This window comes from Actinomadura violacea (assembly GCF_017573465.1).
Lineage (GTDB): Bacteria > Actinomycetota > Actinomycetes > Streptosporangiales > Streptosporangiaceae > Spirillospora > Spirillospora violacea.
In genome coordinates this window covers 1-224,150 of sequence record NZ_JAGEPF010000022.1, presented here as the reverse complement: position 1 = coordinate 224,150, position 224,150 = coordinate 1, and the positions used below count along the sequence as shown (strand labels likewise).

Here is a 224,150-nt window from a genome sequence, read left to right as displayed (position 1 = left end):
CGTCCTCGGCGCTGGTCACGTCGCACCGCACGCCGAACAGCCCCTCCGGGGGCTCCCCCGACCGGTAGGTGACGGCGACGGCGTCGCCCGCCGCGGCCAGCTCGCGGGCGATGGCCAGGCCGATGCCCCGGTTCCCCCCCGTCACGAGGACAGAGCGACTCATCACGACCCTCTCGTAGGCTGCTGTCGAATCCGCCGCCCGGGGCGCGGCCCGCGGTGCGCGCGCCGCTCCGCCGCCGGCGGGGCGCTCGCTCCCGGACCCGCCGTCCTGGGACGACACCGCATGACCCTAGCGGGGACCGCGCGGCAACAGGATGTGCCTTACCGACAAGATCCGCACCCCCGCTTTGTTCGCCCGGCCGCACGGGTGGGGCGGAAGCGATCTCCGGGGTAGGTTGCGAAAGGTGCATGACATCGATCCCGCCTTCACCGCGCTGCCGCTGCGCGCGCTGGCCGACGCGGCCCTCGCCCGGGCCCGGGAACTCGGCGCCGAGCACGCCGACTTCCGCCTCGAACGCATCCGCAGCCAGACCCTGCGGCTGCACGACGCCGCCCTCGAGACCGCGATGGACGCCGACGACCTCGGCCTGTCGGTCCGGGTCGTCAAGGACGGCACCTGGGGCTTCGCCGCCGGCATCGACCTCACCCCCGCCGGCGCCGCCCGCGTCGCCGAGCAGGCCGTCGAGGTCGCCGCCGTCGCCCGCGCCGTCAACCGCGAGCCCATCGAGCTGGCCCCCGAACCCGCGCACGGCGAGCGCACCTGGGTGTCGGCCTACGAGACCGACCCGTTCGACGTCCCGACCGCCGACAAGATCGCGCTGCTGGCGGACTGGAGCCGCGGGCTCCTCGCCGACCGCCGCGTCGACCACGTCGACGCGACCCTGCTGCAGGTCAAGGAGAACAAGTTCTTCGCCGACCTCGCCGGCACCGTCACCACCCAGCAGCGCGTCCGGCTGCACCCCGTCGTCGACGCCGTCGGGATCGCCGACGGGGTGTTCGACACGATGCGGACCCTCGCGCCGCCCGCCGGATACGGGTGGGAATGGCTGACCGGCGCCCACTGGGACTGGGACGGGGAGCTCGCCCGCATCCCCGAGCTGCTCGCCGAGAAGCTCGCCGCCCCCAGCGTCGAGGCCGGTGTCTACGACATCGTCGTCGACCCGTCCAACCTGTGGCTGACCATCCACGAGTCGATCGGGCACGCCACCGAGCTGGACCGCGCGCTCGGCTACGAGGCCGCCTACGCCGGCACCTCGTTCGCCACCCCCGACAAGCTCGGGAACCTGCAGTACGGCTCCAAGGTCATGAACATCACCGGCGACCGCACCACCGAGCACGGCCTCGCCACCATCGGCTACGACGACGAGGGCGTCGAGACCCAGAGGTTCGACATCGTCTCCGGCGGCCTGTTCACCGGTTACCAGACCGACCGCCGCATCGCCCGGCTCACCGGCGCCGACCGCTCCAACGGCTGCGCGTTCGCCGACGCCGCGTCCAGCATGCCGATCCAGCGGATGGCGAACGTGTCGCTGGCGCCCGCGCCGGACGGGCCGTCCACCGACGAGCTGATCTCCGGCGTCGAGCGCGGCATCTACATCGTCGGCGACAAGAGCTGGTCGATCGACATGCAGCGGTACAACTTCCAGTTCACCGGGCAGCGGTTCTACCGGATCGAGAACGGCCGGCTCGCCGGCCAGCTCCGCGACGTCGCCTACCAGGCCACCACCACCGACTTCTGGAACTCGATGGAGGCCGTCGGCGGCCCGCAGACCTACGTACTCGGCGGCGCGTTCAACTGCGGCAAGGGCCAGCCGGGGCAGGTCGCGCCGGTCAGCCACGGCTGCCCGTCCGCGCTGTTCCGCGGCGTCAACATCCTCAACACCCTGCAGGAGGCCGGCCAGTGAGCGACATCAGGCCGCAGGAGGCCGTGGAGCGGGCGCTCGCGCTGTCGCGGGCGGACGACTGCATCGTGATCGCCGACGAGTCCACCACCGCGAACCTGCGCTGGGCGGGCAACACCCTCACCACCAACGGCGTCACCCGGTCCAGCCGGCTCACCGTGATCGCGCTGCGCCGCACCGGCGACGGCGTCGCCGCCGGCGTCGTGTCCCGGTCGGCCGTCGGCGCCGGCGGCATCGAGGACCTGGTCCGCGCCGCCGAGGCCGACGCCGCCGGGAACGAGGCCGCCGAGGACGCCGCGCCGCTCATCGCCGACGGGCCCCCCGCCACCGGCTGGGACGACCCGCCCGCCGAGACCGGCATCGGCGTGTTCGAAGGCGTCGCGCCCGCGCTCGGCGAGGCGTTCGCCGCCGCCGAATCCGCCGCGAACCGCCTCTACGGCTTCGCCAACCACGCGCAGACCTCGACGTTCCTCGGCACCTCCGCCGGGCTGCGGCTCCGCCACGACCAGCCGACCGGGCTGCTGGAACTGAACGCCAAGGGCGCCGGCGGCTCCGCCTGGGCCGGCGTCGGCACCCGCGACTTCACCGACGTCGACGTCCCCGGCCTCGCCGCCGGGCTCGCCCGCCGGCTCGACTGGGGCTCCCGGCGCGTCGACCTGCCCGCCGGACGCTACGAGACGATCCTGCCGCCGTCCGCCGTCGCCGACCTGATGATCTACCTGTACTGGTCGGCGGGCGCCCAGGACGCCGCCGACGGCCGCACGGTCTTCAGCGCCCCCGGCGGCGGCACCCGCGTCGGCGAGAAGCTCGCGAGCCTGCCCGTCTCGCTGTCCAGCGACCCCGCCGCGCCCGGCCTGGAGTCCGCGCCGTTCCTCGTCGCGCACGCCTCCAGCCGCGAAGCCTCGCTGTTCGACAACGGCCTCGCGCTCGGCGCCACCGACTGGATCGCCGACGGCACCCTCACCTCGCTCGCGCAGACCCGGCACTCCGCCGAACGCACCGGGCTCCCGCTCACCCCGCCGATCGACAACCTGTCGATGACCGGCCCCGGCGGCGGCGCGACCCTCGAGGAGATGATCGCCCGCACCGAACGCGGACTGCTGCTGACCTGCCTCTGGTACATCCGCGAGGTCGACCCGCAGAGCCTGCTGCTGACCGGCCTCACCCGCGACGGCGTCTACCTCGTCGAGAACGGCGAGGTCGTCGGGGCCGTGAACAACTTCCGGTTCAACGAGAGCCCCGTCGACCTGCTGTCGCGGCTCACCGAGGCCGGCGCGACCGTCCCGACCCTGCCCCGCGAATGGTCGGACTACTTCACCCGCGCCGCCATGCCCGCACTACGGGTGGCCGACTTCAACATGTCAACAGTGTCTCAAGCGAGCTAGACACGGCCAGGGTCGTGGAGGCGAAGCCCCGTCGTCCTCCGGGGGTGTGGGGGCGGAGCCCCCGCCGGGGGCGTGGGGGCTGGCCCCCCGCCGGGGTGAGCGGTGCCTGGAGCGGAGTGCCAGCGGAGCGGAAGGTGCCGCTCACCCCGCAGCGGGGGGTGTGGGGGGTCGCCCCCCACACGCCTCAGCCGTCTTCCAGGCGGAAGCCGACCTTGAGGGTCACCTGGTAGTGGGCCACCTCGCCGTCCTCGATCTGGCCGCGGACCTCCTTCACCTCGAACCAGTCGAGGTGGCGCAGGGTCTGCGAGGCGCGCCTGATGCCGTTGCGGACGGCGGCCTCCACGGACTCCGGCGAGGTGCCCACGATCTCCGTCACCCGGTATGTGCGGTCCGTCATGTCCTGCCTCCCATGTCTTGACCGTCCTGCTGTCGCCTATCGGACTCCATGGGCTTACCGTGGAATGGTGAAGGTCAATCACCATCGGGGACCGGACGTCTACACGGTCACCGACGCTCCCCGCCCCATGTCCGAGGACATCGGCTACCGGCAGCGGCGCTACCTGTGGTCGATGGGTGTGCGGACGGTGTGCTTCATCGGGGCGGTCGTCAGCGTCGTGGCCGGGGCACCGGTGTGGCTCGCCGCGCTCCTGGTGGTCGGCGCGCTGTTCCTGCCGTACGTCGCGGTCATCTTCGCGAACGGCGGCCGGGAGCCGACCCCGTCGGCGCGCTTCGAGGACCACGAGGGCCCCGAACAGAAGCGGGTTTCCGGACAGCGACCGGAAATCCGGTCGTGACATTCTCTTGACTAACCGCGGGGGGTTTCGGTGTACGATTTGTACCGGCGCTCTGGTCCCCCGTCGGAGCGCCCGTGCCGGTGTTCCGGGCCCCCGTCGGAACACCGATGATGCGGCGCCGGGTGGGTTGCCCCCGTATCCACCCGGCGCCGCTTTTCATGTCTCATGGCCCTGGCGGGCCCTCCGCGATGCCCTTGCTTGACCCGTGCCGGCGGCGCGGGCACATCTGCGCGGATCCGCAAGTCCTGGCGCTGGCCTGCTCCGGCCACGGGCCGAAACCCCGCCGCCGCGAACTTTTCCGCCGCTGATCCGTGCGGATCGCCCGCCGGCCGATCCGAACCGGGTTCCGGTGCGTACTGCACCGTGGGTGAACGCCATCCCCGCGCCCGAGGGGAGGTCCCGTGGACCCGGGTTTTCTGCTGGACGGCCGGTACCGCATGGAGCGGCGCCTCGCCCGGCACGGCCGCGCGCAGGTGTGGCGCGGGCGCGACGAGCTGCTGGAGCGGCGCGTCGCGGTGACGCTGCTCGCCGTGCCGCGCGACGAGCGCGCTCGGATCAGGGACGCGACGCGGGCCGCGGCGTCGCCGGCGTTCCCTTGCGCGGCCACCACGTACGACTTCGGCGAGGCGGACGGCGGCGCGCTGATGTACGTCGTTGCGGAGTTCCTGACGGGCGAGACGCTCGCCCGCCGCCTGGCGCGTGCCGCACTGGGGCCTCAGGAGGCCGTGGAGGTCTGCGGGCGGGTGGCCGAGGCGCTCGCCGCCGTCCAGGCCCATGGGGCGGTGCACGGGGCGCTGACGGCCTCTCAGGTGTTCCTCACGGCGGACGGTGTGCGGCTTCTCGGGCTCGGGCCCGCCGGTGTGCTCGTCCGTGCCGGTGAGGGCGTTCCGCGAGCGGACGGGGATGCGGAGGCGCTGGGCAGGATCCTTGCCCAGTGCCTGACCGGGGATCCCGAGGTCTCCGTGGACGGGCTGCCGGATGGGGTGGCCGGGCTTGTCGCGCGCTGTCGGGATGGAGAGGGCGGGTCTGATCGTCCTTCGGCGGAGGAGGCGCGTCGCTTGTTCGCCGCGCCGCCAGATGGCCTGACGGAGGTCCTGCCGACAGAAGGCGGGCGGCCTCGGGCGCGGCGGACGGCGGTCATCGGTGGTGCCTGTGCGGTGGTGCTTGCGCTGGCGCTCCTGCCGTTGCTGATGACCCTCTCGTCGCTGCGGGACGCTCCGGCGGACGTGGCGGTGCCGTTGCCCAGCCGGTCGGCGGTGCGGGCGGCGAGCCGCTCGCCGGCCGTCCGGACGCCGGTTGCCTCGCCCGCGCGGGCGGGGGCGCGTGCGGTGGCGGTGAGCGCGCTGGCGCGGATGCGGCGCTCGATCGACGTCGGCATGGCGGCCGGCGAGGTCCGGCCGCGGTTCGGCACCGAGCTGGCGACCCTGGTCACCACGCTGCTGAACGAGGTGGACGGCGGCGCGCCCCTCGACCTCGGGCGGCGGATCGCTGAGCTGCGCTCGGCGCTGGCCGGGCGGGCCCCGGGGGACGTGGCGCCGGGCCGCGCGGCCGGGCTCGGCGCGCTGCTCGCCGAGGTCCCCGTGCCGTCGTGAGGCCGCTTCCAGGCCGGTACCGGCGAAACCCTTGACGGGCCGGACCGGCGAGACGAACATCACACCCGACCCTTGAGACACATCGTTCATCTGTCTCACGCTCCGCGAGGAGGCGAGTCATGGCACGGCGCGCCGCGGCCCGGTGCAGACGCCCGGGGAACGGAGGTCCGCGATGAGCGGCCACCACGACGACGACGTGCCCGACTGGGCGCCGCGGAGCCCGTCCGACTCGGGCGACTACCGGGTGCGCCGCGACTTCCTCGGCGCCTCGTATCCGGGCGGCGCGCCGCCGGCGCGGCGACCCGGGCGCGACCGGCCACGGCGGCCCGGAGGGGACCCGGCGTTCCTGCCCTCGCCTCCCCCGCCGCCGAGGCCGCCCGGGCCGGCGCACGCGGCCGCGAAGGGCCGCGCGCGCGGCGGGCACGGTGCGGCGCGCCTGCCGCGGCGCCGTTCGGGCATCCTGCTCGGGCCGCTCGCGGCGGCCGTGGGGCTGGTCGTGCTGTCGGGGTTCGGCGTGTACGCGTTCGCCTCGTCCCGCGGGTCCTGCTCCGGCGGTGACGCGGTGACGGTCTCGGTCGCGGCGGCGCCCGACGTCGAGCCGGCGGTGGTGAAGGCCGCGGGCCGGTTCAACGACGCGCGGCAGGAGATCGGCGGCCAGTGTGCGCGGGTGCGGGTGCGGGCCGCGGAACCGGCGGCGGTCGCGACGCTGCTGTCGGGCAAGGGCTCGGCGGGGGTGACCGAGCGGCCGGACGTGTGGATCCCCGACTCGTCGCTGTGGATCAGGCTGGTGCAGGGGTCCGGGGGGCCGCCGCAGGACCTGCCGTTCACGGGGCTCGGCGGGATCGCGTCCAGCCCGATCGTCGTGGCGATGCCGAAGGCGCTCGCCGCGCAGCTGAGGAACGCGGGCGTGCCGGAGCGGCCGTCCTGGCGCGACCTGCTCGAGGCGGCCGGGACGGCGGACGACCCGGGCGGCGGGACGGGCGGCGCGATCCCCGCGCATCTGCTGCGGCTCCAGGTGCCCGACCCCGACCGCAGCGCGACGGGCATGGGCACGCTGATGCTGGCCGGGACGCTGATGGGCGGCGCGCCGGACGGCGAGGCGGGGTTCACCGGCGTGGTGCGGACGATCCGGGAGGGCGTCGCGGCGTCGGTGAACGCCGAGTTCACCGCCTTCCGCGGCGGTGCGGAGCAGCCCTACCCCGTCGCGCTCGCCCCCGAGCGGGCCGTGTACGCCTACAACGCCGGGCACGCGGCGGATCCGGCCGTCGCGGTGTACCCGTCCGAGGGGTCGGTGTTCCTCGACTACCCCGTCACCGTCCTCACCGAGGACGCGGCGAAGGTGCGGGCCGGCAGGCTGCTGCAGAAAGCGCTCACATCGAAGGCGTCGCGCGCGGACATGTACAGGCTCGGCCTGCGGACGCCGGACGGCGCCGCGCCCGCGTCGTTCGGCGCGCGCGCAGGCGTGGACCCTCAGGTGCCGCACGCGCTGGCGGCGCCGTCGGCCTCCACGGTCGCGCAGACCATGCAGGCGTGGGCGCAGCTGTCGCTCAGCATCCGGATGCTGAGCATCATGGACATCTCCGGTTCGATGGCCGAGCCGGTCGCGCCGGGGGTGTCGCGGCTGCAGTCGACGATCCGCACCGCGCAGGGCGGCCTGTCGCTGCTGCCCGACGACAGCGAGCTCGGCCAGTGGGAGTTCTCCACCGACCTGCCGGGCGGCCGGGACTGGCGCGAGCTGGTGAGCGTCGGGCCGCTCGGCGAGCGGCTCGGCTCGTCCACCCGCCGGCAGCGGGTGCTGAGCGCGTTCGCGCAGATGCGGGTGAAGCAGCACGGCGACACCGGCCTGTACGACACGGTCCTGGCGGCGTTCGACGAGATGACCCGCACCTACAAGCCCGAGTTCGTCAACTCGGTCCTGCTGTGGACCGACGGCCGCGACGAGGACCCGGACGGCCCGACGCTGGACGAGGCGCTCGCCGAGCTGCGCCGCGCCTACGACCCGGAGCGGCCCGTGCAGATCAACATGCTCGGGTACGGCCCGGACGTCGACGTCAAGGACCTGCGGCTGCTGGCGCACGCGACGCACGGCGAGGTGTACGTCGCCGAGACGCCGGAGCAGATCCAGGGGATCTTCCTGAAGGCCGTGTCGCGGCGGGTCTGCGAGCCGTCCTGCTGAACTCAACGGAACGCTAGATTCCGTGAAGCCCGGCGCGGACCCGTTCCGGGCGGCTTCCCGTTTTCCCCGGCATTTGCTGCTAGAACGCGATTCGAGCTAAGTTAGCGTTCTGTTAGTTACGCAGCGAAAGGGGCCGAGCGTGCGCCGCACCCTGTTCAACGAGGACCACGAGGCGTTCCGGGAGACGATCCGGGACTTCATCCAGGCCGAGGTCGCTCCCGTCTACGAGGAGTGGGAGCAGGCCGGGCACCCGCCCCGCGACTTCTACAACAAGCTCGGCGAGCTGGGCGTGTTCGGCATCCAGGTGCCCGAGGAGTACGGCGGCGCCGGCGAGACCAGCTTCAAGTACCAGGCGGTGATCTCCGAGGAGTGCGCCAATGCCGGGGTGAGCTTCGGCGGCTACGGCGTGCACGTCAACCTCGTGCTGCCCTACCTGCTGAAGTACGCCTCCGAGGAGCAGAAGAAGCGCTGGCTGCCGGCGTTCATCAGCGGCGAGATGATGACCGCCATCGCGATGACCGAGCCGGGCACCGGCTCCGACCTGGCGGGCATGCAGACCACCGCCAAGCGCGACGGCGACCACTACATCCTGAACGGCGCCAAGACGTTCATCACCGGCGGCGTCCTCGCCGACCGGGTGCTGGTCGTGGCGCGCACCTCGCCCGCGACCCCGGAGAACCGCCGCGCCGGCCTGTCGATCCTGGTGGTGGACACCAAGAGCGAGGGCTACTCCGTCGGCCGCAAGCTGGAGAAGATCGGGCTGCGCAGCTCCGACACCGCCGAGCTGTCGTTCGTCGACGTGAAGGTGCCCGTCGAGGACCTGCTCGGCGAGGAGGGCGCGGGCTTCAGCTACCTGACCCACAACCTCGCCGAGGAGCGGCTCGGCATCGCCACCAGCTCCTACGCGTCCGCGGCCGCCGCCGTCGAGTTCGCCCGCAAGTACGTCCAGGAGCGCACGGTCTTCGGCAAGACGGTGTCGTCCTTCCAGAATACCAAGTTCGTCCTGGCCGAGTGCGCCACCGAGGTCGAGGCGGCCCGGTCCCTGGTCGACCGCTGCATCGAGGCCCTGGACGCCGGTGAGCTGACCCCGGCCGACGCCGCGGTCGCCAAGTTGTTCTGCACCGAGGTGCAGCAGCGCGTCGTGGACAAGTGCCTGCAGCTGCACGGCGGCTACGGCTACATCCTGGAGTACCCGATCGCGCGCCTGTACACCGACGCCCGGGTCACCCGGATCTACGGCGGCACCAGCGAGGTGCTGAAGACCATCATCGCCAAGGACATCCAGGTCTGACGCGTCCACGTTCGACGAGTCCAGGTTCGACGAAGGGCAGGGAGCACGCCATGACCGACACCAGGGTCGCCGTCGTCACCGGTTCCGCGCGGGGCATCGGCGCCGCCACGGCCGTCCGGCTCGCCCGCGAGGGCTTCGCCGTCGCGGTCTGCGACCTCGACGAGGCCGCCTGCGCGGGCACCGTGGAGACCATCGAGAAGAACGGCGGGAAGGCCCTCGCCGTCGGCGTGAACGTCGCCGACTCCGGGCAGGTCGCCGCGGCGGTCGCGCGGATCGCCGCCGAGCTCGGCCCGCCGGTGGTGCTGGTGAACAACGCCGGCATCACCCGCGACAACCTGCTGTTCAAGATGTCCGACGATGACTGGGACTCGGTCATCTCGGTGCACCTGCGCGGCTCGTTCCTGATGAGCCGCGCCGCGCAGGAGCACATGACCAAGGCCGGCTGGGGCCGCATCGTCAACCTGTCGTCGACGTCGGCGCTCGGCAACCGCGGGCAGGTGAACTACTCGGCGGCCAAGGCGGGCATGCAGGGCTTCACCAAGACCCTCGCGATCGAGCTCGGCAAGTTCGGCGTGACCGCCAACGCGATCGCGCCCGGCTTCATCGAGACCGAGATGACCGCGGCGACCGCCGAGCGCGTCGGCGTCGGCTTCGAGGACTTCAAGAACGCCGCCGCCAAGGAGATCCCGGTGCGCCGCGTGGGCCGTCCCGAGGACATCGCGGGCGTCGTGGCGTTCCTGGTCAGCGAGGACGCCTCGTTCGTGTCCGGCCAGGTGATCTACGTGGCGGGCGGCCCCAAAGCGTGATCGGCGACCGGAGCGGAGCCCCGGCGGAGCGGAGGGCGACGGTCGCGTCCGGGGGGTGCGGGGGGTCGTCCCCCCGCACGCGGCGGGCGTGACCGCTCCGCGGGCGGGGCGCCGGGACGAGCGGACCCGCGACCGGGACGCGACCGAGGAGTCGCTGCGGGCGGCGGCGATCGCGCTGCTGCGCCGCGGCGGCGTCCTCGCCGGCCTCAACCTGCGGCAGGTCGCCGATGAGGCCGGCGTCAACCGCGGGCTGGTGTACCAGTACTTCGGGTCGCGGCGGGCGCTGCTGCGCTCGGCGCTGTTCCACCGGTCCCGGCCGAACGCCGAGGACGCGGCGGGCGCCGCCGGGCTGCCGCTGCGCAAGCGGCTGTCGCGGCTGTTCTGGACGAGCCTGCGCAACCCCGAGCCGGTGCTGCTCGCGACGCTGCTGGTGCTGGACGGCGACGACCGCCCGCGGGTGCTGCTGAACCGCGGCGAGGGCCGCACGGACCTCGCCGCGGAGGCGGCGCGCGGCGAGCTGCCGGTCGAGGACGTGGAGGCCGTGCAGGCGGCGATCGCGTCGACGATCTACGGGTACACGCTGCTCCGCGAGCATCTGGCGCGGGAGATCGACGTGCCGGCGGAGGAGCTGGACGGGCGGATGGCGCGCTGCGTCGAGGCGATGTTCACTCGCCGCCCGTCCGACGGCCAGGAGCCCGGCCAGTAGGTCCGGGTCAGTAGGTCCGCGCCGCCGCGAGCGCCTCTTTCAGCGCGGCCGGGGCCCGCACGAGCGACGGGCCGTACCAGGTCAGGTACCGGCCGCTGACCAGCGCGACGTCGAGGCCGGGGAACGACTCGGGGCCGTCGCCGGCGGTGAAGCGGTACGGCTCGTCCGGCAGGACGGCCAGGTCGGCGCCGGACGCGTTCAGCTCGTCCAGCGCGATCTTCGGATACCGCTCGGGATGCCCGGCGTAGACGTTCGCCACGCCGAGGCGGGCCAGGACGTCGCCGGTGAAGGTGTCGCGGCCGACGGCCATCCACGGGCGCCGCCAGATCGGGATCACCGCGGCGCGCGGCGCGCCGGGCACCACGTCCGCCCAGGCTCGGGCCGCCTCGTCCAGCCACGCCGGAACGGGGACGCGGCACGCCTCGGCGAGCATCCGGCGCAGCGAGGCCAGGGCCTCGTCCACGGTGCGGATCTCCGTCATCCACACCGGGATCCCGGCGGCGCGCAGCGCCTCGACGTCGGCGGGGCGGTTCTCCTCGGTGTTGCCGAGGACGACGTCCGGCCGCAGCTCCGTGATCCGCTCCACGTCCGGGTTCTTCGTCCCGCGCACGCGCGGGACGTCGAGGCCCTCAGGGTGCGTGCACCAGTCCGTGGCACCGGCGAGCAGGCCGGGCGCGGTCACCGCGACCGTCTCGGTCAGCGACGGGACGATCGACACGACGCGGCGCACCCGCTCCGGGACGGGAACGGGCGCGCCGGTGTCGTCGATCGTCATACGTTGCGGCGGTACTGGCCGCCGACCTCGAAGAACGCGTCGGTGATCTGCTGGAGGCTGCACACCCGCGCCGCGTCCATCAGCACCGCGAACACGTTCCCGTCCGAGCGGGCGACCTCCTTCAGCGCGGCGAGCGCGGCCTCGGCGTCGGCGCGGTGCCCGTCCTGGAAGCCGTGGACCCGGTCGAGCTGGGAGCGCTTCTCGTCCTCGGTGGCGCGGGCCAGCTCGATCGTGTCCGGGGTGCCGTCGCCCGCGTCGGGGAGGCGGAAGGTGTTGACGCCGACGATCGGCAGCGAGCCGTCGTGCTTGCGCTGCTCGTACAGCATCGACTCGTCCTGGATGCGGCCGCGCTGGTAGCCGGTCTCCATCGCGCCGAGGACGCCGCCGCGCTCGCTGATCCGGTCGAACTCGGCGAGGACGGCCTCCTCCACCAGGTCGGTCAGCTCGTCGATGATGAACGAGCCCTGCAGCGGGTTCTCGTTCATCGCCAGCCCCCATTCGCGGTTGATGATGAGCTGGATCGCGAGGGCGCGGCGCACCGACTCGGCCGTGGGCGTGGTGACGGCCTCGTCATAGGCGTTGGTGTGCAGGCTGTTGCAGTTGTCGTAGATGGCGATGAGCGCCTGCAGCGTCGTGCGGATGTCGTTGAAGTGCATCTCCTGCGCGTGCAGGGAACGGCCGGACGTCTGCACGTGGTACTTGAGTTTCTGGCTGCGCTCGTTGGCGCCGTAGCGGTCCCGCATGGCGACGGCCCAGATGCGGCGGGCGACGCGTCCGAGCACGTTGTACTCGGGGTCCATGCCGTTGGAGAAGAAGAACGACAGGTTGGGCGCGAAGTCGTCGATGTCCATGCCGCGCGCCAGGTACGACTCGACGTAGGTGAACCCGTTGGCGAGCGTGAACGCGAGCTGGCTGATGGGGTTCGCGCCGGCCTCGGCGATGTGGTAGCCGGAGATCGACACCGAGTAGAAGTTGCGGACCTTGTTGGCGATGAACCATTCCTGGATGTCGCCCATCATCCGCAGCGAGAACTCGGTGGAGAAGATGCAGGTGTTCTGGCCCTGGTCCTCCTTGAGGATGTCGGCCTGCACCGTGCCGCGCACCGTCGACAGCACCCGCGCCCGGATCTGCACGGCCTCCTCGGCGGACGGCTCGCGCCCGTTCTCCTCGCGGAACGCGTCGACGCCCTGGTCGATGGCGGTGTTGAGGAAGAACGCCAGGATCGTCGGCGCCGGCCCGTTGATCGTCATCGACACCGACGTGGTCGGCGACGACAGGTCGAACCCGTCGTAGAGCGCCTTCATGTCGTCGAGCGTCGCGATCGAGACGCCGGACGTGCCGACCTTGCCGTACACGTCGGGACGCTCGTCGGGGTCGCGGCCGTACAGCGTGACCGAGTCGAACGCGGTCGACAGGCGGGTCGCGGGCTGGCCCTCCGAGAGCAGCTTGAAGCGCCGGTTCGTGCGGAACGGGTCGCCCTCCCCCGCGAACATGCGGGCCGGGTCCTCGTTGTCGCGCTTGAACGGGAAAACCCCGGCGGTGAACGGGAACCTGCCGGGCAGGTTCTCGGCCCGCAGGAAGCGCAGCAGCTCGCCGTGGTCGGTGTAGCGGGGCAGCGCGACGCGCGGGATGCGGCTGCCCGACAGCGACTCGCGGGTCAGCTTGGTGTGCAGTTCCTTGTCGCGGATCTTCACGACCTGCTCGTCGCCGGAGTACGACTCGACGACGGCGGGCCAGCCCGCGATCAGCTCGGCGTTCTCCGTGGCGACGTCGCTGCGCGCCTTCTCCAGCAGCCCCTCGACCTCGGACGCGTCGGTCAGCTCGGCGCGGACCTCGTCGAGTCGCTGCACCCGCCGGACGGCCTCGGCCTGCGCGGCGGTGTCGGCGTGGTAACCGCGGACGGTCTCGGCGATGCCGGACAGGTACCGGACCCGTCCCGGCGGGATGACCGTGGCCGCACCGGTGGAGACCTTGGTGGCGGCGTGCGGCAGCGCACCGTCCTCCAGGACCAGGCCGTGCTCGGCGAGCATCGGGCCGAGGTGCTGGTAGAGGGCGGTGACGCCGTCGTCGTTGAAGGTGGCGGCGCTGGTGCCGAACACCGGCATGTCCTCGGGCCGCTGCCCGAACGCCTCCCGGTTGCGCACCAGCTGCCGGGACACGTCGCGGCGGGCGTCCTCGGCGCCGCGCCGCTCGAACTTGTTGATCGCCACGACGTCCGCGAAGTCGAGCATGTCGATCTTCTCGAGCTGGGACGCGGCGCCGAACTCCGGCGTCATCACGTACAGCGAGACGTCGACCAGGGGGACGATCGCCGCGTCGCCCTGCCCGATCCCCGGCGTCTCCAGGATGATCAGGTCGAACCCCGCCGCCTTCACGGCGGTGAGGATGTCCTCGATGTTCTCGGGCAGCTCCCGGGCACCGCGGGTGGCGAGCGACCGGAAGAAGACGTGGTCCCCGTCCAGGGAGTTCATCCGGATGCGGTCGCCGAGCAGCGCGCCGCCGCCGCGGCGCCGCGTCGGGTCGACGGCCAGCACCGCGACGCGCAGCCGGTCGCGCTGGTCGACGCGCAGCCGCCGGACCAGCTCGTCGGTGAGGGACGACTTGCCGGAGCCGCCCGTGCCGGTGATACCGAGGACGGGGACGCGCCGGCCGGACGCGGCGCCGGTGAGGGCGGCGCGGTCGGCGTCGGCGAGCTTCCCGGCCTGCAGGCAGGTGATGGTGCGGGCGAGGGCGCGCCGGTCGCCGGCGATCACCGCGTCCGCCGGGACGGGCTCGTCGGCCAGGTCGACGTCGCAGTCCCGGACCAGCTCGTTGATCATGCCGGGCAGGCCGAGCCGCTGCCCGTCCTCCGGTGAGAAGATCCGCACGCCCGCGTCCGCCAGCCGCGCGATCTCCTCGTGCACGATCACGCCGCCACCGCCGCCGAACACCCGCACCTGCTCGGCGCCGGCCTCCTTGAGGCTGCGCGACAGGTACTCGAAGTACTCGACGTGCCCGCCCTGGTAGGAGCTGATCGCGACGCCCTGCGCGTCCTCCTCCAGCACGGCGTCGACGACCTCGCGGACGGACCGGTCGTGGCCGAGGTGCACCACCTCGGCGCCCTGCGACTGCAGGATCCGCCGCATGATGTTGATGGCCGCGTCGTGCCCGTCGAACAGCGCGGCCGCCGTCACGAAGCGCACCGGGTGCACCGGCTTGTGGAGCGGTCCGGTCACGTCCCCCACCTCAACCTTTGGACATCCAATATTTGGAAGTTAAAATAGTTTCCGTGCGCGACCAGGTCAAGACGCCCTACGGTGGGGCGGTGCCCGACACCCCCGACCCGATCTCCGAGGCCCACCGCCAGTGGAGCGCCCGCTGGCCCGAGCACGCCGACCGGATGGCGGCCGTGACCTCGGTGATGCGCGCGCAGCAGCTCCTGCTGAGCCGGATCGAGGCGGTGCTGAAGCCGCACGGCCTGACCTTCGCCGCCTACGAGGCGCTCCGGCTGCTCGCCTTCACCCGCACAGGGACGATGCCGATGGGCAAGATGGGCACCCGCCTCATGGTGCACCCCGCGTCGGTCACCAACGTCATCGGACGGCTGGAGCGGCGCGGGCTCGTCGGCCGCGCACCCTCCCCCGACGACCGCCGCGTCGTCCTCGCCACCATCACCCCGGCGGGCCGCGACCTCGCCGAGGAGGCCACCGCCGCGCTCAACGACGCCGCGTTCGGCATCGCCGCGCTGCCCGCCGAGCGCGCCGCCGAGATCACCGCCGCGTTGCGCGCCGTCCGCATTTCGGTGGGCGAACTGTCCGACGACCAGTAGGCCCGGCCCGCCTTGCCCGCCGCGTTCGGGCGGTGACACCGTGGGGACGATCACCGGTACCGGCATCGAGGGGGCGGACATGGCGGACGAGACGGTCTTCACCTACGGCGCGCCGCAGCTGAAGTTCGGCACGGGCGCGGCCGAGGAGATCGGCTACGACCTCGCGCAGTACGGCGCGCGGCGCGTCCTCGTGGTGACCGACCCGGGCGTCGCCGCCATCGGCGGGCCGCAGCGGGTCGCCGGCGCGATGAAGGCGTACGGGATCGAGGCGGCGGTGTTCGACCGCGTGCACGTCGAGCCGACGGACGCGAGCATGCGCGAGGCGGTCGAGTTCGCGCGGGAGACCGGCCCCTACGACGCGGTCGTCGCAGTGGGCGGCGGGTCGAGCATCGACACCGCCAAGGCGGTGAACCTGCTCACCACGAACGACGGCGACCTCGCCGAGTACCTGAACCCGCCGGTCGGCGCGGGCCGGGCGCCCGAGCGTCCGCTGCTGCCGCTCGTCGCCGTCCCGACCACGACGGGGACCGGCGCCGAGAGCACCACGGTCTGCGTCCTGGACGTCCTGGACCTGCGGGTCAAGACCGGCATCAGCCACCCGCGGATGCGGCCGACGCTCGCGGTCGTCGACCCCGACCTGATGGTGACGCAGCCGTCCGGGGTGACCGCGTCGTCCGGGATGGACATCGTGTGCCACGCGCTGGAGAGCTACACCGCCAAGCCGTTCGACGCCTACGAGCGCAAGCGGCCCGAGCAGCGCGTGCCGTACTGCGGCGCGAACCCGGTGTCGGACATGTGGTCCGAGCGGGCGCTCGGCCTGATCGCCCGGTCGTTCCGGGCGGCCGTGCGGGACGGCGGCGACCGGCAGGCCCGTGCCGACATGGCGCTGGCCGCGACGTTCGCGGGGCTCGGGTTCGGGAACGCGGGCGTGCACATCCCGCACGCCAACGCCTATCCGATCGCCGGGCAGGTCAAGGACTTCCGTCCCGACGGGTATCCGGACGGGGAGCCGATGGTGCCGCACGGGATGTCGGTGTCGCTGACCGCACCGGAGGCGTTCCGGTTCACCTTCCAGGCCCGTCCCGAGCGGCACGTCCGGGCGGCCGAGCTGCTCGCCCCGGAGATGGACCGCCCGGACGACCCGGCCGAGCACCTGCCGCGCGCGCTGCTGGGCCTGATGCGCGACATCGGCATCCCGGACGGGATCGCCGGCGTCGGGTACGGCGAGGCCGACATCCCCGGCCTGGTCGAGGGGACGATGCGGCAGCAGCGGCTGCTGGTGGCGTCGCCGCGCCCGGTCACCGAGGACGACGTCGCGGGCATCTTCCGGCGGTCGCTGCGGTCCTGGTGAGGCCGCTGCACACGCCCGCGGGCGGATTGCCGGATATGTACGCCGCAGTCGCCCCCACCGGCCGAATGGGCGGAACGATCCAATATGCTGCGGGTCACATCCGTTGTGTCGCAAGGAGGCGGTAATGGCGGATTCGCCGACGATGACGTACGGCGGGTACCTGCGGCTGGATCGGCTCCTGTCCTGCCAGGAGCCCGAGACCGACGCCCACGACGAGCTGCTGTTCGTGATCATCCATCAGGTCTACGAGCTGTGGTTCAAGCAGATCCTGCACGAGGCCGCGCTGCTGCAGCGCCGGCTGGAGGCGGGCGGCAGCGCGGGCGCCCTGCACACCGCGCGCCGGATCGCCAAGATCCTCAAGACGGTGGTCGGGCAGCTGGACGTGCTGGAGACGATGACGCCCCGGCAGTTCGCCGCGTTCCGGCACGCGCTCGGCACCTCCAGCGGGTTCCAGAGCGACCAGTTCCGCGAGATCGAGGCGGTGCTCGGCCGGCGCGGGTTCCCGGCGTCGGTGCTGCGCGGCGACGAGCGGCTGCGCGACGCGGTGTCCCGGCCGACCATGTTCGACTCGCTGCTGCGCTACCTGGCCGTGCAGGGCCATCCCGTCCCCCGCGAGGCGCTCGAACGCGACACCTCCCGGCCGTGGGAGCCGGACGCGGGCGTGCAGAAGGTGCTGCTGGCGGTCTACGCCGACGAGAACGGGCCCGCCGCCGAGGTCTGCGAGGCGCTCGTGGACGTGGACGAGGGCGTCCAGGAGTGGCGGTACCGGCACCTGAAGATGGTCGAGCGGACCATCGGCGCCAAGCTCGGCACGGGCGGGTCCGCCGGGGCGGATTACCTGCGGGCCACGCTGTTCGCGCCCGCGTTCCCCGACCTGTGGGAGGTCCGCTCGCAGACCGAGCAGCCGACCACCGGCGAGGAGAGCGGCCATGGCGGCTGAGCGGCGGGGCGAGCGGGTCGCGATCGTCGGCGCCGGCCTCGCGGGCTGCCTGCTGGCGGTGCTGCTCGGCCGGCGCGGCATCGAGGTGACGGTCTACGAGCGGCGCCCCGACCCGCGGATCGCGGGCGCCGAGCGGGGCCGCTCGATCAACCTGGCGATCTCCGCGCGCGGGCTCGCGGCGCTGGAGCAGGTGGGGCTGCGCGACCGGTCGCTGAAGCAGGCGCTGCCGATGCACGGCCGGATGGTGCACCCGCTCGGCAAGGAGCAGAACTTCCAGCCGTACAGCGCCGACGGCGAGCGCGCCATCAACTCCATCAGCCGGGCGCAGCTCAACGAGTCGCTGCTCGACACGGCCGAGGCCACACCCGGCGTGACGCTGCGCTTCTCCCAGCGCGTCACCGGCGTGGACGCGCAGGCCGGGGCGCTGCTGATGGAGGACGGCGGCACCGAGCCCGCCGACGTCGTCCTCGCCGGGGACGGCGCGTACAGCGCTGTGCGCCGGTCCCTCGACCTGAACGAGGACGCCGACTTCCTGGAGCACGGGTACAAGGAGCTGACCGTCCCGCCGCGCAACGGGGACTTCGCGCTCGACCCGGACGCGCTGCACATCTGGCCGCGCGGCACCTCGATGATGATCGCGCTGCCGAACCTGGACCGCTCGTTCACCTGCACGCTGTTCTGGCCGAAGTCCGACCTCGCCGCGCTGGACGCGCCGGAGAAGGTCACCGGCTACTTCGCCGAGCACTACCCTGACGTCGCGGGCCTGATCCCCGACCTGGTCGACGACTACGCGCGCAACCCGGTCGGGTCGCTGGTGACCGTCCGGTGCCGGCCGTGGACGCGGCGGGGCGAGGGCGCGATCGTCGCGCTGCTCGGCGACGCCGCGCACGCGATCGTCCCGTTCTTCGGGCAGGGCGCCAACTGCGCGTTCGAGGACTGCATCGAGATCGACCGGTGCCTCACCGAGACCGGCGGCGACTGGGCGCGCGCGCTGGCCCTCTACGAGGAGCGCCGCAAGCCCAACACCGACGCGATCGCCGAGATGGCGCTCGACAACTTCATCGAGATGCGCGACCGCGTGTCGTCCCCGGTCTACCGGGCCAAGCAGGCCGCGACGCACGCGCTGGAGCGGCGGCTCGCGGGCCGGTACGTCTCCCGGTACGAGCTGGTGTCGTTCTCGACGGTGCCGTACGCGCGGATCCCGGCCCGCATCCGGCGGCAGAACCTGGCGCTCGCGGGCGCGGCGTCAGCAGCCCTCGCGGGCCTGGCCCTGGTCCTGCGCGTCGCGCTGCGCAAGCGCCGCTGACCGGGCGCGGCGGCCGGCGAGCAGGTCGGCGACGGCCGCCGCCAGCGCCAGCACGACGAACACCAGGATGACGACCAGGCCGCGGCGGAACGCCCCGGCCCAGTCGCCGTGCGTGCCGGCGAGGGCGGAGAAGAACACCGACCCGACCGCGGCGATCCCCGTCGCGGTGCCGACCCGCTGCCCGGTCTGCAGCACGCCCGCCGCGCTGCCGCCCTGCGTGAAGTGGACCTCCGACAAGGTGATCGTCTGGTTCGGGGCGATGACGAGCCCGCTGCCGAGCCCGGCGAACAGCAGCGGCAGCGCGGTCGCGAACCCCACGCCCCGTCCCGGCTCCAGCTCGACCGCGACCCACGCGGCGGCCAGGCCCACCGTGACCGCGGCGAGCCCGGCGGCGACCAGCGGCCGCCCGTACCTGGCCACGATCCGCCCGCCCACGGCCGCGGCGACGCCCGACCCGACCGCGAACGGGGTGATGGCGAGGCCCGCCTCCAGCGCGCTGTAGGACAGCCCGTTCTGCAGGTACAGGGTGAAGATGAAGAAGATCGCGGTGAACCCCGCGAAGTACAGCAGTGCGATCGCCGACCCCAGCGCGTACGAGCGGAGCCGGAACAGCCCGAGGTCCACCATCGGCGTGCGGGCCCGCCGCTCCCACGCGACGAACGCCGCGATCAGCAGCGCGCCCGCGAGGACCAGCAGCCACTTCAGGTTCCCGTGCCACTGCTGCTGCTGGACGAGCGGGAGCAGCACGCACACCACGCCCGCGCCGAGCAGCAGCACGCCCGGCGGGTCGAGGCCCTGGTTCTCGCCGCGCACCGGCGCCGGCAGCAGCCGCCACGCCAGGAACAGCGCCGCCACCCCCACCGGGATGTTGACGTAGAACACCCAGCGCCAGCCCTCCGCGTGACCGGCGAGCGCGATGATGCCGCCGCCCAGCAGCGGCCCGGCGGCCGTCGCGATCCCGATCACCGCGCCGAGCGCGCCGAACGCCCGGCCGCGCTCGCCGCCCTGGAACAGCTGCTGGATGAGCCCCGCGACCTGCGGGTTGAGGATGCCGCCCGCGACGCCCTGGAGCAGCCGGGCCAGCACCAGCCAGGTCATGGTCGGCGCGATGCCGGCCAGTGCGCTGGACGCGGTGAACAGCGCGAGGCCCGTCATGAACACCGCGCGGCGGCTGCGCGCGTCGCCGAGCCGCCCGGCCGGCACGAGCACCAGCCCGAACGTCAGCGCGTACCCCGACAGGATCCACTGCAGGCCGGCCTCCGAGGCGTGCAGTCCCTGCTTGATCGACGGGAGCGCGACGTTGACGATGCTGACGTCCAGCAGCGTCATGAACGCGGCGACGAGGCAGACCGACAGCGCCCGCCAGGGTCGCTGCACCCCGCCCTCCTGGTCGGCCCCCGCCGTGGCCTCCGTCCGCACGAGCGATCTCCTTTCCGAAGATCACCGCGCCAAACCCGGCGCGCCGGGCGCAGCGGCCGCTGTGCCACAGTTGCGTGGTGACCGCTTCCCCACCGGGCTCCGGCCCCGACGAACTGCTGTGCTCCGCCAAGGGCTGCCGCGCCGCGGCGGTCTGGGCGCTGCGCTGGAACAACCCGAAGATCCACACCCCGGACCGGCGGAAGATCTGGCTCGCCTGCGACGAGCACCGCGAGAGCCTGTCGGCGTTCCTCGGCCGCCGCGACTTCCTCAAGGACGTCGTCCCGGTCGAGGACCGCGACGCCTGACACCCGTCCAGGCGTCAGGCCTCGTCGAGGACGGGTTCGCCGGGCTGCTCGGGCACCTCGCGCGCGTCCGCGGCCGGCTCGGCGCCCCAGGCCTCGGCGAGCTCGGTCAGCCGGGCGGCGGCGTCCCGGGCCGGGGCGCCGCGGCCGACGGCGAGGCCCAGCAGGTAGGCGGTGAGCGGCGCGCCCGGACGCGCCACCCCGTGCGCGACGTCGCGGGCCAGGTCGAGGACGAGGTCGCGGTCGATGTCGGCGCGCTCCAGGCCGAGCTCGCCGCAGACCGCGCTCATCCAGTCCTCAAGTACCGACATGGGCGTCCCCCTTCAACGCGTCGACGTACGCGATGCCCACTCTCGCACGGTCAAAGCACGTCCGGCCGGGCGAGGCCCTCGGCGCGGGCGAGATCTTCCGGAGTGTCGCAGTCGTACCAGGGCGGCCGCTCTCCCGCGGGCAGCGCGACCTTCGCGGGGTCGAGCGGGCCGAGGACGCCGCGCAGCGACGCCCCGGTGTAGGTCTCGAGCGCGCCGCGCAGGCGGGCGGTCCGCCAGCATCCGGCGAGCCACTGCTCGCGGCCGTCGCCGTCCACCAGCACGGCCCCGGCGCGGCCGGCCGCCGCGTCCAGCAGCGCGGCGACGTGGACGGGGCGCAGGAACGGCAGGTCGGCGGCCAGCAGCGCCGCCCAGGGCGCGCGCACCTCGGCCAGGCCGGCGCGCAGCGCGGGCACCGGCCCGGCGCCCGGCGGGTCCTCCCGGACCCGGACCGCGTCCGGCGGCACGTCCCGCGGCGGGCCCACGACGATCGTCCGGGACGCGCCGGACGCGGCGGCGGCGACCCACTCGACGAGGGCGCGGCCGCCGACCGGCGCGGCGGGCTTGTCGGCGCCGCCGAGCCGCCGGGCGCGCCCGCCCGCGAGCAGCACCGCGTCGAAGGGCACCTTGTTGAGCGGCACGGGGTCGAACGGCACGGGGCCGGACGGCACGGGGCCGGACGGCACGGGGCCGGACGGCACGGGGCCGGACGGCACGGGTCAGCCGCCGATGGCGGACATCGGCCGGGCGGGCTGCAGGAACGACGGGTCGTCGATGCCGTGCCCGGCCTTCTTGGCCCGCACCGCCGACCGCCACCGCTCGACGATCTCCTCGTCGGCGGCGCCCGCCCGCATCGCGTCGCGCAGGTTGGACTCCTCGGTCGCGAACAGGCAGTTGCGGACCTGGCCGTCCGCGGTCAGCCGGACCCGGTCGCAGGCGCCGCAGAACGGCCGGGTCACCGAGCCGATCACGCCGACCGTCTCGGGGCCGCCACCGACCACGAACGTCTCGGCGGGCGCGCTGCCGCGGTCGTGCGCGGCGTCCGGCGCCAGGTCGAACTCCGCCGACAGCCGCTCCAGGATCTCGTCCGCGGTGATCATGCCGTCGCGGGTCCAGCCGTGCTGGGCGTCCAGCGGCATCTGCTCGATGAACCGCAGCCGGTAGCCGTGCTCCAGGCAGAACCGCAGCAGCGCGGGGGCCTCCTGGTCGTTGATCCCCCGCATCAGCACCGCGTTGATCTTGACGGGATCCAGGCCCGCGGCCCGCGCCGCCTCCAGGCCCGCGAGGACGTCCTCGAACCGGTCGCGGTGCGCCAGCCGCTTGAACGTCGCGCGGTCGAGGGTGTCGAGGGAGACGTTCACCCGGTCCAGGCCGGCGTCGGCGAGCGGGCCCGCCAGGCGGCCGAGCCCGATCCCGTTGGTGGTCAGCGAGATCTCCGGGCGCGGCGCCAGCTCCGCCGTCCGCCGCACGATGTCCGGCAGTCCGCGCCGCAGCAGCGGCTCGCCGCCGGTGTAGCGGACCTCGGTGACGCCGAGCTCGCCGACCGCGAGCCCGACGAGCCGGACGACCTCGTCGTCGGTGAGCAGCTCCGGCTTCGGCAGCCAGTCCAGCCCCTCGGGCGGCATGCAGTACGAGCACCGCAGGTTGCACCGGTCGGTGAGCGAGACCCGCAGGTCCGTCGCGGTACGACCGAAGGTGTCGACCAGCACGGGCGCCCCTTCCTGCCGGGCGGACGGCGCGCGGGGCGGGCCGTCCGGGTTACGGTCGATCAGCCCAGCCTATTGCGGCGATCGCCGATTCGTCGCATCGCGGGCCGCGGGCTTGGCCGGATCGGATGCGGGAGGTACGGGTGACGACGGCACGGGAGTGGGAGTTCGCGGGCACGCGGGGCGCGGTCACGGCGCGGATCTGGTCGGACGGCGCCCCCCGCCGCATCGCGGTCCTGGCGCACGGTTACGGCGAGCATCTCGGACGCTACGACCACGTCGCGGACGCGCTGGTCCGGCACGGCGCGACCGTGTGCGGGCCCGACCACATGGGCCACGGCCGGTCGGCGGGCGAGCGGGTGCTCATCGAGGACTTCGAGGACGTCGTCGCCGACCTGCACACCGTCGTGGAGTCGGCCCGCGGCGACCATCCCGGCCTGCCCGTGGTGCTGATCGGGCACTCGATGGGCGGCCTCATCGCCGCCCGGTACGCGCAGGTCCACGGCGACGTTCTGACCGCGCTGGTGCTGTCCGGACCGGTCCTGGGCCGCTGGTTCGTCACCGAGGAGCTGCTCCCCCTCGACGAGATGCCGGACGAGCCCATCGACACCGCGACGCTCTCGCGGGACCCGGCCGTCGGCAAGGCCTACACCGAGGACCCGCTGGTCTGGCACGGCCCGTTCAAGAAGCCGACCGTCCGGGCGCTGGACGCCTGCATCCGGCGCGTCAACGAGCACGGCTCGCTCGGCGCGCTGCCCGTCCTCCACGTGCACGGCGACGACGACCGGCTCGTCCCGCTGGACGGCACCCTCGTCGGGATCGAGGCGATCCGCGGCGCCGACCTGACCCAGCGGATCTACCCCGGCGCGCGCCACGAGGTCTTCAACGAGACCAACCGCGACGAGGTCCTCGCCGAGGTCACCGCGTTCATCGACCGCGTGCTCGCCTGATCAGCGGCGCACCGGCGGGCGGCGGCGCGCCGCCGCCCGCCGCCGGCGGGCCGCCTCGTCCTCGGACCAGGTGATCTCGCCGTGCCGGTCCCAGACGAGCGGCCGCAGCTCCGCCGGGTCGCCGGGCGCGTCCGGGCGGGCGAGCACGTCGGCGCGGGCGCGGCGGGCGACGCTCACCCGCCGGCGGAAGTCGCGGAAGACCTGCACCTCCCCCACGGCGGACCGGCACTCCCCGCCGAGGTACTCGTAGTCCATGCCGCGGGGGTTGCCGGGGTCCAGCCGCCCCGCATGGACGGCCCAGTCCCGCGCCTCGGCGGGACCCGAGGGCAGCAGCACGACCAGGCCGTGCATCCGCTTCACCCGGCCCCGCTCGGGTTGGCGCGGATGCTCGCGGAACCAGCCCCGCTGGTCGGCGAGAGCGGCGTCGAGGCCGTGCGTCCGCCACCGGACCGTGCCGTCCGGCGGCCGCCGCAGCGGAAGCCGCCGCGCCAGCTCGCGGGCGGCCGCGGCGGTGAAGCAGGTGTGCCAGGACGGGACCAGGACGATCGGGTCCGCGGGGTCGGCGTCGAACGGCGTCGGCGTGAGGAACGGCCGGTCGATCACCAGCAGGGTGCCGGGCCGCGACTGGTACGCCAGGCCCCACAGCAGCCGCCCGAGGACGCGGGAGCCGTGCCGGTCCGACAGCACATGCCAGGTCTCGTGGAAGAAGTTGGTGCTGAAGCCCGCCTTCGTGCCCGGCCGCAGCCCGATGAGCGTGTGCTCCCGCCCGCCGAGCCGGACCGTGCGGCGGTGCAGCTTCATGCCGTCGCCCGCGCCGCGCGCGTTCGCCGGCCGCTGCACCGCCGCCACGTCCTCAGCCCTTCACGCAGACGAGCTGGCGCAGGTGCGCGACGACCTCGACGAGGTCGGACTGCGAGTCCATCACCGCTTCCAGGTCCTTGTAGGCGCCGGGGATCTCGTCGATGACGCCGCTGTCCTTGCGGCACTCGACCCCCTGCGTCTGCCGGACCAGGTCCTCGACGGTGAAGTTCTTGCGCGCCTTGTTCCGGCTCATCCTGCGGCCCGCGCCGTGCGAGGCGGAGTTGTACGCCGTCTCGTTGCCGAGGCCCCGCACGATGTAGGTGCCGGTCGCCATCGAGCCCGGGATGATGCCGAGGTCCCCGGCGCCCGCGCGGATCGCGCCCTTGCGGGTGACGAGCAGCTCCTCGCCGCCGTACTCCTCCTCCGCCACGTAGTTGTGGTGGCAGGAGATGACCTGGTTCCACCGGCAGAGCTTCTCGCCGAACCGCTGCGTCACGACGTTCTGCGCGAGCGCCATCATGACCGCGCGGTTGCGGCGCGCGTACTCCTGCGCCCAGAACAGGTCGTGCCGGTAGGCGTCCATCTTCGCGGTACCGCTGAGGAACACGGCGAGGTCGTTGTCCGGAAGATCCTGGTTGTGCGGGAGCTTGCGGGCGGCCTCGATGTGGTGCTCGGCGAGCACGTTGCCGATGTTGCGGGACCCGGAGTGCAGCACGAGCCAGATCGCGCCCTTGTCGTCCGCGCACAGCTCCAGGAAGTGGTTGCCGCCGCCGAGCGTGCCCATCTGCGAGCGCGCGCGGCCGAGGCCGGAGCGGACCGCCGGGTGCAGGTCCTCGAACTCCTTCCAGAAGTCGTACCAGCCGCGCTCCTTCAGGTTCGGCAGCGCGGACGGGTCGACGGCGCTCTTGTGCGAGCCGCGCCCGACCGGGATCGCCTTCTCCAGCCGGTGCCGGATGCCCGACAGGTCGTCCGGCATGTCCTCCACGGTGAGCGTGGACTTGGCGGCGGTCATCCCGCAGCCGATGTCGACGCCGACGGCGGCCGGGGACACCGCGTTCTTCATCGCGATGACCGAGCCGACGGTCGCGCCCTTGCCGTAGTGGACGTCGGGCATCACCGCGAGCCCCTCCACCCACGGCAGCGCGGACACGTTGCGGAGCTGGTCGAGGGCCTGGTCCTCGACGGTGTCGGGGTCGGTCCACATCCGGATGGGAACGCGGCCGCCCTTCAGAGTCTGGTACGGCATGCCTTCTCCTTGTCGACGGGATCCGAACCGTGATCTATGACGCCAGAGCCGCCCGCCGCGGTTCAACAGGTTTTCCCGCCGTGCCCGGGTTCATCCCGGCCCGATCGGCGGCGCCGTCAGCGGCGCCGCTCGGTGAGGCCGAGCCCGTCCAGGTGCTCCAGCAGCGCGACCGCGACGCGGCGGCTGGTGGACAGCGCGTCGCCGGCCTGCCGCGGGGTGAACGGCTGCGGCAGCGCCGACAGGATCCGCAGCGCCTCGCGGTCGGCGCCGGGCAGCAGGACGACGCCGTCGCGCAGCCGCAGCACCGCGCCCGCGTGCTCGGCGGCGGCGAGCGCGCCGCCGGTGAGGCCGAGTTCGGCAAGGCGCTCCTCGGCGGGCGCCTCGAACGGCGCGCTCGCGAGGTCGGCGCGGAGCCGCTCGATGGCGGCCTCCAGCCCGGGAGGCATCGCCGGACGCTCCGGGGGGCGCGCGGCGGCCCCGTCCGCCCCCGTGCTCTGCGCCGCAGCAGGTTCCCGACCCGGGTCCGCCGCCGCATCCGCGGGGGCGGCCGGGCTCGGGGACGGGGGCTCGGCTGCGACGGGAGGTGTGTCCGGGTTCGAGGGCGCGGCGGCCTGGGCCGCCGCCGTCCGGGCGGCGGCGTTCGCGGGCGGGGCGGGCTCGGGGGCGTGGACGCGGCCGCCGTCCAGCCGCAAGGGCGGGCGGACGAGGGCGGCGGCGAGGTGGCGGGCGGGAAGGCCGAGCCGAAGCCGGGCGGTCTCCAGCGGGATGCCCGGCGCGTCCGGGGTCGCGGCGGCGTGCCGGGCGGCCTCCTCGGCGAGCCGCCCGTGCAGGGTCTCCCAGTGGTCCGGGTCGGCGAGCCAGCCGCCGTCGAGGGCGACGGCGCCGTCCGGCGGCGCGCAGCCCATCAGGCCCAGCTCGGACGCGCGGAGCACGCCGTGCCGGCGCAGCACCAGCGCGCCGTCGGGCCGGTCGGGCCAGCTCGCCAGCTCGCGGGCGCGGGCCGGGCCGGCGTCGCGCCGCACCAGGGTCGGCGGCCGGACGTCCAGCACGCTGACGCCGGCGATGGCGCGCCGCTCGGGGTCGCGCAGCAGCGCGGTGTCGCCGATGTGCAGGGCCAGCCGGGCGTTGAGGGTGAGGCGGGCGGTGTCGGGGCCGAGGGGGCGCAGCCGCACGGGGACGGCGGCGGCGCCGATGTGCAGGGTCATCCGGCGCGCCAGCCGGCCGGACGCCTCGCCGAACCGGGTCCGCACGTCCACGCAGGTGGTGAGGGACCAGCGGTCGGGGGTGACCAGGGCCATGCCCGCGCCGACGCGTCCGGCGTCGCGCAGCGTGAGCACGACGCGGGAGACGCCGGTGGCGCTCTCGCGGGGGCCGCCGGTGCTGCCGATCGTGCGCACGCGGACGCGGCGGCCCGCGGGCATGAGCAGCAGCTCGTCGCCGACGGCGATCGTCCCGGCGGCGAGGGTGCCGGTGACGACGCTCTGCCGTCCGGCGGTGAAGGCGTGCTCCAGCCACAGCCGCACCGGCGCGCCGGGGTCGGGCACGGGCAGCCGCCCGGCGAGCCGGTCGAGGGCGGCGGCCAGCTCGTCCAGCCCGGCGCCGGTGACGGTGCTGACGGCGACGGCCTCGACGCCGCGCAGGGCGGTCCCGGCGAGCCGGTCGCGGGCCTGGCGGAGCGCGAGCCTGGGGTCGGCGGCGTCGGCGCGGGTCACGGCGAGCACGCCGGCGCGGACGCCGAGCGCGGCGAGCGCGTCCAGGTGCTCCTGCGACTGCGGCATCCAGCCCTCGTCCGCGGCGACGGTGAACAGCACCGCGGGGACGGCCCCCGCGCCCGCGAGCATCGCCGGGACGGACCGCTCGTCGCCGGGGACGTCCACGAAGGCCAGCCGGCGGCCGGACGGCAGCTCCGTCCAGGCGCCGGGTTCCTCGGGTTCCATGCCGGTGAGGGCGCGCACGAGGGCGGACTTGCCGTGCCCGTGGTGGCCGGCGGTGGCGAAGACCTGCATCAGCGCCCTTCCGGGGTCGCGGCGCGCGGGGCCGCGGGGAAGGGGGCCGGCACGGCGGGCGCGCCGGCGGGGGCGGCATTGCGGGGGTTTTGCAGACGTAGGTCCACGGAAGGCAACCCTAAGGACGCCGGGGCCCGGAGCGAAACCCGATCGGGCCCACACCCCCTGATCATAAATCTCACTAACTTCGCGTAAACCTCACCCGGTGATGAATCGTCCTGCTCGCGGCGCGGTTACTCGGCGGGACGGGCGTCGCAGCGCGCGAGGTGGTCCGAGTGCGCGCGGAAGTCGTCGACCATCCGGTGGACCAGGACGGCCAGCTGCGCCCGCTCCTGCGGCGACCACCCGGCGAGCGCGTCGGCCATCCACTGGCGGCCCGCGGCGCGGACCCGCTCGACGGCCTCCAGGCCGGCGTCGGTGATCCGGACGCGCTGGGCGCGGCCGTCGTCGGGGTCGGGCACCCGCTCGACGTAGCCGGCCCGCTCGAGCCGCTGCACCTGGCGGGTGACGTGCGGCGCCTCCACCGCCAGCCGGACGGCCAGCTCCCCCGGCCGCAGCGGGTCGGGCGCGTCCGCGAGCGCGCCGAGCAGCGGCACGGCGGCCCGGTCGACGGGGACGCCGGCCTCGGCGACCGTCCGGTCGTGCTGCTTGGCGCGGGTGAGCATGTGGGCGACGCGGCTGATCGCGCGCTCGATCTCCACGATGTCGGGCGGCGCCGCGGCGCCGGTCTGCGGGAGGGCGGCGGACGGCGGCGGGGTGGACATGTGATCCATTGTACGATGCATTTACTTAACTTAAGTAAGTACAGTGTCCGAGCACGCCCGGGCTCCCACCGACCGGGACCGTTCCCCCAGGAGGCTTCATGACCGGCGCCCCGACGGCGGCCGCCGCCACGACCCGGCGGCAGGCCGCCGGCCCCCCGCGCACCGGCCTCACCCTCTTCGCGCTCGCGATCGCGGGCATGGTCGTGTCCGTGCAGCAGACCCTCGTGATCCCGCTGCTGCCCGAGCTGATGACCCGCTTCCACGTCTCGGTGACCGCGGTGACCTGGGTGTTCACCGCCTCGCTGCTGGCGGGCGCGGTCGCCACCCCGCTGCTGTCGCGGTTCGGCGACATGTACGGCAAGAAGAAGATGATCCTGCTCGTCCTGGTGCTGCTGCTCATCGGCTCGGTGATCTGCGCGGTGTCCGGGTCGCTCGGCGTGCTCATCGTCGGCCGCACCCTGCAGGGTGTGTCGTCGGCGATGATCCCGCTGGCCATCGGGATGATCCGGGACACCTTCCCGCGCGAGCGGATCACCACCGCGATCGGCATCGTCAGCGCCACGATGGGCGTCGGTGGCAGCGCCGGCATGATCGTCACCGGCCTGATCGCCGACCGCACCACCAGCCACCACCCGGTGTTCTGGATCACCGCCGCGCTCGCCGCGGCCGGGCTCGTGCTCGTCGCCGTCACCGCGCACGACACCGGCGCCCGCGCCGGCGGCCGTCCCGACCTCGCCGGCGCGCTCCTGCTGGCCGGCTGGCTGGTCTGCCTGCTGCTGGCGATCAGCGAGGGCAACGACTGGGGCTGGACGTCCGGCGGGGTGATCGCCCTGTTCGCCGCCGCCGTGCTGCTGTGCGGGCTGTGGGTCGTGATCGAGCAGCGGGTGCGCGAACCGCTGGTGCGGCTGAGCCTGCTGGTCGGGCCGAAGTCGCTGTCGGCGAACCTGTCCTCGACGCTGCTCGGCTTCGCGATGTTCGCCGCGTTCACGCTGATCTCCGGCTTCGTCCAGTCGCCGTCCGACAAGGTCGGGTACGGGCTGGGCGGATCGGTGCTGGACGTCGGCCTCTACATGCTGCCCAGCACCGTCACGATGCTCGTCGCGTCCGCGATGTCGGGCAACATCGCCCGCCGCATCGGCCCCGCCTACACGCTCGCGGTCGGCTCGGTCTTCGCCGGGCTCAGCTACACCTGGCTGGCCGTGTCGAACTCGCACGGCTACGACATGCTGGCGTTCAGCGCGATCCAGGGCATCGGCTTCGGCGTCGCCTACGCCGCGCTCGGCACCCTCGCCGTCCAGCACGTCCCGATGGACCAGAGCGGCATCGCCAGCGGCATCAACTCCCTCGTCCGCACCACCGGCGGCAGCGTCGCGGGCGCCGTCACCGCCTCGATCCTGGCGGGGAAGGTCATCGCCGGGACGCAGGTGCCGACGCTCGGCGCGTACGAGCTGTGCTTCTGGATCGTCGCGGCCGGCGCCGTCCTGGCCGCCGCGGTCGCCGTCGTGCACGGCGTCCGGCACCCGCACGAGCGCCCGGAGTGACCCGGGCCGCGCGGCGGCGGTGACGCTCCGCGACCGGGAGGTGGCGGCGCGGGGCCTTGACGAAAGGCACCCGCGCCGTGCCCTATAGGGGTGCGCCCCGAAACGCGGATCGGGGCGGGGCCACCGCCACCGGGAGGACGAAATGGGCGCCTACGCGGCCGCGTACGAACGCAGCATCGCCGATCCGACCCGGTTCTGGGGGCTGGCGGCGCGGGACGTGCGCTGGCTCGTCCCGCCCGACCGGGTGCTGGACGACGGCGCCCCGCCGTTCTACCGCTGGTTCACCGGCGGCGAGCTGAACACCTGCGACAACGCCCTCGACCGGCACGTCGACGAGGGCCGCGGCGACCAGGCCGCGCTGATCTACGACAGCCCCGTCACCGGGACGGTCCGCACCTACACCTACCGGGAGCTGACCGATCTCGTCGCGCGGTTCGCCGGGGCGCTGCGCGCACAGGGCGTCGAGCGCGGCGACAGGGTGGTCATCTACCTGCCGATGATCCCCGAGGCCGTGATCGCGATGCTGGCGTGCGCGCGGCTCGGCGCCGTGCACTCGGTGGTGTTCGGCGGGTTCGCGGCGCGGGAGCTGGCCGTCCGGATCGACGACGCCCGGCCGAAGGCGGTCGTGTCGGCGTCCTGCGGGATCGAGGGCGGCCGGATCGTCGCCTACAAGCCGCTGCTCGACCAGGCGCTCGAGCTGGCCAAGCACAAGGTCGAGCGGTGCGTGATCCGGCAGCGCGAGCAGCTGCACGCCGACCTCGTCCGGCCGCGCGACGTGGAGTGGGACGAGGCGGTCGAGGCCGCCCGTCCCGTCGAGTGCGTGCCGGTCGCCGCCACCGACCCGCTGTACATCCTCTACACCTCCGGCACGACCGGGCGGCCGAAGGGCGTCGTCCGCGACAACGGCGGCCACGCGGTGGCGTTGCGCTGGTCGATGGAGAACGTGTTCGGCGTGGGTCCCGGCGACGTGTTCTGGGCCGCGTCCGACGTGGGCTGGGTCGTCGGGCACTCCTACATCGTGTACGCGCCGCTGCTCACCGGCTGCACGACCGTCCTGTACGAGGGCAAGCCGGTCGGGACGCCGGACGCGGGCGCGTTCTGGCGCGTCGCCGCGCAGCACCGCGTCAAGGTGCTGTTCGCCGCGCCCACCGCGATCCGGGCCGTCAAGAAGGAGGACCCGGACGGCGCGCTGCTCGCCGGGCACGACCTGTCCGCGCTCGACACGCTGTTCCTCGCCGGGGAGCGGCTCGACCCCGACACCTACCACTGGGCGTCGCGGGTGCTGGAGCGGCCCGTCATCGACCACTGGTGGCAGACCGAGACGGGCTGGCCGATCGTGGCGAACCTGCGCGGCCTGGAGCCGATGCCGGTCAAGCCGGGGTCGCCGTCGGTGCCGGTGCCCGGCTACGACGTGCAGGTCCTCGGCCCGGACGGCGCGGCCGTCCCGCCCGGCACCGACGGCGACATCGCGATCCGGCTGCCGCTGCCGCCCGGCACGCTGCCGACGCTGTGGCAGGACGACGAGCGGTTCGTCGAGTCGTACCTGACCCGCCATCCCGGCCACTACCTGACCGGCGACGGCGGGCACGTGGACGAGGACGGCTACGTGTGGGTGATGGGCCGCACCGACGACGTGATCAACGTGGCCGGGCACCGGCTGTCCACCGGAACGATGGAGGAGGTCATCGCCGCGCACCCGGCGGTGGCCGAGTGCGCGGTCATCGGCGTCGAGGACGCGCTGAAGGGCCAGGTCCCGCGCGGGTTCGTCGTGCTGAAGAGCGGCGCCGCGGCCGACCCGGGCGAGCTCGCCGCGGAGCTGGTGCGGATGGTGCGCGAGCAGGTCGGGCCGGTCGCCGCGCTGAAGCGGGTCGAGGTCGTCGCGGCGCTGCCGAAGACCCGGTCCGGCAAGATCCTGCGCGGGGTGATGCGGGGCATCGCCGACGGCAAGGACGTGACGGTGCCGTCCACGATCGAGGACACCGGCGTGCTGGACGAGCTGCGGCCCGTCCTGCGCCCGCCCGCGCCCTGACGCCCGCCGGGCGACCCGGCTAGCGGTGGCTCCTCGGCGGCCACAGCGCGGCGACCAGGAGCACGCCCACGGCGGCGATGCCGATCTGGAAGATCGTCTCCCAGAAGTTCCAGCCGGACGTGCGCAGCCCGACCATCGCGCTCAGCCCCGTCCCGGCGAAGGCGGCGACGACGCCGACCGCGACCGTCACCCAGCCCGGCATGCTCTGCCGGCCCGGCACGATCAGCCGGCCGAGCGCCCCGACCACGGCGCCCAGCACGATGGCGGAGACGATCCCCCCGATGGTCACGCCCGCTCCCCTACCCCGATATCCCGGCGGCTAGCGGACGAGGAGGTGGTGGCGGCCGAGCGGGGCCAGCTCGCCGATCACCGGGGCGCCGGGGATCTCGCCGGCCACCAGCAGCCCGCCGGAGGTCTGCGCGTCGGCGAGCAGCAGCCGCTCCTCCTCGGCGATCCGGCGGAACTCGGTGCGCGGGGAGACCCAGGCGAGGTTGCGGCGGGTGCCGCCCGGCACGAAGCCGTCGCGGACGGCCGCGCGCGCCCCGTCCAGGTACGGGACGGCGGCGGCGTCCACGATCGCGGTGACGCCGCTGGCGCGGGCCAGCTTGTAGAGGTGGCCGAGGAGCCCGAAGCCGGACACGTCGGTCGCGCAGACGGCGCCGCGCTCCAGCGCGGCGACGCCCGCCGCCGCGTTCAGCGTCGTCATCGTCTCGACGGCCTCGCCGAACACCTCGCCGGTCGCCTTGTGGCGGGCGTTGAGGACGCCGAGGCCGAGCGGCTTGGACAGCGAGAGCGGGACGCCCGCGCGCCCGGCGTCCAGCCGCAGCAGCCGGTCGGGGTCGGCGAGGCCGGTCACCGCCAGGCCGTACTTGGGCTCGGGGTCGTCGATGCTGTGGCCGCCGGCGATCGGGCAGCCGGCCAGCTCGGCCACGTGCCGGCCGCCGCGCAGCACCTCGCGGGCCAGCTCGGCGGGCAGCGCGTCGCGGGGCCAGCCGAGCAGGTTCAGCGCCATGACCGGCTCGCCGCCGACGGCGTACACGTCCGACAGGGCGTTGGCGGCGGCGATCCGCCCCCAGTCGTAGGCGTCGTCGACGACGGGGGTGAAGAAGTCGGCGGTGGACACCACCGCGCGGCCGCCCGCGACGCGCAGCACGGCCGCGTCGTCGCCGTCCGCGCCGCCGATCACCAGGGGTTCGCCGCCGCCGGTCAGGCCGGCCACGACGTTCTCCAGCTCCCCGGGCGGGATCTTGCACGCGCCGCCGCCGCCGTGCGCGTACTGGGTGAGGCGGGCTGCTCGGGCGAGACGGTTCACCAGGAGATTTAACGCACAACTACCACAAATGATCAACAAACGGACGGTACGGGTCCGGTCACCCAGGGATCGCCGCCGCCCCCGACCAGCGCGAAATCGCGGAAGGGGTTGTCCGAACCATGTTCGGCATGGTGCGATCCTGTTCTGCAAGTCATCACTTACTCAAGGGGCGACATATGGGGATCCAGGAGCAGCGGGACGAGCTGGACCGGGCCGTCGCGGGGCAGACGGTCTGCACCAGCCTCGCCGCGACCGCCGCCGAGCACGGCGGCAGGCCGGCCTACTCCGACCGGGTCGACGGGCAGTGGCGGACGCTGACCTGGGCCGACACGCGGACCCGGGCCCTGGAGGCCGCCGCCGGGTTCGCCGCCCTCGGACTCGAGCCGGGCGACGTCGTCGCGCTGATGATGCCCAACCGGTCCGAGCACGTGCTCGCCGACCTCGGCGCCGTGCACGCCGGCGGGGTCCCGACCACCGTGTACGCCACCCTCGCGCCCGACCAGGTCGCCTACGTGGCGGGCCACTGCGAGGCCAAGTACGCGGTGCTGGACGGCGCCGACCAGCTCGCCCGCTGGCAGCCCGTCCTGGACCGGCTCCCCCACCTGCGCCGGATCATCGTGGTGGACGCCGCCGCCTGCCCCGACGGCGACGACCGGTACCTCAGCTGGGACACCTTCTCCGCGCTCGGCCGCGGCGAGCTGGCCGCCGACCCCGCCGCGGTCGACCGCCGCTGGCAGGCCGTGAAGCCGGAGGACACCGTCACCCTGCTCTACACCTCCGGCACCACCGGCGACCCCAAGGGCGTCCTCATCACCCACTCGATGGTGCTGCACGAGGCCGCCATGGTGCAGCGCAGCTCGGTGCTGCCCGACCACCCGTCCGGCGTCTCCTACCTGCCGTTCGCGCACATCGCCGACCGCGTCCTCAGCTACTACCTGCCGGTCCGGCTCGCCGCGCACGTGCACTTCTGCCCGGACCCCGCGCAGCTGACCTCGGTGCTGGCCGAGGTGCGGCCGCACTCGTTCTTCGGCGTCCCGCGCGTCTGGGAGAAGATCATGGCGGGCATCCAGGCGGTGCTGTCGGCCGAGCAGGACCCGGCGAAGAAGGCCGCCGTCGCCGGCGCCCTGGACGCCGGCCGCGCGTACGTGTCCGGCCAGGAGTTCGGCAACACGCTCACCCCCGAGGCCACCGCCGCGTTCGAGGCCGCCGACGCCGCCGTCCTCACCCCGATGCGGGCGCTGCTCGGCCTGGACCGCGTCCGGCAGGCCTCCAGCGCCGCCGCGCCGCTGCCGGTCGAGGTCGCCCGGTTCTTCGCCGGCCTCGGCCTGAAGATCTTCGACGCCTACGGGATGACCGAGACCACCGGCGCGATCACCGCCAACCTCGCCGACTCCTTCAAGCTCGGCACCGTCGGCCGCCCGTTCGACGGCGTGGAGCTGACGCTCGCCGAGGACGGCGAGATCCTGGTGCGCGGCGCGACCTGCACCCCCGGCTACCTGAACCGGCCCGAGGCGACCGCCGACCTGATCGACGCCGACGGGTGGGTGCGCACCGGGGACGTCGGCCGTCTCGACGAGGACGGCTTCCTCACCGTCGTCGACCGCAAGAAGGAGCTGATCATCACCGCCGGCGGCGAGAACATCGCCCCGTCGATGATCGAGAACCACCTCAAGGAGCACCCGCTGGTCGGCCAGGCGCTCGCGTTCGGCGACCGCCGCCCCTACGTCGTCGCGCTCATCACCCTGGACGGCGAGGTCGCCCCGGTCTGGGCCGCCGCGCACGGAGTCGAGACCACCGACCTCGCCGCGCTCGCCGAGCACCCGCTCGTGCTGGAGGAGGTGGGGAAGGCCGTCGAGGACGCCAACGCCCGGCTCGCCCGCGTCCAGCAGGTCAAGAAGTGGCGGCTGCTGCCCGCGGAGTGGACGGCCGAGAGCGAGGAGCTGACCCCCACCCTGAAGCTGCGGCGGCGCGTCGTGCACGGCAAGTACGCCGAGGCCCTCGACGCCCTCTACGCGGGGTGATCGACTAGGATCGCGGCGGAGGCGCGCGAGCGCCTGGTGGCCTCCGCGGTCTTCAAAACCGTTGGTCCCGAGGATCTCGGGACGGCGGGTTCGATTCCCGTGCGCCTCCGCGAGCACGCCCGGGGCCGCCGGCCGAGCCGTTGCGCCGGCGGCCCGCGGGCGTCACGGCCGGGCCGCGCTCCCGCGGGGGCGGCACCGGGGGCGAGGGCGCGGCGCGCGACGTACCGTGGAGGTATGAGGCGGCGGAAGCTCGCTTACGGGATCATGATGGGGACGTGCCTCACCTTCATCGTCCTCGCCTGGACGGTCGTCCGGCTGTACTCGACGAACGCCGCGATCGGCATGTCGGTGTTCGCGGTGATGATCCCGCCGTTCGCCGCGATGGTCGCCAACTGGAACATCGACCGGCGCGACTGAGGCCGTCCGGGCCCGTGCGAAGGCGGCGGCGCGAGCACCGGGGGCGGGCGTGAGCTGGCCGGACGTCCCCGCGGTGCTGGACCTCGTGGGCATCTTCGTGTTCGCGGTGTCCGGGGCGCTCGCCGCCGTCCGCAAGCGGCTGGACGTCGTCGGCATGGTGGTGCTCGCGGAGATCACCGCGCTCGGCGGCGGGATCCTGCGGGACCTGCTGATCGGCGCGGTCCCGCCGGCCGCGTTCACCAGCCTCGGCTACGTGCTGGTGCCGCTGGCGGCCTCGGCGCTGGTGTTCTTCTGGCATCCGCAGGTGACGCGGCTGCTGCCGGCGGTGCTGCTGTTCGACGCGGCGGGCCTCGGGCTGTTCTGCGCGACCGGCACGGTGAAGGCGCTGGACCACGGCCTGTCGCCGCTGCACTCGGTGCTGCTCGGCGTGGTCACCGCGGTCGGCGGCGGCATCCTGCGCGACATGCTGAGCGGGCAGATCCCCTCGGTGCTGTACGACCGGCAGCTGTACGCGCTGCCGGCGATGCTCGGCGCCGCCGTCACCGCGGCCGCCTCGTCCGCGGGGCTGCACGGCGGCGGCGTGACCGCCGGCGCCGCGGTGCTGGCCTTCGCCCTGCGCGCGCTGGCGATGCGTTACGGCTGGCGGGCACCCCGCCCCCGCGGGGTGCCCGACTAACCGCGGCCGGAAGGGCTAGGAGGCGGGCTTCATGCTGAAGTGGACCTCGCTCCCCTTGACGGAGGTGACGGTGACGGTGAGCCTGTGGCTGCCGCCCTTGCCGTCGCGGACGGTGCAGTCGAGCGTGGCGCCGACCTTGCCCTTGAGGTCGTCCGGGCAGGACGCCTTCGCCGGGCCGAGGCCGGCCGCCTGGTACATCGGGCCGAACCGGTCGTCGATCTGCTTCTCCACCGTGCCGGAGCCGACGGTCTTGCCCACCTCGCAGCCCGCGGCGGCGAGCGCGAGCCCGCCGAGCAGGACGGGCACGGCCAGGAACTTGCGCATGGTGCTTCTCCCCGTGTCGCGGCGCCCGGGTCCCCGTGGGGCGCCGTCCGCAGGTATGCTCCGCCGCCGCGCGACCCGGCCGCCAGGGCACGCCGTCCTGCCCGTCAAAGGACGCAGAACGGGACAGATCACTCCGAACTTTTTCGTTACGCGGGGATAACCGGGGTACCGTTCGGGTCATGGGGCGGATCACCGTGCGCAAGCCGGTCCTGCGGCTGAGCACCGGCGGCGCGGCGGGCCGCCGGCCCGACACCCTCGCGGTCGAGGAGCCGCTGGAGATCCGGGTGGCGGGCAAGCCGCTGACGATCACCATGCGCACCCCGGGGCACGACTTCGACCTCGTCGCCGGGTTCCTGGCGGCCGAGGGCGTCATCCGCGGCGCGGCCGATCTCACCGCCATGCGCTACTGCGCCGACACCCAGGAGCAGAACACCCTGGACGTGGCGCTGGCGCCCGGGGTGGCGCCGCCCGACGACGCGATGACGCGGGCCTTCACCACGACGAGCGCGTGCGGGGTGTGCGGGAAGTCGAGCATCGAGGCGCTGCGGGCCGACCGGCCGTACGACGTGGCGGCCGACCCCGTCCGGCTCACCCCGCGGGTGCTGGCCGCGCTGCCGGACCGGCTGCGCGGCGCGCAGCGCGTCTTCGACCGGACGGGCGGCCTGCACGCCGCGGGCCTGTTCGACGCCGACGGCGAACTCCTCGCGGTCCGCGAGGACGTGGGGCGGCACAACGCGGTCGACAAGGTCGTCGGATGGGCCGTGCGGCAGGACCTGCCCCCGCTCACCGGTAAGATCCTGATGGTCAGCGGACGCGCCTCGTTCGAGCTGACGCAGAAGGCGATGACCGCGGGGATCCCCGTCCTCGCGGCGGTGTCGGCGCCGTCCTCGCTGGCGGTGGAGCTGGCCGAGGACGCCGGGATGACGCTGGTCGGGTTCCTGCGCGGGGACACCATGAACGTCTACACGGGCACAGAGCGTATCCGGATCTGACGCCCGGGTCGTTTGTCATCTCGGGCCGAAAACCAATCGGTAACTTGTTGGCCCGCCCTCAAGACACCGGGCCCGGCACAGGGGTTGACTGCTCCCCCTATGCAATGACGCGCGCGTGCACCCACGCCGCGTCCGGCCCCGGGCGCGCGAAGCGGAGGATCACGGAATGACGAGGCCCCTCACAGGCGGCGGAGCGGCGTCCGGCATCGACGAGCGCCATCCCCCGATCAAGCCTCGGCGGGTCTCCTTCGACTGGTCGTCCACTCCGCTGCACTGGGTCCCCGGCGACCCGCTCGCGACCCACATCATCAACTCCTTCCACATCGTCTTGCCCGAAGGCGAGAAATGGTTCATCCAGTGCGTGAAGGACGCGCGGCCGCACATCCGCGACGAGCGGCTGCTGGAGGAGATCAAGGGGTTCATCGGCCAGGAGATGGTGCACGCCCGCTCGCACCAGGGCGTGCTGGACCAGATCCTGGAGACCGCCGGGATCGACGTCTCGAAGATCACTGACGCGGCGGCCAAGGGCAACGCCGAGCGGCCCGCGCAGATGGCGGCGCTGAAGGAGCGGAACCGGCGGGCCTGGCGCCGCCGGCTGCGGTTCGAGCTGGCCGCGGTCGCCTCGATCGAGCACTACACCGCCGTCCTCGGCCAGTGGATCATGGACAACGACCGGCTGGAGAAGGCCGGGGTCGACCCGACGATGCTGGACCTGCTGCGCTGGCACGGCGCCGAGGAGGTCGAGCACCGGTCGGTGGTGTTCGACGTCTACAAGGCGATGGGCGGGCGCTACCCGACCCGCGTGGCGGCGTGGGTGGTGTCCCTGTTCTTCCTGTACTGGGCGCTGATCGGCGGGTCGCTGTACCTGATGAAGCAGGACCCGACGGTGACGAAGCGGATCACGCCGCTGCGGCTCGTGCGCTCGTACCGCCGGTCCGTCCGCAAGGGGCACGTGCCCGGCATCTTCAAGCTGCTGCTCGGCGAGGCGCCCGTCTACCTCAGGCCGAACCACCACCCGTCCAAGGTCTGCTCGACGCCGCGCGCGCTGGAGTACCTGCGGAAGTCCCCCGCCGCGCAGGCCGCGGGCTACGACCCGTACTAGACCGCGTCCGACATCGCGACCGGAGGCTCCCCGGAGACCTCCCCCGAGGGCCCGTACCGCCGCGCCGTACGGGTCCTCGCGCGCGTCCGGGTGGCGAGCGTCACCCGCGCCCCCCTTGACCGCGGTTCGGGTCCGGCGGTTAATTAACACCGTGTCCAATAATGTGACGCTCGCCCGCACCCATGATCAAGCGGAGCTGGAGCGATTCCGCGACGTCCAGCGGCTGTGCTACCAGTGCGCCGACGAGGTCGCCGCCACCCTCGAACCCGGCGTGACCGAGCGCGAGGCGTGCCGCCGCATGCGCCGCTGGCTGCGGGCGCACGGCGTGGACGACTGGCTGCACACCCCGTTCGCCTGGTTCGGCGACCGGTCGGCCTTCCGCGGCTTCAAGGTCCCCACCCAGTTCCTCCCCAGTGCCGCGCGCCTGGAGGAGGGCATGCCCTACATCCTCGACATGGCGCCCGTACGCGACGGCTACTCCGCCGACATCGGCTACGGCGGCGTCCTCGGCGAGAACCGCATCTGGGAGCGGCTCGACGCCGACCTCGCCGAGTACCGCACGCTGATCCTGCGCCTCGTCCGCGAACGCCGCACCTTCGCCGACATCTACGCCGAGGTCGACGCGCTGATCGAGCGGCAGGGCTACCAGAACCGGCACGCCAAGTACCCCGGACGGGTCATCGGCCACCAGGTCGGGATCATCGGCGGCATCCTTCCCAAGCGCGTCGGATTCCCGTTCGGTGTACGGTTCCTGCAGACGATCGGCCGCGAACTGGTCAAGGAGCGCCTCGAAGGGCGCTCCCCCCTCTGGAACGGGGCCGCGCAGTCCCAGCACCCCCCGACGCCCGGGCTGTGGGCGGTGGAACCGCACATCGGGTTCCGCGGCGTCGGCGTGAAGTTCGAGGAGATCCTGGTGGTCACCGAGGACGACGCGTACTGGCTCGACGACGACCTGCCCCACGTGCACCGGTGGGCACGACGGGAGGCGCAATGACGCAGGCCACCACTACCGGAGCCGCCCCGGGCGCCGCCCCCGCGGCACCGGTGACCCGCCGCCGCGTCCGCGGCGACGGCGTCGACCTCGCCGTCTACGAGCAGGGCGACCGCTCCCGGCCGACCGTCCTGCTGATGCACGGCTACCCCGACACCCACGCGGTGTGGGACGAGGTCGCCGCGCGGCTCGCCGGCCGCTACCACGTCGTCCGCTACGACGTGCGCGGCGCGGGCGCCTCGTCGCGCCCGTTCGGCCGCAAGCGCTACACCTTCGACTACCTCATGTCGGACATGCGCGCGGTGCTGGACGCCACCGCCCCCGAGCGCAAGGTGCACCTCGTCGGGCACGACTGGGGCTCGATCCAGTCGTGGGAGGCGGCCTGCACCATGCCGGAGCGGTTCGCCTCGTTCACCTCCATCTCCGGTCCGTGCCTGGACCACGTCGCGCACTGGACGCGCCGCAACCTCGCCCGCCCGACCCCGGCGAACCTCAAGCGCGCCGCCGGGCAGGGTGTCCGGTCCTGGTACATCTACTTCTTCCAGACGCCCGTCCTGCCCGAGCTGATGTGGCTCGCCGGGCTGTCCAGGCCGTTCAGCCGCGCCCTGGAGCTCGGCGAGGGCGTCCCCCCGCGCGACGGCCACCCGGCGCGGACGATGGCGCGGGACGGCGCGTCCGGCGTCGGCCTGTACCGGGCGAACATGGTGCAGCGGCTGCGCCGCCCCCGCGACCGCCGCACCGACGTCCCGACGCAGGTCATCGTCCCGACCAAGGACCTGTTCGTGTCGCCGCACCTCGTCGGCGGCCTGGGCGGCCGGGTGCCGCACCTGTCCCTGCGCCCGATCGCCGCGGGCCACTGGGCGCCGCGCAGCCACCCCGACGTCATCGCCCGCTGGATCGGCGAGCACATCACCGGCGTCCAGGGCGGCGCGCTCACCGCCGCCGAGTCCCGCGCGCTCAAGCGCGCCCGCGTCGGCCGCGACCGCCGCGCCTTCGACGGCTCGCTCGTCGTGGTCACCGGCGCCGGCAGCGGCATCGGCCGCGCCACCGCGCTCGCGTTCGCCGAGCGCGGCGCCGAGGTCGTCGCCGCCGACCTCGACCTCGCCACCGCGCAGCGCACCGCCGAACTCGCCGGCCTCGTCGGCCCGGCCGGGCACCCGTACCAGGTGGACGTGTCCGACGCCGCCGCGATGGAGGACTTCGCCAAGTCCGTCCTGCACGACCACGGCGTCCCGGACGTGGTGGTGAACAACGCCGGGATCGGCATGGCCGGCTCGTTCCTCGACCACACGGTCGGCGACTGGGACGCGGTCCTCGGCGTGAACCTGTGGGGCGTCGTGCACGGGTCGCGACTGTTCGCCGCGCAGATGGTGGAGCGCGGGCAGGGCGGCCACATCGTCAACACCTCCTCCGCCGCCGCGTTCACCCCGTCCCGGACGCTGCCCGCCTACGCCACCAGCAAGGCCGCCGTGCTGATGCTGTCGGAGTGCCTGCGCGCCGAGCTGAAGGGCAAGGGCATCGGCGTCACCGCGATCTGCCCCGGCATCGTCAACACCAACATCACCAAGACGTCCCGGTTCGTGGGGCGCGGCACGGAGGAGCAGGCGCGCAGCCAGGAGCGGGCCGCGCGGGCGTACGCGCTGCGCGGCTTCGGGCCGGAGGGCGTCGCCGAGCGGATCGTCGCCGCGGTCCGCGACGACCGGGCGGTCGTGCCGGTCACCCCGGAGGCGCGGCTGAGCTACCTCACGTCCCGCGTGTCGCCGCGCGTGATGCGGCTGCTGGCCCGCTTCAACGCGGGCTAGGCCGCCCGGCCGCGGGTAGGACGCCCGCACACGCCCTAGGGTGATCACCGGGAGGCGGTGCGGGATGGCGGACGCCGTGGTCGTCGGCGCGGGACCCAACGGGCTCGTCGCGGCCAACATGCTGGCCGACGCGGGCTGGGACGTCCTGGTCCTGGAGGCGCAGCCCGAGCCGGGCGGCGCGGTGCGCAGCGACCGGGGCGTCCACCCCGAGTACGTCAGCGACCTGTGCAGCGCGTTCTACCCGCTCGGCGTCGCGTCGCCGGTGATGCGGGCGCTCGGCCTGGAGCGGCACGGGCTGCGCTGGAAGCACGCTCCGGCGGTCCTGGCCCACCCGCTGCCGGACGGGCGCAGCGCCGTGCTGGAGCGCGACCCGGACGCGACCGCCGCGAGCCTCGACGCGCTCGGCGCGGGCGACGGCGACGCCTGGCTGCGGCTGTGGGGCCTGTGGGAGGAGATGGGGGACGAGGTGCTGCGCGCCCTGTTCACCCCGTTCCCGCCGGTCAGGGCCGCGCTGCCGCTCGCCGCGGCGGCGCGCCGGGCGGGCGGGCTGCGCGTCCTGCGCTCGCTGCTGGCGCCCGTCCGGACGTTCGGCGAGCAGGAGTTCGCCGGGCCCGGCGGGCCGCTGCTGCTCGCCGGGTCGGCGCTGCACACCGACATGTTCCCCGAGACGACCGGCGGCTCGGTGTTCGGCTGGCTGCTCGCCATGATCGGCCAGCGGCACGGCTGGCCGGTGCCGGAGGGCGGCGCGAGTGAGCTCACCGCCGCGCTGGTCCGGCGGCTGGAGGCGCGCGGCGGGACGGTCCGCTGCGGCACGCCCGTCGCGTCGGTGATCGTGCGGAACGGGCGCGCGCTCGGCGTGCGGACCGAGGCCGGCGAACCGGTACGGGCCGCGAAAGCGGTGCTCGCCGACGTCTCGGCGCCCGCGCTCTACGGCGGGCTCGTCGCCTGGTCCGACCTGCCCGGCTCGCTGCGCGCGGACATGCGCCGCTTCACCTGGGACCACGCCACCTTCAAGGTCGACTGGGCCCTCTCCGGGCCGATCCCCTGGGCCTCCCCGGACGCGGCGCGCGCCGGGACCGTCCACCTGTCCCCCGGCCTGGACGCCATGACCGACTACAGCGGCCGGATCGCCACCGGGCGCGTGCCGTCCGAGCCGTTCGCGCTGCTCGGCCAGATGACGACCGCCGACCCGTCCCGCTCCCCCGCCGGCACCGAGTCGGTGTGGGCGTACACGCACGTCCCGCACCGGGTGAAGGGCGACGCCGGGCCCGACGGCATCACCGGCGCCTGGGACGAGCGCGAGCAGGACGCCATGGCCCGCCGCGTCGAGGACGTGATCGAGCGCTTCGCGCCCGGCTTCCGCGACCGCGTCGCCGCACGCCGGATCACCGCCCCGCCCGCGTTCACCGAGCACAACGCCAACCTGCCCGGCGGCGCCCTGAACGGCGGCACCGCGATGATCCACCAGCAGCTGGTGTTCCGGCCCGTCCCGGGCCTCGGCCGTGCCGAGACGCCCGTCGCCGGGCTCTACCTGGCGTCGTCGTCCGCGCACCCGGGCGGCGGCGTGCACGGCGCCTGCGGGGCGAACGCCGCCCGCGCCGCCCTCGCCCACGCCTCGCCCGCGGGCCGACTCCTCACCCCGGCCCTCCGCTCCCTGACCACCCTCCTCGCCCCCTGAGCCACGTTCACTTGCGGCGTGTCGGCCTTAAAACCGCCTCCATAAGGCCGACACGCCGCAAGTCAACGAAGCCACCCCACACCCCCGGCAAGAGCCGTCTGACCGCCGCCTTCCGCTCCAGGCGGCGGTCAGACGTGCTCGGTCAGGTTCAGGCCCGTCTCGGGCTCGAAGAGGTGGATCGAGGCCGGGTCGTACTCCAGGTCGAGCGGACGGCCCTCGCGCGCCTCGGACCGCGGGTCCAGGCGCGCGACGATCTGCGCGTGCCGGTGGCCCGGGGAATGGCCCTGGAACGCGTCCGCGAGGTGCTCGGAGTCGACCACCGTGCCCGGCTCCAGGTCGATGTAGGCGAACTTCTCCGCGCCGAGCGACTCCAGGATCTCGACGCGCCCGCCGAAGGTGAGCTCGCCGGCGTCCTGCTCGCGGCGGCGGTCGAGGCTCGCGTCCGCGAACGCCTCCGGCCGCACCCCCATCACGACCCGGTCCGGCGAGTGGTGCGCCGACAGCGCCCGCCGCATCCGGTCCGACAGCGGGATCTCGCCGAGCACCGAGTGCAGCGCGCCCCCCGAGACGTCGGCGGGCAGGAAGTTCATCGACGGCGAGCCGATGAACCCGGCGACGAACAGGTTGTGCGGATGGTCGTACAGCTCCTCCGGCGTGCCGACCTGCTGGACGATCCCGCGCCGCATCAGCACGATCCGGTCGCCGAGCGTCATCGCCTCGGTCTGGTCGTGCGTGACGTACACGGTGGTGGTGCCGAGCTGGTTCTGCAGCCGCGAGATCATCGTGCGCATCTGCACCCGCAGCTTGGCGTCCAGGTTGGACAGCGGCTCGTCCATCAGGAACGCCTTGGGGTTGCGGACGATGGCGCGGCCCATCGCCACCCGCTGGCGCTGCCCGCCCGACAGGTGCGCGGGCCGCCGGTCCAGGAACGGCTCGATCGCCAGGATCCGCGCCGCCTCCTCGATCTTGGCGTTGGCCTCCGCCTTGCCCATCCGGGCGAGCCGCAGCGGGAAGCCGATGTTCTCCCGGACGGTCATGTGCGGGTACAGCGCGTACGACTGGAACACCATCGCGATGTCGCGGTCGCGCGGCGCCCGGTCGTTGACGCGCCGGCCGTCGATGAGCAGCTCGCCCTCGCTGATGTCCTCCAGCCCGGCGATCATGTTCAGGGTGGTGGACTTCCCGCAGCCGGACGGGCCGACCAGGATGATGAACTCCCGGTCGGCGATCGACAGGTCCAGGTCCTGCACCGCGGTGGTGCCGTCGGGGTAGCGCTTGGTGACCCCGGACAGAACGATCTCAGCCATCGAGCCGCCTCATCCCTTCACCGCGCCGGACGTCAGCCCGGCGACGATCCGGCGCTGGAACACCAGCACGAACACCACGATCGGCACCGTGATGACGATGGCGGCCGCGGCGATCGACCCGGTCGGGTTCTCGAACTGCGACGACCCGGTGAAGAACGAGATCGTCGCCGGCGCGGTCCGGGCCCGGCTGGAGGACGTCAGCGAGATGGAGAACAGGAAGTCGTTCCAGCACAGGATGAACGCCAGGATCGCGGTCGTCACCACGCCGGGCGTGGCGAGCGGGACGATGACCCGCCGGAACGCCTGGAACGGGGTGGCGCCGTCCATCTTGGCGGCCTTCTCCAGGTCCCATGGGATCTCCTTGAAGAACGTCGACAGCGTGTAGATGGTCAGCGGCAGCGCGAACGTGATGTACGGCAGGATCAGGCCCGGCCAGGTGTCGAACAGCCCGAGCGTCCGCTCGATCTCGAACAGCGGCGTGACCAGCGAGATCTGCGGGAACATCGCGATCAGCAGGGACAGCCCGAGCACCAGCGGCTTGCCGGGGAAGTCCAGCCGGGCCACCGCGTACGCGGCCATGGTGCCGATCGCGATCGCGACCAGGGTCGAGACGATCCCGATGCCGATCGAGTTGCCGAGCCCGCGCACGAAGTCCGCGTTGTCGAAGATGCCGCGGTAGTTGCGCAGGGTCCACTTGGTCGGGAGGAACGCGCCGTTGGACAGGGCGGCCGGGTCCTTGAACGACAGCGACGCGATCCACGCCACCGGGACCAGCGCGTACAGCACGACCAGCAGGTTGACCAGGCTCCAGCGGGTGATCCCGCCTGCGGTGCGGTCCATCAGCGCCTCCCCGCGTCGGGGGTGCTCGTGCCGAGCACCTTGACGAACACGAACGCGATCAGGGCGACGGCCAGGAAGATCAGCACCGACATGGTGGAGCCGATGCCGAGGTTCAGGCCGCCGATCAGGTTGTGGTAGGCGATCAGCGACACCGAGCTGGTGTTCTGCGCGCCGTTGGTGAGCACGAAGATGTCGTCGAAGATCCGGAAGGCGTCCAGCGTGCGGAACAGCAGCGCGGCCAGGATCGCCGGCTTCATCAGCGGCAGCGTGATCTTGGTGAAGCGCTGCCAGGCGGTGGCGCCGTCGGTGGACGCGGCCTTCAGCGTGTCCTCGGGCACCAGCGCCAGCCCCGCCATCAGCAGCAGCGCCATGAACGGGGTCGTCTTCCAGATCTCCGCGAGGATGATGATCCCGATGGCCGGGAAGTGGTCGGTGAGCGGCGCCGCCCCCGCCGGCAGCAGCCGCGCGAGGAACCCGGTCCCGGGCGTCCAGGCGTACTTCCAGCCGTAGGCGGCGGCGACGGTGACGATCCCGTACGGGATGAGCACCACGGCGCGCACCAGGCCGCGGCCGACGATCGTCCGGTACATCACCAGCGCGATCACCATGCCGAGGACCAGCTCCACCGCGACGCTGACGACCGTGACGAGCACCGTGACGGCGAACGCGTTCCACCAGAACGAGCTGCCCAGCACCGTCGTGTAGTTGTCCACCCCGATCCACGCCTTGCGGGCGGGGAAGCGCAGGTCGAAGCGCTGCAGCGACAGCAGCACCGAGTAGACGATGGGCCACCCGGTGACCGCCAGCATCACCACGGCGGCGGGCGCGCACAGCATCCACCCGAGCCGCCGCTCGGACCTGCGGTTGGCGCTCGGCACGGCCGCCGCCCGGCCCGGGACCGGGATGGCCTCCGCGCTGCTGACCTCCTCGTTCAAGGAAGCACCCCCTTGCTCTGCAACGCGTCCTCGATGAGGCCCCGCAGCGAGCGCAGCGTGCGGGGCGGGTCGATGGACTTCGGCGGCGACAGCCGCACCGCCGACACCGTCGACACGTTCTGGTAGGTGGGGGTCATGGGACGGGCGGCGGCGGTCTTCAGGGAGTCGAGGATCGCCTGCCGCATCGGGTACGCCTTCGCCATGCCGGGCGCCCAGTACACCGACTCGACGGCCGGCGGGAGCCCGTCCTGGATCGCGGCGGTGCGCTGGCTCTCCGGGTCGCGCAGGCACAGCGCCGCCTGGAACGCGGCGTCGGGCTTGGCGGAGTAGCGGCTGACGGCGAAGTTCGCCCCGCCGAGCGGCGCGCGGCCCGGCCCGGTGATGCCGGGGTAGGGCGCCCACTTGAACTTCTTCAGCAGCTTGGGCTGGAGCGTGGCCATCGACGCGTACACGAACGGCCAGTTGATCTCGTAGGCGCCGCGCCCGGACTCGACCGCCAGGCGCGCGTCGTCCTCCTTGGTGTTGGAGATCGACGGGTCGGCGGCCTTGGACCGGGCGAACCGCCGCATCGTCCGCAGCGCGGTCAGCGCGGACGGCCCGAGCTCGACCCGCCGGCCGTCGGGGCTGAGGATCCGCCCGCCGGCGGACGCGACGAGGCTGTTGAACCAGACGACGAGCCCCTCGAACTGCGCGCCGGTGACCTCCCCGTAGTGCGGCTTCCCCTCGGCCGCCAGCCGTTCCGACGCCTGGATCAGCCCGGCCCAGGTGGACGGCGGGTCGGGCATCAGGTCCGAGCGGTACCAGAGCAGCTGGACGTTGGTGTTGTACGGCGCCGCATAGAGCCTGCCCTGCCAGGTCGCGGTGGACAGCGGGCCCGGCAGGGTGCCCTTGCTGGCCTCCTGCGCGTACCGGCCGGTCCATTCGCGGATCCAGCCGGCCTCGGCGAGCTCCGCCGTCCAGGTCACGTCGAGACCGAGGACGTCCAGCCCGGAGTCGCGGGCCGCCAGCCGCCGGACCAGCTGCTCGCGCTGGTCGTCGGCGCCGCGCGGCAGCGTGTTGACGACGATCCGGTACCGGCCGTGCGCCTCCCGGTTGCACCGGCCGGCGATCGCGCCGATGCTCTCCTGCGGCGCGTTGTAGAGGTTCACGACACGGGTGCCCGACGCGCCCGACGCGCAGGCCGCCGCCAGGCCCGCGGTCAGTACGGCCGTCAGCGCCGCCATCGCGCGGCGCCCGGCGGGCGCGCCCGCCGGGGACAGTGCCCGCCCCATCGGCAGCGCGCTCGTCACAAGCTGTGCTCGACGTCGACGAGGCTGCTGGTGCGGGGGTCGAGCAGCCCGAGCCGGATGAGGTCGTCGCCGGCCGCCGCGTGGATCAGCCACTGGCCGAGCACCCGCGCCCGCGCCGACGCCGACGGGACCGTCACCAGGTGGTATCCGCGGGTGACGGCCTGCGCGACGATGCCGGTCAGCTCCACCCCGAAGGGCCGCGCGACCGCCTGCACGCCGCCGAGGTCGACGACGAGGCCGAGGTCCTTGTGCCGGTACTCGCGGGGCTCGTGGCCGAGCAGCGAGGCGGCGATGTTGTGCGCGGCGACGCGGGCCTGCCGGGTCGCGTGCTGGGCCGTCGGCGGGCACATCGCGTCGCCGCCCCGCACCAGGTCGGGGACGGCGGCCGCGTCGCCGACCGCGTACACCTCGGGGAAGCCCTCGAGCCGCAGGTCGGCGCCGACCCGGACCCGGCCGCGGTCGGTCGGCAGGTTCAGCGTGGAGATCACCGGGCTGGGGGTGACGCCGGCCGTCCAGATCGCGGTGCGGCACGGCAGCGTCGTCCCGTCGGTCAGGTGCGCCTGATGCGGTTCCAGCCGCTCCAGGGTGGTGCCGAGCCGGATGTCGACGCCGCGGCGGCTGAGCAGCCGCATCGCCTCCCGGCCGAGCCGCTCGCCGAGCTCCGGCAGCAGCTTCGGCGCGATGTCGATCAGCGTCCAAGTGAGCAGCGCCGGATCCAGCCGCGGGAAGCGGCGCAGCGCCTTGGTGGTGAGCAGCTGCAGGTTCGCGCAGGTCTCCACGCCGGAGTAGCCGCCGCCGACGACCAGGAACCCCAGCCGCGCGGCCCGCTCCGCCGGGTCCATGCTCGCGTTCGCCAGCTCCAGCTGGGCGATCACGTGGTCGCGCAGGTAGACCGCCTCGGCGAGGTTCTTCAGGCCGTGCGCGTGCTCCCTCAGGCCGGCGATGTCGAAGGTGCGGGTGATGCTGCCCGCCGCGAGGACGAGCCGGTCGTAGTGCACCGTCACCTTCGTCCCGTCGATCTTCTCGACGTCGACGGTCCGCTCGTGCAGGTCCGCGCCGCGCACCTTGCCCGGCAGCAGCTGGGTGCGGTCCAGCAGCCGGTGCAGCGGCCCGGCGATGGCGCGCGGGTCCAGCACGCCGCCCGCCACCTGCGGCAGCAGCGGCTGGTAGAGCGTGTAGCCGAACGGCGCGACCATCACGATCTCGGCCTTGGCGGGCCGGAGCAGGCGCTCCAGTGTGCGGGCGGTGTTGTAGCCGGCGAAGCCGGCGCCCATGATCACAATTCGCGGTACGGGCACGGCGGGCTCCCTGGTCACCTCGGGACGGCGTTCACTGAGTGATCAAGAGACCACATTACGTGACCGGAGATCCACTTCCACGGACCGGGGTCGGGTGAACACGACCTGTCAGGACGCGCCGGGCATCCCCCGGCGCGCCGCCGCGCCGCCGCCGATCCGGAAATGATGTACCGTGCCGGGGTTTTCCCGGACGCCGAACCGTGCGACCTTGTCAGGACAGACAGCCCCCCGGCGGACGCCCGCCACGGGTCCGAGACCGGCACCGGAGCGTGAGCCATGCGGATTCGCGAGATCCTGCGCAGGAAGGGAGCCGCGGTGGCGACGGTGACGCCCGACGCCACCGTGCGCCGGCTGCTCGCCGTCCTCGCCGAGCACAACATCGGGGCGGCGGTGGTGTCGCCGGACGGCGCGTCCATCGCCGGCATCGTCACCGAACGCGACGTCGTGCGGCGCATGCACGAGCGCGGCGCGGCGCTGCTCGACGCGCCCGTCGCCGAGATCATGACGGCGCAGGTGCGCACCTGCGCCCCCGCCGACGACGTCGAGGACCTGCGCCGCACCATGACCGAGAACCGGTTCCGGCACGTCCCCGTCCTGGAGGACGGGCGCCTCGCCGGCATCGTCAGCATCGGCGACGTCGTCAAGAGCGCCATCGACGAGCTGGAGAGCGAGCGCGAGCACCTCGTCGACTACATCCAGCGCGCGCCGTGACGGCCGCCTGATCAGACCGCCACCTGATCAGACCGCCACCTGATCAGACCACCACCTGATCAGACCACCACCTGATCAGACCACCGCCTGATCAGACGTAGGCGGGCAGCGGCCGCGGCGCCGGGGCCGCCTGCACGTCGCGGTAGGCGAGCGCGAGCCGCTCCACCGCGTCGCGCAGCGTGTCCGGCGGCAGGACGTAGGGCAGCCGGACGTAGTCCTCCAGGACGCCGTCCACCCCGAACACCGGGCCCGCGACGACCCGCACGCCGAGCCGCTCGGCGGTCTCGGCGAGCACGGTGGCGACGGGCGCGCCGAGCCGCGCCCACAGCGACATGCCGCCGCCCGGCAGGCGGAACTCCCAGCCCGGCAGCGTCTCGCGCAGCGCGGCGGCGAGCGCGTCCCGGTTGCGCAGCAGGGTCGCGGCGCGCTCGGCCCGCACGTCCTCGATCCGCAGCAGCAGCTCCCGGACGATCAGCTGGTCCAGCACGGGGCTGGCCATGTCGAACGGCTCGCGGGCCAGCACCAGCCGGCGGGCGAGCGGCCCGGTGGTGCGGATCCAGCCGATGCGCAGCCCGCCCCACATCAGCTTGGACGCCGACCCGATGGTGGCGACGCGCCCGCCGGTGTCGTAGGCGGCGACCGGCGGCATGCGCGGCGCGTCCGGGTCGTGCGCGAGGTCGGCGAACGTCTCGTCGGCGACGACGAAGGCGTCCACGCGGCGCGCCGCGTCGACCAGCGCGGCCCGGTCGTCGGCCGGCATCAGCCGGCCGGTCGGGTTGTGGAAGTCGGCGATCGTGTACGCCATCCGGACCGCGGCCTGCCGCATGCTGCCCGCGATCAGCTCCATGTCCCAGCCCTCGTTCACCCCGACGGGGACGAGCCGGGCGCCGCGCCGCCGCAGCGCGCCGAGCGCGTGCGGGTAGGTCGGGCGCTCCACCATGACCGGGTCGCCCGGCTCGACGAGCGTCTGCGTGAGCAGCGTGAACGCGTGCTGCGCGCCGGTCGTGACGACGATCTGGTCGGGGCGGGTCGGCACGCCGCGCGCCTCGTACCCCGCCGCGATCACCTCGCGCAGCCCGGCCAGCCCGGCGGGCTCGTAGCCGGGCCCGCCGCTGTAGCGGGGCAGCTCCTCGACCGCGGCGGCGACCGCCTCGCCGAAGATCTCCGGGGCCCCGGGCGTGGCGCAGCCGAGGTCGATGAACGCCGGGTCGTCGGGCACCGGGTGCGCCTTCCCGAAGCGCGCGCCGGGCGCCGGCTCGGCGGACGACATGCGGACCGGCGGCAGCGCCGTCCAGCTGCCCGCGCCCTGCCGGCTCTCGATGTAGCCCTCCTCGCGCAGCCGGTCGTAGGCGGCGGTGACCGTGGTGCGGCTGACGCCGAGCGCGGCGGCGAGGTCGCGTTCGGCCGGCAGCCGGGTTCGCAGCGCGAGCCGGCCGTCCAGCACGAGGGTGCGGACGGCGCGGGCGAGCGCGGCGTACACGGGCCGCTCGCGCGGGACGTCGCCGAGGAGCCGGGCCAGTTGGGTGCCGCTGACGTAACGCATGCTCACACAGACCACTTTCGCATATTGGCCCTATCATTACCAGGCCACTGCTCTGCAGGATAGGGCAGAAAGCGGACATGATTTCAACTTGGAGCAAGAAATGGCCTTGATGGCGCGGCGCCTCGTGCAGCTCTATGCGGGATTGGCCTTGTACGGCCTGGGGATCGCGCTGCAGGTGTCCTCCCGGCTCGGAAACGACCCGTGGGACGTGTTCCACCAGGGCCTGTCCCGCCGGTTCGGCCTGTCCATCGGCATGTGGATCATCATCGCCGGGGCGGTGGTGATGCTCGCCTGGATCCCGCTGCGGCAGCGGCCCGGCCTCGGCACCATCAGCAACGTCGTGCTCGTCGGCGCGTTCGCCGACCTGTTCCTGTGGCTGCTGCCGAGCCCGGACGCGCTCGCGGCCCGCTGGACGTTCCTGGCCCTCGGCGTGCTGGTCGGCGGGTTCGCGACCGGCTGCTACATCGGCGCCGGCCTCGGCCCCGGCCCCCGCGACGGCCTGATGACGGGCCTGGCCGCGCGCGGCCACTCGATCCGGGTCGTGCGCACCGGCATCGAGCTGAGCGTCCTCGCGGTCGGCTGGCTGCTCGGCGGCACGGTCGGCATCGGGACGGTCGTGTACGCCGTGGCGATCGGCCCCCTCTCACACGTCTTCCTGCCGGCCCTGCAGATCAAGACCCCGCAGACCCCGGCCCCCACCGAGACCCCGGAACCGATCGCCGCCTGACCGGGGCGGGGGTGTGGGGGCGGAGGCCCCAACGGGGGGCGCGGGGGGCTGGCCCCCAGCCGGGGTGAGCGGCACCCGCAGCGGAGCGCCAGCGAAGCGAAGGGTGCCGCTCACCCCGCCGCGGGGGGTGTGGGGGGTCGTCCCCCCACAATGAGACGCACGACCTGCTCGGCGAGCGCGGTCAGGAGCGGCGCGGCCTCGGCCTTGAGCGCGTCGAGCGTGCGGGGCCCGTCGGCGATGCTGAAGGCGGCGGTGAGACCGAGGCCGTGCAGCTCGTCCAGCGGGCCGGTGACGCCGCCGGCGAGCGCGACGGCGGGGATCGCGCGGTCCCTGGCGAGGGCGGCGACGGCGGAGACGACCTTCCCGCCGGCGCTCTGGCCGTCCACCCGGCCCTCGCCGGTGATCACGAGGTCTGCGCCTTCCAGCGCGTCGTGCAGGCCGACGGCGGCGGCCACGAGCGCCGCGCCGCCGGACGGCTCCGCGCCGAGCAGGCCGACCAGGCCGCCGCAGGTGCCGCCCGCGGCGCCGGCGCCGGGCAGGTCGTGGACGCGGACGCCGAAGGTCGCGTCGAGCACGTCGGCGAACCGGGTGAGCGCCGCGTCCAGCTCGCGGACCTGCGCGGGGCCGGCGCCCTTCTGCGGCCCGAACACCGCCGCCGCGCCCTCGGGCCCGACGAGCGGGTTGGTCACGTCGCAGGCGACCCGGAACCGGGCGGCGCGCACCGCGTCCGGGACGCCCGAGTCGTCGATCGCGGCGAGGCGCGCCAGCGCGGCGCCGCCGGGCGGCAGTTCCGCGCCTTCGGCGTCCAGGAAGCGGACGCCGAGCGCGCGCAGCAGCCCGGTGCCGCCGTCGGTGCTCGCGCTGCCACCGATGCAGACCAGCACGTCCCGCGCGCCGCGGCGGACCGCGTCGGCGATCAGCTCGCCGGTGCCCGCGGTGCCGGCGCCGAGCGGGTCGGGCGCGTCCTCGACCAGCGGCAGCCCGGACGCGGCGGCCAGCTCCACGACGGCGGAGCGGCCGTCGCCCGACAGCGCGTAGGCGGCCTTCACGGGACGGCCCACCGGGTCGGTCGCGGCGACCTCGATCAGGTCGCCGCCGCGCGCCGCGACGAAGCAGTCGAGGGTGCCCTCGCCGCCGTCGGCCATCGGCACGCGGAGCACCTCGGCGCCCGGCACGGCGCGCCGCGTCCCGGCCTCCACCGCGGCGCACACCTGCGCCGCGGACAGGCTGCCCTTGAACGAGTCGGGGGCGATGACGATCTTCACGCTCAGTACTCCGCGGTCGAGGTCGCCAGCACGGAGGTGAACTCGCGCGGCAGGACGAGCGAGTCGCCCTCGTAACGGGTCTCCAGGTAGGTCAGCTCGCCGCCCCGCCACCAGTACAGGTGCGGGCTGAGCGACCCCGGCCCCTCCTCGTAGGCGCGGTGCGCCTGCGCCTGCAGCTCGTTCGCGGCGGCCACGGCGGCGCGGTAGCGGGCCCGCGGGTGGACCTCCGACATCCGCAGCGCGTGCGCGACGATCAGGCTGCGGTTCGGGGCGATGACCAGCGCGCCGTGCGGGCCGATCGGCAGGTACTCCTCCAGCCACGCCAGGTGGGTGACGGCGTAGAACGTCCAGCCGTGCAGCACCGACACCCGGACGCCGCCGAGGTCCTGCTCGTCGAGCTGGAGCGGTCCGTCGGCGCGGACGTTGGCGCGGCCCAGCATGAACAGCGCGTCGCCGGACACCGGCCAGCCGTTCATCTCGTCGGTGGTGACGGTCCGGACGGTGGTGGGGGTGTCGACCACGACCGCCTCGATCAGCCCGGGCGCGAACGGCCGGGCCGCGAGCACGCCGTTGTCGGCCTCGGCCGGGTAGATCCGGGTGCGCAGCAGGTGCTGGGCGAGGTCGAAGTCGCTGAGGTCGAGGGGCTCCTCGATCGCGGTGACGATCGTGGTGACGTGGTCGGACACCAGCGCCGGCCAGTCGTCGCGCGGCACCATCCGGGCCAGCTGCCGCAGGTCGCGCATGCTGACGTGCAGCCGGTTGGCGCCCTCCAGCAGCATCACCTCGCCGGGCGCGCGGCGGCAGGCGTAGCCGAGGCTCTCGGCCACCAGTACCAGCAGCGAGTCGAGTGTTCCGTCGTCCCAGGGGTCGGGACGGGCGTGCCGGCCGCTCATCGCACACCTCCCGGCGCTTCCAGGGTCAGTACGCCGCCGTCCGGCCCGGGGTTCAGATCGCCGCCCGTTCCGGTCGCGTCGAGCACGGCGGGGGCGCCGAGCTCGAGCGTGGCCTGCCGGCGGCCGTGCCCGGCGGGCAGCCCGGCGAGGACGGGGACGCCGAGCGGCCCGAGCCGCGCGGCGAACACGGCGTCCAGCTCGGCGGGGTCGCCGGAGCGTTCCCACGAGCCGAGCGCGACGCCCGCCGCGCCGTCGAGCCAGCCCGACTGGAGCAGCTGGACGAGCATCCGGTCGATCCGGTACGGCGCCTCCGTGACGTCCTCCAGGAAAACGATGCGGCCCTTCGCGGGCGGCGGGGCGTACGGGGTGCCGAGCAGTGCGGTGATCAGGCTGAGGGTACCGCCGGTGAGCGGGCCCTCGGCTCGTGCGGTGCGCAGCGCGTGCGTGCCGTGCAGCGCCGCGGGGCCGCCGAACAGCGCGGTGCGCAGGCCGTCGAGGGTGGCGGCGAGGTCGGCGTCCGGGCCGGGGGCGCCGAGGTCGGCGATCAGGCCGGCGGGCATCGGGCCGAACGCGGTGGTGACGCCGAGCCGCGCGCCGAACGCCGCGTGCAGCGCGGTGATGTCGCTGGAGCCGTGCAGGATCTTCGGGGCGGCGGTCGCCTCCGCCGCGGCCGCGAGAGCGTTCCAGTCGAGGTGGTCGAGGACGCGGGTCGCGCCGTAGCCGCCGCGGGCGCAGATCACCGCGCGGACGCGCGGGTCGCACCAGGCGGCCTGCAGGTCGGCGGCGCGGTCGGCGTCGGCGCCGGCGAGGCGGTGCCAGTCGTCGCGGACGGCTCCCGGGGCGCCGAGGTTGACTCGGTCGAGGGCGTGCTTGCCGACCACGACGTCAAGACCGAGGTCGCGCAGCACCGCGCAGCCCGCCTCGAGCCGCGCGGGCTCGGCGGGGCCGCTGGGCGCGACGACCGCGACCCGGTCGCCCGGCCGCAACCGCCCGTACCTGCGGGTCTCCCCCGGTGCCGGCCGTTCGCCGGGCACGCCTGCGGCGGGCGCGTCGGACGGCCCCTCGACCCCCTCCGCGCGGGCGCCCCCGCTCTTCAACCCGATCCCTCCTCGCACCGCAACGGATAGAGCTTGTCAGGATCCGGCCGCCAGCGGAAGGGGCGCCCGGTCACGACCCGCCAACAGATCATCGCCCGGTGCCGAGGGCGAGGCGGGCCAGCCGCGGCAGCGCCTCCCCGATCGGCGTGCGCAGCACCGCGTCCGCGACCCCATCGTAGGGCGTCGGCTCCGCGTTCATGATCACCAGCCGGGCGCCGTGCTCGATCGCCTCCAGGCAGAGCCCGGCGGCGGGCTGGACGGTCAGCGAGGTGCCGACGGCCAGGAACAGCTCGCAGGAGCGCGCCGCCGTGATCGCCGCGTCGAGCACGTCCTGCTCCAGCGGCTGCCCGAACGAGATCGTCGCGGACTTCTGGATGCCGCCGCACTCGGCGCAGAGCGGGTCGTCCTCGCCCGCGTCGACCCGGGCGAGGACCTCGGGCATCGGCGTGCGCAGCCCGCAGGACAGGCACACCGCGTCGCGCATGGTGCCGTGGATCTCGATCACCGTGCCGGCGCCGGACCCGGCCCGCTGGTGCAGTCCGTCGATGTTCTGGGTGATCAGCGCGCGGATCCGGCCGGCCCGCTCCAGCTCGACGAGGGCGGCGTGCGCGGCGTTCGGCTCGGCGTGCCAGGCCGGGTGGTCGCGGCGGGCCCGCCAGGAGCGGCGCCGCACCTGCGGGTCGGCGATGTAGGCGCCGATCGTGGACATGGCCTCGGCGGAGGGGTCCTTGGTCCAGACGCCCTGCGGGCCGCGGAAGTCGGGGATGCCGCTGTCGGTGGAGATCCCGGCGCCGGTGAGGACGGTGATCGACTCCGCCTCCGGCAGCAGCCGGGCGAGCGTGAGGGGTGCGTCCATTCCTCAAGATTAGGGGCCGAACGACCCGGCCGCGTCCGGGTTCCGGCCGGCCGCTACGGTGCGTCACGGCCCGACCGGCTCTCAAAAGGTGACAAACTTGGCCGCGTATGAGGTCGACGCCGCACATCCTGGTGATCAACGGCACCAAGGTCCACCGCCCGGTCTTCATTCTGGGCGCGCCGCACTCGGGTGCCGATCTCCTCGCGCGCGCCGTCAAGCGGTCCGCCGGGTTCCACCTCACCACCGGCCGGCCCGGCGTGCTGCGCGTGGTCTACGCGTTCGCGCGGCGGCCCGCCATCGCGACCGAGCGCGGCGCGGGCGCGGCCCGGGTGATCCGGGACGCCTACGCCGAGGCCTGGCAGATCTCCGCGCGGGCCTGCGCGGAGTGCCCGGACGAGTGCCGGGAGCTGGCCGGGCTGCCGCCGCGGCCCGCGGTGCTGCGCGACCGGCCGGTGCACGAGGGCGACATCGAGGGCCCGTGCGTGCCGCCGGGCGGCATCGCCCGGTACGCCGACGCGTCCCCCGACCTGATCTACAGCGCGGACGTGCTGCTGGACGCCTTCCCCGACGCCCAGCTCGTCCAGCTGATCCGGGACGGCCGGGACGCGGTCGCCGACATGCTCGCCGACGACCGGTGCCTGGCGTGGTTCAAGCCGGGGCTGGCCAACCTCGACACGGTGTTCCCGAACCCGTTCCTCGGGGTCGAGGACCACACCGACCGCAACCGCTGGCCGCGCGCGGCCGCGGCCGTCAAGTGCGCGCTGCGCTGGCGCGGCTCGGTGCGCCTCAGCGCGCGGCTGCGGCAGCAGGTCCCCGAGGAGCAGCTGCTCACCGTCCGCTACGAGGACCTGGTCGCCCGGCCGCGCCGGGTCGCCGCCGACGTGTCGCGGTACCTGGACGCGGACCTGTCGAAGACGACGCTGTCCGGGCTCGTCCGGGCCGGGGCGCGCGGCCGGGCGGACGCCGACGGGGCCGGCCACGGCGTCGGCGCCTGGCGGGACCGCCTCACGCCGCGCCAGCTCGCGCAGGTCGAGAAGGTCGCGGGGACGGAGCTGGCGCGGCTCGGCTACCGGCTCAGCACCGACGCCTAGCGGCCTCCGGCTACTCGGCGCCGAGCGGTTCGGTCGCCCGCTCCTCGTCCTTCTGGTGGGAGAACTGGGTGCGGTACAGCTCGGCGTACAGCCCGCCCTCCAGCAGCAGCTCCTCGTGCCGGCCGCGCTCGGCGACGCGGCCGTCCTCGATCACCAGGATCTGGTCGGCCTCCCGGATCGTGGACAGCCGGTGCGCGATCACCAGCGAGGTCCGGCCGGCGAGCGCCGTCCGCAGCGCCTCCTGGACGGCGGCCTCGGACTCGGAGTCCAGGTGCGCGGTCGCCTCGTCCAGCACCACCACCGACGGGGCCTTCAGCAGCAGCCGCGCGATCGCCAGCCGCTGCTTCTCGCCGCCCGACAGCCGGTAGCCGCGGTCCCCGACGACGGTGTCCAGGCCCTCCGGCATGCCCGCGACCAGCCCGCCGATCTGCGCCGCCTCCAGCGCCGCGAGGATCTGCTCGTCGGTGGCGTCCGGGCTGGCGTAGCGCATGTTCTCGCGGATCGTGTCGTGGAACAGGTGCGCGTCCTGGCTGACCACGCCGACCTCGGCGCGCAGCGAGTCGAGGGTGACGTCGCGGACGTCGGCGCCGCCGATCCGCACCGCGCCGTCCGACACGTCGTACAGCCGCGACACCAGGTGCGTGATCGTCGACTTGCCGGCGCCGGACGGCCCGACCAGCGCGACGAGCTGCCCGGGCTCGGCGGTGAAGTCGACGTCGTGCAGCACCTCCTTGCCGGGTGCGTGGTCGGCGCGGGCGATCGACTCCAGCGACGCGAGCGACACCTCGTCCGCCGACGGGTAGGCGAACCGGACGTGCTCGAACCGGATCGCCGGGGCGCCCCGCCGGGCGGCCGCGTCGCCGTTGGACTTGGCGAGGTCCACCACGCCGGCCTCGCGGGCGTCGGCCAGCGTCCGGGCGCCCTCGCGGTCGCGGATCAGCGGCTTGAGGTCGAGCACCTCGAAGACCCGGTCGAAGCTGACGAGCGCGGTCATCACGTCCACGTGGACGTTCGACAGCGCGGTGAGCGGACCGTACATCCGGGTGAGCAGGGTGGCGAGCGCGACGAGCGTGCCGAGCTGGAAGTTGCCGTCGACGACCAGGTAGCCGCCGACGCCGTAGACCATCGCGGTGGCGAGCGCGGCGACGAGCGTGAGGCCGGTGAAGAACACCCGCCCGTACATCGCGGAGACGACCCCGATGTCGCGGACCCGCGCCGCGCGCCCGGAGAAGTTCTCCTCCTCCTCGGCGGGACGTCCGTAGAGCTTGGCCAGCATGGCGCCCGCGACGTTGAACCGCTCGGTCATCAGCGAGCTCATCTCGGCGTCCAGCACCATCTGCTCGCGGCTGATCCGCGACAGCCGCTTGCCCACCCACTTGGCCGGCAGGATGAACACCGGGAGCAGCAGCAGGGCGATCAGCGTCACCTGCCAGGACAGGATCATCATCGTGATCAGCACGAGGATCAGGCTGATCACGTTGGAGACCACCGACGACAGCGTCGTGGTGAGCGCCCGCTGCGCGCCGATGACGTCGTTGTTGAGCCGGCTGACCAGCGACCCGGTCTGCGCCCGCATGAAGAACGCGACGGGCTGGCGCTGGACGTGCCCGAACACCTGGCTGCGCAGGTCGTAGATCAGACCCTCGCCGATGCGCGCGGAGTACCAGCGCTGCGCGAGCCCGAGCAGCGCGTCCATCAGGGCGAGCGCGGCCACCACGACCGCGAGCCAGATCACGACGTCCTGCCGGTGGTGCAGGATGCCGCGGTCGATGATCGACTTCAGCAGCAGCGGGTTGGCGACGACGACCACCGCGGCCAGCGCGTTCAGCCCGAGGAAAAGGACCAGGTCACGGGTGTAGGGCCGGGCGTAGCCCGCGATCCGCTTGATCGTGCCGGGCTTGAGCCGCTGCTGGGTGACCGATTCGTCGCGCCGGAACGAGGCCATCACCTGCCAGCCGTTGCCCGGCATTCCCGGCATGCCCACTACTGCCTCCGAGGGGTCGCCGCGCGCCCGGCGGGAGCGAGGGCGCGCTGGAACGTAATCAAGTAAGCATCTCAGTATCCGGCCGGGACAACGCGCGCCCGCCCGCCGGGCTTCCCGGCTCCGCTCACGGCGTAACGGCTCTGGACTTCGCGGGCGAAGCGGTGGTTAATGTGATCAACAACTTCAGGCTCTCACCCCCCAGGAGCCCCTGTGCCACAGCGCTCACCACAGCGCACGCGCATGCGATCGCCACGAGCGGTCGCCGGTGCCGTCGCCCTGACCGCCGCCGCGCTGCTCGCCACCGCCCCGCCCGCCGCCGCGCGATCCGCGCCGGCGCCGCGGCCGCACGGGCCTGCCGTCGCGCACGGCGAGACGCAGCCGGTGTTCTCCCGCGCCGACGCGGTCACCCAGACCGTGAACATCGAGACGACCGCCGACAGCGACCACGACGGCGTCCGCGACCGCGTACAGCTGCGGATCATGCGGCCGAAGGAGACCGACACCGCCGGCCTCAAGGTCCCGACGATCATGGAGCCGAGCCCGTACTGGGCCGGCATCAACGACGTCCCGAACCATCCGGTGGACATCGGCGACGCGCAGGCCCGCGCGCTGAGCACCACCAAGCGGAACCTCGCCGAGATGTTCCCCGGCTACTACGACAACTACTTCCTGCCGCGCGGGTACGCCGTCGCCGACCTCGACAGCATCGGCACGGGCGGCTCCACCGGCTGCCCGACGTCCGGGGACCGCAGCGAGCAGGCGGGCGCCAAGGCCGCCGTCGACTGGCTGAACGGCCGCGCCCGCGGCTGGGCGCCCGACGGCACGCCCGTCAAGGCCGGCTGGTCCACCGGCAACGTCGGGATGATCGGCCAGTCCTACGACGGGACGCTGCCGAACATGGCCGCCGCGTCCGGCGTCCAGGGGCTGAAGGCCATCGTCCCGATCGCCGGGATCACCAGCTGGTACGACTACTACCGCGCGGGCGGCGGCGTCGTCGCGCCCGGCGGCTACCAGGGCGAGGACCTGGACGTGCTGGCGAAGGCCGTGCTGACCCGGAAGAACCCCGAGGTCTGCAAGAAGGTCATCGACGGCATCGAGGCGACCCAGGACCGCGAGACCGGCGACTACGGCAAGGTCTGGGCCGAGCGGGACTACGTCGGGCAGGCGCGGAACGTGCACGCGGCCGTCATGGTCGTGCACGGTCTCAACGACTGGAACGTCAAGCTCAAGAACTCCGTGCAGTGGTGGAACGCCCTGAAGAAGGCCGGCGTGCCGCGCAAGCTGTGGCTGCACCAGGGCAACCACTCGACGCCGTTCCGCTGGCGCGTGGAGGAATGGCTGCGGCAGACGCTGCACTGGTTCGACCGCTACCTCTACGGCATCCGCAACGGCATCGAGAACGAGCCGCGCGTCGACATCGAGCACGCCGACGGGACGTGGGAGACGGCGAAGGACTGGCCGGTGCCCGGCACGCGCACCGTCCCCGTCCACCTGGACGCGGGCACGTCGGGTCAGCCCGGCACGCTCGACCTGCGGGCGGGGCGCGGCGCGACGCAGGCGTTCACCGACGAGGGCAAGACCCGCACCGCCGAGGACCTGCTCGCGAACGAGGGGCAGGCGGACCCGAACCGGCTCGCCTACCTCACCGGGACGCTGAGCCGGCCGGTCCGGATCGACGGCACGCCATCGGTCTCGGTGCGCGCGTCGCTGGACGGCCGCTCGCCCTACCTGACGGCGCTGCTCGTCGACTACGGCACCGACAGCCGACCGACCGGTGCCCGCGTCGACACCGGGCAGAAGGTCTGCTATGGCCAGAGTGTCCCCGGTGACGAGGGCTGCACCACCCGGCAGGCACTCGCCATGCAGACCGCCCCTTACAAGATCATCACAAGGGGCTGGCTGGACGCCCGGAACCGGCACAGCTTCAGCCGCACCGACCCGATCGCGCCGGGACGCACCTACGGGTTCCGCTGGGACCTGCAGCCGACCGACTACACCGTCAAGGCCGGGCACCGGCTCGGCGTGATCCTGCTGTCCACCGACCACGACTACACGCTGCGCTACCCCGCCGGCACCGAGGTGACGATGCGGACCGGCGTCAGCCGCGTCGACCTGCCGCTCGCCCGCGGCGGCCGCGAGGCCCTCGGCTAGACCGAACCGCGTTCACTTGCGGCGAGTCGTCCTCATGCGCCCTGCGATGAGGCCGACTCGCCGCAAGTCAACGATGACGCCTGCCGGATGCGTGCACGAGAGGCGTAAGGGTCACTTGCCGAAGAGGTCGCGGAGGCGGCCGGTCTGCTCGCGGCGCTCCGCGGCGCACTGCTCCTCAAGGGTGTTCTCGGCGGCCTCCCACAGCAGCCGCTTGGTCGCCACGGCGGCGCCGGGGTTCACCGCCAGCAGGGACGCCACCAGCTCCTCGATCGCGGCGTCCAGGCCGTCGCGCGGCACGACGATCTCGGCGAGGCCGAGCCGGGCCGCCTCCTCGGCGTGCACGGTCCGGGCCGTCAGGCACAGCTCCAGGGCGCGCCCGATCCCGACGATCTCCACCAGCGGCTTGGTGCCGGTGAGGTCGGGGACGAGCCCGAGCGCGGGCTCCTTCATGCAGAACTTGACGTCGTCGGCGGCGACGCGGATGTCGCAGGCCAGCGCCAGCTGGAACCCGCCGCCGATCGCGTGCCCGTGCACCGCCGCGACGGTGACGATGTCGGGGCGCCGCAGCCAGGTGTACCCCTCCTGCAGCTCGGCGATGAAACGGTCGGTCGCCGCGGCGTCCGAGCCGTCGGCGAAGCCCTCGCCGCCCTCGCCGGAGAACATCGACAGGTCGATGCCCGCCGAGAACGAGGGGCCGGCGCCGCGCAGCACGACCACCCGCACGCCCGCGGGCAGGGACCGGCCGATCTCGGCCAGCCCGCGCCAGGTGGCGAACGTCATGGCGTTGCGCCGCTCCGGCCGGTTCAGCGTGACGGTCGCGACCGCACCATCGACCTCCCACCGCAGCCCGGCCTCGGCCAGCTCCCCGCCGGCCGTCGCGGTGGCCGTCTCCGGCCCCGCCCCGGCGTTCGCGTCCGCCATCGACGTCTCCCCTCCCGATGAGCGCGGCGGGCCCGCCCCGCCGTCCACGGGGCGGAACCCGTCCTGCCCGCCGCCGCGACCGAACCCTACTCGGTGGGCCGCGGCGGCGGATCAGGCGGTGCGCTCATCCGGGGGCAGTCGTCCGTCCGGGACCTGCGTCCTTTCGGGACCCGCGTCCGTTCTGGACGTTCGTCCGATCAGGACTTCTTGCCCCGGGTCGCGCCGCCGCGACCGCGCAGGTTGACTCCCGACTCGGTCAGGATCCGGTGGATGAAGCCGTACGAGCGGCCGGTGGCGGCTGCCAGGGCGCGGATGCTCTCGCCGGAGTCGTACCTCTTCTTGAGGTCCGCCGCCAGCTTGTCGCGCTCGGCACCGGTCACGCGGGTGCCCTTCTTGAGGGTCTCGGCCACGAGTACCTCCCGTAGTGATGTGGTGACCGCTGCGTTATCCCCCGCCATGATCAGTCATTCCCGCGCGTTCGGCTACCCACTCGGCCAGAAAAGATCTGCGGAAGGCACCCTGCAGGTCACGCAAGTGCCACCAGATCGGCAAACTCGTCACTCCAGATGTCTTCGACACCATCGGGCAGCAAAATCACTCTTTCCGGCCGCAGCGCGTCCACCGCACCCTCATCGTGGGTCACCAGGACGATGGCCCCGGCGAAGGTGCGCAGCGCCCCGAGGATCTCCTCACGGCTGGCCGGGTCGAGGTTGTTGGTGGGCTCGTCGAGCAGCAGGACGTTGGCGCTGGAGACCACCAGCATCGCCAGTGCCAGCCGGGTCTTCTCGCCGCCCGACAGCACGCCCGCGGGCTTGTCGACGTCGTCGCCGGAGAACAGGAACGAGCCCAGGATCTTGCGGACCTCGACCGGCGCGAGGCCCGGCGCGGCCGTCTGCATGTTCTCCAGCACCGACCGCTTCACGTCGAGCGTCTCGTGCTCCTGCGCGTAGTAGCCGATCCGCAGGCCGTGACCGGCCACGACCGCGCCGGTGTCGGCCTTGTCGACCCCCGCCAGCATGCGCAGGAGGGTGGTCTTTCCCGCGCCGTTCAGGCCCAGCACGACGACCCGGCTGCCCCGGTCGATGGCCAGATCCACGTCGGTGAAAATCTCCAAAGATCCGTACGATTTCGACAAACCTTCGGCGGTAAGGGGGGTTTTGCCACAAGGTGCCGGGTCCGGGAAGCGAATTTTGGCCACCTTGTCGGCCTGCCGCTCCCCCTCGACGCCGGCGAGCAGCTGCCGGGCCCGCCGGTCCATCTGCTGCGCCGCCTTGGCCTTGGTCGCCTTCGCGCGCATCTTGTCGGCCTGCGACAGCAGCGCCGACGCCTGCCGCTGCGCGTTCGCCGTCTCGCGCTTGCGCCGCCGCTCGTCGGTCTCGCGCTGGTCCAGGTACTTCTTCCAGCCGACGTTGTAGATGTCGATCACGCTGCGGTTGGCGTCCAGGTGGAAGACCCGGTTCACCACCACGCCGAGCAGGTCGACGTCGTGGCTGATCACGACCAGGCCGCCCTGGTGCGACTTCAGGAAGTCGCGCAGCCAGACGATCGAGTCGGCGTCCAGGTGGTTGGTCGGCTCGTCCAGCAGCAGCGTGTCGGCGCCGGAGAACAGGATGCGGGCCAGCTCCACGCGGCGCCGCTGCCCGCCCGACAGGGTGCCGAGCGGCTGCCCCAGCACCCGGTCGGGCAGCCCGAGGCTGGAGGCGATCGAGGCGGCCTCGGCCTCGGCGGAGTACCCGCCGAGCACGTGCAGCCGCTCCTCCAGCCGCCCGTACCGGCGGACGGCCTTGTCGCGCTCCTCGCCGGTCGCGGTGGCCATCGCCTCCTCGGCGGCGCGCAGCTTGCGGACGACCTCGTCCAGCCCGCGCGCCGACAGGATGCGGTCGCGGGCCAGCTCCTCGAGATCGACGCCGCGGGGGTCCTGCGGGAGGTAGCCGATGGTGCCCGACGACGTGACGCCGCCCTGCGCGGGGATCGACTCCCCGGCCAGCACCTTGGTGAGGGTGGTCTTGCCGGCGCCGTTGCGGCCGACGAGGCCCACCCGGTCGCCGGGGTTGACCCGGAACGAGGCGGACTCGATCAGCAGCCGGGACCCGGCGCGCAGTTCGATGTCTTTCGCGATGATCACAGTGACAGGGCTCCCCTGACGGACGGCTCGATGGACAGGCGCACGAAACAGCGCGCCGCGCGGTCCATCCGACCGGGGCGCGCTGGGCGGCCTGTCAGCTCGGGAGCGAAACCATCATCACAGTGTACGTGACACGCGGCCCGTTCCCGGCCATGCCGATCCCGTCCGGGCCGATGTGTGAACGCCGCGCCGCGGGCCAGGATGGGAGTACGGCGAGCGGCGCAGGACGCCGGGGCCGGACGGCTCCGGCACGAAGGAGTGTGAGTCGGATGACCCAGGTCACGGGCAACCTGCCCGACGGGACGCCGAACTGGCTCGACATCGGCGTCCCCGACATCGACCGGGCGAGGACGTTCTACGGGGCGCTCTTCGGCTGGGGGTTCGAGGACGCGGGGCCGGAGGCGGGCCACTACAACATGTGCAAGCTGCGCGACGTGCCGGTCGCCGGGATGATGCAGAACCCCGAGGAGGCGCCGGACGAGTACTGGTGGACGGTCTACTTCGCCGCGGACGACTGCGACGGGCTCGCCAAGCGCGCCGCCGACGCGGGCGGCTCGATCGTCATGCCGCCCATGGACGTGATGACCGTCGGCCGCATGGCGATCGTGAAGGACCCGCAGGGCGGCCAGTTCGGGCTGTGGCAGGGGCAGGACCACCCCGGTTCGGGGATCGTGAACGAGCCGGGCTCGTTCGTCTGGAACGAGCTCGTCACGCCCGATTCCACCGCGGCGGGCGACTTCTACCAGGCGGTCTTCGGGTACGAGCTCGAGCCGATGCAGGGCGACATGGACTACACCGTGCTGCGCCGCGCCTCCGACGGCCGCTACATCGGCGGCATCCTCGGCGGGGCCGAGCTGGTGCTCGGCAACGGCCGGGCGGCCGTGCCCACGTGGACGACCTACTTCGCGGTCGAGGACGCCGACGAGGCGGTCCGGACGGTCACCTCGAGCGGCGGGGTGGTCGACTCGGGGCCGGCCGACAGCCCGTACGGCCGGTCCGCGGCGGTGCGGGACCCGTTCGGCGTCCCGTTCCACGTGATGAAGCCCGCGCCCGGCCAGGGATGACCCGCGCGGGGGCCCGGGCCGCCCCGGGCCCCCGCGCCGGCCCCGCCGCTCCGGTCAGCCCTGCCGCTCCGGTCAGCCCTGCCGTTCGGGTCAGCCCTGCCGTTCCGAGGACAGCCGCCGGCTGATCGTCTGCTGCAGCCGCTGCAGGCCCGACGTGCCGACCATGCCGATCTGGCCCTCGAGGTCGCGCAGCAGCACGTCCTCGTTCATCACGGCCTCCGACGACTGCATCAGCACGGTGCCCTGCCCGGTGAAGTCGAACTGGTGCTCCTCCCCCGACGACCCGCCGATCCCGAAGACCATCCGGGCGGCGCCGAACGCGCCGCGCATGTAGGAGTGGTCGTAGTGGTGGCAGGGCGAGGGGCAGTCCGCCCAGCCGAGCAGCGCCTGCGGGTCGACCCGGATCGGCGGCTCGACGAAGTGCACCGCCCCGTTGGAGGCGGCCACGAACCGGCCCGTCCCGATCAGCGTCAGGAACCCGGGGATGATCGACTGCTTGAGCTCCAGGCCCGGCTCGAACGCCAGCAGGTTCCCGGCCCGGACGGTGAGGTTGCCGTCGTCGAGGTCGAAGGAGTTCACGTCGAACCCCCGGTCGGCGAGGAGGAGCTTGCCGCGCCCCTGCGCGACGATCCAGTCCTGGGCGTACAGCGGCGAGTTGAAGGTGCGCGCGACGAGCGCGTCCAGCGGCCCGGACGACAGCGCCTCGAACCTGACCTGCCCGTAGTAGGCGATCATCTTGCCCTTCTGCGCGAACCACTGCCCGTCGAGGTCCACGCTGAAGGCATAGGGGTTGACGTTGTCGTTGGCCGGGAGGGTGGCCGCGTTCCAGGTCCGCGTGCCGAAGCTGCTCACGGTCAGATCTTCCTCTCGCTGGCCTGGACGTAGACGACGCCGGAGCCGCTCAGCTCGAGCTGGAAGCCCTCGCCGGAGCCGCGCCCGATGAGCTCGCGCAGGCCCACCGCCGTGGTGAGCCTGTTCTGCACCTGGCCGCGGTGGGCCACGTACGCCTGGGGGTCGACGTGGACGGGGTGCTGCGGGCCGATCGGCAGTTCCATGACGCCGCCGTGCGACAGCAGGCCGCACGAGCCCTTCCCGGTGAGGGTGGTGGTGAACAGGCCCTGCCCGGTGACCGCGCCGCGCACGATCCCGCGCACGCCGCCCTGCTCGCCCATGAACATGGTCCCGACCTGCAGGGACGCGTCGTGGACGAGGAGCCGGTCGGCCTCCACGAACAGTGTGTCGCCGCCGCTCAGGTCGACGACGGACACGTGCAGCCCGGCGTGCCCGAACATGACCTCGCCCTGCCCGGTGACGTGCATCATCGCGCTGCGCTCGCCCGCGACGGCGCGTCCGATGGCGCCGCCGATGCTCTGCCCGGCCGTGGTGGACGGCGCGAACGCCACCGACCCGGTGTAGGCGAGCATCGCGCCGCGCCTGCTGTAGACCTCCGCCCCGGGCGCGACGGGCACCTGGAGCATCTTGGAGGTGATCTTCTGATATCCCGGCATCAGATCTCCAGAATTCCGCCGCGCTCGGCCGGCTGGACGTAGACCAGGCCGTGCCCCTGGTAGCGGAACTGGACGCTCTCGCCCGAGCCCTGGCCGATGACGGTGCGCCAGTTGACGTCGGTGACGACGTCCTGGCGCAGCTGCCCGTGGTGGCCGACGTAGGCGTGCGGGTCGACCGACAGCGGCGTCTCCGGCGTCACCTCCAGCGCGATCGCCGGGCCGTCGGACACGATCGCGACCGTGCCGTGGCCCTCCACCTTGGTCGTGGCGAGGCCCTGGCCGGCGCCCATGCCGCGCAGGCCGATGAACTGCACGCCGGTGCGCAGCCCGCCCTCCAGCGCCAGGAGGCTCTCCGACTCCACGAACAGGGTGTCGCCGGTCAGCTGGACGAGCGTCACCTCCGCGGCCTCGCTCGCCAGGTACACGGTGCCCTCGCCGGTGACCTCCATCAGCGTCATTCCCTCGCCGGCGATCTTGCGCTTGAGCGCGCCGCGCAGCCCCTCTCCCCCGGTCATCCCCTCCCGTTTGAACGCCATCCGCCCCTCGTAGGCGACCATGGCGCCGTTCAGCGCCCTGATCGTCTCGCCGGCGAGATCGACGGCCAGCATCTTCGAGCCGTTCAGTCGAAATTGCGCCACGATGCGAGAAGATACCGGCCGGAACCCCCCGCGGTCCCGGCGTCGGCGCGGACCGGCCGGGGCCGTCCGCGCTCATCGCGGCCGGACCGGCGCGTTGCCGGTCCCGCGCGTGCGCCGATCGGAGAGGATGTGCTCATGTGGATCGCTCCCGAACGCCGCAGCCTCAGCCGGTGGGCCGTACCGGGGCTCGTCCTCGGCGCCGGGCTGGTGGTCGGTGCCGTGCTGGCCGCCGACGGACGCGACGGCACCGCCCTCATCGCGCTCGCCGCCCTCGCCGGGTACGCCGGCTACCTGGCCTTCCGGCGCAACGAGCCCGCGCTGCCGCTCAGCGAGGGCTTCGGCTCCGGCCACCGGGCCCGCACCCACCTGCGGGCCGCCGCGATGACCGGCGACGTGCTGACGGTCGCCGTGATCGGCGGGCTCGTGGTGCAGGCGCTGCGCGGCGGCGACATCACCGCCTACGTCTGGCTGGCCGCCGTCGCCGGGGTCACCTACGCGCTGTCGGCGATGGTCGGCGGCCGCGGCCTGTGACGGCCCGCCCCGGCACCCCGCCGGGGTCAAGATCCACACCGCGACCTGCGCGAATAGTGCGTTAACTTCTCCTGACAAGTGCGGTTCCGGGCGCTTCGGGGCGGCATGATGCCGCTGTGTCTGCCACAGATGTGCTGGTCCCGGCGAGGGCGGTGTTCCACCCGGTCGTCGACCTGAGCACGGGGACCGTCGTCGCCGTGGAGGCGCACGCGGGCCCGGCCGCCGCGTCCGGGCTCCCGCCGCGCGTCGACCCGGTGTCGGAGGACCTGCGGCGCGCCGCCGACGCGGCCCGCGCGGCGGCCGGCCTCCGCACGCCGCTGCCGCTGCAGATCTGCCTGCGCGCCGAGACCCTCGCCTTCGGCGACCCGGTGCTGGCCGAGCTGCACCAGGGCTTCACCGAGGCCGGGCGCCGCCCGCAGGAGGTCATCATCTGCGTCACCGGCGGCTTCCCGCCGGCGCAGCGGGAGCCGGTCACCGCCGCGCTGTCCGGGCTGCGCCGGGCCGGGTACCCGGTCGGGCTCGGCGGCGTCGGCGCCGCGCACGCCCCCCTCGACCTGCTCGCGGACGGCGCGTCCTACCTGCTCAAGCTCGATCCCGCGCTGGCCCGGCGGGCGCCGGCCGAGCCGCGCCGCTCGGCACTGGTCGCGAGCCTGGTCGAGCTGGCGCACCGGCTGGAGACCCACGTGCTGGCGCCCGGTCTGCAGACCGGCGACCAGGTGCTGCACCTGCGCGAACTCGGGGTGCGGCTGGTCCAGGGACCGGCGCTGGCGCCGCCGGAGTGGCGGCCCGGGATGCCGGTCACCGTCCCCGTCGCGGCGCACGGCGCCCCGGGCCCCCGCGAGCGCCTCGACCTCGGCCCCCGCGTGTCGGAGTTCACGCTCCCCGGCGCCACGATGCCGCACACCGCGACCGCCGACGAGGTGCTGGACGCGCTGAACGCCGAGACCGGGCTCACCAGCATCGTCCTGGTCGACGAGCGGCAGCGGCCGCGCGCCACCGTGGACCGGACCCGCTTCCTGCTGCGGCTGTCGGGCGCCTACGGGCACGCGCTGCACGCCCACCGGCCCGCCGCCCGGCTGGCCGACCAGCCCCGCCCGGTCCCCCGCACGGTGCCGGCCGTGGCGGCGCTGCGCGCCGCGGGCCGGGAGGAGGACCGCGTGTACGACGACCTGGTCGTGGTCGACGAGCTGGGCCGCTACCTGGGGATCGTCCGCGTCGCCGACCTGATCCGCGGCCTGGCGCCCTGACCCCGGACGCTCTGACCCCGGGCGCCGCCGCGCGGCGGCCTCAGCCCGCGCTCAGACCGCCGCTGCCCGGCCCGGGCGCGTCCGGCGCCGCACCGTCCCCGGACGGGCCCGGGAGGCCCGCGGCGGCCAGCTCCTGCGCGAGGATGGCGGCCTGGACCCGGCTGCGCAGTCCCAGCTTCGCCAGGATGCGGCTGACGTGCGTCTTCGTGGTCGTCTCCGCCATCGACAGGCGCACCGCGATCTCCCCGTTCGACAGCCCCTCGCCGAGGCAGCCGAGCACCTCCCGCTCCCGCGGCGTCAGCTCCGCCACCGCGGCCGGGTCCGGCGGCACCGGCTCCGGCCGGGCCGCGAACGCGCCGATCAGCCGGCGGGTCACCTGCGGCGCGATGATCCCGTTCCCGGCCGCCACCGTCCGGACCGCCTCCACCAGCCGGTCGGCGTCCACGTCCTTCAGCAGGAACCCGGCGGCGCCCGCCCGCAGCGCCCCGAACACGTACTCGTCCAGGTCGAACGTGGTCAGCACCAGCACGTCCGCGAACGCGGCGATCTGCCGGGTCGCGCTGATCCCGTCCAGCCGCGGCATCCGCACGTCCATCAGCACCACGTCCGGGCGCAGCTCCCGGGCCAGCTCGACGGCCCGCTCCCCGTCGGCCGCCTCGCCGACCACCCGCACGTCCGGCGCCGCGCCGAGGATCAGCACCAGCCCGGCGCGCACCGCCGCCTGGTCGTCGGCCACCAGCACCTCGATCACAGGGCCGCCTCCCCGTCGCGGGCGGGCTCGCCGTCCAGCGGCAGCTCCGCATGGACCAGCCAGCGGCCGCCCTCCGGGCCGGCGGAGAACTCCCCGCCGAGGATCGCCGCCCGCTCCCGCATCCCGACCAGCCCGCTGCCCGACCCCGGCAGGCCCGCGCCGTCCCCGAGCGGGCTGAGCACGTCGATCACCACCCGTCCGCGCGCGTACCCGACCGACACCTCGGCGCGCCCCGGCCCGGCGTGCTTGAGCGCATTGGTCAGCGACTCCTGGACGATCCGGTAGGCGGCCAGCTCGACCGGCGCCGGCAGCTCCGGCAGCCCGCCGGCGGGCCGCAGCCGCGCCGTCAGGTCGGGGCGGGCGGTCCGCTCGACGAGCCGGCCGAGGTCGGCCAGCCGCGGCGCCTGCGCCGGGTCGGCGCCCTCGGCCCCGCCGTCGCGCAGCAGCCCGATCATCCGCCGCATCTCCGCCAGCCCCTGCACGCTGTTCTCCCGGATCACCGTCATCGCCCGGTCCAGGCCCTCCCGGTCCAGGTCCCGGACCTTCAGCACGGCCGAGGAGTGCAGCGCGACGGCGCTCAGATGGTTGGCGATCACGTCGTGCAGCTCGCGCGCCATCCGGGCGCGCTCGGCGCCGACGGCGGCGCGGCGGTCCATCTCGGCGAGCCGCGCCACCTGCCGGGCGCGCTGCCGCTCGGCCTCGGCCCGGGACCGGTGCTCCCGCACGAGCATCGCGGTCAGCACCGGCGTCACCCACACCGTGCCGGCGAGCGCGCCCGCGACCACGCCCACCGCCAGGTCGCGGGCCAGCACGCCGGCCACGGCCAGGACCGCGACGGTCGTGGTGAGGGTCGCGCCGAGCAGCCACTCCGCCGTCCGCTTGGGCCGCCCGTACAGGCTCGCCGCGTACAGCGCGTCCCCGTAGATCATCGCGGTGGCGATCGACGGGCCGAACGCCACGTCGAGGAGGTTGAACGGGGTGGAGACCGCCAGCGCGGTGCGCGGCGCCGTGCGGCGCAGCAGCATCGCCCCGCACAGCCCGGCGAGGGGCAGCAGCCGGAGCCCGCCGGGCCGCCAGTGGTCGCTCCAGGTGCTGTACCCGTGCGCCGCGAGCAGCACCAGCCCGGCCGCCATCGCCGCGGCGGCGATGAGCGCGTCCTGGGGCGTGGTGAGCCGGCGGAGTCGGGAAGGCACGGTCCCATCTCAGCATCCCGCCGCGACCGCCGCGTCCGTCTCGCTGAGGGCGGCGCGTACATCCTTCGTAGGACCCGGAGAACCTCATCGGCGACGACGCCTCGCCCTCCGGCGTCCGCGACCATCGAAATGAGGGCAACCTGAGGGGGGAACGCAGCGTGCGGACAGTCGGAGTCATCGTCGCCGCGGTCGGCTTCCTGTCGGTCGCGTACCACTACACGGGCGGCGGGAACATAGAGCTGATGGAGTGGTCGGAGGGGCACCAGCCGCTCGCGGGCATGGGGATCGGGGTCACCGGGCTGCTCGTCGCCGGGGCGGGCGCGGTCTTCTCCCGGGGGCGGTGACGCCGTGCTCGTCGTCGTCATCGCCGCCTGCGAGGTCGGCTTCTGGGTCGTCCTCGCGGCGGGCCTGGTCGCCCGCTACCCGCTGCGGATGCGCAGGACAGGCGCGGTGCTGCTGCTGGGCGTGCCGGTCGTCGACCTGGTGCTCCTCGTCACCACGGTCGTCGATCTGCGCGGCGGCGCGACCGCCGGGTTCGCCCACGGGCTCGCCGCGGCCTACCTCGGCTACTCGATCGCGTTCGGGCACAGCATGGTCCGCTGGGCCGACGAGCGGTTCGCGCACCGCTTCGCCGGAGGGCCGCCGCCCCGGGGCAAGCCTCGGTACGGCTGGGCGCGCGCCCGCTACGAGTGGGTGGAGTTCGGCAAGGCCGCGCTCGCCACGGCGATCGGCTGCGGCCTGCTGCTGATGATGATCGCGCTGGTCGGCGACCACGACCGCACTGTCGCCCTGACCGGCTGGACGGCCCGGCTCGGGCTCGTCCTCGCGGTCTGGTCGCTGTGGCCGATCACCCACACGCTCTGGCCGTCCAGGCCGAAGAAGGGCGCGGCTAGCCCTCCGCCCGCAGAGCGCGCGCGGCCAAGGTGACGATCGGCAGATCGAACTCGCCCTCGGCGGTCTCCGGCGTCCCGCGCAGGAACCCGACGATGCGCTCGGTCACCGCCGCCCGCTCGGCCTCGTCGAGCACGAGCATGTGCGAGTGCGTCCCGATCGTCGCCGCCATCGACTCGGCCGTGCGGCGCTGCGCGTGCGGGAACTCCGCCCGCTCGAACACCGGGAACCACCGGGTCCCGGGCAGGTCCTTCGGCTGCCAGCGCCGGAACGACACGGTGCTGCGGGAGACCCGCTTCAGCTTCGCGACCCACGGGACCCGGTCGTCGTCGGTGTTCCACAGGCCCGCGAGCACCCCGCCCGCGGCCAGCACCCGGTGGATCTCCGGCAGCGCCCGGTCCAGGTCGAACCAGTGCATCGCCTGCCCGACCAGCACCGCGTCGACCGCCGCGTCCGGCAGCGGGATCGCCTCCGCGCCGCCTTCCAGCGCCCGCACGCCCGGCACCTCGCGGCGCAGCTCGGCCAGCATCGCCGCGTCGGGCTCCACGGCGACGAGCCCGGCGGCGTCGACGCCGTTGCGCAGCAGCACCTGCGTCAGCTTGCCCGTGCCCGCGGCCAGGTCCAGCACCCGCAGCGGACCGCGCCCCGCCACCGGCTCCAGCGCCCACCGCACCGCGGCGCCGGGATAGTCCGGCCGCTCCCGCGCGTACGCCGCCGCGCTCCCGCCGAACGACGCGGCCCGCCGCGCCACCAGCTCCGGATCACTGTCAGGAAAGGCGTCCTTCACATCGCCCCACCCTAGGGCCCCCCGCGTTCCGGACGCGCGAAAGGCCGCGGCCCGGGTGGGGACGCGGCCTCGCGGCGGTGCGGGTCAGACGTTGAAGCCGAGGGCGCGCAGCTGGTCGCGGCCGTCTTCGGTGATCTTGTCCGGGCCCCACGGCGGCAGCCAGACCCAGTTGATCTTGACGTCCTTGACCAGGCCCTCCAGCGCGCTGTGCGCCTGGTCCTCGATCACGTCCGTGAGCGGGCAGGCGGCGCTGGTGAGGGTCATGTCCAGGGTGACGACCTCGTCGGCCAGGTTCACCCCGTACACCAGGCCGAGGTCGACCACGTTGATGCCGAGCTCGGGGTCGACGACGTCCCTCAGCGCCTCGAGGATCTCCTCGTCCGGGACGGTGCCGGCCGCCGCGGCGGTCGCGGGGGTCGCCGGGGTCTCCTCCGGTGCGGTCTCGCTCATGATGCCTCTCCGAGTGCGCGGGCGGTCGCGTCCTTCCACGCCATCCAGGCGAGCAGGGCGCACTTGATCCTGGCGGGGTACTTCGACACCCCGGCGAAGGCGACGGCGTCCTCGAGGACGTCCTCGTCCGGCTCGGTGTCCTGGCCGCGCGACTGCATCAGCGCCAGGAACTCCTCGCCGACCGCCATCGCCTCCTTCACCGACTTGCCGATGATGAGGTCGGACATCACCGACGCGCTGGCCTGGCTGATCGAGCAGCCCATGGCGTCGTAGGAGACGTCCGCCACGGTGGCGTCCTGGCCGTCGCCCTCCAGATGGACGCGGAGGGTGACCTCGTCGCCGCAGGTCGGGTTGACGTGGTGCGCCTCGCCCTCGTACGGCTCCCGCAGCCCCTTGTGATGGGGGTTGCGGTAATGGTCCAGGATGACCTCCTGGTACATCGCCTCCAGCTGCATGGCGTCCTTTCCAAGCCTTTCTCGCTACAACCGGGCCGCGGCGCCGGCTGTTCCTGCGGCCGTCACGACACGGTGCCGAAGAACTTCTGCGCGTGCCGCACCCCGTCGGCGAGCGCGTCCACGTCCGCCGGGGTGTTGTAGAGGTAGAACGTCGCCCGGGTGGTCGCCGGGATGGCGAAGCGGCGGCAGATCGGCCACGCGCAGTGGTGCCCGACCCGCACCTCGACGCCGAGGTCGTCCAGGACCTGCCCGACGTCGTGGGGGTGGATGTCCTCGACGGTGAACGACACCGCGCCGCCGCGCGCCTCGGTGGTGCCCGGGCCGATGATCCGGACGCCGGGGATCTCGCCGAGCAGCTCCAGCGAGCGGGCGACCAGCGCCTCCTCGTGGGCGTGCACGCGGTCCATGCCGATCTCGGCGAGGTAGTCGCAGGCCTCGCCGAGCCCGATGGCCTGCGCGGTCATCGGGACGCCGGCCTCGAACCGCTGCGGCGGCGGCATGAACGTGGTCGCCTCCATGCGGACGACCTCGATCATGGATCCGCCGGTGATGAACGGCGGCATCGCCTCGAGCAGCTCCGTCCGGCCCCACAGCACGCCGATGCCGGTCGGGCCGCACATCTTGTGCCCGGAGAAGGCCAGGAAGTCGGCGCCGAGCTCGGCGACGTCGACCGGCTGGTGCGGGACCGACTGCGCGCCGTCCAGCAGGACGAGCGCGCCGACGGCGTGCGCCCGGTCGGCGATCTTCTTGATCGGCGGGACCGTTCCGAGGACGTTCGACTGGTGCGTCAGCGCGACGATCTTGGTGCGCTCGTTGACCAGCCCGTCGAGGTCCTCCAGGTCGAGGCGGCCCTCGTCGGTGATGCCGAACCAGCGCAGCGTCGCGCCCGTGCGCTGGCAGAGCTGCTGCCACGGGACGAGGTTGGCGTGGTGCTCCATCTCCGAGACGACGATCTCGTCACCGGGGCCGACCTTGAACCGCTCGGCCTCGGGGCCGGCGGTCGCGGCGTTGCTCATCGCGTACGCCACGAGGTTGATGGCCTCGGTGGCGTTCTTGGTGAACACGATCTCGCCGGGCGTCGCGCCGATGAACCGGGCGATCGACGCGCGGGCGTTCTCGTACGCCTCGGTCGCCTCCTCGGCGAGCAGGTGCGCGCCGCGGTGCGGGGCCGCGTTGTGCCGCTCGTAGAACTCGCGCTCGGCGTCCAGCACCCGCGTCGGCTTCTGCGACGTCGCGCCCGAGTCGAGGTACACCAGCGGGCGCCCGCCGCGGACGGTGCGCTGCAGCAGCGGGAAGTCCTTCTTCAGCTCCTCGGGAAGCAGCGCCCCCTCGGACAGAAGCGTCATGCCGTCGCCTCCGCCTTCACGTACTTCTCGTAGCCCTCGTTCTCGAGCTGGTCGGCCAGCTCCGGGCCGCCCTCGGCGACGACGCGGCCGGCGGCGAACACGTGCACGAAGTCCGGCTTCACGTACCGCAGGATCCGCGTGTAGTGCGTGATCAGCAGGACGCCGGTCTCGCCCGCGGCGGAGAACCGGTTGACGCCCTCGGAGACGACCTTCAGCGCGTCCACGTCCAGGCCGGAGTCGGTCTCGTCCAGCACGGCGACCTTCGGCTTGAGCATCTCCAGCTGGAGGATCTCGTGCCGCTTCTTCTCGCCGCCGGAGAAGCCCTCGTTCAGGCTGCGCTGCGCGAACGCCGGGTCGATGGACAGCTCGTCCATCGCCTGCTTCATCTCCTTGGAGAACTCGCGCAGCTTCGGCGCCTGCCCGCGCACCGCGGTGACCGCCGAGCGCAGGAAGTTCGACACCGAGACGCCCGGCACCTCGACCGGGTACTGCATCGCCAGGAACAGCCCGGCGCGGGCGCGCTCGTCGACCGTCATCGCGAGCACGTCCTCGCCGTCCAGCGTCACGGTGCCGGACGTCACCGCGTACTTGGGGTGACCGGCGATCGCGTAGGCGAGGGTGGACTTGCCGGAGCCGTTCGGCCCCATCAGCGCGTGGGTCTCGCCGGCCTTGACGGTCAGGTCGACCCCGCGCAGGATCTCCTTCGTCCCGTCGGAGCCGTCGGAGACGGAGACGTGGAGGTCGCGGATCTCAAGCGTGGCCATGATGGTTGTCGTTCCTCAATCGTCGGAGCCGAGCGAGACGTAGACGTCGCCGTCCTCGACCTTGACCTTGTAGGTGGCGACCGGCTGCGTGGCCGGCGGGTTGGTGGGCTTGCCGGTGCGCAGGTCGAAGCAGGACCCGTGCAGCCAGCACTCGATCGTGCCGTTGTAGATCTCGCCCTCGGACAGCGAGACCTCGGCGTGCGAGCAGATGTCGTTGACGGCGTACACCTCGCCGCCGGTGCGCGCCAGCGCCACCGGCGTGTCGCCGATCTCGACGCCGAGCGCCCCGTCGTCGGGGATCTCCTCGAGCGCGCACACCTTCACGTAGCTCATCGCTCGTCCGCCCGGACGTCCAGCTCGGCCTCGATCGCCTCGGCGACCTTCTCACGCACCTCCGCGACCTCGATCCGCTCGATCAGCTGGCCGAGGTAGCCGCGCACCACCATGCGGCGCGCCTCGTCGAAGGTGATGCCGCGCGCCTGCAGGTAGAACAGGTGCTCGTCGTCGAGCCGCCCGGACGCCGAGGCGTGCCCGGCGCCGGCGACCTCGCCGGTGAGGATCTCCAGGTTCGGCACCGAGTCGACCCGCGTCCCGTCGGTCAGCACGAGGTTGCGGTTCAGCTCGTAGGTGTCGGTGCCCTCCGCCTCCGCGCGGATGATCACGTCGCCGATCCACACGGCGTGCGCGTCCTGGTCCTGCAGCGCGCCGCGGTAGTCGACGCGGCTGCGGCAGTTCGGCACGGTGTGGTCGATCAGCAGCCGGTGCTCCAGGTGCTGGCCGCCGTCGACGAAGTACACCCCGTACAGCTCGGCGTCGCCGCCGGGCCCGTCGTAGGCGACGGACGGGGAGATCCGCACCAGGTCGCCGCCGAGCGAGACGTTGTGCGAGACGAACCGGGCGTCGCGCCCCAGCTTCGCGTGCTGGTGCGAGACGTGCACGCTGTCGTCCGCCCAGTCCTGCAGGCTGATCACCGAGAGGCGGGCGCCGTCGCCGACGACGAACTCGACGTTGTCGGCGTAGGTCGCCGAGCCGCGGTGCGCGAGCACCACGGTCGCCTCGGCGAACGGCTCCAGGATCACGGTGGTGTGCCCGTAGGCGGCGGCCGACGCGTCCTCGCCGCGCAGCCGGACGACGGTCGGCGCCGAGGCGACGACCTCCTTCGGCACGGTGACGACGGTGGCCTGCGTGAACGACGTCCACGCCTGGGCGCTGACCCGGTCGGCGGGCACGTAGGCCTTGCCGAGCCGGGCGTCGTCGCGGCCGACGGTCTCCACGCGCACCTCGGGCGCCGCCTCGACCTCGGCGATGACCTTGCCGTTCGCCTCGGCGGTGCCGTTGTGCAGGCCGCGCAGCCGGCGCAGCGGGGTGAACCGCCACTCCTCCTCGCGGCCGGTGGGCACGTCGAAGTCGCCCACCTCGTACGATGCCTTCTCGTGCAGGGTCGAGAGCGGCTTTCCGGTCTCCAGCCCCATCAGCCGACTGCCCCTTCCATCTGCAGCTCGATGAGCCGGTTCAGCTCGAGGGCGTACTCCATCGGCAGCTCGCGCGCGATCGGCTCGACGAACCCGCGCACGATCATCGCCATGGCCTCGTCCTCGGTCATGCCGCGGCTCATGAGGTAGAACAGCTGGTCCTCCGACACCTTGGAGACGGTGGCCTCGTGGCCCATCTCCACGTCGTCCTCGCGGACGTCGACGTAGGGGTAGGTGTCGGACCGGCTGATCTGGTCGACCAGCAGCGCGTCGCACTTGACGGTGGACTTGCTGTGCTCGGCGCCCTCCTGGATCTGCACCAGCCCGCGGTAGGACGTGCGGCCGCCGCCGCGCGCCACCGACTTGGAGATGATGCTGCTGGAGGTGTTCGGCGCGGCGTGCACCATCTTGGCGCCGGCGTCCTGGTGCTGGTCCTCGCCGGCGAACGCGATCGACAGGGTCTCGCCCTTGGCGTGCTCGCCGAGCAGGTAGATCGCCGGGTACTTCATGGTGACCTTGGAGCCGATGTTGCCGTCGACCCACTCCATGGTGGCGCCCTCGTAGGCGACGGCGCGCTTGGTCACCAGGTTGTAGACGTTGTTCGACCAGTTCTGGATGGTCGTGTAGCGGACGCGGGCGTCCTTCTTCACGACGATCTCGACGACGGCGGAGTGCAGCGAGTCCGACTTGTAGATCGGCGCGGTGCAGCCCTCGACGTAGTGGACGTAGGAGCCCTCGTCGGCGATGATCAGCGTCCGCTCGAACTGGCCCATGTTCTCGGTGTTGATCCGGAAGTAGGCCTGCAGCGGGATCTCCACGTGCACGCCCGGCGGCACGTAGATGAACGAGCCGCCCGACCACACGGCGGTGTTGAGCGCGGCGAACTTGTTGTCGCCGACCGGGATCACGGAGCCGAAGTACTCCTGGAAGATCTCCGGGTGCTCGCGCAGGCCGGTGTCGGTGTCGACGAAGATGACGCCCTTCTCCTCAAGGTCCTCGCGGATCTTGTGGTAGACGACCTCCGACTCGTACTGGGCCGCGACGCCGGCGATGAGGCGCTGCTTCTCCGCCTCGGGGATGCCGAGCTTGTCGTAGGTGTTCTTGATGTCCTCGGGGAGTTCCTCCCAGGACGCCGCCTGCTTCTCGGTGGAGCGGACGAAGTACTTGATGTTCTCGAAGTCGATGGCCGACAGGTCCGAGCCCCAGGTGGGCATCGGCTTCTTGTCGAACAGCCGCAGCCCCTTGAGGCGCAGGTCGAGCATCCAGTCCGGCTCGTTCTTCTTGCCCGAGATGTCGCGGACGACGTCCTCGTTCAGGCCGCGCCGCGCCGAGGCCCCGGCCTCGTCGGAGTCGGCCCAGCCGAACTTGTACCTGTCGAGCCCCTCCAGCTCGGGGTGGGCTGTAGTCATAGGGACGTCCTCCCGGACTCCTCGTCGGTCAGTGTGTGTTCGGGGGAGCTCTCCCCCGCGTCCCCGCCAGGGGCGACGCTCGCGGCGGGACCGTCCGCCCGCTCGGTCCCGCACAGGGAGCGCGAGCTGACGTGGGTGGTGCAGATCCCGTCGCCGTGGGCGATGGTGGCCAGCCGCTGGACGGGGGTGCCCAGCAGCCGGCTGAACGCCTCGGTCTCGGCCTCGCACAGCTGCGGGAACTCCGCCGCCACGTGCGCGACCGGGCAGTGGTGCTGGCACAGCTGCTCGCCGGCGCCCTGCGGCGCCTTGGCGGCGGCGGCCGCGTAGCCGTCGCCGGACAGCGCCTCGGCGAGCGTGCGGACCCGCTGCTGCGGCGGCGCGTCCTGCACGACGGGCCGGTAGCGCCGTTCGAGGTCGGCGATCTGCCGGCGGGCGAACTCGGCGACCGCGTGGTCGCCGGCCGTCTCGGCCAGGAACCGCAGCGCGCTGCTCGCCAGGTCGTCGTAGGCGTGCACGAACGCGTTGCGCCCCGCGTCGGTGATCGCGAACCACTTGGCGGGCCGGCCGCGGCCGCGGCGGGTCTGCGGCGTGCGCGCCTTGCGGATCTCGATCATGCCCTCGGCCAGCAGCGCGTCCAGGTGCCGGCGGACCGCGGCGGGCGTGAGGCCCATGCGCTCGCCCAGCGTGGACGCCGTGACCGGGCCGTGCTCGAGGATCAGCCGGGCCACCCGGGCGCGGGTGTCGCGCTCGGTGTGGGAGCCGGCAGGCGGCATGCCGGAAGGGCGCACGGGTGCGCTCTCCGGGGTCGCCTGATCCTCGCTCACGTTTTTCACAACATCAGTGTGCCGTAATTACTTCCCTCGAAACACCGGAACGAGAATGTTCTGGCTCACGCAGGTTAGCCTTACCTAACCTGGGCGTTCTCGGTCTGCGAAACCGCCCGCGCCCCGCGCGGCAGGACCAGCACCGGGCACGGCGCCGCACGGACGATCTTGCCGGAGCCCTCGCCGAGGAACACCTTGCGCAGCGGGCCGTCGTGGCTGGACGCGCAGGCCAGCAGCTCCCCCGGCAGCATATCGACGGCGGCCAGCGCCTTGGCCGTCCCCGTCCCGGCCACCGCCTCGGTCCGGACCGCCAGGCCGTCGCCCGCGGCGGCGAGCCGCCCGGCGGCGTGCGCGAGGTCCCGCTCGGCCCGGTCCAGCTGCCGCGCCATGACGTCGTCGGCGTTGCGGAACCGGGCGGCGAGCCCCGGCGGCCTGAGGACGAGCGTCACCAGCCGGACCGGCAGCGCCAGCGCCCGGGCGGCCCGCGCGGCCGCCTCCAGCGGGCCGTCGGTGTCCGGCCGCCTCCAGTACGCCACGGTGAGCCGCTCGAACTGGTCGGGGGCGCGGGCCGCGTACCCGCGCGGCGCCAGCAGCACCGGCACCGGAGAGCCGTGCAGGAGCTGGTCGGCGGTGCTGCCGATCGCGACGCGCCCGCGCCGGCCGCGCGGCGCCGAGCCGATCACGATCACGTCCGCGCCGGTCTCGGCGGCCACCTCGATCAGCCCGCGCCCGCTGCCCCGGTGCGCGTGCACCCGCAGGTCCAGGCGCCGCTCCGCGACGTTCAGCTCCGCCAGCCGCCCGGCGGCCCGCTCCAGTGCGTCCCCCGCCCGGTCCTTCAGGTAGCCGACCCATTCGGCGTCGACCGAGCCGGGCCCCCGCGCGGGCCAGGCGGGCGGATGCACGTTCGCGACGGTCAGCCGCACGTCCGCCACGGTGCGCGGCGCCGTCACCCCCCGCAGGACCAGTGCGGCGAGCGCCAGCGCGTCGTCGCCCCGCTCGTCCGGCGAGTATCCGGCCAGGACGCGCGCGACCCGCGGCTCCCGTCCGCCCGCCTCGCTCATCGCGGCTCCTCCCCCGGACCGCCGGGCGGCTCGGCCGCCAGGTGCGAATGGCGGCGCCCGTACAGGAAGTAGGCGAGGAGCCCGACCAGGGTCCACAGCGCGAACACGATCCAGGTCACGCTGCCCAGCCCGACCATCAGGTACACGCAGAGCGCGACGCCGATCAGCGGGGTCAGCGGATAGAACGGCGTGCGGAAGCTGCGCGGCAGTTCCGGCCTGGTGCGGCGCAGCACGATGACGCCCACACTCACCAGCGCGAACGCGAACAGCGTGCCGATGCTCGTGGCGTCGACCAGCCGGCCCAGCGGGACGACGGCGGCGAGGACGCCGATGAACGCCGCGACGATGACGGTGTTGGCCACCGGCACCGCCCGGCCCGGGCTCACCCGCTGGAACACGTGCGGGACGAGGCCGTCCCGCGACATCGCGAACAGGATGCGGGTCTGCCCGTACATGACCGTGAGGACGACGCTGGCGATGGCGACCACCGCCCCGAGGGACAGGATCATCGACGGCCAGGCCCGCCCGGTCGCCCGGTCCAGCACCAGGGCCAGCGACGCCTCCGAGCCGCTCAGCGAGAACCGCGTCCAGTGCATCGCGCCGACGGCGGCGAGCCCGACCAGCACGTACACCGCCGTCACGATCGCCAGCGACAGCACGATCGCCAGGGGCAGGTCCCGGCGCGGGTTGCGGGCCTCCTCGCCGGCCGTGGACGCGGCGTCGAACCCGATGTAGGAGAAGAACACCTTGGACCCGGCCGCGCTGATCCCCGCCCAGCCCATCGGCGCGAACGGCCGCAGGTTCCCCGAGCGGAACGCGGTGAACGCGACGGCGCAGAAGAACAGCAGCACCGCGATCTTCAGGAACACCATGACCGTGTTGGCACGAGCGCTCTCGGACGTGCCGCGCAGCAGCAGGAGCGCCGCGATCACCACCACGACGACGGCGGGCACGTTGACGAGCCCGCCGGACCCCGGCGGGTTGCTGATCGCGGCGGGCATCGTGCCGCCGACCGCCTTGTCGAAGAACTCGTTGAGGTAGGAGCCCCAGCCGACCGCGACGGCCGACACCGAGACCGCGTACTCCAGCAGCAGGCACCACCCGCACACCCACGCCACCAGCTCGCCGAGCGTCGCGTAGGCGTAGGAGTACGAGGAGCCCGACACCGGGATCGTCCCGGCCAGCTCGGCGTAGGACAGCGCGGAGAACAGCGCCGTGACCGCCGCGAGCACGAACGACAGCACCACCGCCGGACCCGCCAGCGGCACCGCCTCCCCCAGCACGACGAAGATCCCGGTGCCGAGCGTGGCGCCCACGCTGAACAGGGTGAGCTGGAGCAGGCTCATCGAGCGCTTCAGCTCGCCGCCCTCGCCGTGCCCGCCCTCGGCGACGATCCGGTCGACCGGCTTGGTCCGCAGCAGCGTCCGCGCGAACGACCGGCCGCCCGCCCCGGCCGTCACCGAGCGCTCCGGCACCCGCACGGCGGCGCGTTCGAAGCCCGACGCGGCGGCGCGCTCAAAGGCCCGCTCCCACGGCGCTCACAGCGTGCTCGCCAGCGGCCAGGTCGCGTTCGGCGTCACGATCGTGCCGGCGGTGCCCGCGAGGATCTCGACGCACTCGTCCAGCAGCCCGATCGCGGCCATGTCGCCGGTCCGCTCCACGAACCCGGTGACGGCGGCGACCTTCGGGCCCATCGACCCGTCCGGGAACGCCTCGCCGCGCAGCTCGAACGGGGTGGTGTGGGTGATCGCCTCCTCCCGGCCGGTCCCGTAGCCGCGCATGACGTTCGGGACGTCGGTCAGGATCAGCAGCGCGTCCGCGTCCAGCGTCTCGGCCAGCACCGACGCGGTGCAGTCCTTGTCGATCACCGCCTCGACGCCCTCCAGCCGGCCGACGTCGTTACGGAACACCGGGATGCCGCCGCCGCCCGCGCACACCACGACCGTTCCGGCCCGCACCAGCTCCCGGATCAGCCGCGTCTCGATCACCCGCTGCGGCTTCGGCGAGGGCACCACGCGGCGCCAGCGGTCCCCGTCCGGGCGGACCGTCCAGCCGTACTCGGCGGCCAGCCGCTCCGCCTCCTCGCGCTCGTACACCTGCCCGACGAACTTGGTCGGGTTCTGGAACGCCGGGTCGACCGCGGACACCAGGGTCTGGTTGACCATCGCCATCACCTGGCGGCCGGGCAGCGCGTTCTGCAGCGCCTGCAGCAGCCAGTACCCGATCATCCCCTGCGTCTCGGCGCCGATCGTGTCCAGCGGGTAGGGCCGGGTCAGCCGGGCGTCGTTCTGGCTCTCCAAAGCCAGCACCCCGACCTGCGGGCCGTTGCCGTGCGTGACGATCAGCTCGTGCTTCTCGGCGAGCGGCGCGAGCGCCCGGACGGCCCGGTCAACGTTCGCCCGCTGGAGCTCCGCGTCGGGCGTCTCACCGCGCTTGACCAGCGCGTTCCCACCGAGCGCGACGACGACGCGCATGTCCCCCCTCCCCCCGCGGCCCCGGTGCGACCGCTCAGCCGAGCGTCGCGACCAGCACGGCCTTGATCGTGTGCATCCGGTTCTCGGCCTCGTCGAACACGATCGAGGCGTCCGACTCGAACACCTCCTCGGTGACCTCCAGCGCCTCCAGGCCGCTCCTGCGGTGGATCTCCTCCCCGACCGCGGGCTCCCGGTTGTGGAAGGCGGGCAGGCAGTGCATGAACCTCGCGTCCGGGTTGCCCGTCGCGCGCATGACCTCCGCGTTCACCTGGTAGGGCCGCAGCAGCGCGATGCGCTCGTCCCAGACCTCGGCGGGCTCGCCCATCGACACCCACACGTCGGTGAGGACGAAGTCGGCGCCGCGCACCCCCTGCGCCACGTCCTCGGTGATGGTGATCTCCGCGCCGGTCCGCGCGGCGACCGCGTTGGCGGGCTTGACGACCGTCTCCTCGTCAGGCCACAGCGCCCTCGGCGCGACGATCCGGACGTCCATGCCCAGCAGCGCCCCCGCGGCCACGTACGAGTGCCCCATGTTGTTGCGGGCGTCGCCCAGGTAGGCGTAGGTGACGTCGTGCAGGGGCTTGTCGCTGTGCTCGCGCATGGTGAGCATGTCGGCGAGCATCTGCGTCGGATGCCACTCGTCGGTCAGCCCGTTCCACACCGGGACGCCCGCGTACTCGGCCAGCTCCTCCACGTACCGCTGCCGGGAGCCCCGGTACTCGATGCCGTCGAACATCCGGCCCAGCACGCGGGCGGTGTCCTTCATCGACTCCTTGTGCCCGATCTGGGACCCGGACGGGTCCAGGTAGGTCGTGTGGGCGCCCTGGTCGTGCGCGGCGACCTCGAACGCGCAGCGCGTCCGGGTCGAGGTCTTCTCGAAGATCAGCGCGATGTTGCGGCCCTCCAGGCGGCGCCGCTCGGTCCCGCTGTACTTGGCGGCCTTCAGCTCCGCCGCCAGGTCGATGAGGAAGCCGAACTCCTTCGGGTCGAGGTCCAGCTCGCGGATGAAGCTGCGCCCGCGCAGGTTGTAGGCCATCGGTCCCCGGTCTCCCGTTCGGCATGCCGTCAGGCCACCGGCCCGCCCCCGGTGACAGGCCGAGAGCTTCCCTCCGCCCCGGGAGGCGAAACCAGACCCGGCCGGGGCCCGCCGACCGCGCTCCGCGCTTTTACCCGGCCTTCACCCGCCGCACCGGCGGCACCCGGCGCGGAGCCCTCGGGGAGCGGACCTAAACTCAATGCCATGACAACCCCCGGAGACGGCGCCGTCGAGCTGCACGCGCTCGTCAAGCGCTATGGCACGGCGACGGCCGTGGACGGCCTGTCGTTCGGCGCCGCCCGGGGCGCCGTCACCGCCCTGCTCGGCCCCAACGGCGCGGGCAAGACCACCACGATCGAGATCTGCGAGGGATTCCGCCGCGCCGACGCGGGCACCGTCCGCGTCCTCGGCCTGGACCCGGCCGCCGACGCGCGGGCGCTCAAGCCCCGCGTCGGGGTGATGCCGCAGTCCGGCGGCGTGCCCGGCACCGCCAAGGGCGGCGAGTTCCTGCGGCTGGTCGCCTCGTTCCACGCCACGCCGCTCGACCCGGCGGCGCTGCTGGAGCGGCTCGGCCTCACCGAGCACGCCCGCACCCCGTTCCGCCGCATGTCGGGCGGCCAGCAGCAGCGGCTGTCGCTCGCGGTCGCCGTGGTCGGACGGCCGGAGCTGGTCTTCCTCGACGAGCCCACCACCGGCCTCGACCCGCAGGCGCGCCACGCCACCTGGGAGCTCATCGAGGAGCTGCGCACCGCCGGCGTCTCCGTCGTGCTCACCACGCACAACATGGAGGAGGCCGAGCGGCTCGCCGACCGGGTCGTGATCGTCGACCACGGCAAGGTCGTGGCCGAGGGCAGCCCCCCGGAGCTGACCGGCGCCGAGCGGCAGCTGCGCTTCCGCGCCCGGCCCGGCCTCGGGCTGGAGGAGCTGCTGTCGGCGCTGCCCGCCGGCAGCGCCGCCAAGGAGTCGCCCGCCGGGCACTACCTGATCGAGGCCGACGTCCGGCCCGAGCTGCTCGCCACCGTCACCGCCTGGTGCGCCTCGCACGGCGTGATGACCGAGGACCTGCGGATCGAGCGCCGCACGCTGGAGGACGTCTTCCTCGAACTGACCGGACGGGAGCTGCGCTCATGACCACCACACCGGCGGCGACGCCCGCGGCCGCGCCGGCCGCGCTGGACCTGTCGCCCGCGCCGGGCGCCGTCCCGCTGCCACGGATGATCATGTCGCAGGCGGGCTACGAGTTCCGGGCCGTGGTGCGCAACGGCGAGCAGCTGCTGCTCACCCTGATCATCCCGGTGGTGCTGCTGACGCTGTTCAGCGCCACCTCGCTGCTGGACCTCGGCTCCGGCCGCCGCGTCGACTTCCTCGCCCCCGGCATCCTCGCGCTCGCGGTGATGTCCACGGCGTTCACCGGGCAGGCGATCGGCACCGGCTTCGAGCGCCGCTACGGCGTGCTCAAGCGGCTCGGCGCCACGCCGCTGCCGCGCGGCGGGCTGATCGCCGCCAAGACCCTGTCGGTGGTCGCGGTCGAGATCCTGCAGGCGGTCGTGGTGTGCGCGGTCGCGCTGGCGCTCGGCTGGCACCCGCACGGCGACCCCGTGTCGGTGATCGTCCTGCTGCTGCTCGGCACCGCCGCGTTCAGCGGGTTCGGGCTGCTGATGGCCGGGACGCTGCGCGCCGAGGCCACCCTCGCCGCCGCGAACCTGGTCTACATCCTGCTGCTGGCCGTCGGCGGCGTGGTGTTCCCGCTCGACAAGTTCCCGGGCGCCGTCCGGGACGTGCTGGAGCTGCTGCCGATCTCGGCGCTCGCCGACGGGCTGCGCCAGGTGCTGCAGCACGGCGCGGCGTTCCCCGGCAAGCCGCTGCTGGTCCTCGCGGTGTGGGCCGCCGCCGGTCTCGCCCTCGCCGCCCGCTTCTTCCGCTGGGAGTGATCGTTGGCACTCGCTGATGCGCCCGGTTCCGTCGGCGGCGCGACCCGGGCGCCCGGCCGCGCCCGGCCGCTCTCGCTCGGGTCGGTGCCGCCGCCCGCCATGATCCTGCTCGGCATCGTGTCCGTGCAGGTCGGCGCGGGCCTGGCCAAGCACCTGTTCGAGCGGCTGCCGCCGACGTCGGTGGTGTCGATCCGGCTGCTGGCGTCCGCGCTGGTGCTGGGCTTCCTCGCCCGCAAGGGGTTGCGCACGATCGTCCGGGACCACTCCTGGACGAGCCTGGCCGTCGTCGCCGGCTACGGCATCGCGCTGGCCGCCATGAACTTCGCGTTCTACCAGGCGCTGTCGCGGATCCCCCTCGGTGTGGCGGTGACCATCGAGTTCCTCGGGCCGCTGTCGGTCGCGATCGTCGGCTCCCGGCGCCCGCGGGACCTGCTGTGGGTCGCGCTGGCGGGCGCGGGCGTGGTGATGCTCGCCCGCGGCGGCGGCGACGTCAACCTCGCCGGGATCGCGTTCGCGCTGGTCGCCGCGATCGGCTGGGCCTGCTACATCCTGCTCACCGCCGCCACCGGCCGGCGGTTCCCCGGCACCACCGGCCTCGCCCTCGCCAGCATCATCGGCACCGTGGTCATGCTGCCCGGCGGCATCGCCGCCGGCGGCGGCGCCGTGTTCGACCCGTGGCTGCTGCTGATCGGCCTCGGCGTCGGCCTGCTGTCGTCGGTCATCCCCTACTCGCTGGAGCTGGAGGCGCTGCGGCGGGTGCCCGCCCAGGTGTTCGGCATCCTGATGAGCCTGGAGCCCGCCGTCGCCGCGCTGGTGGGGGTGCTCGTCCTCGGCGAGGTCCTCTCCGGACGGCAGTGGATCGCGATCGGCTGCGTCATCGTCGCCTGCGCGGGCGCCACGCGCAGCCGGAAGAACCCGCCGGAGGCGCCCGAGGCGTGACGCCCGCGCCCCGGCGGCCGCCCGGACGAATCGGATCCGCCGCGGCGGGGCATGGGCAGGACGAGCGCGCCGGGCGGGCGGGCATGGCAGGATCGGTGGAAGGATCACCGCAGGAGCACCCGAGCAGCACCACCCCAGCAGAGAGGAGCCGCCGTGACCGGCCGGACCGATGACCAGGGACTGCCGCCGGAGTTCTTCGAGGCGGGGCCCGCGTCGTTCGTCGACTTCCTGCGCCAGCACTCGCCCGACCTGCTGCCCGTCAACCGGGTGCCGGACGCCGGGACCGTCCCCGCGCTGCCGCACGGCACCACCGTGCTGGCGCTGACGATCCCGGGCGGCGTCATGATGGCGGGCGACCGCCGCGCCACCCAGGGCAACCGGATCGCCTACCGGGAGCTGGACAAGGTCCAGCGCGCCGACGAGTACTCCGCGGTGGCGTTCGCCGGGACCGTCGGGCTCGCCCTGGAGATGGTCCGGCTGTTCCAGGTGGAGCTGGAGCACTACGAGAAGATGGAGACGGTCCCGCTGTCGCTGCCGGGCAAGGCCCGCCGGCTCGGCGCCGTCATCCAGGCCAACCTCGCCCAGGCCCTCCAGGGCCTCGCGGTCGTCCCGCTGTTCGCCGGGTACGACCCCGACGCCGACGACGCCCGGATCTACACCTACGACATCACCGGCGCCCCGCAGCTCGCCCGCGACTACCACGCGGACGGCTCCGGCTCCCCCTACGCGCTGGGCGCGCTGAAGAAGCTGTACCGGCCCGACCTGTCGGTCGAGGACGCGGCGACGGTGTGCGTCCAGGCCCTGTACGACGCGGCCGACGACGACACCGCCACCGGCGGGCCCGACCCGTCCCGGCGGATCTACCCGACGGTCGCGGCCGTCACCGCGGACGGCTACCGGCAGCTGCCCGAGGAGGAGGTCTCCGCGATCGCCGCCGAGGTGCTGGAGGGCCGGATGCGCCACCCGAACGGCCCGGTCGCGCCGCTGCGCTGACCGGCTCGGTGACGGCGGCGGGGGCCGCGGCGCCGGACCGGCGCCGCGGCCCCCGCCGATCTCCGGGGAACCCGGGGCGATCTCCGGAAACGTCGTACCCGGCTCCTAGACTCGGCGTATGGCACGCGCGAACGATGAGGCCGCCGCCCTCATCCAGGAACTGGCCGACCTGCTCTCCATCACCGGCGGCGACGCCTTCAAGATCCGGGCGTACGAGAAGGCCGCACGGGCGATCGCGGGCCACCCCGACGACATCTCCGGGCTCGACCTGGCCGGGCTGCGCAAGATCCCGACGGTCGGCGACGCGATCGCCAAGAAGGTCCTCGACTACACCACCACCGGCACGATCCGGCAGGTCGAGGAGCTGCGCGCGCAGATCCCGGCGGGCGTCCGCGCCCTCACCGCGATCCCGACGCTCGGCCCGAAGAAGGCCCTGGCCGTCTACGAGGAGCTCGGCATCTCCTCGGTCGACGAGCTGGCCGAGGCCATCGAGGCGGGCCGGCTGCGCGGGCTGAAGGGCTTCGGCGCCAAGACCGAGGAGAACATCCTGCGCGGCATCGAGCTGATGCGCAGCTCCGGCGAGCGGGTCCTGGTGGACGCCGCGGCGGGCGTCGCCGACGAGATCGTCGCGGCGCTGTCGGCGCTGCCGCAGGTCGAGCGGTGCGCGCACGCCGGGTCGCTGCGCCGGATGCGCGAGACGATCGGCGACGTCGACGTGCTCGCCGCGTCCACCGACCCGCATCCGATCATGGAGGCGTTCGTCGCGCTGCCGATCGTCGCGGAGGTGGTCGTCGGCGGCGACAAGAAGACCTCGATCCGCACCGACCGGGGCCTGCAGGTCGACCTGCGGGTCGTCCCGCCGGAGGCGTGGGGCGCGGCGATGCAGTACTTCACCGGCTCGCAGGCGCACAACATCCGCACCCGCGAGATCGCGGTGAAGGCGGGGCTGAAGCTGTCGGAGTACGGCCTGTTCGACGCCGACTCCGGCGACCTGATCGTGTCCAGGACCGAGGACGAGGTCTACGACCGGCTCGGCCTGCCCTGGATCCATCCGGCGCTCCGCGAGGACACCGGGGAGATCGAGGCGGCGCTGAAGGGCGAGCTGCCCGCCCTGGTCACCGTCGAGGACCTGCGCGGCGACCTGCACAGCCACACCGACCTCACCGACGGCATCGCGTCCCTGGAGGACATGGTCGCCGCAGCCGCCGACCGGGGCCTGGAGTACTACGCGATCACCGACCACGCGCCGAACCTGTTCATGCAGCGCATGACGGACGAGAAGATGCTCGCCCAGCGCGAGCGGGTCCGCGAGCTGCAGAAGCAGTACCCGAACCTGGTGCTGCTGCACGGCACCGAGCTGAACATCGACCCCGACGGCGAGGTCGACTGGGACGCCGATTTCCTCGCGGAGTTCGACGTGTGCGTGGCGTCCGTCCACTCGCACTTCACGCAGGACGAGGCGGACATGACGCGGCGGCTCGTCCGGGCGTGCGAGAACCCGCACGTCCACGTGATCGGGCATCCGACGGCGCGCAGCATCGGCCGCCGCCCGCCGGTGAACGCCGACTGGGACGAGGTGTTCCGCGCCGCGGCCCGCACCGGCACGGCGATGGAGATCGACTCGTTCCCCGACCGGCTCGACCTGCCCGCCGACCTGATCCGCCGCGCCAAGCGGTTCGGCGTGCGGTTCTCCATCGACACCGACGCGCACTCGATAGGGCACCACCGCAACATCCGCTACGGGGTCGGGACGGCCCAGCGGGGCTGGCTGACGCCCGACGACGTGATCAACACCTGGCCGCTGGACCGCCTGCGCGCGTTCCTCGGCAAGGGCTGAGCGGGGCGCGCGCCCGCCGGGGCGGCTCAGGCGGGCTGCGGGGCCTCGGCGGGACGCGCCGCCACCGTGCGCGGCTGCGCGTCCGGCATGGGGCCGCGGTCGCGGAGCGCGAAGAACAGCCGGAACGCCGCGATCCACATCAGCACCGCGCCGAGCATGTGCAGCAGCACGAGCCCGGCCGGGACGCCGAGGAAGTACTGCGTGTAGCCGACGGCGCCCTGCGCGACGATCAGCGCGATCAGCTCCCACGCGCGGCGCTTGGCGGCGGCGGGGCCGCCGGTGCGGTACAGCGCGATGGTGACGGCGATCGTGAACGCGATCGTGACCCAGGCGAGCTCGCCGTGGACGCGCGCCACGTCCTCGATGTTGAAGCCGTACCGGTGCGACTTGGCGTCGCCCGCGTGCGGGCCGGTGCCGGTGACGACGGTGCCCGCGACGAGCACGGCCGCCGCGGCGACCAGCAGCAGCGCGCCGAGCCGGCGCGTCCAGGCGCCGGCGAGGGGCCGGGCCGGGGCGTCGCCCTCGCCCGCGCGCACCCACAGCGCCACGCAGAACACCAGCAGCGCCGGCGAGACCAGGAAGTGCGCCGACACCGCGGCCGGGTTCAGGTCGGTGAGCACCACGATGCCGCCGATGACGGCCTGCGCGACGACGCTCATCGGCTGGGCGAGCGACCACCAGACCAGGTCGCGGCGGCGCGGGACGAGGCGCAGCGCGGCGACGAACACCAGCACGCCGATCGCCAGCACCACGAAGGTGATCAGCCGGTTGCCGAACTCGACCGCCATGTTGAACGCGTGGTGGTCGGCGTTGTGGGTGGGGACGAGGCTGTCGCCCGAGCAGCGCGGCCACTCCGGGCAGCCGAGCCCCGACTCGGTGAGCCGGACGAGGCCGCCGCTGACCACGATCACCACGTTGCCGATGACGCCGAGCAGCGCCAGCAGCCGCACCGACCCGGGGGTGGGGTGCCAGACGGCGTCCCGGGCACGGATCAGCGGGTTCGTCGACGACTTTCGCTCAGCCACCCGTCAATCGTATGGCCGCCGTCCCGTGCCCCCGACGCACCCCCCGGTTACCGCGTGTACGGGCCGGGCGGGGGCGGCGGCAGGAAGCCGGACGGGCCCTGCGGCGCCCACGGCGGCGTCCCGGCGAGCGCCGGCCCGCCGCGCTGGGGCGTCCGCAGGAAGGCCTGCCGCGCCAGCGACATCAGCCCGAGGAGGGAGTCGCGGCGGGCCGCGAACCAGTGCGGCTCGGCGTTGCCGCGGTCGACGCGCTTGTGCAGCAGCGCCAGCTCGGTGGCGGCGAGCTGGTAGTCGACCATCGCGCGGGCGGCGGGCGGCCCGCCGACGGACTTGGCCCAGCGGCGGGCGGCGCGCCGCGACGGGATGGAGCGCAGCATCCGCACGTCCTGCGGGGTCACCAGGCCGGTGCCGGAGTACATCGGCAGGTACGCCTCGATGCGGCGGACGGTGTGCCGCCGCTCGACGGAGACGATGACGATCAGCGTGACCAGGACGCCGAAGTCGAGGAGGTACACGATGCCGAGGCCGCCGAGCCCGAAGGTCGTCGCGCCGTTCCACAGGCCGTGCAGGATCATCGCGCCGAGCAGCCCCAGGGCGGGCGCGAGGATCTGGCCGCGCCGGTGGGTGGCGGCGTAGGCGATGCCGAGGCCGGTCATCGAGGTGAACAGCGGGTGGCTGAGGGGCGCGATCAGGCCGCGCAGGATGAACACCGTCTGGAGCTGCTGGGCGCCGCCGTCGTCGAAGGCCCGCATGTAGTAGGTGATGTTCTCCATCATCGCGAAGCCGAGGCCGACCATGGCGGCGTAGATGATGCCGTCGGCGAAGCCGTCGATCTCGTTGCGGCGGAACCACAGCATGCCGATCAGCACGGCGCCCTTCAGCGACTCCTCGATGACGGGCGCGCCGAAGGTGGCGCTGACGAAGTGCCCCTTGGTCTCGCCGAAGATCGGGACGGTGACGTACAGCAGGCCGAGGGTGTTGAGGACCAGCGCGCCGAGGACGGCGACGCCCGCGCCCCACATGAACGCGAAGACGAGGGCGCGCGGCGGCTCGGGCTCCAGCCGGTCGAGGGTGAGGGCGAGCGCCACCAGCGCCGGGATCGGCAGGATCGCCAGGACGACCCCGACCCAGAACCCGGCGCCGCCCGACAGCACGTCGGCGGCGAGCGCGAGCACCACGCACAGCGATGAGACGGTCAGCCCGACGATCAGGCCGACCGGGGGCCGGCCGGGGATCCGGCCTTCGAGAACGGCCTTGGGGTCCACGCGCGCCATGACGTGAGCGTAACCGGTCCGCGCAGGTCCCCGGAGGGTCCGGCGCGTCCGGCGGGGCTCAGTGCAGGAGCGGGTCGACCGCGACGGCGGTGAACAGCAGCGCCAGGTACACGTTCGATAGGTGGAAGAAGCGCATCGGCCGCAGGTGCACGCCGGTCACGCCCGCGCGGACGGCCTTCAGCAGCCGGTGCCCCTCGCCGAGGAAGACCAGGCCGAGGACGACGGCGACGGCCCCGTACACCGGGCCCATGCCCGCGACGGGCCACAGCGCGAGCGAGCACGCGACGGTGGCGTAGCTGTAGACGAGGCTCTCGGTGATGACGCGGCGCTCGGTCGCGACGACCGGCAGCATCGGCACCTTGGCCACCGCGTAGTCCTCGCGGTAGCGCATCGCGAGCGTCCAGGTGTGCGGCGGCGTCCACAGGAACACGACGCCGAACAGCACGAACGGCGTCCAGGCGAGGCCGTTGGTGATCGCCGTCCAGCCGATGAGGACGGGCATGCAGCCGGCGATGCCGCCCCACACCACGTTCTGCGACGTCCGCCGCTTGAGCAGCAGCGAGTAGACGAAGACGTAGAACAGGATCGCGAACAGCGACCCGGCGGCCGACAGCGGGTTGACGGTGAAGAAGAACCCGGCCGTGGACACCAGCGCCAGCGTGATCCCGAACACCAGCGCGCGGGCCGGGGTGACCTGCGCGCGGGCCAGCGGGCGGCGCCGGGTGCGGCGCATCTTGACGTCGATGTCGCGGTCGATGTAGCAGTTGATCGCGTTCGCGGCGCCGGCGGACATCGCCCCGAAGGAGAAGGTCAGCAGCACCGTCGACAGCGGCGGCACGCCGCGCTGGGCGAGGAACATCACCGGGATCGTGGTGATCAAGAGCAGCTCGATCACGCGCGGCTTGGTGAGCGCCACGTAGGCGCGCACGCTGGCGCCGATCGACCGGCCGGCCGTCTCGGCCACCGGCTCCGGCGCGGCGGGCGCCCCCGGCGACCGCTCGTCGAGCGGCTCGTCGAGCTCGACCCCGCGCTTGTTACTGAGCACCGTCACAATCGGGTCCACGTCCAACTAGGCATGAGGAAATCGCGTACCACCTCGGCGGCGCCCCCGCGATCCGGGCCGGCCTCGGTCGAGTGCAACTTCGGCTTGGTGATCCTGCTTGGTCCGACTACCGCGGCCGCCCGTCGTCGGCCGCGCAATCACTGTAGTCCGACCCCTGCCAGGGGCGTGCACCGGGGCACCGGACGCGCCGGAGCCCGTGCGCAGGACCCATTCCCGGGGCCGTCCCCCGGGCGCGGGGGCGCAAACCCGTTCCCCCCTCGGTATCCCCCGCGCGGGGGGTTAGCCCGCGAACCGATCGGGCAAGGGTGCAGGGAAGCGGCGCGGGCCTGGCGCGGGCGGCGGCGGCGTTTCGCCGTGTTCGCGCTCTCGCCTGCGGCGGCCCGCCCGCGCGATAGGCTCGCCGAGGGCGCGGCATGATCTTCGCGAGGCCACGGAAGGTGGCCGCAAGGGGGCCCGAGGGAAGACGGACGGCGCCGCCGGACGTTGCGGCAACAGGGGGCCGCGGCACGTGCGCCGGTCATGCCGCGCGGCGGCACATCGCTAATGAACTCTGTACGACAGCGGTTCGAGAGGAGCCTGGCGTTCCGTGAGCAGGGACAGCAGCACGTTTGAATGGTCCGACCTGGACAAGCGGGCGGTGGACGTCATCCGCGCCCTCGCCATGGACGCGGTCGAGGAGGCGGGCTCCGGCCACCCCGGTACGGCCATGAGCCTTGCGCCGGCCGCCTACCTTCTGTTCCAGCGGTTCCTTCGGCACGACCCGACGGACCCGGACTGGGCCGGCCGGGACAGGTTCGTCCTGTCCTGCGGGCACTCCAGCCTGACCCTTTACATCCAGCTCTACCTTTCGGGCTACCCGCTGACGCTGGACGACCTGAAGTCGCTGCGCAAGTGGGGCAGCCTCACCCCGGGCCACCCCGAGCACGGGCACACCGCGGGCGTGGAGACCACCACCGGGCCGCTGGGCCAGGGCATCGCGAACGCGGTGGGGATGGCGATGGCCGCCCGCCGCGAGCGCGGCCTGTTCGACCCGGACGCGCCGGCGGGCGAGTCCCCCTTCGACCACACCATCTGGGCGTTCGCGTCCGACGGCGACATCGAGGAGGGCATCAGCCACGAGGCGAGCGCCCTGGCGGGCCACCAGCGGCTCGGCAACCTGATCCTGATGTACGACGACAACCACATCTCGATCGAGGACGACACCGCGATCGCGCTGTCGGAGGACGTGCGGGCCCGCTACGAGGCGTACGGCTGGGACGTCCACCACGTCGACTGGACCGTCAACGGCGACTACGAGGAGAACGTGGCCGCGCTGGCGGAGGCGTTCGCGGCGGCCAAGGCCGAGACGGCCCGGCCCTCGTTCATCGCGCTGCGCACGATCATCGGCTGGCCGGCGCCGAACAAGAAGAACACCGGCAAGATCCACGGTTCGGCGATCGGCGCCGACGAGGTCGCCGCGACCAAGCGGATCCTCGGCCTGGACCCGGCCGAGTCGTTCCTCGTCCCCGACGAGGTGCTGGCGCACGCCCGCGAGGTCTGCGACCGGGGCCGGGCGCAGCACGAGCGCTGGGAGAAGGCGTACCAGGCGTGGCGGTCGGCGAACCCCGAGCGCGCCGCCGAGTTCGACCGGATCGGCGCGCGCCGGCTGCCGGCCGGCTGGGAGACGAGCCTGCCGGAGTTCGCCGCCGGCAAGGACCTGGCGACGCGCGCGGCGTCCGGCGAGGTGCTGACGGCGCTGGCGCCGGTGCTGCCGGAGCTGTGGGGCGGGTCGGCCGACCTCGCCGAGAGCAACAACACCACGATGAAGGGCCAGCCGTCCTTCATCCCCGAGGAGTTCCAGACCAAGGAGTTCCCCGGCGACCGGTACGGCCGGACGCTGCACTTCGGCGTCCGCGAGCACGCGATGGGCGCGATCTGCAACGGCATCGCGCTGCACGGCGGCACCCGCCCGTACGCGGGCACGTTCCTGATCTTCAGCGACTACATGCGGCCGGCGGTCCGGCTCGCGGCGCTGATGAGGCTGCCGGTCACCTACGTGTGGACGCACGACTCCATCGGCCTCGGCGAGGACGGCCCGACGCACCAGCCGGTCGAGCACCTGTGGGCGCTGCGGGCGATCCCCGGGCTGGACGTGGTGCGCCCCGCGGACGCCAACGAGACGGCGGTCGCGTGGCGGACCGTGCTGGAGCACGGCGACCGCCCGGCGGGCCTCGCGCTGAGCCGCCAGAAGCTGCCGACGCTGGAGCGCGACGGCGCGATCGCCTCCGCCGACGGCGTCGCCAAGGGCGGCTACGTGCTGGTGGACGCCGAGGGCGGCCACCCCGAGGTGATCATCATCGCGACCGGCAGCGAGGTGCAGCTCGCGCTGGAGGCGCGGGAGACACTGCAGGCCGAGGGCACCCCGACCCGGGTCGTGTCGATGCCGTGCGTGGAGTGGTTCGAGGAGCAGACCGACGCCTACAAGCAGCAGGTGCTGCCGCCGGGCGTGCGCGCGCGCGTGTCGGTGGAGGCCGGGATCGCGCTCGGCTGGCGCGCGTTCATCGGCGACTGCGGCGTCCCGGTGAGCCTGGAGCACTTCGGCGCGTCCGCCGACTACAAGACGCTGTTCGAGCAGTTCGGCATCACCGCCGAGCGGATCGTGGCGGCGGCGAAGGCCAGCCTGATCAGGTCCGCGGCGCCGGGCGCCGGGCGCGGCGAGACCACCGGCAACTAGGCCGGCGGCCCGGTCCGCCCCCGGCGGACCGGGCCGGCGCGGCCGACCCCCCCGCGGAACTCGACGACGAGGAGAAAGCGATGAGTGACATCCTGAAGGCGCTCTCGGACGAGGGCGTGTCGATCTGGCTGGACGACATCAGCCGGGAGCGGCTGCGCACCGGGAACCTGGAGCAGCTGGTCAAGGACAAGCACGTCGTCGGCGTCACCTCCAACCCGACGATCTTCGCCAAGGCGCTGAGCAAGGGCAGCGCCTACGACGAGCAGGTCCGCGACCTGGCGGTGCGCGGCGTGGACGTCGAGGAGGCGTCCCGCGCGATCACCACCTACGACATCCGCTGGGGCTGCGACGTGCTGCGCCCCGTCTACGACCGGACCGACGGCCTGGACGGCCGGGTGTCGATCGAGGTCGACCCGCGGCTGGCCCGCGAGACCGAGAAGACGGTGGCCGAGGCGCGCGCGCTGTGGTGGATGGTGGACCGGCCGAACCTGTTCATCAAGATCCCGGCGACCGAGGAGGGCCTGCCGGCGATCGCCCAGACGCTGGCGCAGGGCATCAGCGTGAACGTGACGCTGATCTTCTCGCTGGAGCGCTACGGCAAGGTGATCGACGCGTTCTTCGAGGGCCTGGAGAAGGCCCGGGCGAACGGGCACGACCTGTCGAAGATCGCGTCGGTGGCGTCGTTCTTCGTCAGCCGGGTCGACACCGAGATCGACAAGCGGCTCGACAAGGTCGGCTCGGACGAGGCCAAGGCCCTGCGGTCCAAGGCCGGCCTGGCGAACGCGCGGCTGGCGTACGCGCTGTACGAGGAGAATTTCGGCACCGACCGGTGGAAGGCGCTGAAGGACGCGGGCGCCCGCCCGCAGCGTCCGCTGTGGGCCTCGACCGGCGTGAAGGACCCGGACCTGGCCGACACCCTGTACGTGGACGAGCTGGTGGCCCCCGGCACGGTCAACACCATGCCGGAGGCGACGCTGGTGGCGGAGGCCGACCACGGGCAGCTGCGCGGCGACACCGTCCGGGGCGCCTATGACGACGCCCGCGCGCACATGGCGGCGCTCAAGGACGCGGGCGTCGACTACGACGACGTCGTGCGGGTCCTCGAGGAGGAGGGCGTCGAGAAGTTCGAGGCGTCCTGGAAGGAGCTGCTCGGCTCCATCGAGGGCGAGCTGAAGGACAAGAGCGCGTGACGTCGGTGGTGACCGCCGGGGGGATCTCGGTCACCATCCGCGGCGCCGTCGTCGACGAGAGCGAGACGGTCCTGGACCGTCTCGCCTCCGACGGCGTGCCGAGCTCGCTGACGTCCCGCAACGCCAAGCTGTGGGGCCCGGACGCGGCCCCGCTGGCCGCCCGCCGGCTGGGCTGGCTGGGCCTGCCGGAGACCTCGCGGTCCCTGCCGGCCCGGCTCGCCGGACCGGCGGAGGGGTTCCGCGACGCGGGCCTGGACCGGATCGTGGTGGTGGGCGCGGGCGGGTCCGCGATCGCCGCCGAGACGATCCACCGGACGGCGGCCCGCAGGGGGCCCGGCGCCGAGATGGTCGTCCTGGACTCCACCGACCCGCACGAGGTCTCCGGCGTCCTGGCCGACGGCCTCGACCGGACCCTCGTGGTCGTCGCGGGCGACGGCGTCGAGGCGCAGTCGCTGCGGCGCGTGTTCGGGAAGGCGTTCGCCGAGGCGGGGCTGGGCCGGGCGGAGCTGGCCCGCCGCTTCGTCGTGGTGGCCGGGCCCGGGTCGGAGCCGGAGCGCGCCGCCCGCGAGGTCGGCCACCACTTCGTGGAGGCCGAGACCGACGTCGACGGCCGGTTCGGGGCGCTCGGCTCCGCGGCGCTGGTGCCCGCGGCGCTCGCGGGCGTGGACGTCCTCGCCCTGCTGGACGAGGCTGAGCGGTTCGCGGGGGTGCTGCGCCAGCCCTACGACAACCCGGCGCTGGCGCTCGGCGCCGCGCTCGGCTCGTCGGCGCTCGGCGGCCGCGACAAGCTCGTCATCGCCGACCACGGCTCCGGCCTGCACGGCTTCGCCGGCTGGGCGGAGCAGCTGGTGGCGGGCGCGCTCGGCAAGGACGGCCGGGGGCTGCTGCCCGTCGTGGTGGAGGGCGTGGAGTCCCCCGGCTTCGAGCTGACCGGCGACCTGCGGCGGGTGATCCTCGGCCGCCGCCCGGACGAGCCGGGCCCGGGCCGCGAGGCGGGCGCGAGCGTGGCGGGCCCGCTCGGCGCGCAGTTCCTGCTGTGGGAGTACGCGGTGGCGGTGGCCGCCCGGGTGATGGGCGTCGACCCGTTCGCCGAGCCGGACGTCGGCGAGTCGCGGGAGGCGACGGCGGCGCTGCTGCGCTCGGAGGAGGGCGCGGCGCCGACGGTCGTGCGGCGGCCGCCCGCGCTGGTGTCGGACGCGGTGGAGGTGCACGCGCCCGAGGAGTCGCTGCGCGGCGCGAAGACGCTCGCGGAGGCGCTGGAGGCGTTCCTTGAGGGCGTCCCGGACCGCGGCTACCTCGCCGTCCTGGCCTATCTGGACCGTTCCGGGGACGCGGCGGCCGCCGGGCTGCGGCCGCTGCTGGCGGCCCGGGGCGCCGGGCTGCGCCGCCATCCGGCGCCGGTCACGTTCGGCTGGGGCCCGCGGTACCTGCACGCGACCGGCCAGTACCACAAGGGCGGGCCGCGCAACGGCACGTTCCTGCAGGTCACGGGCGCGGTGACCGACGACGTCCCGGTGCCCGGACGGCCCTTCACGCTCGGCGAGCTGCAGCTGGCGCAGGCGTTCGGCGACCAGCGGGTGCTGCGCTCGCTCGGCCGTCCGGCGTTCCGGCTCCATCTGCGCGACCGCGCCGAGGGCGTCGCGCAGCTGATCGACGCGCTCGGCTGATCTTCCGCGTCCGGTTCGGCAACCGGAGGCAGAAGATCGATGGAGATGGTCGCGGATGCCCTTTCTCTCCTGAAACGATAGGGGGCAGGAGGGAAGCGTGTCCGGATTCGACGTACTGACGCGCGGCGACGTGCTCGACTCGGCGCTGCAGGCGAGGGACTACCTCGTCGGCTGCGGCGTTCCGGGCGCGCTCGCCGCGAAGGACCCGCGGCTGTGGGGGCGGCGCGCGGTCGACCACAGCAGGCTGGGCTGGCTCGACCTGCCGTTCGCCTCGCGCGGGCTGCTCAAGCAGGTGGACGGGATGGTCGCCGAGGCGCGCTACTCCGGCCTGGACCACATCGTGCTGATCGGGGTGGGCGCGGAGAGCCTCGCCGCCCAGGCGATCATGGAGGCGCACGCGCCCGCCCTCGCCGGCGGGGGCGGCGCGCCGCCCGGCCCGGCGGGCGGGCTGACCGTGCTGGACGGCAGTGACACCGCCGCGCTGGCGTTCGCGCTCGAGCGGCTGGACCGGACGCTGGTCGTGCTGGCCAGCAAGGCGGGCGTGTCGCTGGAGGGCGACGCCTACCGGCGGATCTTCGCGGGCGCGTTCCGCGAGCGGGGCCTGTCCGAGCGCGAGATCGCGGGCCGCTTCCTGGTGATCACCGACCACGGCAGCCCGCTGCACGACTTCGCCCGCCAGTGCGGCTACCGGATCGGGCTCACCGACCCGTACCTGCCCGGGCACTTCGGCGCGCTGTCGGCGTACGGGCTCGTCCCGGCGGTGCTGGCGGGCGCCGACGCGGGGCGGCTGCTGGAGGAGGCGGCGTCGCTGGTGCCGTCGCTGGCCAAGGACGAGGACAACCCGGGGCTGCTGCTCGGCGCCGTCCTCGGCGGCTGCGCCCAGCAGGGGCCGGGCGGCGTCACCCGCGACAAGGTGGTGCTGCGCGAGCCCGGCGGGCCCGGGGCGCTCAGCGCCTGGATCGCGCAGCTGCTGGCGGTCGGCACCGGCAAGCGGGGCCGCGGCGTGCTGGCGTTCGAGCCGCCGGGCGGCAAGGGCGGCTTCCCCGACCTGCACGGGGTGTCGATCAATCCGCGGTCGGCGGCGCAGGAGGAGGCCGACACCTCGGTGTGGGCGCCGCTCGGCGCGCAGTTCGTGCTCTGGGAGTACGCGACGGCCGTCGCCGGGTGGCTGCTCGGCGTCAACCCGTTCGAGGCGGGCAGCGCGGCCGCCCAGGAGGCCGAGGACGACGCGGCGACGCTGCTGCGCTCGGCGGGCCCGGGGCCGCTGCCCACCGGGCGGCCGGTGTACGTCGAGGACGACATCGAGGTGCACGCCGACTTCGCGTGGCCGTCCGGCGCCGACCTCGGGACGGTGCTCGGGGGGCTGATCGCCTCGGTGCCCGCCGACGGCTACCTGTCGGTGCTGACGTACCTGTCGGGCGACTTCTCGGGCCGCTACCTGGCGCCGTCGCTGTCGCGCGCCGCCGGGCGGCCGGTCGTGTACGGGCCGGGCCCGGCGTACCCGCACGCCACCGGGCCGATCCACAAGGACGGGCCGGGCAACGGCGCGTTCCTGGTGATCACGGGCGATCCGGCGCCGGGCGACACGCTCGCGGCGCATCCGGTGCCCGGGCGGCCGTACGGGCTGGCGAAGCTGCAGCTGGCGCGCGCGCTGGGCGAGGTCCGGGCGCTGCGGCAGCGGCGGCTGCCGGTGGTGCGGCTGCACCTGCGCAACCCGGTGGAGGGCGCGGGCCGGCTGATCGAGGCCGTTCGGGCGGTGGCGGGGGCGGGTCCGCGGCCGTGAGCTTCACCGCCGTCGTCTCGGGGGAGACGGCCATCACCGCTCGGGGGCCGGTCAGGGAGGCCGCCGAGCGGGTGCTCGGGCGCCTGTGGATCGACCAGGTCCCGGTGCGGCTCGCCTCGGAGGACCCGGCGCTGTGGCCGTCGGCCGCGACGGCCGCGGTGGAGGGCCGGCCGCTGTGCTGGCCCGGCCAGCCGGGGCCCGGGCGGGCCGCTTTGGACCGTGCCGGGGAGCTGCTGGCGGACGCGCGCGCGGCCGGGCTGACCGAGGTGGCGCTGCTCGGGCGCGGAGCCGCGGCGCGCGCGGCGGAGCTGATCGCCCGTGCGTGCGCCCCCGGTCCCCGGCGGCCGGCGGACGCCGGCGCCCCGCCGCTGACCGTCCTGGACGGCCCGGAGCCCGGGCCGGTGCTGCGGATCGGCGACGACCCGGACCGGCTGGCCCGTACGGCGGTCGTCGTCACCGGCGACGACCCCGGAACCGAGGCGCTGCGGCGGGTGTTCCTCGGGATGCTCGCCGACGCGGGCCTGTCCCCCGCCGAGATCGCGCGGCGGGTGGTGACGGTGGCCGCGCCGGGGACCGTCCCGGCGAAGCTGGCGGCGGAGGCCGGCCATCCGCTGGTCGAGGCGCCCGCGCCGACCGCGTTCGGCGCCCTGTCCCCCTACGCGCTGGTGCCGGCGGCCTTCGCCGGCGCCGACCCGTCGCTCCTGCTGGACGAGGCGACCCGGGTGCTGCCGGCGCTGACCCGTCCGGAGAACAACCCCGGGCTGGTGCTCGGCGCGATCCTCGGCGGCGCGGCGCGCGCCGGGCGCCGCACGGTCGTGCTGGGCGGCTACTCCGCGGCGCTGCCGGGGCTGGCGGACTGGGCGGCGCAGCTGCTCACCGAGGCGTCCGGCGGCCGGATCCTGCCGGTGGTGCAGGGCGGCGGGCTGCCGGTGGCGCCCGGCGACGACCTGTTCCTGCTGACGCTGGACGGCCGTCCGCACCAGGACGACGCGACCGTGAGCGGCCCGGCCGCCGGGCAGCTCGTGGTGTGGGAGTACGCCGCGGCCGTCGCCGCCTACCTGCTGGACCGCGACCCGATGGCGACGCCGGGCCGCGCCGCCCCGCTGACGGTGGACGACGGGACGGGCGACCCGGTCCTGTCGGACGGCGATCCGGGCCGGTCCGTCGAGGTGCACACCGCCGACCCGGCGTTCGCCGGCGCGCCGGACCTGGGCGCGCTGCTGGCGGCGCTGACCGCCGCGGTCGGCCCGGACGAGCATCTCGCGCTGGTCGCCTATCTCGACCCGGACGAGGCGGGCGGGCAGGGCGCGCAGATCCGCCGGCTGGCGGCGCTGCTGGCCGCCCGCTGCCGCCGCCCGGTCACCGTCGGCTGGGGCGCCCGGCGCCCCGCGGGCGGAAACGATCGGCCGGACGCGGGCGTATACCTGCAGGTGACGGGGAACGCCGACCGCGACGTCCCGGTCCCCGGCCGGCACCACCGGCTCGGCATGCTCCAGCTCGCGCGGGCGCTCGGCGACGCCCGCGCCGCGCGCTCGGACGGCCGCCCGGTCGTCCGGCTGCACCTGCAGAACCGCTGGGCGGGCCTCGCCCGGCTGCTCGACTCCGCCAGGGGCGGGTAGGGCTCCGCCACCGCGGCTCTCCGGGGAAGACGGCCCGGAAAGGGCGATGGCGCCGCCCGGAAGAGGCAAGACTGTCAAGTACACGGGGCCGACACACAGGATGCGTGGTCTGATCGGATGCGAGTACAAGTGAGGGTAGGCAAGGTGCGAGAAGAGGGGGCCGCAACGTGACCGACGCAGCCAATCCGCTCCGGGACCCGCGCGACAAGCGCCTGCCGCGGGTGGCCGGGCCGTGCGTGCTCGTGCTGTTCGGCGTGACCGGGGACCTGTCGCGCAAGAAGCTGCTCCCGGCGATCTACGACCTGGCGAACCGGGGGCTGCTGCCGCCGGGCTTCTCGCTGGTCGGTTTCGCCCGCCGCGACTGGGAGAACGAGGACTTCCGGCAGATCGCCTACGAGTCGGTGAAGGCGCACGCGCGGACCCCGTTCCGCGAGGACGTGTGGACCCACCTGTCGGAGGGCATGCACTTCGTCCCGGGCGAGTTCAGCGATCCGGGCGCCTTCGACGCGCTGTCGATGGCGGTCAAGGAGCTGGACGAGAGCCGCGGGACCGGCGGCAACTACGCCTTCTACCTGTCGATCCCGCCGAAGTTCTTCCCGCAGGTGGTGGAGCAGCTGCAGCGCAGCGGCCTCGCCGACCGCAAGGAGGGCGCCTGGCGGCGGGTGGTGATCGAGAAGCCGTTCGGCCGGGACCTGAAGACGGCCGTGGAGCTGAACGACACGGTGCACCGCGTCTTCCCCGAGGAGTCGATCTTCCGGATCGACCACTACCTCGGCAAGGAGACGGTGCAGAACATCCTGGCGCTGCGGTTCGCCAACACGATGTTCGAGCCGCTGTGGAACCGCTCGTACGTCGACCACGTGCAGATCACGATGGCCGAGGACATCGGCATCGGCGGCCGGGCGGGCTACTACGACGGGATCGGCGCGGCCCGCGACGTCATCCAGAACCACCTGCTGCAGCTGCTGGCGCTGACGGCGATGGAGGAGCCGACGTCGTTCAGCGCGCAGGCCGTCCGGCTCGAGAAGGCGAAGATCCTCTCGTCGGTGCGGGTGCCGGGCGACCTGACGACCTCGACCGCGCGCGGGCAGTACGCGTCGGGCTGGCAGGGCGGCGTGAGCGTCAAGGGGTACCTGGAGGAGGACGGCATCCCCGCCGACTCCCGTACCGAGACGTACGCGGCGGTCAAGCTGGAGATCGACAACCGCCGCTGGGCGGGCGTCCCGTTCTACCTGCGCACCGGCAAGCGGCTGAGCCGCCGGGTGACGGAGGTGGCGATGGTGTTCCAGCAGGCGCCGCACCTGCCGTTCTCGCACACCGACACCGAGGAGCTCGGGCAGAACGCGCTGGTGATGCGGGTGCAGCCGGACGAGGGCATCACCGTCCGGTTCGGCTCCAAGGTGCCGGGCACCTCGATGGAGATCCGCGACGTGAACATGGACTTCGCCTACGGCGAGTCGTTCACCGAGGCGTCCCCGGAGGCCTACGAGCGGCTGCTGCTGGACGTGCTGATCGGCGACCCGCCGCTGTTCCCGCGGCAGGAGGAGGTCGAGCTGTCCTGGCGGATCCTCGACCCGATCGAGGAGTACTGGGCGAGCCGCGGCGGCCTCGACCAGTACACGTCGGGCGGCTACGGGCCCGACAGCGCCGACGAGCTGATGGCGCGCGACGGCCGCGCCTGGAGGAGGCTCTGATGAACATCGACCTCACCGGCACCACGACGCGCAAGATCCAGGACGCGCTGACGCAGTCGCGGCACCTGATGGGCGGCCCCGCGGTCGGCATGGTGCTGACGCTGATCATCGTGACGGACGAGTCGGCGCAGTACGACGCGGTCCGCGCGGCGACGGAGGCGGCCCGCGAGCACCCGTGCCGGGTGCTGACGGTGATCTCCCGCGACCCGCGCGGCAACTCCTCGCGGCTGGACGCCGAGATCCGGATGGGCGAGACCGGCCCGGGCGAGACGGTGCTGCTGCGGATGTACGGGCCGCTCGCCGAGCACGCCGACTCGGTGGTGGTGCCGCTGCTGATGCCCGACACGCCGGTGGTGATCTGGTGGCCGGGCGGCAAGGTGCCGAAGTCGCCGGCCAAGAGCGGGCTCGGCAAGCTCGCGACGCGGCGGATCACCGACGCCTACGCGGCCCGCGACCGGCTCGGCACGCTCGCCCAGCTGGCCGGGAACTACAGCCCGGGCGACACCGACTTCACCTGGACGCGGCTGACGGCGTGGCGGTCGCTGCTGGCCGCGGCGCTCGACCAGGACCACGACGAGATCGTCTCCGGCGAGGTGATGGCGGAGCCGGACAGCCCGAGCGCGGAGCTGCTGGCGGCGTGGCTGTCGATCCGGCTCGGCGTCGCGGTGGAGCGGACGGTGTCGGAGGGCCCCGGCATCACCGGGGTGCGGCTGACGACGACCGGCGGCGACATCGTGATCCACCGGCCGGACGGCCGGGTCGCGACGCTGTGCCGCCCCGGCCAGCCGGACCGGCAGGTGGCGCTGATGCGCCGGCCGATGTCGGAGCTGCTCGCCGAGGAGCTGCGGCGGCTGGACCCCGACGAGGTGTACCGGGAGGCGGCGGCCCGCTTCGCCAAGGACCTGGCGGGCGGGACGTCGGACGAGGGCACCGCGAGCGAGCCGCTGTCGGGCACGCAGGAGGCCGCGACGACGAGGAAGGCGGAGAAGGAGGCCGAGAAGGAGGGGCTGCCCGCCGCTCCCGAGTCCTCCGCGGGGAAGCAGCCGGCGTCGAAGCCGTCCGGCGGGAAGAAGCCGGCGCGCGGCAAGTCGTCGGGGGACGCGTGACCCGCCCGGCGGTCCTGGTCCACCGCGACCAGGACCTGCTGGCCAAGGCGGCCGCGGCGCGGCTGGTGACGCGGATCGCGGACGCGCAGGCCGCGCGCGGTTCGGCGTCGGTGGTGCTGACCGGCGGCGGCGTCGGCACGGCGGTGCTGGCGGCGCTGGCCGCGGCCGAGGCCCGCGACGCGGTCGACTGGCGCCGGCTGGACGTGTGGTGGGGCGACGAGCGGTTCCTGCCGTCCGGCGACCCCGAGCGCAACGAGACCGGCGCGCGCGCGGCGCTGCTGGACCATGTGGACCTCGATCCGGCACGGGTGCATCCGATGCCGGCGTCGGACGGCCCGGACGGCGACGACCCGGAGGCGGCCGCCGAGCGGTACGCCGCCGAGCTGCGCGCGGCCGCCCGTCCCGAGGACCGGGGCCCGGTGCCGTCGTTCGACGTGCTGATGCTCGGCGTCGGCCCGGACGCGCACGTGGCGTCGCTTTTCCCGGAGATGCCGGCGACGCGCGACGAGCGGCCGGTGGTGGCGGTGCACGGCGCGCCGAAGCCGCCGCCGACCCGCCTGTCGCTGACGTTCCCGTCGCTGTGCGCCGCGCACGAGGTGTGGGTGCTGGCGGCCGGCGGGTCGAAGGCGGAGGCGGTGCGGCTCGGGCTGTCGGAGGCCGGGCCGGTGCAGGTGCCGTGCGCGGGCGCGCGGGGCCGGCAGGCCACGCTGTTCCTGCTGGACCGGGCCGCCGCCGCGGAGCTTCCCCCCGGGAGCTGAGCCGGCCGCCTCCCGTGAGGCGTTGATCTCATCGGGTCGGTGCCGCGCGGCGTGGATCGCCGCGCGGCACCGGCCTTCACGGCTTGATGGGACCATTGCCCACCTAGGAGAAAGCAGGGACGATCCCCCGCACACGCATGCCTCGCCGCGGGCTGCGCATAACCTGGCCATGAGGTTCCGCGTGTCGAGCGTGAGGAGTTCGGTGATGCGCAAGGGTCGGGCCGGGACGGCGGGTGCGGCGATCATCGGGGCTCTGGCGATCACCGTCGCCGGGTGCTCCTCCGGCGGCGGGGGCGGCAAGGGCGGCGGCGGTTCGGGCGGCGGCAAGGCCGAGGACGCCGCGAAGCTCGCCATCAGCCCGGCGACCGGCACCAAGCAGGTCGCACCGGACCAGCCCGTCCTGGTGAAGGCCGACAAGGGCAAGCTGACGGGCGTCACCCTCACCTACGGCAAGAACCAGAAGGCGGAGGGCAAGCTCGCGCCCGACGGTAGCTCGTGGCGGTCGTCGTGGACGCTGCGGCCGTCCACCACGTACACGGTCACCGCGCAGGGCACCGGCGACGGCGGCAAGCAGGTCACGGCGACCTCGACGTTCACGACGCTGACGCCCGCGAAGAAGCTGGAGAGCGGCATGTCGCCGCTGGACGGCGAGACGGTCGGGGTGGGGATGCCGGTGCAGCTGCTGCTGTCCAGGCCGGTGACCACCAAGGCCGGCAAGCAGGCCGTGGAGAAGGCGCTGGAGGTCCGGATGTCGACGCCCGTGCAGGGCGCCTGGTCGTGGATCAACGACAAGGAGGTCGACTTCCGCCCCCGCGACTACTGGCCGTCCGGGGAGAAGGTGAAGGTCGTCGCGCACCTCGCCGGGCTGAAGGCGGGCGAGGGCCTCTACGGCATGAAGGACCGGTCGCTGAGCTTCACCGTCGGCGCGAAGCACATCACCACGATCAGCGACGGCACGCACCGCGCCAAGGTCACCGAGAACGGCAGGCTGGTGCGGACGATGAAGGTCAGCCTCGGCAAGCCGGGCCACGACAGCTACAGCGGCACGATGATCGCGCAGGAGAAGCGGGCGCACATCATCATGGACTCGGCGACGACCGGCGACCCCGGCGAGTACAAGATCCCGACGAACTGGAACGTGCGGCTGACCTACAGCGGGACGTTCGTGCACTCGGCGCCGTGGTCGACGGGCTCGCAGGGCGTGGCCGACGTCAGCCACGGCTGCGTGAACGCCTCCCCGACCGACGCGAAGTGGTTCTTCAACTTCACCAACCGGGGCGACATCGTCAAGGTGACGGGGACGTCGCGCAAGCTGCAGTTCGGCAACGGGCCGACACCGTGGGCGAAGTCGTGGAGCGAGTGGCTGCAGGGCAGCGCGCTCGGCGCGCCCGTCACCGGCGCCCCGCTGAACTGACCGGCCGCACCGCGGCGCCGCGCCCGGGGTGCCCTCCGGGGTGCCCCGGGAGGCGCGCTGGCAGACTGGGGCCATGCAGAAGCTCTCGCTTGACGCGCAGGTACGGGACCACCTCAAGCGGGCCGCGGCGGCGGCCACGGGACGCAGCGCCGAGACCGTCTACGGCGGCCACGAGCACGTCCTGCGGCAGACGCTGATCGCCCTGACGTCCGGGACGTCGCTGACCGAGCACGAGAGCCCCGGGGAGGCGACGCTGCACGTCCTGCACGGGCGGGTGCGGCTGACCAGCGGCGACGACGCCTGGGACGGGATGTCCGGCGACATGCTGATCATCCCGCCGGCCCGGCACGCCCTGGAGGCGCTTGAGGACGCCGCGGTGCTGCTGACCGTCGCCAAGCACTGACGGCGCGGCGCGGCGGCCCGCCGGGTCAGCCGGCGGCGAGGACGGCGACGCCGAGGGCGATCAGTAGGGCGACCTTCAGGCCCTCCAGCGCCACGTAGTACAGGTGGCCGCGGGAGCGGGGCTGGTCGTCCTCGCCGGCGAGCACCCGGTCCGAGCGCTTGTTCAGCCGCGGCCGGACGACGCCGAACTGCACCGCGAGCAGCACCACCGCGACGGCGGTGAGGACGATGACCGCCACCGGCGGGCTCCCGGCCGCGACGGCGACGATCACCGCGACGGCCAGCACGGTCTCGACGAGGTTCAGGGCGCGGAACACGATGCGGCCGATGCCGAGCCCGATCGGGATCGTCACGCCCGGCGCGCGGAACTTCAGCGGCGCCTCCAGGAACGAGATCCCGAGCACCATCCCCAGCCACAGGAAGGTCAGCGCGCCTGCCGTGGCGGCCGCGGTCGAGTTCATGGTCGTCATCGCCTTTCGGAGGGTCGGTCTTCGCGGCCTCGGCGGCCGGGGGTCAGGTGCGGCGGCACCGGTCAGGTGCGGCGCAGGCGGGCGAGGCAGGCGGCGGGCTCGGCGAACGGCTCGAGCCCCTCGGCCTCGACCGGCGCGTCCAGCTCGGCCAGCGCGCCCCGCATGATGCCGAGGTGCACGTCGCAGACCAGCGGCCCGTACTCCTCGGCCAGCTCCAGGAACGGGCAGTGCCGCAGCCGGACGACGTCGCCGTCGGCGTCGGGCGCGAAGTCGAGGTCGGCGAGCAGGGCGGTGAGGCGCGCCACCGCGTCGCCGGCGCTCGTCCGGGTGAACGGCGGCGGCCGGTCGACCAGGAAGCGGCCCCATTCGCGGCCGGCGCTCTCGGCCTCGCGGCGCGCGTCCGGGCCGGCCGCGGCGAGCCGGCTGAGCAGGATCTGCGCCAGCAGCCGGTAGCCGCGCGAGCCGCCGCGGTCCATGCCGGGCCGGGCCGTGTAGACGGTGCGGGGGCGGCCGGGGCCGGACGGGCGCTCCAGGGTCCGCTCGGCCGCGCCGTCGGCGACCAGGGCGTCCAGGTGGAAGCGGGCGGTGTTGGGGTGGACGGCGAGCCGCTCGGCGACGTCGGCGACGCCGAGCGGGGCGCCGGCGCCGCGCAGGGCGTCCAGCACCTCGCCGCGGCGGTGGCGTTCGGGGGCCATGGCCCTCATCCTTCCCCCGGCCGCGGCAGCGCCGCGATCAGGGGGTGGTCGCGGTCGAGCGCGCCGAGCTTCGCCGCGCCGCCGGGCGAGCCGAGGTCGTCGAAGAACTCGGCGTTGGCGGCGGTGTAGGCGGTCCAGCGGTCCGGGACGTCGTCCTCGTAGTAGATCGCCTCGACGGGGCACACCGGCTCGCAGGCGCCGCAGTCGACGCACTCGTCCGGGTGGATGTAGAGCGAGCGGGCGCCCTCGTAGATGCAGTCGACCGGGCATTCGTCGACGCAGGCCCGGTCCTTGACGTCCACGCACGGCTCGGCGATCACGTAGGTCACGGCGTGCCCCCTCCAGGGTTTTTACAAATAGTACATGTAATAATCAGAGCAACAGAGAGGGGCACCCATGTCCGACGTGTTCATCCAGGCCACCGAGACCGACCCGGCCGTCCGCGCGGCCGCCGAGGTGCGCGGCGTCCACCGCCGGCTGCTCGACCGGCTCACCGCGCTCGCCGAGCACGAGCCCGGCCAGGACCACACGGTCCTGGCCGGGTTCCTCGACGGCGAGCTGCGCCGCCACCTCGCCGCCGTCGACGAGGCGCTGTACGCGCCCGCGTCCGGCGCGCCCGAGACGCGGCTGCTCGTCCGGGCGCTGCGCGCCACCGCCGCCGAGATCGAGGCGCTGGCCGGCGCGGTCGCCTCGGCCGCCGACCCGGCGCGCGCCGCCCGCGACCTCGCGGCCGTCATCGCCGTGCACGTCACCGTGGAGGAGACGGTGCTGCTCCCGGCGCTGGCCGCGCTGCCCGGCGCCGACCTCGGCCTGCTCGCGGGCGACCTGAGCACGCTGCTGGACGGCGGGCGGCTGGAGCGCCCGGACGAGATCGACGTCCGCGAGATCCCGCGCGGGCAGCGGCACCCCCGGATCTTCGCCCGGTACGCGCGGCTCGCGCCCGGCGAGTCGTTCACGCTGGTCAACAACCACGACCCGAAGCACCTGCGGCGCGAGTTCGGGCTGGCGCACCCGGCCGCGTTCACCTGGGACCACGTCGAGTCCGGGCCGGAGCTGTGGCGGGTGCGCATCGGCCGGCCCGCCTCCTGACGGCCCCGGTCACCGCTCCGGAGGGCAGGTGAGGTCGCCCGCGGGCAGCCGTCCGGTCAGCAGGTAGCCGTTCACCTGGCGGGTCATGCAGTCGTTGCGGTATCCGCGCTGGTAGGGGGCGTGGACGTCGGCGCCCGTCAAGGTGATCATGCGGGAGCCGCGCAGCAGGCCGTGCAGGGCGCGGTTCGCCGCGTAGACCGTCCGGGTGTCGCCCGTCGCCGCCACCATCAGCGCGGGCACCCGCCCGCCGACCTTCGTGAGGGGTTCGCGCGGCCCGGTCGGCCAGAAGGCGCACGGGTTGATGCCCTGGGTGAGCGGCCCGAAGACGGGGCTGGCCGCACGGTCCCGCTGGACGGCGCGCCAGTACGACTCCGGGTCGCGCCGGGCCGCGGCGTCCCCGCAGATGATCGCGCTCTGGCCGCTGCCGTAGAGCGACTCGTCACCGCCGGTCAGGAACGCCAGCTCCTCGTCCAGGTCCTTGGTCGGCCGGGCGGGCCGCCCCGCGGCCGCCTCGCCGAACACGCGCACGGACTCGGCGAGGACGGCCCGTGCCGAGTCCTCGTCGTCGCCGAGGTAGTCGAACAGGACGACCGGGGCGAGGGAGTCGTCCACGCGGTAGCGGCCGATCTCCAGGGGCGAGCGAGCGGACGCCTTGACGATCTCCCGGACCTCGGCCAGGACCTTCGCCCCCGTGTCGCCGAGGCCGTACTCCGCGTCGCGCTTCGCCGCCCACGCGGCCCAGTTCGCGAGGGCGCGGTCGTTGGCGCTCTCGGTGCCCGCGAGCAGGGACGGCCCCCACCGGGTGGGATCGACGGAGCTGTCCAGGACGGTCCGGTCCAGGCGGCCGGGGAACATCGTCGCGTAGACCGCACCGAGGTAGGTGCCGTAGGACGCGCCGTTGTAGGAGATCTTCCGTTCGCCGAGCGCCCCCCGGACGACGTCCATGTCGCGGGCGATGTTGCGGGTGCTGATGTGGGGCAGCACGGACCCGTTCGTCCGGGCGCACCGTGCGGCCAGGTCCCGGGCGAACCGCACCGACCGCTGGAACGAGCGCCGGGTCTCCCCCGCCGACCTGATCCAGGTGGCGCTCGGCCAGCCGCAGTCCACCGGCGCGCTGCGGCCGAGCGAGCGCGGGTCCATGCCGATCAGGTCGTAGCGCGGGCCGGCCTCGCCCATGATCCCGCGCATGTACGGCGGCATGTCGATGGCGGGGCCCGGGCCGCCGCCGTTGAGCACCATCGCGCCGATCCGGTGCGCCCGGTCCGACGCGGCGAGCCGGGAGATCGCGATCTTGATGGTGCGGCCGTCCGGACGGGCGTAGTCGAGCGGGACGGTCACGTCCGCGCAGCGGGCGCCCGCCTCGTCGAGGCCCCGCCCCACCTCGTCGTCCGGGCCGAGCGTGCACTTCTTCCAGTCGAGGTGCTGGGAGTAGAACCGGGCGAGGCCGCCGTCCGCGGCCGCGTTCGGCGCGGCGCCCGCCGTCGCCGGCGCGGCCAGCGCGGCCGTTGCCGCGAGTCCCGCCGCGGCCGTGCCGAGGATCCTGCTCGGGGTCATGGCTTCTCCGTCCCGCGAGGGTCGCACAGGCCGGTCTCGACGAGGTTCAGCTCGTCGTCGAAGGCGGCCTGCGTGGTCGGGTTCTCGTTGAAGGCGATGGTCACGCGGCGGCCGCCGGGGGCGACGCCCGCGAGGGTGGTGAAGCCGTCGATGTCGCCGGCGTGGCCCCACCAGGTGCCGCCGCAGCGCAGCGGGGTGCCGATCAGCCCGAGCCCGTAGGCGGCGCCCGGCCAGAGGCCGTCGGGGCCGGTGGAGACGGCCTGCTCCATCTCGGCGAGCGTCCCGGCGGGCAGCAGCCGCCCGCCGAGCAGCGCGCCGAAGAACGCGTTCACGTCGCGCGGGGTGGAGATCAGGGCGCCGCCGGCCCAGCCGACCGAGATGTTCATGTCGGTGCGGTCGGCCCAGCGAACCGTCCCGTCCCGCTCGACGCGCTCGTAGCCGCGCGGGTGCGCGCCCCGGATCCCGGTCTCGTCACCGGGCCAGTACGTGTCGCGCAGGCCCAGCGGCCGGATGATCCGCCGCTCGACCTCGTCCTCCAGACGGTGCCCGGTGACCTTCTCCACGATCAGGCCCGCGACGACGTAGTTGGTCGTCGAGTAGTGCCAGCCCTTGCCGGGATCGGGGAGCCGCAGCGCCCTCCGCACGAGCTGCTCGGGCTCGAAGTGCTCGAACCGGAACTCGTCGGTGCTCTTGAAGGAGTCCATGTGGTCGGGCAGGCCGCTGGTGTGCCGCAGCAGGCTCCGGACGGTGATGGTCCGGCCGTCGTAGCCGTTCGCGTCGATCAGCCCGGGCAGGTAGCGAGCGACCGGCGCGTCCAGCGACACCCGTCCCTGCGCGGCCAACTGCAGGACGGTCACGGCGGTGAACGACTTGGTGATGCTGCCGACACGCACGCGGGGGTTCGCCTGCATCGGCAGTCCGGTGCGCCGGTCGGCCACGCCGCTCGCGGCCGTCCACGTCCCGCAGCGCGGATCGTCGATCCGGACGGCGGCCCCGGTGAGCCCGTCCACGTCCGTGATGCGGTGCAGTGCGCCGCGGGTGGCGGAGTGGTCGCCGCAGCCGGGCGGCGCGAAGGCGTGTGCGGGCGGCGGGAAAGCCGCGGCCCCGGTGATCGCGGCGCCGGCCGCGATCACCGCCGCGGCCCGGCGGACGGCCCGCCGCCGCCTCGGTTCTCGTGTGGTCATGTATCTCGACGCTAGGCGCGCGCGGGCCCGGGCACAGTGACGCGATCACCCCGGTTCGACGTCGTGCAGGCTGGCACGGCCATGGTGGGGACAGCCCCACGTTCCGCGTGCCGTGCAGGGGCGATCATGCGTGCGCGGCCCACGCCCGCACGGCCGTCGACCAAAGTCGATGGCAGCGCCGACCCTGGGCCGCTTCGGGGCGGGTGCGGGGTCGCTAGCGTTGGCGGCATGGATCCCGCCGGCCCCTCCCCCACGTCCGGCCCGTCCCGCCTCGGCGACCGGCTCGGCCTGCGGCGCTCGTGGCGGGACTGGCTCGGCGACCTCGGCGTCACCGCCGGCGCGGTGGTGCTCGGCCTGCTCATGCTGCAGACGACCGTGAGCGAGGGGGCGGCGAGCCCGGACGTCTCCGTCCCGCGCGACCTCGCGATCGGCGCCGCGAGCTGGGTCGTGCTGCTTCTGTGGGGCCGCAGGCGCCCCGTCGGCGTCGCGGTGCTGATGATGTTCGCGCAGCTCACGGCGTCCACGGTGCTCGGCACCGGGGCCGTCGCGGTGTTCGCGGTGGCCAGGCTGCGGCCCTGGCGGACGACCGCGGCGGTCGCGGTGGCGAACATGCTGGTGATCGTCGCCGAGTTCCGGATCGGGACGGCCTCGGAGAACGACTTCCGGGAGGGCGTGCTCGTCTTCGGCCTGCTCTACCTGGTGCTGGTCACCAGCGGGCTGCTCGTCCGGTCGCGGCGGCAGCTGATCGACTCGCTGCGGGAGCGGGCCCGCGCCGCCGAGGAGGGGCAGCGGCTGCGGGTGGAGGAGGCGCGGCTGCTGGAGCGCGAGCGGATCGCGCGGGAGATGCACGACGTCCTCGCGCACCGCATCTCGCTGCTGGCGGTGCACGCGGGGGCGCTGGAGTTCCGGCCGGACGCGCCCGAGGACCAGCGCGCCGCCGCCGGGATCATCCGGCAGAGCGCCTACGAGGCGATGGAGGACCTGCGCGAGGTGATCGGGGTGCTGCGCGGCGACCCCGGCGGCGCGGAGGCCGACCGCCCGCAGCCCGCGCTGACCGACGTGCCGGACCTGGTGCGCGAGTCGTCCGCCGCCGGCGCCGAGGTGGTCCTGGACGACCGGGTGCCCGATCCGGCGGCCGTCCCGGTGCGGGTGGGGCGGCACGCGTACCGGATCGTCCAGGAGGGGCTGACCAACGCCCGCAAGCACGCGCCGGGCGCGCGGGTCCGGGTGACGCTCGACGCGCCCGGCGGGACGGTGCTCGGCATCGAGATCGAGAACCCGATCCCGCCGGGGCCGCCGGCCGCCGCGCTGCCCGGCGCCGGGGCCGGGCTCGTGGGGCTCGGCGAGCGGGTGGCGCTGCTCGGCGGGACGCTGGAGCACGGCCGGACCGAGGACGGCCGGTTCCGGCTGCGCGCCCGCCTCCCCCTTCCCGGCTGAACCGCCGCCCGGCCGCGGCGCCCGGCGCGTTCACGCAGGTGGCGGGCGGGACGCATGGCGCCGGGAGTTGCGGGCATGGCCGTGGACATGGCTTCTGACTCCGCACAACCCGTCCTGGAGGAACTCGACCGGCAGGAGTGCCTGCGGCTCATCGCGCCCGGCGGCATCGGCCGGATCGCGTTCGAGGACGGCGAGGGGCCGACGGTGGTCCCGGTGAACTACGCCGTCGACGGCGAGTCGGTGGTGTTCCGCACGTCCCTGGAGGGCCGGCTGAGCCGGAGCCTGCTGACCGCCGTGCCGGGCGGGCAGGTGCGGGCCGCGTTCGAGGTCGACGCGTTCCAGGACGACACGCACGAGGGGTGGAGCGTGCTGGTGCGCGGCGGCGCCCATCCGCTGGAGGGCGAGGAGCGCGAGCGCGCCGTCCGGGTCGACCCGTGGCCGGGGGGCGAGCGCGAGGCGTGGTTCAGCCTGACGGCGATGGAGGTCAGCGGCCGCCGGCTCCGGCAGGGGTAGGCGCGGCCCGCGGCCCCTAGGGTTGGGGGATGGACGCACCTCCCATCCGCGTGCTGATCGTGGACGACGACGCGCTCGTCCGGTCGGGCCTGTCGATGATGCTCGCGGGCGCCGGCGACCTGGAGGTCGTCGCGGACGTCGCGGACGGCGCGGAGGCGGTGCCCGCGGTCAACGCGCACCACCCGGACGTGGTGCTGATGGACATCCGGATGCCGCGGCTGGACGGCCTCGCCGCGACCGAGCTGCTGCGCGCGCGCCGCGACCCGCCGGAGATCATCCTGCTGACGACGTTCGACACCGACGACCACATCCTGCGCGCGATGCGGGCGGGCGCGAGCGGGTTCCTGCTGAAGCACACCCCGCCGCCGGAGATCATCCAGGCGATCCGGCAGGTCGCGGCCGGTGAGCCGATGCTGTCGCCGGCGGTGCTGCGCCGGATGATGTCGTTCGTCGCCGACGCCGGCGCGGACCCGCGCAAGGCCCGCGCCCGCGCGCTGCTGGAGCGGCTCAGCGAGGGCGAGCGGGCCGTCGCGGTGCGGGTCGGGCAGGGCAAGACCAACAGCGAGATCGGCCGGGAGCTGTCGCTGAGCGTCGCGACGGTGAAGGCGTACGTGTCGCGGCTGCTGACGAAGCTTGAGCTGAACAACCGGGTGCAGGTCGCGCTGCTGGTCAACGACGCCGACCTCGGCGGGTGAGCGCGGGCGACTTAGGTCGCGGCGGCGGGCGACCGAAGTCGCCGCGCCGCCGACGTCCGGCGGACGCGGACGGGGCGCCGGTCCGGCGAGCCTGGTTCCATGATCGATGTCGACCGACTGACGAAACGGTACGGGGACGTCGCGGCGGTGCGGGACGTCACGTTCCGCTGCGAGCCGGGCACCGTGACCGGATTCCTGGGCCCGAACGGGGCCGGCAAGTCCACGACCATGCGGATGATCTGCGGGCTGACGCCGCCGTCCTCGGGTTCGGCGACGGTGCGGGGCGTCCCGTACCGGCGGATCGCGAACCCGGGGCGCCATGTGGGCGTGCTCCTCGATCCGGCCGCCCAGCATGCCGGCCGCACCGGCCGCGAGGTGCTGGCGCTGACCGCGCAGGTCACCGGCATGCCGAAGGAGCGCGCCGGCGAGCTGCTGGCCCTGGTGGGCCTGTCGGAGAAGGCGGCGGGGCGGCGCGTCGGCGGGTACTCGCTCGGCATGCGCCAGCGGCTCGGCCTCGCGCAGGCGCTGGTCGGCGACCCGGCCGTGCTGATCCTGGACGAGCCCGCCAACGGCCTGGACCCGGAGGGGATCCACTGGATGCGCGGGCTGCTGCGCGGGTTCGCCGACCGGGGCGGGACGGTGCTGCTGTCGTCGCACCTGCTGCTGGAGGTCGAGGCGGTCGCGGACCGCTTCGTGGTGATCGCGGGCGGGCGGGTCGCGGCGCGCGGCACCAAGCAGGAGCTGCTGGCGGCGCCCGACCGGACCGTCGTGCGCGCCTTGGACCCGGGCCGGCTGGAGGAGGCTTTGGCCGCCGCCGGCCTGCGGTACTCGGCCCGTGCGGAGGGCGGGCTGGCCGTGGAGGCCGGCGCCGAGGTGGTGGGGCGTGCCGCGGCGTCGTCCGGGGCCGTCCTGCTGGAGCTGCGGGCGTCCGGCGGCGGACTGGAGGAGCTGTTCCTGTCCTTGACCGCCGACGCGGCCGCCCCGGCGCCCGCACCTGAGGGGGCGCTGCGATGACCGCGGTCCTCACGGCGCCACCGCGCCCGACGCTGGGGCGGCTGACCGCCGTCGAGCTGCGCAAGATGGTCGACACGCGTGCCGGGCGCTGGCTGCTGGTGCTGATCGCGCTCAGCGCGGTGGCGATGATGCCGGTCGTCCTCTACGCGGCGCCCGCCGACGAGCAGTCCCTCGGCCAGTTGTTCGCCGCCTCGCAGATCGGGGTGTCGCTCCTGCTGCCCGTCCTCGGGATCATGTCGGTGACGTCGGAGTGGTCGCAGCGCACGGCGCTGGCGACGTTCACGCTGGTCCCGGAGCGGAGCCGGATCCTGACCGCCAAGCTGCTCGGCGGGGCGTGCCTGGCGGGGGCGTTCGTCGCGGCGGGGATCGCGGTCGGGTTCCTCGGCCGGGTGGCGGGCGCGGCGCTCGGCCGCTCCACGGGGTCCTGGTCGTTGCCACTGCCGGTCGCCGGCACCATGCTGCTCTTCGCGGTGATCATGGTGTCGATGGGCGTGGCGTTCGGGATGCTGTTCATGAACCCGCCGCTGGCCATCGTGCTCTACTTCCTGCTGCCGACGCTGTGGACGACGCTCGGGCAGATGGTGCCGCGGCTGGAGGGCCCGGCCCGCTGGCTGGACACGAACCGGGCCCTCGACACGCTCACCGATCCGGGGGTCACCGCGACGGAGTGGGCGCGGATCGCGACCTCCCTCGCCGTCTGGCTGCTGGTCCCGCTGGCGGCCGGGACGGTCCGGCTCGTCCGGCGGGAGGTGAAGTAGTCACTCGCGGGGGCCGAGCGGGACGTTCTTGAGCAGCACCGCCGCCGCCAGGCCGGCCGCCAGCAGCGGCAGGCCGGTGAGGAACAGGTCGGAGAACGCCTGCGCGAAAGCCTCGGCGACGCCGTGCCGGACCGGCCCGGGGAGGGTGTCGAGCACCTCGGGCCGGACGGCGTCGCCGAACGCGGGCACGCTCCCGGCCGGGACGCGCCGTCCGATCTCCTCGGCGAAGCGGCTGGAGACGATGCCGCCGAACACCGCCATCCCGGCGGCGGTGCCGAGCATCCGGGACGCGAACACGCCGGAGCCGGCCGCGCCGAGGTCGCGCTTCGGCGCCGCGTTCTGCGCGATCAGCATGACGACCTGCTGCGACAGCCCCGCGCCGAAGCCGAGGACGGTCATGTAGAGGCCCGCAGTGACGAGCCCCGTGTGCACGTCCATGGTGGCGAGGAGGGCGACGCCGACCGCACTGATCGCCATGCTGGCGGCGGGCAGCCGGTGGTAGCGGCCGGTCCGCGCGATGTACCGCCCGGCGCCCATGGACGCGGCGAGCAGCCCGATCATCATCGGCAGGAGCAGGAGTCCGGACTCGGTGGCGCCGGCTCCCCCGACGACCTGGAAGAACATCGGCAGGTAGGTGGCGAGCCCGAAACCGGTCGCCCCGCCCACCGCGGCGACGGCGCACGCGACGGCGAACGACCGGTCGCGGAACAGCCGCGGCGGGATGATCGCCTCGGCGGCGCGGCGCTCCACGAGCACCCACGCGGCGAACAGCACGGCCGACCCGGCGGCGAGCGCGAGGATCTCCGGCGAGCGCCACCCGTACCGGGTCCCGGCCCAGCTGGTCAGGAGGGTGAAGCAGGTGACCGCGGCGCCGAGCAGGACGATGCCCGCGTAGTCGATCCGGGGGCGCCGGTCCGGCTTCGGCAGCCGCAGGAAGGCCAGGGTGAGCGCGGTGGCGGCAAGCCCCAGCGGCATGTTGACGTAGAACACCCAGCGCCAGGACGCATGGTCGGTGAGGAACCCGCCGGCCAGCGGGCCCCCGATGCTGGACACGGCGAACGTCAGCGCCGAGTAGCCCTGGTAGCGGGCCCGCTCGCGCGGCTCGAACAGCTCCCCCGTCACCGCGAACATCGAGCTCATCAGGCAGCCGGCTGCCGCGCCCTGGACGGCCCGGAACGCGATCAGCGCGTCCATCGACGGCGCCGCCCCGCACGCCGCCGAGCCCGCCAGGAACCCGATCAGCCCGGTGAGCAGGACCGGCCGGCGGCCGAACAGGTCCCCGAGCCGTCCGGACAGCGGGACGGTGACGCTGGTGGCCAGGACGTAGGCGGTGGAGACCCAGGCGAGCCGGTCCAGCCCGCCGAGGTCGCCGACGATCGTCGGCAGCGCGGTGCCGAGGACCGTCGCGTCCAGCGAGGACATCAGCCCGGCGAGCATGAGCCCGCCGAACACCAGGACGCGGTGCCGGTGGGTCATCTTCGCCGGCGCGTCGCGCGTGATCGTCATGTGCACTCCTCATTCATATGCTTAACGCATCTAGATGCTAGACACACATATATGAGCGACGCAACCGGACTAGACTGGCGGCATGACCGACGAGGCACTGGACGCCGTCGAGCGGAACATGGTCAAGCTGCGCCGCGGCATGTCCCGCCAGCGGCTCGGCAGGGCGGCGGTCCGGGACCACAACCTCCCCGTCGACGTGCAGGTCCTGCACGTCGTGGACGTCGTCGACGAGGGCCCGGACGGCCCCGGCCAGGAGATGAGCGTCGGCCTGGTCGCCACCCGCCTCGGCGTCGACGCCTCGCGCGGCAGCCGGATCGTCGCGGAGGCCGTCAAGTCCGGGTACGTCCGCCGCGTCGCGTCCCAGGAGGACGGCCGCCGCATCCACCTGGAGCTGACCCCGGCGGGCCGGTCCGTCGTCGAGGCCACCCGGCGCACCCGCCAGGAGCACTTCGCCAAGGCCATGGGCGACTGGAGCGGCGCCGAGCGCGCCGAGTTCGCCCGCCTCCTCGCCCGGTTCGTCGACGCCTACGAGGGCTGACCGTGAAACGGTGATTTGGCCGCTTCATGACCTTCCTGGAAGCGGGCCGCTACCGTGCGTGGCTAGTGTCGGGAGTATGAGCGGGGGCACCGACCTGGACAGGATCGTCGACGCCGCGACCCGGCTGTTCGCCGAGCTCGGGTTCGACGGCACCTCCGCGCGCCTGATCGCCGACGCGGCCGGCGTCGACCCGGCCACCGTCGACCGCCTGACCGGCGGCAAGACCGAGCTGTACCGCGAGGTGATGCGGCGGGCCACCGACGCCGACAGGGCGGCGATCAGCGGCGCGGCCGAGGGCTTCGCCCCCACCCGCGAGGGCGTCGAGCGGCTGGTGGACCAGTACGTCGACTTCTACGCCGCGCACCCCGAGTACCTCGGGCTGTGGCTGCACCGCCGGACAGGCGACGCCGCCGACACCGGCGACCTGGAGGAGCAGTACCTCCGGCCGCGGCTCGGCGGGATCGTCGAGGCGCTGCGCGAGGCGGTCCCGGAGGACGTCGACCTCGACCTGACGATCTGGACGATCCCCTGGGTCATCTTCGGGTTCCTCAGCCAGCGGGCGCTCGGCACGGGCCCGGACGGCGAGCCCGCCACCGACGGCCCGTACCGGAGGGTCTCACCGGAGGAGCTGGAGCGCTTCCGCGGCTACCTGCACACGCTCCTCGAGCGGATGCTCGTCCTGCCCGGCGAGGGCGGCTGAGCCGCGAAGGCCGTCCCGCGTCCCGGAGTCAGCCGACCCGCCGCCTGAGCACCTCCAGGGCCCATTCGCCCCACCGCTCGTTCTCGCGCTCGAACGCAAGGCCGCGCATCAGCGTCAGGTAGGGTCCGACGCGCTCGGCGTCCGCGAGGAACTCCTCCTCGCTGCGGCCGTCCAACAGCCGCGCACGCAGCCGCTCGAACCGGGCGATCTTCGCCCGCGCCCACTCCACCCGTTCCCCGACGGCGGCCCGCACGCCGTCGGCATCCCCCGCGTCGACGGCCTGGACCATGACCATCATCTCGTCGCGGATCGCGCCCGGGCGCGGCGGCCCGGCGGTGAACTCGCGCAGCTCCCGCCGGCCCGCCTCGGTCAGCGAGAACAGCCGCTTGTTCGGCCGCCGCTCCTGCTCGACGACCCGCGCCTCGACCAGGCCGTCCTCGCGCATCCGGTCGAGCTCCCGGTAGAGCTGCTGCGGGGTGGCCATCCAGAAGTTGGCCACCGACGCGTCGAACCCCTTGGCCAGGTCGTACCCGGACGCCTCGCCCTCCAGCAGCGCGGCCATCACCGCGTGACGCAACGACATGCCCCGACGATAACGCGCGGTTGATTACTCAAATCATTGACCATCCACGGTTGTGACGAGGGACACCTGCGCGGCCCGCTTCAGCAGGTACGGCACCATCAGCCGGTGGATCGGCGCCACCACCGCCCACAGCACCCGTCCCGATCCCCGCCGGTACGACACCGACGTCGCCCAGTGCGCGGCCCCGCCGTCGAGCCGCAGGGTGAGCCGGGCGGTCATCAGCGCCGATTCGAGCCGCAACCGGACGGCATCGTGCTCGCGTTCCACGACCGTCCAGCCCAGCACGTGGTCGGGCGACGGGCGCGGCCCGAGCCGCAGGCCCAGGACGGCCCGCCAGCCCACCAGCAGGAAGGCCCGCACGGGCGCGGGAGCCCTCTCGAACACCTCCCGCATCCACGCCTCGGCCGACCGCCCGTCCCCGCGCCCGACGGGGACGGTGAACGCGTCGCCGTAGTCGCCGTCCTCCGCCACCACGCACCTCCGGGGGCACACACGATCATCACCCCCCGTTCTACCGTCCGCTCCGGGCCGCGCGCATCCGGGGGCGATCAGCGGGTGGCGGTGACGGCGACGGTCGCGTAGGGCATGGTGAAGGTCCCGCCCAGTGCGTCGATGGCGGCGCCGACGCCGTCCAGCACCTCGGCGACCTGCTCAGCGGGGAGCCGCGTCAGCGTGCCCTGGGTGGGCATCTGGTCCAGCCACTCGTCGCGGGTGTAGGTGTGCTCCCACTCGAACCGCCACTCCTCGGGGGCGGTGAACCCGCCGGCCTCGGCGATCCCGGCGGCGGCCATGTCCAGGATCGGCCGGTACGCCTCCTGCCCCTCCCGCGCCGCCTGGACGTTGAACGGCGAGTCGGGCGCGACGCGCCGGTAGACCTCGGCGAACGCCTCGACGATCTCGGGCGGGAGCTCCGGCGCGTGCCAGAACACGGCGAGCCGGCCGCCGGGGCGCAGCAGCCGGGCCGCCTTCGCGGCGCCGGCGACGGGATCGACCCAGTGCCAGGCGGTCGCGGCGACGACGGCGTCGAACGTCCGGCCGGCCGGGTCCCAGTCCTCGATCGTCGCGACCTCGGTCTCGACGCCGGTGCGCCGCGCGAAGGCCGCCATCCGCGCGTCGGGCTCCACGCCGAGGACCCGGCAGCCGGCCGCCTGGAGCTGCCGGGCCGCGATGCCGGTGCCGCACCCGGCGTCGAGGACGTCGCGGCCGGGGCTGCCGGCGACGATCCGCTCGATCAGGGCGTCGGGGTAGCGGGGGCGGGTGCGGTCGTAGCGCTCGGTGTCGGCGCCGAACGACTCGGCCAGCCGCCGGTGCCGGTGAGGGGCGGGAGGCGGGGGCTCGGAAGGTATAGTGGTCATGTGCCCACTTTAAATGGGCGACCGCCCACTACGTCAAGGAGGAGTGCGCTGTGCCGACCGGGGTGGCCCTGCGGGACGCGCGGCAGCAGCTGTTCGACGCCGCCGAGCGCGTGCTGCTGCGCGACGGGCCGAACGCGCTGACCAGCCGCGCCGTCACGACCGAGGCCGGATGCGCCAAGGGCGTCCTGCACCGGCACTTCACCGACTTCGACGCCTTCCTCGCCGAACTCGTCGAGGACCGCATCGCCCGGGTCGAGGCGCAGCAGGCCGCCCTGTGCGCCGCCGCCGGGACCGGGACCGTCACCGGCAACCTCGCCGACGCCCTGACCGGCGTGTTCGAGACGGTCGCGGTGGCCATCGTCGCGCTCATCACCTCGCGGGACGAGCTGCGCGCGAAGCTGCGCGCGACGAGGCCCACCGGCGTCCCGCTGGCCACCGAGGCGGTCCACATGATCGCGGCCTACCTCGCCGCCGAACGCGACCTCGGCCGCATCGCCGCGGACGCCGACATCGACACCCTCGCACCCATGCTGATCGGCGGCGGGCACCTGCTGTTCGCCGACCGGACCGGCCCCCGCCCGGACGCCGACGCCGTCCGCCGCGTCGTCACCACGACCATGGCGGGGGCCGTCCGCGAACCATGAGTCACCGGCCCGCCGCGCCAGCCACGGCCCCGCGTCCACGCCATGACCTCGCTCAGGCGTCGTACGCCCCGCGCTTGACCTCGGTGAGGAACGTCCGCCACTCCCCCGCACCGAACGTCAGCACAGGCCCCGACGGATCCTTAGAATCCCGCGCCAGAACTCCCCGCGCCATCTCACCGACCTCGACACATTCGGTCCCTTGACCAGAGCTGTGGCTGCTGGTCCGCCAACATACGGTGGAGAGATCCAGTTCACTCATATCTCGGACACTATCCGCTCGATGAACCTCTGGGAGTCGTCCGCGGGAAGAGCGATCTCGCAGAGACGTTCGAACGCCTCCTTGTAATGGTCGACGTCCGCCGGTTCGTCCACGTACCAACTGCGTGTCAGGCTATGGACCGTCACCACCTCCAGCAGGGCCTCGGGACCGATCCCCAGGATGGTGAATGCGCCGTCACCTCCCGGATGAGCACCGGCGGAGAATGGAAGGACTTGCAGGTTGATATGCGGGCGCTCGCCCATGACCATCAGCCTGCGCAGCTGGCGCCGCATGACAGTGGCGCCGCCCATGACCTGACGCAACGCCGGCTCACCGAGCACGAGCGACATGATTGGCGGGCGCGCCTGACCGTGCAGCCGCTGGCGGCTGATCCTGAAGCTGACCTCCGTCTCGATATCCCGTGAACTGCGGAGCGCGCTGCCCGAGTCGGCGATGACCGCGCGGGCGTAGTCCTCCTCCTGGAAGAGACCGTGCACCAGAAGAGGCTGGAACATGCGAACGCTGGACGCGTCGGCCTCAAGGGACGCGAAGTCGACGACTCCCGGCTCCAGGCGCTCCTCGAAGTCGTGCCACCAGCCGTCCTGGCGGCCCTGGGCGGCGAGGGAGAGGAGCCGGCTGCGGACGAGGTCGTCCGTGACGCCGTAAACGTCCAGAATGTGTTTGAGGTCGCGGGGGCGAATGGCGCGGTGGCCGTTCTCGTAAGCGCTGAGCGATGCCTGCGAGCGGTCGAGGAGCCGGCACGCGGCCCGCTGGGTCAGGCCGAGTCCTTCGCGGAACATGCGCAGCGAGTCGCCGATCTTCTGACGGCGGTAGGTCTGCCGGTCGTATCCCATGACCCGCACGTTGTCACACTGCGTGCATGATCGCCTCTCTCCAGAGAGAAGTTAGAAATATTCGTTCTTCGCACGTTCACCTTCTCTATGGGCGGCCCTACGAATACCTCTCATCTACCGGAAGCGTGTTGTTGAGATGGCAGGTCGGCATGACTCTTGCGGGTGTCGAAGAGAAGGAGGAAGCGATGGCATCCGGCAAGGCTCGATATGTATGGGCGGGCATAGGGAACGGTATGGAGCTTCTGGGGGCGCTCACGCTTCCCGGGGTTGACCGTTCCGTCCCTTATGCTCGGCTTTTTCTGCGGGACACGCTGGTTCCCGGGCACATCTCCCCCGGGTCGGAATTGCTCGCGGACATGGCGCTGGTGGTGGACGAGCTGGCGGCCAACGGCATCCGGCACACCGCGTCCGGGAAGGGCGGCAAGATCACGATCGCGCTGTGGGCGGGACGCGGGGTGCTGCGCGCCGAGGTGACCGACGACGGTGCGGACGGCGCGCGGCCGGTGGTGCGGACCGATCCAGGTGGTGAGAGCGGGCGCGGCCTGCACATCGTCGCCGCGCTCGCGAAGGCGTGGGGGCACCGCCCCGACGGCCCCGGCACCACCGTCTGGGCCGACTTCCCGGCCGTCCGCCCGGCGTAGGGCTCAGCGGGTGATGCGGTGGCTCCAGTCGACCCGTTCCGCGGACGTCGGTTCGCGTCCGTGCGCGGCGATCTCGCGCAGCCTCGCGGCCGTCGGTTTCTGCGGTCCGGCGTCCAACGCCTCGGCGAGCGCCCGGACGTCGTCCGGCTTCAGCGGACGGCCGTCCTCGCCTCTGAACACGTAGCGCACCCGGTCGCCGGTCAGGGCGTCCCGCGAGGTCAGCACGCCGAAGGACGGTTCTCCACGCATGACGGTGGTGGAGCCGAGCCGGGCCTCGGTCGCGGCCGCGAGGTCGCATTCGTGCACGCCCGACCGGTCTTCGATGCGGCGGACCGTCCCCTGGAGCCATGCCCTTTGCGGGAGGCTGTCGCGTCGGCGCCGCAGAGCAAAGACCAGCAGCGCGGCCCAAGGCGGCCAGACGAGCAGCGCCTCCCATCGCAGGCCGAGCGTGCCTGCGGCGCAGGCCACGCCGAGGAGGAGCAGGAACAGCCCGATGCCCAGATCGTTGAGCGCCTTGCCGGGGCCGGTGTCAGCGGCGCCCTGCGCCGCGCGGCCCAGTTCGCGTTCGTCAGGCACGCCTCAGTGTCGCGCGCCGGGATCGCGCCGGGCTAGGGCCAGGTCGTGCGCGCTTTGAGCCATTCGAGGGCGGCGAGGCCCTGGGCGGTCTGGAAGGCGCGGAGGGTGGGGAGGCCGGGCGGCGGGGGCCGGCGGCCATGCCCGATGAGGAAGCCGGACCAGGCGACAAGGGCGGCCGTCACCGCGTCCCCGTCGGCGTGGCGGGCGGCCGGGTGGGCGGCGAAGAGGTCCTCGCAGGGCGGGCCGCCCTGCATGCGGACGCTGGGGAGGAAGAGCAGCAGGTCGAACCACGGGGCCGCCCTGCACGCCCACGGCCAGTCGACGACGACCACGCGGTCAGGGGTGAGGAGGAGGTTGTCGGCGCGCAGGTCGGCGTGGGCGAGGGTGGTGCCCGTGGCGGCGGCGGACCAGGCCGGCTCGGCCGCGGCGAGGCGCGGGAGGTGCTCCGCCGCCCACGGGTCGAGGCCCGCCAGGTCGTCGTCGCCGCGGCGGTGGGCGGCGAGAAGGTGCCGCCAGCCGTGGAACTCGTCCGCGAAGCGCTCCTCGGCCGACGGCGCCGGGAGGGGCGAAGGCGTCAGGGTCCGGGACAGGTCGGCGACGGCGTCCAGGACGCGGTCCAGTTCGTCCGGCGCCCACGGCTGGGCGGGCGGCTTGCCGTCGACGTCCTCGAACAGCAGGACGACCCAGCCGTCGCGGTCGAACGAGCCGAGGAAGGCCGGGGTGGGCGCGTCGTCCGGGAGGGCGGCGGCGATGGCGGCTTCGGCGCGGTGGATGGCGGGGCTTTCGGGGTTCGGCTCCGGGCCGACCGCCTTCACGAACGCGCGGCGGCCGTCGGCGAGGCGGAGGCGGGCGGCGACGCCCGGGGAGAATCCGCCGGGCTGCGTCGCGGCCTCCGCCACGTCGCCGCCGAGTTCCTTCTCGACGTCCGCGCGCAGTGCGGCGGGGATCGCGTCCCAAGGCAGGCGACGGCCGGTCGCGGGTGGTGTCATCCGATCATGCTGGCGATGGTGCCCGGACCGGCGCAACGGGATTTGCCTCCGTCGGACGGAGACCGGCGCGCTGATCCCGGGCGGCGGGCGCGGATCGCCGCCGCCCGGTCGCGGTCAGGCGTTCGGCGGCAGTGCGGTGCCGGCGCCGCGGCGGCGGACGGACACCGTCTCGGCGCGGCGGTGCTCGGGCATGCTGGGCGTCTCGGTGCCCTCCACCTCGAACCCGAGGTCCTCGATCATCTCCAGGTCGGCCTTGCCCGCCTGGCCCTCGCTGGTCAGGTAGTCGCCCAGGAAGATCGAGTTGACGATCTCCAGGGCGAGCGGCTGCAGGCTGCGCAGGTGGATCTCGCGGCCGCCGGCGAGCCGGACCTCGACGTCGGGGTTGACGAACCGGACCATCGCGAGGATGCGCAGGCAGCGCTGCGGGGTGAGCGCCCACCGCTCGGCGAGCGGCGTCCCGTCGAAGGGGATCAGGAAGTTGACGGGGACCGAGTCGACGTCCAGGTCGCGGAGCGCGAACGCGACGTCGACGAGGTCCTCATCGGTCTCGCCCATCCCGGCGATGAGGCCGGAGCACGGGGACAGGCCGGCGTCCTTGGACTTGCGGACGGTGTCCTGCCGGTCGCTGAAGTCGTGGGTGGTGCAGATGTCGCCGTACACGCCCTCGGAGGTGTTGAGGTTGTGGTTGTAGGCGTGGGCGCCGGCCTCGGCGAGCCGCTCGCCCTGGCCGTCGCGGAGCAGGCCGAGGCAGGCGCAGATCTCCACGTCGCCGCGCTCCTTGATCGCGGCGATGGTGTCGGCGACCCGGTCGACGTCGCGGTCGGTGGGGCCGCGGCCGCTGGCGACCAGGCAGACGCGCTTGGCGCCCGCCGCCATCCCGGCCGCGGCGGCGTCGGCGGCCTCCTCGGGCTTCAGCCAGGTGTACTTGAGCACGTCGGCCTGCGAGCCGAGCCGCTGCGAGCAGTACGAGCAGTCCTCGGGGCACAGCCCGGACTTGAGGTTGACCAGGTAGTTCAGCTTGACCCGGCGGCCGAACCAGTGCCGGCGGACGCGGCCCGCGGCGGCCACCACGTCGAGGATGTCGTCGTCGGACGTCGCCAGCACCGCCAGCGCCTCGTCCCGCGTCGGCGGCTCGCGCCGCAGTCCCTTGCCGGCCAGGGTCTCGAGAAGGCTCATGGCAGACGATCCTTGCAGAAGGGGCCCGGGGTGTTGATGACCAGGGCCGACAAACCGGACCGATCAGGTTTTGTACCGCAGTACCGAGCACAGCGCGTCCAGCGCGGCGGTATAGCCGGACTGGAGCGGGGTGCTGTACCCGACGACGAGGCCGCGCGGGCGCCCGTCCGGCCGCTGCCAGAACTCGCCGAGGGGCTGCAGGGCGAGGCCGCGCGCCGCCGCCCGCGCCATGACCTCGTCCTCGCCGGGGCCGTCGTCGGGGAGAAGGAGGAGCGCATGCAGGCCGGCGGCGACGCCCAGCACCCGGACGTGCGGCGCCCGCCGCCGCAGCGCCTCGACCAGTGCGTCCCGGCGGCGCCGGTAGCGCAACCGGGCGGCGCGGACGTGCCGGTCGTAGGCGTGGCCGGTGATCAGGTCGGCGAGGACGAGCTGCCCGAGCGACGGGGTGTGCGCGTCGGCGAGGCGCTTGGCCTCGGCGACCGGCTCGACCAGGGCGGAGGGCAGCACCATCCAGCCGAGCCGCAGTGCCGGGGCCAGCGTCTTGGACGCGGTGCCGGCGTAGACGACGTGGCCCGGCGCGGTGCCCTGCAGGGAGCCGACGGGCAGGCGGTCGTAGCGGAACTCGCCGTCGTAGTCGTCCTCGACGACGAGCCCGCCGGTTTCGCGCGCCCACGCGGTCGCGGCGCGGCGGCGGGTGGGGGCGAGGGTGGCGCCGGCCGGGTACTGGTGCGCGGGGGTGAGCACCATCGCGCCGGCCTCGGGGGGCAGGTCGGTGCGGGCGCCGAGGTCGTCCACCGGCAGCGGGACGACCCCGAGTCCGGCGCGGGCGACGATCATGCGGTGGTAGGGGTGGCCGGGCTCCTCCATCGCGATCGCGGACGTCCCGGCGTCGGCGAGGACCCGGGCGAGCAGCCCGAGCCCCTGCGCGTACCCGGACGTGATCACGATCCGCTCGGGGTCGGCGTCGACGCCCCGGACGCGCCGCAGGTAGTCGGCGAGCGCGGCGCGCAGTTCGGGGCGTCCGCGCGGGTCGCCGAGCGCGTGCGCCTCCGGGCCGGCCGAGGTCAGCACGCGGCGCGTCGAGCGAAGCCAGGCCGAGGCGGGGAAGGTGCCGAGGTCGGGGCGGCCGGGACGCAGGTCGTGCGCGGACTCCGTCCCGGCGGGCGCCCACGAACCGGCCCACGCGGGACCGCCGGACGGGCCGGGCGCGGGCGTCCCGGGCGGCTCCGGCTCGGCGGGACGGACCTCGGCGACCCGGGTCGCGGCGCCCTGCCGGGCCGTCAGGTAGCCCTCGGCGACCAGCTGGTCGTAGGCGGCCGTCACGGTGCCGCGCGCCACCCCGAGCTGGGCGGCGAGGGCGCGCGTCGAGGGGACGGCCGCGCCCGGCGCGAGGCGACCGGTCCGGATCGCGTCGCGGAGGGCGCGTTCGAGGGCGTCGCGGCGCCCGCCGGACGGGTCGGGCTCCAGGTGCAGGTCGACCCCGGAACTGGTCCAGTCTTTCGCCATGGAACTGGATCTTAATGTCGGTCCGGTCGCCGTCTAGGTTCGCGGCATGCTCACTTTCGCGCAGCTCAGCGACATCCATCTCGACGGCGGGGAGCGCGCCGGCGAGCGCGCCCGCCGCGTCATGCGCCATCTGGACGCCCTGCCGCTCGACGCCGTCCTCGTCACCGGGGACATCGCCGACCACGGCGCGCCCGCCGAGTACGAGGAGGCCCGGGAGGTCCTGCAGTCACCGCACCCGGTGCTGACCTGCCCCGGCAACCACGACAGGCGCGAGCCGTTCCGGAAGGCGCTGCTCGGCGAGGAGCCGTCCGGGGAGCCGGTCGACCGGGTGCACGAGGTCGGCGGCGCGGTCTTCGCCATGTGCGACTCGTCCGTCCCGGGCGAGGACCACGGGTTCCTCTCCGACGAGACGCTCGGCTGGCTGGACGGCGTGCTCGGCGACCGTCCCGAAGCCCCGGCGTTCGTGTGCTTCCACCATCCGCCGGTGACGCTCGGCGTCCCGTACGTGGACGGGATCCGGCTGTTCGGCGAGGACCGGCTCGCCGCCGTGCTCGCCCGGCACCCGCAGGTGGTGGCCGTGCTGTGCGGGCACGCGCACACGGCGGCGGCCACCACGTTCGCTGGACGGCCGCTGCTGGTTGCGCCCGGCGTCGTGTCCACGATCCGGCTCCCCGGGCAGGGCGGCGCCGTCGCCGACTACGAGGCGCCGCCCGGCGTCGCGTTCCACACGCTGGACGACGAGCGGCGCCTCACGACCCACTACCGGCCGGTCACCGGTGGGTCGTCCACGTCCGCGTGATCTCCTCGGCGGCGTCGCGGACGAGCGCCCGGTACCGCTCCACCGCCTCCGGCGTGAAGCGGTGCCGGGGGCCGCAGACGCTGATCGAGCCGTGCACCTCGCCGTCCGGGCCGAACAGCGGCGCGGCGACCGACCCGGCGTCGGCCTGCCGCTCCCCCAGCGAGACGCCGACGCCCTCGCGGGCCGTCTCGGCGAGCTGGACGCGCAGCGCCGCCTCGTCGGTGACGGTCCCCGGCGTCAGCGCGGCGAGCGGCCGCGCCAGCAGCGCCTCGCGGCGCTCCTCGGGCAGGAAGGCGAGGATCACCTTGCCCGAGGAGCCCGCGTGCAGCGGGAACCGGCGGCCGACCTCGACGGTCATCTTCACCTCGTGCGGGCTCTCGAACTGGTCGAGGTAGACCCGCTCGTCGGCGACCAGCCCGGACAGCGTCGTCGTCTCGCCGGTCTCGTCGCGCAGCCGGCGCAGCACCGGCGCGGCGGCGTTGCGGACGTTGAACCGGCGCAGCGCGCTGACGCCGAGCGCGACGGCGGCGGGCCCGAGCCGGTACCCGCCGGGGTCGGCCTCCAGCATCTCCCGCGACACCAGCGACCGCAGGATGCGGTGCACGACGGCCTTGGAGATGCCGAGCTCCCGGCTGATCGCGCTGACACCGAGGTACTGCGGCCCCCCGGCGAACAGCAGCAGCACGTCGGCGACCCGGCCGGCCACCTCGGTGCCGGACGACTGCCGCTCTTCGGTCTGGTTGGTCACCCGATGATCCTAGGGAGCCGTCAGCGGCCGCGGCGCAGGTACTTGCCGACCGGGTCGCCGAGCACCTTCCCGCCGGAGTACACGTGGTTGCCGCGCACGAACGTGTCGGTGACGCGCGCCGTCATCGGGAAGCCCTCGAACGGGGTGTACTCCTGCGTGGACTCGGAGTCGGCGGCGCGGACCGTCCAGGACACGTCCGGGTCGATCAGCGCGATGTCGGCGTCGTAGCCCTCGGCGATGGTGCCCTTGGTGAGCAGGCCGTAGCGGCGGGCCGGGTTCCACGAGGTCAGCTGCGCGACGCGCTGCAGCGGCAGGCCGCGCTTGATGCCCTCGCCGACGAGGCCGGGCAGCAGGTACTCGGCGCCGCCGAACCCGGACTTGGCGAGGAAGATGTCGTCGCGGTCGGCGCCGAACTTCATCTCGTCGCGGCAGCAGGCGTGGTCGCTGACGACCCAGTCGACCTCGCCAGCCAGGACGTGCCGCCACAGCGCCTCGACGTCCTCGCGGTCGCGCAGCGGCGGGTTGACCTTGCCGCCCAGGCCGTGCGCGGTGTCGACGTCAGCGAGCAGGTGCCCGATGGTGACCTCGCGGCGGAAGTCGATGTGCGGGAACGCCGACGCCATCGTCAGCGCCGCCGACAGCGCCTTCTCCGACGACAGGTGCAGCAGGTTGATGTTGGGCAGGCCGGTCTCGTGCGCCAGGTAGGACGCGATGGTGACGGCGAGACCCTCCGAGTGCGGCGGGCGCGAGGCGCTGTAGGCGCGCAGGCCGGTGAGCTTGCCCTCCTTCTCGACCATCTTCGTGTACGCCGTCATGATCTCGGCGGTCTCGCAGTGCAGCGACAGCGAGATGTGGTCGGCGTAGTCCGACAGCTGCTCGCGGGCCTTCTGGATGCCGCGCATGACGAACTCGAAGTGCGCGATGTCGTACCGCTCGTCCGGCGGCGTCATCAGGAACTCGCTCTGGCTGGTGGAGCGGCCGTGCAGCCCGTGGCTGCCGTAGAACATGAAGATCTTGAACGAGGTGACGCCGTGCTCCTCGACGAGGTACGGGATCTCGTCGATGTGCTCGGCCATCATCGGCGCCAGGTGGAACGCGTAGTCGACGTAGGCGTTGCCGTTCGCGGCGCTCAGCACCTCGGGGAAGAACTCCCGGTACGGGCCGCCCTTGTTCAGGTAGTACTGCCCGGTGCGCATGTAGGTCAGTGACGTGGTGACGCCGCCCTGCGCGCTCGCGCGGCTCTCCGAACGGGTGTCGGTCGCAAGCTCGTTGTAGATGCCCCAATGCTGGTGCGCGTCCACCACGCCGGGGAACGCCAGCTTGCCGCCGCCGTCGACCACCTTCGCGGCGTCGTCATCGGGGAGGTCGGGCGCAAGGCGGACGATGGTGCCGTCGTTCACGGCGATGTCGAGGCGCTCGGGCTCGGCGCCCTCGGGGGCGTCGGGACGGACCACCCGCACGTTCTTCAGCAGCAGCTCGGTCGTGGCCAATTCATCTCTCCTCAGTGTGTCGTGGGGCGGTCGGCGTTCGAAATGGTCACGGGGTCGGGCGGCGGCGGGCGACGTCGCCGGCCGCGAGGTAGGCGAGCCCGAAGGCGGGCAGCAGGCCGTTGCCGGGCAGGTAGCCGTCGGCGCCGTGGCCGGAGATCCCGGCGGCGGCGCCGCCCGCCGCGTACAGGCCCGGAATGGGGCGGTCGTCGTGGTCGACGACGGCGGCGTCCTCGTTGACGATCAGCCCGCCCTGGGTGTGGAACAGCGCCGGGACGACCCGGACGGCCGCGTACGGCGCGGCGAGCGGGCGCTCCCAGTTGGTGCGGCCGTGCTCGTCGGCGCGCTCGCCGCGCGCGGTGGCCGCGGAGGTCTCCAGCTCGGCGGCGAGGGCGCCCGCGGGCAGCCCGGTCGCCTTGGCGAGCCCGTCGGCGTCGTCGGCCCACACCAGCACGCCGGACTCGACGGTGTCGCGGAAGTCCTTGAACGGCTCGCACTGCTGGAAGACCGTCTCGTCCAGCACGATCCAGCCGGTCGCGCCGGGCCGGGCGGCCAGCTCGGCGGCGTACTCGGAGTAGCCGCGGGTCTCGTCGCCGAACCGGCGGCCCTCCAGATTCACCATGATCGCGCCGTGGATGATCGTGGCCCAGCCGACCAGGGTGCCCGCGCCCGCCGCGACGGCGCCGTGGCCCTGGTAGGCGTCGAGGTAGCCGGTGGCGGCGCCGAGACCGCCGCCGATCCGCAGCGCGTCCCCGAGGGACTGGTCGCTGCCCTGGTACAGAGCGTCGGCGATCTCCGGGAGGTGGCGGCGGACGAGGTCGCCGTCCGCGCCGAACCCGTTGGTGGCCAGCAGCACGGCCCGTGTCGGGATCTCCTCCTGCGTCCCGTCGGGGTACTGGACGACGGCCGCGCGGACGGCGCCGTCCTCGCCCGTCGTCACGTTGGTGAGCTTCGCCGGGACGAGCAGATCGATGTTCGGATGCGCGCGGGCGCGGCGGGCCAGGTGGTCGATCACGCTGGAGCCGTGCCGCCCCGGAACGGAGTGGCACCGCGTGACGGAGTGGCCCGGATAGTTGAAGTCGGTGACCAGGTCGAGCGGCAGTTCCACCGAGTCGGCGAGCCATTCGACCAGCGGCGCGCTGACCTGCGCGAGCGTGCGGGCGAGCCGGGCGTCGGCCTTGCCTTTGGTCTTGGCCGTGATGTCGTCGACGAACCGCTCGGGCGAGTCGTCCACGCCCTGCTCGGCCTGCCAGCGCGAGCCCGCGCCGGGGAACATCGCCGTGGACATCGAGGTGTTGTTGCCGCGCCGGAAGTGCTCGCTGGACTCCACGACGACCACGCTGAGGCCCAGTTCGGCGGCGCGCAGCGCCCCGGCGAGGCCGCCGCCGGCGCCCGCCACGACGAGATCGATGTCGCTCAAGACGCCCTCCCGGCGACGAGGACCTGCAGTGCGAGGGCGGTCGGGTCGACGACCTCCGCCGCGAACCGGCCCTCCTCGACGTCCACTGCGGAGCAGCCGTTGATCACGGCGGCGGCGCCCCGCGCGGCGAGCGCGCCGACCGCCTCGCCCAGCGCGGCGTTCCACGTCTCGCCTTCGGCGACGGCGTCGAAGGGCAGTTCCAGCACGGCGATCCCGGCGACGTGGGCGTCCAGCCCGTAGGCCTTGAGGCGGCGGCCCAGCTCCGCGCCGATCGCCTCGTTCCGCACCACGGCACCGAAACGGACATTCTTCGCAGCAAGCGCCATGCTACTCAGCCTCAGCAGCCCGTTGACCGGAACGCGCTGGTCAGACGGCCCGTCCGGGACGGCGGGGTCCAGCACGCAGTCGGGGAACAGGACGTCCCAGCCGTCGCCCGCGGCGGCCAGGGCCGCGGCGACCTCGCGCTCGGAGACCCGGATCGACTCCTCGTCGTCCAGCGATCCCGGGGCGCCGGGGCCGACGTCGCGCAGCTCGATGGTCAGGCCGGCGGGGGCGAGCCGGTCGTAGCGGGCCTGCCGCCGCGCGATCTCCTCGGGCGGCAGGTGGATCGGCGTCACGGACAAAGCACGCATCAACTCGGCTCCTTCTCAGCGGTGTCGTCGTCGGCCAGCCCGCGCAGGGCGGCGCCGACGCGGGGCAGGGCGGGCAGGTCGCGGGCGACCGCGGCGGCGCGGCCGACCAGGGCGGCGTGGCCCGGCAGCCACGCCGTCAGCATCCGGACCACGTCCTGCTCGGTCAGCGGCTCGTGGTCGGCGTCGCCGACCGGGTTCGGCTGCTCGCGGGTGAGGGACGTGCCGTCGTCCAGCTCGACCGTGACGCGGGCGGCGCGCTCGGCGGGCAGCCGCGCGGTCAGGTCGTCGGCCGCCACCAGGCGGACGCGGCGGGCGAGGGCCCGCAGCGCCGGGTCGCCGAGCCGGGCGGCGTCGGAGGCGCGCGGCCCGACCTCGCCGTCCAGCAGCGCGGCCGCGACGGCGAACGGGGTGGAGAACATCGCCGACAGCCGGTTGTCCCATTGGGGCGACCCGAGCCCGGCGCCGAGCGCGTGCGTCTCGACCAGGATCCCGGTGACGCGGGACGGGTCGAGGCCCTCGCGCAACGCGAGCACCGCGTCGGCGGCCGGGTGGGTGAACGAGCAGGACGCGTGGCGCTTGAAGTAGCCGCGCGTGATGTCCCAGCGCTCGCCGAGGCCGTCCGTCAGCTCGGCGGGGTCGAACCCGCCGAGGAGGTCACCGAGGGAGCCGGCGGCCGTGCCGGTGTTGCGGGCGAGCCCGGCGGCGGCCATCCGCGCCGCGACCAGGCCGGACATGTTGGACGCGCCCATCCACGCGTCCCGCACCGGGTTCCCGTCCGTCGCGGACGAGAAGTGCCCGGCGATCGGCATCCCGGCGCCCGTGTCGATCGCGGCGGCGGTGGCCTCCGGGCCGAGCCGCAGCAGCCGCGCGCACCCGGCGGCGGCGCCCGCGACGCCCCAGCTTCCGTGCGGGTGCGCGCCCGGCCGCAGCGACGTCGCGCGCCCGAACCGGGACGCGACCTCGTAGGCGGCCAGCAGCGCCGCGGCCGTGTCCGCGCCGGTGGCGTCGAGCCCGGCCGCCAGCGCGAGCACGGCCGGGAACCCGTGCGCCGCCGGATGGCCCTTGGCGTACTTGTTGCCCTCGTCCAGCTCCAGCGAGACCAGCGCCATCGCGTTCAGCCAGGCGGCGGCGTCGACCGTGACGGTCCGGCCCGCGCCGATCAGCGGGGCCGGGCCGTCCGGGGCGTTCCACGCCGCCCGGAGCGCCGCCTGCTCGTCCAGCGCCGCGCCGAGCGCGGTCACCCCGAAGACGTCCAGCAGGACGAGCGAGAGCCGGTCGAGCACCGGCCCTGGCGCCTTCGCGGCGTCCAGGCCAGCGGCCCACTCCCCCAGCCGCGCCGTCGCGTCCTTCACTTCCTCGTTCACAACCCCAGGTACGCCTTCCTGACGTCGGCGGATCCGGCCAGCTCGGCGCCCGTCCCGTGCAGCACGGCCGAGCCGCTCTCCAGCACGTAGGCGCGGTCGGCGATGCCGAGCGCCTGCTTGGCGTTCTGCTCGACGAGCAGCACCGCCACCCCCGAGTCGCGGATCGCCTTGACGGCATCGAGCACGGCCCAGGTGAGCTTGGGCGACAGGCCGGTGGACGGTTCGTCCAGCATCAGCAGCTTCGGCCGGGCCATCAGCGCGCGGCCGATCGCGAGCATCTGCTGCTGCCCGCCGGAGAACGTCTGCGCGATCGAGGCGCGGCGCTCGGCGAGGACGGGGAACAGCGCGAACACCTCGCGCATGTCCTTGTCGATCTCCGCGGCGGGACGCGTCCAGGCGCCCATCCGCAGGTTCTCCTCGACGGTGAGCGTGCCGAACAGCGCCCGGTCCTCCGGAACGTGGACGAGGCCGTCGCGGACGAGCTGGTCGGGGCGCCGGCCCGCGGTGGACTCGCCGCCGAACTCGATCGTCCCGGACGTCGCGCGCAGCTGCCCGCAGACGGCCCGCAGCGTCGTCGTCTTGCCCGCGCCGTTCGCGCCGACGAGCGCGACGATCTCGCCCGCGCCGACCTCCAGGTCGATCTCGTGCAGGATCTGCATCCGGCCGTAGCCGGCGCAGAGCTTGTCAATCCTCAGCATCGCCGGGCTCCTCTCCGAGGTAGGCCTCGATCACGCGCGGGTCGGAGGTGACCTGCTCGGCGGAGCCGGTGGCCAGCACCTGCCCCTGGTCGAGGACGAGCACCCGGTCCGACAGCCGCATGACGGCGGCCATGATGTGCTCGATGAACAGCAGCGTCGTGCCGTCCTCCTCGCGCAGCGCGGCGAGCAGGTCCAGCACGGGTTCGCGCTCGGCGGGGACGAGCCCGGCGAGCACCTCGTCCAGCAGCAGCACCTTGGGCCGCATCGCCAGGGCGCGCGCCAGTTCGAGGCGCTTGAGCCCGGCGGTCGGCAGCTCGGTCGCGGGCCGGTGCGCCCACGGCCCGAGCCCGACGCGCTCCACCACGTCCATCGCCTCGCCGCGCAGCTTGCGCAGCGGCTGCCGGCGGTGCTGGGCGGCCAGGCCGACGTTCTCCAGGACGCTCATGCTCCCGAACGGGCGCATCAGCTGGAACGTGCGGACCATGCCGGCGCGCGCGATCCGGTGCGGCGCCGCGCCGGTGACGTCCTTGCGGCCGAACACGACCCGGCCGGAGTCGGGCGCGATCGCGCCGCTGATCACGTTGAACAGGGTGGTCTTCCCGGCGCCGTTCGGGCCGATGATCCCGAGGATCTCCCCCGGCTCCACCTCGAACCCGACCTCCGACAGGGCGCGCAGGCCCCGGAAGTCCTTGCCGACGCCGTCGACGTCCAGCAGCTTCACCGCCGCCACCTCGCTTGGATCGTGCCGACGATGCCCTTCGGCAGCACCCGGACGATGAGGATCAGCAGCACCGCGTAGAGCGCGACGTCCAGGCCGCTGCGGCCCTGCAGGAAGTTCAGGAAGTCCGGCGGCGTGCGCAGCAGCGTCGCCGTCAGGTCCGACAGCGACCCGAGGATGATCGCGCCGACGACCGGGCCCCAGACCGTGCCGATCCCGCCGATCACCACGGTCGCGATCGCCTGGATCGACACCGAGGAGCCGAACGCCAGGTCCGGGTTCACGAACAGGTAGTACTGCGTGTAGAAGGCGCCGGCGACCGCGGTGATCGCCGCCGACAGCGCGACCGTGGCCAGCTTGTAGCGCATCACGGGGGTGCCGAGCGCGGCGGCCGCGACCTCGTCGTCGCGGATCGCGGTGACGTAGCGCCCCGTCCGCGAGTGCAGGAACAGGATGCTGACCAGCGCGGCGATCCCGGCGAGCGCGAGCGCCACCCAGAAGTAGGCGGGCGAGTCCGCGGCGAACTGGATCTTCCACAGCGAGGAGCCCTGGATCAGCGGGACGCTGAACCCGACGGCCTTGTTGGTGAAGTCGCTGGTGGTGGCGACGAGCCGGAGCATCTCGGCGAACGCGAACGTCGCGAGCGCGAAGTAGGCGCCGCGCAGCCTGTAGCGGAACGCGAAGTAGCTGATCACCACGGCGACGACGGCGGCGACCGCCATTCCGGCGAGCATCCCGATCCACGGCGACACGTTGTGCTTCACCAGCAGGTACGCGCTGGTGTAGGCGCCGAGGCCGAAGAACGCGGCGTGCCCGAAGCTGAACATGCCGCCGAAGCCGCTCATCACGTTCCAGCCGATCGCCATCAGCAGGAAGATCAGGATGCGGACCGCGACCGCGCCCATCGCGGGCGGCAGCACCAGCGGCAGCGGGATCGCGACGACGAGCAGCACCGCGAGGACGGCGAGCTGCCGGTTCTGCGGGCGCAGCGGCGGCGCCTTGGCGGGCCGGACCGCGCCGCCCGCCTCCCGCCCGCCGGCGATGGTGAGGCCGCTCATGACTTCCTCCCGAACAGGCCCTCGGGCCGCAGGAACAGCACGACCAGGAACACGACGAACACCCCGAGCAGCGAGCTCTGCCCGCCCATGTAGATGGTGGTGAGCTGCTCGACCAGCCCGATCAGCAGGCCGCCGACCAGCGCGCCCGCGACGTTGCCCATGCCGCCGAGCACCACCACCACGAACGCGGTGATGTTGAACTGGTCGCCGAGCGTCGGCGTGACGGTGACCAGCGGCGCGGCCAGCACGGCGGCGGCGCCGGCGCAGGCCGTCCCGATCGCGAACGTGAGCGTGTGGACGCGGCGGACGTTCACGCCGACCAGCTCCGCGCCCTGCCCGTTCGCGGCGACCGCGCGGATCGCGGTGCCGAACCGGGTGCGGCGCAGCAGGTAGAACAGCACGGCGCCGATCAGGATCGCGCCGCCGAACGCGTACAGCCGGCCGCCGGTCACCACCGCGCCGAACAGCGAGAACTGGAAGTCGCCGGGCAGCGCGACGGTCTTGGGCTCGGCGCCGAAGAACATCAGCAGGCCGTTCTCCAGCAGCAGCGACAGCCCGAGGGTGATCAGCAGCTGGTTCTCCAGCGTCGCGCCGCCCGAGCCGCTGAGCAGGCCGCGGTGCACGACCGCGCCGATGAGGAACAGCGCGGGCACCGCGATGACGAGGGTGAGGTAGGGGTGCAGGCCCGTGCCCTGCACGACCCCGAACGAGATGAACATCGCGACGGCGAGCAGGGCTCCGTGCGCGAAGTTGACGATGTCCAGCACGCCGAAGATCAGCGTGAGGCCCATCGCGATGAGCCCGTAGAGGCCGCCGGTCAGCAGGCCGGTCACCACCGACTGCCAGACGACCAGGCCGCTGCCGGACCGGAGCAGCGCGGCCACGATGGCGATCGCGACCAGGCCGCCGGTCAGGGCGGCGCGCTTGAGGAGGGGGCCGCTCAGGGCGGCCGCGCGGAAGTTCGCAGTTATGTCGCTCATGGCCGCCACGTCACCGAGTAGTTGGGCTGGGATTCGGCCTTGTCCTGGGGATAGACCTGCTTGATCTGCCCGTTCTGCACCTGCATCAGGACGGGCAGCGCGTTCTTGTTGTCGCCGTTGGCCGCGAACGCGATCGGCCCGGTGCCGACGGTCAGCGGCCGCACCTGCGACGCGGCGATCGCGGCGCGGACCTTCTTCGGGTCGGTGCTCGCCGCCCGCTCCACGCCCTGCGCGATCACCTGGACGGCGTCGTAGGCGAGGACGGCGCCGGTCCGCATCGGCGCGCCGTACCGCTTCTGGTACTCGGCGCGCAGCTTCACCGTCTCCGGGTTCTTGGCGTCGTAGTGGTAGTTGGTGCTGAAGTAGCGTTCACCGAGCGCGCCGACGTCGCTGACGAACTTCGGCTGGTCGAACGCGCCGTCCGACACGCCCCACACCGCGTTGAGGTTCGGCTTGACCGCGTTGATCGCCTTGGCGGCGAGCAGCCCGTCGCGGTAGTAGCCGGCGACGGCGAGCACGTCCGCGCCGGACGCCTTCACCTGCGTGATCTGCGCGGTGAGGTCGGACGCGGTGACGGCGTCGTAGCTGATGTTCGGGCCGACCTGGATGCCGAGCTTCTTGGCCGCCTTCGCGAACGCCTCGGCGGCGCCGGCGCCGAAGTCGGTCTGCTCGTGCAGGAACGCCACCTTCTTGACGGGCTTGCCCGCCTTCTCGGAGACCTCCTTGAGGTAGCGGGCCGCCGCGCCCGCGATCGCCGCGCTGCCGGGCTGCACGCGGAACGCGTACTTGTAGCCGTGCGCGAAGATCGCGTCCGACGCGGTCACGTCCATGACGAACGGGACGCGGTTGCGTTCGGCGACCACGGCCACGTTCGTGCTGACCGCGCTCTGGTAGGTGCCGACGAGGCCGACCGATCCCTCGGAGATGAGGCGCTGGGCCTCGCTCTGGCCGACCTCCGCCTTGCCCTGGGTGTCGCCGGTCTCCAGCTTCACCTTGCGGCCGCCGAGGGACGTGATGCCGCCGGCGGCGTTGATCGCGTCGACCGCCATCTGCGCGCCGCGCCGCATCTGCTGGCCGTCGACCGCGTTCGCGCCGCTGACCGGGTGCAGGGCGCCGATCCTCACGGGGCCGCTGTCGCGGCCCGCCGCGGCCCCGGCGGCGCCGGAGGGCGCCGAGCCGCCGCAGCCGGCGGTGGCGGCCAGCAGGGCCGCGCACGCGCCGAGCCCGGCGACGAGCTTTCGAGCCGACATTCACCTCTCCTGCCTGCCCGGCGCCACCCATTCGGCGCTCGTTCCGCTTAGAGGAACACCGGGCCACTGATGCGTCATCGTGGCATCCATCACGTGACCTGGTCAATATCTAGGCATAACTTGACGAAACTCGACAGCCGGTGCCAACTTGAAGACATCCGGCGCCCGCGCGGCGCCGAACCTTGGCCTGAATCTTGTTCCGCTAAGAGAAACGATCAGAACCGAAGGCGGTACCGCCCATGCCCGACGCCCTGTCCGGAGTCCGCGTGCTCGACGCGGCCACCCTGTTCGCCGGGCCGCTGGCGGCCACGCTGCTCGCCGACTTCGGGGCCGAGGTGATCAAGATCGAGCACCCGAAGGGCGACCCGGTGCGCAGCCACGGCGCGCGCCGCGACGGCGTCGGGCTGTGGTGGAAGATGCTCGGCCGCAACAAGAAGGCGGTCACCCTCTACCTCGGCTCACCCGAGGGCCAGGAGGTCTTCCGCCGGCTCGCCGCCGACGCCGACGTGGTGATCGAGAACTTCCGGCCCGGCACACTGGAGCGCTGGGGCCTCGGCTACGACGAGCTGAAGAAGATCAACCCCCGGCTGGTGCTGGCCCGGGTCACCGGGTTCGGGCAGACCGGCCCGTACTCGCGGCGGCCCGGCTTCGGCACGCTCGCCGAGGCGATGAGCGGGTTCGCCGCGATCACCGGCGAGCCGGACGGGCCGCCGACCCTGCCGCCGTTCGGCCTCGCCGACGGGATCGCCGCGCTGACCACCGCGTTCGCGGTGATGACGGCGCTGCGCGCGCGGGAGGCGACCGGCGAGGGCCAGGTCGTCGACCTGGCGATCATCGAGCCGATCCTGACGCTGCTCGGCCCGCAGATCATCACCTACGACCAGCTCGGCGAGCTGCAGGCCCGCACCGGCAACCGGTCGCACAACAACGCGCCGCGCAACACCTACCGGACCCGCGACGGCGGCTGGGTCGCGATCTCCACCAGCGCCCAGTCCATCGCCGAGCGGGTGATGCGGCTGGTCGGCCGCCCCGGCTACATCGACGAGCCGTGGTTCGCCACCGGCGCCGAGCGCGCCGAGCACGCCGACGAGCTGGACGAGGCCGTCGGCTCGTGGATCGCTCAGCGCGACCGCGACGAGGTCGTGAAGGCGTTCGAGGAGGCCGAGGCCGCCGTCGCGCCGATCTACACCGCCGCCGACGTGATGACCGACCCGCAGTTCGAGGCGCTCGGCACCATCGCCACCGTCCCCGACGACGAACTCGGCCCGGTGAAGATGCAGAACGTGCTGTTCCGGCTGTCGCAGACGCCCGGGCGCATCGACTCGGCCGGGCCGCCGCTCGGCGCGCACACCGCCGAGATCCTCGGCCGGTACGGGGTGGGCGAGGCGGAGCTGGCCGAGCTGCGCGCCAAGGGGGTCGTGAAATGACCGAGCCGGAGCATCCGCACCGGACCTGGCTGTACGTCCCCGGCGACCGTCCCGACCGCATCGGCAAGGCCCTGGACTCCGGTGCGGACGCCGTCATCCTCGACCTCGAGGACGCCGTCGCCCCGGACGCGAAGGAGACCGCGCGCCGCACCGTCGCCTCCGCCCTGGCGGAAGGGCGGCCCGCCTACGTGCGGATCAACGCGCCCGGCACGCCGGACGGCACCGCCGACATCGGGCTGCTGGCGTCCGCGCCCGGCGCGCTCGCCGGGGTCCGCATCCCCAAGTGCGAGGACCCGGCCGCGCTGCGCCGCGTCGCCGACGCGCTCGGCGTGCCGGTGTTCCCCGTCCTGGAATCAGCGCTCGGCATCGAGAACGCCCTGGCCCTCGCGACCGCGCACCCGCTTGTCGCCGGGATCTCGCTCGGCGAGGCTGACCTGTCCGCGGACCTGCGGGTGACCGGCGGCGACGCGCTCGCGTGGCCGCGCTCGCGGGTGGTCGTCGCGGCCCGCGCCGCTCGGCTGCCGTCCCCGCCGCAGAGCGTCTGGACCGCCGTCCGCGACCTGGACGGCCTGCGCGCCGACACCGCCGCCGCGCACCGCGCCGGGTTCTTCGGCCGGTCGGTGATCCACCCCGCGCAGATCCCTGTCGTCCACGAGGCGTGCGCGCCCGACCCCGGCGACGTCGCCTGGGCGCGCGGCCTCATGGACCAGCTCACCGAGCGCGACGGCACGGCCGGTGCCGCCGCGTGGATCGACTCCGCCGGCCGGTTCGTGGACAAGGCGGTCGTCGAGCGCGCCTCCTGGATCCTCGCCGTCGCCGCGTCCGCCCACCGCACCGCATCGCAGAAGGAAGGCTCCCCCTCATGACCACCCAGGACCCGCTGCTCGCGGCGGTCGCCCGCGGCGTCCGGCTGATCGAGCTCGGCCACCCGTTCTTCACCGGCATGCCCTGCTCCCCGAACCACCCCGGCTTCCGGATGACGCTGATCCGCCGGCACGGCGACATGCGGCGCCCGGACGGCGGCTCGGCCGCCAACGAGATCATCGTGACCGGCGGGCACGTCGGCACCCACATCGACGCGCTCTCGCACGTCAGCCACGACGGCGAACTGCACGGCGGGATCGACGCCGAGGAGGCGCAGCGCGGCGGGGCGTTCACCAGCCACGGCGCCGAGAACCTGCCCGGGCTGCTGCGCCGCGGCGTCCTGCTGGACGTCGCCGCCGTGCACGGCGTCGCGACGCTGCCGCCCGGCTACGGGGTGACCGCCGAGGACCTGGACCTCGCCGCCAAGCGGGCCGGGACCGAGCCCGGCGAGGGCGACGTCGCGCTGATCCGCACCGGCTGGTCCCGCAACTTCGGTGACACCACCGCCTACCTGGGCAAGGAGACGGGCGTGCCCGGCGCGACCCAGGACGCCGCCCGCTGGCTCGCCGACCGGAGGATCGTCGCGACCGGCGCCGACACCACCGCCTACGAGCAGATCCCGGCGGGCGCCGGGCACGCGGTGCTGCCCGTCCACCGGATCCTGCTGGTCGAGTCGGGGATCTTCATCATGGAGCACCTGAACCTGGAGGCGCTCGCCGAGGCCGGGCTGCACGAGTTCGCGTTCGTGCTGGCGCCGCTGCGGATCCAGGGCGGCACCGGCTCCCCCGTCCGCCCGCTCGCGGCGGTGTCGGCATGACCGCGCCCACCCCGGTGCAGCGGTTCGCCGCGCTCGCCGCCGGCGCAAGGGCGGACGGGCTGCCCGCCGACCTGCGCGCCGACGCCGCGCGGCGCGTCCTGGACGCCCTCGGCAACAGCCTCGGCGCGACCGGCGAGGCGCCGGCCCGCGCGGTCGGCGACCTGGTCGCCGAATGGGGCGGCGCGGGGCGCGCCACCGCGATCGGCACCGGCGCCCGCCTCCCCGAGCCCAGCGCCGCCCTGCTCAACGGCACCCTCGCGCACTCGCTCGACTTCGACGACACGCACCTGCCGTCGGTGCTGCACCCGTCCGCATCGGTAGTGCCCGCCGCGCTCGCGGCCGCCGAGGCGCGCGGTGCGACGGGCGCGGCGCTGCTGGACGCGGTCGGCGTCGGCGTGGAGATCACCGTCCGGCTCGGCATGGCCGGCTACGACCGGGAGCTGGGCAACTCGGTGTTCTTCGAGCGCGGCCAGCACGCCACCGCGATCTGCGGCGCCGTCGGGGCGGCGGCCGCCGCCGCGATGCTGTCGGGCCTGGACGCGGCCGGCATCGCCGACGCGATGGGCATCGCCGCCAGCATGGGCTCGGGGATCCTGGAGGCCAACCGGACCGGCGGGACCGTCAAGCGGATCCACTGCGGCTGGGCCGCGCACGCCGCCGTCACCGCCGCCGGTCTCGCCCGCACCGGCATCACCGGCCCGCCGACCGTGTTCGAGGGACGGTTCGGGTTCCTGCAGGCGTGGTGCGGCGACCAGGTCGACCTCGGCGCGCTCACCGACCGGCTCGGCGAGCACTGGGAACTGCCCGGGATCTTCTTCAAGCCGTACCCGTGCAACCACTTCACCCATGCGGGCATCGACGCCGCGCTCCGCCTGCGCGCGCGGGGTCTCGACCCGTCCGGCATCGAGGGCATCGAGCTGGGCGCGCCGACGGCCGTGCTGCGGACGATCGGCGAGCCCCGCGAGGACAAGATCCGTCCGAAGTCTGGGTACCACGCCGCGTTCTCCGGCCCGTACACGGTCGCGGCGGCGCTGCTGGGCGGCGGCGGGCTCGGCGTCTTCCACGAGGACTTCACCGACGAGGCCGCCGCCGACCCGGAGCGGCTCGCGCTGGCCGCGAAGGTCCGGTGCGTGCCGGACGCCCGCTGCGACGAGATCTTCCCGCACCAGTTCCCGGCCGTCCTGCGCGTCACGACCCGGGACGGCGCCGTAATGGAGGAGCGGGTGGACGCCAACCGCGGCGGCCCGGGCAACCCGCTGTCGGCCGACGAGCTGGCGACCAAGTTCCGCCTCAACGCCACCCGCCGCGTCACCCCGGGCCAGGCCGACCGCATCACCGACCTGACCTACTCCCTCGCCGACGTCGAGGACCTGAGCGCCCTCACCGCCCTCCTCGCCTGACCCGGACGTCAGGTGTGCTCCATGACGAAGGTCGCGGTGGTGCCGGGGGCGAGGGCGCGGAAGACGTGCGGGGCGTCGCCCGGATAGGCGACGTAGTCACCGGGCCCGAGTTCGACGGGGTCGTCGGCCGGGCCCGCGAGCGCCCGGCCCGCGCCGATGACCACGTGCTCGGTCGTGCCCGGCATGTGCGGGTCGGACAGGTGCGGCTCCCCCGGCTCCGCCGCGACGCGGTAGACGTCGCGGCGGGCGTTCGGCGGGCAGGACGCCAGCAGCGTCGCCGTGTAGTCCGCCTGCTCTGACCGCGTGGCGGGCCCTTCACCTGCGCGGACGACCCGCACGCCCGCCCGCGGCGGGTCGACCAGCCGGCTGAACGGGACGTCGAGGGCCGCGCCGAGCGCCCACAGCGTCTCCACGCTCGGGTTGCCGGTGCCCGCCTCCAGCTGCGACAGCGTCGATTTCGCGAGGCCGGCTCGGCGGGCCAGCTCGGTCTGGGTGATCCCGGCGCGGGCGCGCTCGCGCCGGATCGAGGCGGCGATCAGCGCGATCAGGTCCAGGTTCCCCACGTGTTCACTCCAGAAGTCCGGGCGTTCAGTTTGACGAACGCCCCTGCGTTTGTTCATTGTAATGGACAGACGTTCGCCACATCGGACTGGAGCGATCATGGAGCATCTCGGCATCCTCGCCCACAGCGCGGAGGGCGCCGCGCTGTGCTTCCGCGCCTTCTGCCAGGAGGGCTTCCGCGAGCTGGGCCCCGACGACCACCCCGACGTCACGCTCGACCTGATCGCGCTCGCGCGCAGCATGCCGTCCTGGGACGCGGGCGACCACGACGCCGTCCGCGCGATCCTCGCCGAGAGCGTCCGGCGGCTCGCCGCGGCGGGCGCGGACTTCTTCGCCTGCCCCGACAACACCGCCCACATGGCCCTGGAACGCCCGGGCGCCGATCTGGCGCTCCCCGGCCTGCACATCGCGCAGGTCGTCGCCGACCAGGCCGCCCGCGACGGGCGCCGCCGCGTCGGCGTCCTCGGCACCCGCTACACCATGGACGGCCCCGTCTATCCGCGCGAACTCGGTGCCCGCGGCATCGAGGCCGAGGTGCCGGACGCCGCCGACCGCGCCCGCGTCCACGAGATCATCTTCGGTGAGCTGGTGAACGGCGTGATCACCGACGAGTCGCGCCGTGCGTACGTGCGGATCATCGAGCGGCTCGCCGAGCGCGGCTGCGACGCGGTCGCGCTGGTCTGCACCGAGATCCCGCTGCTGGTCACGCCGGAGGCGTCGCCGCTGCCGACGCTGGACTCGACGCGCCTGCTCGCCCGCGCCGCGTTCGAGGTCGCGGCGGGCCGCCGTCCGATGCCGTCCTGGCGCGGCGGACACTTCGACGAGCGGTGAAACGATCCGCCCCTAGATTCGGGGCATGGCGAACACCGACCTGGTCATCTCCCGGCACGCCGACGTACGCGCCGTCCTCGCCGACGAGCGTTTCGCCGTCCCGGTGGCGGAAGGCGGCGCGCGGGCGGGGACGCTGGCCTGGCTGCGCGGGGCCGTCTGCCGGTTCAGCGAGGGCGCGGCGCACGACCGGCGGCTGAGCGTCGTCGTGAGGTCCCTGGACGAGGCCGACCCCGCCTTCCTGCGGCGGCGGGCGGGCGAACGGGTCCTCGCCGGGGAGGCGCCGGACCTCGCGCCGATCTCCGCCCTCGGCGAGGCGCTCGGCGTCACCGACCTGGACGCGCTGGCCGGCGCGGTGCCCGCCGCCGCGTCCGGCTACCTGACCGGGAACGGGCGGGACGGGGCGGACGCGGCCGTCGCGACGCTCGCCCGGCTCCTCGGACCCGGACCGGACGAGGAGGTCGCCAACCGGATCGCCGTCTACATGCAGGCGTACGAGGCCACCGCCGGGCTCGTCCGCAAGGCGCTCCCGGCGTCGCGTCGGCCCGAGGCGCGGGGCTTCCCGATCGAGGCCGTCATCGCCGAGACGCTCCGCTTCGACCCGCCCGTCCCGGCCATGCGCCGGGTCGCCCGCGAGGCCGCGGCCGTCGGGGACCACGAGATCGCCGCGGGCGCCACCGTGACCCTCGACCTGCGGGCGGCCAACCGGGACCCGGCGGTGTTCGCCGGACCGGACCGTTTCGATCCCGCCCGCCGGGAACCCCGGCATCTGACCTTCGGGGCCGGCCGGCGGCCCTGCCCGGGCGCGGACCAGGCGGTTCGGCTCGCGGCCGGCGTGGTCGAGGCCCTCAACGAACTGGAGTCCGTCCGATGAACCGTCCGCAGACGTTCCGGGACCTGCACCACGGCGACGGCCCGCTGCTCCTGCCCAACGCGTGGGACTTCGCGAGCGGCGCGGCGCTGGCGAAGGCGGGGTTCCCCGCGGTCGGGACGACCAGCCTCGGCGTGGCCGCCGCGGCCGGGAAACCCGACGCGACCGGCGACACCCGGGACGAGACCCTCGCGCTGGCGCGGAGCCTGGCGCGGCTGCCGGTCCCCGTCACGGTCGACATCGAGGGCGGCTTCTCCACGAGGGTCGCCGACGTCGCCGAACTCGCGACCGAGGTGGCCTCGTACGGGATCGCCGGCGTCAACCTGGAGGACGGCCGCTCCGACGGGACGCTCGCCCCGCTCGACCACCAGACCACGGTCATCGCGGCGGTGAAGCGCGCCGCGCCGCAGGTGTTCCTGAACGCCCGCACCGACACGTTCTGGCTGGCCGACGGCGAACCCGACATGGACGAGACGCTGCGCCGGGTCCGGGCGTTCGCCGAGGCGGGCGCGGACGGCGTGTTCGTCCCCGGGATCGCCGCCGAAGAGCACGTCCGCGCCGTCGTCGAGGCCGTCGCCCTCCCGCTGAACGTGCTGTTCATGCCTGGGAAGACCGACGTCGGACGGCTCGCCGAGCTGGGCGTCCGCCGGGTGAGCACGGGCTCGCTGCTCTTCCGCAAGGCACTCCACGCCGCGACGACCGCCGCCCTGGAATTCGCGGGCGCCGACGCGAACGCCCCTGCCCCCTCCTACACGGACATCCAAACTCTCATCTCCCCGCCCCGGCCACGTTGACTTGCGGCGTGTCGGCCTCTGGAGCGTTCCCCTAAGGCCGACACGCCGCAAGTCAACGTAGAGGGGTCAGTGGCCGGTGATCGCGTCGGCGAGGCGGGCCAGGGCGGACGTGCGCGGCGAGGAGGTCGCGGACTCGCGGGCGTCGGCCGCCCGGTACAGCGCGTACATCGCGTGGACGCCGAGCCAGCGCAGCGGCTCGGGCTCCCAGCGGCGGACGCGCCGGCCCACCCACGGCAGCGCGGTCAGCTCGGTGTCCTCGCGCAGGACGAGGTCGCGCAGCGTCCGCCCGGCGAGGTTCGCGGTGGCGACGCCGTGGCCGGTGTAGCCGCCGGCGTGACCGAGGCCGGACGCGTGGTCGACCACGACGGTCGAGCACCAGTCGCGGGGCACGCCGAGGACGCCCGACCAGGCGTGCGCGACGCGGCCGTGCTCGGCGGCGGCCGGGAACATCGCGGCGAGCATCGACCACAGTTCCGCGACGGTCGCGGGCTGCGTCCGGCCGCCGTCGTCCACCCGGGACCCGTAGCGGTACGGCCGGCCGCGGCCGCCGAACGCGATGCGGTCGTCGGCGGTCCGCTGCGCGTACATGTAGTAGTGCGCGAGGTCGCCGAGCAGCTCGCGGCCGTCCCAGCCGATCGCGTCCCACACCGCGTCCGGCAGCGGCGTCGTGACGATCATCGAGCTGTTCATCGGCAGCCAGTCGCGGTGGTGGCCGCGGACCGCGGCGGTGAACCCCTCGGTCGCGCGCAGCACGTGCCCGGCGGTGACCGTCCCGTACGGGGTGACGGCGGCGGCCGGGGCGGTGCCGCGCCGCGGGTCGATCCGCACCACCGGCGTCCGCTCGTAGACGTCCACGCCGAGGCTGCGGACCGCCGCCGCCAGGCCCCGGACGAGCTTCGCGGGCTGGACGCGGGCGCAGTGCGGGCTCCACGCGGCGGCGGTCGCGCCCGTGACGCGCAGCCGCTCGTCGCGTTCGGCGGCGGGCAGCGGGACGAGGTCGTCCTCGGTCCAGCCCCAGTCGCGGGAGTCGGCGACCATCGCGGCGAGCCGGGCCCGCTGCGCGGGGTTGCGGGCGACGTGCAGCACGCCGCTCTTGACCAGGTCGGCGTCGATGCCCTCGGCGGCGGCGACGCGGACCACCTCGTCGACGGCGCCGAACATCGCGTGCTGCAGCGCGACCGCGGCGGGGCGCCCGTGCCGGGCGGCGTAGCGCTCCCGCGATCCGGCGATCTCCCCGAGCACCCATCCGCCGTTGCGGCCGGACGCGCCGAACCCGGCGAACTCGCGCTCCAGCACGACGATGACGAGGTCGGGGCGGGCGCGCTTGAGGTAGTAGGCCGTCCAGAGCCCGGTGTAGCCGGCGCCGACGACGCAGACGTCGGCGGCGCGCGGGCCGGGCAGGCGCGGGCCCGGTTCGGGGCGGCCGGTCCCCCGGTACCAGTGGGAGACGCCGCCGTTGGCGAAGCCGGGCGCCAGCGGCGCCGGCCCGGACGAGGAACTCATCCGCCCATACTGCTGTATTCGACAGTCCGAAGGGTAGAGGGCGACGGATTCTAGGGTACGGCGTCGATCCCACGACGGGATCCGAGCCATCCGGACCGGTCGGCGGCATAGTAGGACGCGCCGTCGGGACCGTCCGCGCCGCGCCGCCACGGCCGCATCCCGAGGCTCGCGGCGACCTCGGCGGACACCGCGCTGTCCGGGTCGAACTCGGCGGTGACGCGGCGCAGCCCGACCACCCCGAACGCGTAGTCCAGCACCGCGCGGGACGCCTCGGCCGCCAGCCCCTGCCCCCACCGGTCCGGTTCGAGGCTGTAGAGGATCTCCACGTCCACTCCCCGGTCGAACGGGCCCTCGTGACCGCGCAGCCCCGCCACGCCGATCAGCGGCCCGCTCTGGCGCGGCTCCGCCGCGAGCCGCCGGCCCAGCGGCCGCAGGGCCCACAGCCCGTAGCCCTCGGTGGCGAAGTCCCGCTCGCTGGTCTCGATGATCTCGGTGACCTGGACGGGCGAGATCGACGCGCCGTCGAACAGGTGCCGGCGGACGACCGGGCCCGTCCAGTGCGTCAGCAGCGCGTGGTGGTCGCTCATGCCGATCGGGTGCAGGGCGAGCCGTCGGGTGAGCAGCGCCTCGGTCATCGCGGGCCTCACCCGGCGGACGCCCGGCCACCGCCGGGCTCCGGCCACGACGGGGCGGGCTCCGGCCACGACGTCGTGGGCTCCGGCCAGCACGGGGCGGGCTCGCCGTCGGGCACGCCGACCCGGAACACCCGCAGCTGCGTCGCGAGCGCGGCGTAGTAGCCGACGAGCGTGACGAGCTCGACGAGGGCGGGCCGGCCGAGCGTCGCGACGGCCTCGGTGTAGACGGCGTCGGCCAGGTCGTTCTCGGCGGCCAGCTGCCGGGCGGCCTCGTGGACGAGGCGTTCGCGGGCGTCGCCGAGCATCGGGGCGCGGCCCTCGCGCAGCGCGTCCAGCTCGTCCTCGGACAGGCCGGCGCGGCGGCCGAGCCGCTCGTGCGCGTACCACTCGTAGTCCGAGCGCAGGTGCGCCGCCACGACCAGGGTCGCGATCTCCCGCTCGCGCTTGGTGAACGCGGTGCGGAACCGCAGCGCGGCGCCGAGGTCCTGCAGCGGCATGCCGACGGCCGGGCTGTACAGCATCGCGTTGAACGGGCCGAGCAGCCGGCCATGGCCGTCCATGAACCCGAACGGACCGCCGCGGCCGTCCGCGCGGGGGCCGCCGGTCAGGGCCTCGTACACGGCCCGCTGCTCGTCGCCGAGCGAGCCGGGGGACAGCAGCGGCAGGCGGGCCGCGAGCGGCCCGTGCCGGGGTAGGTCGTCGACGTGCTCACCGCTCACGGGGTCGATCACTCACCGCACGCTAGGCGGTCGTGCCGGGCGTCTCAAGCCCTCGTCCGCAATGTGAAACCGCGCGCTCACGGTGACGTAGCGCCCGCGTAACAGCGGCGGCCCACAGTGGAGGCGTCCGCACCGGACACGGATCGCACGCGACCCGGGCCGGCGGCCCGTGAAGGGAACGTTCCATGCCGTTGCTCCGCATCCGCACCGAGATCGAGGACCGGCCGGGCCGGCTGGCCCTGCTCACCGCCGCGCTGGCCGGGCGCGGCGCCAACATCCTCGCCCTGTCCGTCCAGATGGACGCCGGCGGCGTCGTCGACGAGTTCCTCGTGGACGTCCCCGGCCGCGGCGCCGGGCCGCGCGAGCTGGCCGAGACGCTCGCCGCCGCGGGCGGCGCGCGCACGGCCGTCCGCCCGGCGCGGCCGCACGAGCTGGTGGACGAGCCGACGCGTGCGCTGGTGCTGGCGTCCCGGCTGCGCGCCGAGCCGCACGCCGTGCCCGAGGTGCTCGCCGAGCTGCTGCGCGCCGACGAGGCCGGATGGGCCGCGCCGCCGGACGGGCCGCCGGCCGGCGGCGAGGACGACGGGTGCGTCCTGACCGTCCCGCTGGGCCGCGGCCGGGCGGTCCGGCTCCGCCGGTACGGCCTGCCGTTCACCGCGACGGAGGCGGCGCGCGCCGACGCCCTCGTCCGCGCGGCGCTGCCCGCCGAGCCGCCGCGCCCGGCGTCGCGCCGGCTGCCGCTGCGCGACGGCACGCACGTGACCGTCCGGCCGATCGAGAGGCGCGACGCGGGCGCGGTCCGCGAGCTGCACGAGCGGTGCTCGCTGGACAGCCGCCGGATGCGCTACTTCAGCCCCAAGCCGTACCCGCCGCCGCGGGCGATCGAGCGGTTCTGCGACCCGGCGCACGGCCTGACGCTCGTCGCCGAGGGGCCGGACGGGTCACTGCTCGCGCTCGCGCACCTGATCCACGTGCTCGATCCCGGCGTCGCCGAACTCGCGTTCCTGGTCGAGGACGCCTGGCAGGGTCGGGGACTCGGCCGGGCGCTCGCCGAGCTGCTGCTGGCGCTGGCCCGCGAGCGCGGCCTGGTGGAGCTGCGCGCGACCGCGCTGAGCGAGAACGTCCGGATGCGGCGGCTGCTGACCTCGCTCGGCGGCCGGACGCGGCGCACCGACGAGCCGTCCATCGTGGAGATCAGGCTGCGCGCGGACGGCCGCCCGGCGTCCGGTGCGCTGGCAGGATGGCGGGGTGACCGGCATCTATGACGACCCCTGGGCCTACGAGCTGGCCTGCTCGTTCCGCGATGTGAGCGCCGAGGCCGGGGCGCTGCTCGGCTGGTGCGCCGAGCATCGCCCGGACGCGGCGGGCCCGGTCCGGACGGTGCTGGAGCTGGCCGCCGGGCCCGCCGAGCACGCCCGCGAGCTGGCCGGCCGCGGCCTCGCCGCGACCGCGCTCGACCTGAACCCGGCGATGTGCGCGTACGCGGCGCGCGAGGCCGGGCGCGCCGGCGTCGCGGTCGAGGTCGTCGAGGACGACATGACGGCCTTCGACCTCGGGCGCCGGTTCGACCTGGTGCTGACCATGCTGGACTCCACGTCCCACCTGATGACGCTGGACGCGTTCGTCGCGCACCTGCGCCGCGTCGCCGCGCACCTGGCGCCCGGCGGCCTGTACGTGGTCGAGATGTCGCATCCGCGCGACCGGCTGTCGGACGACCCCAGCGTCAGCACCGGGTGGACGGTCGACCGCGACGGCGTGCACGCCACCGTCCGGTGGGGCGAGCCCACCGACCTGCTCGACCCGGTCACCCAGATCGCCGACGACCACGTGACGATGACGATCGAGGCGGACGGCGCGACCCGCGTGATCGAGGACGTCGTCCCCTACCGGTTCTGGACCGCGACCGAGCTGGACGCGGCGATCCGGCTCGCCGGCGGGCTGGACGTCGCCGCCCGGTACGGCGACTTCGGGACCGGTGCGGACGCGGTCGCCCTCACCGATCCCGAAGCCTGGCGCATGATCACGATCCTGCGCACGCCGTCCTGATCGGCGCGCCGCGATCAGGGGGTGGGCGCCCAGCCCGGCATCGGGTAGCCGGCCAGCATGTCGCGGACCTCGCCCGCGACCCGCTCCACGACCGCCTCGTCCTGCTTGGCGGCCGCCTGCACGACCTCGTCGATCCAGGCCGCGACCTGCGGCATCCGCGCCTCGTCCAGGCCGCGGGTGGTGATCGCGCCGGTGCCGAGCCGCAGCCCCGACGGGTCGAACGGCTTGCGCGGGTCGAACGGGACCGCGTTGTAGTTCAGCTCGATGCCGGCGCGGTCGAGGGCCTGCGCGGCGGGCTTGCCCGCGACGCCCTTGTTCGTCAGGTCGATGAGGATCAGGTGGTTGTCGGTGCCGCCGGAGATCAGGTCGTAGCCGCGGTCCAGCAGCGCCGCCGCGAGCGCCTTGGCGTTCGCGACGACCTGGTGGGCGTAGCGGGAGAAGTCCGGCGCCGCGGCCTCCTTCAGCGCGACGGCGATCGCGGCGGTGGTGTGGTTGTGCGGGCCGCCCTGCAGGCCGGGGAAGACGGCCTTGTCGACCGCCTTCGCGTGCTCGGCCGTCGACATGATCATCGCGCCGCGCGGGCCGCGCAGCGTCTTGTGCGTGGTCGTGGTGATCACGTCGGCGTGGCCCATCGGGGACGGGTGCGCGCCGCCCGCGACCAGGCCCGCGATGTGCGCGATGTCGGCGGCCAGCACCGCCCCGACCTCGCGGGCGATCTCGGCGAACGCCGGGAAGTCGATGGTGCGGGGCACCGCCGTCCCGCCGCACCAGATCAGCTTCGGCCGCTCCTTCAGCGCCAGGTCGCGGACCTCGTCCATGTCGACGCGCCCGGTGTCGGCGCGCACCTCGTACCGGACGGGCGTGAACCACCGGCCGGTCGCCGACACCGACCAGCCGTGCGTCAGGTGCCCGCCCATCGGCAGCGACAGGCCCATCACCGGGTCGCCGGGGTCGAGGAACGCCATGTAGACGGCGAGGTTGGCGGGCGAGCCGGAGTACGGCTGGACGTTGGCGTGCTCGGCGCCGAACAGCTCCCGGGCCCGCGCGATCGCCGCGAGCTCGATCGGGTCGACGTTCTGCTGGCCCTCGTAGTACCGCTTGCCGGCGTACCCCTCGGAGTACTTGTTGGTCAGGACGGAACCGGTGGCCTCCAGGACCGCCGGCGACACGTAGTTCTCCGAGGCGATCAGCCGGATCTTCTCGAACTGGCGGCGGGCCTCCGCCTCGACCAGCCCGGCGATCTCGGGGTCCGCGGCCTGCAGATGGGGGACGGCGGGCTCATGCACGACTACCTCCGCGCTGCTCGCGCCGGAGCGCGCTGCGGGCGCCCCGGCGAAGGGGACCCGTACACCCAGGCGCGCGGTGTGCGGATTGGTTTCGCTCCCCGGTGGTCGTCTCCACCTTGACTGCGCCAGTCGCGTTCGCGCCATCATAGCGAGCCGCCTCCCGCTCCCGCCGGGCCCGGCGCGTCCGGGGTGCCCGTGCCGGAACCGATACCACCGCCAGGCCGCCGAGCAACAGCACCGCACCGGCGGCGACCCGTCCCGACATCCGCTCCCCCAGGACCGCGACGGCCAGCACGGCGGCCACCAGCGGCTCGGCGAGGCTCAGCGTCCCGGCCGTCGCGGCGCTCACCCGGTTCAGGCCCGTGACGAAGAACATGTACGCGGCGGCGGTCGCGGCGATCCCGAGCCAGGCCACCAGCGCCGCCGACCGGGGCTCGGCGAGCGCCGGCAGGTCCGCGAGCGTCCAGGGCAGCAGCACCGACCCGCCCGCCAGCAGCGTCACCGACACCGCCGCCGCCATCCCCATGCTCCCGCCGGCAGGCGCGCTGCGGCCGGTCAGGACCTTGGCGGACACCGTGTAGACGCCGAAGCACGTCCCGGCGACCAGGCTGAGCGCGACACCGAGCAGGTCGACGTGCACGTCCGGGCCCGGCGCCGCCAGCAGCGCGACCCCGCCGATCGCGCAGGCGGTGCCCGCCCACCAGCGCCCGCTCAGCCGCGTCCGGAGCACCAGCCGCTCGCACAGCCCCGTCGAGACGGGGGCGAGCCCGAACACGACGGCCGTCGCGACCGCGGCGCCCGTCCGGCCGACCGCGCTGAAGAACGACGCCTGGAAGATCCCGGTGGCGGCGGACGCGGCGGCCACCGGCGGCCACGTCCGCCGCGACAGCGCCCGGAACGCCCCCGGGTCCGCAGCGAGCACCAGCGCGGCGAGGATCACCCCGCCGGACAGGATCCGGGCCCCGCCCACGGCCACCGGGTTCGCCCCGGAACCGGCCAGCACCTGCGCCGGTCCCACGGTCCCCCACAGGACGCCGGCGGCCAGCACGAGCAGCACGCTGGAGGGGTTGTTTCGTCGCTCCATGCGCCCAAAGCTAGGCAGGACTGCGGCGATGGACGCGTTCAGCCGTCGTTCGTTCGGATCTCAGCTCACGCCCCGGCGGTTCTTCGGTTCCGGGGCCGTGAACGCCGCCTCAGGCGTACGGCGTTCGCTTCTCCGCGCCGTCGGCCACCGAAAGTTCGCCCTGCTCCTTGGGCTGGACGTAGTCGTAGACCACGAGGGTGCGGACGTCCACGAACTCCTTGCGGCGGGCCAGCCGGTCGAGCACGAAATCCCGCAGGTACGTGGTGCTCGGCACCGCCACATGGACGAACAGGTCCTCGTTGCCCGTCACGACGAAGACACCGACGGCCTCAGGCATCGCGGCCATGCTGTCGCGCGCCGACTCGATCGCCTCCCGCGACTGCGGCCTGATCCGGATCGAGATCAGCGCCTGCACGCCCCGGCCGAGCCGCTCGTAGTCGACCGCCGCGTGGAAGCCGGTGATGACGCCGCGCGAGCGCAGCGCCCGCGTCCGCTCCAGGGCCGTCGACGGGGCGATCCCCACCGCCTCGGCCAGCTCCCGGTTGGTCTGCCGGCCGTCCCGCTGCAACCTCCGCAGGATCGCCTGGTCGACCGCGTCCATGGGGTCCCCCTCCCGAACTCGCCGCCGCGTCCCGAACTCCCGCGCGGAAGATGCGCCGCAGCACGTCACCTCCCGAAGAATATTCGGCCACTGCCGGTGAACGCCAACGCGGGACGGGAGTGACCGGTGATTTCGCCGATGCCCGCGATGCGGCAGGGCGCCGACAATGGGCGGCCCACACCGGCGGCGCGGGCCGCCGGCACGGCGAGGCGAGGTCAGCGTGAGCGGGGCGCATCGGGAAAAGGGACGGCGCCGCCGGACACGGCGCGCGCGCCGCGTCGCGGCGGTCGTGTGCATGGCGATCGCGGCGGTGCTCGGCACGTCGGTGTACGCGCTGTCGGCGATCACCGCGTGCTCCGGCGGCGTCACGACGCTCGACGCGGCCGTCGCGCCGGAGCTGGCGCCCGCCGTCTCATCGGTCGCCGGGACCTTCAACGGCGCGGACCACCGCGCGGGCGGGAAATGCGTCCGCGTTACCGTGCGGGCGGCGGGCCCGGCGGGCGTGGCGGCGCTGCTGTCCGGGCAGATCCCCGCGGGCGCGGGCGTGCGCCGTCCGGACGTGTGGGTGCCCGACTCCACCCTGTGGCTGCGGCTGCTGGCCGAACCCCCGCGCACGGTCGGCGGGCCCCTGGCGCGCACGCCCCTCGTCGCCGCCGTCCCGCGGTCCCTTGCCGCCGCGGCACCCGGTACCTGGAAGGACGTCCTGGACGCGGCGGAGCCGGATGAGCGGCGCTCCCGGGCCGTCCGGCTCACCCTCGCCGACCCGTCCCGGACCGGCGCCGGGCTCGCGTCGCTGCTGATCGCGCGGGAACGGGAGGGCGACGCGTCGTTCGCGGCGTTCGCGCGGTCGGTGCGGGAGAGCACCGCCCCGGACGTGCCCCGCGAGTTCGGCGCGGCGGCCGCGGCGCGTCCCACGCCCGTCCTGGCCGTCCCCGAGCAGGCGGTGTGGGAGCACAACCGGAAGGACCCGGCGGCGGCCGTCCAGGCCGTCTACCCGCGCGACGGGACCCTGTCCCTGGACTATCCGTTCACGATCGTCGGCGACCGGCCCGGCGCCCGTCAGTTCGAGCGGGCCCTGCGCGGCGGCGAAGCCCTTGACCGCTTCGAGGCGGCCGGGTTCCGCGATCCCGGTCGCCGGGCACCGGCCGCCTTCGCCCGGACGGCCGGACTGTCCGCGGCGGCGCCCGCAGTCCTCGCTGAACCCGACCCCGCGCTCGTCCGCCGGACGGCGCAGGAATGGGCGCGGCTGACGCTCGGCTCGCGGATGCTGTCGGTGCTCGACGTCTCCGGGTCGATGGCGCGGCAGGTGCCCGGCACCCGGCTGACCCGCCTGCAGGCGATCGCGCAGGCGTCCCAGGAGGGCCTCGCCCTGCAGCCCGACGACACCGAACTCGGCCAATGGATCTTCTCGACCCGGCTGGACGGCGACCGCGACTGGCGGCAGACCGTCCCCATGGGCCCGCTCGGCGGGCGGATCGGGTCCGTCACGCGGCGGCAGCGCATCCTCAGCGCGCTGGCGGCGCTGCGCCCGAAGCCGGACGGCGCGACCGGCCTGTACGACACCGTCCTCGCCGCCGTCCGGTACATGCGCCGCACCTACCGCCCCGAGATGGTCAACACGGTCCTCGTGTTCACCGACGGCCGCGACGAGGACCCCGGCGGCCCCACCCTGGACCGCACCGTCGCCGCGCTGCGCGCCGGGCGCGAGGAGACCCGCCCGGTCCAGATCATCGTGATCGGCTTCGGTCCGGACGTCGACACCGCCGAGCTGCGGCGGCTCGCGGACGCCACCGGGGGCAGCGTCTACACCGCCCGCGCCCCGCAGGACATCCTGCGGATCTTCGGCGAGGCCACCGCCCGCCGCCTCTGCGCCCCGTCCTGCTGAAGCCGCTCAGGCCGGCCCGGGACGCCGGGCGGCGAGGCCGTCGAGCAGGCAGTCCAGCCCGAAGGCGAAGCGGCGCTCGCACTCGCGCTCGACGTCGACGTCCCCGGCGGCGGCCATCCGCCGGCCGAGCAGCGGATGGTCCCGGGCCACCCGCCGCATGTACTCGGCGGTCTCCTCCGCCCACTCCGCCGTACCGGCACCCGTGCGCTCGAGCGCGGCGCGCCAGGACGTCTCGGCGGCCACGGCGCCGAGGACGTGGTCGTTGACGGCGGCGAGCGCCGCGTCCAGGTCGGCGTCGGCGAAGCCCGCGCCGGCCAGGACCGCCAGCCCGGCCTCGCTGAGGGCGAGCGCGTTCGGTCCGAGGTTCGGGCGGCCCGCCAGGTCCGACAGGACCCACGGGTGCCGCAGCAGCATCGCCCGGTTCGCCGCGGCGAGCGCCGCGAGCGCCTCCCGCCACCCGTCGCGGGGTCCGGTCCCGGCCTCGGCCAGGACCTCGCCGAGCACCTCGTCGAGGGCGAGCTCCAGCAGCTCGTCCTTGGTGGTGACGTACCAGTAGAGCGAGCCGGCGGTCACCCCGAGCTCGGCCGCGATCCGGCGCATCGACAGCCCCTTGCCGCGCTCGGCGTCGAGGATCGCGACCGCGCACCCGACGATCTGCCGGCGGCTGAGCCGCCGGTCGCGGGCCGGCCGCTCGGGACGCAGCCAGACGGACGGTGAGGGCGCGGTCATGCCCCCACCCTACCGAGCGCGCCATACGCCGTTTCAGGTTCTTATACACTGTTTAAGAATGTTAAACGCTGTTCAAGGAGGGTGCATGGAACGCGAGATCCACGTGACCGTCTGGGACGAGACCGGCGGGACAGGGCCGCGGGCGGTCCTCGTGCACGGATCCACGAGCTGGGGGGACGACCCCGTGTTCGGGTTCGCGACGCAGCGGCCCCTCGCCGCCCGGTATCGCGTCCTCGCGATGGACCGCCGGGCCCACGGGCGCAGCGGGCCGTCCCGCTCGCCCGGGTACACCAGCGACTACGAGGCCGACGCCGACGACGTCGCGGCCCTGCTCGACGGCGGCGCCCACCTCGTCGGGCACTCCTACGGCGCGGCCGGCGCCATGCTCGCGGCGGCCCGGCACCCCGGATCCGTCCTGTCGCTCACGCTGATCGAGCCCGGCTCCTACCAGGCGGCCGCGGACGACCCCGCCGTCGCCGCCGCGCTCCGCGCGAACCGGGAGAGCACCGCGCAGATGCCCGCCGACCTGACGCCGGAGGCGTACCTGCGGGCCGTGACCGCGTCCGTGGGCATGCCGCCACTGGAACCGGACCCGTACCGGCTCCGGGCCGCGGAGGCCGCGATGCGCGAGCGGCTCTGCTGGGAGGCGCCCGTGCCGGTCACGGAACTCGCCGCCGCCCCCTGGCCGAAGCTCGTGATCTCCGGGACGTGGGAGGACGCGCCCGCCCTGTACCGCGAACGCGGCGGCGAACCTCTGATGGCGTGCGCGCGCGTCACCGCCGCCCGGATCGGCGCGCGGCTGCTCCGCGTCCCGGGCGCCGGCCACTACGCGCATGTAGACCGCCCGGACGCCGTCAACGCCGCCCTCGACGACCTCTGGAGCCGGGCCGCGGCATGAAAAGGCGATGGCCCGGTCCCCTCGACGGGGCCGGGCCATGGCTCGGTGCGGTGCGGTCGGAGGGTCAGCTCCGGCCGGCGGCCTCCAGGGCGCGCTTCACCGCGGCGCGCTTCTCGCGCAGCTTCGCGAGCGCCTCCTCGAGGATGGCCTCGCCGTCCTCGTCGCTGCGCCGCTCCTTCACATACGCCAGATGCGTCTTGTAGGGCTCGGTCTTCGGCGGCGCCGGCGGGTTCTCCGAGTCCTGCCCCGCAGGGAACCCGCAGCGGGGGCAGTCCCACGTCTCGGGGACCGCGACGTCGGTCGCGAAGCTGGGGCGCGTCTCGTGCCGGTTGGCGCAGTAGAAGGTCACCCAGACGCGGGGGGCGGCGTCGCCGCGCTCCGCCTCCCCCATTGGACCGGCCCCGACGCGGCTGCCCCGAATCGCGTTGCCACTACCCACGGACTACTCCTCGCTTTGTGTGCCGCCGCCGCCAGGGACCTCCGAGGACGGCGCGGCGCTCGAACGTGTTGGACGGGCGGCCGTCAGCCGACGCCCTTGTGCTTGAACAGCAGCCCCAGCACGATGATCGAGGCGAACCAGACCACCCCGACGCCGATCGTCAGCCGGTCCAGGTTGCGCTCCACCACCGACGAGCCGCCGAGCGACGACGAGATGCCGCCGCCGAACATGTCGGACAGTCCCCCGCCCTTGCCCTTGTGCATCAGGACGAGGACCACCATCAGCAGGCTCGTGACGATGAGCACGATGGACGTTGCGATGATCACAGTTCTTCAGCGCCTTCTCTGGCCGGCCCCGCGCGAGCGGGGCCTCGTCTGTAGGGACGGAGGGTCGAGCCGGGCGGTTTACCCGTCAGCTACGAAGGGTACGACGAACTACCGGCTGGTTCGGCAAGAACCCCCATGTCACGCGGAATTGATCAGTTTTGATCAGGCCGGGAGATCCCGGTACCGGCAGATCTTGACGAATTCGCCCGGGTCGAGGCTGGCACCACCGACCAACGCGCCGTCCACATCCGCCTGCGCCATCAGCCGGGCGATGTTGTCGCCCTTCACCGAGCCGCCGTACAGGATACGCACCTGGTCGGCGAGCCCGCCGTCGTACAGCTCGGCGAGCCGGGTGCGGATCGCCGCGCACACCTCCTGCGCGTCCTGCGGGGTGGCGACCTCGCCGGTGCCGATCGCCCAGACCGGCTCGTAGGCGATCACCGTGCGGCGGGCCTGCTCGGCGGTGATCTTCTCCAGCGCGCCGTCCAGCTGCGCCAGGACGTGCGCGACGTGCCCGCCGGACTTGCGCACCTCGAGCCCCTCGCCCACGCAGACGATCGGCGTCATGTCCGCGCCGAGGACCGCCCTGGCCTTGGCGTTGACGAGCGCGTCGTCCTCGCCGTGGTACTCGCGCCGCTCGGAGTGCCCCACGAGCACGTAGGAGCAGCCGAGCTTGGCCAGCATGGACGCGGCGATCTCGCCGGTGTAGGCGCCCGACGCGTGCTGCGAGACGTCCTGTGCGCCGTACTGGACGGCGTAGTGGTCGGCCTCGATCACCGTCTGCACCGAGCGCAGGTCGGTGAACGGCGGCACGACGACGACGTCGACGGCCTCGTAGTCGGGCTCCTTCAGCGCGAACGCCATCTTCTGGACGAGCAGGATCGCGTCCAGGTGGTTCTTGTTCATCTTCCAGTTGCCCGCCATCAGCGGCTTACGGGAAGGGGTCGCGGGGGCCATCGGTCAGTCCTCCAGTGCCTGCAGGCCGGGCAGCGTCTTGCCCTCGAGGTACTCGAGGCTGGCGCCGCCACCGGTCGAGATGTGCGAGAAGGCGGCCTCGTCGAAGCCGAGCTGCCGGACGGCCGCGGCGGAGTCGCCGCCGCCGACCACGGTGAACGCGCCCGAGTCGAGCAGGCCCTGCGCCACGGCGCGGGTGCCGTGCGAGTACGGCTCCATCTCGAACACGCCCATCGGGCCGTTCCAGAACACCGTCTTCGCCCCGGCGAGGCGCGAGGCGAACAGCTTGCCGGACTCGGGGCCGATGTCCAGCCCGAGCCGGTCGGCGGGGATCGCGTCGGCCGCGACGACGTCGTGCTCGGCGTCCGCGGCGAACGCGGTCGCGGCGACGACGTCCACCGGCAGCACGAACTCCACGCCGGTCTCCTCGGCGCGCCGCAGGTACTCGCGGACGGTGCCGAGCTGGTCCTCCTCGAGGAGGCTCTCGCCGACCTCGTGGCCCTGCGCCTTGAGGAACGTGAAGACCATCCCACCGCCGATCAGGATGCGGTCGGCCTTGCCGAGCAGGTTGTCGATCACGCCGAGCTTGTCGGAGACCTTGGAGCCGCCGAGGACCACCGCGTAGGGCCGCTCGACCCGGTCGGTGAGCTTCTCCAGCACCGAGACCTCGGTGGCGATCAAATCGCCGGCCGCGTGCGGGAGCCGCTTCGGCACGTCGTAGACGCTCGCGTGCTTGCGGTGCACGGCGCCGAACCCGTCGCCGACGTAGACGTCGGCGAGCGCGGCCAGCTTGTCGGCGAACGCGCCGCGCTCGGCGTCGTCCTTGCTGGTCTCGCCGGGCTCGAAGCGCAGGTTCTCCAGCAGCGCGACGTCGCCGTCGCCGAGCCCGCCGACCGCGGCGTGCGCCGACGCGCCGACCACGTCGTCGGCGAACACCACGCGGACGCCGAGCAGCTCGCCCAGCCGGCCCGCGACGGGCCCGAGCGAGAACTCGGGCCTGACCTCGCCCTTCGGGCGGCCGAGGTGGGCGCAGACGATGACCTTGGCGCCCTTGGCCAGCAGCGTCTCGATCGTCGGCAGGCTGGCCCGGATCCGCCCGTCGTCGGTGATCCGGCCGTCCTGCAGCGGGACGTTCAGGTCCGCGCGGACCAGCACCTTCCGGCCGGCGACGTCCAGATCGTCAATGGTGCGCATCGGGATGCGGTGTCCTTCCGGATACGGCCCCGCCGTGGCCGCGCGCTCGGCGCGGCCACGGCGGGGACGGGACTCTCGTCGCGGTCAGAGCTGCGAGCCGACGAGCTTGACGAGGTCGACGAGGCGGTTGGAGTAGCCCCACTCGTTGTCGTACCAGCCGACGACCTTGACCTGGTCGCCGATGACCTTGGTCAGCCCGGAGTCGAAGATGCAGGACGACGGGTCGGTGACGATGTCGCTGGAGACGATCGGGTCCTCGGTGTAGGTCAGGTAGCCCTTGAGCGGGCCCTCCTCGGCGGCCTTCCTGAACGCCTCGTTGACCTCCTCGGCGGTGACCTCGCGGGACAGGGTCGCGGTGAGGTCGGTGGCCGAGCCGGTCGGCACCGGGACGCGCAGCGCGTAGCCGTCCAGCTTGCCGTTCAGCTCCGGCAGCACCAGGCCGATGGCCTTGGCGGCGCCGGTGGAGGTCGGCACGACGTTCAGCGCGGCGGCGCGGGCGCGGCGCAGGTCCTTGTGCGGCGCGTCCTGCAGGTTCTGGTCCTGCGTGTAGGCGTGGATCGTCGTCATCAGGCCCTTCTCGATGACGAAGTTGTCGTGCAGCACCTTCGCCAGCGGGGCCAGGCAGTTGGTGGTGCAGGACGCGTTGGAGATCACCGTGTGGTTCGCCGGGTCGTACTTGTCCTCGTTGACGCCCAGCACGACGGTGAGGTCCTCGTTCTTGGCCGGGGCCGAGATGATGACCTTCTTGGCGCCGTTGTCGGCGTGCACCTTGGCCTTGGTGGTGTCGGTGAAGAAACCGGTCGACTCCACCACGATGTCGGCGCCGACGTCGCTCCACTTGAGGTTCGCGGGGTCGCGCTCCTCGAAAGCCTTGATCGCCTTGCCGCCGACGACGATCTCGTCCGCCGTGGCGCGCACGTCCTCGGGGAAACGGCCGAGGATGCTGTCGTACTTGAGCAGCTGGGCGAGCGTGGCGTTGTCGGTCAGGTCGTTGACCGCCACGATCTCGATGTCGGCTCCGCTGGCCTTGACGGCGCGGTAGAAGTTGCGGCCGATCCGGCCGAACCCGTTGATGCCTACTCGGATGGTCACGGAACGGCTCTCCTCGTACGTCGTATCGCCCGGTGTCACCAGGCTGTCAACTGCGGTCTACCGGGGTCTTCCCCCGCTCTCGACCCTATCCAATGACCCACGGGTAGCCCGACACCGGCGGCGGTGGATTCGCGGGTGACCCGTCCTCCCCCGTCCGGGGGACCGGCCGGCCCTGGCGATCATCAGTAGACTCCCGCCATGCGGCGCGGGTGGTTTGTCCTTGTTATCGGCGGGTTGCTCGCCTGCTGCACGGCCGCACCGGCCTTCGCGGGGCCCGTCCGGCCGACGGGACCGCCCGCCGCGCAGACGCGGATCGGCGCCATCGTCGCCCAGCTCAAGCGCGATCACGTGTACGTCACCGACCAGGTGCCCCGGGCCCTGCCGCCGAGCACGGCGGGCGAGATCAAGGCGCTGGTCGGGCGCCTGCAAGTCCCGACGTACGTGGTGGTGACGTCGCCCGCGCGGCGCAGCGACGACGACACCCACGCGCCGTCCGACCTCGAGTCCCTGGTGCCCGTGCTGCACGACCGGCTCGGCAAGGACGGCGTCTACATGGTCGTCGACCCCCGCGGCGCCCTCGGCGACGTACAGCAGTTCGGCGGGACGCGCAGGATCGACGTGGAGGACGCCTACGAGGCCGCCACTTCGGAGCTGCCCTACGAGGCGGGCCTGCTGAAGGTCCTCGCGCGGTTCGTGGACATCGCCCTGTCCGGCCAGGTCCAGGAGCGCGCCCACCACCCCTCGCCGCGGCCCAAATCCGCGGTCCGGCGGGAGCTGGACGCCTACGACCGCGGCAACCACGAGGCCGCCGTCAAGAACAACACCGCGCTCGGCGTCGGCAGCGGGCTCGGCGGGCTGATCGTCCTGGGCCTGCTGGTGGGACGCCGCATACACCGCGGCAGACGGCGCCCGGCCCCGCCCGGCAAGAAGAAGCCACCGCCGAAGAAGCTCGCCAAGCAGGGAGGGAAGCGATGAGGCGCCTCGCGTCCGGCGTCCTCGGCCTCACCGCGGCGGCCCTCGCGCTGTGGCCGGCCGCCGCGGCGGCGGCCCCCGACCCCCGCTACTCCGGCCACCGCCTCGACCGCGTCGCCGCCGCGCTCGCCAAGGACCCGCTCTTCGTCGACCCGGACGTGGACGTCGCGCTCGGCGCCGCCGACCGCGCCCGCGTCGAGACGGCGATCCGGGCGGCCGCCGAGCGCGTCACCGTGCCGATCATGGTCATCGTGACCCCCAACCCCACCGACTCGGAGTCGCAGGGCAAGGACGACGCCTTCCTGGCCGCCCTGCACGGCGTCACGCACCGCGACGGCCTCTACCTGGTCGTCGACGCCGACGGCTACATGCTCGGCCAGGGCTGGAACGTGCCGCGCGACATCGACCTGGACGTCATAGCGCAGGACGACCTCCCGGACTACGAGCCGCCCGACATCCACCGGCCGTTCAGCGGCCTCGCCGACCGGCTGATCAAGCGGGTGGGCACCTGGGCCGCCGCGCCCGCGGCGCCGCCCACGTCCTCGCCGGCGCTGCTGAGCCCGCCGGTCCCGTTCGGGCAGGAGGACACCGGACCGCTGGTCGCCGACAAGCCCACCGAGAAGAGCCACTTCCTGCGCGGGCTCCTCCTCGTCGGGCCGCTGTCGGCGGTCGGCCTGTACTGGGCCGGTCTGGGCTCCGCCGCCGCAGGCCGCCGCTGGTTCCGCCGCGGCGGGACCCTGGGCGCCGTCGCGGGCCTGGCAGCGCACGCCGAGGCCCATCCCGGCGCGCCCGCCAAGCCCACGGACCGGTGGCTGCGGCGCACCGCGTCGGCGGAGCTGGACCGGCTGCGCGACCGGCTGCCCGACACGTCCGGCAACCGGGGCCGCGCCACCGCCCTCGCCGCCTACGACGCCGCGCAGATCCTCTACGACGACGCGCACGACGACCCGGGCCGCGCCCTGGACCTCGTCGGCGTGATCGTCCTGGCCCGGCAGGGGCGGCGCGCCCTCGCCGGGCAGATGACCGCCCCTCCGCCGCCATGCCTCGTGAACCCGCTGCACGGCGACTCCACCCGCCGCAAGTCCGTCGCGCTGCCCGGCGACCCCGGCCGCGGCAAGCCCCGCCGGCAGCCGCTGTGCACCGCCTGCGCGCAGGCGTCCGCCAAGGACCTCGCGGACCGGGTCCTGCGCGTCCAGGGCCCGGACGGCCTCGCGCCCCACTACGAGATCCCCGGCGTGTGGCGGGACACGGCCTGGGGGTCCCGCGGAAACGACCTCGTCAAACGCGTGATGGAGTACCTCGGTGTCGAGTAAGCCCTCCCCCGGCGCGCGCATCGCCGCCGCGCTGCGCCGCTTCCCGATCTACGTCGACCCGTCGTACGCGTCGGCGCTGCCCGCCGCGGACCGGCGGCGGCTCGCCGCCCGCCTCAAGAAGATGCCGGCGCCGACCTACATCGTGCTGGTGCCGCTCGTCCAGGGCGGCACCTGGAACGACGACAAGCAGCTCGCGACCGTCCTGCACAGCCGCCTCGGCCACGACGGGATCTTCGTCACCTTCCACGACTCCGCCGACGAGCTGATGGGGCACGAGTGGGGCGGCGACCACGCCGCCGACAACGCCGCGTGGGCGGTGAACTGGGACGACTCGCTGAAGGGCGCGTCGCTCGCCGCGCGGCTCACCCGTTACACCGACCTGATCATCTCCGGCACGGCGATGAAGGTCTACAAGCAGGAGTCCGACGCGATCGAGCGCGACTACCAGGCGCACCTGAAGTCGTCCGCCCCCAAGCCGGGCAAGCGCGACGACGGCGGCCTCGCGCTGCCGCTGGCCGCGGGCGGCGCCGGCGTCGCGGTCGCCGCCGTCGCGGGCGTCCTGCTGTGGCGCCGCCGCCGGATGACCGCCGTCCGCCGCGAGACCGGCGACGGCCTGCTGCTGCCCCGCACGGTGTTCTCCACCGCCGGCAAGGCGAGCGAGGACCAGCTCCGTGAGCAGGCGTCCCACGAGGTCATCGCCTTCGGCGAGCTGCTCGACGGCGCCGAGACCCCCGCCGGCGAGCGCGCCGGGACCCTCATGGCCAAGGCCCTCGACGCCTACCAGGCCGCGGCCAAGACCCTCGACGCGGCCCGCGGCGTCCCGGACCTCGCCGGCGTGCTCGTCCTGCTCGACCAGGGCCGCGACGCACTCGCCTCGGCCCGCGCCCTCGCGGGCGGCAGGCCGGAGCTCCCGCCGAGCCCGCTGTGCTTCTTCAACCCGCTGCACGGCGACGGCCCCGCCGAGATCGACTGGCGGCCGCTCGGCTCCCGCCGCCGCCTCCACGTCCACGCCTGCCGCGACTGCGCCCGCGCGGCCCGCGACCGCGAGACCCCCGACATGCTCATGGACCGCCGCGACGGCCGGGACGTCCCCTACTTCGAGGCCGACCCGGCGACCAGCGTCTGGGCCGAGACCGGCTACGGCCAGCTCCGCGACGACCTCATCCCCCGAATCCTCCGAGGCGACCTCAACCACAAATAGAACCCGGCTGAACAACGTCCGGAAGGCCAAACCCCAGCCACCACCACGGGCAGGCACGCGGAGCGAGTGCAGCGAGCGCAGCGGGCCTGCCCGACGACGGACGAGCCGTTTCGCCGCGGAGCGCCAGCGGAGCGGGGAAACGGCTCGTCCGTCGCAACGGGGGGATTGGGGGGTCGTCCCCCCAGAAAACTACGGAGCCAGCATGTCCGCCGTCAGGTTGGCCTCGGTGCCGGGGATGCCCTGGTCGCCCGCGCGCTTGTCGGCCATGGCGAGCAGACGCCTTATACGGCCGGCGATGGCGTCCTTGGTGAGGGGCGGGTCGGCGAGCTGGCCGAGTTCTTCGAGGGAGGCCTGCTTGTGCTCCAGGCGGAGGCGGCCGGCGTTGACGAGGTGGTCGGGGGCGTCGTCGCCGAGGATCTCCAGGGCGCGGGCGACGCGGGCGCCGGCGGCGACGGCGGCGCGGGCGGAGCGGCGCAGGTTGGCGTCGTCGAAGTTGGCGAGGCGGTTGGCGGTGGCGCGGACCTCGCGGCGCATCCGGCGCTCCTCCCAGGCGAGGACGGCGCCGTGCGCGCCGAGCCGGGTGAGCAGGGCGCTGATGGCGTCGCCGTCGCGGACGACGACGCGGTCGACGCCGCGGACCTCGCGGGCCTTGGCGTGGATCTTCAGCCGGCGGGCGGCGCCGACGAGGGCGAGCGCGGCCTCGGGGCCGGGGCAGGTGACCTCGAGGGACATGGAGCGGCCGGGCTCGGTGAGCGAGCCGTGCGCGAGGAACGCGCCGCGCCAGGCGGACTCGGCGTCGCAGGCGGCGCCGGCGACGACGTGCCGGGGCAGGCCGCGGACGGGGCGGCCGTTGTTGTCGATGAGGCCGGTCTGCCGGGCGAGCGACTCGCCGTCGCGGAACACGCGGACGACGTAGCGGTTGCCCTTGCGCAGGCCGCTCGGGGCGAGCACGACGACCTCGGAGGTGTGCCCGAACACCTCGGAGATGTCCTTGATGAGGCGGCGCGCCGCCACATTGGTGTCGATCTCCGCCTCGATCACGATCCGCCCGCTGACCAGGTGCAGACCTCCCGCGAAGCGCAGCAGCGTCGAGACCTCCGCCTTGCGGCAGCACGGCTTCATGATCGTCAGCCGGCTCAGCTCGTCCTTCACCACACCGGTCATCGCCATAGATGAACCCTCCCCCTATCGGACTTCCAGCAGTCTGGCCGATCGCGGCCCGCCGGGTCGTCAGTCACTGAATATCTGTACGAAGGCTTGGGCCAGGCGGGCGGGTTCATGACGCGGCGAGCCGTCGTCGGCGGCTACCTGGGACAGGACGAGGCGCCCGCCGAGCCGCCGGACGGCCTTGTCGAGCGCGTCGGTGTCCTCCACCACGCCGGCGTCGGCGAGGACGACGTCGACGCGCAGGTCGGGGGCGTGCGCCTGGAGGACCTCCAGGTGCGTCTGGGGGGAGAAGTCGTCGGTCTCGCCGGGCTGCGGGGCGAGGTTGAGCGCGACGACGCGGCGGGCGCGGCTGGAGGTGAGCGCGCGGGCGAGCGCGGGGACCTTCAGGTGCGGCAGGACGCTGGTGAACCAGGAGCCGGGGCCGAACACGATCCAGTCGGCCTCGTCGACGGCGGCGAGCGCCTCGGGGCAGGCGGGCGGGTCGGCGGGCACGAGGGAGACGCCGAGCACGGAGCCGGGGGTGCTGGCGCAGGCGACCTGCCCCTTGACGCGGGTGATGTCGTCCGGGCGGTCCGGGTCGGCGCCGCGGACCTCGGCGACGATGTCCATCGGGACGGCGGCCATCGGCAGGACGCGGCCGTGCGCGCCGAGCAGCCGGCCGACCCAGTCGAGGCCGGCGACGGTGGAGCCGGGGCCGGCCCCGCCGGGCGCGCCGTCGGGGGCGTCGCCGCCGAGCAGCTCCCAGAGCGCGACGATCAGCAGGTTGCCGACGGCGTGCCCCTGCAGGTCGCCCTCGCTGCGGAACCGGTGCTGGACGACGTCGCGCCAGGTCTGGCCCCACTCGTCGTCGCCGCACAGCGCGGCGAGCGCCATCCGCAGGTCGCCGGGCGGCAGGACGCCGAGCTCGCGGCGGAGCCGGCCGCTGGAGCCGCCGTCGTCGGCGACGGTGACGACGGCGGTGAGCCGGTCGGTGACGCGCCGCAGCGCCGACAGCGAGGCGTACAGGCCGTGGCCGCCGCCCAGCGCGACGACCTTCGGGCCGAGAGGCTTCAACGCGTTCGTTTCTCTTCCCGTCCGGGACCCGGCAGCGCCGCGGGTCTCATTCGCGGCCGAGGTCACGATGGGCGACCTGCACCTCGATGCCCTCGTCCCGCAGCCGGGCGGCGATCTGTTCCGCCATGGCAACACTACGGTGTTTGCCACCGGTACATCCCACGGCGAGCGTGACGTAGTGCTTGCCCTCGCGCTCGTACCCGTCGGCGAGCAGCCGGAGGACCTCGGCGTAGGCGTCGAGGAACTCCTTGGCGCCGCGCTGGCCGAGCACGTAGTCGCGGACGGCGGCGTCGCGGCCGGTCTTCGGCCGCAGTTCCGGGACCCAGTGCGGGTTCGGCAGGAACCGGCAGTCGACGACGAGGTCGGCGTCGACGGGCAGCCCGTACTTGTAGCCGAACGACACGACGGTGGCGCGCAGGCTGGACTCGCCGGTGTCGTTGCCGAAGAACCCGATGATCTTGTTGCGCAGCTCGTGCACGTTGAGCCCGCTGGTGTCGATCACCAGGTCGGCTTCGGCGCGCACCTCCCGGACGAGCTCGCGCTCGCGGGCGATGCCGTCGACGAGCCGGCCGTCGCCCTGCAGCGGGTGCGGGCGGCGGACGCTCTCGAAGCGGCGCACGAGGTCGGCGTCGCCGGCCTCCAGGAACACCACGCGGGGGTGGACGCCGCGCGCCTCCAGCTCGGCGATCGAGGAGTGCAGGTCGTCGGTGAACGCGCGGCTGCGCACGTCGACGACGACGGCGATGCGCGGCACCGCGTCCTTCACCCGGCCGCCGAGGTCGGCCATGGTGGCGAGCAGCCCGGGCGGCAGGTTGTCGACCACGTACCAGTCGAGGTCCTCCAGGGACTTGGCCGCGGTGCTGCGGCCCGCCCCGGACATCCCCGTGACGATGACGATGTCCGGAATCTTGGACTCGTTGGTCATGTTCGCTTCCCCCCGTGCTCCCCGTCGGCCCCCTGGCCGCCGCCGGCCCCGTCGTGCCCCTCGGCCTCCGGCGCCTCGTCCGTCCCCGCGGCGCCGTTCGTTCCCCCGGCCCCGTTCGTTCCCCCAGGCCCGTCGTTCTCCGCGGCCCCGTTCGCTCCGGTGTCGCGGCGCCCCGTGCCGCGGGCCGGGACGGACGCGCCGTGCAGCGCCGCGACGATGCCCTCCGCGCTGCGCGGCCCGATGCCGGGGACCTCGGCGACCTGCTCGGGAGTCGCCTCCTTCAGCCGCTTCACCGACCCGAAGTGCTTCAGCAGCGCCGCGCGCCGGGACGGGCCCAGACCCGGAACACTATCGAGTTCGCTCACCGTCATGGCCTTGGAACGCCGCTGCCGGTGGAAGGTGATGGCGAACCGGTGCGCCTCGTCGCGGACCCGCTGGACCAGGAACATCCCCTCGCTGTTGCGCGGCAGGATCACCGGGTCGTCCTCGCCGGGCAGCCACAGCTCCTCCAGCCGCTTGGCGATCCCGCAGACGGCGATGTCGTCGACGCCGAGCTCGTCCAGCGCCCGCTGCGCCGCGGCGACCTGCGGCGGGCCGCCGTCGACGATCACCAGCTGCGGCGGGTAGGCGAACTTGCGCGGCCGGCCGGTCTCGGGGTCGATCGGCTGGTGCGCGCCCTCCTCGCCGCCGTCTCCCTCGGCGCCGTCCCCGGCGTCCGGGTCGCCGAGCGTGTCGAGCTCGCCCATCTTCTCGCTCTCGGCGAGGTAGCGCCTGAACCGCCGGGTGATGACCTCGTGGATGGAGCGGACGTCGTCCTGCCCCTCGACCGCCTTGATCGTGAACCGGCGGTACTCGCTCTTGCGGGCCAGCCCGTCCTCGAACACGACCATGGACGCGACCACGTTGGTGCCCTGCAGGTTCGACACGTCGTAGCACTCGATCCGCAGCGGCGCCTCGTCCAGCTCCAGGGCCTCCTGGATCTCCTGCAGCGCCCGGCTGCGGGTGGTGAGGTCGGACGCGCGGCGCGTCTTGTGCTGCTTGAGCGCCTCGTGCGCGTTGCGCGCGACGGTCTCCAGCAGGGTCTTCTTGTCGCCGCGCTGCGGGACGCGCAGGTGCACGGGCCCGCCGCGCTGCTCGGCGAGCAGCTCGGTCATCGCGTCGGCGTCCGGCGGCAGCGCCGGGACGAGGACCTCGCGCGGCACCGACTCGCTCTCGCCGTAGGCCTGGATCAGGAAGTTCTCGACCAGGTCGGCGGTGGTGACCTCCTCGACCTTGTCGACCACCCAGCCGCGCTGCCCGCGGATCCGGCCGCCGCGCACGTAGAAGACCTGGACGGCGGCCTCCAGCTCGTCCTCGGCGAAGGCGATCATGTCGCAGTCGGTGGTGTCGGCGAGGACGACCGCCTGCTTCTCCAGCGCCCGCTCCAGCGCGCGGACGTCGTCGCGCAGCCGAGCGGCGCGCTCGTACTCCTGGGACGCGGCGGCCTCGCGCATGTCGCGTTCGAGGCGCTTGATGAACCGGCCGGTGTTGCCCGCCATGAAGTCGCAGAAGTCCTCGGCGAGCAGCCGGTGCTCGTCCGGGGAGACGCGCCCGACGCACGGCGCCGAGCACTTGCCGATGTAGCCGAGCAGGCAGGGCCGGTCGAGCTGGTGCTGGCGCTTGAACACCCCGGCGCTGCAGGTGCGGACGGGGAACACGCGCAGCAGCTGGTCGACCGTCTCCCGGATCGCCCACGCGTGGGAGTACGGCCCGAAGTACCGGACGCCCTTGCGCTTGGCACCGCGCATCACCATCACCCTCGGGAACTCCTCGTTCAGGGTGACGGCGAGATACGGATAGGACTTGTCGTCGCGGTAACGGACGTTGAACCGGGGGTCGTACTCCTTGATCCAGGAGTATTCGAGCTGGAGGGCCTCCACCTCCGTGCCGACGACGGTCCAGTCGACCCGGGCCGCGGTCTGCACCATGGTCTGCGTGCGCGGGTGCAGCGCGGAGAAGTCGGCGAAGTAGGAGTTCAGCCGGGAGCGCAGGCTCTTGGCCTTGCCCACGTAGATGACCCGGCCGTGCTCGTCGCGGAATCGGTACACCCCGGGGGATTCCGGAATGGAGCCCGGTGCGGGTCGGTAGGTCGCCGGATCTGCCACGTTCTGAAGCCTAGTGGGCGCCGCCGACACCCGGCGCGCCCGGACGCCCTGGCCTGGGGTGATGGAGATCTCCCCATTTCGGGCGGATGTTCGTAATGGGAGTGGAAAGAGGGGTTCGGTCAGGTTTTTCGCACGCTCGGAGGAGGTCGTTCCGCAGGTGTCCGCGCTGTGGGCCTGGATCACGCTCGCCGTCGTCGTCGGGGTGTCCGTCGTCATCGTGGAGGGAGGCCGCCGGCTGCTGGCCGGCCGGCTGTCACGGCACCGGCCCGGGATCGGCCGGGTCGCCCGCCGCTGCACCGCGCCGGCGTTCGCCTTCGCCGCGGTGGTGAGCGCGAGCACCGCCATGCCGTACCGGCACATGAGCGACCACGCCGACGGGCTCGTCCGGCACATCATGCACATCGCCGTGATCGGCGTCACCACCTGGCTGGTGCTGCGCATCACCTACGCGCTCACCGACCCGCCGCTCGCCCGGCTGATGCGGATCGAGGGCGAGCGCAACCGGCGGGCCAGGCGCGCCCGCACCCAGATGATGCTGCTGCGCCGCATCGGCGCCATGGTGGTCGTCATCCTGGCGGTCGGCGCCGCGCTGTTCACCTTCCCGGCCGTGCGCGCGGTCGGCGCGGGCGTGCTGGCGTCCGCCGGGGTCGCCGGGCTGGTCGTCGGGATCGCGGCCCGGCCGACGCTGGGCAACCTGCTCGCCGGCCTGCAGATCGCGTTCAGCGACGCGCTGCGGCTGGACGACGTGGTGGTCGTGCAGGGCCAGTGGGGGCGCGTCGAGGAGCTGACGCTGTCGTACGTCGTCGTCCGGCTCTGGGACGACCGGCGGCTCATCCTGCCGGTCTCCTACTTCACCGAGCAGCCGTTCGAGAACTGGACGCGGCACACCAGCCGGGTGATCGGCTCGGTGGAGATGCACGTCGACTGGACCGTGCCGATCGAGGAGCTGCGCACCGAGCTGTACGCGATGCTGCAGGACAACCCGCTGTGGGACCGGCGCGAATGGGTGCTGCAGGCCGTGGACGTCATGCCGAACGGCCTGGTCAAGATGCGGGCGCTGATGAGCGCCGCGGACTCGGCGAGCGCCTGGGACCTGCGCTGCGACGTGCGCGAGCACCTCATCGCCTACATCCGCGAGCACCATCCCGAGGCGCTCCCCCGGTTCCGCACCGGCACCGACGACCTCGAAGAGCCCGGGCCGGACGCGGCCGCCGGGCCGGACGACCGGGACGCGGACGTCACCGCGACCGACCCGCAGGCGCGGCGCCGCGAGATGCGCGGCGGCGAGGTCGACGACCACGTCCGGGCCGCCACCGAGGACGCCGGCGGCGGCGGCCCGGCGCGGGCGAGGTCCGGTGCGATGCCGCTCAGGCGAGGCTGATCTTCCCGCCCTGCACGGTGATCTTCTTCTCCGCGAGCGGCCGGCTCGCCGGCGGGCGGGCCACCGACCCGTCGGTGATCTTGAACTTGCTGCCGTGGCAGGGGCAGTTGATCGTCCCGCCGGACACCGACCCGACGGTGCAGCCGCGATGGGTGCAGGTCGCCGAGAACGCCTTGAACTCCCCCTGCGCCGGCTGGGTCACCACGACCTTCTCCGACTCGAAGACCTTGCCGCCGCCGACCGGGATCTCGCCGGTCGAGGCGAGCGCCCCGCCGGTCCCGCCGCCACCGCCACCGCCGCCGTCCGCGCTGTCGCCGCCACCGGACGACCCGCCGCACGCCGCCGCCAGCCCGGCGACGCCCGCGAGCCCGGCGCCGAGGAGCAGGCCGCGGCGGGTCCCGCCCGCCGGGGCCGCGTCCCCGTTCGGCCCGGACGGCCCGGACGCCCCGGCCTCGGGGGCCGGCCGCTCCCCCGCCGGGTGCTCGGTCGCGTCCGCCCGCGTCTCGGACTGCTGTGGCATCGTCTCCGCCCTCCGCTGAACTCGGTTGCCGTGCTCCCTGCGTCACCAGGGAGTACGGAGCGGAAGCGGCGTCGGTTCAAATCCGAACCAAACCGATGATCTCCGCCGGCCGCGCGTCCGGCGCCCGGGTCAGCTGATGACGATGCCGCCGTTCTTCACCTGGACCGGGTACTCCTTGAGCGGGCGCGACGCCGGGCCGTGCGCCACCGAACCGTCGGTGATCTTGAATTCGCTGCCGTGGCACGGGCACTTGATCACCCCGTTCGCGACCTTGTTCACCAGGCAGCCCTGGTGCGTGCAGATCGCGGTGAACGCCTTGAACGCGCCCTGCTGAGGCTGCGTCACGACCACCTTGGAATCGGCGATGGTCTTGCCGCCGCCGACGGGGACGTCCGCCGCCTTCGCGACCTCCTTGCCGCTGAGGTCCTTCGGCTCCTTGTTCTGGTTCGTCGCGCACCCCGCGGCCAGCAGCGCGGCGCCCGCCGCGCCCGCGCCGCACAGCACCGTCCGGCGGGCGAGCCCCCCTGCCCCGGCGGACCCCGCGTCGTCGTGCGGGGCTCCGGGCGTCACTTCGTTGGTCATGCCCCCATGATCCTGGACGCCCCGCCGCGGACCGCACCGACCCGCCCGCGGAGCCCGGGCCGAAGCGGGAGCCCCGGCCGAGGCGCCCCGCGAGCGCTCAGCGGGCGTCGTGGGCGGCGACCACCCGCTTGGGGGCCTTGTTCCGCCATGCGTGCTCCACCAGCTCCGCGACGCGCTCCCCGGTGACCTTCGCCAGATCGGCCCGCAGGCCGACGAAGATCCTGGTGCCCGCGGTGCGCCACACCTCCTCGAAGACGGCGGGATCGGCGGCGACGGCCGCGGCGGCCTCCTCCTCGGTCACCGAGAACACCGCGGTCGCCTCCCCCTTCTCCACGCCGGCGAAGGGCCTGCCGCGCACCTTGAAGCTCGGCAGCCGGAAGTGCGTCGCCTCCTCCGTCTCCGGCAGGGCGAGCGCGGACCGGCGGATGTCGTCCAGCGTGACCACCACGGAACTCCCTTGCGGACTCGGTTCGGTGCGGTACGTGACGATACGGGGCGGGCCGGCCCCGCGTCAGCCGAGGATCTTGGCGAGGAACTGGCCGGTGTGGCTGCCCTCCACCTTCGCCACGTCCTCCGGGGTGCCGGTCGCGACGACGGTGCCGCCGCGCGAGCCGCCCTCGGGGCCCATGTCGACGATCCAGTCCGCGGTCTTGATCACGTCGAGGTTGTGCTCGATCACGATCACCGTGTTGCCCTTGTCGACCAGGCCGTTCAGCACGCCGAGGAGCTTGCGGATGTCCTCGAAGTGCAGGCCGGTGGTCGGCTCGTCCAGCACGTAGATCGTCCGGCCGGTGGAGCGCTTCTGCAGCTCGGCGGCCAGCTTGACGCGCTGCGCCTCGCCGCCCGACAGCGTCGGCGCGGGCTGCCCGAGCCGGACGTAGCCGAGCCCGACCTCGTTGAGCGTGTGCAGGTGCCGGTGGATCGCCTTGATCGGCTCGAAGAAGGCGGTGGCCTCCTCGATCGGCATGTCGAGCACCTCGGAGATCGTCTTGCCCTTGTAGTGGACCTCCAGGGTCTCCCGGTTGTAGCGGGCGCCGTGGCACACCTCGCACGGGACGTAGACGTCCGGCAGGAAGTTCATCTCGATCTTGATGGTGCCGTCGCCGGAGCAGTTCTCGCAGCGCCCGCCCTTGACGTTGAAGGAGAACCGGCCCGGCTGGTAGCCGCGCACCTTCGCCTCCGTCGTCTGCGCGAACAGCTTGCGGATGTGGTCGAACACGCCGGTGTAGGTCGCCGGGTTGGAGCGCGGCGTCCGCCCGATCGGCGACTGGTCGACGTGCACGACCTTGTCGAGCTGTTCGACGCCGTTCACCCGCTTGTGCTTGCCGGGGACGGTCTTCGCGCCGTTCAGCTGCTTGGCCAGCGAGTTGTAGAGGATGTCGTTGACCAGCGTCGACTTGCCGGAGCCTGACACGCCCGTCACCGCGGTCAGCACGCCGAGCGGGAACGCCACGTCCACGTTCCGCAGGTTGTTCTGCTGCGCGCCCTTCACCGTGACCTCGCGGCCCCGGGTGCGCGGGCGGCGGATCTCCGGCACCTCGATCGACCGGCGGCCCGACAGGTACGCGCCGGTCAGCGAGCGCTCCGACTTCAGCAGCTCGTCGACGGTGCCGGACACCACGATCTCGCCGCCGTGCTCGCCGGCGCGCGGGCCGATGTCGACCACCCAGTCGGCGGCGGCGATGGTGTCCTCGTCGTGCTCCACGACGATCAGCGTGTTGCCCATGTCGCGCAGCCGGATCAGCGTCTCCAGCAGCCGGTGGTTGTCGCGCTGGTGCAGGCCGATCGACGGCTCGTCCAGCACGTACAGCACGCCGACCAGGCCGGACCCGATCTGGGTCGCGAGCCGGATGCGCTGCGCCTCGCCGCCCGCCAGCGTCGCGGACGCGCGGTCGAGCGTGAGGTAGTCCAGGCCGACGTCCAGCAGGAACCCGAGCCGGGCGTTGATCTCCTTCAGCACCCGCTCGGCGATGTGCTTCTCGCGCTCGTTCAGCTCCATCGCGAGCAGGAACTTCGCGGCCTCGCCGATCGGCATCGCCGCGACCTCGGCGATCGACATCCCGCCCATGGTGACCGCCAGCACGACCGGCTTGAGCCGGGCGCCCTCGCAGGTCGGGCACGGGATCTCCCGCATGTAGCCCTCGAACCGCTCCCGGCTGGAGTCGCTCTCGGACTCGGCGTGCCGCCGCTGGATGTAGGGGATCACGCCCTCGTAGGCCGTGTAGTACGAGCGCGTCCGGCCGTACCGGTTCTTGTACCGGACGTGGACCTGCGTCTCGTGCCCGTTGAGGATCGCCTTGCGCGCCTTGGCGGGCAGCTTCTCCCACGGGGTGTTCAGGTCGAAGCCCATGGCGTCGCCCAGCGCGGACAGCAGGCGCAGGAAGTAGTCGCTCACGTGCCCGCCCGACCACGGCTGGATCGCGCCCTCGCCGAGGGTCAGCTCACCGTCCGGGACGACCAGCTCGGGGTCGACCTCCATGCGGGTGCCGAGACCGGTGCAGTCGGGGCAGGCGCCGTACGGCGAGTTGAACGAGAACGACCGCGGCTCCAGCTCCTCGAACGACAGGTCGTCGTACGGGCAGTACAGGTGCTCGGAGTACATCCGGGTGCGGTTCTCGTCGTCCTCGGGGAGGTCGACGAAGTCGAGGACGATCGTGCCGCCCGCGAGGCCGAGCGCGGTCTCCACCGAGTCGGCGAGCCGCTGCCGGGCCGTGTCCTTCACCGCGAGCCGGTCGACCACGACGGAGATGTCGTGCTTCTCCTGCTTCTTCAGCTTCGGCGGCTCGTCCAGGCGGATCATCGCGCCGTCCACCAGGGCGCGCGAGTAGCCCTTGGACTGCAGCTCGCGGAACAGCTCCAGGTACTCGCCCTTGCGGCCGCGGATGACCGGCGCCAGCACCTGGAACCGGGTGCCGGACTCCAGTTCCAGTACCCGGTCGACGATCTGCTGCGGCGCCTGCCGGCTGATCGGCCGCCCGCACTCGGGGCAGTGCGGGTGCCCGATCCGGGCGTACAGCAGCCGCAGGTAGTCGTAGACCTCGGTGATCGTCCCGACCGTCGACCGGGGGTTCTTGCTGGTCGACTTCTGGTCGATCGACACCGCCGGGGACAGGCCCTCGATGAAGTCGACGTCGGGCTTGTCCATCTGGCCGAGGAACTGCCGGGCGTACGCCGACAGCGACTCGACGTACCGGCGCTGGCCCTCGGCGAAGATCGTGTCGAACGCCAGGCTGGACTTCCCGGACCCCGACAGACCGGTGAACACGATCATGGCGTCCCGCGGCAGGTCGAGCGAGACGTCCTTCAGGTTGTGCTCGCGTGCTCCACGCACGATGAGTCGGTCATGCACGGCGTACTTCCGGTTCCTCTTCTGGGCGCGGTGATGGGGAGAGACAGATCGCTCTCCAGGCTAGCCAGGGGGTCCGACAGAATCCCCCGAGTCATTAACAGCGGCGGACGCCGCCGCATTTCGTGCCCCGCCCCGCCCGTCCCCGGACGGCCCCGGCGGCACCATCGCACCGTACACGTGTTCGAACACCACCCGCCACCGCAACGCGCCTACCGGGGGCGGAGGGCGTCCTGGACCAGGGCGACGGTGCGGCGCCGCAGGTCGTCGGGCCAGCCCCCGGCGACGGCGCCGTGACCGGTGGCGGAGACGAGCGCCATGACCTCGTCGAGGCGGGCGTCCGCGCGGACCGTGCCGGCGCGCTGGGCGGCCTCCAGGAGGGCGCCGAAGGCGTTGGCGAGGGCCATGATCTGGTCGCCGGGCTCGATCTCGGTGCCCTCCTCGGCCAGCAGGCCGACGACCGGGCCGATGTTCGCGGAGCTCTCGACGAGGAACGCGAAGTAGTCGTAGAAGGCGGTGGCGGGATCGCCGCCGGCGGCGAGGGCGTCGGCGCGCTCGATGAGGCGCCGCCGCAGCTCCTTCATGATCGCGGCGAGCAGGTCGCGCTTGGTCGGGAAGTGCCGGAAGACGGTGCCGATGGCGACGCCGGCCCGGGTCGCGACCTCCTCGGTCGAGGCGGCGGCGCCCTGCTCGGTGAACACCTCCTCGGCGGCGGCGAGGATGCGGGCGCGGTTGCGCCGGGCGTCGGCGCGCAGGGGCTTGTCCTGGGTCATCCGTCCGTCCGTTGACAAGATGAGTCGCGACTCATATTTTGCAAGGTGAGTTCAGACTCATGTTAATCCCCTCCGAAGGAGATGACGCATGTCCGAGCACACACCCCGAGAGCTGTTCGCGCGCTTCCAGCACAACGTCCTCGCGGGAGAGGGCGGGTTCGACGAGGAGATGCTCGCCGAGGACGTCGAGATCGAGATGCCGTTCGCGCCGGCGGGCCACGCCACGCGGATCGAGGGCCGCGCGGCGGTCACGGCCCTGGTCCGGCAGGGGCGCGAGGCGCTGCCCATCGCGTTCGAGGAGTTCCGGGACGTCGTGATCCACGAGACCGCCGACCCCGAGGTGATCGTCGCCGAGTACGCGCTGGTGGCGTCGGTGCCCGGGAGCGGCCGGCGCGCGTCGGCCGCCTTCGCCGTGGTGCTGCGGGCGCGGGACGGGCGCATCGTGCACTGGCGCGAGTACCAGGACCGGGCGGCGATCACCGAGGCGCTCGCCGGGTGACCCGCCGCGCGGGCTACTCGTCGTCCAGCGCGAACGACAGGTAGCGGTCGGCCGAGCGGCGGACGGCGTCCTTGCCCTCGGTGTGGACGATCTTCCGCCACCAGGCGCCGTAGACGCGGTCGAACTCGTAGGGCTCCAGGAGCCGCAGGGCCCGCCGGATGGTGCGCGGACGTTCTGGGATGAAGTTCGGATAGCTGTACATGAAGCTGACCCAGTCCCGGTCGTTGACGACGGTGAGGATGTCGCCGGAGAACAGGGCGCGGCCGTCCCGCCAGTGCAGCACCTGGCCGCCGTCGAAGTGGACGCCGGCATTGATCAGCGTGAGGCCGTCGGCCAGCGCGAGGGTGTCGCCCTCCCAGAAGACGACGGCGTCGTCGGGGCGGGCGACCCACCGGCGGTCGGCCTCGTGGATGTACACGGGTGCGTCGAACGCGTGCGCCCACTCGATCATCGAGCCGTAGAAGTGCGGGTGGCTGATGGCGATCGCGCTGACGCCGCCCAGCTCGTCGATCCGGCGGATCAGGTCGTCGTCGATGTGGGTGACCATGTCCCACAGCACGTTGCCGGACGGGGCGCGCACCAGCAGGGCGCGCTGGCCGATGGCGGTCGACGGCTCGGTGCCGACGCCGAGGACGTCCGGCCCCTCCTCCTCGATCCGGCCGCGGCGCCCGGCGGCGCGCAGCTCCTCCAGGGTCGTCCAGCGCTGGCCGTCCCAGCCGACGTACTGGCGCTCGTCCTCGCAGATCGGGCAGTCGGGGCGGGGCTCGCCGTACTGGACGCCGCACGTGACGCAGATGGGGTACTCCATGATCGGCATTGTGGTCCCGGAAGGCCGCCGGATCGGGGACGAACGCGCCGAAGGGCCGCCTGGCGCGGGCGCGGCGGCTGCGCCAGGATGGATCCTCCGACGCACAAGGGGGCCCTGTGGAGATCTGGCGGCAGGCGATCGACGAGGTGGACGCGGGCGCGGAGCGGGTGGCGCAGCGCGTCGCCGGGCTCAGCGCGCACGAGCTGCGGGCGCCGTCGGCGCTGCCGGGCTGGAGCCGCGGGCACGTCGCCACGCACATCGCGCGGAACGCCGACTCGCTCTGGAACCTGCTGGAGTCGGCCCGGACGGGCGTCGCGATCCCGCAGTATCCGAGCCTGGAGCAGCGCAACGCCGACATCGAGGCGGGGGCGGGCCGCGGCGCGGACGAGCTGGCGGCCGACGTGCGCGCGACGGCGGCGCGGTTCGCCGAGCAGGTCCGGACGCTGCCCGAGGCGGCTTGGAACGCTCCCGTCGTCGCGATGGCGGGATGGTCGCACCCGGCCTGGTACACGGTGCTGCGCCGCTGGCACGAGGTGGAGGCGCACCACGCCGACCTCGCCGCCGGGTACGGGCCCGCCGACTGGCCCGAGCCGTACGTGCGCTGGGCGCTGACGAGCACGCTCACCGACCTGGCCGCGCTGCCCAGCGATCTGCGCGGCGAACCGGCCGGATACCGGATCACCGCGACCGACTCCGGGGAGTCCGCCGACCTCGGCTGGACGGCGGGTGGGCCGGAGGCGTCCGGGTCCGGGCGGGCGCTGCTCGGCTGGCTGAGCGGCCGCTCGGACGGCGCGGGCGTGACGCTGCGCCCCGACGGCCCGGTGCCCGTCCCGCCGCCGTGGCCGCACCGGCCGTCCGGCTTCTGACCCGGCCGGGCTAGCCGGGGTCGTCGCCGCCGGCCATGCGCCGCAGCACCGGAACGGAGCGGACGACGATCGTGCCGCGGGCGACGGTCAGGCCGTCGCGCAGCGGGTCGGAGGCGAGGAGCTGCGCGACCTTGCGGCGGCCCATCCCCGCCCAGCGGCCGAGGTCCTGCTGGGAGACCGGCACCTCGATCCGGACGGCGTCGCCCGGCGCGGCGTCGCCGCCAGCGTCCCCGTCGGCGTCCCCGTCGGCGCGGTCCTCCTTCAGCGGCGTGCCGAACCGGGCGGCGAGCCGCAGCAGCCGGCTCGCGAGCCGGCGTTCGGCGTCGTCGGGGAAATGCGCGATGCGCAGCTCGTTGGCGTCGCGGAGCCGTTCGGCGAGGACGGCGGCGACGGCCCACGCCGACCCGGGGTGGGCGTCCAGCACGCCGCGGAACCGGTCGGCGGGCACCACCAGCGCCTCGACGCGGGTGAGCGCCTCGACGTTGGCGTGCCGGACGCCGCCGTCGGCCGCCTCCAGCTCCCCGACGAGGTCGCCTGGCCCGAGGACGTCCAGGATCGCGACCTCGCCGTCCCGGTTCACCCAGACCTTGACCGCCCCGGCGCGCAGCACGAAGACCTGGGATGCGCGGGTGTGCTCGCGCGTCAGGAAGGCGCCGGGCCGGATCACGGCGGGCCCGCCGGTCCGGCGCAGCGCCTCCCGCGCCCCCGCCGGCAGCGCGTCCCAGAAGGGGGTGGGTGCCATCTCGCCTCCTCCGCGACCGGGCGGGGCCCCCGGCGCCGCGAGGTCCCGCCGCCCGGGGCGTCCCGTGTCCAGTGAACGCGGCGGTACGCCGATGGACCGCGTAGTTCGTCACATGTCGAGCGACCTGTCCGAGGCGAGCCACTTGTCCAGCGCCGCGACCCGCCGGGCGCAGTCCGCCGCGCCGGCGTCGTCGCCGAGCGCCTTCCGGGACTGCGCCTGCAGCTCCAGCGCGGCCCGCCGGCCCCCATGATCGTCCATGTCGCGGCGGATCGCGATCTCGGCCTCGAAGTGCTCGCTGGCGTGCGCGTGCTCGCCGAGCAGCCGGCACGCCCGGCCGAGGGCGTGCAGCGCGTACGCCTGCTCGCGGGCGTCGCCGATCTCGGTGGCCGCCCGCAGCGCGCGCTCCCCGGTCGCGCGGGCCTCGGCGGCGTCCCCGAGGTCCAGGTGGACGGCGGCGAGGTGGACCAGCGCGGTCGCCTCGCTGTGCCGGTCGCCGACCTCGCCGAGGACGCGCAGCGCCTCCAGCTCCATCTCCAGCGCCTCCTCGGGGCGGCCGCTGCGGCGCAGCACGGCTGCGAAGGTGTCCATGCCGACGCCCATCCCGTACCAGTCGCCGGCGGCCCGCCGGATCCGCAGCGCCTGCGCGGCGGCGCGCTCGGCGTCCTCGGGCAGGCCGAGCCGCAGGTAGGTGCGGGCGAGGCTGCCGAGGGTCCCGGCGAGGCCGCTCTGCGCGCCGAGGCCGTGCCACAGGTCGAGCGCCTCCAGGCCGAGGACGAACGCCTCCTGCGGGCGGCCGAGCCGCCGCATGACCACCGACAGGTGCTCCAGGTCGTGGGCCTCGCCGTGCTGGTCGCCGATCTCGCGGCGGATCTCCAGCGCGCGCAGCAGGTGCTCGCGGGCCTCGCGGTAGCGGCCGAGCCGCCAGTGGACGACGCCGATCTGCGCGACGGTCTCGGCCTCGCCGTGCCGGTCGCCGGTGTCGCGGTGCAGGCGCAGCGCCTGCCCGCAGTAGGTGAACGCCTCCGGGTACCGGGCGGCGTCGCACGTCAGCATCCCCAGGGTGGTCAGCGCGCGCGCCTCCCCGTGACGGGCGCCCGATGCCTGATACGTCCGCAGCGCCTGTTCGGCGTCCCGCAGCGCCATTTCACGCAGGCCGAGGGAGGCGTTCATCCGGGCGAGCTCGGTGAGCGCCTGCGCGGCGCCGTGCCCGTCGGCCATGTCCTGCCGGATGTAGAGCGCCTCCAGCGCGTGCGACACCGCCTCGTGGACGTTGCCGAGGCGGCGGTGCACCTGCGCCAGGGTGAGCAGCGTCTCCGCGACGCCCGGCTGGTCGCCAATCCGGCGGCGGACCTTCAGCGCCTCCCCGGCGTGGTTCAGCGCCATCTCGTGGTCGCCGAGGCCGAGCCGTGCGCGGGCCAGCGTGTCGTGGTCCTTGGCCAGGCCGCCGCGGTCGTCCATCTCCCGGTGGATGTCCAGCGACCGGCGCGCGTGCTCGATCGCGGTGAGGTACCGGCCGAGCACCACGTGCACGTCGGCGAGGGTGGCGAGGGTGGCCGCCTCCCCGTACCGGTCGGGGGGCTCGACGGTCCGGAACGCGCGGCGCGCGTCCTCCCCGTACCCGATCGCCTGGACGGAGCCGCCCGCCTCGAAGTGCGCCACCGCCAGGTTGTGCAGCATCACGGCGGCGGCCGCCCAGTCCTCCTCGGTGCGGGCCGCGTGCAGGCCCGCCTGGTGGACGGCGATGTTGTCCTCGCTGTAGCGGCGGAACTCCTGGAAGTCGAACAGCGCGTCCGCCAGTTCCCAGCAGGTGCGGTGCAGGCCGAGCCGGGCCGCCTGGTGCACGGCGGCGACCAGGTTGCGCCGCTCCGACTCGAACCACGCCAGCGCCGCCGCCCGCTCGGCCCCCGCCGTGCCGGAGGCGGTCGCCAGTGCGCCGGAGGCGGTCGCCGCCGGATCCGGCGCGGGCCGTGCGGACGGGCGCCCCCGCGACCCGTCCGCCCGGCGGCCCTGCCGGACCATGGGACGGCGCCGTCCCGCCAGCGCGTCCCCCGCCGCGCGCGCTTCGGCGAGGTACCCGGCGAGCAGCCGGCGCTGCGCGGCGAGCCGGTCGCTGTCGGCGTCCTCCGCCAGTCCCCGGTCGCGGGCGAAGTCGCGCAGCAGGTCGTGCATCCGGTACCGGCCGGGCGCCACGTCGTGCACGAGGTACGCCTGCCGCAGCCCCTCCAGGCATTCGCCCGCCTCGGCGACGGTCCGGTCCTGCAGCGCGGCGAGCGCGGCCGGGGTGAAGTCGGGGCCCGCGACCAGGCCCAGCACCCGGAACGCCTCCCGGTGGGCGCGGCGCAGGCTGCGGTACGCGACGTCGAACGTCGGGTTCAGCACACCGCGCAGCCCCGGCCCGGCGGCGCCGTGGCCAGCACCTTCGTGCAGCTCGATGCCGGTCAGCTCGACGCCGGCCGCCTCTGCCCCGGCCGCCGGCGCCGCTCCGTTCACCGACGTCCCTGGCGGCGCGCCCAGGGAGGCCGTCTCGTAGGACGAGGCGGCCTCGGCGTCGCTGGCGGCCAGCTCCCGGACGGTCCCGGCGATCGACTCGCCGGGGTTCTCCACCAGCCGGCCCGCCATGACCGACAGCGCGAGCGGGAGATGCCCGCACTCGCGCGCGAGGCGGACGACCGCCTTGCGCTCGTCGCGGACGCGGGCGTCGGCGGGGCCGAGCACGTTGGCGATGAGGTCGACGGCCTCCGCCGTGACCATCTCCCGCAGCTCGAGCGTGCGGACGTCGGCGCCCTCCAGCAGCGACGGCAGCCGCCGCCGGCTCGTCACCACCGCCAGGCCGGACGCCATCGCCCCGACCAGCGGCCGGATCTGCTCCGGCCGCGCGGCGTTGTCGAGGATCAGCAGCATCCGCCGGTCGGCCAGCAGCGACCGGCACTGCGCCGCCAGCTCCGCCTCGGTGCTGCGCAGCCGGTCGCCGGGCACGCCCGCGGCGCGCAGCACCTGCCCCATCGCCTCCGCGGGCGTGACCGGGCTGCGGGTCGTACCGCGCAGGTCCGCGAACACCACCCCGTCGGGGAACCGGTCGACGACCCGGTGCGCCCAGTGCAGCGCGAGCGTCGTCTTCCCGACGCCCGCCATCCCCTGGACGATCACCGCCCGCGGCCACTCGGCCTGCGCGACGAGCAGGTCGAGCTTGCCGAGGCTGACCGCCCGCCCGGCGAAGAACGGGTTGTCGGCGGGCAGCCGCACCGGCGGCTTCCCGCCGGCCGCGTCGAGGCGGACGGGCACGCGGGCGGCCAGGCCCGCCGGCTCGTCCGGCTCCGAACGGCCCGGGCCCGCCGCCCGGCCTTCCGGTGCGGCGTCCGGCTCGGCCTCGGCCGCCGGCCACTCGTCGCCCCACGGGCTCGCGGCGCGGCGCAGCTTCTCGGGGTCGAGGATGGTCAGCGGCCGCGGCCGGCGGCCGATGATGCCCTTCTGCCGCCACAACCGGAACCACCGCACGAGCGTCTCGCGGGAGATCCCCGCCCAGTTCGCCAGTTCCGCCTGGCTGAGCCGCAGCGGGATCTCCGTCCCGTGCGCGGTGCGGACGCCGAACCGGTGCGCCAGCTCCAGCAGGTGGTAGGCGAGGCGCTGCGGGTGCTCGGCGGCCCGCACCGCGTGGCGGCGCCCGCCGTAGCCGACGCTCTCCGACACCGCGTGCATCATCGCCTCGGCGACCTGCGGGTTCGCGGCGAGCAGGCTGCGGAACCGGCGCCGGTCCACGCGCAGCGCCTCGACGTGGTCGAGCGCCGCGACGGTGCCGCGCTCGGGATGCCCCCACGGCCCGAGCGCGCCGACCAGGTCGCCCGACCCGAACAGGTCGATGATCGACTCGTCGCCCTCGCTGGAGTCGACGAACTCCTTGGCGACGGCGTTGCTCGCCGCGCGCGGCGCCGCCTTGAACACCACCCACACCGACGGGGCGGTCACCCCCTGGTGGCAGAGCGTCCCGCCGGGCGGAATGGTGGTGCGCCGCCCCATCGCCCGGAGGGCCTCCCGGTCGTCCGGGCCGAGGCGCTCCCAGAAGCTGCCCGGCCGGACGTCGTGGTCGATCAACCCGGTCACCCGCCCGTCATCGCCGTCGCCAGCCACCAGAACAGGAACAGCACGGCGGTCGCCGCCGCCCAGGCGACCGCCTGCCAGGACAGCTCGCCGCAGCGGTGCGCCGCGGCGAGCAGCCGGCGCAGCTCGGTGTCGCGGACCCGGGCGTCCAGCGCGGCCGCCGCGCCGAACGGCGTCCAGGGCGCGGACGGGTCGACCGGCGCGCCGGTGCGGCCGCGCACCTCGCCGAGCACCGAGACCAGCGTGCGCCGGGACCGCACCGCGTACCCGGCGGAGATCGCGAACGCGCCGGCCAGCACCGGCAGCAGGGCCAGCGCGACGGCGCCGGGGAGCCCGGCGGCGAGCCGGCTCACGGTCCCGACCAGCACCAGGGCGAGGAACACCATGGCGATCGCGGCGTCGCGGCCGCAGAGGCGGACCAGCGCGCAGGCGTGGCCGAGCAGTTCCTCGGGGCGTTCCCGGTCCGGTCCGGGACGGAATGCGGTGATCAACGCGGCACCGTCCTCACGGGTCGATCCTGATCTTCCAATGACCATGGTGGGACGGCAAGGCGGAAACGTCCGTCGCCGGGCGCACGGTCCGGCTGAGTCCCGTGACTCATCCGGCCCGGGCGCCCCCCGCGGCGGCCGATGGGGGAAGATGGTCTGCGCGCGCCACTGCCGGGGCGCACCACCGACGGTGCGCACCACCGCCGGCGCGCACTGCCGATGGGAGGACTCGCCCATGACCTACACGGGGAACGTCGAGGCCGGCGGCCGCCCGGACGTCCGGGAGCTACCGGGCCTGACGGTCACCAAGGTGGCGGTCGGGCCGTACGACAACAACGCCTACCTCCTGCGCTGCACCGCGACCGGCGAGCAGCTGCTCGTCGACGCGGCGAACGAGGCGCCGCGGCTGCTGGAGCTGATCGGCGACGGGCCGCTCGCGCGGATCGTGACCACGCACCGGCACCAGGACCACTGGGTGGCGCTGAGCGAGGTCGCGCGGGCCACCGGCGCGCCCGTGGTGGCGCACCCGCACGACGCCGAGCCGCTGCCCGAGCCGGTCGCCGAGCCCGTCGAGCACGGCGAAACCGTCCGCGTGGGGCGGGCGTCGCTGGAGGTGATCCACCTGCGCGGGCACACGCCGGGCTCGATCGCGCTGCTGTACGACGCGGGCGGCGAGCTGGCCGACCGCCCGCACCTGTTCACCGGAGACAGCCTGTTCCCGGGCGGCGTCGGCAACACCTGGGGCGACCCGACGCTGTTCAAGCAGCTGCTCGCGGACGTCGAGGAGCGCGTCTTCGCCCGGCTGCCGGACGCCACCTGGTTCTACCCGGGCCACGGCAAGGACTCCACGCTCGGGCGGGAGCGCCCGTCGCTGCCGGAGTGGCGCTCGCGCGGCTGGTGACCGCGCCCGCCCGAGCGGCCGCCCGGACGTCCGGTGCGCGCCCGGGCACCGGCCCGCCGGAACCAGCGGTGCGGAGTGTTCGTTCTGACGACCACATCCGCATCGGCTCGGGGGCCGAGGACCAGGAGCGCATCATCGACCACACCGAACCGGGCTCCGCCCTGCGCTACCCGCCGGGGTCGCTGGTGCTGCTCGCCGGCCTCCCGGGCGCGGGCAAGAGCACCCTGCTGAACCGGCTGTACGGGCTGAGCGGCGACGAGACCCGCCCGGTGCCCGCCGGAGACGTCCGGATCATCGACTCGCGGCAGTCCCGCAACTGGTGGTCGCGGTTCCTGCGCCCGCTGCCGGTGCGGCTGCGCACGCCGCTCGTCCACGTCACCCACGTGTGGCGGATCGGGCGCGCGGTGCTGGCCGGCCACGGGGTCGTCGCCCACACGCGCGGCACGTGGCCGCACATCCTGTACTGCTTCGCCTGGCTGGCGCGCCGCCGCGGCGGCCGGCTGCATCTGATCCTCATCGACGTCGATCCGGCCACCGCGCGGGCCGGGCAGTTCGCGCGGGGACGGGCCGTCACGGGCGTCACGTTCGCGCGGCACTGCCGGCGGTGGGTGCCGCTGATCGAGCGCGCCCGCGGCGGCGCCCTCCCGCCCGCCGACGGGGTCACCGTCCTGGACCGGGAGGCCGCCGACCGGCTGCGGGCGATCCGGTTCGGCTGAGCGCGCCGCTCAGCGCAGGCCGGCGAACCAGCGGACGGCGAGCGCGGTGCCCGCGAGGTTCGACCCGAGGTGCCGGGAGCCGCCGTAGACCTTGTCGCCGACGTCGACGACCGGCGCGTCGACACCGCGGGCGCGGAACGCGGCGGCGCAGTGGTCGGTGTTCGCGGTCACCGCCTGGTCGTCGTTCGTGATCTTGTAGAGGCGGAGCGGGACGCGCGGCGTCCACGCCGTGCAGACCTCGCCGTCCACCTGCAGCGCCTTCGCGAACGTCCCGGACGGGTGGCGCAGCAGCTCGAACCCCCGCGGGGTGAGCAGGTCGCCGAGGGTCCCTGGCAGCCCCTTCAGCATGACGGGGCCGGGTGTGGTGCCGTCGAAGTACTTCTCGACGCGGTCCGCGTACGGCGCCTTGAAGAGGTCGGACGGCCGCTCGTAGATGCCTCCGTGGATGCGGTTCCACGAGGTGAGCAGGTAGGAGACGTACGCGACGCTCATCTTCGCGTCGAGCTTGCCGTCCAGCAGCGCGGGCAGTTCCGCGCCGCGGAAGTCGTACCCGCCGCTGATCGGGGCGACGGCGCGGAGCCGGAAGTGCGGGTCGGCGCCGTCCTGCAAGGCCCGGGCGAGCCCGAGCGCGGAGGAGGCGCCCTGCGAGAACCCGGTGACGAGCACCTGGCCGTCCAGCGACCGGTGCTCGCCCAGGGTGAACTGCCGGGCGGCGCGCAGCATGTCCAGCGACGCGGACGTCTCGGTCGGCACGTCCTTCCACGGATGCACGCCCGGCCCTTCCCCCAGGCCGAGGTAGTCGGGCGCGGCGGCGGCGAATCCGGCGGCGCCGTAGGTGACGGCGGGCCCGGGGCCCCACACGTTCTGCGCCATCGACGGCGCGTCGGCGATGTAGCTGGTGGTGCCGTGCGTGTAGGAGACGGTGCGCAGCCGCCGTTCGCCGTTGCGCGGGAGCACGAACAGTCCGCTGGCGACCGTCGTGCGGCCGCGGGCGTCGACCGTCCGGTAGAGGAGGCGGTAGGAGTCCACGCCGTAGCGGACGGACGAGGCGTCGAAGCCCTCGGTCGGCAGCCAGGCGCGTATCTCGTCGGCGGACCTCGTGCCGAGGTACCGCGCGGAGATCAGCTGCCCGCGGGCGGCGGCGTGCTCCTGCGCGGCGGCCGGGCGGTCCTTCGTCCCCTCGCCGGCCAGGGCGGGCACGGCGCCGGCGGCGATGATCGCGGCACCGGCGGCGCCCGCGGCGGCGATCTTCAGACGGCGTGTCATGGCGGTCCTCTTTCACGTCGGGAACGAACGGCCACCAGCGTGCGGCCCGCGCGCCCGGACGGGCATCGCGCCCGTTGGTGATCTTCGACCCGGTACCTGCGGGGGCGGCGCCCTCCCTCCCGCGGGGGTGCCCGATGTTCCGCACGGCAGAAGACCTGCGGGAGGGCCGGGGCGGCGGTCTATAGGGTCAGAGCAAGGACGGAACACGACGAGAGGCGGCAGTATGGCGCAGCAGGTACGCGGGGTCGTCGCACCCGGGCGGGGCGAGCCGGTGCGGATCGAGACGGTCATCGTTCCCGATCCGGGTCCGGGCGAGGCGGTCGTGAAGGTGCAGGCGTGCGGGGTGTGCCACACCGACCTGCACTACCGCGAGGGCGGCATCAACGACGAGTTCCCGTTCCTGCTCGGGCACGAGGCCGCGGGCGTGGTGGAGTCGGTCGGCGAGGGCGTGACCGAGGTGGCGCCGGGCGATTTCGTCATCTTGAACTGGCGCGCGGTGTGCGGGCAGTGCCGGGCGTGCCTGCGGGGCCGTCCCTGGTACTGCTTCAACACCCACAACGCGACGCAGAAGATGACGCTCGAGGACGGGACGGAGCTGTCGCCGGCGCTGGGGATCGGCGCGTTCGCCGACAAGACGCTGGTCGCGGCGGGGCAGTGCACCAAGGTCGACCCGGCCGCCGCGCCCGCTGCCGCCGGGCTGCTGGGCTGCGGCGTGATGGCGGGCCTGGGCGCGGCGATCAACACCGGGAACGTGGGTCGCGGCGACTCGGTCGCCGTCATCGGCTGCGGCGGCGTCGGCGCGGCGGCGGTGCTGGGCGCCCGGCTGGCCGGCGCGTCGAAGATCATCGCGGTCGACCTGGACGAGCGCAAGCTCGCCACCGCGTCCTCGCTGGGGGCGACGCACACGGTCCACGCCAAGGGCATCGACGTGGTCGAGGCCGTGCAGGACCTGACCGGCGGATTCGGCGCCGACGTCGTCATCGACGCGGTCGGCCGCCCGGAGACCTACAAGCAGGCGTTCTACGCCCGCGACCTCGCCGGCACCGTCGTCCTGGTCGGCGTCCCCACTCCGGAGATGACGCTGGAGCTGCCGCTGCTGGACGTCTTCGGCCGCGGCGGATCGCTGAAGTCGTCCTGGTACGGCGACTGCCTGCCGTCGCGCGACTTCCCCATGCTCATCGACCTGTACCTGCAGGGACGCCTCGACCTCGACGCGTTCGTCTCCGAGACGATCGCGCTGGACGGCGTCGAGGCCGCGTTCGAGAAGATGCACCACGGCGACGTGCTGCGCTCGGTGGTGGCCTTCTGATGGCCGCCGCTTCATCACGGGCACGCATCGACCACGTCGTCACGTCCGGGACGTTCTCGCTGGACGGCGGCACGTGGGAGGTCGACAACAACGTCTGGATCGTCGGCGACGACAGCGAGGCGATCGTCATCGACGCCGCGCACGACGCCGACGCGATCGCGACGGCGCTCGGCGACCGGCGGCTGGTGGCGATCGTGTCCACGCACGGCCACGACGACCACATCGACGCGGCGCCCGCCCTCGCCGCCCGCACCGGCGCGCCCGTCCTCCTGCACCCCGACGACCTGATGCTGTGGAAGCAGAAGCACCCGGACAAGGGCCCCGACGGCGAGCTGTCCGACGGGCAGGTCATCACCGTCGCGGGCACCGACCTGACCGTGCTGCACACGCCCGGGCACAGCCCCGGCGCGGTCTGCCTGCACGCCCCGGACCTCGGCACCGTGTTCTCCGGCGACACGCTGTTCAACGGCGGTCCGGGCGCGACCGGCCGGTCGTTCTCCGACTTCCCGACGATCATCACCTCGATCCGCGAGCGGCTGCTGACGCTCCCGGCCGACACGGTCGTGCGGACCGGCCACGGCGACTCCACCACCATCGGCGGCGAAGCACCCCACCTCGACGAATGGATCGCCCGCGGCCACTGAGACCAGGCCCGCCGGCGGTACGGGCGGCGATCCCCGGATGGGGGGTCGCCGCCCTTTCGCATTCGGCGGCGCACGTTCGGGACGGCGTTCTGGTGGATGGGCGCCGCCGCGGCCGTGCTGCTCCGGGCCGGATTCTCGCTCCCGGGCCGCCCGGCCGCCGCATCCGGGATATCGTCCCCCGTGGCGGACGAGCCGGAGCGCACGCGCGCGGAGCGGAGTTGAGGGGGCGCTGATGCGGCCGAGGGCAGCGCTCGCCGCCGTGCTGGCGCTGTGCGGTGCCCTGGCCGGCTGCGGCCGGGCGGCCGGCGACTCGGCGGGCGCGCTCGACGTGCCGCCGCCCACCGCCACCGCCGCGTCCTCCCCCGCCGCTCCCCCGGCCGCCTCTCCGTCAGCCTCGCCCGAGGCCGAGCGGGTGCGGCCGCTCGGCAAGCCCGGCGCCTGGCGGATCACCACCTACTACACGGCGGTCGAGAGCCTGTACAAGGGACGGCCCAAGGCCGTCAAGGGCTGCCCCGAGCTGCACTGCTCGCACGGGACGACGCCGCTCGGCTCCTACCCGGAGGACTTTCTCGCGGTGATCCAGGAGGAGGGCGGCGGGCGCATCACGTCGGGGCCGCAGCGCGGCCGGTACCTCAACTGGTCGCACAGTGTCGGGTACTGGCTGGACGACACGACCCGCGACTCCGCGGGCCATCCGCTGCGGCCCTGGTCGTCCGCCGCGGCCGACAAGTCGGTGCTCGCGCGGGGGCAGCGGTTCGCGATCGTCGACTGCGGCAAGGACGGCAACGGCCACCGCATCGAGGCGGCGGTGTGCACGGCGTTCCGGAAGGCGCGCTGGACGGTCACCGACCTGTTCCGTCCCGGCTACGGCGGCGAGAACCACGCCGACCTGTACATCGGCGAGGAGACCGGCCGCGGGTTCGCCGGCTCGCCGTTCTACACGACGCTGAGCGGCGCCACCCTCGGCCCGTCCTAGCCCTCCGCGGGGTCGCGGCGAGGCGAGGCGAGAACCGTCGCCTGCGTGCGGCCCCGGAGGGTGACCTCCTCGCCGAGCTCCCACTGCGCCGCCTCGTCCGGATCCGCCATGGCGACCAGGTAGCCGGACGCGAGCACCCGCTCCTCGGTCGTCTTGGCGAGGTCGGTCAGCCGCGCCGCCTCGTTCACCGGGTCGCCGATCACCGTGTACTCGAACCGCTCCTCGGCGCCGATGTGCCCGGCGACGGCCTCGCCCGCCGACACCCCGACGCCCGCGCGCAGGTCCGGCACCTCCTCGCGCAGCCGCCGGGCCAGCTCGCGGGCGGCGGCCAGCGCGCGCCCGTGCATGCCGTCCAGCGCCAGCGGGGCGCCGAACACCGCGAGCGCGGCGTCCCCCTCGAACTTGTTGATCCAGCCGCCGTGCGCGCCGACCACCTTCACCACCACGGCGAAGAACGCGTTCAGCAGCCCGACGACCTCGGCGGGCGGCCGGTCGGCGGCGAGCCGGGTGGAGCCGACGATGTCCACGAAGAGCACCGCGACCTCGCGGGTCTCGCCGCCGAGGTCGATGCCGCGCTCCAGCGCGACGCGCGCCACGTCCTCGCCGACCTGCCGGCCGAACAGGTCCTGCAGCCGGGCGTGCTCGCGCAGCCCCGCCGCCATGTGGTTGAACCCGGCCTGCAGCAGCCCGACCTCGCTGGCGTCGTAGACGGGCACCTCCACGTCCAGGTCGCCGCGCTCCACCCGGGCCAGCCCGAGCCGCACCGACTCGACCGGGTCGGCGATCGCGCGCGCCGCGCCGTAGGTGACGGCGAGGCCGATGACCAGCGCGGTGCCGCCGAGCGCGAGGACGGCCAGCGCGAAGTCCCGCACGGTGATCCTCGCGATCACGAACGAGCCGACCGCGAGGGTGATCAGCCCGAGGATCGGCACCGCCGTGCCGAGCCCCCACGCCAGCACCGAGCGGGCCACCACGCCGGGCAGCCCGGTGCGGCGCGGCAGCTCGCTGTGCAGCGCCGTCGTCACCGCGCGCCGCAGCAGCCGCTCGGTCAGCAGGTAGACGATGGTGCAGGTGGTCAGCCCGCCGAGCAGGCTGGTGAGGCCGAGCTTGACGGCCAGCAGCAGGGAGAACGGCGCGTTGATCACGACCCAGCCGACGGTGCCGATCCCCCACAGCGTCAGGTGCAGCGCCATCAGCCGCAGCGGCCCGTACAGCAGCAGCGACCGCTCGTGCCGGTCCGGCTCGTCGTGCCGCTCCACCAGCCGCCGGACGCGCCGGAAGAACCGCTCGCCGAGGACCAGCCCGACGGGCACCGCCGCGACGACGTAGGCGGTGAACACCGCGACGTTGATCGTCTGCAGCCGGTCGGAGACGCGTCCCACCGGGTCGGGCACGACGACGGCGAACGCCAGCACGACGAGCGCGCCGCCGAGGTTCGCCAGGCCGGTCGCGGTCGTCACCAGGATCCTGGCCCGGCGCGCGATGGCGGCGCGCGAGTCGCCGGGCCGGCCGTCGATGAGCCGCCACAGGGGGCCGAGGAGGGTGCGCCTGGCCCGCGGGGCGGGTCCGGGCCGTTCGGTCTCCATGACCGTGCAGGGTATCCGCCGGCGCGCACCTCACCCGCCGTCCCGCCGACGTTACCCCGCGGACGTCCTGCTCGCTCCCCGGCGCGAGGTTGACCGGTCGGTCAATCAGGAATCACTGAAGTGGACAAACGGGTCCAAAGGTGATCACCGTGGAGGTGCGTCGGATGGACAGGTTCGCATGGCAGGACGGGGTGGCCTTCGTGGCCGGCCTCGTCGTCCTGGTGGCCCCCGAGCTGTGGGGCGACAACGCGGGCGAGCAGCCGCTGATGGTGCTCGGCGCGCTGCTGATGACGGCCGGCCTGTGGGCGCTGCTCGGCGGCCAGGGCGTCCCGTCGTGGGCGGCGACCGCGTTCGCGCTGCTGATCTTCGTGGCGCCGTGGGCGTTCGGCTTCACCGGTGCGCACGCCTCCGCGTGGACGGCATGGATCGCGGGCGGCGTGGCGGCTATCGTCGGCCTGTGGGGAGCCACCCAGGCCAGTGGCGGCAAGCCCGCCGCGGCCTGATCGAGATCCCGCGACGGCCTCGGGCGCACCGCGCCCCGGGGCCGCACGGGCCTGCGGGGGGGTGCCGATGGGCGTGCGGCGGACCGGCGCGGCGGACTCGCGCACCCGCATCCTGGACGCGGCGGAGGCGCTGTTCGCCGACCGCGGCTACGAGGCCAGCTCGACGGCGCGCATCGCGGGCCGCGCCCAGGTGCCGAAGGGCCTGGTCTTCCACTACTTCCCGCAGAAGATCGACGTGCTCGTCGCGCTGGTCGACGAGCGGACGTTCGTCGAGGAGGCGCCGGACGAGCCCGCCGAGGCCGTGCCCGGCGACCCGGCCGGCACGCTGTCGCGGCTGGCGGGGCGGCTGCCGCTGCACGCCTCGCCCGCGATGCGCCGCATCCTGTTCCGTGAGGCCGACACGCACCGGTCGGTGCGCGACCGGCTCGGCCATCTCAACAGCGTGCTGTTCCTGCGCGCGCGCCGCGCGCTGGAGATCGCGCTGCCCGGCGCCCGCGGCGACCAGGCGCGGCTGGAGGCCGCCGCCGCCACCTTCGCGGCCGTGCTGATCTACCAGGAGAACCTCGCCGGCCTCACCGGCCAGCACCTCGACCCGGACGCCGTCGCCGACCTGATCACCCGCGCCCTGGGCGCGTAGCCGCCCAGGGCGCGCTCCTCCGGAACCGGCCGTTCAGGGCCTGATCGGGGTGAGGAGGCGGTGGGGGGTGCGCAGGATGCGGCTGACGGGGTCGTCGCGGTGCCGGGCGCCGGGGCCGGCGTGGATCTCGGTGTCCTCCAGCGGGACCTGGCGGCCGCAGGCGGGGCAGGTGCCGTCGGTGCCGACGCGGCCGCCGCAGCCCGCGTGGACGAACAGCCGGCACGGCTCGGCGGACAGGTGCTCCTCGCCCCACCGGGCGAGCGTGTGCACGACCGGCCACAGCTGCTTGCCCATGTCCGTCAGCACGTAGTCGTGCCCCTCCTTGGCCAGGACGCCGGACTCGACGAGCGACTGCAGGCGCGCGGACAGCACGGCGCGCGGGACGTCCAGGTGGGCGAGGAAGTCGCTGAACCGGCGGACGCCGTAGAACGCGTCCCGGACGATCAGCAGCGTCCAGCGCTCCCCGACGACCTCCAGGGCGCGGGCCAGCGAGCAGTCCTGGGCCGCGTAGTCCTTGCCGAGTGCCATGGCCCCACAGTACCGGCCCGACGGTTCATTGAACGAACCCCACATGCTACGGTCTCCCCGTTGAGTTCATTGACTGAACTATCGGGAGCTTCCATGACGACCTTGGCGACACCGCGCGCCGGGCGGCACGCGGCCGGAACCGCCGCCGCGCTCGCGCTGCCGGCCGCCGCGACCCTGCTGGCGCTGATGAACTACACCGCGCCCATGGCCGCGCTCACCGAGACCGCGCACGGGTTGGGCGCGGGCCCGACGGCCCGGATCTGGCTCATGTCGTCGATCAGCCTGGGACTGGCGGCGGCGCTGCTGGCGACCGGGAGCCTGGCCGACGACCACGGCCGGCGGAAGGTGTTCGTCATCGGCGCCGCGCTGCTCGCCGCGTCCAGCGTCGCCTGCGCCGTCGCGCCGACCACCGGCGTGTTCGTGGCGGGACGGATCGTGCAGGGCGCGGCGAGCGCCGCGCTGCTGGCGACGGGCCTCGGGATCATCGCCGCGGCGTTCCCGCCGGGCCCGCGCCGCGCGCACGCCACCGGCGTGTGGGGCGCGATGCTCGGCCTCGGCATCGCGCTCGGGCCCATCGCGTCGGCCGGGTTCGCCTCGGCGGCCGGCTGGCGGGCCTGGTACTGGGCGGCGGCCGCCGCGTCGGCGGCGCTCGGCGCGGTCGCCGCGCGGACGCTCGGGGAGTCGCGCGCGGACCGGCCGCGCGGCCTGGACCTGCCGGGGCTGGCCGCCATGAGCCTCGGCGTGGCGGCGCTGGTCGCCGCGATCACGTGGGGACGGGCGGGCTGGACGCGTCCGGGCGTGCTGGTGCTGCTCGCCGCGGCGGCGGTGCTGCTGACCGCGTTCGCGGTGATCGAGGCGCGGCGCGCCGAGCCGATGCTCGACCTCGGCCTGTTCCGGCGGCCCGCGTTCCTGCTGTCGGTGTCCGGGGCCCTGGTCACCGGCCTCGCCGTCATCGGGATCATGAGCTATCTCGCGACCGTGATGACGCTGGTGCTGGGCCTGTCGCCGGTGGTCTCGGCGCTGGTCCTGGCGATCTGGTCCGGGCTGTCGTTCGTCGCCGCGCTCCAGGCCCGCCGGCTCCCGGCCGGGCTGCCCGCCGGACGGCTGCTCGGCGCGGGGCTGGCGCTCAGCGCGGTCGGCGAGTTCGCGATGCTCGGGCTGGCACCGGACGCGCACTGGTGGCGCCTCGTCCCCGGCCTGGTCGTCTCCGGGGTCGGCAGCGGGCTGGCCAACGCGATGCTCGCCCGGCTGGCCGTGGAGAGCGTGCCCGCCGACCGCGCGAGCATGGGCTCGGGCGCGAACAACACGGCCCGCTACGTCGGCGCGTCCATCGGCGTCGCGGTCGTCGGCGCGATCGCGACCGGATCCGGCGACGGCCCGTCCGCGCTCGCCCACGGCACCGACGTCGCGATGCTCGTCTCCGCCGTCGTCGCGCTCGCCGGCGCCGGCCTGGCCGTCGCGATCCGCGAGCGCTAGGCGAGCTCCTCGATGAACGCGGCGAGCTGGGTGAGGTTGCGGCACTCGAACATCGGGACGAGGTCGCCGTAGCCGGACGCGGCGGAGTCCCCGGTGTCCCACAGGCGGCGCGGCTCGGGGTTCAGCCAGTAGGCGTGCCGCGCCCGGTCGACCATCGACCGCAGGATCGGCAGCGACAGCTCGCCGTAGTTGGAGCGGGCGTCGCCCAGGATGAGCAGGGACGTCTTCGGCGTGATGGCGTCGCGGTACCGGTCGTCGAACACCTTGATGGCATGGCCGTAGTTCGAGCGGCCGGTGATCCAGACGAGGTCGGCCTCCGCGGCCATGCGCGTCATCGCGTCGGTGACGTCCGCGCCCGGCGCGAAGTACTTGGTGATCTCGTCGGTCGCGTCGATGAACGCGAACGCGCGGACCTTGCTGAACTGCTCCCGCAGCGCGAACGTCAGCAGCAGCGTGAAATGCGCGAACGCCGACACCGAGTCGCTGGCGTCGCACAGCACGACCAGCTCCGGCTTGTGCGGCCGGCGCGGCCGGTAGTGCGTCGTCAGCGGCACTCCCCCGCTGGCCAGCGACGCCCGGACCGTCCGCCGGAAGTCGAGCCGGCCGCGCTTGCCGTGCCGCTGCTTCTGCACGAGCTTGGACGCCAGCTTGCGCGCCAGCGGGTACACCTCGCGGCGCAGCGCGGCGAGGTCGGCGCGGTTGGCGCTGGAGAAGTCGAGGCGCTCCAGCGGCGGCCGGACGGCGAGGCGCGCGGTCCGCTCGACGCCGGTGTCCTCGGCGATGCGGCGGCGGACCTCGCTCGCGACGAGCTCCTCGAACCGCGCGATCCGGTCGCGGAACGTGCGGCGCGCGACGCGCTCGGCCATCCCGCCGCGCTCCTGCCCGTTCAGCACGGCGTTCAGCAGCGCGGCCATCAGCGTCTCGGGCGACAGCGCGCGCAGCACGCCGGAGGAGAACCACGACTCCTGGCCCGGCGTCCGCCCGTACTCGGCGACGGCCGTCCGGGCGAACTGCCGCAGCCCCGGGTCGTCGCCGGACAGGAACAGCTCCAGCAGCTCGTCCCGGCGGCGCTGCACCTCAGGGTCGAGCGCGGTCGGGACGGGGTGACCGTCCGCGCCGAGCGTCCGGACGGGACGGCCGTCGTCCTTCACCGCCCCCGCGCCGTCCCCGACGGCGGCCGGGAACCACAGGTCGAACAGCGTGTCGAAGGTCGTGCGGTGCTGCGGGCGCTTCACCACCGTGGCCGCGTACGCGGCCCGCAGCGCGCCCCGGTCGAGCAGGTCGACCGCCTGCATCGCGCGGACCGCGTCCAGGCCCTCGGCGACCGACACCGGCAGCCCGGCCTCCCGCAGCGCGGCGACGAACCCGGTGTGCCGGTCGACGAGCGAGGCCATCCGGTCAGCCCCCCAGGCCCAGTTCCTTGGCGGCGCGCTCCTGGTCGGAGGCGTGCTTGAGGACGACGCCGAGCGTGCGGGCGACGGCGGCCTCGTCCAGCTCGTCCAGGCCGAGCGCGAGCAGCGTGCGGGCCCAGTCGACGGTCTCGGCGATCGACGGCGCCTTCTTGACCTCCAGCGCGCGCAGCGTCCCGACCGTCCGGACGAGCTGCTCGGCCAGCTCCGCCTCGATCCCCGGCACCTGCGCGAGGACGATCTCACGTTCCCGTTCGGCCGCCGGGTAGTCCAGGTGCAGGTAGAGGCAGCGGCGCTTGAGCGCCTCCGACAGCTCCCGCGCCGCGTTCGAGGTGATCAGCACGAACGGCCGGCGGACCGCGCTGACCGTGCCGAGCTCGGGGATCGTCACCTGGAAGTCCGACAGGACCTCCAGCAGCATGCCCTCCACCTCGACGTCCGCCTTGTCCGCCTCGTCGATCAGCAGGACGGTCGGCTCCGCCCGCCGGATCGCCGCGAGCAGCGGCCGCTCCAGCAGGAACTCCTCGGAGAAGATGTCGTCGTGGGTCTCCTGCCAGGCCCGGTCCGAGGGGGCGGCCTGGATGGCGAGGAGCTGCTTCTTGTAGTTGAACTCGTACAGCGCGCGGGCCTCGTCCAAGCCCTCGTAGCACTGCAGCCGGATCAGCTCGGCCTCGGTCGCCGCCGCGACGGCCTTGGCCAGCTCGGTCTTGCCGACCCCGGCGGGCCCCTCGACGAGCAGCGGCTTGCCGAGCGCCTGCGCAAGGAACACGGTGGTGGCGATCGCCTCGTCGGCGAGGTAGCGGACGCCGGCCAGCCTGCGCTCGACGTCGGCGGGCGAGGCGAACGCGCCGCCGCTCCCGGCGTCCGCGCCGCTCGCTGCGCGCCCGGCGTTCTCGGTGGTCTCCGTCATCCCTTGCCCTTGCCCTTGTGTGCGACTGCCTTGGTGTACGTCTGGTTCGTTCCCGCGAACACCAGCTTGGTGTTCTTCTCCGACAGCGACACGCCCCAGTAGGACGCGGTCTTCGGGTCCCCTCCCTGCCACGAGAAGCGGTACTTCCCGCCGCCCTCCGGGATCGCCGTCCCGCTCCAGAGCTTCTGGCCGCTCCGCACCCACGCGCCGGTGCCGTCCGCCTTGAACTGGAAGTAGTCCTTGGCGGTGCCGACCCAGCGGCCGACGAGCGGCTTGACGTCCGCGGGCTTGATCGCGGGGATCGGGCCGAGCGCGGCGGGCGCCGAGCCGGGGGACGCGCCCGCCCCCGCGTCGTCCGCCTTCTTCCCGCCGCCGCATCCGGCCAGGGCGAGCGCGGCGGCGGCCGCGCAGGCGGCCAGGACGGTCGAGCGGGCCCGCACGGTCACGGAAACCTCCGGCGATTATCGGACGAAATCGGCAGTTTACCGGCGCGGGGTGCCGTGCCCGCGCTCATCCCTGTGGGGTACGCGCCGGTTGGCACCGAGGGGTGAGGCGGCACCGGCCGGCGTCGGCCTATAACCGAACCATGACGACCCGACGACTGCCTCGCGAGGACCTCGCCGCGGCGCTCGCGGCCCGGCGCGAACTGGGCCCCGACTACGACGCGGCCTTCATCGAGACGGTCGTGGACCGCATCGAGGAGGCCCTCGACGCGCGCCCCGCAGCCGCCCCGGCCCCGCGCCGCCGCCTCCGGGCGCCCCGCGTGTCCGGAGACGGCGACCACGGCCTGCTGCTGGCGGTGCTGTCCCTGATCGCCGCCGTACCGCTCAGCGCCATCGGCGTCGTCAACGCCGGCGGCATCGGGCTCTTCCTGGCCTGGTCGGCGATCGTCCTCATCAACATCGCCTACAACTTCCGGCCGCGTTAGCCCAGGGGGGCGACCCCCTGGAACCCCCGTCACGGTCGATAGGCCGTTTCCCCGCTCCGCTGGAGCTCCGCGGCGAAACGGCCTATCGACCGGCGGGCAGGCCCGCTGCGCTCGCAGAACTCGCTCCGCGTGCCTGCCCGTACCGGCCACCTCGCAAGGCGCCCGCTACTTACCGGGTTCGGGGTCTCGGGGGAGGCCGAGGAGGCGCTCGCCGATGATGTTCAGCTGCACCTCGGTGGTGCCGCCGTAGATCGTCATCGCGCGGCTGAACAGCATCGCCCGGGCGATGATGCCGCTCTCGGCCATCGGCGTCTCGGTGACCGCCGCCTCGCCCTGCGCCGCCCAGCAGTAGTCGGCGACGTCCTGGTTGAACTGCACGCCGAGCAGCTTGCGGACGCTGGCCTCGGCGCCCGGCTCCACGCCGTTGAGCTGCTTGAGCGTGGTGCGCAGCCCGAGGAGGTCGATCGACTGGCCCTGCGCGACCAGCTTGCCGACCTCAGCGGCCGCGACCGCGTCCAGCTCCCGGCCCTTGAAGAAGTTCAGCAGCTCGGGCACGCCCATGCCGAGGCCGCCGCCGGTCGACAGCGACACCCGCTCGTTGGACAGGGTGTTGCGGGCGACCTGCCAGCCCTTGTCGACCTCGCCGACGACGCAGTCGTCCGGAACGAACACGCCGTCCAGGAAGACCTCGTTGAACAGCGCGTCACCGGTCAGCTCGCGCAGCGGACGGACGTCCACGCCCGGCGACTTCATGTCGACCAGGAAGTAGGTGATGCCGTCGCGCTTGGCCGCGTCGGGGTTGGTGCGGGCGATGCAGAAGCCCCACTGCGCGTGCTGCGCGACGGACGTCCAGATCTTCTGGCCGGTCAGCTTCCAGCCGCCCTCGACGCGCTCGGCCTTCATCGACAGCGACGCCAGGTCCGAGCCGGCGCCCGGCTCGGAGAACAGCTGGCACCACACCATCTGGCCGCGCAGCGTCGGCCGCAGGAACCGCTCCTTCTGCTCCTCGGAGCCGTAGCGGACCAGCGACGGCACCAGCCACGCACCGATCACCAGGTTCGGCGCCTTGACCTTGGCGGCCCGCAGCTCCTGCTGGATGAGGACCTGCTCGACCGGGCCCGCGCCGCGTCCCCACGGCTCGGGGAAGTGCGGGACGGTCCAGCCCTCGTCGCCCATCTTGACCTTGAGGGCCTCCTTGTCCTCGATCGCCGCGAGCTCGGCGACCTCGGCGCGGATCCGCTCGCGCAGCGGCTGCGCGCCCTCGTCCAGCTCCAGCTCGACCTCGCGGCGGCCGCCGTCCAGCGCGAGCGCCGCGACCTTGGCGGCCCACTCCTTGGACGAGCCGAGCAGCGCCCGCAGGGTCAGCGCGCGGCGCAGGTAGACGTGCGCGTCGTGCTCCCAGGTGAAGCCGATGCCGCCGAGCATCTGGATCGCGTCGCGGGCGGTCTGCACGCCCGCGTCCGCGGCGATCACCGCGGCGACGGCGGCGGCGAACCCCGCCTCCTCGGCGCCCTCGTCCAGCGCGCGGGCGGCGTCCCACGCGGCGGCGCGGGCCTGCTCCAGCGCGATCAGCGCGCGGGCGGCCTTGTGCTTGACGCCCTGGAACTGGCCGATCGGGCGGCCGAACTGCTCGCGCACCTTGGCGTACTCGGCGGCGGTGTTCACCAGCCATCCGGCGAGGCCGGCGGCCTCCGCGCCGAACAGCGTCGCGGCCAGGTCGCGGACGCGGCCGGCCGTGAGGCCGTCCAGCACCCGGTCGGCGGCGACGGTGACGCCGTCGGCCTCGACGGCGGCGACCCGGCGGACCCGGTCCAGGCTCGCCACCGCGGTGATCTTCAGGTCGGCGGCGTCGACCGCGACCCACTGCTCCTCGTCGCCCACCGTCACCGGCAGGACGACCACGTCGGCGAGCAGCGCGCCCAGCACCGTCGCCGACGAGCCGGACACCACCAGCGCGTCGCCGTCGCGGGCGCCGGTCAGGCCGCCCGACAGCGCGACCGCGCCGGTCCGCGACCCGTCCGCCAGCACCGGCAGCAGCTCGGCGCGCAGCTTGGCGTTGCTGGAGGCGTCGATCACCGCGCTCGCCAGCACCGTCGGCAGGAACGGGCCGGGCGCCGCGGCCCGGCCCAGTTCCTCCAGCACCACCGACAGCTCCAGCAGGCCGTAGCCCTGCCCGCCGTGCTCCTCGTCCAGGTGCAGGCCCAGCAGGCCCTGCTCGGCCAGGGCCGGCCAGAACCCGGGCCGGGTCTCCTCGTCCGCGTCCAGCGCGGCGCGGACGGCCGTCGCCGGGATGTTGCGCTCGGCGAAGCCGCGCACCGAATCGGCGAGCGCCTCGTGCTCCTCGGTCAGCCCGATGGCCATGTGTCGAACCCTCTCTCAGACCGCTTGTCGACAGCGATTCTAGAACAGGATTCTGGTCGCGTGGGGCAGTGATCCCGCTCTCACCGGCCGGAGGTCTCCGAGGCGTGCGCGTCCTCGCCCGCCGCGTCCCCCGCGACCTGCCCGGCGGGCTCGTCCCGGCCCCGGCCGCGGGCGCGGTCGCCGACGGTGAGGCTCGCCGCGGTGGTGGCCGCCAGCGTGCCGGCGATCACCGCGAGCGACAGCCAGATCGGCACCTCCGGCGCCCACGCGACACCGTACTCGTGCAGCGCGTGCAAGATCAGCTTGGCCCCGATGAAGCCGAGGATGAACGCCAGCCCGTGCCCGAGGTACACCAGCCGGTCGGCCAGCCCGCCCAGCAGGAAGTACAGCTGCACCAGGCCCATCAGCGCGAACGCGTTGGCGGTGAACACCAGGTACGGCTCGGTGGTCAGCCCGAAGATCGCCGGGATCGAGTCCAGCGCGAACAGCACGTCGGTCGAGCCGATCGCGATCATCACGATCATCAGCGGGGTGACCTTGCGGCGGCCGCCGCGCCTGGTGAGGAACCGGGAGCCGTCGTAGCCGTCGGACGTCGGGATGACGCGCTTGGCCCAGCGCAGCAGCGCGTTCTCCTTGAACTCGTCCTCGTCGCCGCCGCGCACCAGCCCGTAGGCCGTCCACAGCAGGAACCCGCCGAAGATGAAGAACACCCAGGTGAAGTTCGCGATGGCGGCCGCGCCGACCGCGATGAACGCGCCGCGCAGCACGAGCGCGATGACGATGCCCGCCATCAGCACGGTGTGCTGGGCGTGCTTGGGCACCGCGAACCGCGTCAGGATCACCATGAACACGAAGAGGTTGTCGACGCTGAGGCTCTTCTCGGTGACGAACCCGCCGAAGTACTGCGCGGCGTGCTGCCCGCCGGAGAAGAGCCAGACGCCGAGCCCGAACAGCACGGCGAGGCCGATGTAGACGGCCGACCAGAACGCGGCCCTGCGGGTGGTGAACTCCCGCGTGTCGTTGCGGTGGATGACGAGCAGGTCGACGGCGATGACGGCCAGGATCCCGGCGAGCGTCAGGATCCAGACCCAGGGTGCGACGGACAACGCGAAACCTCCGGCGGACGTGGTAGAGCGCCGGAGGTCTCTCCCGCCCTCGGGACGAGGGCCGCGTGCCCCGGGCCGGTACGGACCGACCGTGCTGACGACGCACGCGCGCGGGGATACTCCCCTCCACTTGTCCCGTTCGACGAAGGGGGCCGCAGCGGGGTTCCCGATTCCGGGAGAATTTTCGCCTCCGTGGCGAACCAGGGCCCCGGATGCGGCATCTAAGGCCCGGCGCGGGCCGGGTCAGCGGGGGGCGGCGTGCAGTTCCCGGTAGACGCCGGCGAGCTGCTCGACGGCATCGTCCTCGTCCGGAAGCTCCGCGGCCCGCTGCGCCGCCGCCGCACCGAGCCGCACCGCGAGCGCCGGGTCGTCCAGGATGCGGCCGACGGCGCGGCACAGCGCGTCGGCGTCCCCGGACGGGACCAGCAGCGCCGCCTCGCTCTCCGGCCCCTGCAGCAGCGCCCCGCCCCCCGCCGGCCGGTCGCCGGCGCCGACCATGCCGGGGATCCCGCCGACCCGCGTCGCGACCAGTGGCCGCCCGGCCCGCAGGATCTCCTGCACGATCAGCGGCTGCCCCTCCCAGACGCTCGGCACCACCGCGATGTCCGCGGCGGTGAGCAGCGCGGGCACGTCGGCGCGGCGGCCCAGCAGCCGGACGGGCAGGTCCTCGGCCTCGATCCGGGCGCGCAGCTCCTCTTCGAGCGGGCCGTCGCCGGCGATCGCGACCAGCGGCGCCGGGGTCCGGCCCGTCCAGCCGCGCGAGGCGTCCAGCAGGGTGGGCAGGCCCTTCTGCGCGGCGAGCCGGCCGATGGTGAGGATCAGCGGCCGCTCCCCCACCCCCAGCTCCGCCCGCAGGTCGGCGCGGACCGCCGGGCCCGGGTGCTCGCGCGGCGCGGGCGCCGGGACCAGCGCGCCCCCCACCGACCGGGCGCCGAGCGAGCGCATCCGCTCCTCCAGGTCCGGGGAGACGCCGAGGACGCGCGCCGCGCCGCGCGCGACGACCCGTTCGAGGGCGCCGTAGATCGCGGCGGTCCGGCCACCGGTGATCACCGCGTTGTGCAGCGTGACGACCAGCGGCGGCCCGCCGCGGGAGAAGCGCAGCGGGCCCGGCGCGGTCCGCGCGCGCGCGGCGACCGCGAGGGCCCCCGCGCGCAGCCCGTGCGCGTGCACGACGTCGGCGTCGCGCAGCAGCCTCCGCAGCCGCGCGACCGCCCTGGCGTCGCTCACCGGGCGGGGCCGGTCGGCCAGGTCCACCTCCTCGAAGCGGGCGCCGCCCTCGGTGAAGCCGAACAGCCGCTCGGTCTCGGCCGGTCCGCAGACCAGCACCCGCGCGCCCCGCGCGGCCAGGCCCGCCGCGACGGACCGGACGTGCCGCCCGACGCCGCCCGCGCTCGTGCCGAGGACGAGCGCGACGCGCAGCCCGTCCAGGCCGGGACCGGCGGGCGCCGCCGGCTCGGCGGATCCCGCCGCCTTCTCGGGCATGTTCGTCTCCTCAGGCACTGCGCGCGACCTTCCGGGTGAGGACGGCCCGCAGGTCCCGGCCGTCGACCACGAACGCGATGATCAGGAACACGGCGGCGGCGACCAGCGCGGCCAGCGCCCCCGTGCCGATGTTGCGGAGCTGCCCGGCCACGCCGGGCGCGCCGACGCCGAGCAGCGCGGCCGTCCCGTACCCCGCCGCGGCGCCCGCTCCGGCGCCCAGCACTCCGGCGGCAAGGACGCGCCCGAGCCCGTGCACGGCACCGGCGCCGCGGGCGCGTAGCAGCGTGCCGACCAGCAGCACGCCCGCCACGGTCATGCCGACGGCGTTGCCCGCGCCGAGCCCCGCCACGACCCACTTCCGGTCGAGGACCCACAGCACGAGCACGACGTCGACCGCGGCCACCACGACCCAGCCCGCGACGACCGCGATCGCGCCCATCCGGCCGCGGTGGCAGGCGTACAGGACGCGGCCGAGGTGCGCGACCAGCCCGTACCCGAGCAGGCCGGGCGCGAAGGCGAGCACGGCGCGCGCCAGCACCTCCTGCTGGTCGGGATGACCGGGGTTGAACACCACCGAGACCGGCACCGCCACCGCCGCGAGCACGGCGGCCCCGGCGCACGAAACGAGCACCACCGCGCGGGTGGTCGCGGCGGTCACCTGGTCGAAGCGGCGGTGCTCTCCGGCGCTCATCCGCGCGGACAGCATCGGGAACGCGCTGGTGGCGATCGGCACCGCCAGGATCGCCCAGGGCAGCAGGTAGATCGCCCAGGCGTACTGGTAGTTGGCGAGCGCGCCCCGGGTGCCGCGCGAGCTGAGCCGCACGATCAGCAGCGTCGACAGCTGCTGCGCCGCGACCGTCGCGATCCCCGCCAGGGCCAGCCGCCGCACGCGCCGCGCCACCCCGTCGGGGAACCGCAGCGTGGGACGCAGCCGCAGCCGCAGCCGCCACGCGGCGACCCCCGCGGTCGCCGCCATCGCGACGCCGCCGAGCGCCGTCCCGACCGACAGCGTCAGCTCGGCGCCCAGCGGCAGCCCGGCCAGGTCGTTCTCGAACCCCTTGCCGAGCGGAGCGTACGCCACGTACGCGCCGATCACCACGAGGCTGGAGAGCAGCGGCGCCAGCGCCGGCGCGACGAACCGGCGGTGCGACTGCAGCAGCCCGTACAGCACGACGGCCGCCCCGTACATCACCATCTGCACGGACTGGATGGCCAGCATGTCCCCGCCGACGCGCACGACGTCGTCGCGCGAGCATCCCTGCAGGTCTCTGGAGACCGCCAGGTCCATCAGGGGATGCGAGAGCCCCGCCATCAGCGCCGCGAGCGGCAGCATCAGCAGGACGATCCAGGTCAGCAGCGCCGACGCCGTCCGGCGGACCTCGGCGCGGTCGCCGCGCTCGGCGGGCCCGGCCAGCACCGGGACGACCATGCTGGCCAGCGCGCCGCCCGCGACGATCTCGTAGATGCTGCTGGGCAGCTGCGTCGCGCTGAAGTACGCCTGGCTCAGGCAGGAGGTGGTGACCGTCTGCGAGAAGGAGTACGTCCGGCCGAATCCGGCGAGCCGCGCCAGCACGGTAATGATCCCGATGACGACGGCCGCGCCGGCGAGGCCGCCGGTCAGCCGGCGCAGCGCGGACCCGCGCGCGGCCGGCGTCACGGCGTCGCCGTCGTGCTCATCGGGCGGCCCGGCGCCCGACGGCGGGTCGCTCGGCGGGGTGCGGGACGGGGTGTCGGCGGGCATCGGTGAGGGGCACTCGTCAAGGAAGGAGCGGTCGGGACGGCCGGGGGCCGCCGCGATCCTATGCGGGGTCCGCGGCGACGCCGTTGCCGGCGGGGCCCGGCTGCGGCGGGACGTGCGGCCGGAACGCGTCCTCCATGTCCGGCTTGTCGGCGGCGGGGGCCGCGGGGCGGGGCGCCGCGACCGGGCGGCGGCCGAGCATGTCGATCTTGTTCAGCACCGGGTTCGCCGCGATGACCTTGGTGAAGCTGACGAACTCGCTGGCCGCGTTCAGCGCGACGAGCCCGCCGAGGACGGCCAGCCGGGGGCCGCGGCCGAGCCGCGTCGCGGCCAGGCCGAGCAGCGCGCCGAGCGCGTTGGAGCCGGTGTCGCCGAGCATCGCCCGCTCGGCGAGGTCCTCGGGCAGCAGCGCGGCGGCGGCGCCGAGCGGCGCGGCGACGACGGCCGCGGCCGGCCGGGCCAGCGCCAGCGGCGCGCCGGTGAGCACGCCGACCTTGATCGCGCGGCCGGGCCGCAGGTCGAACAGGTTCATCAGGTTGGCGCTCCCGGCGACGATCACGCCGTTCACGGCGGTGTCGAACGCGCGGCCGCGCCGCGTCGGGGCGGGCGAGCCGGCGAGCGCGGCGGCGGCCAGCCCGGTCGCGCCGATACCGAGGATCTTGACCGCGCCGCTGGTCACCTCGCCGCGGGCGAGCGCGCCGAGATGGCCCTTGAAGCCGCGCGAGGACGCCGAGCCCGCCAGGTCGTCGTAGCCGCCGAGGATCCCGGACGCGGCGCCGGCGAGCAGCGCGGCGGCGCGGGTCCGGCCGGTGGCGCCCGGGGTCAGCAGCCCGGCCGCGGCGGCGCCCGCGACGAGCGCGGGGCCCTCCAGCAGCGTGACCGGCTCGCCGCGGTGGTTGGTGCGGTCCCACACCTCCTCGCCCGGCAGGCCGTTGAGGCCCGGCGGGCGCCGCGTCAGCGCGACGTACGCGGCGCGCGCCGCGACGGCGCCGAGGCCCATCCCCGCCAGCAGCCGCGCGCCCCTCGCCGAACCCGAGGCGATGCGTCGGTTCATCAGGTCACCCGCTCTTCCCCGCCGTGGGCGCGGGCGAGGGCAGGTAGCCGCTCGCGCCGGCGCCCGTCCCGTACTGTCCGGACTTGCCGTTCAGCTCGTTCTGCAGCGCCAGGATCGTCACGACCTGCCCGGACGAGGTGTCCACCATGTCGACGGCGGAGACCGAGTCGCCGGCGTCGGAGTCGCGCAGCGCAGCGATCAGCCCGCCCTCCTGCGCGGAGGTGACCGGGCCTCCGACGACCGTACCGCGACCGGCGCCGTCGAGTGCGGCGGCCAGCGAGATCAGTGCCTTGTTCGCCTGGTCCCCGCCCTCGTAGGTGTAGGGGTTGGCCGGGGCGACCATGACGGCGAGGGTGGCGTGCTGGCCCGGCTTGCCGCTGGTGGTGATGTAGCCGGCCTGCTTGAAGCCGCTGAGCACGGCGCCGCCGGCGGCGTCCTCGCGGCCGGTCTTGGCGGGGTCGCGGGTGAGCAGCGCGTCCGCCAGCACCGCGCCCGCCTTGTCGTAGGCGCTGGCGCCCGACGGGAACTGCACGCCGTCGCTCTTCAGCTGGGTGGACAGCTCGTCCAGGGTGGTCTGCTGGCCGTCGTCCAGCAGCTTCTTCTGGATCGTGACCCGGCCGGTGACGGCGGCGCCGGCGTCCTTGGCCAGCTCGCTGACCTGGTCGATGCTGTCGCTGCCCGCGCCCGGCGTCTCGAGCATGACGACGGACTGGCCCTTCAGCCGGTCCGCGACGAGCTGCGGCGACAGCACCTTGCTGAACTGCTCCTCGCCGCCCACCTGGTGCTGCAGCTGGCGCTGCGCGACCCGCGCCTCCTGGGCGCTCTTGGCCGCCGAGCTCGCCTGCTTGCGCAGCGTGTCGCCGACCGAGTTGGACAGGGTGGTGGAGCCCAGCACGATGCCGAGCGCCAGCGCGAGGAAGATCGCGACGATGGAGACGAGGTGATAGCGGAAATCGATCACGTGAAGAGTCCGGTCAGCCAGAAGACGAAGGCGTGCCAGCGGTCGGCCAGCAGGGGACTGATGACGTCCCCCGCCGGGGACATGGCGACGGCGGTGACGATGGCGACGAAGGCGCCGAGGACGAGGAACAGCAGCGACCAGGTGGAGATCCGGCTGCGGTAGAGCCGGGAGACGCCCTTGGCGTCCACCAGCTTGCTGCCGACCCGCAGCCGGGTGAGGAACGTGCTGGCCATGCCGGCGCGGCCCTTGTCGAGGAACTCGACCATGTTGGCGTGCGTGCCGACCGCGACGATCAGGGTGGCGCCCTTGTCGTCGGCGAGCAGCATCGCGATGTCCTCGCTGGTGGCCGTGGCGGGGAACACCACGGCCTCCTGGCCCAGCTCGTGCACGCGCTTCAGCCCGGGCGCCCGCCCGTCCCGGTAGGCGTGCACGACGATCTCCGCGCCGCAGGTCAGCGCGTCGTCGGAGACCGAGTCCATGTCGCCGACGATCATGTCGGGGCGGTAGCCGGCCTCCAGCAGCGCGTCCGCGCCGCCGTCCACCCCGATCAGCACCGGCCGGTACTCGCGGATGTAGGGCCGCAGCGTCGCGATGTCCTCGCGGTAGTGGTAGCCGCGGACCACGATCAGCGCGTGCCGGCCGTTGATCTTGGTGGCCACGTCGGGCACGCCGACGCCGTCGATGAGCAGGTCGCGCTCGCGCTTGACGTACTCCATCGTGTTGGCGACGAACGCCTCGAGCTGGCTGGCGAGCCCCGCCTTGGCCTCGGTGAGCGCCGTCTCGACCGTCTCGGCGGTCTGCTCGGTGCCCTTGGCGACGACGTCCTCGCCGAGGTGGACGCACTCCCCCTCGACCCGGACCTGGTCGCCCTCGTGCAGCTTGCCGAAGATCTCCGGGCCGACGTCGTCGATGAGCGGGACGCCGGCGTCCACCAGGATCTGCGGGCCGAGGTTCGGGTACCGGCCCGAGATGCTCGGCGCGACGTTCACCACCGCGCCGACCTGGCACGACACCAGCGCCTCGGCGCTGACCCGGTCGAGGTCGACGTGGTCGATCACGGCGACCTCGCCGGGCTGCAGCCGCTTGGTCAGGTCCTTGGTGCGGCGGTCCAGCCGGACGGTCGCGCTGACCCCCTGCCGGCCGTCCTCGCGGCCGCGGCCGAGCGCGAGCACGCGGCGCGGCAGCGTCAGCCGCTGCGTCAGCCGGGCGCGCCGCTCGGTGGTGGGAGCCGGTTCGTTCATCGCCTGCCATCCTGCCAGAGCACGCGAGTAAAGAGCCGCAGCGGCGATCGACGGGGCGTGTCAGCACCGTCGCGGACCGTGTTCACTTGTGCGTTCTCCCTGTTCGGACGTGCGCTAGCGTTCCTCGGCGGCCATGGCCAGCAGTTCCTCGGCGTGCGCCCGGCCGAGCTCGGAGTCCTCCAGGCCGGCGAGCATCCGGGACAGCTCCCGGATCCGCCCCTCCCGGTCCAGCGCGGTGACGCCGCTGCTGGTGACGGTGCCGTCGTCGGACTTCTCCACCAGCAGGTGCTGGTCGGCGAACGCGGCGACCTGCGGCAGGTGCGTGACGACGATCACCTGCGCGTTGCGGGCCAGCCGGGCCAGGCGGCGGCCGATCTCCACCGCCGCCTTGCCGCCGACGCCCGCGTCGACCTCGTCGAACACGAACGTCGGGACGGGGTCGGCGCCGGCGAACACCACCTCGATCGCCAGCATCACCCGGGACAGCTCGCCACCCGAGGCGCCCTTGTGCAGCGGCAGCGGCGGGGCGCCGGGGTGCGGGGCGAGCCGCACCTCCACCTCGTCGACGCCGTGCGGGCCGTAGTCGCCGGTGGGGGTGACGGTCACCACGACGCGGGCGTGCGGCATCGCCAGCGCGGTCAGCTCCGCGGTGACCGCGTCGGAGAACCGCTCGGCGGCGCGGCCGCGGACCGCGGTCAGCTCCGCCGCCTCGGCGGCGAGCCGCTCGGCCAGCTCGGCGTGCTCGGCGCGCAGCTCCTCGATGCGGCCGTCGTCGCCGTCCAGCTCGGTGAGGCGCGCCGCGGACCGGCGCGCCCACTCCAGCACCTCGGCGACCGTGCCCTCCGCGCCGCCGTACTTGCGGACCAGCGAGGTCAGCTCGGCGCGCCGCTCCTGGACGACAGCGAGCCGCGCCGGGTCGGCGTCCACGGACTCGGCGTAGGACGCCAGGTCGGTGCCGACGTCGGTGACGAGGTAGCCGGCCTCGGCGAGCCGGTCGGCGAGCGCCGCGAGGTCCGGGTCGTGCTCGCGGACGGCCTCCAGGGCGTTGCGCGCCTGGCCGAGCAGGCTCGTGACGTTCGCGGCCTCGAACGCGGCGGCCGCGTCGCCGAGCAGCGCCTCGTGCGCGGTGTCGGCGGCGCCGCGCAGCGCGTCGGCGTGCCCGAGCCGCTCCTCCTCGGCGGCGAGGTCGACGTCCTCGCCGTCCTTGGGGTCGACCTTCTCGATCTCCTCCAGGCCGAAGCGGAGCACGTCGGCCTCCTGCGCGCGCTCACGCGACCGGGTCGTCAGCTCCTCCAGCAACGCGCTCACCTGCCGGTGCCGCTGGTAGGCCTTGGTGTAGGCGCGCATCGGCTTGGTGAGGGAACCGCCCGCGTACCGGTCGAGGGCGCCGCGCTGCCGCCCGGCCTGCAGCAGCCGCTGCTGGTCGGACTGGCCGTGCACGGCGACCAGATCGTCGGCGAGGGTGATCAGCACGCTCACCGGAACGGACCGGCCGCCCAGGAACGCCCGGGAGCGGCCCTCCGCCGACACCGACCGGGTCACGATCAGCGCGCCCTCGTCCAGCTCGCCGCCGGACTCCTCGACCCGCTCGACCGCGCGGCCGCCCGGGTCGACCACGATCCGGCCCTCCACGGTGGCGCGGCCCGCGCCCGGCCGGACCCGCTGCGGGTCGGCGCGGCCGCCGAACAGCAGCCCCAGGCTCGTCACCACCATGGTCTTGCCGGCCCCGGTCTCGCCGGTGACCACGTTGAACCCCGGCGACAGATCGAGCACGGCCTCGTCGATCACGCCGAGGCCCTGGATCCGCACCTCATCGACCATCGGACGCACCAGCGTCACAACCCTCCGCAAACGAATCCCCGATCAGCGCCTGTGGAGATTATCCACTCTGTGCGCCGGATGCTCCCCCGTCCGTCCCGGCGAGACCGGGCGCCTCCGGCGCGGGCCCGGATCCGCCTCCGATCGTCTCGACCCCCGTGACCTGCGGCATCTCCTCGGCCGGGGACGGCGTCGCGGGCTGCCTGACCCGGCCGCGCCAGCCCGTCACGGGCAGCCCGAACTTGGTGACCAGCCGGTCGGTGAACGGGGTGAGGTGCAGCCGGGCGAGCCGGACCGGCTCCGCGCCGCGCCGCACCTCGACCCGCGCGCCGGGCGGCAGGTCGAGGGTGCGCTGCCCGTCGCACCACAGCACCGCGCGCGGCGTGTCCGCGAGCACCTCCACCGCGACCAGCGAGCGCGGCGAGACCACCAGCGGGCGGGCGAACAGCGAGTGCGCGCTGATCGGCACCACCAGCATCGCCTCGACCTCCGGCCACACCACGGGGCCGCCGGCGGAGAACGCGTACGCGGTCGAGCCGGTCGGGGTGGCGCACACCACCCCGTCGCAGCCCCAGTTCGACAGCGGGCGGCCGTCGATCTCGGCGACGACCTCCAGCATCCGCTCCCGCTCGGCCTTCTCGATACTGGCCTCGTTCAGCGCCCACGTCGCGCCCATCACCGTGCCGTTGCGGCGGACGGTGACGTCGATCGTCATCCGCTCCTCGACGTCGTAGCGGCGGGTGACGACCCGGTCGACGGTGGCGGCGAGATCCTCCCGCTCGGCCTCGGCGAGGAACCCGACGTGCCCGAGGTTCACGCCGAGCAGCGCCGTCCCGGACGTGCGGGTGAGGTCGGCGGCGCGCAGCAGCGTGCCGTCGCCGCCGAGCACCATCACGACCTCGGCGCCCTCGGCGGCGGCCGCGGTGCTCGGCATCACGTCCACGCCCGCGCAGCCGATGTCGGCGGCCTCGCGGTCCAGCACCCGGACGCAGATCCCGGCCGTGCTGAGCCGCTCGATGACCAGCTGGGCGCTGCGGACCGCCTCCGGCCGCCCGGTGTGCGCCACGACCAGCACCGACCTCTTGCTCATACCCTCGCCCCACTCCCCGGCCCGACCCGCCGTGCCGACGTCCTCTCGACGAACGCCCCCCGTGCGGGCGTTCCCGCCGCGGGCGCCCTTCCGCGGGCCGCCGTGTCCGCGGACGTCCTCTGTACGGCCGCGCGCCTCCGCGCGATCACTGCGGGCCCTCCGCGATCGCCTTGTCCAGGTCGGCGCCGGCGAGCGGCGGGGCGCCGGCGCGCAGCCACAGGAAGTACTCGACGTTCCCCGACGGCCCGGGCAGCGGGCTCGCGGCCACGCCGAGGACGCCGAGCCCGAGCGTCGCGGCGTGCCCGGCGACGTCCCGGACCGCCTCGGCGCGCAACTCCGGGTCGCGGACGACGCCGCCGGCGCCGACCCGGTCCTTGCCGACCTCGAACTGGGGCTTGACCATCATCGCGTAGTCGGCGTCCGGGGCCGCGCAGCGCTGCAGGGGCCCGAGGACGAGCTTGAGCGAGATGAACGACAGGTCGCCGACGACCAGGCCGGGCCGGGCGCCGCCGAGCGTTTCCGGCTCGAGGTCGCGGACGTTGACCCGCTCGATCACCGTGACCCGCTCGTCGGTCCGCAGCGACCAGGCGATCTGGCCGTACCCGACGTCGACGGCGTACACGTGCGCGGCGCCGGCGCGCAGCAGCACGTCGGTGAACCCGCCGGTCGAGGCGCCCGCGTCCAGGCAGACGCGGCCCTCGGTCGCCAGGCCCTCGAACGCCTCCAGGGCGCCGGCGAGCTTGTGGCCGCCGCGCGAGACGTACTCGGGCCCCCCGGCGGCCTCCTCGACGAGGATCGCCGCGCTCGTCTCGACCTGCGTCGCGGGCTTGGCCGCGCGCTGCCCGCCGACCTTGACCCGGCCGTCGGCGATCAGCTGGCTCGCGTGCTCCCGGGACCGGGCGAGCTCGCGGCGCACCAGTTCGGCGTCCAGCCGCCTCCTCACCGCCATCGGCCCGCTCCGGTGGTCGTCACCATGGTGATCGCGGGGCTCATGCGCGGGGGCGCAGCGCGTCGGGGAACGCGGGCCGCGGCGGCGGCACGGGCGGCCCCGCCTCGGCGGAGGGCCCCTCCGCGCCGGCCAGCAGGTCCTGGAGGCGCTGGTGGACGTCCGCGAAGATCTCGACGTGCTCGGCGACGGGCCGTCCGGGCAGTTCGCCCAGGCGCGCGAGGACCTCGTCCACCCGCGGGTCGCCGGTGGGCTCGGGCGGCGGCGCGGCCGGGACGCCCGGCTCCCCGCCGCCGTTCCCGGCGAGCGGGGACGGCGCCGGATCCGGCGTCGTCGCGGGCTCGTCGGACATCACGTGTACCTCCCGTTGGTTCCCCGGCGCGGGCGGCGAGTCGCCGCACGCCCACTGCGAACGCTACCGTCCCAGGACGACATCGTTGCCGATCGAACGGGGAACGGCCTGACCATGGCGAACGAGGACGACTGCCGGACGGCGCTCGACCGGATCGCGGAGCGGCTGGCGGAGGTGGACTCCGACCGGTTCGCCGAGCACGTGGTCGAGCGCACGATCAGCTGCCGCATCCCCGATCTCGGGCTGGCCTACCGGACGCGGCTGCACGTGGGCGGCCTGGACCCGTTCGAGCCCGCCGCCGACCCGGCCTCGGCGCAGGTCCGCCTGATCGTGGACAGCGACGACCTGGTCGCCATGGCGCACGACGAGCTGAACCCGGCCAAGGCGTGGGCGGCGGGCCGCCTGCGGGTCGAGGCGAGCGTGTTCGACCTGCTGCGGCTGCGCCGGCTGCTGTGACCGCCGCCCGGGCCGCGAGCACCGCCCTGGTCACGAGCGCAGCCCGGGCCGCGAGCGCCGTCAGCGGAGCCGGGGCAGTCCCAGGGCGTCCAGCGCGCCGCTGAGCGCCTCCGCCGCCGGCGGGGCCTCGTTCTCCCAGGCGGCCGACGCGAGGGCGCGCAGGCCGTCGTAGGGCTCGCCCGAGCCGGTGACGCCGAACCGGTCGGCGTCCCTGGTGACCGTCCAGCCGCCGCAGGAGTGCCGGCCGCCGTCCCGCGCGACCTCGGGGTGCGGGATGAGCAGGCCGTTCAGGTCGTGCGCGAGGTAGGTGGGCCGGTGGTTCGGCGGGGCGGTCAGGGCCTGCATGTGGTCGGTCACGCCGGTGAAGACCAGCAGGCTGTCGGCGCCGCCGTTGTGGGCGCCCTCGATGTCGGTGTCCAGGCGGTCGCCGACGACCAGGGGCCGCTCGGCGCCCGTCCGCATGATCGACTCCTGGTGCAGCGGCCGCTCGGGCTTGCCCGTGACGATCGGCTCGACGCCCGTGGCGGAGCTGATCACGCGCAGCAGCGCGCCGTTGCCGGGGTGCAGCGGGCCGCCGCCGCCCGGGATCGTCAGGTCGCGGTTGGAGCCGACGAACAGGGCGCCCATGCTGACGGCCTGGGCGCCCTCCGACAGCAGCCCGTAGGACAGCCGCACGTCGTAGCCCTGCACGACCGCGGCGGGACGCCCGGACGCCACCGACACCGGCCGCAGGCCCCGCGCGTACAGGGCGTGCCGCAGCCCCATCCCGCCGACCACCAGCACCTCCGACCCGGCGGGCAGCCGCTCGGCCAGCAGCCGGGCGGCGGCCTGCGCGGAGGTCACCACGTCTTCGGCGTTCGCGGGGACGCCGACCTCGTTGAGCAGCGCCGCCACCGCCGACGGCGTCCGCGACGCGTTGTTGGTCACGAACGCCGGCCGCTGCCCCGCCGCGCGCGCCTTGGCGAGCGCGTCGGCCGCCGCCGGGACGGGCCGCTGCCCGACGTACACGACGCCGTCGAGGTCCAGCAGGGCGACGTCGTACGCCTCGCTCAGGGGACGGTCACTGCCCTTCATCGCACGCTCCTCGGGATCGGGGGGCCACAGCTCGCCGGGGGCACGGCCTTCGTTCGGGGGGCGGACGGGGGTCACCTGCGGGACGCGAGGGTCGCCCGGGCGTGCCGCAGCGCCCGCGCGTAGTCCTGGTTCTCGGGACGCATCGCCGCCGCGAGCGCGAGATGCTCGACCGCGCCCTCGAAGTCGCCCATCCGGCTGAGCGACAACCCTAACCCGAAGCGCGCGTAGTCCTCGGCGGGCTCCTCCTCCACGATGCTCTGGAAGCTCTCGGCCGCCGCGCCGAACTGCCGCGCCCCGAACTGCGCCCGGGCGAGCGCCTCCCGGATGCTGTGCGAGGCGGGCTCGGCCTCCGCCGCCCTGCTCAGCAGCTGCAGCGCGGCCGACGCGCTCCCCGAGCGCACCAGCTCCAGCCCCCGCGTGTACCACTCGTAGACGCCGCCGCCGGGGGCGGCGGAATGCTCGCCCGGGCCGTCGCCCTGGGAATCGTCCGGGCGTCCCGGTCCTTCAACACTCATGTGGACCTCCCATCGGACCTTGATCGCCACGACGGTACCCGGCCGACGCGCGGGGGCCCGTCGCTGATTACCATGCCCACAGTGGACGACGACCTCCCCTCCGGGCTCGGACCGGAACAGTTCAGCGCCCGGATCTTCGGGTCCGCGGGGCCCGCGGCGGGCGGCGGGCTGGAGCTGGCGCCGTTCCGCGGCGTCCGGTTCGTCCCCGAGGTGGCGGGCGACCTGGCCGCGGTCACCACGCCCCCCTACGACCTGGTGGACGACGCGGAGGTCGGCCGGCTGCTGTCGGGCGGCGGGCACAACATCGTCCGGCTGAACATGCCGCGGGCCGCCGGGGAGAGCTACCGGGAGGCGGGCGAGACGCTGCGCCGCTGGCTCGCCGAGGGGGTGCTCACAACCGACCCCGACCCGGCCCTGTACGTGTACGAGGCGGCCAAGGACGGGACGGTGCTGCAGCGGGGCCTGATCGGGGCGCTCGGGCTGCGCGCGGAGGCCGACCGGGTCGTGCTGCCGCACGAGAACGTGTTCCCCGGCCCGGTCCGCGACCGGCTGGCGCTGATGGCGGCGGCCCGCGCCAACCTCGAACCGATCTTCCTGGTGTACGAGGGCGGCGGGGACGCGGCCGGGATCGTCGACGACGCCGCGCGGGAGGAGCCGCTGCTGGGCTTCCGCGCCGACGACGGGCTCACGCACCGGCTGTGGCGGATCGCCGATCCGGCGCTGCACGCCCGCGTGTCCGCCGACCTGCGGGGGAAGCAGGCGCTGATCGCCGACGGGCACCACCGCTACGCCACGTACCGGGCGCTGCAGGCCCGCCACCACGCGGCGGGGGACGGTCCCGGCCCCTGGGACCGCGGCCTGGCGCTGCTCGTGGACTCGACGCGGTTCCCGCCGCATCTCGGCGCGATCCACCGCGTCCTGCCGGGCCTGGCGCCTGGCGACGCGGTCGAGCGCGCGCGCAAGGCGTTCGCCGTCACCGAGTTCGGGTCTGAGAGCCCGGCCGTGCGCGCCCTCGGCGAGGCGCAGGGCCCCGCGTTCCTGGTCGGCGGCAGCGAGAAGCTGCACCTGCTCACCTCGCCCGACCCCGCCGCGCTGGCCCGCGTGATGCCGTCCGAGCACTCCGCGCGCTGGCGGTGCCTGGACACCGCCGTCCTCGACCACCTGCTCATCGGGGACCTGTGGAACGTCCCCGAGAACGAGAACGCCATCGAGGTCGTGCACGACGACCCGTCCGCCGCGCTCGACCGGGCCCGCCGCGCCGGCGGCACCGCCGTCGTCCTCAACCCGCTGAAGGTCGAGGACGTCCTCGCGGTCGCGAACGGCGGCGAGCGGGTGCCGCGCAAGTCCACCTCGTTCGGCCCCAAGCCCAGGACGGGCCTCGTCCTGCGCCTCCTCGACCCGGAAGGTGACCGATGACCGACCGCACCATCGACAAGATCGCCTGGATCCTGCTGGACGGCGGCCGCATCCTGAGCACCCGCTCGCGCGGGAAGGACGTCTACTACCTGCCCGGCGGGAAGCGCGAGGCCGGCGAGTCCGACGCGCAGACGCTGGCCCGGGAGGTCAAGGAGGAGCTGACCGTCGACGTCCTGCCGGAGACGGCCGCCCACCTCGGCACGTGGGAGGCGCAGGCGCACGGGCACGCGGGCGGCGTCACCGTCCGGATGACCTGCTACACCGCCGAGCACACCGGCACGCCCGCGCCGAGCAGCGAGATCGAGGAGGTCGCCTGGCTCGGGTACGCCGACCGCGACCGGGTGTCGCCGGTCGACCAGCTGATCTTCGACGACCTGCACGCGGCGGGCCGGCTGAGCTGACCCGCCCTCCGGCCGCCCCGGGGTGGCCGGACGCGGCGGCCGGGGGCGATGATCTGCGCATGGACTCCTCGAACATCACGCCGCTCGGCGGAGACGTCTACGAGATCGACACCCTCCTGGCGGGCCATTCGGGCATCACGGCCGCGTATCTCGTCCTCGCCGACCGGCCGTGCCTGATCGAGCCGGGCACCGCCGGCTCGGCGCCCATCGTGCGGCGGGCGCTCGACGAGCTCGGCGTCGGCGCGGACGACCTCGCGAGCGTGGTGGTCACCCACATCCACCTCGACCACGCGGGCGGCGTCGGCGACATCGCCGCGCTGTACCCGCAGGCCGAGATCGTCGTGCACGAGAAGGGCGCCCGGCACCTCGCCGACCCGTCCCGCCTGATGCGCAGCGCCCGCATGGTGTGGGGCGACGCCCTCGACACCCTGTTCGGCGAGCTGAAGCCGACCGACTCCGCGCGCATCCGCGCCGTCGAGGACACCGGCGTCATCGACCTCGGCGGCGGACGGCGGCTGGAGTCGTACTACTCCCCCGGCCACGCCAAGCACCACGTCGGCCTCGTCGACTCCGGCACCGGCGACCTGTACGTGGGCGACGCGGCCGGCATCTACATCCCCGAGACGGCGGACGTCCGGCCCGCGACCCCGCCGCCGGACTTCGACCTGGACACCGCGCTGGCCTCGCTCGGCAAGTTCCGCGACCTCGGCCCGCAGCGGCTGCTGTTCGCGCACTACGGCCCGGTGACGGAGGTCGAGGACACGCTGGAACGCTCCGCCGAGGAGCTGCGCGTGTGGGTCGACGCGGTCCGCGACGCGCGGGACCAGGGCCTCGAACTCGACCACGCCGTCGCGATGGTGGTGGAGCGCACCAGGGACCGCTACGCCATCAACAGCGCCGACCTCGATCCCGAGCTGGCCGCCAAGTACGACGTCCTCAACAGCCCGGCCAACAACGTCGCGGGCATCATGCACGCCCTGGACCGGCACGCCTGAGCCGCGCTACGGCACCTGGGCCGTCTCCGCGGCGGACGGGCCGCCGTCCTCCGGCTGGAGCAGGCGGGAGCGCAGCAGTTCGAGGACCTGATCCAGCGCGTCGCGCGTGGGCTGGCCCGGCTCGTCGATGAGGTGCTCGGTGAGGACGGAGTGCGGCCTCAGCAGGCCGTCCGGATTCGCCGCCGAGTCATCGAGTTCGACGGCGACGAACGCGTCGCCGAGCTGGCGGCGCAGGAAGTCGAAGCGTTCGCCGGGGACGAGCCGGTCGCCGCGGAACCGCAGGCCCAGCACCCGCAGGTCGTCCGCGCCGCGGCGCTTGACGGCGGCGAGGTCGGCCGGCGAGATGTCGATCGAGCCGCGCTGCGCCCGGGTGACCGGCAGCGGCATCGACGGCTGGGACAGCACGGCCGCGAGGAGCCGGTCGTCGGCGGCCATCGCCAGCGCGAAGCCGCCGGTGAAGCACATGCCGACGGCGCCGACGCCCGGACCGCCGCATTCGGCGTGCTCGTGCGCGGCCAGGGCGCGCAGCCACGTCACGATCGGCGAGGTCTTCCCCGTCGCGAGCTTGGTGAACTCGCGCCGGACGCAGAGCGGCGCCATGGCGCGGACGCCGTAGCCGATCGTGCCGGTCCACCCGTGCGCGGCGGGGTCGGGGTCGCGTCCGGCCGTCCCGAACAGGTCGGGCAGCACGGCGGTGAGGCCCAGGTCGCGGACGCGGCGGGCGAACGCGAGCACCTTCGGGGTGATGCCCGGGATCTCCGCCATCACGATGACGGCGGGCCCGGTCCCCGACCGGAACACCCGGTGGGACGCGCCGCCGTGCGCGAACGTCCCGCGGGTGAAGTCGGACATGCTGTCGTCGGCCATGTCGCGGGCCCTTCCGTCGCACCGGACGCGGCCTCGCACGGGCCGCGCAGCAGAGTTATTGACACACTATCGAATAATTGCCCCGCCCGGCTCCGCCGCCCGATCGCCCAGCGCCGCGACGTAGGCCGCGACCGACCGTCCGGCCGCCGCGAACGGCTCCACCGAACGCAGGCCGCGGGCCAGGATGAACGCGCCCTCCAGCGCGGCGAGCAGCGCGTACATCGCGCTGCGCGCGCCGGGTTCGGACAGCCCGCGCCCCGCCAGGTAGCGGGTCCCCTCCTCGATCCAGCCCGCCATCACCTCGCCGGCCACCTCCCGCAGCCGCGGCTCGACGTCGGCGACCTCGCCCGTCACGGTGCCGACGGGGCACATGTTCGCCCAGCCGGTGCCGCGCATGTCCTCGCCCGCCGCCGCGAACGCCGCCTCGATGCCCTCCACCAGATCCTCATAAGGGTCGAGCAGCAGCGGCAGCAACCGGATGTAGGCGGCGCCGGTGCTGCGCAGCGCGGCCTCCGCGACCTCCCGCTTCCCGCCCTTGAAGTGGTGGTAGATCGAGCCGGTCGGCGCGTCCGCCGCCCGGGCGAGCTGGTTGACGCCCGTCGCCGCGTACCCCTGCCTGCGCAGCAGCTCGGCCATCGCCAGCGTGATCCGCTCATCGGTGCGCATGACCCACATGATAGAACGGTCTCTCTAGAGAGATCGTTCTAGTGGGAGGCCGCGGTGAAGCACGTCGAGGTGTCCGCCGGAGTCATCGAGTACGACGAGACCGGCTCCGGCCCGCCGGTCGTGCTGCTGCACGGCCTGCTGATGGACCACACCCTCTGGGACCGCGTGCTGCCGCTCCTCCCGGAGGGCTTCACCTACCTGCGGCCCGTCCTGCCGCTCGGCGCGCACCGCCGCCCGATGAAGGATGGGGCGGACCTCACGCTGCGCGGGCAGGTCCGCATCGTCGCCGACCTCCTCGACGCCCTCGACCTGCGGGACGTCACGCTCGTCCACGCCGACTGGGGCGGCGCGCTGTTCCTCACCGCGCACGGCCTCGACCAGCGGGTCTCCCGGCTCGTCGTCCTGCCGTGCGAGGCGTTCGGCAACTTCCCGCCCGGACTGCCCGGCCGGATGCTGAAGATCGCCAAACGGGTCCCCGGCGCGTTCCGCCTGGTCGCCCGGCAGCTGCGCATCGCCCGCCTCCGGCGGCTCCCCCTCCTGTTCGGGCAGATGGCCCGCCGGCCCGTCCCGGACGACCTCGTCCGCCGCTGGACGGAACCGGTGCTGCGCGACCGCGGCGTCGTTCGCGACCTGCAGGCGTACTGCCGCACCCCGCTCGTCGAGTCCGAACTCGTCCGCGACACCGAGGCGCTGCGCGGATTCACCGGCCCGGCGCTCGTCCTCTGGTCGCCCGACAACCGGGTGATGCCGCCCGAGCACGGCCGCCGCCTCGCCGAACTGCTGCCCGCCGGCCGGTACGCCGAGGTGCCCGGCGCCTACGTCCTGTCGATGCTTGACGAACCCGAGACCGTGGCCCGCGAGATTGGCGCGTTCCTCACCCGCTGACCCCGCTCAAGGCTCGCGGGCGCTCACTTCTTGCGGGCCACGCCGCCCCACATGCCGGTCGTGGCGGACGGCGTCGCGTCCGCGTCTGGCCGCCAGTCCTGCACGGGGACGACGCCGGGCTCGAGCAGGTCGAGCCCGGAGAAGAACGCCTCGACGCCGTCACGGGTGCGGAACGTCACGCGGAAGCCCATCGCCTTGGTGAGCGCGTCCTCCGCGGCCGACATCCGCTCGGGCAGCTGGTCGATACCGGGATGCGTGATGGCGAGGAAGCTGCCGGGCGCGAGGGCGTCGAGCAGCGTGCCGATGAGGCCCTGCGGATCGTCGTCGTCCGGGATGCAGTGCAGCACCGCGATCAGCAGCAGGCCCACCGGGCGCTCGAAGTCGAGCAGCCCCGCGGCCTCCTCCAGGATCCGGCCGGTGTCGCGCAGGTCGGCGTCGACGAACGAGGTCGGCGCGGTCACTCCGGACAGCAGGGCCCGCGCGTGCGCGAGCACGATCGGGTCGTTGTCGGCGTACACGACCCGGCTCTCCGGGGCGGCGGCCTGCGCGACCATGTGCGTGTTGTTCGCGGTGGGGATGCCCGTGCCGATGTCGAGGAACTGAGTGACGCCCTCCCCGACCATCGACCGCACCGCGCGGCTCAGGAACGCCCGGTTCGCGGTGACGCCCGGCTTGATCGTCGGCGTCGCGAGCATCACCTGCTCGGCGGCGGCCCGGTCGGAGGCGAAGTTGTCCTTGCCGCCGAGCCAGTAGTCGTAGATCCGCGCGATGTGCGGGGTCGCGACGTCGATGCCCTTGGGCGCGGCCTCTTCCTCACCGGCGGTCATGCGGCACAGCCTAACCCGAAACCCGCCGAAAGATCATTCTTCCGTTCTTTCCGGCATTTCTGCCGGCCTGGCGGACCGGGTCGTGTTTCCGGACGCACCGTCCCCGGTGCGTCCGGAAACACGACTCAGCAGGTCACGCGCCCGTTTCCGGCTCGCCGTCGTCGCCCGGCGCCTCAGGCTCGGACTCCGCGACGCCCTGGTCGGGCTCGACCGTCTTGGGCTCGAGGAACACCGCGGGCGCCTCGGGAACCTCGTCCGGAGCCGGCTCCAGGATCTCCGGGTCGGCGGGCTTGAACTGGATGTCCGTCGCCGTGACGATCTCCGGCACGCCGGCGTCCTCCGGCTCCTCCGCCACCGCCTCGTCGACGGCCTCCTCGGTGGCGTCCTCCGCCTCCGGGACGACCTCCTCCACGGCCGGCTCCGCGGCCTCGCCCTCTGCCTGCTCCGTGGCCGCGGCCTCGGTCTCCTCGGCGGTCTCCTCCTCGTCCCCTTCCTCGGTGTCGAGGATGTGGAGCCCTTCGATCTCCGCGTACCGTTCGGCCGCGTCGGTCTCGCCGTCGCGGTCCGCGGCGGCCGCGCGGGCGAACCAGTCGGACGCCTCCTCGCCGCGCCCCGCCTCCGCGAGCGCGTCGGCGTAGGCGTAGAAGAGCCGCGCCGACCAGGGCCTCAGCCGCCGGTCGCGAAGCTCGGGGATCTGCAGCGTCACCACGGCCGCGTCGTACTGGCCGAGGTCACGGCGCACGCCCGACTCCACGATCCGCAGCTCCACCCGGCCCATCGGGTCGAGCCGGTCCGCCTCCGGCGACTTGATCACGTCGAGGGCGCGCTCGGGGCGTCCGAGCCCGCGCTCGCAGTCGGCCATGACGGGCAGGTACGAGTCGTCGCCCGCGCCGAGCCTGCGGGCCGCCCGCAGTTCGGCGAGCGCCTCCGCCCAGTCGCCCGTCTGGTACGCGGCGATCCCGGCGGCCTCCCGGACGATTCCGACCCGGGACGCGAGCCGACGCGCCGCGCGGGCGTGCTTGTACGCCTGCTCCGGCTCGTCCTCCGACAGCCGGCCCGCCATCACCAGATGGCGCGCCACGCGCTCCGCGAGGTCCTTCGGCAGCGTCCGCAGCTCGGCGCGCGCCTCTTCGTCCAGCTCCTCGCCGGTGACGTCGTCGGGCAGCAGCGGATCGTCGTGCTTGGGCGCCGGACGCTCACGCTCGGCCGCCTCGGGACGCCCGGGTCCGCGACCGCGGTATCCGCCGTCGCGCTGTCCGCGCGGCCGTTCCCGGTCGCCCTCGAACCGGCGCCCACCGGGCCGTCCGCCCCGCTCGTCGCGGTCCTGGAACCGGCGCTCGCCCTGCCGGCCACCGGGCCGGGACTCGCGAGGCCCACCAGGCCGCCCACCGCCACCCTCACGCCGCTCACCACGCGGCCCACCAAAGCCGCCCTCGCGACGCTCACCACGGGGACCGCCGAAGCCGCCTCCACGCCGTTCGCCGCGGGGACCGCCAGACCCACCTTCACGCCGCTCACCACGAGGACCGCCGAAGCCGCCCTCGCGACGCTGACCGCGAGAACCACCGAAGCCACCCTCACGGCGCTCACCACGCGGGCCGCCAGACCCACCTTCACGCCGCTCACCACGCGGCCCAGCGAAGCCGCCCTCGCGACGTTCACCGCGCGGACCACCAAAGCCACCTTCACGCCGCTCACCACGAGGACCGCCGGATCCACCCTCACGGCGTTCACCGCGCGGGCCACCAAAGCCGCCCTCACGCCGCTCACCACGAGGACCGCCGAAACCACCTTCACGGCGTTCGCCGCGCGGGCCGCCAGACCCACCTTCACGCCGCTCACCGCGCGGACCACCGAACCCGCCCTCACGGCGTTCACCGCGCGGACCACCGAAGCCGCCCTCGCGGCGTTCGCCTCTGCGGCCGTCGAAGCGACCTTGGCGCGCCTCTCCGCTCGGACGCTGGCCACCGCCACGCGGGCCGCCCTGACGGTCGTCGCGTCGCTCACCGCGCGGACCACCGAAGCCGCCATCGCGGCGCTCCCCCCGGGGGCCGCCGAAGCGCTCTTCGCGAGCCTCGCCACGCGGGCCCTGACTGCCACCGAAACGGCCGCCGCCAGCGCCCGGACCCGTACGGGGGCCGCGCTGGCCGGGCTTGCCGCCGCGCGGACCGCCGGGCGCGCCGGAGCGCCGCTCATCACGGGGCCCCGCGTTCCGCCGTTCGCCACCGGCACCGCGCGGGCCGCCGAAGCGGTTCTCGCCGCCGCGGCCGCTTCCGGACCGGTCATCGCGACGGTCGCGGGAGTTCCCCTCGCCACCGCGACGGTCGTCGTTCCCCTGGAACGGGCGGCCGGACGGCCGATCGTCGCGCCGGCCCCCGCCGTCGCGGCCCTTCCAGCCACCACCGCCGCCGCCCGGACGCCCCCGGCCGGCCTTCGGGCCGCCGTTGCGAGGCGCGGATCCGCGAGGACCGCCGCTCCCGCGCGCACCGGATCCGCCGTTGCCCCCACGAGCGCCGGGCGCCCCGCGCCCGCCGTTCTTCCCCCGCCGCCCGCGGTTGTCGTCGCTGCGGCCGTCCTCTTCCGCGCTCATCACGTCCGTCACTGTTCTTGATGGTGGTTCATGGACTCTTGCAGCCTACTTCGGCAGACCCATGACATGCGTCGAGGGCCGCCCCCCGAAAACAGGGTGCGACCCTCGACCAAAAAATGTCCGGCGGTGTCCTACTCTCCCACACAGTCTCCCATGCAGTACCATCGGCGCTGGAGGGCTTAACTTCCGGGTTCGGAATGGGACCGGGTGTTTCCCCTCCGCCAAAACCACCGAACGACCAACCC

Annotated in this window: 214 protein-coding genes, 1 tRNA gene, 1 rRNA gene, 1 pseudogene and 1 riboswitch (1 of these 218 running past the window's edge); of the genes and pseudogenes, 92 read left to right on the top strand and 125 right to left on the bottom strand. The window is 74.1% G+C overall.

Annotated features, from left to right (window positions below; genetic code table 11):
* Nucleotides 1-163, bottom strand: partial view of a beta-ketoacyl-ACP reductase gene (locus J4709_RS34155; RefSeq protein ID WP_173093449.1) — the beginning only. The gene continues 542 nt to the left of window position 1, outside the view; the window shows 163 of its 705 coding nt (coding positions 1-163); the start codon lies at nt 161-163; its stop codon lies beyond the left edge, outside the window.
* 241 nt (nt 164-404) lie between these two features.
* Between J4709_RS34155 and J4709_RS34150 the strand changes: the two genes are divergently transcribed.
* A complete protein-coding gene (locus J4709_RS34150; RefSeq protein WP_208247023.1) occupies nt 405-1,904 on the top strand; it encodes a TldD/PmbA family protein in 1,500 nt (499 codons plus the stop codon).
* Between the two features lie 5 nt (nt 1,905-1,909).
* Nucleotides 1,910-3,286 (top strand): metallopeptidase TldD-related protein, encoded by a 1,377-nt coding sequence (locus tag J4709_RS34145; RefSeq protein WP_372442179.1) that lies wholly within the window; start codon nt 1,910-1,912, stop codon nt 3,284-3,286.
* 184 nt (nt 3,287-3,470) lie between these two features.
* Here the strand turns inward: J4709_RS34145 and J4709_RS34140 are convergent, their stop codons facing one another.
* The gene (locus J4709_RS34140; RefSeq protein ID WP_208247020.1) at nt 3,471-3,683 is read right to left on the bottom strand and encodes a dodecin; all 213 of its coding nucleotides are present in this window, start codon (nt 3,681-3,683) and stop codon (nt 3,471-3,473) included.
* A 67-nt stretch (nt 3,684-3,750) separates the two neighbouring features.
* Between J4709_RS34140 and J4709_RS34135 the strand changes: the two genes are divergently transcribed.
* The 6 genes from J4709_RS34135 (at nt 3,751) to J4709_RS34110 (ending at nt 10,651) form a co-directional block, all read left to right on the top strand.
* Nucleotides 3,751-4,080: a DUF3099 domain-containing protein gene (locus J4709_RS34135; RefSeq protein ID WP_208247018.1), complete on the top strand. Its 330-nt coding sequence runs from the start codon at nt 3,751-3,753 to the stop codon at nt 4,078-4,080.
* A gap of 401 nt (nt 4,081-4,481) precedes the next feature.
* On the top strand, nt 4,482-5,672 hold the full coding sequence (locus tag J4709_RS34130; RefSeq protein ID WP_208247016.1) for a protein kinase family protein: 1,191 nt from the start codon (nt 4,482-4,484) through the stop codon (nt 5,670-5,672).
* Between the two features lie 172 nt (nt 5,673-5,844).
* A complete protein-coding gene (locus J4709_RS34125) occupies nt 5,845-7,848 on the top strand; it encodes a substrate-binding domain-containing protein (protein ID WP_208247014.1) in 2,004 nt (667 codons plus the stop codon).
* 139 nt (nt 7,849-7,987) lie between these two features.
* Nucleotides 7,988-9,139, top strand: coding sequence for an acyl-CoA dehydrogenase family protein (locus J4709_RS34120; RefSeq protein WP_208247012.1), 1,152 nt, complete (start codon nt 7,988-7,990; stop codon nt 9,137-9,139).
* A 50-nt stretch (nt 9,140-9,189) separates the two neighbouring features.
* Nucleotides 9,190-9,945, top strand: coding sequence for a 3-oxoacyl-ACP reductase FabG (fabG, locus tag J4709_RS34115; protein ID WP_208247010.1), 756 nt, complete (start codon nt 9,190-9,192; stop codon nt 9,943-9,945).
* An 88-nt stretch (nt 9,946-10,033) separates the two neighbouring features.
* Nucleotides 10,034-10,651 carry a TetR/AcrR family transcriptional regulator gene (locus tag J4709_RS34110; RefSeq protein ID WP_173093467.1) on the top strand — a complete coding sequence of 206 codons (618 nt, stop codon included), beginning with the start codon at nt 10,034-10,036 and terminating at the stop codon, nt 10,649-10,651.
* 7 nt (nt 10,652-10,658) lie between these two features.
* Here J4709_RS34110 and J4709_RS34105 read toward each other — a convergent pair whose 3' ends face one another.
* Nucleotides 10,659-11,426, bottom strand: coding sequence for a helical backbone metal receptor (locus J4709_RS34105; protein ID WP_208247008.1), 768 nt, complete (start codon nt 11,424-11,426; stop codon nt 10,659-10,661).
* Nucleotides 11,423-14,641, bottom strand: coding sequence for a fused isobutyryl-CoA mutase/GTPase IcmF (icmF, locus tag J4709_RS34100; RefSeq protein ID WP_208247006.1), 3,219 nt, complete (start codon nt 14,639-14,641; stop codon nt 11,423-11,425). The genes J4709_RS34105 and icmF overlap by 4 nt, the downstream gene beginning before the upstream one ends.
* Nucleotides 14,642-14,694: 53 nt before the next feature.
* On the opposite strand from icmF, the gene J4709_RS34095 reads away from it, so the two are divergent.
* The 4 genes from J4709_RS34095 to J4709_RS34080 all read left to right on the top strand — a co-directional run bounded on the left by J4709_RS34095 (nt 14,695) and on the right by J4709_RS34080 (nt 18,831).
* Nucleotides 14,695-15,234: a MarR family winged helix-turn-helix transcriptional regulator gene (locus J4709_RS34095; protein WP_307801784.1), complete on the top strand. Its 540-nt coding sequence runs from the start codon at nt 14,695-14,697 to the stop codon at nt 15,232-15,234.
* Between the two features lie 40 nt (nt 15,235-15,274).
* A complete protein-coding gene (locus J4709_RS34090; protein ID WP_307801783.1) occupies nt 15,275-16,585 on the top strand; it encodes a hydroxyacid-oxoacid transhydrogenase in 1,311 nt (436 codons plus the stop codon).
* Between the two features lie 124 nt (nt 16,586-16,709).
* Nucleotides 16,710-17,525 (top strand): tryptophan 2,3-dioxygenase, encoded by an 816-nt coding sequence (locus J4709_RS34085; protein WP_208247003.1) that lies wholly within the window; start codon nt 16,710-16,712, stop codon nt 17,523-17,525.
* Nucleotides 17,515-18,831, top strand: coding sequence for an FAD-dependent oxidoreductase (locus J4709_RS34080; RefSeq protein ID WP_208247001.1), 1,317 nt, complete (start codon nt 17,515-17,517; stop codon nt 18,829-18,831). The genes J4709_RS34085 and J4709_RS34080 overlap by 11 nt, the downstream gene beginning before the upstream one ends.
* Here the strand turns inward: J4709_RS34080 and J4709_RS34075 are convergent.
* Nucleotides 18,772-20,250, bottom strand: coding sequence for a DHA2 family efflux MFS transporter permease subunit (locus J4709_RS34075; protein WP_307801782.1), 1,479 nt, complete (start codon nt 20,248-20,250; stop codon nt 18,772-18,774). The two genes, J4709_RS34080 and J4709_RS34075, sit on opposite strands and share 60 nt — an antisense overlap.
* 77 nt (nt 20,251-20,327) lie before the next feature.
* On the opposite strand from J4709_RS34075, the gene J4709_RS34070 reads away from it, so the two are divergent.
* Entirely contained in the window at nt 20,328-20,555 is a 228-nt protein-coding gene (locus J4709_RS34070) for a hypothetical protein (protein ID WP_208246999.1), read from the top strand.
* 14 nt (nt 20,556-20,569) lie between these two features.
* Here the strand turns inward: J4709_RS34070 and J4709_RS34065 are convergent, their stop codons facing one another.
* The 3 genes from J4709_RS34065 to moaA form a co-directional block, all read right to left on the bottom strand.
* Nucleotides 20,570-20,863 (bottom strand): DUF6457 domain-containing protein, encoded by a 294-nt coding sequence (locus J4709_RS34065; RefSeq protein ID WP_232384434.1) that lies wholly within the window; start codon nt 20,861-20,863, stop codon nt 20,570-20,572.
* A 50-nt stretch (nt 20,864-20,913) separates the two neighbouring features.
* Nucleotides 20,914-21,486 carry a molybdenum cofactor guanylyltransferase gene (gene mobA, locus J4709_RS34060; protein WP_208247068.1) on the bottom strand — a complete coding sequence of 191 codons (573 nt, stop codon included), beginning with the start codon at nt 21,484-21,486 and terminating at the stop codon, nt 20,914-20,916.
* Nucleotides 21,487-21,579: 93 nt separating this feature from the next.
* The gene (moaA, locus tag J4709_RS34055) at nt 21,580-22,569 is read right to left on the bottom strand and encodes a GTP 3',8-cyclase MoaA (protein ID WP_307801781.1); all 990 of its coding nucleotides are present in this window, start codon (nt 22,567-22,569) and stop codon (nt 21,580-21,582) included.
* Between the two features lie 140 nt (nt 22,570-22,709).
* Here moaA and J4709_RS34050 point away from each other — a divergent pair, with 140 nt between their 5' ends.
* The gene (locus J4709_RS34050) at nt 22,710-23,516 is read left to right on the top strand and encodes an alpha/beta hydrolase (protein WP_307801779.1); all 807 of its coding nucleotides are present in this window, start codon (nt 22,710-22,712) and stop codon (nt 23,514-23,516) included.
* Here J4709_RS34050 and J4709_RS34045 read toward each other — a convergent pair whose 3' ends face one another.
* The 4 genes from J4709_RS34045 to J4709_RS34030 all read right to left on the bottom strand — a co-directional run bounded on the left by J4709_RS34045 (nt 23,517) and on the right by J4709_RS34030 (nt 28,333).
* On the bottom strand, nt 23,517-24,365 hold the full coding sequence (locus tag J4709_RS34045; protein WP_208246995.1) for a hypothetical protein: 849 nt from the start codon (nt 24,363-24,365) through the stop codon (nt 23,517-23,519).
* Nucleotides 24,366-24,369: 4 nt separating this feature from the next.
* Nucleotides 24,370-25,563, bottom strand: a complete 1,194-nt coding sequence (locus tag J4709_RS34040; protein WP_208246993.1) for an RtcB family protein — start codon at nt 25,561-25,563, stop codon at nt 24,370-24,372.
* A 116-nt stretch (nt 25,564-25,679) separates the two neighbouring features.
* A complete protein-coding gene (locus J4709_RS34035; RefSeq protein WP_208246991.1) occupies nt 25,680-27,569 on the bottom strand; it encodes a selenocysteine-specific translation elongation factor in 1,890 nt (629 codons plus the stop codon).
* Between the two features lie 233 nt (nt 27,570-27,802).
* Nucleotides 27,803-28,333 (bottom strand): MarR family winged helix-turn-helix transcriptional regulator, encoded by a 531-nt coding sequence (locus J4709_RS34030; RefSeq protein ID WP_208246989.1) that lies wholly within the window; start codon nt 28,331-28,333, stop codon nt 27,803-27,805.
* Nucleotides 28,334-28,431: 98 nt separating this feature from the next.
* Between J4709_RS34030 and J4709_RS34025 the strand changes: the two genes are divergently transcribed.
* Together J4709_RS34025 and J4709_RS34020 are read left to right on the top strand one after the other, a co-directional pair.
* A complete protein-coding gene (locus J4709_RS34025; RefSeq protein WP_208246987.1) occupies nt 28,432-29,874 on the top strand; it encodes an MFS transporter in 1,443 nt (480 codons plus the stop codon).
* 142 nt (nt 29,875-30,016) lie between these two features.
* Nucleotides 30,017-31,903, top strand: coding sequence for a propionyl-CoA synthetase (locus J4709_RS34020; protein ID WP_208246985.1), 1,887 nt, complete (start codon nt 30,017-30,019; stop codon nt 31,901-31,903).
* Nucleotides 31,904-31,922: 19 nt separating this feature from the next.
* Here the strand turns inward: J4709_RS34020 and J4709_RS34015 are convergent, their stop codons facing one another.
* Together J4709_RS34015 and selD are read right to left on the bottom strand one after the other, a co-directional pair.
* On the bottom strand, nt 31,923-32,192 hold the full coding sequence (locus tag J4709_RS34015) for a GlsB/YeaQ/YmgE family stress response membrane protein (protein WP_208246983.1): 270 nt from the start codon (nt 32,190-32,192) through the stop codon (nt 31,923-31,925).
* Between the two features lie 30 nt (nt 32,193-32,222).
* Nucleotides 32,223-33,215: a selenide, water dikinase SelD gene (gene selD / locus J4709_RS34010; protein WP_208246981.1), complete on the bottom strand. Its 993-nt coding sequence runs from the start codon at nt 33,213-33,215 to the stop codon at nt 32,223-32,225.
* A 176-nt stretch (nt 33,216-33,391) separates the two neighbouring features.
* On the opposite strand from selD, the gene J4709_RS34005 reads away from it, so the two are divergent.
* The 4 genes from J4709_RS34005 to J4709_RS33990 all read left to right on the top strand — a co-directional run bounded on the left by J4709_RS34005 (nt 33,392) and on the right by J4709_RS33990 (nt 36,329).
* On the top strand, nt 33,392-35,236 hold the full coding sequence (locus tag J4709_RS34005; protein ID WP_208246979.1) for an AMP-dependent synthetase/ligase: 1,845 nt from the start codon (nt 33,392-33,394) through the stop codon (nt 35,234-35,236).
* Between the two features lie 17 nt (nt 35,237-35,253).
* Nucleotides 35,254-35,346, top strand: a tRNA-Sec gene (locus J4709_RS34000).
* Nucleotides 35,347-35,470: 124 nt separating this feature from the next.
* The gene (locus J4709_RS33995; protein ID WP_208246977.1) at nt 35,471-35,653 is read left to right on the top strand and encodes a DUF3099 domain-containing protein; all 183 of its coding nucleotides are present in this window, start codon (nt 35,471-35,473) and stop codon (nt 35,651-35,653) included.
* Nucleotides 35,654-35,702: 49 nt separating this feature from the next.
* On the top strand, nt 35,703-36,329 hold the full coding sequence (locus tag J4709_RS33990; RefSeq protein WP_208246975.1) for a trimeric intracellular cation channel family protein: 627 nt from the start codon (nt 35,703-35,705) through the stop codon (nt 36,327-36,329).
* 15 nt (nt 36,330-36,344) lie between these two features.
* On the opposite strand, the gene J4709_RS33985 is transcribed toward J4709_RS33990, so the two are convergent.
* Nucleotides 36,345-36,653, bottom strand: coding sequence for a DUF4333 domain-containing protein (locus J4709_RS33985; RefSeq protein ID WP_208246973.1), 309 nt, complete (start codon nt 36,651-36,653; stop codon nt 36,345-36,347).
* A gap of 179 nt (nt 36,654-36,832) precedes the next feature.
* On the opposite strand from J4709_RS33985, the gene fdhD reads away from it, so the two are divergent.
* The 5 genes from fdhD to J4709_RS33960 all read left to right on the top strand — a co-directional run bounded on the left by fdhD (nt 36,833) and on the right by J4709_RS33960 (nt 43,218).
* Complete coding sequence (gene fdhD / locus J4709_RS33980) at nt 36,833-37,645, top strand: formate dehydrogenase accessory sulfurtransferase FdhD (RefSeq protein WP_208246971.1); 813 nt, start codon at nt 36,833-36,835, stop codon at nt 37,643-37,645.
* Between the two features lie 166 nt (nt 37,646-37,811).
* The gene (locus J4709_RS33975; RefSeq protein WP_208246968.1) at nt 37,812-38,747 is read left to right on the top strand and encodes a metal-dependent hydrolase; all 936 of its coding nucleotides are present in this window, start codon (nt 37,812-37,814) and stop codon (nt 38,745-38,747) included.
* Nucleotides 38,748-38,898: 151 nt separating this feature from the next.
* Nucleotides 38,899-39,741 (top strand): M24 family metallopeptidase, encoded by an 843-nt coding sequence (locus J4709_RS33970; protein ID WP_307801777.1) that lies wholly within the window; start codon nt 38,899-38,901, stop codon nt 39,739-39,741.
* Nucleotides 39,738-41,540, top strand: a complete 1,803-nt coding sequence (locus J4709_RS33965; protein ID WP_208246966.1) for an SDR family oxidoreductase — start codon at nt 39,738-39,740, stop codon at nt 41,538-41,540. Before J4709_RS33970 ends, J4709_RS33965 begins: the two co-directional genes overlap by 4 nt.
* 64 nt (nt 41,541-41,604) lie before the next feature.
* A complete protein-coding gene (locus J4709_RS33960) occupies nt 41,605-43,218 on the top strand; it encodes a phytoene desaturase family protein (RefSeq protein WP_208246964.1) in 1,614 nt (537 codons plus the stop codon).
* 128 nt (nt 43,219-43,346) lie between these two features.
* On the opposite strand, the gene J4709_RS33955 is transcribed toward J4709_RS33960, so the two are convergent.
* Genes J4709_RS33955 through J4709_RS33935 form a run of 5 tightly spaced genes read right to left on the bottom strand, consistent with a single transcriptional unit; the run spans nt 43,347 to nt 48,887 of the window.
* A complete protein-coding gene (locus J4709_RS33955; RefSeq protein WP_208246962.1) occupies nt 43,347-44,525 on the bottom strand; it encodes an ABC transporter ATP-binding protein in 1,179 nt (392 codons plus the stop codon).
* Nucleotides 44,526-44,534: 9 nt separating this feature from the next.
* On the bottom strand, nt 44,535-45,365 hold the full coding sequence (locus J4709_RS33950) for a carbohydrate ABC transporter permease (RefSeq protein WP_208246960.1): 831 nt from the start codon (nt 45,363-45,365) through the stop codon (nt 44,535-44,537).
* The gene (locus J4709_RS33945) at nt 45,365-46,300 is read right to left on the bottom strand and encodes a carbohydrate ABC transporter permease (protein WP_232384432.1); all 936 of its coding nucleotides are present in this window, start codon (nt 46,298-46,300) and stop codon (nt 45,365-45,367) included. Before J4709_RS33945 ends, J4709_RS33950 begins: the two co-directional genes overlap by 1 nt.
* Entirely contained in the window at nt 46,297-47,589 is a 1,293-nt protein-coding gene (locus J4709_RS33940) for an ABC transporter substrate-binding protein (protein ID WP_307801775.1), read from the bottom strand. Before J4709_RS33940 ends, J4709_RS33945 begins: the two co-directional genes overlap by 4 nt.
* Complete coding sequence (locus J4709_RS33935) at nt 47,586-48,887, bottom strand: NAD(P)/FAD-dependent oxidoreductase (protein WP_208246959.1); 1,302 nt, start codon at nt 48,885-48,887, stop codon at nt 47,586-47,588. Before J4709_RS33935 ends, J4709_RS33940 begins: the two co-directional genes overlap by 4 nt.
* Nucleotides 48,888-49,163: 276 nt before the next feature.
* Here J4709_RS33935 and J4709_RS33930 point away from each other — a divergent pair, with 276 nt between their 5' ends.
* A complete protein-coding gene (locus J4709_RS33930) occupies nt 49,164-49,598 on the top strand; it encodes a CBS domain-containing protein (protein WP_208246958.1) in 435 nt (144 codons plus the stop codon).
* 91 nt (nt 49,599-49,689) lie between these two features.
* On the opposite strand, the gene yczR is transcribed toward J4709_RS33930, so the two are convergent.
* Complete coding sequence (gene yczR / locus J4709_RS33925; RefSeq protein WP_208247059.1) at nt 49,690-51,141, bottom strand: MocR-like transcription factor YczR; 1,452 nt, start codon at nt 51,139-51,141, stop codon at nt 49,690-49,692.
* Between the two features lie 100 nt (nt 51,142-51,241).
* Between yczR and yczE the strand changes: the two genes are divergently transcribed.
* Nucleotides 51,242-51,868, top strand: a complete 627-nt coding sequence (yczE, locus tag J4709_RS33920; RefSeq protein WP_208246957.1) for a membrane protein YczE — start codon at nt 51,242-51,244, stop codon at nt 51,866-51,868.
* 110 nt (nt 51,869-51,978) lie between these two features.
* Here the strand turns inward: yczE and J4709_RS33915 are convergent, their stop codons facing one another.
* The 4 genes from J4709_RS33915 to J4709_RS33900 all read right to left on the bottom strand — a co-directional run bounded on the left by J4709_RS33915 (nt 51,979) and on the right by J4709_RS33900 (nt 55,979).
* On the bottom strand, nt 51,979-53,133 hold the full coding sequence (locus tag J4709_RS33915; RefSeq protein WP_307801774.1) for a glycerate kinase: 1,155 nt from the start codon (nt 53,131-53,133) through the stop codon (nt 51,979-51,981).
* 2 nt (nt 53,134-53,135) lie between these two features.
* Nucleotides 53,136-54,026, bottom strand: coding sequence for a hypothetical protein (locus J4709_RS33910; RefSeq protein ID WP_208246956.1), 891 nt, complete (start codon nt 54,024-54,026; stop codon nt 53,136-53,138).
* On the bottom strand, nt 54,023-55,123 hold the full coding sequence (locus tag J4709_RS33905; protein ID WP_232384431.1) for a S66 peptidase family protein: 1,101 nt from the start codon (nt 55,121-55,123) through the stop codon (nt 54,023-54,025). Before J4709_RS33905 ends, J4709_RS33910 begins: the two co-directional genes overlap by 4 nt.
* Before the next feature lie 88 nt (nt 55,124-55,211).
* Nucleotides 55,212-55,979: an SIR2 family NAD-dependent protein deacylase gene (locus J4709_RS33900; protein ID WP_208246955.1), complete on the bottom strand. Its 768-nt coding sequence runs from the start codon at nt 55,977-55,979 to the stop codon at nt 55,212-55,214.
* A 107-nt stretch (nt 55,980-56,086) separates the two neighbouring features.
* Here J4709_RS33900 and J4709_RS33895 point away from each other — a divergent pair, with 107 nt between their 5' ends.
* The gene (locus J4709_RS33895; protein WP_208246954.1) at nt 56,087-57,070 is read left to right on the top strand and encodes a sulfotransferase family protein; all 984 of its coding nucleotides are present in this window, start codon (nt 56,087-56,089) and stop codon (nt 57,068-57,070) included.
* A gap of 10 nt (nt 57,071-57,080) precedes the next feature.
* Here J4709_RS33895 and J4709_RS33890 read toward each other — a convergent pair whose 3' ends face one another.
* Nucleotides 57,081-59,048, bottom strand: a complete 1,968-nt coding sequence (locus J4709_RS33890; protein WP_372442178.1) for an ABC transporter ATP-binding protein — start codon at nt 59,046-59,048, stop codon at nt 57,081-57,083.
* Between the two features lie 246 nt (nt 59,049-59,294).
* Between J4709_RS33890 and J4709_RS33885 the strand changes: the two genes are divergently transcribed.
* Nucleotides 59,295-61,205, top strand: a complete 1,911-nt coding sequence (locus J4709_RS33885) for a Xaa-Pro dipeptidyl-peptidase (RefSeq protein ID WP_208246953.1) — start codon at nt 59,295-59,297, stop codon at nt 61,203-61,205.
* Nucleotides 61,206-61,316: 111 nt separating this feature from the next.
* Here J4709_RS33885 and J4709_RS33880 read toward each other — a convergent pair whose 3' ends face one another.
* The 3 genes from J4709_RS33880 to J4709_RS33870 all read right to left on the bottom strand — a co-directional run bounded on the left by J4709_RS33880 (nt 61,317) and on the right by J4709_RS33870 (nt 64,251).
* Nucleotides 61,317-62,126, bottom strand: a complete 810-nt coding sequence (locus J4709_RS33880) for an enoyl-CoA hydratase/isomerase family protein (RefSeq protein ID WP_208246951.1) — start codon at nt 62,124-62,126, stop codon at nt 61,317-61,319.
* A gap of 197 nt (nt 62,127-62,323) precedes the next feature.
* A complete protein-coding gene (locus J4709_RS33875; RefSeq protein WP_021596738.1) occupies nt 62,324-62,536 on the bottom strand; it encodes a helix-turn-helix domain-containing protein in 213 nt (70 codons plus the stop codon).
* A gap of 116 nt (nt 62,537-62,652) precedes the next feature.
* A complete protein-coding gene (locus J4709_RS33870) occupies nt 62,653-64,251 on the bottom strand; it encodes an ABC-F family ATP-binding cassette domain-containing protein (RefSeq protein ID WP_208246949.1) in 1,599 nt (532 codons plus the stop codon).
* A gap of 269 nt (nt 64,252-64,520) precedes the next feature.
* On the opposite strand from J4709_RS33870, the gene J4709_RS33865 reads away from it, so the two are divergent.
* Nucleotides 64,521-65,315 carry a VOC family protein gene (locus J4709_RS33865; RefSeq protein WP_208246947.1) on the top strand — a complete coding sequence of 265 codons (795 nt, stop codon included), beginning with the start codon at nt 64,521-64,523 and terminating at the stop codon, nt 65,313-65,315.
* Between the two features lie 90 nt (nt 65,316-65,405).
* Here J4709_RS33865 and J4709_RS33860 read toward each other — a convergent pair whose 3' ends face one another.
* Genes J4709_RS33860 through J4709_RS33850 form a run of 3 tightly spaced genes read right to left on the bottom strand, consistent with a single transcriptional unit; the run spans nt 65,406 to nt 67,461 of the window.
* On the bottom strand, nt 65,406-66,167 hold the full coding sequence (locus tag J4709_RS33860; RefSeq protein WP_208246945.1) for an AIM24 family protein: 762 nt from the start codon (nt 66,165-66,167) through the stop codon (nt 65,406-65,408).
* Nucleotides 66,168-66,169: 2 nt separating this feature from the next.
* On the bottom strand, nt 66,170-66,823 hold the full coding sequence (locus J4709_RS33855) for an AIM24 family protein (RefSeq protein ID WP_208246943.1): 654 nt from the start codon (nt 66,821-66,823) through the stop codon (nt 66,170-66,172).
* Complete coding sequence (locus tag J4709_RS33850; RefSeq protein WP_307801773.1) at nt 66,823-67,461, bottom strand: AIM24 family protein; 639 nt, start codon at nt 67,459-67,461, stop codon at nt 66,823-66,825. Before J4709_RS33850 ends, J4709_RS33855 begins: the two co-directional genes overlap by 1 nt.
* 135 nt (nt 67,462-67,596) lie before the next feature.
* On the opposite strand from J4709_RS33850, the gene J4709_RS33845 reads away from it, so the two are divergent.
* Both J4709_RS33845 and J4709_RS33840 read left to right on the top strand, forming a co-directional pair.
* A complete protein-coding gene (locus J4709_RS33845; RefSeq protein ID WP_173093545.1) occupies nt 67,597-67,992 on the top strand; it encodes an ABC transporter permease in 396 nt (131 codons plus the stop codon).
* A 116-nt stretch (nt 67,993-68,108) separates the two neighbouring features.
* Nucleotides 68,109-69,239: an EAL domain-containing protein gene (locus tag J4709_RS33840; RefSeq protein ID WP_307801772.1), complete on the top strand. Its 1,131-nt coding sequence runs from the start codon at nt 68,109-68,111 to the stop codon at nt 69,237-69,239.
* 40 nt (nt 69,240-69,279) lie between these two features.
* Here J4709_RS33840 and J4709_RS33835 read toward each other — a convergent pair whose 3' ends face one another.
* Nucleotides 69,280-69,990 (bottom strand): response regulator, encoded by a 711-nt coding sequence (locus J4709_RS33835; RefSeq protein ID WP_208246941.1) that lies wholly within the window; start codon nt 69,988-69,990, stop codon nt 69,280-69,282.
* Nucleotides 69,987-71,183 carry a sensor histidine kinase gene (locus J4709_RS33830; protein ID WP_307801771.1) on the bottom strand — a complete coding sequence of 399 codons (1,197 nt, stop codon included), beginning with the start codon at nt 71,181-71,183 and terminating at the stop codon, nt 69,987-69,989. Before J4709_RS33830 ends, J4709_RS33835 begins: the two co-directional genes overlap by 4 nt.
* A gap of 158 nt (nt 71,184-71,341) precedes the next feature.
* Between J4709_RS33830 and J4709_RS33825 the strand changes: the two genes are divergently transcribed.
* Both J4709_RS33825 and J4709_RS33820 read left to right on the top strand, forming a co-directional pair.
* Nucleotides 71,342-71,527, top strand: a complete 186-nt coding sequence (locus tag J4709_RS33825; protein WP_208246939.1) for a hypothetical protein — start codon at nt 71,342-71,344, stop codon at nt 71,525-71,527.
* A 4-nt stretch (nt 71,528-71,531) separates the two neighbouring features.
* Nucleotides 71,532-72,110 (top strand): hypothetical protein, encoded by a 579-nt coding sequence (locus J4709_RS33820; RefSeq protein ID WP_208246938.1) that lies wholly within the window; start codon nt 71,532-71,534, stop codon nt 72,108-72,110.
* Here J4709_RS33820 and J4709_RS33815 read toward each other — a convergent pair.
* The 13 genes from J4709_RS33815 to argF form a co-directional block, all read right to left on the bottom strand.
* Nucleotides 72,073-72,861, bottom strand: coding sequence for a class I SAM-dependent methyltransferase (locus tag J4709_RS33815; protein ID WP_208246936.1), 789 nt, complete (start codon nt 72,859-72,861; stop codon nt 72,073-72,075). The genes J4709_RS33820 and J4709_RS33815 overlap by 38 nt on opposite strands.
* A gap of 84 nt (nt 72,862-72,945) precedes the next feature.
* Nucleotides 72,946-73,311, bottom strand: coding sequence for a metal-sulfur cluster assembly factor (locus tag J4709_RS33810; RefSeq protein WP_208246934.1), 366 nt, complete (start codon nt 73,309-73,311; stop codon nt 72,946-72,948).
* Entirely contained in the window at nt 73,308-73,766 is a 459-nt protein-coding gene (gene sufU, locus J4709_RS33805; protein WP_208246932.1) for a Fe-S cluster assembly sulfur transfer protein SufU, read from the bottom strand. The genes J4709_RS33810 and sufU overlap by 4 nt, the downstream gene beginning before the upstream one ends.
* Before the next feature lie 62 nt (nt 73,767-73,828).
* A complete protein-coding gene (locus J4709_RS33800; protein WP_208246930.1) occupies nt 73,829-75,112 on the bottom strand; it encodes a cysteine desulfurase in 1,284 nt (427 codons plus the stop codon).
* On the bottom strand, nt 75,109-75,876 hold the full coding sequence (gene sufC / locus J4709_RS33795) for a Fe-S cluster assembly ATPase SufC (RefSeq protein WP_208246927.1): 768 nt from the start codon (nt 75,874-75,876) through the stop codon (nt 75,109-75,111). The genes J4709_RS33800 and sufC overlap by 4 nt, the downstream gene beginning before the upstream one ends.
* Before the next feature lie 15 nt (nt 75,877-75,891).
* Complete coding sequence (locus J4709_RS33790; protein WP_208246925.1) at nt 75,892-76,209, bottom strand: bifunctional 3-phenylpropionate/cinnamic acid dioxygenase ferredoxin subunit; 318 nt, start codon at nt 76,207-76,209, stop codon at nt 75,892-75,894.
* Nucleotides 76,206-77,348, bottom strand: coding sequence for a Fe-S cluster assembly protein SufD (gene sufD / locus J4709_RS33785; RefSeq protein WP_208246923.1), 1,143 nt, complete (start codon nt 77,346-77,348; stop codon nt 76,206-76,208). The genes J4709_RS33790 and sufD overlap by 4 nt, the downstream gene beginning before the upstream one ends.
* On the bottom strand, nt 77,348-78,757 hold the full coding sequence (gene sufB, locus J4709_RS33780; protein WP_208246921.1) for a Fe-S cluster assembly protein SufB: 1,410 nt from the start codon (nt 78,755-78,757) through the stop codon (nt 77,348-77,350). The genes sufD and sufB overlap by 1 nt, the downstream gene beginning before the upstream one ends.
* Complete coding sequence (locus J4709_RS33775) at nt 78,754-79,530, bottom strand: helix-turn-helix transcriptional regulator (RefSeq protein WP_208247046.1); 777 nt, start codon at nt 79,528-79,530, stop codon at nt 78,754-78,756. Before J4709_RS33775 ends, sufB begins: the two co-directional genes overlap by 4 nt.
* Nucleotides 79,531-79,661: 131 nt before the next feature.
* A complete protein-coding gene (locus tag J4709_RS33770; RefSeq protein ID WP_208246919.1) occupies nt 79,662-80,642 on the bottom strand; it encodes a universal stress protein in 981 nt (326 codons plus the stop codon).
* Nucleotides 80,639-82,117, bottom strand: coding sequence for an amino acid permease (locus J4709_RS33765; protein ID WP_307801788.1), 1,479 nt, complete (start codon nt 82,115-82,117; stop codon nt 80,639-80,641). Before J4709_RS33765 ends, J4709_RS33770 begins: the two co-directional genes overlap by 4 nt.
* 63 nt (nt 82,118-82,180) lie before the next feature.
* Entirely contained in the window at nt 82,181-83,116 is a 936-nt protein-coding gene (gene arcC, locus J4709_RS33760; protein WP_208246918.1) for a carbamate kinase, read from the bottom strand.
* 34 nt (nt 83,117-83,150) lie between these two features.
* Nucleotides 83,151-84,152, bottom strand: coding sequence for an ornithine carbamoyltransferase (argF, locus tag J4709_RS33755; RefSeq protein WP_208246916.1), 1,002 nt, complete (start codon nt 84,150-84,152; stop codon nt 83,151-83,153).
* A gap of 204 nt (nt 84,153-84,356) precedes the next feature.
* Here argF and J4709_RS33750 point away from each other — a divergent pair, with 204 nt between their 5' ends.
* The 5 genes from J4709_RS33750 (at nt 84,357) to polX (ending at nt 89,852) form a co-directional block, all read left to right on the top strand.
* Nucleotides 84,357-85,283 (top strand): ABC transporter ATP-binding protein, encoded by a 927-nt coding sequence (locus J4709_RS33750; protein ID WP_208246914.1) that lies wholly within the window; start codon nt 84,357-84,359, stop codon nt 85,281-85,283.
* Nucleotides 85,280-86,083 carry an ABC transporter permease gene (locus J4709_RS33745; protein WP_208246912.1) on the top strand — a complete coding sequence of 268 codons (804 nt, stop codon included), beginning with the start codon at nt 85,280-85,282 and terminating at the stop codon, nt 86,081-86,083. The genes J4709_RS33750 and J4709_RS33745 overlap by 4 nt, the downstream gene beginning before the upstream one ends.
* A 3-nt stretch (nt 86,084-86,086) precedes the next feature.
* A complete protein-coding gene (locus J4709_RS33740) occupies nt 86,087-87,022 on the top strand; it encodes an EamA family transporter (protein WP_232384430.1) in 936 nt (311 codons plus the stop codon).
* Between the two features lie 153 nt (nt 87,023-87,175).
* A complete protein-coding gene (gene prcB, locus J4709_RS33735; protein ID WP_307801768.1) occupies nt 87,176-88,015 on the top strand; it encodes a proteasome subunit beta in 840 nt (279 codons plus the stop codon).
* A 118-nt stretch (nt 88,016-88,133) separates the two neighbouring features.
* The gene (gene polX / locus J4709_RS33730; protein ID WP_208246908.1) at nt 88,134-89,852 is read left to right on the top strand and encodes a DNA polymerase/3'-5' exonuclease PolX; all 1,719 of its coding nucleotides are present in this window, start codon (nt 88,134-88,136) and stop codon (nt 89,850-89,852) included.
* A 26-nt stretch (nt 89,853-89,878) separates the two neighbouring features.
* Here the strand turns inward: polX and J4709_RS33725 are convergent, their stop codons facing one another.
* Genes J4709_RS33725 through J4709_RS33715 form a run of 3 tightly spaced genes read right to left on the bottom strand, consistent with a single transcriptional unit; the run spans nt 89,879 to nt 93,199 of the window.
* Nucleotides 89,879-90,877: a COX15/CtaA family protein gene (locus J4709_RS33725; RefSeq protein WP_208246906.1), complete on the bottom strand. Its 999-nt coding sequence runs from the start codon at nt 90,875-90,877 to the stop codon at nt 89,879-89,881.
* 47 nt (nt 90,878-90,924) lie between these two features.
* The gene (locus J4709_RS33720) at nt 90,925-92,148 is read right to left on the bottom strand and encodes a PrsW family intramembrane metalloprotease (RefSeq protein WP_208246904.1); all 1,224 of its coding nucleotides are present in this window, start codon (nt 92,146-92,148) and stop codon (nt 90,925-90,927) included.
* 58 nt (nt 92,149-92,206) lie between these two features.
* Nucleotides 92,207-93,199, bottom strand: coding sequence for a heme o synthase (locus J4709_RS33715; protein ID WP_208246902.1), 993 nt, complete (start codon nt 93,197-93,199; stop codon nt 92,207-92,209).
* Nucleotides 93,200-93,797: 598 nt separating this feature from the next.
* Between J4709_RS33715 and tkt the strand changes: the two genes are divergently transcribed.
* The 10 genes from tkt (at nt 93,798) to J4709_RS33665 (ending at nt 107,558) form a co-directional block, all read left to right on the top strand.
* The gene (gene tkt, locus J4709_RS33710; protein ID WP_208246900.1) at nt 93,798-95,924 is read left to right on the top strand and encodes a transketolase; all 2,127 of its coding nucleotides are present in this window, start codon (nt 93,798-93,800) and stop codon (nt 95,922-95,924) included.
* A gap of 80 nt (nt 95,925-96,004) precedes the next feature.
* Nucleotides 96,005-97,114 carry a transaldolase gene (gene tal / locus J4709_RS33705; RefSeq protein WP_208246898.1) on the top strand — a complete coding sequence of 370 codons (1,110 nt, stop codon included), beginning with the start codon at nt 96,005-96,007 and terminating at the stop codon, nt 97,112-97,114.
* Nucleotides 97,111-98,781, top strand: coding sequence for a glucose-6-phosphate isomerase (locus tag J4709_RS33700; RefSeq protein WP_208246894.1), 1,671 nt, complete (start codon nt 97,111-97,113; stop codon nt 98,779-98,781). The genes tal and J4709_RS33700 overlap by 4 nt, the downstream gene beginning before the upstream one ends.
* A gap of 97 nt (nt 98,782-98,878) precedes the next feature.
* Nucleotides 98,879-100,564, top strand: a complete 1,686-nt coding sequence (locus J4709_RS33695; protein WP_208246892.1) for a phosphoheptose isomerase — start codon at nt 98,879-98,881, stop codon at nt 100,562-100,564.
* Nucleotides 100,561-102,183: a glucose-6-phosphate isomerase gene (locus J4709_RS33690; RefSeq protein ID WP_208246890.1), complete on the top strand. Its 1,623-nt coding sequence runs from the start codon at nt 100,561-100,563 to the stop codon at nt 102,181-102,183. The genes J4709_RS33695 and J4709_RS33690 overlap by 4 nt, the downstream gene beginning before the upstream one ends.
* Before the next feature lie 167 nt (nt 102,184-102,350).
* Entirely contained in the window at nt 102,351-103,877 is a 1,527-nt protein-coding gene (gene zwf, locus J4709_RS33685) for a glucose-6-phosphate dehydrogenase (RefSeq protein ID WP_208246888.1), read from the top strand.
* Nucleotides 103,877-104,983: a glucose-6-phosphate dehydrogenase assembly protein OpcA gene (locus J4709_RS33680; protein WP_208246886.1), complete on the top strand. Its 1,107-nt coding sequence runs from the start codon at nt 103,877-103,879 to the stop codon at nt 104,981-104,983. Before zwf ends, J4709_RS33680 begins: the two co-directional genes overlap by 1 nt.
* On the top strand, nt 104,980-105,741 hold the full coding sequence (gene pgl, locus J4709_RS33675) for a 6-phosphogluconolactonase (protein WP_208246884.1): 762 nt from the start codon (nt 104,980-104,982) through the stop codon (nt 105,739-105,741). Before J4709_RS33680 ends, pgl begins: the two co-directional genes overlap by 4 nt.
* A 205-nt stretch (nt 105,742-105,946) precedes the next feature.
* Nucleotides 105,947-107,155: a L,D-transpeptidase gene (locus J4709_RS33670; protein WP_208246882.1), complete on the top strand. Its 1,209-nt coding sequence runs from the start codon at nt 105,947-105,949 to the stop codon at nt 107,153-107,155.
* A gap of 73 nt (nt 107,156-107,228) precedes the next feature.
* Nucleotides 107,229-107,558, top strand: coding sequence for a cupin domain-containing protein (locus J4709_RS33665; protein WP_208246880.1), 330 nt, complete (start codon nt 107,229-107,231; stop codon nt 107,556-107,558).
* 25 nt (nt 107,559-107,583) lie between these two features.
* On the opposite strand, the gene J4709_RS33660 is transcribed toward J4709_RS33665, so the two are convergent.
* The 3 genes from J4709_RS33660 to fdxA all read right to left on the bottom strand — a co-directional run bounded on the left by J4709_RS33660 (nt 107,584) and on the right by fdxA (nt 109,051).
* Complete coding sequence (locus tag J4709_RS33660) at nt 107,584-108,018, bottom strand: hypothetical protein (protein WP_208246878.1); 435 nt, start codon at nt 108,016-108,018, stop codon at nt 107,584-107,586.
* Nucleotides 108,019-108,089: 71 nt separating this feature from the next.
* A complete protein-coding gene (locus J4709_RS33655) occupies nt 108,090-108,722 on the bottom strand; it encodes a helix-turn-helix transcriptional regulator (protein WP_208246876.1) in 633 nt (210 codons plus the stop codon).
* Between the two features lie 5 nt (nt 108,723-108,727).
* Nucleotides 108,728-109,051: a ferredoxin gene (fdxA, locus tag J4709_RS33650; RefSeq protein WP_208246874.1), complete on the bottom strand. Its 324-nt coding sequence runs from the start codon at nt 109,049-109,051 to the stop codon at nt 108,728-108,730.
* Between the two features lie 67 nt (nt 109,052-109,118).
* Between fdxA and J4709_RS33645 the strand changes: the two genes are divergently transcribed.
* Complete coding sequence (locus tag J4709_RS33645; protein WP_208246872.1) at nt 109,119-109,811, top strand: DUF2249 domain-containing protein; 693 nt, start codon at nt 109,119-109,121, stop codon at nt 109,809-109,811.
* 9 nt (nt 109,812-109,820) lie between these two features.
* Here J4709_RS33645 and J4709_RS33640 read toward each other — a convergent pair whose 3' ends face one another.
* Both J4709_RS33640 and J4709_RS33635 read right to left on the bottom strand, forming a co-directional pair.
* Entirely contained in the window at nt 109,821-111,365 is a 1,545-nt protein-coding gene (locus J4709_RS33640; protein ID WP_208246870.1) for an alpha/beta hydrolase, read from the bottom strand.
* Nucleotides 111,362-112,549 (bottom strand): serine hydrolase domain-containing protein, encoded by a 1,188-nt coding sequence (locus tag J4709_RS33635; protein ID WP_208246868.1) that lies wholly within the window; start codon nt 112,547-112,549, stop codon nt 111,362-111,364. Before J4709_RS33635 ends, J4709_RS33640 begins: the two co-directional genes overlap by 4 nt.
* A gap of 228 nt (nt 112,550-112,777) precedes the next feature.
* On the opposite strand from J4709_RS33635, the gene J4709_RS33630 reads away from it, so the two are divergent.
* The 5 genes from J4709_RS33630 to J4709_RS33610 all read left to right on the top strand — a co-directional run bounded on the left by J4709_RS33630 (nt 112,778) and on the right by J4709_RS33610 (nt 116,966).
* The gene (locus J4709_RS33630; protein ID WP_232384428.1) at nt 112,778-113,986 is read left to right on the top strand and encodes a sensor histidine kinase; all 1,209 of its coding nucleotides are present in this window, start codon (nt 112,778-112,780) and stop codon (nt 113,984-113,986) included.
* A gap of 87 nt (nt 113,987-114,073) precedes the next feature.
* A complete protein-coding gene (locus tag J4709_RS33625; protein ID WP_232384427.1) occupies nt 114,074-114,499 on the top strand; it encodes a pyridoxamine 5'-phosphate oxidase family protein in 426 nt (141 codons plus the stop codon).
* Nucleotides 114,500-114,528: 29 nt separating this feature from the next.
* Nucleotides 114,529-115,194, top strand: a complete 666-nt coding sequence (locus tag J4709_RS33620; RefSeq protein WP_208246864.1) for a response regulator transcription factor — start codon at nt 114,529-114,531, stop codon at nt 115,192-115,194.
* A 99-nt stretch (nt 115,195-115,293) separates the two neighbouring features.
* Entirely contained in the window at nt 115,294-116,208 is a 915-nt protein-coding gene (locus J4709_RS33615) for an ABC transporter ATP-binding protein (protein ID WP_208246862.1), read from the top strand.
* Nucleotides 116,205-116,966, top strand: a complete 762-nt coding sequence (locus J4709_RS33610) for an ABC-2 transporter permease (protein WP_208246860.1) — start codon at nt 116,205-116,207, stop codon at nt 116,964-116,966. Before J4709_RS33615 ends, J4709_RS33610 begins: the two co-directional genes overlap by 4 nt.
* On the opposite strand, the gene J4709_RS33605 is transcribed toward J4709_RS33610, so the two are convergent.
* On the bottom strand, nt 116,967-118,472 hold the full coding sequence (locus tag J4709_RS33605) for an MDR family MFS transporter (protein ID WP_208246858.1): 1,506 nt from the start codon (nt 118,470-118,472) through the stop codon (nt 116,967-116,969).
* Between the two features lie 82 nt (nt 118,473-118,554).
* Between J4709_RS33605 and J4709_RS33600 the strand changes: the two genes are divergently transcribed.
* Both J4709_RS33600 and J4709_RS33595 read left to right on the top strand, forming a co-directional pair.
* Nucleotides 118,555-119,010 carry a MarR family winged helix-turn-helix transcriptional regulator gene (locus J4709_RS33600; protein ID WP_208246855.1) on the top strand — a complete coding sequence of 152 codons (456 nt, stop codon included), beginning with the start codon at nt 118,555-118,557 and terminating at the stop codon, nt 119,008-119,010.
* A 76-nt stretch (nt 119,011-119,086) separates the two neighbouring features.
* Nucleotides 119,087-119,710 carry a TetR/AcrR family transcriptional regulator gene (locus tag J4709_RS33595; RefSeq protein ID WP_208246853.1) on the top strand — a complete coding sequence of 208 codons (624 nt, stop codon included), beginning with the start codon at nt 119,087-119,089 and terminating at the stop codon, nt 119,708-119,710.
* 28 nt (nt 119,711-119,738) lie between these two features.
* Here J4709_RS33595 and J4709_RS33590 read toward each other — a convergent pair whose 3' ends face one another.
* The 3 genes from J4709_RS33590 to J4709_RS33580 all read right to left on the bottom strand — a co-directional run bounded on the left by J4709_RS33590 (nt 119,739) and on the right by J4709_RS33580 (nt 121,648).
* Complete coding sequence (locus J4709_RS33590) at nt 119,739-120,293, bottom strand: PadR family transcriptional regulator (protein WP_208246851.1); 555 nt, start codon at nt 120,291-120,293, stop codon at nt 119,739-119,741.
* A gap of 33 nt (nt 120,294-120,326) precedes the next feature.
* Complete coding sequence (locus tag J4709_RS33585) at nt 120,327-120,764, bottom strand: DUF2867 domain-containing protein (protein WP_208246849.1); 438 nt, start codon at nt 120,762-120,764, stop codon at nt 120,327-120,329.
* Between the two features lie 77 nt (nt 120,765-120,841).
* Nucleotides 120,842-121,648 carry a class I SAM-dependent methyltransferase gene (locus J4709_RS33580; RefSeq protein ID WP_208246847.1) on the bottom strand — a complete coding sequence of 269 codons (807 nt, stop codon included), beginning with the start codon at nt 121,646-121,648 and terminating at the stop codon, nt 120,842-120,844.
* 50 nt (nt 121,649-121,698) lie between these two features.
* Here J4709_RS33580 and J4709_RS33575 point away from each other — a divergent pair, with 50 nt between their 5' ends.
* Nucleotides 121,699-122,292, top strand: coding sequence for a TetR/AcrR family transcriptional regulator (locus J4709_RS33575; protein ID WP_208246844.1), 594 nt, complete (start codon nt 121,699-121,701; stop codon nt 122,290-122,292).
* A 52-nt stretch (nt 122,293-122,344) separates the two neighbouring features.
* On the opposite strand, the gene J4709_RS33570 is transcribed toward J4709_RS33575, so the two are convergent.
* Both J4709_RS33570 and J4709_RS33565 read right to left on the bottom strand, forming a co-directional pair.
* Nucleotides 122,345-122,551 (bottom strand): DUF397 domain-containing protein, encoded by a 207-nt coding sequence (locus J4709_RS33570; protein WP_208246843.1) that lies wholly within the window; start codon nt 122,549-122,551, stop codon nt 122,345-122,347.
* Nucleotides 122,548-123,405, bottom strand: a complete 858-nt coding sequence (locus J4709_RS33565) for a helix-turn-helix domain-containing protein (protein ID WP_208246841.1) — start codon at nt 123,403-123,405, stop codon at nt 122,548-122,550. The genes J4709_RS33570 and J4709_RS33565 overlap by 4 nt, the downstream gene beginning before the upstream one ends.
* A gap of 26 nt (nt 123,406-123,431) precedes the next feature.
* On the opposite strand from J4709_RS33565, the gene J4709_RS33560 reads away from it, so the two are divergent.
* Complete coding sequence (locus tag J4709_RS33560) at nt 123,432-124,046, top strand: ATP-binding protein (protein ID WP_307801765.1); 615 nt, start codon at nt 123,432-123,434, stop codon at nt 124,044-124,046.
* 3 nt (nt 124,047-124,049) lie between these two features.
* Here the strand turns inward: J4709_RS33560 and J4709_RS33555 are convergent, their stop codons facing one another.
* From J4709_RS33555 to pdxR, 4 genes are all read right to left on the bottom strand, one after another.
* On the bottom strand, nt 124,050-124,622 hold the full coding sequence (locus tag J4709_RS33555) for a hypothetical protein (RefSeq protein WP_208246836.1): 573 nt from the start codon (nt 124,620-124,622) through the stop codon (nt 124,050-124,052).
* Nucleotides 124,623-124,654: 32 nt separating this feature from the next.
* A complete protein-coding gene (locus J4709_RS33550) occupies nt 124,655-125,611 on the bottom strand; it encodes an aminoglycoside phosphotransferase family protein (RefSeq protein ID WP_208246834.1) in 957 nt (318 codons plus the stop codon).
* A 114-nt stretch (nt 125,612-125,725) separates the two neighbouring features.
* Nucleotides 125,726-126,787: a biotin synthase BioB gene (gene bioB / locus J4709_RS33545; RefSeq protein ID WP_208246832.1), complete on the bottom strand. Its 1,062-nt coding sequence runs from the start codon at nt 126,785-126,787 to the stop codon at nt 125,726-125,728.
* A 63-nt stretch (nt 126,788-126,850) separates the two neighbouring features.
* The gene (gene pdxR, locus J4709_RS33540; RefSeq protein WP_208246830.1) at nt 126,851-128,293 is read right to left on the bottom strand and encodes a MocR-like pyridoxine biosynthesis transcription factor PdxR; all 1,443 of its coding nucleotides are present in this window, start codon (nt 128,291-128,293) and stop codon (nt 126,851-126,853) included.
* A 46-nt stretch (nt 128,294-128,339) separates the two neighbouring features.
* On the opposite strand from pdxR, the gene J4709_RS33535 reads away from it, so the two are divergent.
* Complete coding sequence (locus J4709_RS33535; protein ID WP_208246828.1) at nt 128,340-129,092, top strand: phosphodiesterase; 753 nt, start codon at nt 128,340-128,342, stop codon at nt 129,090-129,092.
* On the opposite strand, the gene J4709_RS55850 is transcribed toward J4709_RS33535, so the two are convergent.
* Genes J4709_RS55850 through J4709_RS33485 form a run of 10 tightly spaced genes read right to left on the bottom strand, consistent with a single transcriptional unit; the run spans nt 129,064 to nt 139,447 of the window.
* Nucleotides 129,064-129,840 (bottom strand): IclR family transcriptional regulator, encoded by a 777-nt coding sequence (locus J4709_RS55850; protein WP_208246826.1) that lies wholly within the window; start codon nt 129,838-129,840, stop codon nt 129,064-129,066. The genes J4709_RS33535 and J4709_RS55850 overlap by 29 nt on opposite strands.
* 20 nt (nt 129,841-129,860) lie before the next feature.
* The gene (locus J4709_RS33525) at nt 129,861-131,330 is read right to left on the bottom strand and encodes a dihydroorotase (protein WP_208246824.1); all 1,470 of its coding nucleotides are present in this window, start codon (nt 131,328-131,330) and stop codon (nt 129,861-129,863) included.
* A 46-nt stretch (nt 131,331-131,376) separates the two neighbouring features.
* Nucleotides 131,377-132,747, bottom strand: a complete 1,371-nt coding sequence (locus J4709_RS33520) for an FAD-dependent oxidoreductase (RefSeq protein ID WP_232384426.1) — start codon at nt 132,745-132,747, stop codon at nt 131,377-131,379.
* Nucleotides 132,744-133,379 (bottom strand): aspartate/glutamate racemase family protein, encoded by a 636-nt coding sequence (locus J4709_RS33515; RefSeq protein WP_208246822.1) that lies wholly within the window; start codon nt 133,377-133,379, stop codon nt 132,744-132,746. The genes J4709_RS33520 and J4709_RS33515 overlap by 4 nt, the downstream gene beginning before the upstream one ends.
* Complete coding sequence (locus J4709_RS33510) at nt 133,379-134,743, bottom strand: MmgE/PrpD family protein (RefSeq protein ID WP_208246820.1); 1,365 nt, start codon at nt 134,741-134,743, stop codon at nt 133,379-133,381. The genes J4709_RS33515 and J4709_RS33510 overlap by 1 nt, the downstream gene beginning before the upstream one ends.
* Nucleotides 134,740-135,441 carry an ABC transporter ATP-binding protein gene (locus tag J4709_RS33505; protein ID WP_208246819.1) on the bottom strand — a complete coding sequence of 234 codons (702 nt, stop codon included), beginning with the start codon at nt 135,439-135,441 and terminating at the stop codon, nt 134,740-134,742. Before J4709_RS33505 ends, J4709_RS33510 begins: the two co-directional genes overlap by 4 nt.
* Nucleotides 135,428-136,162, bottom strand: coding sequence for an ABC transporter ATP-binding protein (locus tag J4709_RS33500; protein WP_208246817.1), 735 nt, complete (start codon nt 136,160-136,162; stop codon nt 135,428-135,430). The genes J4709_RS33505 and J4709_RS33500 overlap by 14 nt, the downstream gene beginning before the upstream one ends.
* Nucleotides 136,159-137,217, bottom strand: a complete 1,059-nt coding sequence (locus tag J4709_RS33495; RefSeq protein ID WP_208246815.1) for a branched-chain amino acid ABC transporter permease — start codon at nt 137,215-137,217, stop codon at nt 136,159-136,161. Before J4709_RS33495 ends, J4709_RS33500 begins: the two co-directional genes overlap by 4 nt.
* Nucleotides 137,214-138,197 (bottom strand): branched-chain amino acid ABC transporter permease, encoded by a 984-nt coding sequence (locus J4709_RS33490; RefSeq protein WP_208246813.1) that lies wholly within the window; start codon nt 138,195-138,197, stop codon nt 137,214-137,216. The genes J4709_RS33495 and J4709_RS33490 overlap by 4 nt, the downstream gene beginning before the upstream one ends.
* The gene (locus J4709_RS33485; protein ID WP_208246811.1) at nt 138,194-139,447 is read right to left on the bottom strand and encodes an ABC transporter substrate-binding protein; all 1,254 of its coding nucleotides are present in this window, start codon (nt 139,445-139,447) and stop codon (nt 138,194-138,196) included. The genes J4709_RS33490 and J4709_RS33485 overlap by 4 nt, the downstream gene beginning before the upstream one ends.
* A gap of 239 nt (nt 139,448-139,686) precedes the next feature.
* On the opposite strand from J4709_RS33485, the gene J4709_RS33480 reads away from it, so the two are divergent.
* The 4 genes from J4709_RS33480 to J4709_RS33465 are packed head-to-tail and all read left to right on the top strand — an operon-like array spanning nt 139,687 to nt 143,955.
* Entirely contained in the window at nt 139,687-140,874 is a 1,188-nt protein-coding gene (locus J4709_RS33480) for a CaiB/BaiF CoA transferase family protein (protein ID WP_208246809.1), read from the top strand.
* A complete protein-coding gene (locus J4709_RS33475) occupies nt 140,871-141,740 on the top strand; it encodes an HpcH/HpaI aldolase/citrate lyase family protein (protein WP_208246807.1) in 870 nt (289 codons plus the stop codon). The genes J4709_RS33480 and J4709_RS33475 overlap by 4 nt, the downstream gene beginning before the upstream one ends.
* Complete coding sequence (locus J4709_RS33470) at nt 141,737-142,555, top strand: cyclase family protein (RefSeq protein WP_208246805.1); 819 nt, start codon at nt 141,737-141,739, stop codon at nt 142,553-142,555. The genes J4709_RS33475 and J4709_RS33470 overlap by 4 nt, the downstream gene beginning before the upstream one ends.
* Nucleotides 142,552-143,955 (top strand): MmgE/PrpD family protein, encoded by a 1,404-nt coding sequence (locus J4709_RS33465; RefSeq protein ID WP_208246803.1) that lies wholly within the window; start codon nt 142,552-142,554, stop codon nt 143,953-143,955. The genes J4709_RS33470 and J4709_RS33465 overlap by 4 nt, the downstream gene beginning before the upstream one ends.
* Before the next feature lie 8 nt (nt 143,956-143,963).
* Here the strand turns inward: J4709_RS33465 and J4709_RS33460 are convergent, their stop codons facing one another.
* Nucleotides 143,964-144,518 (bottom strand): helix-turn-helix domain-containing protein, encoded by a 555-nt coding sequence (locus tag J4709_RS33460; RefSeq protein WP_307801763.1) that lies wholly within the window; start codon nt 144,516-144,518, stop codon nt 143,964-143,966.
* Nucleotides 144,519-144,615: 97 nt separating this feature from the next.
* On the opposite strand from J4709_RS33460, the gene J4709_RS33455 reads away from it, so the two are divergent.
* Genes J4709_RS33455 through J4709_RS33445 form a run of 3 tightly spaced genes read left to right on the top strand, consistent with a single transcriptional unit; the run spans nt 144,616 to nt 147,009 of the window.
* Nucleotides 144,616-145,347 (top strand): aspartate/glutamate racemase family protein, encoded by a 732-nt coding sequence (locus J4709_RS33455; RefSeq protein WP_208246799.1) that lies wholly within the window; start codon nt 144,616-144,618, stop codon nt 145,345-145,347.
* 25 nt (nt 145,348-145,372) lie between these two features.
* On the top strand, nt 145,373-146,218 hold the full coding sequence (locus tag J4709_RS33450) for a cytochrome P450 (protein ID WP_208246797.1): 846 nt from the start codon (nt 145,373-145,375) through the stop codon (nt 146,216-146,218).
* Nucleotides 146,215-147,009, top strand: coding sequence for an isocitrate lyase/PEP mutase family protein (locus J4709_RS33445; RefSeq protein WP_208246795.1), 795 nt, complete (start codon nt 146,215-146,217; stop codon nt 147,007-147,009). Before J4709_RS33450 ends, J4709_RS33445 begins: the two co-directional genes overlap by 4 nt.
* A gap of 66 nt (nt 147,010-147,075) precedes the next feature.
* Here J4709_RS33445 and J4709_RS33440 read toward each other — a convergent pair whose 3' ends face one another.
* Genes J4709_RS33440 through J4709_RS33430 form a run of 3 tightly spaced genes read right to left on the bottom strand, consistent with a single transcriptional unit; the run spans nt 147,076 to nt 149,878 of the window.
* Nucleotides 147,076-148,512, bottom strand: coding sequence for an NAD(P)/FAD-dependent oxidoreductase (locus tag J4709_RS33440; protein WP_208246794.1), 1,437 nt, complete (start codon nt 148,510-148,512; stop codon nt 147,076-147,078).
* 50 nt (nt 148,513-148,562) lie between these two features.
* Nucleotides 148,563-149,147, bottom strand: coding sequence for a GNAT family N-acetyltransferase (locus J4709_RS33435; RefSeq protein WP_208246793.1), 585 nt, complete (start codon nt 149,145-149,147; stop codon nt 148,563-148,565).
* A gap of 8 nt (nt 149,148-149,155) precedes the next feature.
* Entirely contained in the window at nt 149,156-149,878 is a 723-nt protein-coding gene (locus J4709_RS33430; protein WP_208246792.1) for a carboxymuconolactone decarboxylase family protein, read from the bottom strand.
* Between the two features lie 173 nt (nt 149,879-150,051).
* On the opposite strand from J4709_RS33430, the gene J4709_RS33425 reads away from it, so the two are divergent.
* Both J4709_RS33425 and J4709_RS33420 read left to right on the top strand, forming a co-directional pair.
* Nucleotides 150,052-151,131, top strand: coding sequence for a GNAT family N-acetyltransferase (locus J4709_RS33425; RefSeq protein WP_208246791.1), 1,080 nt, complete (start codon nt 150,052-150,054; stop codon nt 151,129-151,131).
* A complete protein-coding gene (locus tag J4709_RS33420; protein ID WP_208246790.1) occupies nt 151,115-151,912 on the top strand; it encodes a class I SAM-dependent methyltransferase in 798 nt (265 codons plus the stop codon). The genes J4709_RS33425 and J4709_RS33420 overlap by 17 nt, the downstream gene beginning before the upstream one ends.
* A gap of 14 nt (nt 151,913-151,926) precedes the next feature.
* Here J4709_RS33420 and glyA read toward each other — a convergent pair whose 3' ends face one another.
* From glyA to J4709_RS33405, 3 genes and pseudogenes are all read right to left on the bottom strand, one after another.
* Complete coding sequence (glyA, locus tag J4709_RS33415) at nt 151,927-153,198, bottom strand: serine hydroxymethyltransferase (RefSeq protein WP_208246789.1); 1,272 nt, start codon at nt 153,196-153,198, stop codon at nt 151,927-151,929.
* Nucleotides 153,199-153,254: 56 nt separating this feature from the next.
* Nucleotides 153,255-153,341: riboswitch (ZMP/ZTP riboswitch) on the bottom strand.
* Between the two features lie 122 nt (nt 153,342-153,463).
* Nucleotides 153,464-154,282 (bottom strand): annotated as a pseudogene (locus tag J4709_RS56215) (DMT family transporter); the annotation flags it as partial.
* Nucleotides 154,283-154,391: 109 nt separating this feature from the next.
* Nucleotides 154,392-154,883: an Lrp/AsnC family transcriptional regulator gene (locus J4709_RS33405; protein ID WP_208246787.1), complete on the bottom strand. Its 492-nt coding sequence runs from the start codon at nt 154,881-154,883 to the stop codon at nt 154,392-154,394.
* Nucleotides 154,884-155,103: 220 nt separating this feature from the next.
* Here J4709_RS33405 and J4709_RS33400 point away from each other — a divergent pair, with 220 nt between their 5' ends.
* A complete protein-coding gene (locus tag J4709_RS33400; protein WP_208246785.1) occupies nt 155,104-156,768 on the top strand; it encodes a substrate-binding and VWA domain-containing protein in 1,665 nt (554 codons plus the stop codon).
* A 6-nt stretch (nt 156,769-156,774) separates the two neighbouring features.
* On the opposite strand, the gene J4709_RS33395 is transcribed toward J4709_RS33400, so the two are convergent.
* On the bottom strand, nt 156,775-157,497 hold the full coding sequence (locus J4709_RS33395; protein ID WP_208246783.1) for a TetR/AcrR family transcriptional regulator: 723 nt from the start codon (nt 157,495-157,497) through the stop codon (nt 156,775-156,777).
* Between the two features lie 85 nt (nt 157,498-157,582).
* On the opposite strand from J4709_RS33395, the gene J4709_RS33390 reads away from it, so the two are divergent.
* Nucleotides 157,583-158,395 (top strand): alpha/beta fold hydrolase, encoded by an 813-nt coding sequence (locus tag J4709_RS33390; protein ID WP_208246781.1) that lies wholly within the window; start codon nt 157,583-157,585, stop codon nt 158,393-158,395.
* A gap of 64 nt (nt 158,396-158,459) precedes the next feature.
* On the opposite strand, the gene J4709_RS33385 is transcribed toward J4709_RS33390, so the two are convergent.
* The 5 genes from J4709_RS33385 to gap all read right to left on the bottom strand — a co-directional run bounded on the left by J4709_RS33385 (nt 158,460) and on the right by gap (nt 162,400).
* Nucleotides 158,460-158,834 (bottom strand): RNA polymerase-binding protein RbpA, encoded by a 375-nt coding sequence (locus tag J4709_RS33385; RefSeq protein ID WP_173093728.1) that lies wholly within the window; start codon nt 158,832-158,834, stop codon nt 158,460-158,462.
* Between the two features lie 83 nt (nt 158,835-158,917).
* Nucleotides 158,918-159,160: a preprotein translocase subunit SecG gene (gene secG / locus J4709_RS33380; protein ID WP_173093730.1), complete on the bottom strand. Its 243-nt coding sequence runs from the start codon at nt 159,158-159,160 to the stop codon at nt 158,918-158,920.
* Nucleotides 159,161-159,322: 162 nt separating this feature from the next.
* Nucleotides 159,323-160,117, bottom strand: a complete 795-nt coding sequence (gene tpiA, locus J4709_RS33375; protein WP_208246779.1) for a triose-phosphate isomerase — start codon at nt 160,115-160,117, stop codon at nt 159,323-159,325.
* A gap of 3 nt (nt 160,118-160,120) precedes the next feature.
* A complete protein-coding gene (locus tag J4709_RS33370) occupies nt 160,121-161,308 on the bottom strand; it encodes a phosphoglycerate kinase (RefSeq protein WP_232384424.1) in 1,188 nt (395 codons plus the stop codon).
* 84 nt (nt 161,309-161,392) lie between these two features.
* Complete coding sequence (gene gap, locus J4709_RS33365; protein WP_208246777.1) at nt 161,393-162,400, bottom strand: type I glyceraldehyde-3-phosphate dehydrogenase; 1,008 nt, start codon at nt 162,398-162,400, stop codon at nt 161,393-161,395.
* Nucleotides 162,401-162,598: 198 nt separating this feature from the next.
* On the opposite strand from gap, the gene J4709_RS33360 reads away from it, so the two are divergent.
* From J4709_RS33360 to J4709_RS33350, 3 genes are read left to right on the top strand one after another with little or no spacing between them, the layout of a single operon-like run.
* Complete coding sequence (locus J4709_RS33360; protein WP_208246775.1) at nt 162,599-163,375, top strand: hypothetical protein; 777 nt, start codon at nt 162,599-162,601, stop codon at nt 163,373-163,375.
* Entirely contained in the window at nt 163,372-164,685 is a 1,314-nt protein-coding gene (locus J4709_RS33355; protein ID WP_208246773.1) for a hypothetical protein, read from the top strand. Before J4709_RS33360 ends, J4709_RS33355 begins: the two co-directional genes overlap by 4 nt.
* Nucleotides 164,675-165,886 carry a hypothetical protein gene (locus J4709_RS33350; protein WP_208246772.1) on the top strand — a complete coding sequence of 404 codons (1,212 nt, stop codon included), beginning with the start codon at nt 164,675-164,677 and terminating at the stop codon, nt 165,884-165,886. Before J4709_RS33355 ends, J4709_RS33350 begins: the two co-directional genes overlap by 11 nt.
* A 189-nt stretch (nt 165,887-166,075) precedes the next feature.
* Here J4709_RS33350 and whiA read toward each other — a convergent pair whose 3' ends face one another.
* The 4 genes from whiA to uvrC are packed head-to-tail and all read right to left on the bottom strand — an operon-like array spanning nt 166,076 to nt 171,175.
* Entirely contained in the window at nt 166,076-167,056 is a 981-nt protein-coding gene (gene whiA, locus J4709_RS33345; protein WP_173093742.1) for a DNA-binding protein WhiA, read from the bottom strand.
* 60 nt (nt 167,057-167,116) lie between these two features.
* Nucleotides 167,117-168,106: a gluconeogenesis factor YvcK family protein gene (locus J4709_RS33340; RefSeq protein WP_208246771.1), complete on the bottom strand. Its 990-nt coding sequence runs from the start codon at nt 168,104-168,106 to the stop codon at nt 167,117-167,119.
* Nucleotides 168,107-168,152: 46 nt separating this feature from the next.
* On the bottom strand, nt 168,153-169,031 hold the full coding sequence (rapZ, locus tag J4709_RS33335) for an RNase adapter RapZ (protein ID WP_208246770.1): 879 nt from the start codon (nt 169,029-169,031) through the stop codon (nt 168,153-168,155).
* The gene (gene uvrC, locus J4709_RS33330; RefSeq protein WP_307801760.1) at nt 169,028-171,175 is read right to left on the bottom strand and encodes an excinuclease ABC subunit UvrC; all 2,148 of its coding nucleotides are present in this window, start codon (nt 171,173-171,175) and stop codon (nt 169,028-169,030) included. Before uvrC ends, rapZ begins: the two co-directional genes overlap by 4 nt.
* A gap of 157 nt (nt 171,176-171,332) precedes the next feature.
* On the opposite strand from uvrC, the gene J4709_RS33325 reads away from it, so the two are divergent.
* A complete protein-coding gene (locus tag J4709_RS33325; protein WP_307801759.1) occupies nt 171,333-172,556 on the top strand; it encodes a mechanosensitive ion channel family protein in 1,224 nt (407 codons plus the stop codon).
* On the opposite strand, the gene J4709_RS33320 is transcribed toward J4709_RS33325, so the two are convergent.
* The 5 genes from J4709_RS33320 to J4709_RS33300 all read right to left on the bottom strand — a co-directional run bounded on the left by J4709_RS33320 (nt 172,543) and on the right by J4709_RS33300 (nt 177,777).
* Complete coding sequence (locus J4709_RS33320) at nt 172,543-173,076, bottom strand: Rieske (2Fe-2S) protein (RefSeq protein ID WP_208246768.1); 534 nt, start codon at nt 173,074-173,076, stop codon at nt 172,543-172,545. The two genes, J4709_RS33325 and J4709_RS33320, sit on opposite strands and share 14 nt — an antisense overlap.
* Nucleotides 173,077-173,205: 129 nt before the next feature.
* Nucleotides 173,206-173,658 carry a Rieske (2Fe-2S) protein gene (locus tag J4709_RS33315; RefSeq protein ID WP_208246767.1) on the bottom strand — a complete coding sequence of 151 codons (453 nt, stop codon included), beginning with the start codon at nt 173,656-173,658 and terminating at the stop codon, nt 173,206-173,208.
* Between the two features lie 97 nt (nt 173,659-173,755).
* Nucleotides 173,756-174,106: an MmcQ/YjbR family DNA-binding protein gene (locus J4709_RS33310; protein ID WP_208246766.1), complete on the bottom strand. Its 351-nt coding sequence runs from the start codon at nt 174,104-174,106 to the stop codon at nt 173,756-173,758.
* 63 nt (nt 174,107-174,169) lie between these two features.
* On the bottom strand, nt 174,170-177,007 hold the full coding sequence (gene uvrA, locus J4709_RS33305) for an excinuclease ABC subunit UvrA (protein WP_208246764.1): 2,838 nt from the start codon (nt 177,005-177,007) through the stop codon (nt 174,170-174,172).
* 209 nt (nt 177,008-177,216) lie between these two features.
* Nucleotides 177,217-177,777, bottom strand: a complete 561-nt coding sequence (locus tag J4709_RS33300) for a TetR/AcrR family transcriptional regulator (protein ID WP_208246762.1) — start codon at nt 177,775-177,777, stop codon at nt 177,217-177,219.
* Between the two features lie 88 nt (nt 177,778-177,865).
* Between J4709_RS33300 and J4709_RS33295 the strand changes: the two genes are divergently transcribed.
* A complete protein-coding gene (locus tag J4709_RS33295) occupies nt 177,866-178,276 on the top strand; it encodes a nuclear transport factor 2 family protein (RefSeq protein ID WP_208246760.1) in 411 nt (136 codons plus the stop codon).
* Between the two features lie 13 nt (nt 178,277-178,289).
* On the opposite strand, the gene J4709_RS33290 is transcribed toward J4709_RS33295, so the two are convergent.
* On the bottom strand, nt 178,290-179,084 hold the full coding sequence (locus J4709_RS33290; RefSeq protein ID WP_232384423.1) for an MBL fold metallo-hydrolase: 795 nt from the start codon (nt 179,082-179,084) through the stop codon (nt 178,290-178,292).
* 116 nt (nt 179,085-179,200) lie between these two features.
* Here J4709_RS33290 and J4709_RS33285 point away from each other — a divergent pair, with 116 nt between their 5' ends.
* Entirely contained in the window at nt 179,201-179,950 is a 750-nt protein-coding gene (locus J4709_RS33285; protein ID WP_208246758.1) for a maleylpyruvate isomerase family mycothiol-dependent enzyme, read from the top strand.
* 10 nt (nt 179,951-179,960) lie between these two features.
* On the opposite strand, the gene J4709_RS33280 is transcribed toward J4709_RS33285, so the two are convergent.
* From J4709_RS33280 to J4709_RS33270, 3 genes are all read right to left on the bottom strand, one after another.
* Nucleotides 179,961-180,692 (bottom strand): Crp/Fnr family transcriptional regulator, encoded by a 732-nt coding sequence (locus tag J4709_RS33280; RefSeq protein ID WP_208246756.1) that lies wholly within the window; start codon nt 180,690-180,692, stop codon nt 179,961-179,963.
* Between the two features lie 108 nt (nt 180,693-180,800).
* Nucleotides 180,801-184,790 (bottom strand): tetratricopeptide repeat protein, encoded by a 3,990-nt coding sequence (locus tag J4709_RS33275; protein WP_208246754.1) that lies wholly within the window; start codon nt 184,788-184,790, stop codon nt 180,801-180,803.
* Nucleotides 184,787-185,278 carry a hypothetical protein gene (locus J4709_RS33270; RefSeq protein WP_208246752.1) on the bottom strand — a complete coding sequence of 164 codons (492 nt, stop codon included), beginning with the start codon at nt 185,276-185,278 and terminating at the stop codon, nt 184,787-184,789. Before J4709_RS33270 ends, J4709_RS33275 begins: the two co-directional genes overlap by 4 nt.
* A 232-nt stretch (nt 185,279-185,510) precedes the next feature.
* Between J4709_RS33270 and J4709_RS33265 the strand changes: the two genes are divergently transcribed.
* Complete coding sequence (locus J4709_RS33265) at nt 185,511-186,176, top strand: MBL fold metallo-hydrolase (protein ID WP_208246750.1); 666 nt, start codon at nt 185,511-185,513, stop codon at nt 186,174-186,176.
* A gap of 68 nt (nt 186,177-186,244) precedes the next feature.
* A complete protein-coding gene (locus J4709_RS33260) occupies nt 186,245-186,892 on the top strand; it encodes an ATP-binding protein (RefSeq protein WP_307801757.1) in 648 nt (215 codons plus the stop codon).
* A 9-nt stretch (nt 186,893-186,901) separates the two neighbouring features.
* On the opposite strand, the gene J4709_RS33255 is transcribed toward J4709_RS33260, so the two are convergent.
* Nucleotides 186,902-188,158 carry a hypothetical protein gene (locus J4709_RS33255; protein WP_208246748.1) on the bottom strand — a complete coding sequence of 419 codons (1,257 nt, stop codon included), beginning with the start codon at nt 188,156-188,158 and terminating at the stop codon, nt 186,902-186,904.
* Nucleotides 188,159-188,381: 223 nt separating this feature from the next.
* On the opposite strand from J4709_RS33255, the gene J4709_RS33250 reads away from it, so the two are divergent.
* The 3 genes from J4709_RS33250 (at nt 188,382) to J4709_RS33240 (ending at nt 191,087) form a co-directional block, all read left to right on the top strand.
* Nucleotides 188,382-189,467 carry an S-(hydroxymethyl)mycothiol dehydrogenase gene (locus tag J4709_RS33250; protein ID WP_208246746.1) on the top strand — a complete coding sequence of 362 codons (1,086 nt, stop codon included), beginning with the start codon at nt 188,382-188,384 and terminating at the stop codon, nt 189,465-189,467.
* On the top strand, nt 189,467-190,111 hold the full coding sequence (locus tag J4709_RS33245; protein WP_208246744.1) for an MBL fold metallo-hydrolase: 645 nt from the start codon (nt 189,467-189,469) through the stop codon (nt 190,109-190,111). Before J4709_RS33250 ends, J4709_RS33245 begins: the two co-directional genes overlap by 1 nt.
* A 232-nt stretch (nt 190,112-190,343) precedes the next feature.
* On the top strand, nt 190,344-191,087 hold the full coding sequence (locus tag J4709_RS33240) for a hypothetical protein (RefSeq protein WP_208246742.1): 744 nt from the start codon (nt 190,344-190,346) through the stop codon (nt 191,085-191,087).
* On the opposite strand, the gene J4709_RS33235 is transcribed toward J4709_RS33240, so the two are convergent.
* Nucleotides 191,084-192,673, bottom strand: a complete 1,590-nt coding sequence (locus J4709_RS33235; RefSeq protein ID WP_208246740.1) for an adenylate/guanylate cyclase domain-containing protein — start codon at nt 192,671-192,673, stop codon at nt 191,084-191,086. The genes J4709_RS33240 and J4709_RS33235 overlap by 4 nt on opposite strands.
* A 164-nt stretch (nt 192,674-192,837) precedes the next feature.
* Here J4709_RS33235 and J4709_RS33230 point away from each other — a divergent pair, with 164 nt between their 5' ends.
* Both J4709_RS33230 and J4709_RS33225 read left to right on the top strand, forming a co-directional pair.
* Nucleotides 192,838-193,176 carry an SPW repeat protein gene (locus J4709_RS33230; protein WP_173093778.1) on the top strand — a complete coding sequence of 113 codons (339 nt, stop codon included), beginning with the start codon at nt 192,838-192,840 and terminating at the stop codon, nt 193,174-193,176.
* Between the two features lie 67 nt (nt 193,177-193,243).
* A complete protein-coding gene (locus J4709_RS33225; protein ID WP_208246738.1) occupies nt 193,244-193,813 on the top strand; it encodes a TetR/AcrR family transcriptional regulator in 570 nt (189 codons plus the stop codon).
* A gap of 33 nt (nt 193,814-193,846) precedes the next feature.
* Here the strand turns inward: J4709_RS33225 and J4709_RS33220 are convergent, their stop codons facing one another.
* Nucleotides 193,847-194,341, bottom strand: coding sequence for a winged helix-turn-helix transcriptional regulator (locus tag J4709_RS33220; RefSeq protein ID WP_208246737.1), 495 nt, complete (start codon nt 194,339-194,341; stop codon nt 193,847-193,849).
* Nucleotides 194,342-194,434: 93 nt separating this feature from the next.
* Here J4709_RS33220 and J4709_RS33215 point away from each other — a divergent pair, with 93 nt between their 5' ends.
* Complete coding sequence (locus J4709_RS33215) at nt 194,435-195,817, top strand: MFS transporter (protein ID WP_208246735.1); 1,383 nt, start codon at nt 194,435-194,437, stop codon at nt 195,815-195,817.
* Here J4709_RS33215 and J4709_RS33210 read toward each other — a convergent pair.
* The 3 genes from J4709_RS33210 to J4709_RS33200 are packed head-to-tail and all read right to left on the bottom strand — an operon-like array spanning nt 195,814 to nt 198,582.
* Nucleotides 195,814-197,211 (bottom strand): vWA domain-containing protein, encoded by a 1,398-nt coding sequence (locus tag J4709_RS33210; protein ID WP_208246732.1) that lies wholly within the window; start codon nt 197,209-197,211, stop codon nt 195,814-195,816. The two genes, J4709_RS33215 and J4709_RS33210, sit on opposite strands and share 4 nt — an antisense overlap.
* 4 nt (nt 197,212-197,215) lie before the next feature.
* Entirely contained in the window at nt 197,216-198,136 is a 921-nt protein-coding gene (locus J4709_RS33205) for an AAA family ATPase (protein ID WP_208246730.1), read from the bottom strand.
* Nucleotides 198,133-198,582 carry a hypothetical protein gene (locus J4709_RS33200; RefSeq protein ID WP_307801756.1) on the bottom strand — a complete coding sequence of 150 codons (450 nt, stop codon included), beginning with the start codon at nt 198,580-198,582 and terminating at the stop codon, nt 198,133-198,135. The genes J4709_RS33205 and J4709_RS33200 overlap by 4 nt, the downstream gene beginning before the upstream one ends.
* Nucleotides 198,583-198,722: 140 nt before the next feature.
* Here J4709_RS33200 and J4709_RS33195 point away from each other — a divergent pair, with 140 nt between their 5' ends.
* Nucleotides 198,723-199,064 (top strand): hypothetical protein, encoded by a 342-nt coding sequence (locus tag J4709_RS33195; protein ID WP_208246728.1) that lies wholly within the window; start codon nt 198,723-198,725, stop codon nt 199,062-199,064.
* 165 nt (nt 199,065-199,229) lie between these two features.
* On the opposite strand, the gene J4709_RS33190 is transcribed toward J4709_RS33195, so the two are convergent.
* From J4709_RS33190 to J4709_RS33140, 11 genes are all read right to left on the bottom strand, one after another.
* On the bottom strand, nt 199,230-201,425 hold the full coding sequence (locus tag J4709_RS33190) for an acyl-CoA dehydrogenase family protein (RefSeq protein WP_208246726.1): 2,196 nt from the start codon (nt 201,423-201,425) through the stop codon (nt 199,230-199,232).
* Nucleotides 201,426-201,505: 80 nt separating this feature from the next.
* Nucleotides 201,506-202,531, bottom strand: a complete 1,026-nt coding sequence (locus tag J4709_RS33185) for a TerC family protein (protein ID WP_208246724.1) — start codon at nt 202,529-202,531, stop codon at nt 201,506-201,508.
* A 243-nt stretch (nt 202,532-202,774) separates the two neighbouring features.
* The gene (locus J4709_RS33180; protein WP_208246722.1) at nt 202,775-204,013 is read right to left on the bottom strand and encodes a glycosyltransferase family 4 protein; all 1,239 of its coding nucleotides are present in this window, start codon (nt 204,011-204,013) and stop codon (nt 202,775-202,777) included.
* A gap of 10 nt (nt 204,014-204,023) precedes the next feature.
* Nucleotides 204,024-205,754 carry a murein biosynthesis integral membrane protein MurJ gene (gene murJ, locus J4709_RS33175; protein WP_208246719.1) on the bottom strand — a complete coding sequence of 577 codons (1,731 nt, stop codon included), beginning with the start codon at nt 205,752-205,754 and terminating at the stop codon, nt 204,024-204,026.
* A 58-nt stretch (nt 205,755-205,812) separates the two neighbouring features.
* Nucleotides 205,813-206,805, bottom strand: a complete 993-nt coding sequence (locus J4709_RS33170) for a hypothetical protein (RefSeq protein WP_232384421.1) — start codon at nt 206,803-206,805, stop codon at nt 205,813-205,815.
* Between the two features lie 4 nt (nt 206,806-206,809).
* Nucleotides 206,810-207,766 carry a copper transporter gene (locus J4709_RS33165; RefSeq protein ID WP_208246717.1) on the bottom strand — a complete coding sequence of 319 codons (957 nt, stop codon included), beginning with the start codon at nt 207,764-207,766 and terminating at the stop codon, nt 206,810-206,812.
* Nucleotides 207,763-209,007 (bottom strand): putative cytokinetic ring protein SteA, encoded by a 1,245-nt coding sequence (gene steA / locus J4709_RS33160; RefSeq protein WP_208246715.1) that lies wholly within the window; start codon nt 209,005-209,007, stop codon nt 207,763-207,765. The genes J4709_RS33165 and steA overlap by 4 nt, the downstream gene beginning before the upstream one ends.
* 114 nt (nt 209,008-209,121) lie before the next feature.
* Nucleotides 209,122-210,828, bottom strand: a complete 1,707-nt coding sequence (recN, locus tag J4709_RS33155; protein ID WP_208246713.1) for a DNA repair protein RecN — start codon at nt 210,826-210,828, stop codon at nt 209,122-209,124.
* 58 nt (nt 210,829-210,886) lie between these two features.
* Nucleotides 210,887-211,915, bottom strand: a complete 1,029-nt coding sequence (locus tag J4709_RS33150) for an NAD kinase (protein ID WP_208246710.1) — start codon at nt 211,913-211,915, stop codon at nt 210,887-210,889.
* Nucleotides 211,916-212,060: 145 nt separating this feature from the next.
* The gene (locus J4709_RS33145; protein WP_208246708.1) at nt 212,061-212,864 is read right to left on the bottom strand and encodes a TlyA family RNA methyltransferase; all 804 of its coding nucleotides are present in this window, start codon (nt 212,862-212,864) and stop codon (nt 212,061-212,063) included.
* A 40-nt stretch (nt 212,865-212,904) separates the two neighbouring features.
* The gene (locus tag J4709_RS33140) at nt 212,905-213,213 is read right to left on the bottom strand and encodes a hypothetical protein (RefSeq protein WP_208246707.1); all 309 of its coding nucleotides are present in this window, start codon (nt 213,211-213,213) and stop codon (nt 212,905-212,907) included.
* A 114-nt stretch (nt 213,214-213,327) separates the two neighbouring features.
* Here J4709_RS33140 and J4709_RS33135 point away from each other — a divergent pair, with 114 nt between their 5' ends.
* Nucleotides 213,328-213,669: an SCP2 sterol-binding domain-containing protein gene (locus J4709_RS33135; protein ID WP_208246705.1), complete on the top strand. Its 342-nt coding sequence runs from the start codon at nt 213,328-213,330 to the stop codon at nt 213,667-213,669.
* 60 nt (nt 213,670-213,729) lie between these two features.
* On the opposite strand, the gene J4709_RS33130 is transcribed toward J4709_RS33135, so the two are convergent.
* Both J4709_RS33130 and J4709_RS33125 read right to left on the bottom strand, forming a co-directional pair.
* Nucleotides 213,730-214,743 (bottom strand): HAD-IIA family hydrolase, encoded by a 1,014-nt coding sequence (locus J4709_RS33130; RefSeq protein ID WP_208246702.1) that lies wholly within the window; start codon nt 214,741-214,743, stop codon nt 213,730-213,732.
* Between the two features lie 71 nt (nt 214,744-214,814).
* A complete protein-coding gene (locus J4709_RS33125; protein ID WP_208246692.1) occupies nt 214,815-215,258 on the bottom strand; it encodes a tetratricopeptide repeat protein in 444 nt (147 codons plus the stop codon).
* A gap of 72 nt (nt 215,259-215,330) precedes the next feature.
* Between J4709_RS33125 and J4709_RS33120 the strand changes: the two genes are divergently transcribed.
* From J4709_RS33120 to J4709_RS33110, 3 genes are read left to right on the top strand one after another with little or no spacing between them, the layout of a single operon-like run.
* On the top strand, nt 215,331-216,674 hold the full coding sequence (locus tag J4709_RS33120; RefSeq protein ID WP_208246690.1) for a DUF1015 family protein: 1,344 nt from the start codon (nt 215,331-215,333) through the stop codon (nt 216,672-216,674).
* Nucleotides 216,671-217,075: an NUDIX hydrolase gene (locus J4709_RS33115; RefSeq protein ID WP_208246688.1), complete on the top strand. Its 405-nt coding sequence runs from the start codon at nt 216,671-216,673 to the stop codon at nt 217,073-217,075. Before J4709_RS33120 ends, J4709_RS33115 begins: the two co-directional genes overlap by 4 nt.
* Before the next feature lie 59 nt (nt 217,076-217,134).
* The gene (locus tag J4709_RS33110; RefSeq protein ID WP_208246686.1) at nt 217,135-218,070 is read left to right on the top strand and encodes an MBL fold metallo-hydrolase; all 936 of its coding nucleotides are present in this window, start codon (nt 217,135-217,137) and stop codon (nt 218,068-218,070) included.
* 6 nt (nt 218,071-218,076) lie between these two features.
* On the opposite strand, the gene J4709_RS33105 is transcribed toward J4709_RS33110, so the two are convergent.
* The gene (locus tag J4709_RS33105) at nt 218,077-218,937 is read right to left on the bottom strand and encodes a dienelactone hydrolase family protein (RefSeq protein WP_208246684.1); all 861 of its coding nucleotides are present in this window, start codon (nt 218,935-218,937) and stop codon (nt 218,077-218,079) included.
* Between the two features lie 66 nt (nt 218,938-219,003).
* On the bottom strand, nt 219,004-219,603 hold the full coding sequence (locus J4709_RS33100; protein WP_232384420.1) for a TetR/AcrR family transcriptional regulator: 600 nt from the start codon (nt 219,601-219,603) through the stop codon (nt 219,004-219,006).
* Between the two features lie 54 nt (nt 219,604-219,657).
* Here J4709_RS33100 and J4709_RS33095 point away from each other — a divergent pair, with 54 nt between their 5' ends.
* On the top strand, nt 219,658-220,488 hold the full coding sequence (locus J4709_RS33095; RefSeq protein WP_208246680.1) for an alpha/beta fold hydrolase: 831 nt from the start codon (nt 219,658-219,660) through the stop codon (nt 220,486-220,488).
* 23 nt (nt 220,489-220,511) lie between these two features.
* On the opposite strand, the gene J4709_RS33090 is transcribed toward J4709_RS33095, so the two are convergent.
* A complete protein-coding gene (locus J4709_RS33090) occupies nt 220,512-221,315 on the bottom strand; it encodes an SAM-dependent methyltransferase (RefSeq protein ID WP_208246679.1) in 804 nt (267 codons plus the stop codon).
* Nucleotides 221,316-221,448: 133 nt separating this feature from the next.
* Nucleotides 221,449-222,396 carry a hypothetical protein gene (locus J4709_RS53855; RefSeq protein WP_307801755.1) on the bottom strand — a complete coding sequence of 316 codons (948 nt, stop codon included), beginning with the start codon at nt 222,394-222,396 and terminating at the stop codon, nt 221,449-221,451.
* Between J4709_RS53855 and J4709_RS33080 the strand changes: the two genes are divergently transcribed.
* Complete coding sequence (locus J4709_RS33080; protein WP_208247076.1) at nt 222,385-223,926, top strand: hypothetical protein; 1,542 nt, start codon at nt 222,385-222,387, stop codon at nt 223,924-223,926. The two genes, J4709_RS53855 and J4709_RS33080, sit on opposite strands and share 12 nt — an antisense overlap.
* A gap of 97 nt (nt 223,927-224,023) precedes the next feature.
* Here J4709_RS33080 and rrf read toward each other — a convergent pair.
* A 5S ribosomal RNA gene (gene rrf, locus J4709_RS33075) occupies nt 224,024-224,140 on the bottom strand.
* Between the last annotated feature and the right edge of the window lie 10 nt (nt 224,141-224,150).

What these genes read in the sequence shown, in the direction of transcription:
- J4709_RS34065 (WP_232384434.1), bottom strand. Translation starts at nt 20,863, where the DNA reads ATGTCGGTACTTGAGGACTGGATGAGCGCGGTCTGCGGCGAGCTCGGC.
- J4709_RS33405 (WP_208246787.1), bottom strand. Translation starts at nt 154,883, where the DNA reads ATGGACGCGGTCGACCAGGCGATCCTGCGGAGGTTGCAGCGGGACGGC.
- J4709_RS33845 (WP_173093545.1), top strand. Translation starts at nt 67,597, where the DNA reads ATGTGGATCGCTCCCGAACGCCGCAGCCTCAGCCGGTGGGCCGTACCG.
- J4709_RS33440 (WP_208246794.1), bottom strand. Translation starts at nt 148,512, where the DNA reads ATGAGTTCCTCGTCCGGGCCGGCGCCGCTGGCGCCCGGCTTCGCCAAC.
- J4709_RS33535 (WP_208246828.1), top strand. Translation starts at nt 128,340, where the DNA reads ATGCTCACTTTCGCGCAGCTCAGCGACATCCATCTCGACGGCGGGGAG.
- J4709_RS34125 (WP_208247014.1), top strand. Translation starts at nt 5,845, where the DNA reads ATGAGCGGCCACCACGACGACGACGTGCCCGACTGGGCGCCGCGGAGC.
- J4709_RS33280 (WP_208246756.1), bottom strand. Translation starts at nt 180,692, where the DNA reads ATGGCACCCACCCCCTTCTGGGACGCGCTGCCGGCGGGGGCGCGGGAG.
- J4709_RS33210 (WP_208246732.1), bottom strand. Translation starts at nt 197,211, where the DNA reads ATGGCCTCGCTCGTCGACCGGCACACCGGGTTCGTCGCCGCGCTGCGG.
- J4709_RS33110 (WP_208246686.1), top strand. Translation starts at nt 217,135, where the DNA reads ATGGACTCCTCGAACATCACGCCGCTCGGCGGAGACGTCTACGAGATC.
- J4709_RS33180 (WP_208246722.1), bottom strand. Translation starts at nt 204,013, where the DNA reads ATGCCCGAGAAGGCGGCGGGATCCGCCGAGCCGGCGGCGCCCGCCGGT.
- J4709_RS33090 (WP_208246679.1), bottom strand. Translation starts at nt 221,315, where the DNA reads ATGACCGCCGGTGAGGAAGAGGCCGCGCCCAAGGGCATCGACGTCGCG.
- J4709_RS33975 (WP_208246968.1), top strand. Translation starts at nt 37,812, where the DNA reads ATGACGAGGCCCCTCACAGGCGGCGGAGCGGCGTCCGGCATCGACGAG.
- J4709_RS34140 (WP_208247020.1), bottom strand. Translation starts at nt 3,683, where the DNA reads ATGACGGACCGCACATACCGGGTGACGGAGATCGTGGGCACCTCGCCG.
- J4709_RS33885 (WP_208246953.1), top strand. Translation starts at nt 59,295, where the DNA reads ATGCGATCGCCACGAGCGGTCGCCGGTGCCGTCGCCCTGACCGCCGCC.
- J4709_RS33660 (WP_208246878.1), bottom strand. Translation starts at nt 108,018, where the DNA reads ATGAACTCGACCGCGGCCGCCACGGCAGGCGCGCTGACCTTCCTGTGG.
- J4709_RS33255 (WP_208246748.1), bottom strand. Translation starts at nt 188,158, where the DNA reads ATGACACGCCGTCTGAAGATCGCCGCCGCGGGCGCCGCCGGTGCCGCG.
- J4709_RS33855 (WP_208246943.1), bottom strand. Translation starts at nt 66,823, where the DNA reads ATGCCGGGATATCAGAAGATCACCTCCAAGATGCTCCAGGTGCCCGTC.
- J4709_RS33135 (WP_208246705.1), top strand. Translation starts at nt 213,328, where the DNA reads ATGGCGAACGAGGACGACTGCCGGACGGCGCTCGACCGGATCGCGGAG.
- J4709_RS33315 (WP_208246767.1), bottom strand. Translation starts at nt 173,658, where the DNA reads ATGACCAACGAAGTGACGCCCGGAGCCCCGCACGACGACGCGGGGTCC.
- J4709_RS33450 (WP_208246797.1), top strand. Translation starts at nt 145,373, where the DNA reads ATGGCGAACACCGACCTGGTCATCTCCCGGCACGCCGACGTACGCGCC.
- J4709_RS33435 (WP_208246793.1), bottom strand. Translation starts at nt 149,147, where the DNA reads ATGACCGAGGCGCTGCTCACCCGACGGCTCGCCCTGCACCCGATCGGC.
- J4709_RS33895 (WP_208246954.1), top strand. Translation starts at nt 56,087, where the DNA reads ATGAGGTCGACGCCGCACATCCTGGTGATCAACGGCACCAAGGTCCAC.
- J4709_RS33120 (WP_208246690.1), top strand. Translation starts at nt 215,331, where the DNA reads ATGCCCACAGTGGACGACGACCTCCCCTCCGGGCTCGGACCGGAACAG.
- J4709_RS33910 (WP_208246956.1), bottom strand. Translation starts at nt 54,026, where the DNA reads ATGAGCGGCCGGCACGCCCGTCCCGACCCCTGGGACGACGGAACACTC.
- J4709_RS33125 (WP_208246692.1), bottom strand. Translation starts at nt 215,258, where the DNA reads ATGAGTGTTGAAGGACCGGGACGCCCGGACGATTCCCAGGGCGACGGC.
- J4709_RS33890 (WP_372442178.1), bottom strand. Translation starts at nt 59,048, where the DNA reads ATGCCGGGAATGCCGGGCAACGGCTGGCAGGTGATGGCCTCGTTCCGG.
- J4709_RS33455 (WP_208246799.1), top strand. Translation starts at nt 144,616, where the DNA reads ATGGAGCATCTCGGCATCCTCGCCCACAGCGCGGAGGGCGCCGCGCTG.
- J4709_RS33965 (WP_208246966.1), top strand. Translation starts at nt 39,738, where the DNA reads ATGACGCAGGCCACCACTACCGGAGCCGCCCCGGGCGCCGCCCCCGCG.
- J4709_RS33670 (WP_208246882.1), top strand. Translation starts at nt 105,947, where the DNA reads ATGCGCAAGGGTCGGGCCGGGACGGCGGGTGCGGCGATCATCGGGGCT.
- J4709_RS33425 (WP_208246791.1), top strand. Translation starts at nt 150,052, where the DNA reads ATGCCGTTGCTCCGCATCCGCACCGAGATCGAGGACCGGCCGGGCCGG.
- J4709_RS33745 (WP_208246912.1), top strand. Translation starts at nt 85,280, where the DNA reads ATGACCACCACACCGGCGGCGACGCCCGCGGCCGCGCCGGCCGCGCTG.
- J4709_RS33470 (WP_208246805.1), top strand. Translation starts at nt 141,737, where the DNA reads ATGACCACCCAGGACCCGCTGCTCGCGGCGGTCGCCCGCGGCGTCCGG.
- J4709_RS34025 (WP_208246987.1), top strand. Translation starts at nt 28,432, where the DNA reads ATGACCGGCGCCCCGACGGCGGCCGCCGCCACGACCCGGCGGCAGGCC.
- J4709_RS33140 (WP_208246707.1), bottom strand. Translation starts at nt 213,213, where the DNA reads ATGTCCGACGAGCCCGCGACGACGCCGGATCCGGCGCCGTCCCCGCTC.
- J4709_RS33595 (WP_208246853.1), top strand. Translation starts at nt 119,087, where the DNA reads ATGAGCGGGGGCACCGACCTGGACAGGATCGTCGACGCCGCGACCCGG.
- J4709_RS34105 (WP_208247008.1), bottom strand. Translation starts at nt 11,426, where the DNA reads ATGACGATCGACGACACCGGCGCGCCCGTTCCCGTCCCGGAGCGGGTG.
- J4709_RS33290 (WP_232384423.1), bottom strand. Translation starts at nt 179,084, where the DNA reads ATGGAGTACCCCATCTGCGTCACGTGCGGCGTCCAGTACGGCGAGCCC.
- J4709_RS33475 (WP_208246807.1), top strand. Translation starts at nt 140,871, where the DNA reads ATGACCGAGCCGGAGCATCCGCACCGGACCTGGCTGTACGTCCCCGGC.
- J4709_RS33445 (WP_208246795.1), top strand. Translation starts at nt 146,215, where the DNA reads ATGAACCGTCCGCAGACGTTCCGGGACCTGCACCACGGCGACGGCCCG.
- J4709_RS33250 (WP_208246746.1), top strand. Translation starts at nt 188,382, where the DNA reads ATGGCGCAGCAGGTACGCGGGGTCGTCGCACCCGGGCGGGGCGAGCCG.
- J4709_RS33105 (WP_208246684.1), bottom strand. Translation starts at nt 218,937, where the DNA reads ATGGCCGACGACAGCATGTCCGACTTCACCCGCGGGACGTTCGCGCAC.
- J4709_RS33230 (WP_173093778.1), top strand. Translation starts at nt 192,838, where the DNA reads ATGGACAGGTTCGCATGGCAGGACGGGGTGGCCTTCGTGGCCGGCCTC.
- fabG (WP_208247010.1), top strand. Translation starts at nt 9,190, where the DNA reads ATGACCGACACCAGGGTCGCCGTCGTCACCGGTTCCGCGCGGGGCATC.
- yczE (WP_208246957.1), top strand. Translation starts at nt 51,242, where the DNA reads ATGGCCTTGATGGCGCGGCGCCTCGTGCAGCTCTATGCGGGATTGGCC.
- J4709_RS33900 (WP_208246955.1), bottom strand. Translation starts at nt 55,979, where the DNA reads ATGGACGCACCCCTCACGCTCGCCCGGCTGCTGCCGGAGGCGGAGTCG.
- J4709_RS33615 (WP_208246862.1), top strand. Translation starts at nt 115,294, where the DNA reads ATGATCGATGTCGACCGACTGACGAAACGGTACGGGGACGTCGCGGCG.
- tal (WP_208246898.1), top strand. Translation starts at nt 96,005, where the DNA reads ATGAGTGACATCCTGAAGGCGCTCTCGGACGAGGGCGTGTCGATCTGG.
- J4709_RS33750 (WP_208246914.1), top strand. Translation starts at nt 84,357, where the DNA reads ATGACAACCCCCGGAGACGGCGCCGTCGAGCTGCACGCGCTCGTCAAG.
- J4709_RS34080 (WP_208247001.1), top strand. Translation starts at nt 17,515, where the DNA reads ATGGCGGCTGAGCGGCGGGGCGAGCGGGTCGCGATCGTCGGCGCCGGC.
- J4709_RS33630 (WP_232384428.1), top strand. Translation starts at nt 112,778, where the DNA reads ATGGATCCCGCCGGCCCCTCCCCCACGTCCGGCCCGTCCCGCCTCGGC.
- bioB (WP_208246832.1), bottom strand. Translation starts at nt 126,787, where the DNA reads ATGAGCCTTCTCGAGACCCTGGCCGGCAAGGGACTGCGGCGCGAGCCG.
- tpiA (WP_208246779.1), bottom strand. Translation starts at nt 160,117, where the DNA reads ATGGCCCCCGCGACCCCTTCCCGTAAGCCGCTGATGGCGGGCAACTGG.
- J4709_RS33205 (WP_208246730.1), bottom strand. Translation starts at nt 198,136, where the DNA reads ATGACGGAGACCACCGAGAACGCCGGGCGCGCAGCGAGCGGCGCGGAC.
- J4709_RS33355 (WP_208246773.1), top strand. Translation starts at nt 163,372, where the DNA reads ATGAGGCGCCTCGCGTCCGGCGTCCTCGGCCTCACCGCGGCGGCCCTC.
- J4709_RS33195 (WP_208246728.1), top strand. Translation starts at nt 198,723, where the DNA reads ATGACGACCCGACGACTGCCTCGCGAGGACCTCGCCGCGGCGCTCGCG.
- J4709_RS34040 (WP_208246993.1), bottom strand. Translation starts at nt 25,563, where the DNA reads ATGCCGTACCAGACTCTGAAGGGCGGCCGCGTTCCCATCCGGATGTGG.
- J4709_RS34020 (WP_208246985.1), top strand. Translation starts at nt 30,017, where the DNA reads ATGGGCGCCTACGCGGCCGCGTACGAACGCAGCATCGCCGATCCGACC.
- J4709_RS33240 (WP_208246742.1), top strand. Translation starts at nt 190,344, where the DNA reads ATGCGGCCGAGGGCAGCGCTCGCCGCCGTGCTGGCGCTGTGCGGTGCC.
- J4709_RS33565 (WP_208246841.1), bottom strand. Translation starts at nt 123,405, where the DNA reads ATGGGATACGACCGGCAGACCTACCGCCGTCAGAAGATCGGCGACTCG.
- pdxR (WP_208246830.1), bottom strand. Translation starts at nt 128,293, where the DNA reads ATGGCGAAAGACTGGACCAGTTCCGGGGTCGACCTGCACCTGGAGCCC.
- J4709_RS33215 (WP_208246735.1), top strand. Translation starts at nt 194,435, where the DNA reads ATGACGACCTTGGCGACACCGCGCGCCGGGCGGCACGCGGCCGGAACC.
- J4709_RS33480 (WP_208246809.1), top strand. Translation starts at nt 139,687, where the DNA reads ATGCCCGACGCCCTGTCCGGAGTCCGCGTGCTCGACGCGGCCACCCTG.
- J4709_RS33810 (WP_208246934.1), bottom strand. Translation starts at nt 73,311, where the DNA reads ATGAGCGAGACCGCACCGGAGGAGACCCCGGCGACCCCCGCGACCGCC.
- J4709_RS33505 (WP_208246819.1), bottom strand. Translation starts at nt 135,441, where the DNA reads ATGCTGAGGATTGACAAGCTCTGCGCCGGCTACGGCCGGATGCAGATC.
- J4709_RS33235 (WP_208246740.1), bottom strand. Translation starts at nt 192,673, where the DNA reads ATGGAGACCGAACGGCCCGGACCCGCCCCGCGGGCCAGGCGCACCCTC.
- J4709_RS33295 (WP_208246760.1), top strand. Translation starts at nt 177,866, where the DNA reads ATGTCCGAGCACACACCCCGAGAGCTGTTCGCGCGCTTCCAGCACAAC.
- sufB (WP_208246921.1), bottom strand. Translation starts at nt 78,757, where the DNA reads ATGACTACAGCCCACCCCGAGCTGGAGGGGCTCGACAGGTACAAGTTC.
- J4709_RS33635 (WP_208246868.1), bottom strand. Translation starts at nt 112,549, where the DNA reads ATGACCACACGAGAACCGAGGCGGCGGCGGGCCGTCCGCCGGGCCGCG.
- J4709_RS33370 (WP_232384424.1), bottom strand. Translation starts at nt 161,308, where the DNA reads ATGCGCACCATTGACGATCTGGACGTCGCCGGCCGGAAGGTGCTGGTC.
- J4709_RS33225 (WP_208246738.1), top strand. Translation starts at nt 193,244, where the DNA reads ATGGGCGTGCGGCGGACCGGCGCGGCGGACTCGCGCACCCGCATCCTG.
- rapZ (WP_208246770.1), bottom strand. Translation starts at nt 169,031, where the DNA reads ATGACCAACGAGTCCAAGATTCCGGACATCGTCATCGTCACGGGGATG.
- arcC (WP_208246918.1), bottom strand. Translation starts at nt 83,116, where the DNA reads ATGCGCGTCGTCGTCGCGCTCGGTGGGAACGCGCTGGTCAAGCGCGGT.
- J4709_RS33930 (WP_208246958.1), top strand. Translation starts at nt 49,164, where the DNA reads ATGCGGATTCGCGAGATCCTGCGCAGGAAGGGAGCCGCGGTGGCGACG.
- J4709_RS33360 (WP_208246775.1), top strand. Translation starts at nt 162,599, where the DNA reads ATGCGGCGCGGGTGGTTTGTCCTTGTTATCGGCGGGTTGCTCGCCTGC.
- J4709_RS33640 (WP_208246870.1), bottom strand. Translation starts at nt 111,365, where the DNA reads ATGACCCCGAGCAGGATCCTCGGCACGGCCGCGGCGGGACTCGCGGCA.
- J4709_RS33985 (WP_208246973.1), bottom strand. Translation starts at nt 36,653, where the DNA reads ATGCGCAAGTTCCTGGCCGTGCCCGTCCTGCTCGGCGGGCTCGCGCTC.
- J4709_RS33130 (WP_208246702.1), bottom strand. Translation starts at nt 214,743, where the DNA reads ATGAAGGGCAGTGACCGTCCCCTGAGCGAGGCGTACGACGTCGCCCTG.
- J4709_RS33645 (WP_208246872.1), top strand. Translation starts at nt 109,119, where the DNA reads ATGTCCGACGTGTTCATCCAGGCCACCGAGACCGACCCGGCCGTCCGC.
- J4709_RS33620 (WP_208246864.1), top strand. Translation starts at nt 114,529, where the DNA reads ATGGACGCACCTCCCATCCGCGTGCTGATCGTGGACGACGACGCGCTC.
- J4709_RS33395 (WP_208246783.1), bottom strand. Translation starts at nt 157,497, where the DNA reads ATGACCGCGCCCTCACCGTCCGTCTGGCTGCGTCCCGAGCGGCCGGCC.
- recN (WP_208246713.1), bottom strand. Translation starts at nt 210,828, where the DNA reads ATGGTCGATGAGGTGCGGATCCAGGGCCTCGGCGTGATCGACGAGGCC.
- J4709_RS33770 (WP_208246919.1), bottom strand. Translation starts at nt 80,642, where the DNA reads ATGAGCGAGGCGGGCGGACGGGAGCCGCGGGTCGCGCGCGTCCTGGCC.
- J4709_RS33600 (WP_208246855.1), top strand. Translation starts at nt 118,555, where the DNA reads ATGACCGACGAGGCACTGGACGCCGTCGAGCGGAACATGGTCAAGCTG.
- whiA (WP_173093742.1), bottom strand. Translation starts at nt 167,056, where the DNA reads ATGGCGATGACCGGTGTGGTGAAGGACGAGCTGAGCCGGCTGACGATC.
- J4709_RS33570 (WP_208246843.1), bottom strand. Translation starts at nt 122,551, where the DNA reads ATGAGTGAACTGGATCTCTCCACCGTATGTTGGCGGACCAGCAGCCAC.
- J4709_RS33490 (WP_208246813.1), bottom strand. Translation starts at nt 138,197, where the DNA reads ATGAGCGACATAACTGCGAACTTCCGCGCGGCCGCCCTGAGCGGCCCC.
- J4709_RS33300 (WP_208246762.1), bottom strand. Translation starts at nt 177,777, where the DNA reads ATGACCCAGGACAAGCCCCTGCGCGCCGACGCCCGGCGCAACCGCGCC.
- J4709_RS33610 (WP_208246860.1), top strand. Translation starts at nt 116,205, where the DNA reads ATGACCGCGGTCCTCACGGCGCCACCGCGCCCGACGCTGGGGCGGCTG.
- J4709_RS34005 (WP_208246979.1), top strand. Translation starts at nt 33,392, where the DNA reads ATGGGGATCCAGGAGCAGCGGGACGAGCTGGACCGGGCCGTCGCGGGG.
- fdhD (WP_208246971.1), top strand. Translation starts at nt 36,833, where the DNA reads ATGGGGCGGATCACCGTGCGCAAGCCGGTCCTGCGGCTGAGCACCGGC.
- J4709_RS33655 (WP_208246876.1), bottom strand. Translation starts at nt 108,722, where the DNA reads ATGGCCCCCGAACGCCACCGCCGCGGCGAGGTGCTGGACGCCCTGCGC.
- J4709_RS33495 (WP_208246815.1), bottom strand. Translation starts at nt 137,217, where the DNA reads ATGAGCGGCCTCACCATCGCCGGCGGGCGGGAGGCGGGCGGCGCGGTC.
- J4709_RS33150 (WP_208246710.1), bottom strand. Translation starts at nt 211,915, where the DNA reads ATGAGCAAGAGGTCGGTGCTGGTCGTGGCGCACACCGGGCGGCCGGAG.
- J4709_RS33865 (WP_208246947.1), top strand. Translation starts at nt 64,521, where the DNA reads ATGACCCAGGTCACGGGCAACCTGCCCGACGGGACGCCGAACTGGCTC.
- J4709_RS33080 (WP_208247076.1), top strand. Translation starts at nt 222,385, where the DNA reads ATGGCGCGCCACGCGCTCCGCGAGGTCCTTCGGCAGCGTCCGCAGCTC.
- J4709_RS33390 (WP_208246781.1), top strand. Translation starts at nt 157,583, where the DNA reads ATGGAACGCGAGATCCACGTGACCGTCTGGGACGAGACCGGCGGGACA.
- J4709_RS33790 (WP_208246925.1), bottom strand. Translation starts at nt 76,209, where the DNA reads ATGAGCTACGTGAAGGTGTGCGCGCTCGAGGAGATCCCCGACGACGGG.
- argF (WP_208246916.1), bottom strand. Translation starts at nt 84,152, where the DNA reads ATGGCCTACAACCTGCGCGGGCGCAGCTTCATCCGCGAGCTGGACCTC.
- J4709_RS33605 (WP_208246858.1), bottom strand. Translation starts at nt 118,472, where the DNA reads ATGACGATCACGCGCGACGCGCCGGCGAAGATGACCCACCGGCACCGC.
- J4709_RS33560 (WP_307801765.1), top strand. Translation starts at nt 123,432, where the DNA reads ATGATCGCCTCTCTCCAGAGAGAAGTTAGAAATATTCGTTCTTCGCAC.
- J4709_RS33170 (WP_232384421.1), bottom strand. Translation starts at nt 206,805, where the DNA reads ATGAACCGACGCATCGCCTCGGGTTCGGCGAGGGGCGCGCGGCTGCTG.
- sufD (WP_208246923.1), bottom strand. Translation starts at nt 77,348, where the DNA reads ATGGGGCTGGAGACCGGAAAGCCGCTCTCGACCCTGCACGAGAAGGCA.
- J4709_RS33465 (WP_208246803.1), top strand. Translation starts at nt 142,552, where the DNA reads ATGACCGCGCCCACCCCGGTGCAGCGGTTCGCCGCGCTCGCCGCCGGC.
- steA (WP_208246715.1), bottom strand. Translation starts at nt 209,007, where the DNA reads ATGAACGAACCGGCTCCCACCACCGAGCGGCGCGCCCGGCTGACGCAG.
- J4709_RS33265 (WP_208246750.1), top strand. Translation starts at nt 185,511, where the DNA reads ATGACCTACACGGGGAACGTCGAGGCCGGCGGCCGCCCGGACGTCCGG.
- J4709_RS33950 (WP_208246960.1), bottom strand. Translation starts at nt 45,365, where the DNA reads ATGGACCGCACCGCAGGCGGGATCACCCGCTGGAGCCTGGTCAACCTG.
- J4709_RS33775 (WP_208247046.1), bottom strand. Translation starts at nt 79,530, where the DNA reads ATGCCGCCTGCCGGCTCCCACACCGAGCGCGACACCCGCGCCCGGGTG.
- J4709_RS33665 (WP_208246880.1), top strand. Translation starts at nt 107,229, where the DNA reads ATGCAGAAGCTCTCGCTTGACGCGCAGGTACGGGACCACCTCAAGCGG.
- J4709_RS33995 (WP_208246977.1), top strand. Translation starts at nt 35,471, where the DNA reads ATGAGGCGGCGGAAGCTCGCTTACGGGATCATGATGGGGACGTGCCTC.
- murJ (WP_208246719.1), bottom strand. Translation starts at nt 205,754, where the DNA reads ATGCCCGCCGACACCCCGTCCCGCACCCCGCCGAGCGACCCGCCGTCG.
- J4709_RS33100 (WP_232384420.1), bottom strand. Translation starts at nt 219,603, where the DNA reads ATGCGCACCGATGAGCGGATCACGCTGGCGATGGCCGAGCTGCTGCGC.
- J4709_RS34030 (WP_208246989.1), bottom strand. Translation starts at nt 28,333, where the DNA reads ATGTCCACCCCGCCGCCGTCCGCCGCCCTCCCGCAGACCGGCGCCGCG.
- J4709_RS33580 (WP_208246847.1), bottom strand. Translation starts at nt 121,648, where the DNA reads ATGACCACTATACCTTCCGAGCCCCCGCCTCCCGCCCCTCACCGGCAC.
- J4709_RS33680 (WP_208246886.1), top strand. Translation starts at nt 103,877, where the DNA reads ATGAACATCGACCTCACCGGCACCACGACGCGCAAGATCCAGGACGCG.
- J4709_RS33320 (WP_208246768.1), bottom strand. Translation starts at nt 173,076, where the DNA reads ATGCCACAGCAGTCCGAGACGCGGGCGGACGCGACCGAGCACCCGGCG.
- J4709_RS33960 (WP_208246964.1), top strand. Translation starts at nt 41,605, where the DNA reads ATGGCGGACGCCGTGGTCGTCGGCGCGGGACCCAACGGGCTCGTCGCG.
- yczR (WP_208247059.1), bottom strand. Translation starts at nt 51,141, where the DNA reads ATGCGTTACGTCAGCGGCACCCAACTGGCCCGGCTCCTCGGCGACGTC.
- J4709_RS33145 (WP_208246708.1), bottom strand. Translation starts at nt 212,864, where the DNA reads ATGGCGGTGAGGAGGCGGCTGGACGCCGAACTGGTGCGCCGCGAGCTC.
- J4709_RS33800 (WP_208246930.1), bottom strand. Translation starts at nt 75,112, where the DNA reads ATGACGCTTCTGTCCGAGGGGGCGCTGCTTCCCGAGGAGCTGAAGAAG.
- J4709_RS33625 (WP_232384427.1), top strand. Translation starts at nt 114,074, where the DNA reads ATGGCTTCTGACTCCGCACAACCCGTCCTGGAGGAACTCGACCGGCAG.
- J4709_RS33515 (WP_208246822.1), bottom strand. Translation starts at nt 133,379, where the DNA reads ATGCGTGCTTTGTCCGTGACGCCGATCCACCTGCCGCCCGAGGAGATC.
- J4709_RS33115 (WP_208246688.1), top strand. Translation starts at nt 216,671, where the DNA reads ATGACCGACCGCACCATCGACAAGATCGCCTGGATCCTGCTGGACGGC.
- J4709_RS33720 (WP_208246904.1), bottom strand. Translation starts at nt 92,148, where the DNA reads ATGGCGCGCGTGGACCCCAAGGCCGTTCTCGAAGGCCGGATCCCCGGC.
- J4709_RS33550 (WP_208246834.1), bottom strand. Translation starts at nt 125,611, where the DNA reads ATGACACCACCCGCGACCGGCCGTCGCCTGCCTTGGGACGCGATCCCC.
- J4709_RS33190 (WP_208246726.1), bottom strand. Translation starts at nt 201,425, where the DNA reads ATGGCCATCGGGCTGACCGAGGAGCACGAGGCGCTCGCCGATTCGGTG.
- J4709_RS33880 (WP_208246951.1), bottom strand. Translation starts at nt 62,126, where the DNA reads ATGGCGGACGCGAACGCCGGGGCGGGGCCGGAGACGGCCACCGCGACG.
- J4709_RS33245 (WP_208246744.1), top strand. Translation starts at nt 189,467, where the DNA reads ATGGCCGCCGCTTCATCACGGGCACGCATCGACCACGTCGTCACGTCC.
- J4709_RS33955 (WP_208246962.1), bottom strand. Translation starts at nt 44,525, where the DNA reads ATGGCTGAGATCGTTCTGTCCGGGGTCACCAAGCGCTACCCCGACGGC.
- sufU (WP_208246932.1), bottom strand. Translation starts at nt 73,766, where the DNA reads ATGCAGCTGGAGGCGATGTACCAGGAGGTCATCCTGGACCATTACCGC.
- J4709_RS33220 (WP_208246737.1), bottom strand. Translation starts at nt 194,341, where the DNA reads ATGGCACTCGGCAAGGACTACGCGGCCCAGGACTGCTCGCTGGCCCGC.
- sufC (WP_208246927.1), bottom strand. Translation starts at nt 75,876, where the DNA reads ATGGCCACGCTTGAGATCCGCGACCTCCACGTCTCCGTCTCCGACGGC.
- polX (WP_208246908.1), top strand. Translation starts at nt 88,134, where the DNA reads ATGGCACGCGCGAACGATGAGGCCGCCGCCCTCATCCAGGAACTGGCC.
- J4709_RS34035 (WP_208246991.1), bottom strand. Translation starts at nt 27,569, where the DNA reads ATGCAGGTCTTCGCCACCGCCGGCCACCACGGGCACGGCAAGTCCGCC.
- J4709_RS33485 (WP_208246811.1), bottom strand. Translation starts at nt 139,447, where the DNA reads ATGTCGGCTCGAAAGCTCGTCGCCGGGCTCGGCGCGTGCGCGGCCCTG.
- J4709_RS33590 (WP_208246851.1), bottom strand. Translation starts at nt 120,293, where the DNA reads ATGTCGTTGCGTCACGCGGTGATGGCCGCGCTGCTGGAGGGCGAGGCG.
- J4709_RS34085 (WP_208247003.1), top strand. Translation starts at nt 16,710, where the DNA reads ATGGCGGATTCGCCGACGATGACGTACGGCGGGTACCTGCGGCTGGAT.